General features: G+C 62.4%; 215 protein-coding genes, 3 tRNA genes, 1 other RNA gene and 2 pseudogenes (1 of these 221 only partly in view). 116 read left to right on the top strand and 105 right to left on the bottom strand.

Annotated elements, in window-relative coordinates; genetic code table 11:
• Positions 1–12 precede the first annotated feature (12 nt).
• Positions 13–1,026 (top strand): helix-turn-helix domain-containing protein, encoded by a 1,014-nt coding sequence (locus A9971_RS16335; protein ID WP_011059124.1) that lies wholly within the window; start codon positions 13–15, stop codon positions 1,024–1,026.
• Positions 1,027–1,032: 6 nt separating this feature from the next.
• Here A9971_RS16335 and A9971_RS16330 read toward each other — a convergent pair whose 3' ends face one another.
• Entirely contained in the window at positions 1,033–1,506 is a 474-nt protein-coding gene (locus A9971_RS16330) for an Lrp/AsnC family transcriptional regulator (protein WP_011059125.1), read from the bottom strand.
• A 187-nt stretch (positions 1,507–1,693) separates the two neighbouring features.
• Between A9971_RS16330 and kynU the strand changes: the two genes are divergently transcribed.
• Positions 1,694–2,944 (top strand): kynureninase, encoded by a 1,251-nt coding sequence (gene kynU, locus A9971_RS16325; protein ID WP_011059126.1) that lies wholly within the window; start codon positions 1,694–1,696, stop codon positions 2,942–2,944.
• Between the two features lie 110 nt (positions 2,945–3,054).
• On the top strand, positions 3,055–4,458 hold the full coding sequence (locus A9971_RS16320) for an amino acid permease (RefSeq protein ID WP_183001307.1): 1,404 nt from the start codon (positions 3,055–3,057) through the stop codon (positions 4,456–4,458).
• Positions 4,459–4,479: 21 nt separating this feature from the next.
• On the opposite strand, the gene A9971_RS16315 is transcribed toward A9971_RS16320, so the two are convergent.
• The 3 genes from A9971_RS16315 to A9971_RS16305 all read right to left on the bottom strand — a co-directional run bounded on the left by A9971_RS16315 (position 4,480) and on the right by A9971_RS16305 (position 6,429).
• On the bottom strand, positions 4,480–4,851 hold the full coding sequence (locus A9971_RS16315; protein ID WP_053148950.1) for a MerR family transcriptional regulator: 372 nt from the start codon (positions 4,849–4,851) through the stop codon (positions 4,480–4,482).
• Positions 4,852–4,915: 64 nt separating this feature from the next.
• Positions 4,916–5,491: an NAD(P)H-dependent oxidoreductase gene (locus tag A9971_RS16310; RefSeq protein WP_053156272.1), complete on the bottom strand. Its 576-nt coding sequence runs from the start codon at positions 5,489–5,491 to the stop codon at positions 4,916–4,918.
• A 56-nt stretch (positions 5,492–5,547) separates the two neighbouring features.
• Positions 5,548–6,429: a LysR substrate-binding domain-containing protein gene (locus tag A9971_RS16305; protein ID WP_183001308.1), complete on the bottom strand. Its 882-nt coding sequence runs from the start codon at positions 6,427–6,429 to the stop codon at positions 5,548–5,550.
• A 214-nt stretch (positions 6,430–6,643) separates the two neighbouring features.
• Between A9971_RS16305 and A9971_RS16300 the strand changes: the two genes are divergently transcribed.
• Positions 6,644–7,408, top strand: a complete 765-nt coding sequence (locus A9971_RS16300; protein WP_065364667.1) for a sulfite exporter TauE/SafE family protein — start codon at positions 6,644–6,646, stop codon at positions 7,406–7,408.
• A 9-nt stretch (positions 7,409–7,417) separates the two neighbouring features.
• Here A9971_RS16300 and A9971_RS16295 read toward each other — a convergent pair whose 3' ends face one another.
• Entirely contained in the window at positions 7,418–7,732 is a 315-nt protein-coding gene (locus A9971_RS16295) for a putative quinol monooxygenase (protein WP_015634064.1), read from the bottom strand.
• 203 nt (positions 7,733–7,935) lie between these two features.
• Here A9971_RS16295 and A9971_RS16290 point away from each other — a divergent pair, with 203 nt between their 5' ends.
• The 8 genes from A9971_RS16290 to A9971_RS16255 all read left to right on the top strand — a co-directional run bounded on the left by A9971_RS16290 (position 7,936) and on the right by A9971_RS16255 (position 17,543).
• Positions 7,936–8,526, top strand: a complete 591-nt coding sequence (locus A9971_RS16290; protein ID WP_011059133.1) for an NAD(P)H-dependent oxidoreductase — start codon at positions 7,936–7,938, stop codon at positions 8,524–8,526.
• Between the two features lie 67 nt (positions 8,527–8,593).
• The gene (locus tag A9971_RS16285) at positions 8,594–9,505 is read left to right on the top strand and encodes a LysR family transcriptional regulator (protein ID WP_183001309.1); all 912 of its coding nucleotides are present in this window, start codon (positions 8,594–8,596) and stop codon (positions 9,503–9,505) included.
• A 342-nt stretch (positions 9,506–9,847) separates the two neighbouring features.
• Positions 9,848–11,515 (top strand): gamma-glutamyltransferase, encoded by a 1,668-nt coding sequence (gene ggt / locus A9971_RS16280; RefSeq protein ID WP_183001310.1) that lies wholly within the window; start codon positions 9,848–9,850, stop codon positions 11,513–11,515.
• A 228-nt stretch (positions 11,516–11,743) separates the two neighbouring features.
• On the top strand, positions 11,744–13,189 hold the full coding sequence (locus tag A9971_RS16275; protein WP_053156275.1) for a SulP family inorganic anion transporter: 1,446 nt from the start codon (positions 11,744–11,746) through the stop codon (positions 13,187–13,189).
• A 190-nt stretch (positions 13,190–13,379) separates the two neighbouring features.
• The gene (locus A9971_RS16270; RefSeq protein WP_011059137.1) at positions 13,380–14,729 is read left to right on the top strand and encodes a gluconate:H+ symporter; all 1,350 of its coding nucleotides are present in this window, start codon (positions 13,380–13,382) and stop codon (positions 14,727–14,729) included.
• The gene (locus A9971_RS16265; protein WP_161467388.1) at positions 14,730–15,590 is read left to right on the top strand and encodes a MurR/RpiR family transcriptional regulator; all 861 of its coding nucleotides are present in this window, start codon (positions 14,730–14,732) and stop codon (positions 15,588–15,590) included.
• Position 15,591: 1 nt separating this feature from the next.
• On the top strand, positions 15,592–17,058 hold the full coding sequence (locus tag A9971_RS16260) for an amidohydrolase family protein (protein ID WP_183001311.1): 1,467 nt from the start codon (positions 15,592–15,594) through the stop codon (positions 17,056–17,058).
• A 116-nt stretch (positions 17,059–17,174) separates the two neighbouring features.
• Positions 17,175–17,543, top strand: coding sequence for a glyoxalase superfamily protein (locus A9971_RS16255; RefSeq protein ID WP_019095177.1), 369 nt, complete (start codon positions 17,175–17,177; stop codon positions 17,541–17,543).
• Positions 17,544–17,549: 6 nt separating this feature from the next.
• Here the strand turns inward: A9971_RS16255 and A9971_RS16250 are convergent, their stop codons facing one another.
• From A9971_RS16250 to A9971_RS16240, 4 genes and pseudogenes are all read right to left on the bottom strand, one after another.
• Complete coding sequence (locus tag A9971_RS16250; RefSeq protein ID WP_053156284.1) at positions 17,550–18,578, bottom strand: AraC family transcriptional regulator; 1,029 nt, start codon at positions 18,576–18,578, stop codon at positions 17,550–17,552.
• Between the two features lie 172 nt (positions 18,579–18,750).
• A complete protein-coding gene (locus A9971_RS33225) occupies positions 18,751–19,455 on the bottom strand; it encodes a methyl-accepting chemotaxis protein (RefSeq protein WP_373366100.1) in 705 nt (234 codons plus the stop codon).
• Positions 19,456–19,656: 201 nt separating this feature from the next.
• Positions 19,657–20,535, bottom strand: a pseudogene (locus A9971_RS33220) (methyl-accepting chemotaxis protein); the annotation flags it as partial.
• A gap of 131 nt (positions 20,536–20,666) precedes the next feature.
• Positions 20,667–20,963 carry a hypothetical protein gene (locus A9971_RS16240; RefSeq protein WP_134532545.1) on the bottom strand — a complete coding sequence of 99 codons (297 nt, stop codon included), beginning with the start codon at positions 20,961–20,963 and terminating at the stop codon, positions 20,667–20,669.
• Between the two features lie 67 nt (positions 20,964–21,030).
• Between A9971_RS16240 and A9971_RS16235 the strand changes: the two genes are divergently transcribed.
• Complete coding sequence (locus tag A9971_RS16235; protein ID WP_011059143.1) at positions 21,031–21,708, top strand: histidine phosphatase family protein; 678 nt, start codon at positions 21,031–21,033, stop codon at positions 21,706–21,708.
• Positions 21,709–21,758: 50 nt separating this feature from the next.
• Here the strand turns inward: A9971_RS16235 and A9971_RS16230 are convergent, their stop codons facing one another.
• The 3 genes from A9971_RS16230 to A9971_RS16220 form a co-directional block, all read right to left on the bottom strand.
• Positions 21,759–22,340 carry a DUF2589 domain-containing protein gene (locus A9971_RS16230; RefSeq protein ID WP_053148965.1) on the bottom strand — a complete coding sequence of 194 codons (582 nt, stop codon included), beginning with the start codon at positions 22,338–22,340 and terminating at the stop codon, positions 21,759–21,761.
• 80 nt (positions 22,341–22,420) lie between these two features.
• On the bottom strand, positions 22,421–23,080 hold the full coding sequence (locus tag A9971_RS16225; protein ID WP_011059145.1) for a DUF2589 domain-containing protein: 660 nt from the start codon (positions 23,078–23,080) through the stop codon (positions 22,421–22,423).
• Between the two features lie 82 nt (positions 23,081–23,162).
• Positions 23,163–23,546 (bottom strand): hypothetical protein, encoded by a 384-nt coding sequence (locus A9971_RS16220; protein WP_011059146.1) that lies wholly within the window; start codon positions 23,544–23,546, stop codon positions 23,163–23,165.
• Between the two features lie 168 nt (positions 23,547–23,714).
• Here A9971_RS16220 and A9971_RS16215 point away from each other — a divergent pair, with 168 nt between their 5' ends.
• The gene (locus A9971_RS16215; RefSeq protein WP_019092807.1) at positions 23,715–24,272 is read left to right on the top strand and encodes a pesticin C-terminus-like muramidase; all 558 of its coding nucleotides are present in this window, start codon (positions 23,715–23,717) and stop codon (positions 24,270–24,272) included.
• Positions 24,273–24,314: 42 nt separating this feature from the next.
• Here the strand turns inward: A9971_RS16215 and A9971_RS16210 are convergent, their stop codons facing one another.
• The 5 genes from A9971_RS16210 to A9971_RS16190 all read right to left on the bottom strand — a co-directional run bounded on the left by A9971_RS16210 (position 24,315) and on the right by A9971_RS16190 (position 27,544).
• The gene (locus tag A9971_RS16210; protein ID WP_183001312.1) at positions 24,315–24,773 is read right to left on the bottom strand and encodes a hypothetical protein; all 459 of its coding nucleotides are present in this window, start codon (positions 24,771–24,773) and stop codon (positions 24,315–24,317) included.
• 85 nt (positions 24,774–24,858) lie between these two features.
• Entirely contained in the window at positions 24,859–25,056 is a 198-nt protein-coding gene (locus A9971_RS16205) for a hypothetical protein (RefSeq protein WP_015634073.1), read from the bottom strand.
• Between the two features lie 148 nt (positions 25,057–25,204).
• A complete protein-coding gene (locus A9971_RS16200) occupies positions 25,205–26,671 on the bottom strand; it encodes a glycosyltransferase family 39 protein (RefSeq protein ID WP_183001313.1) in 1,467 nt (488 codons plus the stop codon).
• 133 nt (positions 26,672–26,804) lie between these two features.
• A complete protein-coding gene (locus tag A9971_RS16195; RefSeq protein WP_172681980.1) occupies positions 26,805–27,170 on the bottom strand; it encodes a hypothetical protein in 366 nt (121 codons plus the stop codon).
• A gap of 20 nt (positions 27,171–27,190) precedes the next feature.
• Positions 27,191–27,544, bottom strand: coding sequence for a helix-turn-helix domain-containing protein (locus A9971_RS16190; RefSeq protein WP_174395814.1), 354 nt, complete (start codon positions 27,542–27,544; stop codon positions 27,191–27,193).
• A 106-nt stretch (positions 27,545–27,650) separates the two neighbouring features.
• On the opposite strand from A9971_RS16190, the gene A9971_RS16185 reads away from it, so the two are divergent.
• Complete coding sequence (locus A9971_RS16185) at positions 27,651–28,685, top strand: zinc-binding alcohol dehydrogenase family protein (protein ID WP_174395815.1); 1,035 nt, start codon at positions 27,651–27,653, stop codon at positions 28,683–28,685.
• A gap of 100 nt (positions 28,686–28,785) precedes the next feature.
• Here the strand turns inward: A9971_RS16185 and A9971_RS16180 are convergent, their stop codons facing one another.
• Positions 28,786–29,304, bottom strand: a complete 519-nt coding sequence (locus A9971_RS16180; RefSeq protein WP_169893847.1) for a hypothetical protein — start codon at positions 29,302–29,304, stop codon at positions 28,786–28,788.
• A gap of 85 nt (positions 29,305–29,389) precedes the next feature.
• On the bottom strand, positions 29,390–29,860 hold the full coding sequence (locus tag A9971_RS16175) for a hypothetical protein (RefSeq protein WP_053148976.1): 471 nt from the start codon (positions 29,858–29,860) through the stop codon (positions 29,390–29,392).
• A gap of 365 nt (positions 29,861–30,225) precedes the next feature.
• Between A9971_RS16175 and A9971_RS16170 the strand changes: the two genes are divergently transcribed.
• Entirely contained in the window at positions 30,226–30,543 is a 318-nt protein-coding gene (locus A9971_RS16170; protein WP_011059155.1) for a hypothetical protein, read from the top strand.
• Between the two features lie 26 nt (positions 30,544–30,569).
• On the opposite strand, the gene A9971_RS16165 is transcribed toward A9971_RS16170, so the two are convergent.
• Entirely contained in the window at positions 30,570–31,352 is a 783-nt protein-coding gene (locus A9971_RS16165; protein ID WP_019092815.1) for a helix-turn-helix domain-containing protein, read from the bottom strand.
• A 115-nt stretch (positions 31,353–31,467) separates the two neighbouring features.
• Here A9971_RS16165 and A9971_RS16160 point away from each other — a divergent pair, with 115 nt between their 5' ends.
• The 3 genes from A9971_RS16160 to A9971_RS16150 all read left to right on the top strand — a co-directional run bounded on the left by A9971_RS16160 (position 31,468) and on the right by A9971_RS16150 (position 34,812).
• Positions 31,468–32,352: an EamA family transporter gene (locus A9971_RS16160; RefSeq protein WP_123473946.1), complete on the top strand. Its 885-nt coding sequence runs from the start codon at positions 31,468–31,470 to the stop codon at positions 32,350–32,352.
• 270 nt (positions 32,353–32,622) lie between these two features.
• The gene (locus A9971_RS16155) at positions 32,623–34,263 is read left to right on the top strand and encodes a glycosyltransferase family 39 protein (RefSeq protein WP_183001314.1); all 1,641 of its coding nucleotides are present in this window, start codon (positions 32,623–32,625) and stop codon (positions 34,261–34,263) included.
• A 69-nt stretch (positions 34,264–34,332) separates the two neighbouring features.
• The gene (locus A9971_RS16150; RefSeq protein ID WP_183001315.1) at positions 34,333–34,812 is read left to right on the top strand and encodes a GNAT family N-acetyltransferase; all 480 of its coding nucleotides are present in this window, start codon (positions 34,333–34,335) and stop codon (positions 34,810–34,812) included.
• A gap of 1 nt (position 34,813) precedes the next feature.
• Here the strand turns inward: A9971_RS16150 and A9971_RS16145 are convergent, their stop codons facing one another.
• The 6 genes from A9971_RS16145 to A9971_RS16120 form a co-directional block, all read right to left on the bottom strand.
• The gene (locus A9971_RS16145; RefSeq protein ID WP_176707075.1) at positions 34,814–35,173 is read right to left on the bottom strand and encodes a RidA family protein; all 360 of its coding nucleotides are present in this window, start codon (positions 35,171–35,173) and stop codon (positions 34,814–34,816) included.
• 43 nt (positions 35,174–35,216) lie between these two features.
• The gene (locus A9971_RS16140) at positions 35,217–35,870 is read right to left on the bottom strand and encodes a DUF3726 domain-containing protein (protein WP_011059161.1); all 654 of its coding nucleotides are present in this window, start codon (positions 35,868–35,870) and stop codon (positions 35,217–35,219) included.
• On the bottom strand, positions 35,851–37,545 hold the full coding sequence (locus tag A9971_RS16135; protein WP_183001316.1) for a hypothetical protein: 1,695 nt from the start codon (positions 37,543–37,545) through the stop codon (positions 35,851–35,853). Before A9971_RS16135 ends, A9971_RS16140 begins: the two co-directional genes overlap by 20 nt.
• Positions 37,546–39,105, bottom strand: a complete 1,560-nt coding sequence (locus A9971_RS16130) for a BCCT family transporter (RefSeq protein WP_019092820.1) — start codon at positions 39,103–39,105, stop codon at positions 37,546–37,548.
• 122 nt (positions 39,106–39,227) lie between these two features.
• On the bottom strand, positions 39,228–40,277 hold the full coding sequence (locus A9971_RS16125; RefSeq protein ID WP_183001317.1) for a membrane dipeptidase: 1,050 nt from the start codon (positions 40,275–40,277) through the stop codon (positions 39,228–39,230).
• Entirely contained in the window at positions 40,274–41,725 is a 1,452-nt protein-coding gene (locus tag A9971_RS16120) for an aldehyde dehydrogenase family protein (RefSeq protein WP_183001318.1), read from the bottom strand. Before A9971_RS16120 ends, A9971_RS16125 begins: the two co-directional genes overlap by 4 nt.
• Before the next feature lie 151 nt (positions 41,726–41,876).
• Here A9971_RS16120 and A9971_RS16115 point away from each other — a divergent pair, with 151 nt between their 5' ends.
• Complete coding sequence (locus tag A9971_RS16115) at positions 41,877–42,752, top strand: LysR family transcriptional regulator (protein WP_011059166.1); 876 nt, start codon at positions 41,877–41,879, stop codon at positions 42,750–42,752.
• A gap of 78 nt (positions 42,753–42,830) precedes the next feature.
• On the opposite strand, the gene A9971_RS16110 is transcribed toward A9971_RS16115, so the two are convergent.
• The 3 genes from A9971_RS16110 to A9971_RS16100 form a co-directional block, all read right to left on the bottom strand.
• A complete protein-coding gene (locus A9971_RS16110) occupies positions 42,831–43,886 on the bottom strand; it encodes a hypothetical protein (RefSeq protein WP_123430054.1) in 1,056 nt (351 codons plus the stop codon).
• Positions 43,887–43,985: 99 nt separating this feature from the next.
• Positions 43,986–44,363: a RidA family protein gene (locus tag A9971_RS16105; RefSeq protein WP_015634090.1), complete on the bottom strand. Its 378-nt coding sequence runs from the start codon at positions 44,361–44,363 to the stop codon at positions 43,986–43,988.
• A gap of 26 nt (positions 44,364–44,389) precedes the next feature.
• Positions 44,390–45,526: an FAD-binding oxidoreductase gene (locus tag A9971_RS16100; RefSeq protein ID WP_183001319.1), complete on the bottom strand. Its 1,137-nt coding sequence runs from the start codon at positions 45,524–45,526 to the stop codon at positions 44,390–44,392.
• 165 nt (positions 45,527–45,691) lie between these two features.
• On the opposite strand from A9971_RS16100, the gene A9971_RS16095 reads away from it, so the two are divergent.
• Positions 45,692–46,321 (top strand): helix-turn-helix domain-containing protein, encoded by a 630-nt coding sequence (locus A9971_RS16095; RefSeq protein ID WP_011059170.1) that lies wholly within the window; start codon positions 45,692–45,694, stop codon positions 46,319–46,321.
• A gap of 98 nt (positions 46,322–46,419) precedes the next feature.
• Here the strand turns inward: A9971_RS16095 and A9971_RS16090 are convergent, their stop codons facing one another.
• Both A9971_RS16090 and A9971_RS16085 read right to left on the bottom strand, forming a co-directional pair.
• Positions 46,420–46,857 (bottom strand): GNAT family N-acetyltransferase, encoded by a 438-nt coding sequence (locus A9971_RS16090; protein ID WP_053149000.1) that lies wholly within the window; start codon positions 46,855–46,857, stop codon positions 46,420–46,422.
• A gap of 281 nt (positions 46,858–47,138) precedes the next feature.
• Positions 47,139–47,687: a GNAT family N-acetyltransferase gene (locus tag A9971_RS16085; RefSeq protein WP_183001320.1), complete on the bottom strand. Its 549-nt coding sequence runs from the start codon at positions 47,685–47,687 to the stop codon at positions 47,139–47,141.
• Between the two features lie 157 nt (positions 47,688–47,844).
• On the opposite strand from A9971_RS16085, the gene A9971_RS16080 reads away from it, so the two are divergent.
• Both A9971_RS16080 and A9971_RS16075 read left to right on the top strand, forming a co-directional pair.
• Positions 47,845–48,699, top strand: coding sequence for an AraC family transcriptional regulator (locus A9971_RS16080; RefSeq protein ID WP_183001321.1), 855 nt, complete (start codon positions 47,845–47,847; stop codon positions 48,697–48,699).
• A gap of 100 nt (positions 48,700–48,799) precedes the next feature.
• A complete protein-coding gene (locus A9971_RS16075) occupies positions 48,800–49,324 on the top strand; it encodes a cupin domain-containing protein (RefSeq protein ID WP_161777872.1) in 525 nt (174 codons plus the stop codon).
• A 65-nt stretch (positions 49,325–49,389) separates the two neighbouring features.
• Here A9971_RS16075 and A9971_RS16070 read toward each other — a convergent pair whose 3' ends face one another.
• From A9971_RS16070 to A9971_RS16015, 12 genes are all read right to left on the bottom strand, one after another.
• Complete coding sequence (locus A9971_RS16070) at positions 49,390–49,776, bottom strand: DUF6124 family protein (RefSeq protein WP_183001322.1); 387 nt, start codon at positions 49,774–49,776, stop codon at positions 49,390–49,392.
• A gap of 500 nt (positions 49,777–50,276) precedes the next feature.
• Positions 50,277–50,792, bottom strand: coding sequence for a hypothetical protein (locus tag A9971_RS16065; RefSeq protein ID WP_183001323.1), 516 nt, complete (start codon positions 50,790–50,792; stop codon positions 50,277–50,279).
• Positions 50,785–51,843 (bottom strand): hypothetical protein, encoded by a 1,059-nt coding sequence (locus tag A9971_RS16060; RefSeq protein WP_183001324.1) that lies wholly within the window; start codon positions 51,841–51,843, stop codon positions 50,785–50,787. The genes A9971_RS16065 and A9971_RS16060 overlap by 8 nt, the downstream gene beginning before the upstream one ends.
• Before the next feature lie 621 nt (positions 51,844–52,464).
• The gene (locus A9971_RS32905) at positions 52,465–52,653 is read right to left on the bottom strand and encodes an N-terminal phage integrase SAM-like domain-containing protein (protein ID WP_259652355.1); all 189 of its coding nucleotides are present in this window, start codon (positions 52,651–52,653) and stop codon (positions 52,465–52,467) included.
• A gap of 623 nt (positions 52,654–53,276) precedes the next feature.
• A complete protein-coding gene (locus tag A9971_RS16050; protein WP_183001325.1) occupies positions 53,277–53,804 on the bottom strand; it encodes a hypothetical protein in 528 nt (175 codons plus the stop codon).
• Between the two features lies 1 nt (position 53,805).
• Positions 53,806–54,199, bottom strand: a transfer-messenger RNA (tmRNA) gene (ssrA, locus tag A9971_RS16045).
• Positions 54,200–54,287: 88 nt separating this feature from the next.
• A complete protein-coding gene (locus tag A9971_RS16040; protein ID WP_041115918.1) occupies positions 54,288–54,575 on the bottom strand; it encodes a hypothetical protein in 288 nt (95 codons plus the stop codon).
• Positions 54,576–54,787: 212 nt separating this feature from the next.
• Positions 54,788–57,598: an FAD-binding and (Fe-S)-binding domain-containing protein gene (locus A9971_RS16035; protein ID WP_015634103.1), complete on the bottom strand. Its 2,811-nt coding sequence runs from the start codon at positions 57,596–57,598 to the stop codon at positions 54,788–54,790.
• Entirely contained in the window at positions 57,595–58,266 is a 672-nt protein-coding gene (locus tag A9971_RS16030) for a lactate utilization protein C (protein ID WP_072451309.1), read from the bottom strand. Before A9971_RS16030 ends, A9971_RS16035 begins: the two co-directional genes overlap by 4 nt.
• On the bottom strand, positions 58,266–59,720 hold the full coding sequence (locus A9971_RS16025; protein ID WP_065364634.1) for a LutB/LldF family L-lactate oxidation iron-sulfur protein: 1,455 nt from the start codon (positions 59,718–59,720) through the stop codon (positions 58,266–58,268). The genes A9971_RS16030 and A9971_RS16025 overlap by 1 nt, the downstream gene beginning before the upstream one ends.
• The gene (locus tag A9971_RS16020; RefSeq protein WP_065364633.1) at positions 59,717–60,541 is read right to left on the bottom strand and encodes a (Fe-S)-binding protein; all 825 of its coding nucleotides are present in this window, start codon (positions 60,539–60,541) and stop codon (positions 59,717–59,719) included. Before A9971_RS16020 ends, A9971_RS16025 begins: the two co-directional genes overlap by 4 nt.
• A gap of 142 nt (positions 60,542–60,683) precedes the next feature.
• The gene (locus tag A9971_RS16015) at positions 60,684–62,378 is read right to left on the bottom strand and encodes a lactate permease LctP family transporter (RefSeq protein ID WP_019095641.1); all 1,695 of its coding nucleotides are present in this window, start codon (positions 62,376–62,378) and stop codon (positions 60,684–60,686) included.
• A gap of 261 nt (positions 62,379–62,639) precedes the next feature.
• Here A9971_RS16015 and A9971_RS16010 point away from each other — a divergent pair, with 261 nt between their 5' ends.
• Positions 62,640–63,407 (top strand): FCD domain-containing protein, encoded by a 768-nt coding sequence (locus tag A9971_RS16010; RefSeq protein WP_072451306.1) that lies wholly within the window; start codon positions 62,640–62,642, stop codon positions 63,405–63,407.
• 81 nt (positions 63,408–63,488) lie between these two features.
• On the opposite strand, the gene smpB is transcribed toward A9971_RS16010, so the two are convergent.
• On the bottom strand, positions 63,489–63,971 hold the full coding sequence (gene smpB / locus A9971_RS16005) for an SsrA-binding protein SmpB (protein WP_011059180.1): 483 nt from the start codon (positions 63,969–63,971) through the stop codon (positions 63,489–63,491).
• 117 nt (positions 63,972–64,088) lie between these two features.
• Here smpB and A9971_RS16000 point away from each other — a divergent pair, with 117 nt between their 5' ends.
• From A9971_RS16000 to A9971_RS15990, 3 genes are read left to right on the top strand one after another with little or no spacing between them, the layout of a single operon-like run.
• The gene (locus A9971_RS16000; protein WP_161467229.1) at positions 64,089–65,492 is read left to right on the top strand and encodes a sodium-dependent transporter; all 1,404 of its coding nucleotides are present in this window, start codon (positions 64,089–64,091) and stop codon (positions 65,490–65,492) included.
• 7 nt (positions 65,493–65,499) lie between these two features.
• Positions 65,500–65,934 carry a type II toxin-antitoxin system RatA family toxin gene (locus A9971_RS15995; protein ID WP_011059182.1) on the top strand — a complete coding sequence of 145 codons (435 nt, stop codon included), beginning with the start codon at positions 65,500–65,502 and terminating at the stop codon, positions 65,932–65,934.
• On the top strand, positions 65,927–66,241 hold the full coding sequence (locus tag A9971_RS15990; RefSeq protein WP_053149012.1) for an RnfH family protein: 315 nt from the start codon (positions 65,927–65,929) through the stop codon (positions 66,239–66,241). The genes A9971_RS15995 and A9971_RS15990 overlap by 8 nt, the downstream gene beginning before the upstream one ends.
• Before the next feature lie 60 nt (positions 66,242–66,301).
• Here A9971_RS15990 and A9971_RS15985 read toward each other — a convergent pair whose 3' ends face one another.
• Positions 66,302–66,829, bottom strand: a complete 528-nt coding sequence (locus tag A9971_RS15985; RefSeq protein ID WP_011059184.1) for an outer membrane protein assembly factor BamE — start codon at positions 66,827–66,829, stop codon at positions 66,302–66,304.
• A 98-nt stretch (positions 66,830–66,927) separates the two neighbouring features.
• Here A9971_RS15985 and fur point away from each other — a divergent pair, with 98 nt between their 5' ends.
• Complete coding sequence (gene fur, locus A9971_RS15980) at positions 66,928–67,332, top strand: ferric iron uptake transcriptional regulator (RefSeq protein WP_011059185.1); 405 nt, start codon at positions 66,928–66,930, stop codon at positions 67,330–67,332.
• A 94-nt stretch (positions 67,333–67,426) separates the two neighbouring features.
• Here fur and recN read toward each other — a convergent pair whose 3' ends face one another.
• Entirely contained in the window at positions 67,427–69,100 is a 1,674-nt protein-coding gene (gene recN / locus A9971_RS15975; RefSeq protein WP_183001326.1) for a DNA repair protein RecN, read from the bottom strand.
• A gap of 250 nt (positions 69,101–69,350) precedes the next feature.
• On the opposite strand from recN, the gene grpE reads away from it, so the two are divergent.
• From grpE to A9971_RS15935, 8 genes are all read left to right on the top strand, one after another.
• Entirely contained in the window at positions 69,351–69,917 is a 567-nt protein-coding gene (grpE, locus tag A9971_RS15970; RefSeq protein WP_011059187.1) for a nucleotide exchange factor GrpE, read from the top strand.
• 102 nt (positions 69,918–70,019) lie between these two features.
• Positions 70,020–71,936 (top strand): molecular chaperone DnaK, encoded by a 1,917-nt coding sequence (gene dnaK, locus A9971_RS15965; RefSeq protein WP_011059188.1) that lies wholly within the window; start codon positions 70,020–70,022, stop codon positions 71,934–71,936.
• 322 nt (positions 71,937–72,258) lie between these two features.
• A complete protein-coding gene (dnaJ, locus tag A9971_RS15960) occupies positions 72,259–73,383 on the top strand; it encodes a molecular chaperone DnaJ (RefSeq protein ID WP_015634112.1) in 1,125 nt (374 codons plus the stop codon).
• A 10-nt stretch (positions 73,384–73,393) separates the two neighbouring features.
• On the top strand, positions 73,394–74,200 hold the full coding sequence (dapB, locus tag A9971_RS15955) for a 4-hydroxy-tetrahydrodipicolinate reductase (RefSeq protein ID WP_011059190.1): 807 nt from the start codon (positions 73,394–73,396) through the stop codon (positions 74,198–74,200).
• A gap of 258 nt (positions 74,201–74,458) precedes the next feature.
• Positions 74,459–75,595 carry a glutamine-hydrolyzing carbamoyl-phosphate synthase small subunit gene (gene carA, locus A9971_RS15950; RefSeq protein ID WP_011059191.1) on the top strand — a complete coding sequence of 379 codons (1,137 nt, stop codon included), beginning with the start codon at positions 74,459–74,461 and terminating at the stop codon, positions 75,593–75,595.
• A gap of 133 nt (positions 75,596–75,728) precedes the next feature.
• Positions 75,729–78,950 (top strand): carbamoyl-phosphate synthase large subunit, encoded by a 3,222-nt coding sequence (gene carB / locus A9971_RS15945; protein ID WP_011059192.1) that lies wholly within the window; start codon positions 75,729–75,731, stop codon positions 78,948–78,950.
• Positions 78,947–79,423, top strand: a complete 477-nt coding sequence (gene greA, locus A9971_RS15940) for a transcription elongation factor GreA (RefSeq protein WP_011059193.1) — start codon at positions 78,947–78,949, stop codon at positions 79,421–79,423. The genes carB and greA overlap by 4 nt, the downstream gene beginning before the upstream one ends.
• Positions 79,424–79,451: 28 nt before the next feature.
• Entirely contained in the window at positions 79,452–79,856 is a 405-nt protein-coding gene (locus A9971_RS15935) for an MFS transporter (RefSeq protein ID WP_183001327.1), read from the top strand.
• 12 nt (positions 79,857–79,868) lie between these two features.
• Here the strand turns inward: A9971_RS15935 and A9971_RS15930 are convergent, their stop codons facing one another.
• Positions 79,869–80,177 (bottom strand): YhbY family RNA-binding protein, encoded by a 309-nt coding sequence (locus A9971_RS15930; RefSeq protein WP_015634115.1) that lies wholly within the window; start codon positions 80,175–80,177, stop codon positions 79,869–79,871.
• A 104-nt stretch (positions 80,178–80,281) separates the two neighbouring features.
• On the opposite strand from A9971_RS15930, the gene rlmE reads away from it, so the two are divergent.
• The 18 genes from rlmE (at position 80,282) to A9971_RS15840 (ending at position 97,330) form a co-directional block, all read left to right on the top strand.
• Entirely contained in the window at positions 80,282–80,911 is a 630-nt protein-coding gene (rlmE, locus tag A9971_RS15925; protein ID WP_011059196.1) for a 23S rRNA (uridine(2552)-2'-O)-methyltransferase RlmE, read from the top strand.
• Positions 80,912–81,112: 201 nt separating this feature from the next.
• Complete coding sequence (gene ftsH, locus A9971_RS15920) at positions 81,113–83,017, top strand: ATP-dependent zinc metalloprotease FtsH (protein WP_011059197.1); 1,905 nt, start codon at positions 81,113–81,115, stop codon at positions 83,015–83,017.
• An 8-nt stretch (positions 83,018–83,025) separates the two neighbouring features.
• Positions 83,026–83,877, top strand: a complete 852-nt coding sequence (gene folP / locus A9971_RS15915) for a dihydropteroate synthase (RefSeq protein ID WP_183001328.1) — start codon at positions 83,026–83,028, stop codon at positions 83,875–83,877.
• A gap of 16 nt (positions 83,878–83,893) precedes the next feature.
• Complete coding sequence (glmM, locus tag A9971_RS15910; protein ID WP_011059199.1) at positions 83,894–85,231, top strand: phosphoglucosamine mutase; 1,338 nt, start codon at positions 83,894–83,896, stop codon at positions 85,229–85,231.
• Positions 85,232–85,297: 66 nt separating this feature from the next.
• Positions 85,298–86,053, top strand: a complete 756-nt coding sequence (gene tpiA / locus A9971_RS15905; protein WP_015634119.1) for a triose-phosphate isomerase — start codon at positions 85,298–85,300, stop codon at positions 86,051–86,053.
• Between the two features lie 4 nt (positions 86,054–86,057).
• Positions 86,058–86,441 carry a preprotein translocase subunit SecG gene (secG, locus tag A9971_RS15900; protein ID WP_015634120.1) on the top strand — a complete coding sequence of 128 codons (384 nt, stop codon included), beginning with the start codon at positions 86,058–86,060 and terminating at the stop codon, positions 86,439–86,441.
• A gap of 29 nt (positions 86,442–86,470) precedes the next feature.
• Positions 86,471–86,556, top strand: a tRNA-Leu gene (locus tag A9971_RS15895).
• 96 nt (positions 86,557–86,652) lie between these two features.
• Positions 86,653–86,729, top strand: a tRNA-Met gene (locus A9971_RS15890).
• Positions 86,730–86,859: 130 nt separating this feature from the next.
• Complete coding sequence (gene rimP, locus A9971_RS15885; protein ID WP_041120545.1) at positions 86,860–87,318, top strand: ribosome maturation factor RimP; 459 nt, start codon at positions 86,860–86,862, stop codon at positions 87,316–87,318.
• Positions 87,319–87,365: 47 nt separating this feature from the next.
• On the top strand, positions 87,366–88,847 hold the full coding sequence (gene nusA / locus A9971_RS15880) for a transcription termination factor NusA (RefSeq protein WP_011059201.1): 1,482 nt from the start codon (positions 87,366–87,368) through the stop codon (positions 88,845–88,847).
• 27 nt (positions 88,848–88,874) lie between these two features.
• The gene (infB, locus tag A9971_RS15875; RefSeq protein ID WP_047335682.1) at positions 88,875–91,391 is read left to right on the top strand and encodes a translation initiation factor IF-2; all 2,517 of its coding nucleotides are present in this window, start codon (positions 88,875–88,877) and stop codon (positions 91,389–91,391) included.
• Between the two features lie 159 nt (positions 91,392–91,550).
• Positions 91,551–91,952 carry a 30S ribosome-binding factor RbfA gene (gene rbfA / locus A9971_RS15870; protein WP_011059203.1) on the top strand — a complete coding sequence of 134 codons (402 nt, stop codon included), beginning with the start codon at positions 91,551–91,553 and terminating at the stop codon, positions 91,950–91,952.
• A 3-nt stretch (positions 91,953–91,955) separates the two neighbouring features.
• Complete coding sequence (truB, locus tag A9971_RS15865; RefSeq protein WP_011059204.1) at positions 91,956–92,873, top strand: tRNA pseudouridine(55) synthase TruB; 918 nt, start codon at positions 91,956–91,958, stop codon at positions 92,871–92,873.
• Between the two features lie 115 nt (positions 92,874–92,988).
• The gene (rpsO, locus tag A9971_RS15860; RefSeq protein WP_011059205.1) at positions 92,989–93,258 is read left to right on the top strand and encodes a 30S ribosomal protein S15; all 270 of its coding nucleotides are present in this window, start codon (positions 92,989–92,991) and stop codon (positions 93,256–93,258) included.
• Positions 93,259–93,455: 197 nt separating this feature from the next.
• Complete coding sequence (pnp, locus tag A9971_RS15855) at positions 93,456–95,561, top strand: polyribonucleotide nucleotidyltransferase (RefSeq protein WP_015634122.1); 2,106 nt, start codon at positions 93,456–93,458, stop codon at positions 95,559–95,561.
• Positions 95,562–95,680: 119 nt separating this feature from the next.
• Positions 95,681–95,756 (top strand) — tRNA-Thr (locus A9971_RS15850).
• Between the two features lie 425 nt (positions 95,757–96,181).
• The gene (locus tag A9971_RS15845; RefSeq protein ID WP_041751950.1) at positions 96,182–96,712 is read left to right on the top strand and encodes a hypothetical protein; all 531 of its coding nucleotides are present in this window, start codon (positions 96,182–96,184) and stop codon (positions 96,710–96,712) included.
• Between the two features lie 321 nt (positions 96,713–97,033).
• A complete protein-coding gene (locus tag A9971_RS15840) occupies positions 97,034–97,330 on the top strand; it encodes a DUF6388 family protein (protein WP_015634123.1) in 297 nt (98 codons plus the stop codon).
• Between the two features lie 40 nt (positions 97,331–97,370).
• Here A9971_RS15840 and nadC read toward each other — a convergent pair whose 3' ends face one another.
• Positions 97,371–98,219, bottom strand: a complete 849-nt coding sequence (gene nadC, locus A9971_RS15835; protein WP_015634124.1) for a carboxylating nicotinate-nucleotide diphosphorylase — start codon at positions 98,217–98,219, stop codon at positions 97,371–97,373.
• Positions 98,220–98,582: 363 nt separating this feature from the next.
• Between nadC and A9971_RS15830 the strand changes: the two genes are divergently transcribed.
• From A9971_RS15830 to A9971_RS15810, 6 genes and pseudogenes are all read left to right on the top strand, one after another.
• The gene (locus A9971_RS15830; protein WP_011059209.1) at positions 98,583–100,811 is read left to right on the top strand and encodes a DUF1631 domain-containing protein; all 2,229 of its coding nucleotides are present in this window, start codon (positions 98,583–98,585) and stop codon (positions 100,809–100,811) included.
• Between the two features lie 63 nt (positions 100,812–100,874).
• A complete protein-coding gene (ampD, locus tag A9971_RS15825; RefSeq protein ID WP_011059210.1) occupies positions 100,875–101,435 on the top strand; it encodes a 1,6-anhydro-N-acetylmuramyl-L-alanine amidase AmpD in 561 nt (186 codons plus the stop codon).
• Entirely contained in the window at positions 101,432–102,268 is an 837-nt protein-coding gene (gene ampE / locus A9971_RS15820; protein ID WP_011059211.1) for a regulatory signaling modulator protein AmpE, read from the top strand. Before ampD ends, ampE begins: the two co-directional genes overlap by 4 nt.
• 295 nt (positions 102,269–102,563) lie before the next feature.
• Positions 102,564–103,703: pseudogene (locus A9971_RS33215) on the top strand (HAMP domain-containing protein); the annotation flags it as partial.
• Between the two features lie 144 nt (positions 103,704–103,847).
• Positions 103,848–104,561 carry a methyl-accepting chemotaxis protein gene (locus tag A9971_RS33210; protein ID WP_404944722.1) on the top strand — a complete coding sequence of 238 codons (714 nt, stop codon included), beginning with the start codon at positions 103,848–103,850 and terminating at the stop codon, positions 104,559–104,561.
• Between the two features lie 196 nt (positions 104,562–104,757).
• Positions 104,758–105,129 carry a hypothetical protein gene (locus A9971_RS15810; protein WP_019095647.1) on the top strand — a complete coding sequence of 124 codons (372 nt, stop codon included), beginning with the start codon at positions 104,758–104,760 and terminating at the stop codon, positions 105,127–105,129.
• On the opposite strand, the gene A9971_RS15805 is transcribed toward A9971_RS15810, so the two are convergent.
• Positions 105,115–105,906: a TatD family hydrolase gene (locus tag A9971_RS15805; RefSeq protein ID WP_183001329.1), complete on the bottom strand. Its 792-nt coding sequence runs from the start codon at positions 105,904–105,906 to the stop codon at positions 105,115–105,117. The genes A9971_RS15810 and A9971_RS15805 overlap by 15 nt on opposite strands.
• A 3-nt stretch (positions 105,907–105,909) precedes the next feature.
• Positions 105,910–106,905 carry a catabolite repressor/activator gene (gene cra, locus A9971_RS15800; RefSeq protein WP_011059214.1) on the bottom strand — a complete coding sequence of 332 codons (996 nt, stop codon included), beginning with the start codon at positions 106,903–106,905 and terminating at the stop codon, positions 105,910–105,912.
• 301 nt (positions 106,906–107,206) lie between these two features.
• On the opposite strand from cra, the gene ptsP reads away from it, so the two are divergent.
• The 4 genes from ptsP (at position 107,207) to A9971_RS15780 (ending at position 113,835) form a co-directional block, all read left to right on the top strand.
• The gene (gene ptsP / locus A9971_RS15795; protein WP_053156338.1) at positions 107,207–110,068 is read left to right on the top strand and encodes a phosphoenolpyruvate--protein phosphotransferase; all 2,862 of its coding nucleotides are present in this window, start codon (positions 107,207–107,209) and stop codon (positions 110,066–110,068) included.
• Positions 110,068–111,009, top strand: coding sequence for a 1-phosphofructokinase (pfkB, locus tag A9971_RS15790; protein ID WP_183001330.1), 942 nt, complete (start codon positions 110,068–110,070; stop codon positions 111,007–111,009). The genes ptsP and pfkB overlap by 1 nt, the downstream gene beginning before the upstream one ends.
• Before the next feature lie 11 nt (positions 111,010–111,020).
• Positions 111,021–112,763 carry a PTS fructose-like transporter subunit IIB gene (locus A9971_RS15785; protein ID WP_183001331.1) on the top strand — a complete coding sequence of 581 codons (1,743 nt, stop codon included), beginning with the start codon at positions 111,021–111,023 and terminating at the stop codon, positions 112,761–112,763.
• A 691-nt stretch (positions 112,764–113,454) separates the two neighbouring features.
• The gene (locus tag A9971_RS15780; protein ID WP_152685945.1) at positions 113,455–113,835 is read left to right on the top strand and encodes a DUF6124 family protein; all 381 of its coding nucleotides are present in this window, start codon (positions 113,455–113,457) and stop codon (positions 113,833–113,835) included.
• Positions 113,836–113,943: 108 nt separating this feature from the next.
• Here the strand turns inward: A9971_RS15780 and A9971_RS15775 are convergent, their stop codons facing one another.
• Complete coding sequence (locus A9971_RS15775) at positions 113,944–115,095, bottom strand: MFS transporter (protein ID WP_183001332.1); 1,152 nt, start codon at positions 115,093–115,095, stop codon at positions 113,944–113,946.
• 212 nt (positions 115,096–115,307) lie between these two features.
• Here A9971_RS15775 and A9971_RS15770 point away from each other — a divergent pair, with 212 nt between their 5' ends.
• Positions 115,308–116,849, top strand: coding sequence for an alkaline phosphatase (locus tag A9971_RS15770; protein WP_183001333.1), 1,542 nt, complete (start codon positions 115,308–115,310; stop codon positions 116,847–116,849).
• A gap of 266 nt (positions 116,850–117,115) precedes the next feature.
• On the opposite strand, the gene A9971_RS15765 is transcribed toward A9971_RS15770, so the two are convergent.
• Both A9971_RS15765 and A9971_RS15760 read right to left on the bottom strand, forming a co-directional pair.
• A complete protein-coding gene (locus A9971_RS15765) occupies positions 117,116–119,647 on the bottom strand; it encodes a sulfite reductase flavoprotein subunit alpha (RefSeq protein ID WP_183001334.1) in 2,532 nt (843 codons plus the stop codon).
• Between the two features lie 156 nt (positions 119,648–119,803).
• Positions 119,804–122,110, bottom strand: a complete 2,307-nt coding sequence (locus tag A9971_RS15760) for a TonB-dependent siderophore receptor (protein ID WP_183001335.1) — start codon at positions 122,108–122,110, stop codon at positions 119,804–119,806.
• Positions 122,111–122,316: 206 nt separating this feature from the next.
• Here A9971_RS15760 and A9971_RS15755 point away from each other — a divergent pair, with 206 nt between their 5' ends.
• From A9971_RS15755 to A9971_RS15740, 4 genes are read left to right on the top strand one after another with little or no spacing between them, the layout of a single operon-like run.
• Positions 122,317–122,997 (top strand): Fe2+-dependent dioxygenase, encoded by a 681-nt coding sequence (locus tag A9971_RS15755; protein WP_053156347.1) that lies wholly within the window; start codon positions 122,317–122,319, stop codon positions 122,995–122,997.
• 3 nt (positions 122,998–123,000) lie between these two features.
• The gene (locus A9971_RS15750; RefSeq protein WP_065364618.1) at positions 123,001–123,786 is read left to right on the top strand and encodes a tetratricopeptide repeat protein; all 786 of its coding nucleotides are present in this window, start codon (positions 123,001–123,003) and stop codon (positions 123,784–123,786) included.
• Positions 123,787–123,841: 55 nt separating this feature from the next.
• Complete coding sequence (locus A9971_RS15745) at positions 123,842–124,105, top strand: CopG family ribbon-helix-helix protein (protein WP_047283908.1); 264 nt, start codon at positions 123,842–123,844, stop codon at positions 124,103–124,105.
• Positions 124,102–124,380 (top strand): type II toxin-antitoxin system RelE/ParE family toxin, encoded by a 279-nt coding sequence (locus A9971_RS15740; RefSeq protein ID WP_053156352.1) that lies wholly within the window; start codon positions 124,102–124,104, stop codon positions 124,378–124,380. Before A9971_RS15745 ends, A9971_RS15740 begins: the two co-directional genes overlap by 4 nt.
• 70 nt (positions 124,381–124,450) lie before the next feature.
• Here the strand turns inward: A9971_RS15740 and A9971_RS15735 are convergent, their stop codons facing one another.
• The 5 genes from A9971_RS15735 to A9971_RS15715 all read right to left on the bottom strand — a co-directional run bounded on the left by A9971_RS15735 (position 124,451) and on the right by A9971_RS15715 (position 129,747).
• A complete protein-coding gene (locus A9971_RS15735; protein WP_015634137.1) occupies positions 124,451–125,614 on the bottom strand; it encodes a type III PLP-dependent enzyme in 1,164 nt (387 codons plus the stop codon).
• Positions 125,615–126,292: 678 nt separating this feature from the next.
• Positions 126,293–127,450, bottom strand: a complete 1,158-nt coding sequence (locus tag A9971_RS15730; RefSeq protein ID WP_015634138.1) for a betaine/proline/choline family ABC transporter ATP-binding protein — start codon at positions 127,448–127,450, stop codon at positions 126,293–126,295.
• Positions 127,447–128,100, bottom strand: coding sequence for an ABC transporter permease (locus A9971_RS15725; RefSeq protein ID WP_011059225.1), 654 nt, complete (start codon positions 128,098–128,100; stop codon positions 127,447–127,449). The genes A9971_RS15730 and A9971_RS15725 overlap by 4 nt, the downstream gene beginning before the upstream one ends.
• A 12-nt stretch (positions 128,101–128,112) precedes the next feature.
• Positions 128,113–129,006: a glycine betaine ABC transporter substrate-binding protein gene (locus A9971_RS15720; protein ID WP_183001336.1), complete on the bottom strand. Its 894-nt coding sequence runs from the start codon at positions 129,004–129,006 to the stop codon at positions 128,113–128,115.
• Between the two features lie 24 nt (positions 129,007–129,030).
• Complete coding sequence (locus A9971_RS15715) at positions 129,031–129,747, bottom strand: ABC transporter permease (RefSeq protein WP_011059227.1); 717 nt, start codon at positions 129,745–129,747, stop codon at positions 129,031–129,033.
• Positions 129,748–130,097: 350 nt separating this feature from the next.
• On the opposite strand from A9971_RS15715, the gene A9971_RS15710 reads away from it, so the two are divergent.
• The gene (locus tag A9971_RS15710; RefSeq protein WP_011059228.1) at positions 130,098–131,681 is read left to right on the top strand and encodes a peptide chain release factor 3; all 1,584 of its coding nucleotides are present in this window, start codon (positions 130,098–130,100) and stop codon (positions 131,679–131,681) included.
• A gap of 341 nt (positions 131,682–132,022) precedes the next feature.
• Positions 132,023–132,265 (top strand): hypothetical protein, encoded by a 243-nt coding sequence (locus A9971_RS15705; protein ID WP_015634142.1) that lies wholly within the window; start codon positions 132,023–132,025, stop codon positions 132,263–132,265.
• A gap of 104 nt (positions 132,266–132,369) precedes the next feature.
• Here A9971_RS15705 and A9971_RS15700 read toward each other — a convergent pair whose 3' ends face one another.
• The 11 genes from A9971_RS15700 to A9971_RS15650 form a co-directional block, all read right to left on the bottom strand.
• The gene (locus A9971_RS15700) at positions 132,370–133,341 is read right to left on the bottom strand and encodes a peptide ABC transporter ATP-binding protein (RefSeq protein ID WP_011059230.1); all 972 of its coding nucleotides are present in this window, start codon (positions 133,339–133,341) and stop codon (positions 132,370–132,372) included.
• Positions 133,341–134,309 carry an ABC transporter ATP-binding protein gene (locus tag A9971_RS15695; RefSeq protein ID WP_011059231.1) on the bottom strand — a complete coding sequence of 323 codons (969 nt, stop codon included), beginning with the start codon at positions 134,307–134,309 and terminating at the stop codon, positions 133,341–133,343. The genes A9971_RS15700 and A9971_RS15695 overlap by 1 nt, the downstream gene beginning before the upstream one ends.
• 10 nt (positions 134,310–134,319) lie before the next feature.
• Complete coding sequence (locus tag A9971_RS15690) at positions 134,320–135,231, bottom strand: ABC transporter permease subunit (RefSeq protein WP_011059232.1); 912 nt, start codon at positions 135,229–135,231, stop codon at positions 134,320–134,322.
• Positions 135,232–135,242: 11 nt separating this feature from the next.
• Positions 135,243–136,253, bottom strand: coding sequence for an ABC transporter permease subunit (locus A9971_RS15685; RefSeq protein WP_011059233.1), 1,011 nt, complete (start codon positions 136,251–136,253; stop codon positions 135,243–135,245).
• Between the two features lie 73 nt (positions 136,254–136,326).
• On the bottom strand, positions 136,327–137,922 hold the full coding sequence (locus tag A9971_RS15680) for an ABC transporter substrate-binding protein (RefSeq protein WP_011059234.1): 1,596 nt from the start codon (positions 137,920–137,922) through the stop codon (positions 136,327–136,329).
• A gap of 78 nt (positions 137,923–138,000) precedes the next feature.
• A complete protein-coding gene (locus A9971_RS15675; RefSeq protein WP_011059235.1) occupies positions 138,001–139,407 on the bottom strand; it encodes an OprD family porin in 1,407 nt (468 codons plus the stop codon).
• 166 nt (positions 139,408–139,573) lie between these two features.
• Positions 139,574–141,175: an ABC transporter substrate-binding protein gene (locus A9971_RS15670; RefSeq protein ID WP_011059236.1), complete on the bottom strand. Its 1,602-nt coding sequence runs from the start codon at positions 141,173–141,175 to the stop codon at positions 139,574–139,576.
• 309 nt (positions 141,176–141,484) lie between these two features.
• Positions 141,485–143,110, bottom strand: coding sequence for an ABC transporter substrate-binding protein (locus A9971_RS15665; protein ID WP_011059237.1), 1,626 nt, complete (start codon positions 143,108–143,110; stop codon positions 141,485–141,487).
• A 113-nt stretch (positions 143,111–143,223) separates the two neighbouring features.
• Complete coding sequence (locus tag A9971_RS15660; RefSeq protein ID WP_019096050.1) at positions 143,224–143,631, bottom strand: hypothetical protein; 408 nt, start codon at positions 143,629–143,631, stop codon at positions 143,224–143,226.
• A gap of 265 nt (positions 143,632–143,896) precedes the next feature.
• Positions 143,897–144,460: a helix-turn-helix domain-containing protein gene (locus tag A9971_RS15655; RefSeq protein ID WP_015634148.1), complete on the bottom strand. Its 564-nt coding sequence runs from the start codon at positions 144,458–144,460 to the stop codon at positions 143,897–143,899.
• 195 nt (positions 144,461–144,655) lie between these two features.
• On the bottom strand, positions 144,656–145,372 hold the full coding sequence (locus tag A9971_RS15650) for an SIMPL domain-containing protein (protein WP_011059238.1): 717 nt from the start codon (positions 145,370–145,372) through the stop codon (positions 144,656–144,658).
• A 229-nt stretch (positions 145,373–145,601) separates the two neighbouring features.
• Here A9971_RS15650 and A9971_RS15645 point away from each other — a divergent pair, with 229 nt between their 5' ends.
• The 3 genes from A9971_RS15645 (at position 145,602) to A9971_RS15635 (ending at position 149,243) form a co-directional block, all read left to right on the top strand.
• Positions 145,602–146,864, top strand: a complete 1,263-nt coding sequence (locus tag A9971_RS15645) for an ATP-binding protein (RefSeq protein ID WP_015634149.1) — start codon at positions 145,602–145,604, stop codon at positions 146,862–146,864.
• Positions 146,857–147,417 (top strand): response regulator transcription factor, encoded by a 561-nt coding sequence (locus tag A9971_RS15640; protein ID WP_011059240.1) that lies wholly within the window; start codon positions 146,857–146,859, stop codon positions 147,415–147,417. The genes A9971_RS15645 and A9971_RS15640 overlap by 8 nt, the downstream gene beginning before the upstream one ends.
• A 98-nt stretch (positions 147,418–147,515) precedes the next feature.
• Positions 147,516–149,243, top strand: coding sequence for an ABC transporter ATP-binding protein/permease (locus tag A9971_RS15635; protein ID WP_183001337.1), 1,728 nt, complete (start codon positions 147,516–147,518; stop codon positions 149,241–149,243).
• Positions 149,244–149,340: 97 nt separating this feature from the next.
• Here A9971_RS15635 and A9971_RS15630 read toward each other — a convergent pair whose 3' ends face one another.
• Complete coding sequence (locus A9971_RS15630; RefSeq protein WP_011059242.1) at positions 149,341–149,532, bottom strand: hypothetical protein; 192 nt, start codon at positions 149,530–149,532, stop codon at positions 149,341–149,343.
• 13 nt (positions 149,533–149,545) lie between these two features.
• The gene (locus A9971_RS15625) at positions 149,546–151,186 is read right to left on the bottom strand and encodes a phospholipase (protein ID WP_123577444.1); all 1,641 of its coding nucleotides are present in this window, start codon (positions 151,184–151,186) and stop codon (positions 149,546–149,548) included.
• A gap of 259 nt (positions 151,187–151,445) precedes the next feature.
• Between A9971_RS15625 and A9971_RS15620 the strand changes: the two genes are divergently transcribed.
• Positions 151,446–152,387, top strand: a complete 942-nt coding sequence (locus A9971_RS15620; protein ID WP_011059244.1) for an AEC family transporter — start codon at positions 151,446–151,448, stop codon at positions 152,385–152,387.
• A 54-nt stretch (positions 152,388–152,441) separates the two neighbouring features.
• On the opposite strand, the gene A9971_RS15615 is transcribed toward A9971_RS15620, so the two are convergent.
• From A9971_RS15615 to gatC, 6 genes are all read right to left on the bottom strand, one after another.
• Positions 152,442–152,822 (bottom strand): carboxymuconolactone decarboxylase family protein, encoded by a 381-nt coding sequence (locus A9971_RS15615; protein WP_011059245.1) that lies wholly within the window; start codon positions 152,820–152,822, stop codon positions 152,442–152,444.
• Positions 152,819–153,883 (bottom strand): calcium/sodium antiporter, encoded by a 1,065-nt coding sequence (locus A9971_RS15610; RefSeq protein ID WP_026020272.1) that lies wholly within the window; start codon positions 153,881–153,883, stop codon positions 152,819–152,821. Before A9971_RS15610 ends, A9971_RS15615 begins: the two co-directional genes overlap by 4 nt.
• Before the next feature lie 50 nt (positions 153,884–153,933).
• Positions 153,934–154,308 (bottom strand): septal ring lytic transglycosylase RlpA family protein, encoded by a 375-nt coding sequence (locus A9971_RS15605; RefSeq protein ID WP_011059247.1) that lies wholly within the window; start codon positions 154,306–154,308, stop codon positions 153,934–153,936.
• A gap of 187 nt (positions 154,309–154,495) precedes the next feature.
• Positions 154,496–155,941 carry an Asp-tRNA(Asn)/Glu-tRNA(Gln) amidotransferase subunit GatB gene (gatB, locus tag A9971_RS15600; RefSeq protein ID WP_011059248.1) on the bottom strand — a complete coding sequence of 482 codons (1,446 nt, stop codon included), beginning with the start codon at positions 155,939–155,941 and terminating at the stop codon, positions 154,496–154,498.
• 10 nt (positions 155,942–155,951) lie between these two features.
• On the bottom strand, positions 155,952–157,403 hold the full coding sequence (gene gatA / locus A9971_RS15595) for an Asp-tRNA(Asn)/Glu-tRNA(Gln) amidotransferase subunit GatA (protein ID WP_053149031.1): 1,452 nt from the start codon (positions 157,401–157,403) through the stop codon (positions 155,952–155,954).
• Positions 157,404–157,419: 16 nt separating this feature from the next.
• Positions 157,420–157,707 (bottom strand): Asp-tRNA(Asn)/Glu-tRNA(Gln) amidotransferase subunit GatC, encoded by a 288-nt coding sequence (gene gatC, locus A9971_RS15590; RefSeq protein WP_011059250.1) that lies wholly within the window; start codon positions 157,705–157,707, stop codon positions 157,420–157,422.
• Positions 157,708–157,918: 211 nt separating this feature from the next.
• Between gatC and mreB the strand changes: the two genes are divergently transcribed.
• From mreB to tldD, 8 genes are all read left to right on the top strand, one after another.
• Positions 157,919–158,956, top strand: a complete 1,038-nt coding sequence (gene mreB / locus A9971_RS15585; RefSeq protein ID WP_002555108.1) for a rod shape-determining protein MreB — start codon at positions 157,919–157,921, stop codon at positions 158,954–158,956.
• Positions 158,957–159,098: 142 nt separating this feature from the next.
• Positions 159,099–160,196 carry a rod shape-determining protein MreC gene (mreC, locus tag A9971_RS15580; RefSeq protein WP_072443017.1) on the top strand — a complete coding sequence of 366 codons (1,098 nt, stop codon included), beginning with the start codon at positions 159,099–159,101 and terminating at the stop codon, positions 160,194–160,196.
• Positions 160,196–160,687: a rod shape-determining protein MreD gene (gene mreD / locus A9971_RS15575; protein WP_011059252.1), complete on the top strand. Its 492-nt coding sequence runs from the start codon at positions 160,196–160,198 to the stop codon at positions 160,685–160,687. The genes mreC and mreD overlap by 1 nt, the downstream gene beginning before the upstream one ends.
• Before the next feature lie 43 nt (positions 160,688–160,730).
• Positions 160,731–161,336, top strand: coding sequence for a nucleoside triphosphate pyrophosphatase (locus A9971_RS15570; RefSeq protein ID WP_011059253.1), 606 nt, complete (start codon positions 160,731–160,733; stop codon positions 161,334–161,336).
• A 56-nt stretch (positions 161,337–161,392) separates the two neighbouring features.
• Positions 161,393–162,850 (top strand): ribonuclease G, encoded by a 1,458-nt coding sequence (rng, locus tag A9971_RS15565; protein WP_011059254.1) that lies wholly within the window; start codon positions 161,393–161,395, stop codon positions 162,848–162,850.
• 75 nt (positions 162,851–162,925) lie between these two features.
• Positions 162,926–166,729 (top strand): YhdP family protein, encoded by a 3,804-nt coding sequence (locus A9971_RS15560; protein ID WP_183001338.1) that lies wholly within the window; start codon positions 162,926–162,928, stop codon positions 166,727–166,729.
• A 58-nt stretch (positions 166,730–166,787) separates the two neighbouring features.
• Positions 166,788–167,627, top strand: a complete 840-nt coding sequence (locus A9971_RS15555) for a carbon-nitrogen hydrolase family protein (RefSeq protein ID WP_041115973.1) — start codon at positions 166,788–166,790, stop codon at positions 167,625–167,627.
• Between the two features lie 26 nt (positions 167,628–167,653).
• Positions 167,654–169,096 carry a metalloprotease TldD gene (gene tldD / locus A9971_RS15550; protein ID WP_011059257.1) on the top strand — a complete coding sequence of 481 codons (1,443 nt, stop codon included), beginning with the start codon at positions 167,654–167,656 and terminating at the stop codon, positions 169,094–169,096.
• Between the two features lie 49 nt (positions 169,097–169,145).
• Here tldD and yjgA read toward each other — a convergent pair whose 3' ends face one another.
• Positions 169,146–169,667, bottom strand: a complete 522-nt coding sequence (gene yjgA / locus A9971_RS15545; RefSeq protein WP_011059258.1) for a ribosome biogenesis factor YjgA — start codon at positions 169,665–169,667, stop codon at positions 169,146–169,148.
• 108 nt (positions 169,668–169,775) lie between these two features.
• Between yjgA and pmbA the strand changes: the two genes are divergently transcribed.
• The 6 genes from pmbA (at position 169,776) to A9971_RS15515 (ending at position 175,144) form a co-directional block, all read left to right on the top strand.
• Complete coding sequence (gene pmbA / locus A9971_RS15540; protein ID WP_011059259.1) at positions 169,776–171,122, top strand: metalloprotease PmbA; 1,347 nt, start codon at positions 169,776–169,778, stop codon at positions 171,120–171,122.
• A gap of 238 nt (positions 171,123–171,360) precedes the next feature.
• Positions 171,361–171,756 carry a hypothetical protein gene (locus A9971_RS15535; RefSeq protein ID WP_011059260.1) on the top strand — a complete coding sequence of 132 codons (396 nt, stop codon included), beginning with the start codon at positions 171,361–171,363 and terminating at the stop codon, positions 171,754–171,756.
• A complete protein-coding gene (locus A9971_RS15530) occupies positions 171,749–173,125 on the top strand; it encodes an aspartate ammonia-lyase (RefSeq protein ID WP_183001339.1) in 1,377 nt (458 codons plus the stop codon). The genes A9971_RS15535 and A9971_RS15530 overlap by 8 nt, the downstream gene beginning before the upstream one ends.
• Positions 173,126–173,153: 28 nt before the next feature.
• Positions 173,154–173,603: a hypothetical protein gene (locus A9971_RS15525; protein WP_011059262.1), complete on the top strand. Its 450-nt coding sequence runs from the start codon at positions 173,154–173,156 to the stop codon at positions 173,601–173,603.
• A gap of 1 nt (position 173,604) precedes the next feature.
• A complete protein-coding gene (locus A9971_RS15520) occupies positions 173,605–174,216 on the top strand; it encodes a superoxide dismutase (protein WP_183001340.1) in 612 nt (203 codons plus the stop codon).
• A 34-nt stretch (positions 174,217–174,250) separates the two neighbouring features.
• Positions 174,251–175,144: a ZIP family metal transporter gene (locus tag A9971_RS15515; protein ID WP_011059264.1), complete on the top strand. Its 894-nt coding sequence runs from the start codon at positions 174,251–174,253 to the stop codon at positions 175,142–175,144.
• Positions 175,145–175,173: 29 nt separating this feature from the next.
• Here the strand turns inward: A9971_RS15515 and A9971_RS15510 are convergent, their stop codons facing one another.
• The 10 genes from A9971_RS15510 to A9971_RS15465 all read right to left on the bottom strand — a co-directional run bounded on the left by A9971_RS15510 (position 175,174) and on the right by A9971_RS15465 (position 182,244).
• Positions 175,174–175,446, bottom strand: coding sequence for an HPr family phosphocarrier protein (locus tag A9971_RS15510; RefSeq protein ID WP_011059265.1), 273 nt, complete (start codon positions 175,444–175,446; stop codon positions 175,174–175,176).
• Positions 175,447–175,462: 16 nt separating this feature from the next.
• Positions 175,463–176,320, bottom strand: coding sequence for an RNase adapter RapZ (gene rapZ, locus A9971_RS15505; protein WP_011059266.1), 858 nt, complete (start codon positions 176,318–176,320; stop codon positions 175,463–175,465).
• Positions 176,321–176,322: 2 nt separating this feature from the next.
• Entirely contained in the window at positions 176,323–176,787 is a 465-nt protein-coding gene (ptsN, locus tag A9971_RS15500) for a PTS IIA-like nitrogen regulatory protein PtsN (RefSeq protein ID WP_011059267.1), read from the bottom strand.
• Positions 176,788–176,799: 12 nt separating this feature from the next.
• Entirely contained in the window at positions 176,800–177,105 is a 306-nt protein-coding gene (hpf, locus tag A9971_RS15495; protein ID WP_011059268.1) for a ribosome hibernation-promoting factor, HPF/YfiA family, read from the bottom strand.
• A gap of 125 nt (positions 177,106–177,230) precedes the next feature.
• Positions 177,231–178,724, bottom strand: a complete 1,494-nt coding sequence (locus A9971_RS15490) for an RNA polymerase factor sigma-54 (protein WP_011059269.1) — start codon at positions 178,722–178,724, stop codon at positions 177,231–177,233.
• A 182-nt stretch (positions 178,725–178,906) separates the two neighbouring features.
• A complete protein-coding gene (gene lptB / locus A9971_RS15485; RefSeq protein WP_011059270.1) occupies positions 178,907–179,632 on the bottom strand; it encodes an LPS export ABC transporter ATP-binding protein in 726 nt (241 codons plus the stop codon).
• Positions 179,632–180,177 (bottom strand): lipopolysaccharide transport periplasmic protein LptA, encoded by a 546-nt coding sequence (lptA, locus tag A9971_RS15480; protein ID WP_011059271.1) that lies wholly within the window; start codon positions 180,175–180,177, stop codon positions 179,632–179,634. Before lptA ends, lptB begins: the two co-directional genes overlap by 1 nt.
• Positions 180,164–180,736: an LPS export ABC transporter periplasmic protein LptC gene (lptC, locus tag A9971_RS15475; protein WP_011059272.1), complete on the bottom strand. Its 573-nt coding sequence runs from the start codon at positions 180,734–180,736 to the stop codon at positions 180,164–180,166. Before lptC ends, lptA begins: the two co-directional genes overlap by 14 nt.
• 9 nt (positions 180,737–180,745) lie before the next feature.
• A complete protein-coding gene (locus A9971_RS15470; protein ID WP_011059273.1) occupies positions 180,746–181,270 on the bottom strand; it encodes an HAD family hydrolase in 525 nt (174 codons plus the stop codon).
• The gene (locus A9971_RS15465; protein ID WP_011059274.1) at positions 181,270–182,244 is read right to left on the bottom strand and encodes a KpsF/GutQ family sugar-phosphate isomerase; all 975 of its coding nucleotides are present in this window, start codon (positions 182,242–182,244) and stop codon (positions 181,270–181,272) included. The genes A9971_RS15470 and A9971_RS15465 overlap by 1 nt, the downstream gene beginning before the upstream one ends.
• Before the next feature lie 264 nt (positions 182,245–182,508).
• On the opposite strand from A9971_RS15465, the gene A9971_RS15460 reads away from it, so the two are divergent.
• The 10 genes from A9971_RS15460 to hisC all read left to right on the top strand — a co-directional run bounded on the left by A9971_RS15460 (position 182,509) and on the right by hisC (position 190,499).
• A complete protein-coding gene (locus A9971_RS15460; RefSeq protein WP_011059275.1) occupies positions 182,509–183,318 on the top strand; it encodes an ATP-binding cassette domain-containing protein in 810 nt (269 codons plus the stop codon).
• Positions 183,318–184,115 (top strand): lipid asymmetry maintenance ABC transporter permease subunit MlaE, encoded by a 798-nt coding sequence (gene mlaE / locus A9971_RS15455; protein WP_011059276.1) that lies wholly within the window; start codon positions 183,318–183,320, stop codon positions 184,113–184,115. The genes A9971_RS15460 and mlaE overlap by 1 nt, the downstream gene beginning before the upstream one ends.
• Positions 184,115–184,582 carry an outer membrane lipid asymmetry maintenance protein MlaD gene (mlaD, locus tag A9971_RS15450; RefSeq protein WP_011059277.1) on the top strand — a complete coding sequence of 156 codons (468 nt, stop codon included), beginning with the start codon at positions 184,115–184,117 and terminating at the stop codon, positions 184,580–184,582. Before mlaE ends, mlaD begins: the two co-directional genes overlap by 1 nt.
• 11 nt (positions 184,583–184,593) lie before the next feature.
• On the top strand, positions 184,594–185,247 hold the full coding sequence (locus A9971_RS15445; RefSeq protein ID WP_011059278.1) for a phospholipid-binding protein MlaC: 654 nt from the start codon (positions 184,594–184,596) through the stop codon (positions 185,245–185,247).
• Positions 185,244–185,552, top strand: a complete 309-nt coding sequence (locus A9971_RS15440; protein ID WP_011059279.1) for a lipid asymmetry maintenance protein MlaB — start codon at positions 185,244–185,246, stop codon at positions 185,550–185,552. The genes A9971_RS15445 and A9971_RS15440 overlap by 4 nt, the downstream gene beginning before the upstream one ends.
• 116 nt (positions 185,553–185,668) lie before the next feature.
• Positions 185,669–185,908: a BolA family protein gene (locus A9971_RS15435; RefSeq protein ID WP_011059280.1), complete on the top strand. Its 240-nt coding sequence runs from the start codon at positions 185,669–185,671 to the stop codon at positions 185,906–185,908.
• Between the two features lie 22 nt (positions 185,909–185,930).
• A complete protein-coding gene (gene murA / locus A9971_RS15430) occupies positions 185,931–187,196 on the top strand; it encodes a UDP-N-acetylglucosamine 1-carboxyvinyltransferase (RefSeq protein ID WP_011059281.1) in 1,266 nt (421 codons plus the stop codon).
• A 129-nt stretch (positions 187,197–187,325) separates the two neighbouring features.
• Positions 187,326–187,961: an ATP phosphoribosyltransferase gene (gene hisG / locus A9971_RS15425; protein ID WP_011059282.1), complete on the top strand. Its 636-nt coding sequence runs from the start codon at positions 187,326–187,328 to the stop codon at positions 187,959–187,961.
• A gap of 154 nt (positions 187,962–188,115) precedes the next feature.
• Positions 188,116–189,444, top strand: a complete 1,329-nt coding sequence (gene hisD, locus A9971_RS15420; protein ID WP_015634167.1) for a histidinol dehydrogenase — start codon at positions 188,116–188,118, stop codon at positions 189,442–189,444.
• 2 nt (positions 189,445–189,446) lie between these two features.
• Positions 189,447–190,499: a histidinol-phosphate transaminase gene (gene hisC / locus A9971_RS15415; protein ID WP_011059284.1), complete on the top strand. Its 1,053-nt coding sequence runs from the start codon at positions 189,447–189,449 to the stop codon at positions 190,497–190,499.
• Between the two features lie 33 nt (positions 190,500–190,532).
• On the opposite strand, the gene A9971_RS15410 is transcribed toward hisC, so the two are convergent.
• From A9971_RS15410 to algW, 3 genes are all read right to left on the bottom strand, one after another.
• Entirely contained in the window at positions 190,533–191,261 is a 729-nt protein-coding gene (locus tag A9971_RS15410) for a DUF4198 domain-containing protein (RefSeq protein WP_053149033.1), read from the bottom strand.
• A 12-nt stretch (positions 191,262–191,273) separates the two neighbouring features.
• Entirely contained in the window at positions 191,274–193,379 is a 2,106-nt protein-coding gene (locus tag A9971_RS15405) for a TonB-dependent siderophore receptor (protein ID WP_183001341.1), read from the bottom strand.
• Positions 193,380–193,464: 85 nt separating this feature from the next.
• Entirely contained in the window at positions 193,465–194,619 is a 1,155-nt protein-coding gene (gene algW / locus A9971_RS15400) for a Do family serine endopeptidase AlgW (protein WP_011059287.1), read from the bottom strand.
• A 102-nt stretch (positions 194,620–194,721) separates the two neighbouring features.
• Here algW and A9971_RS15395 point away from each other — a divergent pair, with 102 nt between their 5' ends.
• The 3 genes from A9971_RS15395 to cysN all read left to right on the top strand — a co-directional run bounded on the left by A9971_RS15395 (position 194,722) and on the right by cysN (position 198,530).
• On the top strand, positions 194,722–195,480 hold the full coding sequence (locus A9971_RS15395; protein ID WP_183001342.1) for a Nif3-like dinuclear metal center hexameric protein: 759 nt from the start codon (positions 194,722–194,724) through the stop codon (positions 195,478–195,480).
• A gap of 224 nt (positions 195,481–195,704) precedes the next feature.
• Complete coding sequence (cysD, locus tag A9971_RS15390; protein ID WP_011059289.1) at positions 195,705–196,622, top strand: sulfate adenylyltransferase subunit CysD; 918 nt, start codon at positions 195,705–195,707, stop codon at positions 196,620–196,622.
• A 9-nt stretch (positions 196,623–196,631) separates the two neighbouring features.
• Positions 196,632–198,530, top strand: coding sequence for a sulfate adenylyltransferase subunit CysN (gene cysN, locus A9971_RS15385; protein WP_183001343.1), 1,899 nt, complete (start codon positions 196,632–196,634; stop codon positions 198,528–198,530).
• Between the two features lie 121 nt (positions 198,531–198,651).
• On the opposite strand, the gene A9971_RS15380 is transcribed toward cysN, so the two are convergent.
• The 3 genes from A9971_RS15380 to A9971_RS15370 are packed head-to-tail and all read right to left on the bottom strand — an operon-like array spanning position 198,652 to position 202,052.
• A complete protein-coding gene (locus A9971_RS15380) occupies positions 198,652–199,557 on the bottom strand; it encodes an acyltransferase (protein WP_015634172.1) in 906 nt (301 codons plus the stop codon).
• Positions 199,558–201,657 carry a phosphate acetyltransferase gene (gene pta / locus A9971_RS15375; protein WP_019096051.1) on the bottom strand — a complete coding sequence of 700 codons (2,100 nt, stop codon included), beginning with the start codon at positions 201,655–201,657 and terminating at the stop codon, positions 199,558–199,560.
• A gap of 56 nt (positions 201,658–201,713) precedes the next feature.
• Positions 201,714–202,052: a DUF3565 domain-containing protein gene (locus A9971_RS15370; protein WP_011059293.1), complete on the bottom strand. Its 339-nt coding sequence runs from the start codon at positions 202,050–202,052 to the stop codon at positions 201,714–201,716.
• Between A9971_RS15370 and A9971_RS15365 the strand changes: the two genes are divergently transcribed.
• The 3 genes from A9971_RS15365 (at position 202,021) to A9971_RS15355 (ending at position 204,401) form a co-directional block, all read left to right on the top strand.
• Positions 202,021–202,506 (top strand): peptidylprolyl isomerase, encoded by a 486-nt coding sequence (locus tag A9971_RS15365; RefSeq protein ID WP_011059294.1) that lies wholly within the window; start codon positions 202,021–202,023, stop codon positions 202,504–202,506. The two genes, A9971_RS15370 and A9971_RS15365, sit on opposite strands and share 32 nt — an antisense overlap.
• 121 nt (positions 202,507–202,627) lie before the next feature.
• Positions 202,628–203,110 carry a glutathione peroxidase gene (locus A9971_RS15360; RefSeq protein ID WP_015634175.1) on the top strand — a complete coding sequence of 161 codons (483 nt, stop codon included), beginning with the start codon at positions 202,628–202,630 and terminating at the stop codon, positions 203,108–203,110.
• Positions 203,111–203,297: 187 nt separating this feature from the next.
• On the top strand, positions 203,298–204,401 hold the full coding sequence (locus tag A9971_RS15355) for an NADH:flavin oxidoreductase (RefSeq protein ID WP_011059296.1): 1,104 nt from the start codon (positions 203,298–203,300) through the stop codon (positions 204,399–204,401).
• On the opposite strand, the gene A9971_RS15350 is transcribed toward A9971_RS15355, so the two are convergent.
• Positions 204,398–205,678 carry a glycosyltransferase family 1 protein gene (locus tag A9971_RS15350; RefSeq protein ID WP_183001344.1) on the bottom strand — a complete coding sequence of 427 codons (1,281 nt, stop codon included), beginning with the start codon at positions 205,676–205,678 and terminating at the stop codon, positions 204,398–204,400. The two genes, A9971_RS15355 and A9971_RS15350, sit on opposite strands and share 4 nt — an antisense overlap.
• Positions 205,679–205,723: 45 nt before the next feature.
• Positions 205,724–206,473 carry a sulfate transporter CysZ gene (cysZ, locus tag A9971_RS15345; protein WP_011059298.1) on the bottom strand — a complete coding sequence of 250 codons (750 nt, stop codon included), beginning with the start codon at positions 206,471–206,473 and terminating at the stop codon, positions 205,724–205,726.
• A 310-nt stretch (positions 206,474–206,783) separates the two neighbouring features.
• Here cysZ and trxB point away from each other — a divergent pair, with 310 nt between their 5' ends.
• Entirely contained in the window at positions 206,784–207,746 is a 963-nt protein-coding gene (gene trxB, locus A9971_RS15340; protein WP_011059299.1) for a thioredoxin-disulfide reductase, read from the top strand.
• A 147-nt stretch (positions 207,747–207,893) separates the two neighbouring features.
• On the opposite strand, the gene A9971_RS15335 is transcribed toward trxB, so the two are convergent.
• The 6 genes from A9971_RS15335 to A9971_RS15310 all read right to left on the bottom strand — a co-directional run bounded on the left by A9971_RS15335 (position 207,894) and on the right by A9971_RS15310 (position 211,005).
• Entirely contained in the window at positions 207,894–208,232 is a 339-nt protein-coding gene (locus A9971_RS15335) for a HopJ type III effector protein (protein ID WP_019093350.1), read from the bottom strand.
• Positions 208,229–208,522, bottom strand: coding sequence for a DUF1244 domain-containing protein (locus A9971_RS15330; protein WP_011059301.1), 294 nt, complete (start codon positions 208,520–208,522; stop codon positions 208,229–208,231). The genes A9971_RS15335 and A9971_RS15330 overlap by 4 nt, the downstream gene beginning before the upstream one ends.
• A 60-nt stretch (positions 208,523–208,582) precedes the next feature.
• The gene (gene folX, locus A9971_RS15325; RefSeq protein WP_011059302.1) at positions 208,583–208,963 is read right to left on the bottom strand and encodes a dihydroneopterin triphosphate 2'-epimerase; all 381 of its coding nucleotides are present in this window, start codon (positions 208,961–208,963) and stop codon (positions 208,583–208,585) included.
• A gap of 2 nt (positions 208,964–208,965) precedes the next feature.
• A complete protein-coding gene (gene folE / locus A9971_RS15320) occupies positions 208,966–209,526 on the bottom strand; it encodes a GTP cyclohydrolase I FolE (RefSeq protein WP_011059303.1) in 561 nt (186 codons plus the stop codon).
• A 23-nt stretch (positions 209,527–209,549) separates the two neighbouring features.
• Positions 209,550–210,260: a dihydromonapterin reductase gene (gene folM, locus A9971_RS15315; RefSeq protein WP_053156397.1), complete on the bottom strand. Its 711-nt coding sequence runs from the start codon at positions 210,258–210,260 to the stop codon at positions 209,550–209,552.
• A 175-nt stretch (positions 210,261–210,435) separates the two neighbouring features.
• Positions 210,436–211,005: an antibiotic biosynthesis monooxygenase gene (locus tag A9971_RS15310; RefSeq protein ID WP_015634183.1), complete on the bottom strand. Its 570-nt coding sequence runs from the start codon at positions 211,003–211,005 to the stop codon at positions 210,436–210,438.
• 211 nt (positions 211,006–211,216) lie between these two features.
• On the opposite strand from A9971_RS15310, the gene A9971_RS15305 reads away from it, so the two are divergent.
• Positions 211,217–212,158, top strand: coding sequence for a MerR family transcriptional regulator (locus A9971_RS15305; RefSeq protein ID WP_015634184.1), 942 nt, complete (start codon positions 211,217–211,219; stop codon positions 212,156–212,158).
• 11 nt (positions 212,159–212,169) lie between these two features.
• Here A9971_RS15305 and A9971_RS15300 read toward each other — a convergent pair whose 3' ends face one another.
• Both A9971_RS15300 and A9971_RS15295 read right to left on the bottom strand, forming a co-directional pair.
• Positions 212,170–212,775, bottom strand: a complete 606-nt coding sequence (locus A9971_RS15300) for a hypothetical protein (protein ID WP_093404705.1) — start codon at positions 212,773–212,775, stop codon at positions 212,170–212,172.
• Between the two features lie 68 nt (positions 212,776–212,843).
• Positions 212,844–213,302 (bottom strand): PAS domain-containing protein, encoded by a 459-nt coding sequence (locus tag A9971_RS15295; RefSeq protein WP_011059308.1) that lies wholly within the window; start codon positions 213,300–213,302, stop codon positions 212,844–212,846.
• Positions 213,303–213,456: 154 nt separating this feature from the next.
• Here A9971_RS15295 and A9971_RS15290 point away from each other — a divergent pair, with 154 nt between their 5' ends.
• A complete protein-coding gene (locus A9971_RS15290; RefSeq protein ID WP_015634186.1) occupies positions 213,457–213,912 on the top strand; it encodes a flavodoxin in 456 nt (151 codons plus the stop codon).
• Here the strand turns inward: A9971_RS15290 and A9971_RS15285 are convergent.
• Positions 213,893–214,789, bottom strand: coding sequence for a LysR family transcriptional regulator (locus tag A9971_RS15285; protein WP_183001345.1), 897 nt, complete (start codon positions 214,787–214,789; stop codon positions 213,893–213,895). The genes A9971_RS15290 and A9971_RS15285 overlap by 20 nt on opposite strands.
• Positions 214,790–214,887: 98 nt before the next feature.
• Between A9971_RS15285 and A9971_RS15280 the strand changes: the two genes are divergently transcribed.
• The 8 genes from A9971_RS15280 to A9971_RS15245 all read left to right on the top strand — a co-directional run.
• Positions 214,888–215,274, top strand: a complete 387-nt coding sequence (locus tag A9971_RS15280; protein ID WP_053156401.1) for a CidA/LrgA family protein — start codon at positions 214,888–214,890, stop codon at positions 215,272–215,274.
• Entirely contained in the window at positions 215,264–215,950 is a 687-nt protein-coding gene (locus tag A9971_RS15275) for an LrgB family protein (protein WP_011059312.1), read from the top strand. The genes A9971_RS15280 and A9971_RS15275 overlap by 11 nt, the downstream gene beginning before the upstream one ends.
• A 143-nt stretch (positions 215,951–216,093) precedes the next feature.
• On the top strand, positions 216,094–216,876 hold the full coding sequence (locus tag A9971_RS15270; protein ID WP_011059313.1) for a class II aldolase/adducin family protein: 783 nt from the start codon (positions 216,094–216,096) through the stop codon (positions 216,874–216,876).
• Positions 216,876–217,778, top strand: coding sequence for an alpha/beta fold hydrolase (locus A9971_RS15265; protein WP_019096053.1), 903 nt, complete (start codon positions 216,876–216,878; stop codon positions 217,776–217,778). Before A9971_RS15270 ends, A9971_RS15265 begins: the two co-directional genes overlap by 1 nt.
• Before the next feature lie 138 nt (positions 217,779–217,916).
• Entirely contained in the window at positions 217,917–218,828 is a 912-nt protein-coding gene (locus tag A9971_RS15260) for an SDR family oxidoreductase (protein ID WP_011059315.1), read from the top strand.
• 183 nt (positions 218,829–219,011) lie between these two features.
• Positions 219,012–219,371, top strand: a complete 360-nt coding sequence (locus tag A9971_RS15255) for a hypothetical protein (RefSeq protein ID WP_019093356.1) — start codon at positions 219,012–219,014, stop codon at positions 219,369–219,371.
• A gap of 497 nt (positions 219,372–219,868) precedes the next feature.
• Positions 219,869–221,659, top strand: coding sequence for a DUF1302 domain-containing protein (locus A9971_RS15250; protein ID WP_015634190.1), 1,791 nt, complete (start codon positions 219,869–219,871; stop codon positions 221,657–221,659).
• 24 nt (positions 221,660–221,683) lie between these two features.
• A protein-coding gene (locus A9971_RS15245) for a DUF1329 domain-containing protein (protein ID WP_077933360.1) crosses the window boundary here: on the top strand, positions 221,684–222,110 show its 5' portion. Its footprint extends 941 nt past the window's final position; the window shows 427 of its 1,368 coding nt (coding positions 1–427); the start codon lies at positions 221,684–221,686; the stop codon falls past the right edge of the window.

The following is a 222,110-nucleotide window of genomic DNA, read 5'->3' as shown; positions in this document are numbered from 1 at the left end:
GGGTGCGCCGTGATGAATAGCAAGGCTGATGGGCAGTTTCGCGAGATTCGTATCGATCGCTTTGACCTTGAAGGGGCCAGGAACTGGATGGCGGGAATCTGTGGGCCTCACCGCCTGGAAACCGCCAACCCCGAACGCATTCGTTTCCACCACAGTGCCAACGTGCTCAGGTCCCGTTCCACGACCCTGGGCATCATCGAATACGGCACCGATGTGGTGGTGGATATCCAGGACACCGAGCGCTTCAGCAGCTACAGCCTGAGCCTGCCGTTGTGCGGCGAGCAGGAACTGAGCAAGGACGGGCGCCTCTTGCGCTCGGACCGCGGCCAGGGGGTGATCATCGCCCCCAACGAAAGCCAGGTGCTGGCCATCTCCGGAGACTGTCGCAAGCTGCAGGTGGTGATTTCCCGGCCGGCCATGAGCGAGGCCCTGGAAGGCTTGTTGCAGCGCCCGGTGCTGGAGCCGCTGCGTTTCGAGCCCGGCATGGATGCGCTGCACGGTGCCGCCGCGGCATGGTGGCGCATGGCGCAGCATTTCATCGGCGAACTGGCACAGGGCAACGAGCTCTATGAACAGCTGGCCTTCACCCGGGAAATCGAAAGCTCATTGATCAAGGGCCTGATCCTGGCCCAGCCCAACAACTATTCCAGCGAGTTGCGGGCGATGCTCGGGGTCAAGCTGCCCCACTATCTGGTACGGGCCCGCCAGCACTTGCATGAACATGCCCGCGAGACCGTGCACCTGGAAGACCTGGAGGCCGCCGCCGGCGTCTCGCGCTTCAAGCTGTTCGAGGCCTTTCGCAAGTACTTCGCCCTGTCGCCCATGGCCTACCTCAAGCGCCACCGGCTCAATGGCGTGCGCCAGGAAATACTCGAGCACGGCTCGGCGCGCAACATCTCGGAGATTGCCCTGGGCTGGGGCTTCACCCACCTGGGGCGGTTCTCCGCCGAGTACCGCAAGCTGTTCGACGAAACCCCGAGCGTCACTGCCCAGCGTCACCCCGCGCGGCGCCCGGCCGGGTTCTAGGACGGCTTACTTGCGCTGCACCAGGTCCAGCAGGCTGTTCTGTTCCTTGATCTTCTGCAGGACGATTTCCGAGCGGATGTCGGTCACGCCCGAGGCGCGGTTCAGATGGTTGACGATGAAATCCGAGAAGTGCTTGAGGTTGCGCGCCTGGATGCGCAGCACGTAGTTGCTGGCGCCGGTGATCACGTAGGCGGCCACCACTTCCGGCCACTGCTGGACCTTGCCGATAAAGGTCTCGTGCCAGCCTTCCACGTCCTGGCGCAGGGATACGTGGACGATCGCCTCCAGCTCGATGCCCAGGCGCTCGGCATTGAGCTGGGCGCGATAGCCGCTGATGATCCCCTCCGTTTCCAGCAGGCGCAGGCGGCGCAGGCAGGCCGAGGGCGAGAGGGCGACTTTCTCCGCCAGTTCCTGATTGCTGATACGCCCGTCCTGTTGCAGGAAGTAGAGGATGCGCAGGTCCGTGGAGTCGAGGGTCATGGTTGGCATAAATCCGCGTTTTTTATTGGAGGATTAGAATTTTATTCGAGATTAGTACGACAGCGCGCTGCACTTTGCACGAAAATTCTCCCGGCCTTCGTCCATTATTTCTCAAGTTTTCGGGTTTCCAGGACCCCGTGCCCGGCCCCTTCCGGTGGGCATGACATTGACCAAGACAGGACTGCCAATGATCGATAAAAACCACTGCCTGCGTCTCGATGAACAGGACCCCCTGGCGCCGCTGCGCCAACAGTTCAGCCTGCCCGAAGGGGTGATCTACCTCGATGGCAACTCCCTTGGTGCCCGCCCCGTGGCGGCTGCCGAGCGGGCCCGGCAGGTGATCGAGCAAGAGTGGGGCGAGGGCCTGATCCGCAGCTGGAACACGGCCGGCTGGCGTGACCTGTCCCAGCGCCTGGGGGATCGGCTGGCGCCGCTGATCGGTGCGGGTGCTGGTGAGGTGGTCATCACCGATACCACTTCCATCAACCTGTTCAAGGTCCTCAGCGCCGCCCTGCAGGTCCAGGCCGGACGTGCGCCCCAGCGGCGGGTGATCGTCTCCGAAAGCAGCAACTTTCCTACCGACCTGTACATAGTCGAAGGCCTGACGCAGCTGCTGCAGCAGGGGTACTCCCTGCGCCTGGTGGACAGCCCGGAACAACTGCCGGCGGCCATCGACCAGGACACCGCGGTGGTGCTGCTGACCCACGTCAACTACAAGACCGGCTACATGCACGACATGCAGGCGACCACCGGGTTGATCCACGAGGCGGGCGCCCTGAGCATCTGGGACCTGGCCCACTCGGCCGGCGCGGTGCCGGTGGACCTGGGCCGCAGCGGCGCCGACTACGCCATCGGCTGCACCTACAAGTACCTCAATGGCGGCCCCGGCTCCCAGGCCTTCGCCTGGGTCGCTCCGGCGCTCTGCGACCTGGTTACCCAGCCGCTGTCCGGCTGGTTCGGCCATGCCCGGCAGTTCGACATGGCCACCCGCTACGAGCCTTCCAGCGGCATTGCCCGCTACCTGTGCGGCACCCAGCCGATTACCTCTCTGGCCATGGTCGAATGCGGCCTGGAGGTCTTCGAACGGACCGACATGCAGAGCCTGCGGCGCAAGTCCCTGGCGCTGACCGACCTGTTCATCGAACTGGTGGAGCAGCGCTGCGCCGGTCACGAGCTGAAGCTGGTGACCCCGCGTGAGCATGCCAAGCGTGGCAGCCATGTGAGCTTCGAGCACCCCGAAGGCTACGCGGTGATCCAGGCCCTGATCGCCCGGGGCGTGATCGGCGATTACCGCGAGCCGCGGATCATGCGTTTCGGCTTCACTCCGCTGTACACCCGCTTCAGCGAGGTATGGGACGCGGTGCAGATCCTCGGTGAAATCCTCGACCAGAAAACCTGGGCCCAGGCGCAATTCCAGGTGCGCCACAGCGTGACCTGAGGCGTGTTTCACCCCCTGGTTGCCGCCCTGTGCGGCGACCAGGCCAGCGGCACAAGGACGGGCCGTCACAACGATTTATACGTGCACACAACAATAAAGAGGCACTCAAAGTGACCACCTCCAACAAGGGTTTCGAAGCGATATCCAATCGCGAGCACGGCCTCAGGCGACAGTTGACCGCCGGCCAGATGAGCATGATCGCCATCGGCGGGGCCATTGGCACCGGGCTCTTCATGGGCAGCGCCTACGCCATCGGTTATGCCGGCCCCAGCGTGCTGCTGAGCTACGCCATCGGCGCGTTGATCACCCTGATCCTGATGGGCTGCCTGGCGGAAATGACCGTGGCCCATTCCACCTCCGGCTCCTTCGGTGCCTACGCCGAGTTCTACGTCAGCCCGCTGGCCGGCTTCCTGGTGCGCTATGCCTACTGGGCGGCCATCGTGCTGGCGGTGGGGGCCGAAGTCACGGCCATCGCCATGTACATGAAGTACTGGTTCGCCAACGTTCCGGAGTGGGTGTGGATCATCTCCTTCTCCAGCGTGCTGATCGTGCTCAACGGCATCAGCGTGAAGACCTTCGGCAACTTCGAATACTGGTTTTCCACCATCAAGATCGCCGCCATCGTCGGCTTCATCATCCTGGCGGTGTACGTGGTGTTCGGCTCTGGCAACCCCGACTACGGGCTGCACAACTACAGTGCTCACGGCGGCTTCTTTCCCAACGGTTTCGAAGGCATGTGGATTGCCGTGATCGTGTCGATCTTCAGCTACCTGAGCGTGGAGATGATCGCGGTGGCGGCGGGGGAGGCCAAGGACCCGCAACGCGCGGTGAAACAGGCCTTTCGCGCCACCATCGTGCGCCTGGTGGTGTTCTATCTGCTGACCCTGGCGCTGATGCTGGCCATCGTGCCCTGGGCCCAGGCCGGCAAGGCCCAGAGCCCGTTCGTCACGGTGATGCAGACCATCGGTATTCCCGGGGCCACCGGGGTGATGAATTTCGTGATCCTGATCGCCGCGCTATCGGCGATGAACAGCCAGCTCTACATCACCACGCGGATGATGTTCAGCCTGTCCCGCGCCGGCTATGCGCCCAAGTCCATGGGGGCCCTGAGCAAGAACGGGATTCCGCTCAATGCCCTGCTGCTGTCCAGCTCCGGCATCGCCCTGGCGACCCTGGTCAACGTGCTGTACCCCGAGAGTTCGTTCACCCTGATGATGGCGATCTCGATGTTCGGCGCGATCTTCACCTGGTTCATGATCTTCCTCACCCACTACTGCTTCCGCCGCTATCACCTGCGCCACGGCGAGCAGCAGTTGTCGTTCCGCATGCGCCTGTTTCCCTATAGCACCCTGCTGGGGCTGGTGCTGATGGGGGCGGTGATGATCACCACCTTCTTCACCGAGGCGTTCAAGATGACCCTGGTGTTCGGGGTGCCGTTCCTGCTGTTGCTGACCCTGGTCTATTACCTGTGCTTTCGTAAGCCGCGGGTGGTCGCCGGCTTGTCGGAGGTCTGAAGCAAGGCCGCCCGGGCGGTCCTAGCGGCTGCCCAGGGGGCATTCCTCTCGCGCCTGTTGCAGGCTGGTCTCGAACAGCTCGAGCCGGCCCTGCAACTGCTGCAAATCCTCGATCTGCTGTTGCAGCTCGCGCTTTTTCTGCGCCAGGGCCGCCTGGGCCCGGTCCCAGGGGAAGGCCTGCCCCTGGTGGGTGGCGAATACCTGCTGCAGTTCCTTGAGCTTGAAGCCCAACTGCTGGGCGCACTTGATGAATATCAGTTGCTCGACGCTCTGCGCGTCATACAGGCGGTAGCGGCCCTGGCGCGCCGGCTCGGGCAAGAGGCCGATGGCTTCGTAATGACGGATGCTCTTGACCGTGGTTCCGGACAGTTGCGCGGCTTGGCCGATGTACATGAAGGCTCCTTTTCCAGTACCGGGTCGTCGGGCGGTAGACGGCGTTGCGCATTATCCGGCGCTTTCACTGCCTGGCAAGGTGCTCCACTTGCAGCAGCCAGTCGGCCCGGCGTTCCTGGCTGGCGTCCAGCACCGGGCCGAAGGTCAGGGTGCGCAAGGGCTTGATGCCGCAGAAGGCCAGGGTGGTGCGGCGCATCTGCTGCAAGCCGGGCATGCGGTAGAACCAGCGGAAGTACCAGGGCGGTGTATCCATGGTCACCAGCAGGTGGGCGCTGCGGCCCTTTAGCAGCTGCTCCGGAAAGGCTTTGCCGGGGCGGTACTTGAAGGCGAAGCCCGGCAGCAGCACGCGATCGAGAAAGCCCTTCATCAGCGCCGGAATGCCGCCCCACCAGATGGGGAAGACCCAGGTCAGGTGCTCGGCCCAGAGGATGTCGGCCTGGGCCTGCTGCAGGTCTTCTTCCAGGGGCTGGATCTGGCGATAACCTTCGCGCAGCACCGGGTCGAAATGCAGGTCGCCGAGCTTGAGCTGGCGCACTTCATGGCCGGCTTCCTGCGCCGCCTTCACGTAGCGCTCGCTCAATGCCGCGCACAGGCTGTGGCGCGAAGGGTGGCCGAGAATCACCAGGATGCGTTTGCTCATTGCCGTGGTCCTTGAGGAATAAACCCCAAGGCTAAAGTCTGCCCCTAAGGGGAGAGTCAAGGCTCTAGCAGCGCACGGCACAAGCCCTGGGCATACAGGGGCAGGGCGTCGAAGTCGCGGGCGCACAGCAGCAAGCGGCGGCGTGCCCAGGCCTCGTTCAAGGGGCGGCTTTGCAGAGCCAGGTGCAGGTTGCGTTGCAGGGCCGCCAGGGGCACCAGGGCCAGTCCGGCGCCGCGGGACACCATGCGCAGCACGGCGTCGAAGCCTTCGGCGCGGATGCGCAACTGCATGCGCCGGCCCAGGTGCAGGGCCTGTTCCTCCAGGTACACCGCCAGGGCGCTGTGGCTGGCCAGGCCGACATAGTCGTGGGCCAGGCTGTCGTTGAAGCTGGGGGCCGCCAGGGCACCCAAGGGGTGGTCCGGGGGCATCACCAGCACCAGTGGGTCGTCGCGAAAGGCCCGGGTCATCAGGCCCTGAGTGTCCACCGCATCGGAGACGATCCCCAGGTCCGCCGCGCCCTGGCGCAGGGCGTGGGTGATGCGCTGGCTGGGCAGCTCCTGCAGCTCGATATCGACATGGGGCTGGCTGTGCAGGAAGTCTGCCAGCAGCTCTGGCAGGTACTCGCTGAGTGCGGTGGTGTTGCACAACAGGCGCACCTGGCCCTTGACCCCCCTGGCGTATTCGCCAAGGTCCTGCTGCAGGTGCTCGGCGTACAGCAGCAGCGTTCGCGCGTGCTGGGCCAGGGCCTTGCCGGCGGCTGTCGGGCGGATGCCACGACGCCCGCGTTCGAGAAACTCGATGCCCAGCGAGGCCTCCATGGTGCGGATTCGAGCGCTGGCGGCGGCCAGCGACAAGTGGCTGCGAGCGGCACCGGCGGTGATGTTGCCGGCCTCCAGAATGTTCAGGTACAGGCGCAGGTCGATCAGGTCGAAGTGCATGGGGCATCTCTCGGGGAGCGTCATTTTTGTAGGAGCCGGCTTGCCGGCGAAGAGGCCGCTGGGTTTTGCGCAAATCTCGAAATCGCTTTCGCTGGCAAGCCAGCTCCTGGGGCGGTACGGGCCATAGGTTTTTGTATGTGCCTATTGCCGGGCAAGAGGCTGGCTCAGTATATGGCAGATTTTCAGCAGGGCGGGCAGGGCGCAGGATAGGCCCATGAACAGCTCGCTCGCGTTTTATCAGAATCTCGGAATGGCCCTTTCCCTGTTGGTGATCGGCACTTTTGTGCTGGCCGGCATGGTCAAGGGGGTGATCGGTCTTGGCCTGCCCACCGTTGCCATGGGCCTCTTGGGGTTGGCTATGGCGCCGGCGCAGGCTGCGGCCCTGCTGATTATCCCGGCGACCCTGACCAATCTCTGGCAACTGGCCTTTGGCGGGCATCTGCCGGCCTTGCTCAAGCGCCTGTGGCCGATGCTGCTGGCGATCTTTGCCGGCACCGCCGCCGGCTCCCTGTGGCTGGGAATCGACGCCGGGCATTGGGTGGTGCGGGGCTTGGGGGCGGCGCTACTGCTATATGCCCTGAGCGGCTTGCTGTTGCCGACCCTGCGAGTGTCGGCGGCCCAGGAGCGCTGGCTGGGGCCGCTGTGCGGGCTGGTCACCGGGGTCATCACCTCGGCCACCGGGGTGTTCGTGATTCCGGCGGTGCCCTACCTGCAAGCCCTGGGGCTGAACAAGGATCAGCTGGTGCAGGCCCTGGGCCTGTCGTTCACCGTCTCGACCCTGGCCCTGGCCGGCGGCCTGCTGTGGCGCGGCGCCCTGGGCGGCGCCGAGCTGGGGGCCTCGCTGCTGACCCTGGCCCCGGCGCTGCTGGGCATGTGGCTGGGGCAGTGGTTGCGCCAGCGCATCAGCGCCCAGTTGTTCAAGCGGGTGTTCTTTGTCGGCATGGGCCTCTTGGGCGGGCACTTGCTGATCAGCGGCTAGACCTTTTGCTCAGCGGCCAGCCGCGGCCGGGCTGAGCATGTCGATGGCGCGGATCTCGAAGTCGCGCTCCAGGTAGTCCATGCGCGTGTCGAGGAACTGCTGCATGTGCGGCAGGCTGGAGTGGCTATCCAGCGCCTCCTGGGAAGCCCAGACCTCGTAGAAAATGAACAGGCTCGGGTCCTGTCGGTCCCGCAGCATGTGGTATTCGATGCAGCCGGCTTCAGCGCGGCTGGCGGCTACATGGCCGAGAAAGAACGCCTCGAAGGCATCAGCCCGTTCCGGGCGGGTCTTGGCGTGAAGGATGAAGGCCTGGGGTGTGGGCATAAGGAGCACTCTTGCTGATGGGGAGGTCGGCAAAAATTCTAAGGCAACAATCAACCGTTGATTCGTGCGTTTGAGTCAAATGTATTTTGAACAACCCGGGCTTATTCTCCGGCCCTGGCCTGATTAACCTGCCGCCATCGTTTTCAATCTTTACAGCCCGCCGCCATCGATGCGCAACGGGTTGTTCCCGATGAGGCTGGATCATGAAAAAAGTACTGCTGCTCAATGGCGCCAAGCAATTCGCCCACTCCGATGGCCGCTATAACGCGACCCTGCACGACACCGCCCTGGCGGTGCTCGACCGGGGTGGTGTGGAGGTCAAGGTCACCCATATCGACGAGGGTTATGACATCCAGGAAGAAGTGGCGAAGTTTCTCTGGGCCGACGTGGTCGTCTACCAGATGCCCGGCTGGTGGATGGGCGCACCGTGGATCGTCAAGAAATACATCGACGAAGTCTTCACCGAAGGCCACGGCAGCCTCTACGCCAGCGACGGCCGGACCCGCTCCGATGCCTCGCAGAAGTACGGCAGCGGCGGCCTGATCCAGGGCAAGCAGTACATGCTTTCGCTGACCTGGAACGCCCCGCAGCAAGCCTTCGACGATCCCACCGACTTCTTCGAGGCCAAGGGCGTGGACGCGGTCTACTTCCCGTTCCACAAGGCCAACCAGTTCCTGGGCATGAGCGCCCTGCCGACTTTCCTCTGCGTGGACGTGATGAAACGCCCGAACATCGAAGGCGATGTGCAGCGTTACGAGGAACACCTCAAGGCAGTGTTCAATCTGCCGGGCTGAATCCGGCTACTATTGAGTGCCTTGAAATTCAGGGGCGATGTTGCCCCGCTGCCGCCAGAGGACTCATGTGAAAGCCCGATCCGACGAGTTGCAAGTCTTCGTCTGTGTCATCGAGTGCGGCTCGATTTCCGCCGCCGCCGAGCAGTTGGCCCAGACCCCTTCGGCGGTCAGCCGCAACTTGTCGCGGCTGGAGGCCAAGCTCGACACCACGCTGATCAACCGCACCACGCGACGCATGGACCTGACCGAGGAAGGGCGCTACTTCTTCGAACAGGCCAAGCTGATCCTCGATCAGATGGACGAGCTCGAAGAGCGCCTGTCCTCGCGCCAGCGCAATCCGTCCGGGCGCTTGCGGATCAACGCCGCATCGCCCTTCATGCTGCACGCCATCGTTCCCTATGTGGCCGAGTTCCGCAGCCTGTACCCGGATATCCAGCTGGAGCTCAACAGCAACGACCTGATCATCGACCTGCTGGAGCAGAGCACCGATATCGCCATCCGCATCGGCGTGCTGGCGGACTCGACCCTGCATGCCCGCTCCCTGGGCTGCAGCCCGCTGCACATCCTCGCCAGCCCTGACTACCTGGCCCGCCACGGTACGCCGCAGAGCGTGGCCGAACTGGCCGGGCACACCCTGCTGGGCTTCACCCAGACCGAGACCCTCAATCACTGGCCGCTGCGCCATGTGCATGGCGATCGCTGGCAGATCCAGCCGGGCATCAGCGCCTCCAGTGGCGAGACCCTGCGCCACCTGGCGCTGGAAGGGCAGGGCATTGCCTGCCTGTCGCACTTCATGACCATCGACGACATCCGCGCCGGGCGCCTGCAACCGGTGCTGGCCTCGTTCAACAGCGGCTATCGCCAGCCAATCAACGCCGTGTACTACCGCAACTCGCAACTGGCCCTGCGCATCCAGTGCTTCCTGGATTTCATCCAGGGCAAGCTGGCCGATTACGCCAACCCCGAGTTCCAGGGCTGAAAGCTCCTCCATTCCCCGCCTATCCCCCGTAGGAGCCGGCTTGCCGGCGAAGAGGTCCCCGGGTTTTGCGCAACTCTTGAAGTTGCATTCGCTGGCAAGCCAGCTCCTACCTAGTTGAATGCCCCGGTTCTGTCTGGCAACCGATCCCTTGTAGGAGCCGGCTTGCCGGCGAAGGGGCCCCCGGGTTTTGCGCAACTCTTGAAGTTGCATTCGCTGGCAAGCCAGCTCCTACGGTTATCCATGGCTGAGGCTTGGGACGTTCGTGCCACGATTGGCGATTGCTCAACCCCCCGTCTCGGGCCTAAGGTTCTTGCCGTTCAATAACAAGAAAAGGAAGGACCTATGCGCATTCTGTTGTTCAAGACCCTGGCCCTGACGGCCGCTATCGCCGCCAGCAGCTCGGCCTTCGCCGTGACCCTGGAAGGCGGCGCGGTGGCCGCGCCCAACCAGTACGGCGCCGATGTCGCGGCGCAAATCCTCAAGAAGGGCGGCAACGCGGTGGATGCCGCGGTGGCCACGGCCTTCGCCCTGGCCGTGACCTACCCCGAGGCCGGCAACATCGGTGGCGGCGGGTTCATGACGATGTACATCGACGGCAAACCCTACTTCCTCGACTACCGGGAAACCGCGCCCAAGGCCGCGACCCGGAACATGTACCTGAATGAAAAGGGCGAGGTGATCGAGAACCTGAGCCTGGTGGGCGCCCGCGCCGCCGGGGTGCCGGGCACGGTGATGGGCCTGTGGGAGGCGCACCAGAAGTTCGGCAAGTTGCCGTGGAGCGAGTTGATCACTCCGGCCGTGGGCTACGCGAAAAACGGCTTCAAGGTGGCGGACAAGCAGTACCAGTACCGCGAGGATGCGTTGAAGCTGTTCAACGGCACCACCAACTTCGGCGACTACTTCGGCAGCATGAAACCGGGCGAGACCTTCCGCCAGCCGGAGCTGGCCGCGACCCTGGAGCGCATCGCCGACCAGGGCGCCAAGGAGTTCTACAGCGGCAAGACCGCCGACTTGCTGGTGGCGCAGATGCAGGCCGACAAGGGCCTGATCACCAAGCAGGACCTGCAGGACTACAAGGTCCAGTGGCGCCAGCCGCTGCAGGTCACCTTCCGTGGCAACACCCTGTACACCGCACCGCCACCCAGCTCTGGCGGGGTGGCCCTGGCGCAGCTGATCAGCATCAAGGAAGAGCGCGCGGCGGACTTCAAGGGTGTGGAGCTAAACTCGGCCAAGTACATTCACCTGCTGGCGGAAATCGAAAAGCGGGTGTTCGCCGACCGCGCCGACTACCTGGGCGACCCGGCGTTTTCCGATGTTCCGGTCAAGCAACTGACCGACCCGGCGTATCTGAAAAAACGCGCCGCCGAGGTCAACCCCAACGCCATCTCGGCCACCGAAAAAGTGCGCCCCGGGCTTGAGCCGCACCAGACCACCCACTTCTCCATTGTCGATGCCCAGGGCAACGCGGTGAGCAACACCTACACCCTGAACTGGGACTATGGCAGCGGCGTGGTGGTCAAGGGCGCGGGCTTTTTGCTCAACGACGAAATGGACGACTTCAGCGCCAAGCCGGGCGTGGCCAATGCCTTCGGCGTAGTGGGCGGCGACGCCAACGCCATCGCCCCGGGCAAGCGCATGCTGTCCTCCATGAGCCCGAGCCTGGTGACCCGCGATGGCAAGGTCACCCTGGTGCTGGGCACCCCCGGTGGTTCGCGGATCTTCACCTCGATCTTCCAGGTGCTGAACAACCTCTATGACTACAACCTGCCCCTGGAAAAGGCCGTGGCCGCGCAGCGCGTGCATCACCAACTGCTGCCCAAGGACACGATCTACTACGACGCCTATGCGCCGCTCACCGGCAAGGTCGCCGATGAGCTGAAAACCATGGGCTACACCCTGGAAGACCAGGGTTGGGAGATGGGCGATATCCAGGCCATCCGGGTCAATGGCACCGCGCTTGAAACCGCTTCCGACCCACGCGGCCGCGGTGTCGGCAAGGTCGTCAAATAACCGCTGACCCCCTGTAGGAGCTGGCCGGGCGGCGTTCCGCTTGCCGGCGAAAGGGCACGCAAGCCTGGCGCCAGGTCGAGCGGCCTCTTCGCTGGCAAGCCAGCTCCTACCTTCGTTGTGCAGGCGCCGACGGCCGGCTGGTCGGAGGCGGCTCAATTCCGTAACATTCCCCGCCTTCTTTCCGCACTTCCCAGGGCCGCGCCTGCCGGTCCGTCTATCAGGTCAATCATGAAAGCAAAACGTCTGCGTGCCGATGTCCTGGCCGGACTCACCACCTCCTTTGCCTTGCTGCCCGAATGCATCGCCTTCGCCCTGGTGGCCCACCTCAACCCGTTGATGGGTCTGTATGGCGCCTTCTTCATCTGCACCCTGACGGCGCTGTTCGGCGGGCGGCCGGGCATGGTCTCCGGCGCGGCCGGCTCCATGGCGGTGGTGATCGTCGCCCTGGTAGTGCAGCACGGTGTGCAGTACCTGTTGGCCACGGTGCTGCTGGGCGGGCTGGTGATGGTCGCCTTCGGCCTGCTGCGCCTGGGCAAGCTGGTGCGCATGGTGCCGCACCCGGTGATGCTGGGCTTCGTCAACGGCTTGGCGATCGTCATCGCCCTGGCCCAGCTGGAACATTTCAAGAGCGGCGAACACTGGCTCAGCGGCCAGCCGCTGTACCTGATGGCCGGGCTGGTGGCATTGACCATGGCCATCGTCTATCTGCTGCCGCGCCTGACCCGGGCGGTGCCACCGGCCCTGGTGGCGATCCTCGGGGTCGGCGCGTTGGTGTACCTGATGGGCCTGCCGACCCGCACCCTGGGGGACATGGCCCACATCGCCGGCGGCCTGCCGAGCCTGGCGCTGCCCCAGGTGCCGTGGAACCTTGAAACCCTGGGCATCATCGCACCCTATGCGTTCCTGATGGCCATGGTCGGCCTGCTGGAAACCCTGCTGACCCTCAACCTCACCGACGAAATCACCGAAAGCCGCGGCTACCCGGACCGTGAATGCGTGGCCCTGGGCGCGGCCAATGTGGTCTCGGGAATGTTCGGCGGCATGGGTGGCTGCGCGATGATCGGCCAGACCGTGATCAACCTCAGTTCCGGTGGCCGCGGGCGTTTGTCGGGCGTGGTGGCGGGCGCTCTGATCCTGCTGTTCGTGCTGTTTCTCTCACCGCTGATCGAGCGCATCCCCCTGGCGGCGCTGGTGGGGGTGATGTTCGTGGTGTCGCAGCAGACCTTCGCCTGGGCGTCCCTGCGGGTGATCAACAAGGTGCCGCTCAACGATGTGCTGGTGATCCTCGCGGTGACCGTGATCACCGTGTTCACCGACCTGGCCATGGCGGTGTTCTGCGGCATCGTCATTGCCGCCCTCAACTTCGCCTGGCAGCAGGCCCGCGAGCTGTACGCCGACAGCCACCTGGAAGCCGACGGCAGCAAGCACTACCAACTGCATGGCACCCTGTTCTTCGCCTCCACCACGCCGTTTCTCAACCAGTTCGATCCGGCGGGCGATCCTCGGCACGTGACTGTCGACTGTCGCCACCTGAGTTTTGTCGACTACTCGGCCATCGCCGCGCTGAAAACCCTGCGCGAGCGTTATGCCAAGGCCGGCAAGCAGTTGCGGGTGCTGCACCTGTCCGAGCGCTGCAAGAAGCTGCTCAAGCGTGCCCGAGAGCATCACGACTGAGATCGGCCACCGCGGCAGTGGATGAAAATACCCACTGCCGATTTTCATAAGCCGGCCTTTCACTTAGCTGTTCGCGACAAAGCCTGCCTCTTTACGAAAATAAGTTTCACTCGGTTTGAAGTTCACCTTTCTAAGTGATTAATGAATTTCACAACCATTCGAAAGTGACGCTGTTTTCAAGGAGGACGCCATGGCTCCCGCTACGGGTTCTTGGCTGCTGGGCTACGCCGCAGTCGCCATCATTGCGCTGATCGTGTTGATCGCCCGCTACCGACTCAACCCCTTTATCGTCATCACCCTGGTGTCGGTGGGCCTGGCGCTGATGGCCGGCATGCCGCCTTCCGGAGTGGTGAGCGCCTACGAGGCCGGGGTTGGCAAGACCCTGGGGCATATCGCCCTGGTGGTGGCACTGGGCACCATGCTCGGCAAGCTGATGGCCGAATCCGGTGGTGCCGAGCAGGTGGCGCGCACCCTGATCGACCGCTTCGGCGAACGCAACGCCCACTGGGCCATGGTCTGCATCGCCTTCCTGGTGGGGTTGCCGCTGTTCTTCGAAGTGGGTTTCGTACTGCTGGTGCCAATTGCCTTCACCGTGGCGCGGCGGGTCGGGGTGTCGCTGCTGATGGTGGGCTTGCCGATGGTCGCCGGGCTCTCGGTGGTGCACGCCCTGGTGCCGCCGCACCCGGGAGCGATGCTGGCGGTGCAGGCCTATCAGGCGTCGGTGGGGCAGACCCTGGTGTATGCGCTGCTGATCGGTGTGCCCACGGCGATCATCGCCGGGCCGCTGTACGCGCGGTTCATCGTGCCGCACATCCACCTGCCGGCGCAGAACCCCCTGGAACGCCAGTTCATCGCCCGCGAGCCGCGCCTGCGCCTGCCGAGTTTCCGCCTGACCTTGGCCACCATCCTGCTGCCGGTGGTGCTGATGCTTCTCGGCGGCTGGGCCAACCTGCTGGCCGAGCCCGGCACCGGCCTCAACCAGTTCCTGCTGTTTATCGGCAACTCGGTGATCGCCCTGCTGGTGGCCACCCTGGTGAGTTTCTGGACCCTGGGGCTGGCCCAGGGCATGAACCGCGAATCGATCCTCAAGTTCACCAACGAATGCCTGGCGCCCACCGCCAGCATCACCCTGCTGGTGGGGGCCGGCGGCGGCCTCAACCGCATTCTCATCGACTCCGGGGTGACCGAGCAGATCGTCGGCCTGGCCCATGAGTTCCAGCTCTCGCCGTTGTGGATGGGCTGGCTGTTCGCGGTGCTGATGCGGGTCGCCACCGGTTCGGCCACCGTGGCCCTGACCACCGCTTCCGGGGTGGTGGCGCCGGTGGCCGTCGGCCTGGGCTACCCGCACCCGGAACTGCTGGTGATCGCCACCGGCGCCGGCTCGGTGATTCTTTCCCACGTCAACGACGGCGGCTTCTGGCTGGTGAAGGAATACTTCAATATGACCGTCATCCAGACCTTCAAGACCTGGACCGTGCTGGAGACCCTGATCTCGGTGATCGCCTTCGGCCTGACCCTGGTCCTCGCGGAGTTTTTGTAGATGGACATCCTTTACCAGATCCGCTCGCGCCTGGGTTTTCTCAGCGCCGGGGAAGGGCGGATCGCCCGGCTGATGCTCGACGATGTGGGCTTTGCCGCCTCTGCCAGCCTCGACGAACTGGCCCGCCGCGCTGAAGTCAGTGCCGCCACCCTGTCGCGCTTTGCCCGCAGCGTCGGCTGCCGCGACTTGCGCCAGTTGCGCCTGCAACTGGCCCAGGCCAGTGGGGTGGGCAGCCGCTTCCTGGACCCTGCCGGCACCCCGGAACAGTCCGGGTTCTACCGGCAGATCGTTGGCGATATCGAAGCTGCGCTGCACCAGCATCTGGCAGGTTTCGAGGAGGCCCAATTCGCCGATGCGGTGCGCCTGCTGGGGCGCGCGCGGATGATCCACGCCTTCGGCATGGGCGGCTGCTCGACCCTGTGCAGCAGCGAGTTGCAAGTGCGCCTGGTACGCCTGGGCTACCCCATTGCCGCCTGCCACGACCCGGTGATGATGCGTGTCACCGCCGCCGCCCTGGGGCCGCAGCACGCGGTGATCGCCTGTTCGCTGACCGGTATCACCCCCGAGCTGCTGGAGGCGGTGGCCCTGGCCCGTACCTACGGCGCCGGGATCCTGGCCATTACCTTGCCCGACTCGCCCCTGGCGCAATTGGCGGATGTGCTGCTGCCGCTGCACAGCGCCGAGACCTCGCTCATCTACAAACCCACCGCGGCCCGCTACGGCATGCTGTTGGCCATTGATGTGCTGGCCACCGAGCTGGCCCTGGCCCTGCCCGATGACAACCAGGAACGCCTGCGACGGATCAAGCTGGCCCTGGACCATTACCGTGGCGGCGACGATTGCCTGCCCCTGGGAGACTGACATGCGCTACCACACGCTGATCCGCAACGCCCTGATCATCGACGGCAGCGACCGTCCCGGTTACCCCGCCGACCTGGCCATCCTCGACGGGCGCATCGCGCGCATCGGCGATCTGTCCGCGGCCAGCGCCGAGCAAGAGATCGACGCCGCCGGGCGGGTGCTGGCCCCGGGTTTCATCGATGTGCACACCCATGACGACACGGTGGTGATCCGCCAGCCGCAGATGCTGCCCAAGCTCAGCCAGGGGGTGACCACGGTGATCGTCGGCAACTGCGGGATCAGCGCCGCGCCGGTGACCCTCAAGGGCGACCCGCCGGACCCGATGAACCTGCTGGGCGAGCGCTCGATGTTCGTCTACCCGCGTTTTCGTGACTACCGCGCGGCGGTGGATGCCGCGCGCCCGGCGATCAACGTGGCGGCGCTGGTGGGGCACACCGCGCTGCGCAGCAACCATCTGCCGGACCTGTTTCGCACGGCCACAGCCGATGAAATCAGCGCCATGCGCGGGCAACTGCGCGAAAGCCTGGAGGACGGCGCCCTCGGCCTGTCCAGCGGGCTGGCCTACGCCAGCGCGTTTTGCGCCGAGACCGATGAAGTGCTGCAACTGGCCCAGGAATTGACGGCGTTCGGCGCGGTGTACACCACCCATTTGCGCAGCGAGTTCGAGCCGGTGCTGGAGGCCATGGCCGAAGCTTTTCTGATTGGTCGCGCGGCCCGGGCACCGGTGATCGTCTCGCACCTCAAGTGCGCCGGCGCCGGCAACTGGGGGCGCAGCCCGCAACTGCTGGCGGCCCTGGAAAACGCCGCCCGGGAACACCCGGTGGGCTGGGACTGCTATCCCTACGCCGCCAGTTCCTCGACCCTGGACTTCAAGCAGGTCACCGATGCCTACCGCATCACCATCACCTGGTCCACACCGCACCCCGAGCAGGGCGGTCGCGACTTGAGCGAGATCGCCGCCGACTGGGGCGTCAGCCTGCTGGCCGCCGCCGAGCGCCTGCAACCGGCGGGGGCGGTGTACTACGGCATGGATGAAAACGATGTGCGGCGCATCCTCGCCCATCCGCTGTCGATGATCGGCTCCGATGGCCTGCCGGAAGATCCTTTCCCCCATCCAAGGTTGTGGGGCGCCTTCCCCCGGGTACTGGGGCACTTCAGCCGCGACCTGGGCCTGTTCCCGCTGCACACTGCGGTGCACAAGATGACCGGGCTGTCCGCGGCGCGCTTCGGCCTGCACCAGCGTGGCGAGATCCGCGAAGGGCACTGGGCCGACCTGGTGCTGTTCGACCCGGCGCGGGTGCGCGACGTGGCGGATTTCAAGGAGCCGCAGCGCGCCGCGCAAGGCATCGATGGGGTCTGGGTCAATGGCGTGTGCAGTTTTGCCCAGGGCCGGGCCAACGGTGAACGCCAGGGGCGCTTCCTGCCCCGGGAAGGTGACCTGCGCCCGGGATTTGCATCCGCTGGCTGATTTGTTGACCTCCATCACAATGATGGCGCTTTGCTATTAAAGAATCCCCGAGCGGCGCCGAACTGCTGATAATCGCCGTCTGTATAGTCGGCTCATTTCAGTCAGGGAGTCGCGCAATGAGCTTTGGCAAAACCACCCCCATCCTGCGGATCTTCGATGAAGCCAAGGCCCGGGAGTTTTACCTCGATTTCCTGGGTTTCTCCCTGGATTGGGAACACCGCTTCGAAGCCGATTTTCCGCTGTACATGCAGGTCTCGCGGGGCGAGTGCGTGCTGCACCTTACCGAGCACCATGGCGACTGCTCGCCGGGTGCGGCCCTGCGGATCGAGACCGATGAACTGGAAACCTTCCAGCAGCAGTTGCTGGCCAAGCACTACCGCTTCTCCCATCCGCAGATCCAGGCCATGCCCTGGGGCAGCCAGGACATGACCATCAGCGACCCGTTCGGCAATCGCCTGGTGTTCACCAACGCCATCAGCGTGTAACGGGTTTCAGGCCTTGCCGGAGCTCTGCGCGCTCAGGCGGAACTGCCCCGGGGTCAGCCCGGTGCGGGTCTTGAAACTGCGGTGGAACGAGCGCGGTTCGGTGAAACCCAGGCAATCGGAGATGCCCTGGATCGACAGCTCGCTGTGGCGCAGATAGTGCTCGGCCAGCTCCTGGCGCAGGTCGTCGAGAATCTGCTGGTATGAAGTGCCAGCCTGTTGCAGTTGGCGCTGCAGGGTGCGTACCGACAGGTGCAGGTGCTGCGCCACCTGCTCCTTGCGCGGCAGGCCGTCCTTGAGCAACTGGCGCAGCACGTTGTGCACCTGCAAGGCCAGGGGCGCATCGCCCAGGGAAGCCATCATCGCCTGGGCATGTTCTTCCAGGGTCTTGAGCAGGCGCGCGTCGGCCTGGCGCAGGGGCATCTGCAGGTACTCCAGCGGCGCCACCAGCGCCGAGCAGGGTTGCTGGAACAGCACCGGGCAGCCGAACAACGCCTCGTACTGCGCCGCCTCGACGGGTTCCGGCAGGGCGTGTTCGAACCACACCGCGCTGGGCGACAACTGCGAATCGGCGATCCAGCGCGCATACAACAGCCAGGACGCCAGGACGTTTTCCACCAGGTGGCGGCGGATGTCCGGGCGCTGATGGCGGCAACTCCAGATCAGCCGCACCTGGTTGCCAGCGACTTCGGCGCGGCTGGTGCCCATGTCTCCCACCAGTTTTTCGAACGGCATGATGCGGCCCATGGCTTCGCCGAGGGTCGCGCAGTTCATGGTGATGTAGCCCAGCACATTCCACGAGCTGGGTTTGACGAAGCGCGCCGAATTGAGCCCGAACAGCGGATCGCCCGAGTGCTGGCAGAAGTAGTCCAGCAGCCGCTCATGCACCTCCATCGGCAGGCGCAGGCTGGTGTCGTTCAACTGCGCGGCGCTAAGCCCGGCCGCCGCCAGCGCCGGCTCGGTGGCAATACCCAATTGCTCCGCATAGAGCAGGTATTTCAGCAGGGGCGGGACCGAAGTAAAACCGAGGCTGGGCATGAACGGGTTCCTGGTGACTAATCCCTAGGACAGCAGGACGAAGACCGGGAAAGGTAAGGGCAAACCCTGATGGGTGTAAATGCTCGGGTCCGGGGATTGGCGCCTTTCGCTGGCAAGCCAGCTCCTACGGAGGGTGTAGGAGCCGGCTTGCCGGCGAAGGGGCCTGCGCGAATCAGACGCGGAAGTGGCTGACCATCATCTGCAACTGGCCGCCCAGGCGCGCCAGTTCAACGCTTGCGGCTGCGGTTTCGTCGCTGGCGGCGGCGGTCTGTTCGGACACGTCGCGCACGTTGATGATGCTGCGGCTGATCTCTTCGGCCACGGCGCTCTGTTGCTCGGCAGCGGCGGCGATCTGCTGGTTCATCGACTGGATGTTGGACACGGTGCGGGTGATGCTTTCCAGCGAGGCGCCGGCCTTGCGGGTCAGTTCGACGCTGCTGTCGGTCAGGCTGCGGCTGTTGTTCATCACCGTGGCCACTTGCTGGGTGCCGTTCTGCAGGCCGGCCACCAGTTCCTCGATCTCTTCGGTGGACTTCTGGGTGCGCTGGGCCAGGGCCCGCACTTCGTCGGCGACCACGGCGAAACCACGGCCGGCTTCACCGGCGCGGGCGGCTTCGATGGCGGCGTTCAGTGCCAGCAGGTTGGTCTGCTCGGCCACGGCCTTGATCACGTCCATGACGCTGCCGATCTTGTCGCTTTCCTGTTGCAGCACGGTCATGGCGTCGGTGGAGCGCACCACTTCGCTGGCCAGGCGCTCGATCTGCTCGATGGCCTGGGCCACCACCTTGTCGCCCTGGCGGGCTTCGCCGTCGGCGGCGGCCGCGGCCTGGGAGGCTTCTTCGGCATTGCGCGCGACTTCCTGCACGGTGGCGGTCATCTCGTGCATGGCGGTGGCCACCTGGTCGGTCTCGACTTTCTGGCTGTTGACCCCGGCGCTGGTTTCTTCGGTCACCGCGGACAGTTCTTCGGCGGCGCTGGCGATCTGGGTCACGCCGTCGCGGATGCCGCTGATCAGCTCGCGCAGGGTCACGCCCATGCGCACGATGCCTTGTTGCAGCACGCCCAGTTCGTCGCGGCGGGTGACCCGCAGGTTCTCGGTCAGGTCGCCGGAGGCGATGCGCTCGACCACGGCCAGGGTTTCCTGCAGTGGGCGGGTGATTTGCCGGGTGATGATCACGGCGGCCAGTACACCGACCAGCAGCGCCAGCAGGGTGCTGATCAGCTGCAGGCTGCGGGCCTGGGCGCTCTCGATGTCGCGGCGGTCCAGCTGGATCTGGTACAGGGCGTCGCTGCGGCTGACGATGTCGGCGCCCTGGTCGGTCATTTCCTTGCGCGCCTCTACGGCGTTGGTGAAGGCGACCTTGAAGGCCTGCAGCGAGCTGCGGTAGCCGCTCAGGGCGGTTTCCAGCTGTTGCAGGGCATCGCGCTGGGTGCTGCTGAAATGGGACTTGAGCTGATCCATTTCGGCAATCGCAGCGTTGAGCTGGGTGACGGCTTTCTGTTCGGTGTCCGGGTTGTTGGTGGTGACGTAGCCGCGCACTTCATAGCGCGCCAGCTGGAAGGCTTCCTTGGCCTGGGTGATGGCCTGGAACTGCGTAAAGCGCTCGTCGCTCAGGGGCAACTGCTTGACCCAGGAGTTGATCCCGTTGATCAGGTCATTGGCGCGTTCGGCGTTCTGGTTCATCGCCAGGCGTGCGGCGTCGCCGCTGCGGTAGGCGTTGCGCATCTTGTTCAGCGAATCCTGATAGGCACTGATGGTCGCGCCCAGGCCTTGCAGGAGCTTGATGTTTTCCGGGCTCTGGAACGAGGCCAGGAGTTTTTTCTGCTGGGCGCTGAAATCATCCAGGGTGTTCTGCACGCCTTGGGCGGCGGTTTCGTCGCCGTTGGCCAGCATGTACTGCAGGCGGGTGACCCGCAGCTTGGTCAGGCCGCTGTTGAGCTGAGTGATGTCGCTCATCCAGTTGCTGCGGTCGATCAGGCTGCCCAGGCTGGTCCAGCCGGTCAGTGCAAGGACGGTGGTCAGGGCCAGGACCAGGCCGAAACCCAGGCCCAGCTTAAGGTTGACGCTGATGTTGGCAAACCAACTACTCATTGAATTCCTCCAGGAACGTAGCTCTTCTTGATCTTGAGTTGGCTGGAAGATTGTTGTTGTTGGTGACCAGCAAGGTGTTTTGTAGGGGGTGTATCGGCGGGATGTGCCATAGCTGAAACGATTTCGTCGGCATTGTCCCAAGACAATGTTTTAGGCGATGGACGGCTATTTTGCGGGATGTGCCGCCGGTCCGTTGAGCTTTTTTTCACATTGATTTCACTCGGGCCCCACGCCCGGCGCCCTAGAGTCTGGGCGGTCGATGCCACGGGCATCGGCCAGCGTTCAATTGTCATCAGGCTTTCGTAGCCTTGCTGTGCGCTGCTCAACACATCGGAACATTCTCGTAAGGGCGGCTGGGAATTGACTACAAGACTGGTGTTGCCGGCGAGCAAGCGGCCCTTCCTGGGGCGCGTCCTGGTCCGTTACAAGAACCTGCTGGCGCTGCTGCTGGGCGCTTGCCTGGTGATTCCCCTGGGGCTGTTCCTGCTCCGGCCGGCCTCGGTGCCCGACCTGAGCCACGGCAACGGGGCCGGGCTCCAGGCCCTGACGGCCGCCTGGGACAAGGGTGAAATGATTGTGCTGGTGCGCCACATGGAGCGCTGCGACCGCTCCAATGCCGCGTGCCTGGGCCCGGCCGATGGCATTACCGACCGGGCCCGCGAGGTGGCGGTGGGGCTCGGCGCGCAGTTCGAGCACCTGGGCCTGGAGCGTACCGATATCTACAACAGCCCGTTGACGCGCACCGCGCAGACCGCGAGCTACATGTTCAGCAAGGTCAGCAGTGGCGATGGCTGGCTGTTCAACTGCAAGAACACCATGTTGCGCGATGTCATGGCGCACAAGGTCGCCGGGCGCAACCTGGTGCTGGTGACCCACAGCGAATGCATGGCGCAGATGGAGCAGGACCTGAAACGGGCGACCCCGACCCTGGGGTACGGCGCTTCCCTGTTCGTCTCCACCGATACCCTCAATGGCGCGCCGAAGATGCTCGGCCTGATCGAGGCCAGTGACTGGCGCTCGGTGAACCTCAAGCCCTGACCGCAGGCGGCCGCTCCGTGTAGCTGGCCTTCAGGGGCATAGGAAGCGGCTCAAGGTGCCAGCAGGTCCGGCTCGGCCGGTGGCGTGCCAGCCGCTGGCGGGGTGGCTGCCGGGCCGTCGTTGATGCGCTGCGGGCTGATCAGGTTGGTGAACTCCTCGATCAGGCGCTGGATCGCTTCCGGCGGCTGGCAGTCGCGAAACTCCATGCTGATCTGTACCTCGTCCGGGTCGCGTTCCTGGCCGTCACGCTTGCCGCTGCCGAAGGTGACGAAAAACTTCTCGCTCTGCAGCTCGCCGTTCTCCAGGTCGTGGCTGGCCTTCTGCAGCTCGGTGGCCTGCATGCGCACCGACAGGTCGACAGTCATCTTGTGCAGGGCCAGGCCCTTGGGCGAGACCAGGGCAATCAGCGGCACATTGATGATGTGGTCTTCGTTGAGCGCCACCTCGACCATCTTGGCCTTCATCGGCGTGCCCAGGTCGTCGACGTTGTAGTCGAAGAACTGGTCGAACAACTTGATGTACTGCTGGGCGATCAGGTTGTGGGTGGCGGCTGCAGCCTGATGCATGCCGCGGGTGATATGGCTCAGGTCGCTGGCGGACATGGGCTCCTTGCTGCGGGAAAAAAACGCCATGGATCACGCTCCTTGTTCGGTGGCTGAAGTGCCCCGCCATGAAGGCGGGGCGGGTTACTGGGGCGAAGGCGCGATGTGGATCAACCGCCGGTGCCGGTTTTCTTCTCGTCCGCGGCATCGGGCATTTTCAGCGCGTTGGCGGTGGGCAGCTTGTCGGTGTCGGTCGGTTGAGTGCTAGGCAGCCGCACAGGCTTGGTGGCTGCGTCGGTGAGGAAGTCGATGACCCGCATCAGGGCTTCCGGTGGGTCCTGGCGGACGATCTTGGTGCTGATGGCGTAGCGGGCGCGGGTGTCGGTCTTGCGGGTCTGGGTCGATTTGTGGCTCGCCGCGCCCTTGACCGAAACGCTGAACGGGCCCCAGCCCATCTTCGCCTCGAAACTGCCGGAGGCTTCGGTGCTGCTGGTGTCCTCGGCCATCTGGCTGATGGTCAGCTCGAACTCGATGGAGCCTTCCTCGATGGTGATGTTGGGGTGACTGATGGCCGCCAGCAACGGGATGCGCATCGACTTCTTCACGGTGCCCTTGTACACCCCCTGCTCATCCACCAGGGTTTCGTCATAGTCGAACTGCACCGAAACCGCCTGGCCGTTCTGAATGCACACGCCCATCAGGAAGTCCGCATAGGCTTTGCTCGCGGCGACCTGCGCCTGAATCATCGCCATCAACGGACCGGTGATCATCTTGTCCAGGGGCAGGGCGGCGATCACGCCGCCAATCAGGCCCTTATCGATATCTGCCATGGTCTAGCTCCTTGTTCTTTGTTGCGCGAAATGCGCCCTTGCAGGTTAAGAAAGCCGTGAAGGCCGATTCAGCAGGAATCGATTACCGGTGAGTGTTGGCATCCAGGCGGCGGATGTTGCCGATCTGCCGCAGGCTCAGGCCGTACTTGTCCGCCAGCACACTGCGGGAAATGCCGCCCAGGCTTTCCAGTTGAATGTGCTGGTTGCGGATCTGCCGGCAGAAGTGGTCGGCCTTGGGGATCTCCAGGGCCAGGCCGGCGAAACGCTCGATCAGCGCGTTGAGGGCGTCGGGCGGCAGGATCAAAGCCAGGGAGGTACGTTCGGCGTGCTTGGGGATGTACTTGGGGCGGCCGCCGTATTCACGGGTCAGGCGGTAGGCATTTTCCAGTCCGATGCAGTCGATGAGGGCCTGGAGCGAGTGAGGGAGCTGGCGAACATCGATGAGTACGAGGTCTTTCACGTCCATTTGGTACCTCCTTGGAATTATGGATAAGGCTGGTTTGATCCTAAGGAGGTGTCTCGTCCTCTGTTCAGTGGGAAATTTCCCCCCTATTAAGGGGAACTATTACATTCTGATGTTGTATCGGTCGCTGGTGGTGCACTGGATTTTCCTAAACTGGATGAGGAAAAATCCATGTCACGCTACGCGATTGATTTCAGTTTTATCGCCGCTCTGGAGGGAGCTGCCATTACCCGCGGTTATGTGCCCGATCCGGACAAGAGCAAGAGTGGCGTCACGGTGGGCACAGGCTTCGATCTGGGGCAACGGAACGTAGAGGACCTGCAGGCGCTCAATCTGCCGGCGGACCTGATCCGGCGACTGACCCCCTACCTGGGGCTGAAGGGGCTCAAGGCCAAGGCGTTTCTCGACGGCCAGCCCTTGAGCATCAGCAGTGACGAGGCGCTTTTGGTGGACGAGGCATTCAAGGCGCCCTTCGTCGATCTTCTGGCAGCGAACTACACCCAGGCCAGCGGAGTGGACTTTGCCCAACTGCCGGCACCGATGCAGACCGTTATCGCCTCGGTGGCCTTTCAGTACGGCAACCTGGCCAGTCGCACACCGAACTTCTGGGCTCAGGTGGTGGCCCGCGACTGGAAGAGTGCCCTGGCCAACCTACGCAACTTTGGCGACAGCTACGGCACTCGCCGGCGCAAGGAGGCTGATCTGCTGGGCTCGCAGCTAACCTCGTAAGTGCTCGCCGCCCAGGCTCAAGGCCTGGGCGGCTTGCCGGTTTCAAGGGCAGGGGTAGGTTTGCAGCAGGCTGGCGTTGCCCATGTGGCTGGTGTCGTCGGGTTGTGTGCCGCTGGGCAGCGAGCGCCAGTCCACCAACAGGCACATGGCCTTGAGGGAAATGCCCTTGGCCTGGCCGATGGGTTTGGAAAACTCATAGCGGTACAGCGCCTGGGTGGTGTTCTGCGGGGTTACGCTGCTGGCATTGATCAAGGTGCTGCGAGCCATGTCCGGCAGTTTGTCCTGGGTGATGGTAAAGCGCGGTTGTTCACCCTGTTGGCTGAACGCGCCCTGGTCCCGAGAGCGTTTCCACAGCTGCTGCCACTGGCTGTTGCCGGCGGCGGTGCTCAGGGTGGCGGCGTAGGCCTTGAGGGTGGCGGGTGGGAGATTGGTGGTTTCCAGGGCGTGGGCAGCGCTGGCCAACAGGCTCAGGCCGAGGATCAGTGAACGCAGAATCAACATGGGAATATCTCCTTTTCCAGGCCGCAAGGGCCCGACACGAACATAGGGAAGATCCCGGCAACGAGGGTGTCGCCGGGGGCAAGGCTCAGCGGGCGTCGAGGTAGTCCCGACGCAGGCCTTCCTTGCTGCTCTTGGCGATCAGTTCCTTGGCCACGGTGTTCCCGATGGCGTTGTCGTTGATGTTTTCCACCCCAAGGATGTTTTGCGCCGCCAGTTGCTGGCGCAACCCGGCCTTCTGGGCAACGGCCCGGCTCAGGGTGCTACTGATAACGGTGATGCTCATGTCTGACTCCTTTTCGGGGAAAGCCCGTCGTTGGGCAGGAGTCATGGTTTCAAGGGCGGCGGGCGGGTATCAGCGGGAAAGGGTTCAAGGGGCATGGGCGGCAGGGATGGGCAAACGGCACCTGATTCAGGTGCCGTTTTTTTTGCGTTCAGCCGGCCGGCGCCAGGTTGACGAAGTAGTAGGCCTGGCGGCCCACCATGAGGGTCTGCTGGATCTGCAGCGGCGGCTTGGGCGCCTCGGCGCCACCCAGTACCGCCATGTGCTGCGGCGACTCGCGCAAGAAGGCCAGCAGTTGCGCCTCGTTCTGCAGGTCCTTGAGCAGGCTCTGGGTGTAGAACACGCTGGCGCCGGCGATGCGCTCGTTGGCCTGGTACAGCGCCAGTTGGTGCCCGCTACCCTGCAACGCCATGATCCGGTCGGTCACTGGAACGAACGACAGTTCGCGGTCGGCCCTGGGCGCGGCCCATTGGGCGTTGGCCAGATAGCCGCCGATCACCAGGGCCATGAGCGCTATCAGCCACCCCCTGCGCTGGCGCCCCACGGCACTCCAGAAACCCGTGCCCGGGGCCCGCCGGGCCAGGCGCTGGTAAAGCACTGCGCCATATTCCGCCGCCAGTACCGCCGCGGCCGGGGTCAGGGACATCAGGTACACCGTGCGCTTGCTCGAAGCCAGGCACAGCAGGGTGAACTGCGCCAGCAGCCAGAGGCTGAAAAACAGCAGGTAGCGGTTCTGCACCAGGGTTTTACGGAAATGCCACAGGCCCAGGTAAACCAGGATGTTCCACGGCAGGAAGGCCTGGGGCAGCTTGGCCAGGTAGTAGTAGAAGGGCTCGTAGTGCCCGGCCTCCTCGAAGGAGCCGTCGAAGCGCCCGACGCTGTTGGTCCACAGCACTTCCCCCAGGGCCTGCAGGCCGCCGCGCTGGTAGAGCATGTACAGCCAGATCATCAGCGGCACCAGCCCCAGCAGGGTCAGCAGGCCCGGGCGCAGCCAGTGGCTGAAGGTGAAGCGCTTGTCGATCAGGCTGTCGGCCAGCAGGTAGGCGAAGATCACCACCCCGGGCATGGCCAGGCCGAGCACGCCCTTGCTCAGGGTGGCGATGGCGATCCCGCCGGCGAATGCCAGCCAGGAGAGCAGCGCCGGCTGCTGCGCGGCCTGGCGTCGATGGGCCTGGAAAAACGCCAGCAGGGCCAGGGTTACCCCGAGGCTGAGCAGTGCATCCTCGCCCACGCCGCGCACGTTGCTCCAGTAACTGGCCATGGTCGCCAGCATCAGCCCGGCCATGGCCGCCAGGGCTGCCGGCCGGCCAAAGCGGCGCAGCATGGCGTACAGCAGCATCACGCTGAACAGCCCGGCGAAGGCCGAGGCCAGGCGCACCGCCAGGGGCGTGCCGCCGAAGGCGCGGATGGCCCCGGCATCGAGCCACAGGCTCAGCGGCGGTTTTTCCAGGAATGGCGTGCCGAACAGGCGCGGTGTGACCCAGTCATCGTCCAGGTGCATTTCCATGGCGATCCCGGCCACCCGGGCTTCGGTGGAACCTTGCAACTGGTGGTTGCCCAGGGCGAAGAAGAACAGCAGGCAGGCCAGCAGAAACAGTAGCGGAGCGGGTCGTGACATGAGTTGTGCGCCGACAGATCGAGGGGCGCAGCCGGAAGGCCGCGGGCAAGCCCGAAAGTATACGTAGGCAAGTCTTAACGAATTGTGAACAAGTAGGGGTAAAACGTGCGGATGTTCGCCGGCTGTGCGCGGGTTAGCCCATGGCCTGCTGGTAGGCGGCCACGGCTTGCGGGAACAGCTGTTCGTAGAGGGGGTAGGCGATGCCCAGCACGGTGATCTCGATGGCATCGGCGCCACATTCGGCGGAGTAGTCCTGAATGCTCACGCCCAGGGCAGGCACGGGTTGGTCGAGGTGGTGTACTACCAGGTGCAGCCCGCTCTGGCTCGCTCCTGCCAGTGCACGAACCTGCTGCTGGAGGCCGGCATAGGCCGGGGCGGCGATGAATTGGCCGAAGGCCACACCCATGGGCGGGTCGGCCGACTCCAGGGCCGACCAACCGAGCAGGGTCGAGCCCTGGTAGACCTTGAACCTTGCTGGAGCATCCGGGTAGGTGGGCATGGGGGGGCTCTGGTGAGGGATCAGGTGAGGGCGCTTTCCTGCTGTTGCCGGCTGATGCGCCCGCGGCCCCAGGCCGACAGCGCCTCGATCACCGGCTGCAGCGATTGCCCCTCGTCGGTCAGGCGGTATTCCACCCGCGGCGGCACCTCGGCGTACACCGTGCGCGACACCAGGCCGGCGGCTTCCAGGTCCCGCAACTGCTTGGCCAAAAGACGTTGGGAGATCCCCGGCAGGCGCCGTTGCAGTTCGTTGAAACGCAGGAACTCGTTGGCCAGCAACTGGTGCAGGACCACGCCTTTCCAGCGGCCGTCGATCAGGTCCAGGGTGACCTCCACCGGGCAGCCTGGAATGTCCTGATAGTGTTTGTGTTTCATTGCCTGACGACCCTTTTGCGTAGCTGGTACGCAAAAGTACCCTACTTGTGCGGGCAGGGCATGAGGGATTTAAGTGTGCGCTTTCAACCGCCAAGGAAGCTCTGCAATGAAGGCCATCGCCTACCTCAAAGGCTCGCACCTGTCTGACCCCCACGCATTCTGCGAGGTGCAACTGGCCCCGCCGCCACTGGAACCTCATGACCTGCTGGTGGCGGTCGAGGCGGTATCGGTCAACCCTTTGGACACGAAGGTCCGCGCCGGCCAGGTGGCGGTGCCCGACGAGGTGCGCACCCTGGGCTGGGACGCCAGTGGCGTGGTCCGCGCGGTGGGTAGCGCGGTGACCCTGTTCGCCCCTGGGGACGCGGTGTTCTATGCCGGCACCTTCACCCGCGATGGCGCCAATGCCGAGCTGCACCGGGTGGACGAGCGCCTGGTGGGGCACAAGCCGGCCAGCCTGTCCTTCGCCCAGGCGGCCGCCATGCCGCTGACCTCGCTGACCGCCTGGCAATTGCTCTTCGAGCGCCTGGGCCGGGTGCCCGGCGACCTCGCTGAACAGGGCACGCTGTTGATTGTCGGCGGTGCCGGTGGCGTTGGCTCGGTGCTGATCCAGCTGGCGCGCCGGCTGACCGCAATGACCGTCATCGCCACGGCTTCGCGGCCGGACAGCCGCCAGTGGTGCCTGGACCTGGGGGCCCATCAGGTGCTGGACCATTCCCGTTCGCTGGTGGAGCAACTGGCGGCCCTGGACCTGCCCCCCGTGACCCATATTGCCGCCCTGACCCATACCCAGCGGCACTATGCCGAGCTGGCCCGGATCATCGAGCCCCACGGCCATATCGCGCTGATCGACGATCACGACTTTTTCGATGCGGTGCCGCTCAAGGCCAAGAGCGTGTCCCTGCACTGGGAGATGGTGTTCACCCGCGCCCTGTTCCAGACCCCGGACATGATCGAGCAGCACCGCATCCTCAACCGGCTGGCGCAACTGCTGGACCAGGGGCTGATCCGCTGCACCCTGAATGAAGTCTTCAGCCCGTTCAACGCCGACAGCCTGCGCCGGGCCCATGAGCGCGTGGAGCAGGGCGGCCTGCCGGGCAAGGTGGTAGTGGCCCGCGACGCCCAGGCCATCGCCTCCTTGTAGGCGCTGGCTGGGTGGGCGCTGATTGGGTGCTGGCTTGCCAGCGAAGGCGGCACCACCTCTGGCGCAGGGCCGCAGGGCCTCTTCGCCGGCGAGCCGGCTCCTACGGGAGTGGAGTGTCGGGGAGGACTGATCGGCGCAGGTGGCGCCCGCTGCGCCACCAGAAGATGCCGCCGAGGAAGGCCCCAGAACAGCCGAACAGCGGCGCCACCGGCAGGTAGCGCGCCAGCCCTTCGGGCTCGGGTTCATCATCCGGCGAGTCGGTGTAGAAGCTCGACGGGGCCAGGCTCATCACCAGCGGAATGGTCGGCATCGCCGCCAGTGCACCGCAGAACAGATAGATCAGCACATTGCGCCAGGCAAAGCGCTGGGCCAGCCAGAAGAACAGCACACAGGGCAGGACCGTGAAAATGCCGATCAGCACACCGCTCAACACCAGGGTCAGCAGGCCCACGAACAGCGTCTGGAGAATGATGTCCGTGTTCAACGCGCCGGCACCGGCCAGCATCCCCAGCATCAGCAGCACGGCCACGAGCGTGGCCAGGGCCGTGACGCCGATGAAGTAGGCGGCGAACCAGTCTTCAGGCTGCACGGTACGAAGGGTTGGCGTTTTTGCGGGCATGGGAACTATCGCTTCTTGAGGTGAGTGACAAGGCCGAGGCCGTGTGAGCTTTCTTTGCCGGCATGCCGGCTCCTGCAGGAAGTAGTCAGCACAGATGACGCCCGCTGAGCCACCAGGACATCGCTCCCAGAAAGGCCCCGCAAGCGCCGAACAAGTGTGCCAACGGCGCATAGCGCTCAAGGATGTTGACGCCGTGCGGGAGGTTGAAAAAGCCGGGAGACAGGCTCACCACCATGGGAATGGCGGGCAGCGCCGCCAGGGCTCCGCCCAACAGGTAGATCCATAGATGGCGCCAGGTGAAACGCTGGGCCAGCCAGAAGAACAGGATGCAGGGCAGGGCGGCGACGACGCCTATCACCACCACGCTCACCAGTAGCACCACCACGCTGAAAGTCAGCGCGCTGGACAGGTTGCTCCACGGGTCACGGCTGCTGATCTGCACGATCAGGTTGACCAACAGCGTCAGGGCCACGGCCAGCGTCGCGACGCTGATGAAATAGGTGGCGACCCAATCAGAGGGCTGAACGGTACGAAGAGGTTTGGACGGCTGGGGCATGGGGGCAATGGCTTCAGGCAGAGGATGACCGGACCCAGGCTATCGGCAGCAAGGCGTTTTGATTGTGGAGTTTGCGTGGTTTTTTCGCGGTGAACACGCTTGGCGGATGACGCCGGGGGAGCAAATCCCTTATACAGGCAGCGGCCCGTCGGCAGTCCACGGGCCCGGTTTGCACCACCCACCCAGAAGGAGATGGACATGTTCAAGTTCCTGACTATGACCGAGTTGCCTCGTACCCCTGCGCATCGTGATGGAGGCTCCGTCAGCGGAGCGATCAATGCCTGGGAGCTGAAAAATCGGGCTCTCAATACGAAGGGGTTTGTCACATGTCCAAAGAATTACTCGGAGTTTCTGCTGTAGGGCTGATGGTGCTGGGCGAGTTCTGCGCCATCTACAGTGAAGTGGTGGTGGCGCGGCTGGCCCATTCCGGCAACACCTCGGGTGCCGAACTGGCGTTGCCGGTGCTGATCATGTGCCTGGGCGGTATCTGCCTGCTGGCGGCCTACTGGCTGGGTTACGTGGCGGTGGGCGACATCTGGATCATCACCGTGGTCTCGGTGACGTCGCTGCTGCTCCTGGAGCCGCTGGTGATCTGGGCCCTGTTCCAGCAGGCGCCCGGGCGCGGTGCCTTGATCGGCTTCTGCCTCGGCGCGCTGGGGATGTTGTCCGCCGTGTTCCTCTAGCACGGCCTCGCTCCGGCTCGGGTCCTTCAGGCCCGGGCCCGGGCAAAGTAGCGGCTGGGCGTCTCGCCCAATACCTTGCGAAACACACCGCTGAACGCACTCGGGCTGCTGTAGCCCAGGTCGCTGGCGACCCGGGTCACGGCTTCGCCCTGGCCCAGGCGCACCACGGCAGCCAGCAGGCAGGCCTGCTGGCGCCACTCGACGAAGCTGATGCCGGTGTGCTGGCGGAACAGCCGGGTGAAGGTGCGGCGGCTCATGCCGGCGCGCTCGGCCATTTCATCGATCCCCAACTCCAGCGAAGGTTGCTCCAGCGCCTCGCGGCAGGCCCTGGCCAGCCGTGGCTCGCGGGGAAGCGGAGCATTGAGGGCAAGGGCCGGCATGGCCGCGACTTCATGCAGCAGCAGGTTCATCACCTGGCCCTGCACGCTGCCCACGGCGTAGCGCGGGGGAATGGCCGTGGCCCGCAGCAGCAACTGGCGCAGCAGCTCGGACACCTCCCGCACCTGGCATTGTTCCGGCAGGCCAAGGCGCTTGGCTGCCCGGGGCCGTACATAGGTGTTGAGCATGGTCACTGGCCCGCTCATGTGCATGGCGTGGGGCACGCCGGCCGGCACCCAGATGGCCCGCTGCGGCGGCACCACCCAGTTGCCCTGGTCGCTGAAGACGCTGATCACCCCCGTGGCCGCATAGGCGAACTGCCCGCGCCGGTGCTGGTGCTCGGCGAAGTACAGGCCGTCGGGGTAGTCGATGGCGGTGACCACCACATCCCGCGGGGTATTTTCGTAAGGATCGATATCGATGGGTTGCATGGCCCGAATCTACTGATAATTGACCTGATACTACAAGCGGGCCATGGCGCGCGGGGGCGATAGTTCGGCCCCGGCCGGGGAATGACCCGCGGCCGCCTGTCCTGGACCGCGCGACATGCAGAAAAAACACCTGTTCCTGGCCCTGCTGGTGACGGCCTTGTGGGGCCTGAACTTTCCCATCACCAAACTGGGCCTGGCCAGTATCGATCCGTTGCTGCTTACCGCCCTGCGTTTCACCCTGGCGGCGCTGCCCTGGGTGTTCCTGGTGCCGCGCCCGCCGGTGGCATTCGCCTGGCTGGCGGCCTACGGGCTGATTTTCGGCGTGGCCATGTGGGCCCTGATCAACCTGGGGATCGATCACGGCGTGGCGCCGGGCACGGCTGCACTGTTGATCCAGTTCAGTGCCTTTTTCTCCCTGGGCTGGGGCGTGCTGCTGTTCGGCGAGCGCCTGCGCCTGCAACAGGTGCTGGCCACGGCCATTGCCCTGTGGGGGCTGCTGCGGATCATTGGCGACAGCCCCGGGCATGCCACCAGCCTGGGTTATGCCCTGCTGCTGGTGAGTGCATTCAGCTGGAGCGTGGGCAACGTCATCATCAAGCGCTGCGGGGTGCGCGAGGTGTTCGCTTTCGTGGTCTGGGCCAGCCTGTTTGCGCCATTGCCGCTGCTGGCATTGACCTGGATAAGCCATGGTGCGGCGCCGTTTCTGCAACTGGCCGGGCAAGTGTCCGCCGGCGCGGCCTTGTCGCTGATGTTTCAGGTCTATGCTGCAACGCACTTTTGTTACTGGGGCTGGAACCTGTTGCTGCGCGAGTATCCGGTCTCCCGGGTGGCGCCCTTGTCGCTGCTGATCCCGGTGTTCGGCATGGCCGGTTCGGTGTTGATCCTGGGGCAGCGGCTCGGGGCCGAGGAGGGCATTTCCATGGGCCTGATCCTGCTGGCGCTGGCGGTGGGGCAATTCGACTGGCGCCGGTTTTTCACCCTGGGTCGCCGTTCCCTGTAGCCGCTGCCGCAGGCTGCGAACGCTCCGGGTGGCACTGTCGCAGGAAGCGCAGGGACCCTGAGGCCGCCAGAGGTTTGCCAGGAGACCGCTAGGCAAGGCCCTGCGGGCCTTTTCGCAGCCTCGCGGGCTCGGCAGCGGCTACAGTCGGTGACAGTCGGCTGTGCGGAGCGGGTTTTTTATCCTTGTTCAGGCACCGTTCAGGGGCTGCGCGAGCAACATGTCCGGCCTTAATGCCTCGCTTTGGGTGCGGCGCTTTCTGGTGGGGCGAAGATGGTTCGAGAAACGCGTTTGAGTAGTGAGGCCTGGGGTATTTACCTGGTGGCCCTGCTGCTGTTCACCTTTGGCATCTGGGACCAGCAGCCCCAGGGTTTCGACGGCCGTTGGGCGCTGTTCCTGCAGGAAATGTTCCGCCACGGCACCAGCCTGTTCCCCACCACCTACGGCCAGCCATACCCGGACTACCCGGGCACTGCGACCTTCTTCAGCTACCTGTTCGCCCAGGCTTTCGGCGCCCCCAACCACCTGGCCAATATCCTGCCCACCGCGCTGGCCTCTGCCGGGGTGCTGGCGCTGCTGTATCGCTTGCTGGCGCCTTCGGGGCGCACCTGGGCACTGCTCGCGGTGCTGCTCACGGCGCTGACCAGCCAGCTGTTGGACAAGTCACGCTCGGTGTGCCTGGACCAGATGGTTTCCCTGCTGTGCCTGGGCACCTTCTACCTGCTGCACAGCGGCGAGCAACTGGGCTCCCGGCTGCGGTTGTGGGCGGTGCTGCCGCTACTGGTGCTGGCCTTTGCCATTCGCGGGCCCCTGGGGCTGGTGGAAGTCTGCGGGGTGGCCTGCACCTACTGGCTGCTGGGGGACAGCCGCACCCGCGAGGCGCGGCTGACGCTGATCAAACGGGTGCTCGCCTATGGCGTCAGTGGCCTCCTGTTGCTGGCCGGCTGCTGGTGGCTGCTGATGCAACTGGCCTATCTCGCTGGTGGCGAAGATTTCGTCCGTCAGGTCTACAACATGCAGGTGGTCGGGCGCCTGGATGAAAGCGGCGAGCCGTTCTACTTCTACTTCCAGCTGGCGCTGTACCGCTACTTCCCGGTGGTGCCCCTGGCCCTGGCGACGCTCTGGGTATTGCGCCGGCAATGGTCGCAGCGCCATGTGAACCCGCAGCTGCGCCTGGTACTTCGGCTGGGGGCCTGTGGCCTGATGATCCTGCTGGGCCTGTCGGTGCCGCACTTCAAACGCGCCTATTACATCCTGCCCATGGTGCCGATGTTCGCTGCGGTGGCGGCCTACGGCCTGCTCACGGCCCGGGGCTGGCTGGGCAAGGTGCGCAGCGGCTACCTGTGGCTGGTGGGGCTGCTGCCGGGGCTGTGCATCTTGGTGCTGTTCGTCTTGCGCCACAGTTGGTACAAGCACGGTTACTGGCCGCCGGTGTCCCTGCCGCTGCTGATCGCGATCTTCGTCGTGTTGCAGCTGCTGGCGCTGTATGGCTGGCGCAAGACTCTGGGCAGTTTCGGGCGGCGTCTTGTGCTGCTCAGCGGCTTGGCCCTGGCGGCGCAATGGACGCTGCTGGTGGCGGTGGTGGACCCGGCCAAGGATCTGCAGTTCGACACTAAGGCCTTCGTTTCCCAGGTGGAGCAGTTGCGCCAGGCCAGCCCCGGGCCGCTGGTGTTCTTCAACCTGGGCCAGGACACCTGGGCGGTGCGCTACATGATGAACCTGGACCACGACGAACAGCCGCTGTTCGTCAGCGGCGACGATCCCGGGCACCTGGACTCGCTGCCCCATGACTCCTGGGTGATCATCGCGCGCAAGGACCGGGGGCTGCTGGATAACACCTCCCTGGAGAATCAGTTGCCGGTGTTCGAGGGGCGCCTCAACGACAACCCCTGCCTGGTGTTCCAGTTGCAATAAGTGCTTGGCAGGGCCTGGGGCGGGCCGTATTTTGGCCACTGTCATCCGCGGGATAACCAGGGAGTGGTCATGCAATATCAGGTTCGTCCGGCCGTACCGGCCGATGCTCCACAGGTCAGCCAGGTGATCCTGGCGGCCTTGCTCGCCAGCAATGCCCAGGACTACCCCGCCAGTGTGATCGAGCGGGTCCAGGCCAGCTTCACCCCCGATGCAGTGCGCCAACTGATGCAGCGCCGGCAGATGTTTGTCGCCCTGATGCACGGGGAATTGCGGGGCACCGCCAGCCTCGACGGGCGTGCGGTGCGTTCGGTGTTTGTCGACCCGGCCCACCACGGCCAGGGCCTGGGGCGGCAACTGATGGCCGCGGTCGAGCAGGCGGCGCTGGATTCGGGCCAGACCTCGCTGGTGGTGCCCTCGTCGGTCACCGCTGAAGGCTTTTATGCCCGCCTGGGCTTTGTCCGGGTACGCGAGCATTACGAGGGCGAGGAGCTGACGCTGATCATGGAGCGGGCCCTGGTGGCCGCCGAGACCGGGCCAGGGCTGGGCTGATTCAGGCCGGTTGCGCAGCAATCACCAACACTTCGATGCGGTAGTGCGGCTTGGCCATGGGCGCCTGCACGCAAACCCGCACCGGTGCCTGCACACCTTCGAGCCAGGCATCCCAGAGCAGGTTCATGGCCGGGTAGTCGGCCATGTCCTTGAGCCAGATCTGCGCGCTGAGCAGGTGGCCCTTGTCGGTGCCGGCCCTGGCCAGCAGGGCGTCGATCTGTTGCAGCACATCCTGCGTCTGGGCGCGGATGTCCCCTTCGGTCAATTGCGAAACCTGGCCTGCCAGGTACACGGTCCGGTTGTGGATCACGGCCTGGCTGAAGCGCGCGGTGGTGCCGATTCGCTGGAGGGATGAGGTCATGTCGAGGTCCATTGGTTCGTCCATTGGTTCAAGGGTGGAAAGGTCAGTTGTTGTCGCTCAGGCCGGCCCCGGCGCCCAGCAGGCGCGAGGCTTCGGAGGCCGGCACGTAGGTGCGGGCGGCCAGGTGATCGAGGTCGTGCTGGGGGCTGTCGCCCAGGTCCGGAATGCTGCCCGCCAGAGGCTTGCCGAGGGTGCCGGCAGGATCTGTGCAAGCGCAGCGCACCTGGGCGGCTGTGGCGGCGCCGAGGTTCTGCGCACGTACCAGCCAGGCTTCGCCCGAGGGGGAAAACTTCAGGCAGCAGCCGTTCCAGGACAGCTCCAGCCACAGGCCGAGCTGGCGCGCGGTGGCGCTGGCAAAGGGCAGCAGCAGTTGCGGGTGCGCCACCTGCCTGAGCTCGATGCGGCCGTTGCTGCGCAGCAGGTAGGCGTGGTCGCTCAGGGTCGCCCCGGCAATCAGCGGGCACAGGGCATGCCCGGGCACCTGCCAGGGCTCGGCGCTGACATCCGGGGCCAGTTGCTGGTAGGCACAGCCGTCATTCTGTCGCAGCTGCGTGGCCAGCACGCCGGGCCCGTCGAGGCCGTGGGCCGAGAGCCAGCGCGCGGCCTTGCCGGCTTCCTCCGCCAGGCCCCAGGACAGCCCGGCACCGCGGGCGGCTTTCTTGCACAGGCTTTCGATTTCATTCAACGAGGCATGCACGGCGCTGCTCCTGGCTGTCGAGGTTGGGGTAGGACCAGTCGTCCGCGGCCATCTGCCCCAGCTCATGGGGGAAGGGCGCGTTCTGGTAGAGGGTGATGCGTACCCAACGATCCGAGCGCGGGTCGAAGTGGGTGGCGCCGAAGAACGACAGCTTGCAGCGCAGCAGGTCGATGGGCAGCAGCGCCTGGTCGATCAGGTTGTCCTGGATGTCGGCGTAGGGGAACGCTGGCGCCAGTTGCACCCGGCGCAGGCTGTGGCGGTGTTCCGGGTGCCGCAGCAGGAAGCTGGCGACGCTTTGCGAGTCGCTCCAGCCGGGCAGGGCGGCTTGCAACTGGGCGATGTCCCGGGCCACTGCCAGGGGCTGCTCCAGGTCTTGCCCGGGCTCGGCAAAGCGCTGGCCGATCCGCGGTTCGAGTTTTTCCTCGGAGACGTACCAGAACAGCGCGCGGCTGGCTTGGCTGGAGAAGTCGATGGCCGCGACCCAGGAATAATGCTCGTCGAGTATCTGCCGCAGGCGGCCGATGCTCATGCTGCCGTCGACGCTGAAGCTGGCCTGCTCATCGGCCTGCATACCGGCGCCCAGCTCATCCACCAGGTGGCCGTAGGGCTCCAGCAGCAGCGACACCAGGCATTCCTGCGCCTCCAGCGACAGCGCGCCTTCGGCCCAGCGATAGAGTTCGTCCCAGGGGGAATCCTGCTCCAGGATGCCGCTGGCGAGATGGTGCTCCAGGCGCTGCAGGTCACCTTGCAGTTGCAGGATGCGGCCGTGTTGCAGTTCGTGCTCGGAGTGCCAGTGGCCGATGCCGGCCTGGGCCCGGGTGAGGAATTCGACGAACCGCTGGCGCTCCGCAGCCGATGGCTGGCGCACGGCGCGTACCCGTTGCAGGGCGGTTTCCCGGGCCTGTACCCAGTTGTTCAAGAGCACCGGATGGTTCAGCAGGAACGGCGCCATGCCCAGCCCCGTGGAGTTGCCGATGCCCAGGCGCCGGCGCAGTTGCGGCTCCAGGGTCACCGCCTGCCGGGGCGCCCGGGCCTGGGCCAGGTGCTCCACCAGGTCCAGGGTGAAGGCGCGGATCAGGAACACGGTGAGCATTTCCGCCTGGAAGGGTGCCGCCAGCTCCGGCCGCTGGGCGATGCGTTCACGGTCGGCCGCGCCGAACTTGCCGCTGCCGTAGACCGCGGTGGTGCGCATCAGGTAGCCGACTTCATCGATGAACTCGCGCTGCGGCTGGCGGCCGGCAGCCAGGGCCTCGATCACATGGTCGAACAGCCGCACCGAACGGTTGGCCCGGGCCATGCACAGCTCGCGGGAGGAAATGCGCCCGGCTTCCTGCTTCGGCACATTGGCCTCCAGGCGGTCCAGGTCGGCGGCATCGGGGATGCCGTCGAACAGGGCGAAGGTGGCATCCCAGGCGGTGGCGATGACCCGGTCCGAGCGCAGTGCCGGGTCCAGGTCATGGGCGAAGGCCACCAGGCTGTAGCTGCGCTGCGGGCCGGTGGCGGTGTACACCGCACGGCCCACGCCCTGGCTGTCGAGGGTCCACAGCGGGCGTTGGAACTGCCAGTTTTCAGCCTTGAGGCGGCGCAGCAACTGGCGCATGAACGACAGCCGGGATTGGTGGAAGGCCCCCAGGCGCGCCGCCTTCATGACGCTGGCGGGTGGTCGCAGGTTCATTCAGAGCACCCCCTGTTCACGGGCCATTTGCCGGGCAATGCGGATCGCGTCCCAGACCGCCGGGAGGATCAGCAGCGACACCGGCACCGCAGTGATCACGATGAACGACTGCAAGGCACTGATGCCGCCCTCACCGAGGGTGATCAGGGTAGCCCCCACCAGGCCCATGCCGGCACCCCAGAACACCCGCAGCCAGGCCGGGGATTCGGCGTGGTTGCTGCTGATGGCCATGGCCACGGTATAGGACATGGAGCCGGCGCTGGTGACCACCGAGAAGAAACTGAGGAACAGGAACAGCGCCGAAATCAGGTTGGGCAGCGGCATCGACTGGGCCACCCCGAGCAGCAGCGCCTCAGGTTGCACGCCGTGGCTGATCACGCGGCCCGGCGATTGCAGTTCGATACCGATCCCGGTGCCGCCCACCAGGGTGAACCAGAGCATGGTGATCAGCGGGGCGGCCACCGACATCAGGGTGATCACCTCACGGATGCTGCGCCCGCGGGAGACCTTGGCCACGTAGATACCCATCATCGGCGCGTAGCCGATGAACCAGCCCCAGTAGAACAGGGTCCAGCTGTTGAGCCAGGCGTTGTCATCGCGGTACAGGGCGGTCTGGAAGAAGCTGGTGACGTGCACCGCCAGGCTCTGGGCCAGGGTTTCGCTGAGGAACAGGGTGGGGCCGAAGATGAACAGGAACGCCGCCAGGCCCAGCATCAGCCACACGTGGACCTTGCTCACCAGCCGCAGGCCGCCCAGGCCCACCACACAGGACAGGGTATAGATCACCGTCACCGAGAGAATCACCATGGCCTGGACCATGATGGTGTTCGGCACGCCCCACACCGAGTGCAGGACGAAGGCGATCTGCAGGCCGAGAAAACCCACCGGGCCGATGGTGCCGGCCACCACCGCGATGATCGCCGAGGCATCGGCGAACACGGCGATCGGGCCCTTCAGGGCTCGCTCGCCCAGCAGCGGGTAGAGCAGGGTGCGCGGCATCAGCGGCAGGTTCTTTTCGTGGTGCAGGTACATGTAGACCACGGTCAGCAGACTGCCGAGCACCGCCCAGGCCATGAAACCCCAGTGCAGGAACGACTGGGATAGCGCGGCCACGCCGGCGGCGTCGCTCTTGGCCACGGCGCCGAAGTACGGTGGTGGGGCGATGAAATGCATCATGGGTTCGGCAGCGGCCCAGAAGGCGCCGCCACCGGCCAGCAGGGCGCACATGATCATCGATACCCAGTTGAAGGTGCTGATGCTGGGCTTGTGCCCGACGCCGCCCAGGCGCACCCGGCCCAGGCGGGTGAAGCCGATGTACAGGCTGGCGCCGAAGGTCGCCAGCATCAGCACCTGCCAGTACAGGCCGAAGTAATGGGTGCTCCAGGTGAAGGCGTGGCCGATCAGGCTGGAAAGGGTGTTCAGGTCTATCAGGGCAATGACCAGGAACAGCAGGAAGAAACCTCCGCTGATCCAGAAAATCGACCAGTCGAGGGTTCCAGCGGCGCGGCTGTGCAGCGAGCGGGTGTCGATCCCCGCTTTGATTTCGCCTGGAATTTCCATGGTGCCTCCGTGTTGCGTTGTCGATCGCTAATAATTGTTATGGGCGCATTTGTTGTTGTTAGTGCTTGGCGATGACCCTGTTCAGGCCGGACGTCAGGACAATCGGGAAACAGTCGGGGGCCTCAGACCGCGATCTCGTGAGGGTGGACGGCGGCACCTGCCTGGGCCTTGGCCGGAACAAAATTGTTCTCGAAGAAGCGCAGCCAGTTGCCGCCCATGATCGCGGCGACCTCCTGGGCGCCGAAACCCACGCCGTGCAGGCCCGCCTCGATGTTGTGGAAGTCGCGGTTGTCGCGGAACCAGGCCGGCTGGTCGGGGAAGCCCGGTTGCGCCTTGGAGCCTTCGCCGTAGTCGACATCCAGGGTCCAGCGGCCGACGCGCATCCAGTCCACCACGCTGTTGGGCTGGTCCTGGCACAGGTCGGAACCCAGGCCCAGGTGCTCGACGCCCATCAGCTCGGCGGTGCGCGCGATCATTTCGCAGAAGCTCTGCACGCTGCAGGCGCTCTTGTCCTTGAGGTGGTGCGGGTACAGCGAGAAACCGAACATGCCACCGCTCTGGCCCAGGGCCTTGAGCACGGTGTCGGACTTGTTGCGCAGCGCCGCGTGCCAGAACGCCGGGTTGGCGTGGGTGATGGCGATCGGGCGCTCGGAGTACTCGATGGCTTGCAGGGTCGAGCGTTCGGCGGAGTGGGACATGTCCACCACCAGGCCGACCCGGTTCATCTCCCGTACCACCTGCTTGCCCATGCGGGTCAGGCCCGGGTCTTCCTGTTCATAGCAACCGGTGGCCAGCAGCGACTGGTTGTTGTAGGTCAGCTGCATGAAGCGTGCGCCGAGGCTGTGCACCACTTCCACCAGGCCGATGTCGTCCTCGATGGGCGAGGGGTTCTGGAAACCGAAGAAGATCGCCGTGCGCCCGGTCTGCCGTGCCAGGGCGATGTCGCTGGCCCACTTGCCGTGCAGGATCAGGTGCGAGTAGCGCTGGAACCTGCGGTTCCAGGCTTCGATATTGGCCACCATTTCGCGGAAGGTCTCGTGGTAGGCGATGGTCACGTGGACCGCATCGACGCCGCCTTCGCGCATCTGCTGGAAGATCTTTTCCGACCAGTTGTCGTACTGCATGGCATCGATGCGCGGGCCGCGGCTGGCGAAGGTCTGGGGCAGGCTCATAGTGGCGCCCCCGCGGCGATGTAGCCGGTCTTAACGTGGGTGTAGAACTCCACCGCCGAGCGCCCCTGCTCGCGCGGGCCGTAGCTGGAGTCGCCACGGCCGCCGAAAGGCACGTGGTAGTCGGTGCCGGCGGTGGGCAGGTTGACCATCACGCAGCCGACCCGGGCATTGCGGCGAAAGTGGCTGGCGCGGGCCAGGGAGCGGGTCATGATGCCGGCGGTGAGGCCGAAGCGGGTGTCGTTGACCAGGCTCAGGGCCTCTTCGTAGCTGCCGGCCTTGATCACGCAGGCGATGGGCGCGAACAGCTCTTCGCGGTTGATGCGCATGGCATTGCTGCCGCCAATGAACAGCGCCGGTGCCTGGTAGTAACCGGGGCTTTCCAGCTCCAGGCGCTGGCCGCCGGTGAGCAGTTCGGCGCCTTCCTGCTGGCCCAGTTGCAGGTTCGCCAGGTTGGCCTCCAGCTGTGCGGCGCTGGCTACTGGGCCGATCTGGGTGCCGGCTTCCAGGGCGTGGCCGACCTTGAGCGCCTGGGTTGCCGCCAGCAGTTTTTCCACGAAGGCATCGTGGATGCCTTCATGCACGATCAACCGCGAGGAGGCGGTGCACTTCTGCCCGGTACCGCCAAAGGCGCCATTCACCGCGCAGCTCACCGCCAGGTCGAGGTCAGCGTCGTCCATCACTGCCAGGGCGTTTTTCGAGCCCATTTCCAGTTGCACCTTGGTCAGGTTGGCGGCGGCCGAGGCGGCGATGCCCTTGCCCACGTCCACCGAGCCGGTGAAGGAAATGGCGCTGATGCCCGGGTGCTCGATCAGCGCCTGGCCGATCTCGGAACCGGCGCCCATCACTAGGTTGAACAGGCCCACGGGCAAGTCCTGGCGGGCGATGATCTCGCTGAGAATCACCGCGCTGGCCGGGGTCAGGTTGGCCGGCTTCCACACCACGGCGTTGCCGAAGGCCAGGGCCGGGGCGATCTTCCAGCAGGCGGTGGCCATGGGGAAATTCCACGGCGAAATGATCGCCACCACGCCGATGGGTTCACGGCGGATATCGATCTCGATGCCGTCGCGCACCGAGTCGGCGGTCTGCCCCAACTGGCGCAGGGTTTCCGCAGCGTAGTAGGTGAAGAACTGCCCGGCGCGGTACACCTCGCCAGCACCTTCGGCCATGGGCTTGCCTTCTTCCCGGGACAGGGTCCTGCCGATTTCCGCAGAGCGCTGCATCAGCTCCTGACCGATGGCCATCAGCACCTTGTAGCGTTGTTCGAGGCCGCTGCGGGCCCAGATTCGCTGGGCCTCGCTGGCGGCGGCAATGGCACTGTCCAACTGCGCCCGGGAGGCCTGGGCGTAGAGGCCGATCAGGTCGCGGGTGTCGGACGGGTTGCGGTTCTCGATCTCGCTGGCGCCCTTGAGCCATTGGCCGGCGATGTAGTTGTGATGGTTGTCGCTCATGAAATCCTCCAGGGCGGCACGCCAGGCGGGGCGTTGCCTTTGTGCGGTTCTGGGAGGATTATGAGTCGGCCTTGTATTAAGTAAATCTAATAAATTTTAAGGTTGTTTAAGTAAAATTTAAGCTATGCCTTTGCCAGCAGGACGCGCCGCCATGAGCATCAAGATCTCCAATTTGCAGTTTTTCGTCGCGGTGGCCACCAGCCAGAGCCTGACCCAGGCTGCCCAGCGCCTGCACCGCACACCGGCAGCAGTGTCGCTGTCGCTCAAGCAACTGGAAGAGGAACTGGGCGGCGCCTTGTTCGAAGGCGAGCGCAAGAACCAGCTCAGCCCCCTGGGGCGTTTCGTGCTGCTGGAAGCCCAGCGCGAACTGGCGCATTTCGACCGCACCATCAGCACCATCAAGACCTACGCCAAGGCCGAGACTGGCCTGGTGCGGGTGGCGGCGGTGCCGTCCTTCGCCATCACTCTGCTGCCACCGCTGCTCAAGCAATTCCATGAACAGCACCCGCAGTTCCACCTGGATATCCGCGACATGGATTCCGAGCGAGTGGTGCAAGCGGTGCTCAGCGGCGACGTGGACATTGGCATCGGCACCGTACCGGCGAGCATCCCCAACATCGATCAGGACTTCCTGTTCTCCGACGCCTTCTGCGTGGTCTGCGCCAGCGACAATCCCCTCAACCGCCTGGCGCGCCCGCTGCGCTGGAGCGACCTGGACGGGCAGAACTTCATCAACAGTGGCTTGGGCGCCGAGATCAACGCCGCCGAGTTCCGGCACATCCGCGACCACTCGACCCTCAGCGTCAGAAACACCACCTCCTTGCTGGCGCTGGTGGCCCAGGGCATGGGCGTGACCTTGCTACCGGAACTGCTCAGCCGTTCGGCAGCGGGGGACCAGCTGAATTTCCTGCGCCTGGAAGACCAGCGCATCGTGCGCTCGGTGAGCGTGATCACCGCCCCGCGAGAGACGTTGAACCATGCGTCCTATACCTTCTTGAAGGCGCTCAAGGGCAGTCGGTTTGCTTGAGCGGGCCGCTCCTACGGCACCGGGCTTGACTCAAGGCACCTGGGATGACTCCCGGGTGCCTGCTCCATCGAGCGATGCCTACGCCACCACCACCCGCCGTGGTCGCAGCCAGCCGATCACCACCGCGGCAATCAGCAGGAACCCCAGGTAGCCGAAGAACGGATAGACCTGCCCCACCAAACTGATAAAACCCACCAGGCTGCCGACAAACGCCAGGGCGCCGGCGGCGATGGAGCCGAGGCGGAACTGTCGGGTGCCCGCTGGAAACAGCCGCGCAGAAAAGGAGTACAGGGTGCCCACGGCGGTGTTGAGGATCATGCAGAAGATGATCAGCGCCATCAGCAGCCCCAGGACCGGGGATACTTCGCTGGCGATCGACAGCATGGGCATCGGCAGGTCCGCCACGCTGTCCAGGCGCGACAGCAGGCCGAGGCTCATCACCAGCATCAGCAGGCCCAGCAGCGCACCACCGAAAATGCCGCCCCACATCGCCTGTTTTTCGCCCTTGGCCGCGCCGCCCATGATCGCCAGGATCGGCACCCCGGCCACGATGTTGTAGGACACGTAGAGCAAGGCGCCCAGCAGCCAGTGGCTGGCGCCGGCTTCTTGTTTGGCCGCCAGTTGATTGAGTTCGCCGAAGCTCAGGTCGCGGGTCGCGGCGCCATACAGGGCCACGCCCACCGCGGTGATGATCAGGAAGGGCGTCACCGCGCCGATCATGCCGATGACCTTGTGCACGTCCAGGCACACGATGGCGACCACGATCAGGGTCACCAGCACGCTGCCGGCAATGGCGGGAATGCCGAATTGCTGTTCCAGCAGGGCACCGCCGCCGGCCAGCATCACCACGGTCACGGCGAACATGAAGAAGGTGATCATCAGGTCCACCAGGGCTCCCAGGTGTTTGCCGCACAGGGCCTGCACCACGTCCTTGTGCGACGCCGCTCGCAGGCGGCTGCCCATGCTGGCCAGGGCCATGCCGAGGAAGGTGAACAGCGCCGCGCTGACCACCGCACCCGCCAGGCCCCAGGCGCCGAAGTCGACGAACATCAACAGCAGTTCACGACCGGAGGCGAACCCCGCGCCGACAATCACACCGACGAAGGCGCCGGCGATCTTCAGACTTTCTTTCATGACGATTAGCCTCGATTTTTTGTTGTTATGTGGGGTGGACCACCACATTCATGGCTGTGGCGGCCCTGGGCATCGCACTTGAGGGCTGGGGCGGGTGACTCAGTTTTCGCCGACCCAGGCCTGGACTTCGATCTCGACATCGACCCCCAGCGCCAGTTGGGCGCTGACGGTGGAACGCACCGGGAAACCGTTCTTGAAGTGGCGCTGGTAGACCTCGTTGAAACCGGCGAAGTGCTGCATGTCGGTGAGCCAGACAGTGCTCTTCACCACCTGGTCGAAGCTGGCACCGCATTCGGCCAGGGTCTCGCCGATGCGCGCCAGGGCGGCTTCGGTCTGCACGCGGATGTCGCCGTGCACCACTTCGCCTTCGGCGCTCATGGGCACCTGGCCGGAGAGGAACAGGAAGCCGCCGACCCGGATCGCCCGGGAGAAGGGGTAGGGCAGGTGGCTGGGGTAACGCTGGATGTCATTGGACATGGCAAGGGCCTCGTGGGCTGGGTGGGTTAACGCAAGCGAGCGGGGGCCAGGGCCTGGGCATCGACGCCCTGGCTCAGCAGTTCTTCGGGGACCGGTTGCCCCAGCAGCAGGGCGCAGGCCAGTTGCGAGACGCCGGCCGCCGACTGGATGCCGTAGCCGCCCTGGGCGGCGAGCCAGAAAAAGCCTTCGCAGCTGTCGTCCCAGCCCACCACCAGATCGCCGTCGGCGACGAAGGAGCGCAGGCCGGCCCAGCTGTGGCGCGGGCGGCGGATGCTCAGGGAGGTGACGTTCTCGATGTGGTAGATGCCGGTGGCGATGTCCAGCTCTTCGGGCATCACGTCCTGGGGCGGCACCGGGTCGGCATTGGCCGGGGAGCCGAGCAACTGGCCGGCGTCGGGCTTGAAGTAGAAGCTTTCGTCGATGCCGATCACCGCCGGCCAGCGGCTGAAGTCTTCATCCGGTGGGCCATCGAAGGTGAAGGCGCTGCGCCGGCAGGGTTGCAGGCCGATGGGGGCCACGCCGCACAGCTGGGCCACGTCATCGACCCAGGCGCCGGCAGCGTTCACCAGATTGCGCGCCTGCAGTGCGCGGCCATCACTGAGTGTGAGGTTCCAGTGGCGGTCTTCGCGGCTGGCCTCGACGATCTGTATGTCGCACTCCAGCAGCCCACCGGCGCGGCGCATGGCCCGCAGGAATCCCTGGTGCAGGGCGTGCACGTCCAGGTCCTGGGCGGCGGTTTCCAGCATCGCCCCGGCGACCGCGTCGGGGCGCAGGCAGGGCACCAGGGCCCGGGCCTGCTCGGCCGTGATCAGGCGCACATTGGCGGAACGGGCGCGGGTTTCATCGTAGGTCTGCTGCAATTGGTCCAGCTGTTCCTCGCTGGCCACGTACAGACAGCCACGGGGTTCCATCAACGGGTGTTCGCAGAAACCTTGCGGCGGCCGCTGGTAGAAAGCCCGGCTGGCGCGGGTCAGGGCCTGGATCTGCGGGGTGCCGTAGGCCTCCATGAACATCGCTGCCGAGCGCCCGGTGGCGTGATAGCCCGGCTGCGATTCACGTTCCAGCACCAGCACGCTGGCCTGCCCGGCCAGGCGATAGGCCAGGGAAGCACCGGCAATACCGGCGCCGATGATGACGAAGTCGAAGCATTGGGTGTCGTGCATGCCGGGGTTCCTGGATCGCTGGGAAATGACAGGGGTCAAAATTCTCACATACGAGAAATGTAAGATATGAGAATTTTCCAGTCAACCCGGGGTCATGGGTTAATATTTCGCCACGTGCCCCGGCTAGCGTCGCGGTTGCCCTTATTTGCCAGACAGAGAGCCTCAATGAGTTCCGACCGAGCCCAGCCCGCCTCGAGCTCCCACGCCCATCCACTGATCGACCGGACCCAGGTTGGCGCACGCCTGCGGACCATTCGTAAAAACCAGAAGCTGACCCTCAAACAGCTCTCGGAACGCTCCGGCGTGGCGCTGTCGACCCTGTCGAAAATGGAGCTGGCCCAGGTCTCGGTCAGCTACGAAAAACTCGCCGCAGCAGCCCGCGCCCTGGGCGTCGACATCGCCCGGCTGTTCACCCCCGCGCCGAACCTGATCCAGACCGGCGGCGCCCAGGTGCAACCGACCGTGGTCAGCACCACCATCGCCGACGCCCCCGGCTACAGCACCGGCAATTACGACTATCACCCCATGGCCGGCGACTTTCCCGGGCGCAGCATGACCCCCATGTACGCGCGGATTTTCGCCCGCGAGCTGCAGCAGTTCGAGGACTACATCCGCCACCCGGGGCAGGAATTTGCCCTGGTGCTGTCGGGGCGTGTGCGAATCCAGTTCGAGACCGGAGAAGCTGTAAGCATTGGCCCGCAGGAGACTGCCTACTTCAACAGCAGCATTGGCCATATCTACCTGGCGGAAGGGGATGAGGATGCGGAAGTGATGGTGGTGATGTCGGAGCGCTGAAGCCCCTGATCATCCTCTGCGCCCTCCTGAGCCATAAGCGGTTGGAGTTGAAGGTAATTAGAACTGTTGTGCAAAGCTTGGATTGTATTTGGCGCAGTTCAAATCCTGATCCTCGCCAGCATATCTTCGCCGTCTGCATCCATACCAACCTCGACAAACCCGAAACTGGAGTAGAACCCTTTAGCTACGATGTTGTTGGGGTTGTAGCAGATTTCAATTTCTTCCAAATCCGCGATCTGTTTTATTTCATGTAGGGCGAGGCCCAGCGCTACTCTACCGATGGATTTTCGCTGATGTTCTTTGTCCACCATAAAGCGCCAGATAGAAACTTTGCCTTTTGACTCTTGCACCCACATAAAGAAGCCTACAGGCTCTCCATCCGCGATGATGGCGCGTGTGAAGTAACCTGGGTTGTACGCAGCCTCAACGAGCGACCAGGTATTACTTGCCACGTAGTCTTCCTGCTCTTCAGTAACCTCCAGTTCACAAATCGCTTCATAGTTTTTTTGCGTTACTTGGGTAAGTGAGATTTTCATAAGTCTCCTGAACTGGGGTGTTGATAAGGCTCAATTAACTTTCACGGGCATTCAGTTCCTCCTGCGCCTTCGCCAGCAGCGCGGCGCTGTCCTGCGGCAGGCTTCGCACTCTAGCTGTTGCAGTTCGCGGCAGTTCTGGGGCGGCGGGGGATTCCGGTTAGCTCTCCGTGCAGTTCCAAGTAAGGTTTGAACTCCTCTGCGGCGTTCGTGCGGTATACGTCGTCACCAGGCTGCGTCCGTCGGTCGTTGCCGCCGTACACCGGGATCTTCGGTTTGTGCCCTTACTCTTTCGTATGGTCCAGCCATTCTTGGTAGGTGATACGGCTAATGTGTTCTGTCCGATAGTCTTGGAGGAACTGGTTGTATTTGTTTTCTTCCGTGTGATGAAAGCGAAAGCCACACTTGGATTGAGCAGCATAGGACTGGATGTTGTTGGCGAAGTAACCACACCAAAGTGCTTTGAGATTCAGGTTTTCAAAGGCGTGTCGCATCACTTCACGTACTGCTTCCGGAGTCAGGCCTTTGCCCCAGTACGGCACACCGATCCAGTAGGCGATTTCCCCTTCCTGCTCACTGATTTCAAAATTGCTGTTGCTGCCTATGAGAATGCCCACACAACCAACAGCACGGCGATTTTCCTTCAGTTCGACCGCGTACACCTCGGGGTGATTGAAGACCGTACGGATGATGTCGGCACTGTTCTCCACACTGGTATGGGGGGGCCAGCCAGCGATAGGGCCGACTCGGGCGTCTTTGGCATATTCGTATAGATCAGCGGCGTCTGTGTCCTGCCAGGGTCGCAGCAAGAGTCGTTCTGTTTTAAGTGTCATGCCCTGTACTCGTAATAGATTGATTCGTTCAGGACAGAGTATTGGGAGGCATATCATCGGTACACGTCAGTACCTCGGCTTTTTCGGTACTTTTAGAAACAGCTGCGCCAAGCGGTGATAGGATTTTGGCTCTTGTTTGTTGTAGCGCTGGGTCACTATGCATCACATTCCGAAACTTTCCGCTCCTGACGACTCGATGCGGATGGGAGAAACCACGCTAGCGGAAGGGCAAGGTTTACCGCTCTCCTTCGGTCACGCTTACTTGACGCTGCTGGTATGCCTCTGCGGTAGTGCCCACTTCACACTTAACTTCAAAGAGCATGCGGTTAGGCGTGGTGGTGTGATGCTGCTGGCTGAGGACACTATTGCCTTGCTCAAACGTCGCTCGCGCCGCTTCAAGGTGTTTTTCTGCCTTATGCCGAAAAGTTTTGCCGCGGAGGTTGCCTACCCGCTACCCAATACCTTGTTCGTATTTCTGCATGACCATCCTCATTGCATTCCATCCAAGGACGACATGCCGCTGATAGAGAGCTGGGTGACGCAGATGCGGAACATTGCGCAGACCTGTCCCACCTACCAACGCATCATGTTGCGCAATCAGCTGCAGAACCTCTTTCTGAAAATAGCCGAGCAACTTCCAGCCAACCAGATAGAAAACAGGGGATTCAGCCGGAAGGAAATGCTCAGTTGGCGCTTCTGGGAATTGATAGGCAAACATTGTGTGCGCCACAGAGATGTGAAGTTCTACGCCGACGCACTGAATATCACGCCGTTCTACCTGTCGCAGTTGACCAAAGCGTTTTTCAATGACACTCCCAAGGGCCTGATCGATCGGCAGGTAACCTTGGAGATCAAGGCTCTTCTTTCATACAGTGACTTGGCTATTGGCCGTGTGGCCGACGAATTGAACTTCGTCGACGCGTCTTACTTGTGTCGCTACTTCAAGCGCCAAACGGGAATTTCGCTCTCCCGTTATCGTAAGCACAAGAGAGAGGAGAGGGAGCAGGACTGACCTGCGGTCGAAATGGAGGAGGGAAGGCGCACTATGGAAAAGGTTTCCCTCCTGGATATAACACTGATTCCAGCGCGTGATCGGTTGTCCATAGGACGAGCTGACCCTCAAACAGCTCTCGGAACGCTCCGGCGTGGCGCTGTCGACCCTGTCGAAAATGGAACTGGCCCAGGTCTCGGTCAGCTACGCAAAACTTGCCGCCGCAGCCCGCGCCCTGGGTGTCGACATCGCTCAACTGTTCACCCCGGCGCCGAACCCGATCCAGACCCGCAGCGCCCAGGTGCAACCGACCGTGGTCAGCACCACCATCGCCGACGCCCCCGGCTATAGCACCGGCAACTACGACTACCACCCCATGGCCGGCGATTTTCCCGGGCGCAGTATGACCCCCATGTACGCGCGGATCTTTGCCCGCGAGCTGCAGCAGTTCGAGGATTACATCCGCCACCCCGGGCAGGAATTCGCCCTGGTGCTGTCGGGCCGCGTGCGGATTCAGTTCAAGACCGGGGAAGCGGTGAGCATTGGCCCACAGGAGACGGCCTACTTCAACAGCAGTGTCGGCCATATCTACCTGGCGGAAGGGGAGGAGGATGCGGAGGTGATGGTGGTGATGTCGGAGCGCTGAAGCCCCTGATCATCAAGCAACAGCGCGGCGGATTGTGCTGCCGCGCCGTGCATTCGTGGCGCGTTCTACTTCAGCGATGGCCTGTGGCGACTGCCATCGAGCAGGGCATCCACCACGGCCCGGGCCATCTCCACCGAGTGCACCAGGGACCAGATCAGGCCGCGCTCGATGCCGCTGCCGCGCTCGGTGATTTCATCGGAGACTTCTTCGGCGCTTTTCAGCAGCAGGGAGACGTGGAGCAGGGCTTCTTCGGCGCTGATGCCGCCGCGTACCGAGAACAAGGAGTCGCGACTTACTGGGGTGCTGATGGTTTTTTTCAGTGACTGGATCAGAGAGGCATCGGCAGGCTGAAGTGACAGTTTTTGCCGGACCTGCTGGTTGGCCAGATCGTGCTCGGGGTTTCTGCCGCGCTGGGCTGCAGTGTGGGGAGGATCGGGGACGAGCTTTTTCATGGCGTAACTCCTAATCGATGGTAGGAGCCTTCACCGTCGCTGCTAAACGATAGGGTGGCGGCCGTTCGCAGGTTAGCAGTACCGGTCGATTAGGAACCCGGCGCACCCGAAGGTGCCCTGCGCACGGCCGCCATAAAGCGGAGCCCAAAAAAAGCGCCACGTAGATGGCGGCGCTGTGCGCCTAATCGATTGCGGGCTGCTAAACCCGGTCACTGTAATGTGCAGTGACGGATCGAGGCTAGCCAGCGGGTACACCAGGCGCAAGCGGCTAGGAGTTTCTAGGAAAGTTCGCACAATAGAAAGAGACTTAACGCTGCTTCGGGGGAACGAAGGCGTGGTCTGTGAGTGCGGGGAGGTGGTGGTTGGCGATGGTGGCGGAACGTTAAGGCCAGAAACAACAAAGCCCGCACAAGGCGGGCTTTGTTGGTGCTTCGTTTGGTGGGCCGGGGGAACCCGCGTCTGACCCTTTTGTTTCGCTGCATCCAAAGAAGAAGCTGTCATTAACGAATGTCGGCGTTTCGTTCTTGCGCTTCCCTTCGGGTGTGCAGGTCATCTATAAAGAGGTAGTTAGCATAAATCACGCTGAACACAGCAGAGCATTGGACGAAGGTGAGGAACATTATTACTGCAACGCTGGCGGCTCTCACTGCATCACGGTACTCCAAGTAAGCAGGAAGTCCTGTAATCAAAAGCTTGCCTAGGTATATTAGCGTTATTGATATTGCAACGGCTCCTGACTCCATGATACTGCCGACAATACTTTCAAGTCGTCGAGTGTCTTGCATTGTGGCCGTAAAGTCAGCGATTTTTATTTTGTCAGGGTCTTGCAGCCTTTTAATCGCGTTTGGGTAGACAAACGCTATCCATATTCCCATGATCGTGAAGACCATCCCCGAGATGGATAAAAGTGTATTGCAGTAATCCTTGAAGTCAGAGTAACTAAACTTCAACTCCTGAAAATATACGGCTACACCTATTATGGTGGCCGTTATAACCATTATTAATAATCTAACCATTCGCTGTGACCTGTTTTTTCAACATGTCTTTCCTGATTGGGCCTAAGTATCTGTCTCTATTTTCCTTAACTCTAGCATAGATCTCGTCGGCGTTGAAAATCGGTTGGTTGTTATCATCCAGAGAGATGTGATCTGTCAGTCGATATTTGCTGGCCCAAACAATAGAGTTTGACTTGTCAAGCACAAAGCCTACGTCCTCCCAAGACTTGGTGTCATGGTCTGCGGCATAGGTCTCGATTATGTGCTCAAGTTCTTCGACAGTGGGCTTTGCTTCTACGCGTAGTTCTACTTGGCGAATTGAGTTATCTTCAGCAGATATATAAGGAACTTCAAAGTTTTTAAAGATTTTCGCGAAGCCCTTTCGTTTGTTTACTTCTTTGATGGATACGGTTTCGCGTCTTACTATTTGAGTTACTTTTCTCGCCAAGTTTTGCATTTCTGCAGAGGACGTAGAAAGAGATTTCATTGATACATCAAATTGAAAATAGTATTTGAATTTATCGTCTGCTATCTCGAAGCGGGTAAAACCCTTCTCGGTTGTGGTTGCGACATATTCAGGTAATGGTACTCGGAAGTTCATGCAGCCACTCACCCAGTCCTGGAACATAGCTGAATCTGTTCTGGAGTTATCGAACTTTATAGAAGCCACAATGTTGAGTTCGGGGATCACCCAGTAGTAACACGGGCGCCCCCAGATCATCTGTTTGTTGCCTTTTGTCTTTGTTTGTTCAACGACCTGTTCGATGGATCCATCAGGATTTATCGTGATGCCATACAGCGGGCCGTGGCGATCTGAATCTCCTTTCCACAACACTAGGAAGAAGTCCCCGTTACTAGTGTCATGGTGAATTGCATGGCAATAACAGTGCGTCTTGTTTTTTTTCTTTGAGGCGTCCCATGGATTTGTTGCTTCGAAGTTTCGATCTTCTTTCCAGCTCTTAAGCTTGGTGAATGTTTCGGCTAGGTCCAAACCGTTTGGGCTTTCACTGAAGTGACGATAGAGTCCGCATTTATTCACACTGAAAAAATTAATGTAGCCACTCTGAAGCATTTCCAAAAGTCCTTTTAGGTGATTTGCCTCAACTTATCATTGGTGGTGGCTATGCGCTATCTTTACAGTCGGCTTTCCGATCAGAGTCGAATCCAAACAGAACCTCTGCTCGATGGCCCGAGTTATCGCCAGCAGAGGCATCCACCGACCATAGACTAATCGGTATGTCCCATTCGCTTGGCCACCCACATCGTTTTCCTGAGCGGCCCATCACCTGCCCAGCGCTCTAGCGTGCGCGGGTTCTGGAAGACTTCGGCGTCAGCCAAGCACGTCTGAGCCTTCAATGCCTCCATTGCAGGCCTTAGCCGCTTCACGCTTCGGCGCCCTGCTGCCGTCTTCGTTGTCTCGACCTTGCCCTTGCTGGCCAGGGTAATTGCCCGGCTCACCATAACCTTCTCGCGTAGCTAGTCGATATCGCTCCAGTCCAGCGCAACTAGTTCACTGGTGCGCAGGACTGTCCACAAAGCGAACATGCATTATGTTGCGAGTCTGGTCGGAGAGGGCGCCCAGCACTGCCTGCTGCTCTCTAGGGCTACATCATCCTTCCTTGAGCGAGTAGGTCCAGCCCGCCAGCGGGTTTACCTCGATCAGCTCCTCATCGGTTGCATCGTCGAGTGCCGATCACAGGCAGCTCTGTATATTGCTGAACGTCTTGTTGCTGACCTCCAGGGTGGCCAGCCAGTCACGCACGTCCTTTCTTTTCAGGTCGACCACCATCTTGTCGCCAAGCGCAGGAACCAACATGAGCTCAACCAGCTTTCGGTAGCCGTCGAGGGTGCTGCTGGAAATGTGCTTTCGCTTCTCTTCCAAACGACGCGATCGACATCAACAACCCGGCACACTGCGCTTGCTGATGCTCAGGATTATCGTGCATGAGAACGGTGGCAACCCCTACACAGATGCTGTGTTCGAGGAGGGCCTGCGCAGTGCTTTAAAGTGAGCGCCGGGGCCTGGTGGGTGGTTGGCATTCTGCTGGCCGTCGTCTTGGTGTTGGTAGTCGGCGCCGTCATGGGTGCCTGGCCTCAAGGCATTACCGGCCGCTACACGACACAGCCCAGACGGATCTGGCCACGGTAAAGGCCGGTCGCGACAACCTGGAGGCTTTGGCGGGCGAACAAGGCAGGAAGCTTGGCGAGTTGGTGCTGGCTAGCCATGAGCGCGAGTGTCGCGCCGCTCAGGCCCAGGCTGACGCCAAGGAGCTGGCCCAGCACGACTACTCGGCTGCGAATCGACTGCTGTAGGAGCGTATTGGCGGTGAGCTGGCACCGGTCGCCAAATCTATCATTGATCAGGGGCTGGGGTTATGAAGTGGTTGCTGGTGGGAATAGTGGCGCTATTGGTCGGGTGTGTATCCCGAGAGCCTGAAGTTCGCAAGAAGACCAACAGCCTGGAGCTAAAGGTGCGTGCGCTGCTGGCAGAGCTCCTGCACCGGATCATTCGGCGCTTAGCAGGCAGCGCAACTTCTCGTCGTCCAGGATGATGTCATGATCATGGCTCAACAGGCTGGCTACCGCCGGAACCAATGGAATTAACTTTGTTTGCCCCGTGGGTTCGGCGTAGTTCTTACCACTGATCCAGAAAGCACACCCGCCACCCAATGATCCGCTTTTATCAAGATATATTTTTGACGGGCTCCCTTTCTTGGTGAGTCGAACGCTGCTGACCCGCGCCAATGTGTAATGGTTCATGTGACCCTGCCCCATGTAAATTATCAGTGAGTCACCGACCTTGGGCGGTGTCTCTATAAAGTGGGAGCGGGTGCTGTCGTCGTCAAAGTTCAATCGGCGTCTGGCAAAAACTATGTCGAAGGGTTCCGAGTGCATTACGACTTCTCCAGATTGATGTCCGTTGTCTGCTTGTCGAGCAGCCATAAAGCTGGCATTACCCAGCCAAAACAATCCATTCAGGCATAAAAAAGGCACTTGCGATGATCGCCAAGTGCCTTTTTTGTACTGCTTCATTTGGTGGAGCCGGGGGGATTTGAACCCCCGTCCGCCAGTACTCCGCTGTCGGTACTACATGCTTAGCCGTGTCTATTGAGTTAACCCTCAGCGACCCGACGGGCAGGGTGCTTTGGGCGAGTTGTGTAAGTTTTAGCCGCTTCGTCCACAACGTACTGCACGGCGATTCTGTTCTATATGACAATCATTTTGGGTTTACAGACATCCCCTGATGATTGCTGGACCCGAAGGTACCAGGGGGGAAGGGCTAAGGCTGCTTACGCAGCGAGAGCGTAATCCCCGTAGGTTTCGTCATTGGCAACTATAGGAAGTTGCAACAGTGGATTTACGAGTTCTGTTACCAACTCGGCATGCACCTAAAGTTTCGCAACCGGCGTCGAATCCTAAACGGCCCCGAACCTGTTGTGCATTACCAACAGGTGGACAGATTCTACGCTAACCGAGGCCAGAAGGCCAACCCGAAGGTTGGCCCAATGCATCGGCCTACTGATCGCCCTTGGTGTTGTTCTGCAATTGCTGGATCGCCTGGGTGGTCAGGGAGATGCAGTTCTTGGTGCCTTCCTCGGTGCCTTTGGCGTGTTCGGCGGTGGCTTGTTGGACCTTGGCGTCGATGTCGCTGCTCAGGTCCGAGCTCATGACTTCGGTGCTGACTTTGGCATCCTTGATCTTTTGCAGGTTGATCTGGCACAGGTCCTCTTGCCCGGCGGCAAAAACCGGGGAGGCCAGCATCGCGGCGGTGATGAACAGTCCAGCCAGTGCAGAACGCTTCATGGTTATCTCCTTGATCGCAGGGGCTCGGTGCCTCCGGTCAACGGGGCAGGCTGCCGAGTGGGGCTAAGCCCTTTGTTGCGGGCCTAGAAAATGGACTCTAGCCGCGCGCCGGGGTTCTGTTTTTTTTTGCGATGAAATGGAAAAGCCATGGGCGCCTTCCGCCAGGCGCAACCAAGGGGCGAAAACGCCCCTTGGTTGCGCGGCTCGATGGCTCAGACCGCCTTGGCCCGGGTGACCCGATCCACCAGGTAGACCAGCCCGTGATAGTCGATCCCGCCATGCTGGCTGAGGCCGATTTCACAGGTGCGGCTGGTGGAAATGCCTTCGCTGCAATACTGCACCGCGTCCTTGAGGCTGCGTAGGGAGTGGGCATTGAGTTCCGGGGTGGTGAAACCCTTGTCGCCGGCGAAACCACAGCAATGGATGCCTTCGGGGATCACCACGTTGTTGCTGCAACGCCGGGCCAGTTCGATCAGCGCCTGGCTCTCGCCCAGGTGCTGGGTGCTGCAGGTGACGTGCACCGCGATCGGCGCTTCCTGCGGCGTGAACTCCAGGCGCTCCAGCAGGTGGGTGCGGATGAAGCGCACCGGGTCGTAGAGGTCCAGGCGCACGTCCCCCAGGTCCTGCACCAGGCGCAGGGTGCAAGGGCTGGTGTCGCAGTAGATCGGGTCGAGGCCGCCCCGGCTGGCGTGGAGCAGGGCGCCGATCAGTTCCTGGCGCTTGTCCTCGGCCTGGGTGGCGTAGCCCTTGGAGGCGAACGGCTGGCCGCAGCACAGGTTGTCCAGGTTGTCCGGCAGCACAACTTGATAGCCGGCCTTTTCCAGCAGGCCGCGGGTTTTCTCGTAGAGTGAGCTTTGCTCCTTGTCGCCCGCCGCTGGCCCCATGACCCGGGACACACAGGCTGCCAGGTAAACCACCCGCGGACGCGCGTCGCTGACGCTCGGGCTGAAGCGGATGGCCTTTTCCGGCTGGGGCATGGCGCTGCTCCACTGCGGCACCTGGCCTTTGGACAGACGCGTCAGGCTCGCCGACAGCTTGCTCAGGCGCGGCGCGCCCAGGAGCATGCGCGCACCGTTGGCCACGTGCAGGGTGAAGCGGGCGCCCTGCAAGGTGGTGGCGAAGTGCGAGCCGAGCCAGTCGGCGGTGCCGTTATGGGTGGCGTGTTCACTGCGCAGTTTCTTCACCAGCTCGCCGGTGTTGATACCCACCGGGCAGCGCTGGGCGCACAGGCCGGTGGCGGCGCAGGTGTCGATGCCCTGGTACTGATAGGCCGCTTCCAGTTCCGTGGTGTCGATGCCGGCCCGTTTGCGTGCCTGGATATCACGCCAGATGACGATGCGCTGGCGCGGGCTCAGGGTCAGCCCCTTGGACGGGCACACCGGCTCGCAGAAGCCGCACTCGATGCACTTATCCACAATCTCGTCGGCCGCCGGCAGTGGCTTGAGGTGCTTGAGGTGGATCTGCGGATCTTCGCTGAGCACCACGTCCGGGTTGAGGATGCCGTTGGGGTCCAGCAGGCGCTTGAGCTGCCACATCAGCTGGTAGGCATCGCTGCCCCATTCCAGCTCGACGAAAGGTGCCATGTTGCGCCCGGTGCCGTGCTCGGCCTTCAGCGAACCGCCGAATTCCACCGCCACCAGTTGCGCCACGTCGTCCATGAACGCCTGGTAGCGGTTCACTTCCTCGCTGCTGTTGAAGCCCTGGGTGAAGACGAAGTGCAGGTTGCCCTCCAGGGCGTGGCCGAACAGGATCGCTTCGTCGTAGTGGTGCTTGTCGAACAGCTCGATCAGGCGGTTGACGCCGATGGCCAGCTGTTCCACGGGGAAGGTCACGTCTTCGATGATCACTGTGGTGCCGGTCTTGCGCACCGCGCCTACCGCCGGGAAGGTGTCCTTGCGGATCGCCCAGAGCTTGGCGTTTTCCTGCGGGTCTTCAGTGAAGTCCACCTGCTTTTCCACCGGGAAGGCGGCCAGGGAATTCATGATCTGCGCCAGTTGCTCATGCAGCAGTGATGAGGACGCGGCGCGGGACTCGATCAGCAGCGCGCAGGCGTTGGCCGAGAGTTGCTGGACGAAGGCCGGCATGCCGGGCTTGTCCTGCACCGAGCGCAGGCTGCGGCGGTCCAGCAGTTCCACCGCCGACACCGGCTGGCTCTTGAGCACGGTCACCGCGTTGCAGCAGGTTTCCACATCGGGAAAGACGATCAGCGCCGACGCCTTGTTCGGGTGGTCGATCACCGTGTCGTAGGTCACCGCGCTGATAAAGCCCAGGGTGCCCTCGGAGCCCACCAGCAGGTGGCTGAGGATGTCCAGCGGCTCGTCGAAATCCACCAGGGCATTGAGGGACAGGCCGGTGGTGTTTTTCAGCCGGTATTTGTGGCGGATTTTCGCGGCCAGTTCACTGTTGGCACGGGTGCTGCGGCCCAGTTCGGCCAGGCGCTCCAGCAACGGACCATGGCTGGCGCGGAAGGCGGCGATGCTGACCTCATCCTCGGTATCCAGACGCGTGCCATCGGCCAGTACCAGGCGAATGCCGGCCAGGGTGTGATAGGTGTTCTGCGCGGTGCCGCAGCACATGCCGCTGGCGTTGTTGGCGACGATGCCACCGATCTTGCAGGCGTTGATCGAGGCCGGATCGGGGCCGATCTTGCGCCCGAAAGGTGCCAGCCAGGCATTGGCCTGGGCGCCAATCACACCAGGCTGCAGACGAATCTGCGTACCCTGGTGGCGAATCTCCTTGCCGTTCCAGTTATCCCCCAGAACGATCAGCACCGAGTCGCTGATGGCTTGCCCGGAAAGGCTGGTGCCCGCCGCGCGGAAGGTCACCGGCACCCGGTCGCGCTGGGCCAGCTGGAGCAGGGTCACCACTTCATCTTCGGATTCGACGCGGATCACCAGCTTGGGGATCAGTCGGTAGAAGCTGGCGTCGGTGCCGAAGGCCAGGGTCGAGAGCGGGTCGTCGAAGCGCCGCTCCGGGGGGATCAGTTGCTGGGCGTCACGCAGAAAAGCGGTCGGTAGGCTCATTGGTCCTCCAGGATCAGCACCACCAGGTCTTTCGGGCCGTGGGCGCCGTAAGCCAGGACTTGCTCGATATCAGCGGTCTTCGACGGGCCGGATACCAGCAGCGCGTTGGTCGGCATGCCGGCGGCCCAGTTCATCTGTTGCTGCACCTGATAGAAGTTGTCGCGGATCTCGCTGGCCTTGAGCAGGGCGAAATGCACCGGCGGCACCAGGCTCATCAGCCGCGGCTCTTCCCGGGTTGGCCAGAGGATCAGGCTGCCGGTGGCGGCGATCGCGCCCAGGGTGGTGGTGAGGCTGGCCGGGGTGTCGTTGAACAGCTCGGCTTTCCATTCTTCCACCGGGCGGTCGTAGGCCTTGAGCGCCGGCAGTTGCGGCCGCTCGGCCCAGTACTGGGTGACCCGCTGGCCGTGGGGCGTGCCGGGGGCGATCAGCAGGCTGGGCAACTGGCGTTCCTGCAGCAGGCGGGCCAGCAGTTCGGGCCAACCGGCGCCGGTGCTCAGGTGGATTTCGGTGTGCACCGCTTCCATCTGTTTGCGCAGCTGCGGGATGCGTTGTTCCGCGCTGTAGCTGTAAGGCTCGGTGACCAGCGCCTCGTCGAAGTTATCCACAATCGGCGTGGTGCCGCTCAGGCTGTTGCGCAGCTTGGCGAGGATGTTGTGTTTCGCGCTCATCAGCGGTCTCCCTGCTTGTCCAGGTGCTCACGGGCCAGGTCGTGCAGCGACCGGGCGGCGGGTTTTGGCGCACTGTGGTTCTGCGTCCAGGGGCCGACCTTGCTCGGGGCGAGGGCGCGCAGGCGGGTGGCGGCCAGGGTGAACAGGCGATACAGGGTCGGCGAGCTGTTGAGGCGGGCCCAGGCGTTCCAGATGAAACGTTCCTTGCGCGAGTACTTGCTGCCCTGGCCGCGCATCACTTGATGGGGGCTGTCCGGGGCCTTGACGTTTTCTTCCCGCAGTCGGCGCAGCAGCGCCGGGATCGGGATCTTCACCGGGCAGACTTCGCCACAGGCGCCGCACAGCGACGAGGCGCTGGGGTGATCCGGCACCTTGGCCAGACCCACCATGTGCGGGGTGATGATCTTGCCGATCGGCCCCGGGTAGACCTCGCCATAAGTGTGGCCGCCGACCCGGGTGTAGACCGGGCAATGGTTCATGCAGGCGCCGCAGCGGATGCAGTTCAGGGTCTGGCGCAGTTCGCTGTCGGCAAACGCCTGGCTGCGGCCGTTGTCCAGTAGCACCAGATGCACTTCCTGGGGGCCGTCGAGCTCATGCTCTTTGCGCGGGCCGGAGATCATGTTGACGTAGGTAGTGATGGGCTGGCCCAGGGCCGAGCGGGTCAGCAGCGACAGCAGCGGCACCACGTCCCGCAGGTTCTCGACGACTTTCTCGATCCCGGTGACGGCGATGTGCACCGGCGGCACGGTGGTGGACATGCGCCCGTTGCCTTCGTTTTCCACCAGCAGCAGGGTGCCGGTCTCGGCCACGGCGAAGTTGACGCCGGAGACGCCGATATCGGCTTCGAAGAATTTCTGCCGCAAGACCTTGCGACCGATCTGAATGAGTTGGTCAACGTCCTTGGTGTACTCCACGCCGAGTTTGTCGTGGAACAAGGACGCGACCTGACCGGCATTCTTGTGGATCGCCGGCATAATGATGTGTGAAGGCTTCTCGTGATCGAGCTGGACGATGAACTCGCCCATGTCCGACTCAAGGCATTCAATGCCTTGTTCAGCGAGGACATGGTTCATTTCCATCTCTTCGCTGACCATCGATTTGCCCTTGATCACTTGCCGCGCCTCGTGAGCGCGGATGATCGAGAGGACGATGCCATTGGCTTCGTCCACCGTTTCCGCCCAGTGCACTGTCACACCGTTGCGGGTCAGGTTCTGTTCCAGGCGCTCGAGCAGGTCGGGCAGCTTGGACAACGCCCGGGCGCGAATCGCATTGCCCAGGGCGCGCAGGTGTTCTCTTTCGTGGGCATCGCTGAACGAGGCCGCACGCTTGGCCATGAGTGAATCCATGGCGCTGCGAAAGTTGTTTCGCAGTTGTTGGTCACCCAGGGCCTGGTGGGCCCGGGTGCGAAAATCGTCCGCCACGTTGGTGGTCGGAATCAGCTCTGGGGTGCTCATTGCGCACCTCCAGTACGTTGCCAGAGGAAGCTCGCCAGGTGCTGGCCGCGCAATGCCTCTTGTTGTTTCTCCAGCGCGCCGTTGATGTTCATCAGGCAGCCGCAATCGGCACTCAGTACCTGGTGGGCGCCGGATTCCTTCAGCGCCCGGGTCTTGTCCGCCACCATGGCGCCGGAGATGTCCGGCATTCGGACGCTGAAAGTCCCGCCAAAGCCACAGCATTCGCTTTCGTGGCTGTGTTCTACCCGTTCCACGTTGCTCAGCTGTGACAGCAACTCACGGCCGTGCAGGTGGGTGTTCATTTCCCGGCGTGCCGAGCAGGAGGTGTGCAGCGCCACCTTGACCGGTGCGCCGCTGTCCTTGAGCTGCACCTTGCACACGTGCAGGAGGAACTCGGCCAGTTCATAGGTGCGGGCGGCCAGGGCCTGCACCTGTTTCAGCGTTTCGGGCTCGTCCTTGAACAAGTCCGCGTAATGCTCGCGCAACATGCCTGCGCAGGAACCCGACGGCACCACCACCGGATAGTCGCCGGCAAACAGCGCCAGTTGCGAGCGGGCCACGGTGCGCGCCTGCTCGGTGTAACCCGAGGTGTAGGCCGGTTGTCCGCAGCAGCTTTGCCCTTGCGGGTACTCCACGCGAATGCCTTCGCGCTCCAGCAGGTGAATCGCGTCCATCCCGGCTTCGGGATAGAACAGGTCGACCACGCAGGTGCCAAACAGGTAGACCCGCGCCGGCTTCGCACTGGGGTACTGCCGGGGTTCGGCCAGCGGCGGTGCGACACGGGTCGCATTGGGCACGGCGTTGTAGAAAAGCTCGCTCATCAGGCGTGTCTCCGGGTGGTCCCGGTTATTCGTCCGTTGCGGCGGCTGAAAGATAAACCAGCAAGCTTTCAGCAGCCTTGCAGACCGGGTGGTGAATGACTGACGCCGCGGGTGAGGGCGGCGTCGGCTCTTTCGGTGTCGCTTAGTGCACCAGCATGCCGGTGAACCAGTAGGCCTGAGCCAGGGTGATCAGACCGACAATAGTGGCAAAGAACAGGCTGTGCTTGAGGGTGAAGCGGAACAGGTCGGATTCCTTGCCCACCAGGCCGGTGGCGGCGCAGGCCACGGCGATCGATTGCGGCGAGATCATCTTGCCGGTCACGCCGCCACTGGTGTTGGCCGCGACCAGCAGGGTGTCATTGACCCCGATCTGGTGCGCGGTGGTGGCCTGCAGCGAACTGAACAGGGCGTTGGACGAGGTATCGGAACCAGTGAGGAACACTCCGAGCCAGCCCAGGAACGGCGAGAAGAACGGAAACGCTGCGCCCGTCGCCGCCAGGACCAGGGCCATGGTCGAAGACATGCCCGAGTAGTTGGTGACGAAGGCGAACGCCAGCACCATGCCGATGGACAGGATTGGCCAGCGCAGCTCGTAGAAGGTCTCTTTCAAAGTGGTCAGACCAGTTTTGAAGTCGATCTTCAGTACCAGCATGGAGATCAGCGCGGAGAAGAAGATCGCCGTGCCGGTGGCCGAGATCGGGTCGAGCTTGAATACCGCCGGGATGGCCGTTGGCGTGGTCACGATCGGCGCCATCTTGATCACCAGCTGATCCAGGTGCGGGATGGCGAAGTTGAACACCCAGCCGTACATCGAGCCGCCGGCAGCGAACATGGCCTTGAAGGGCTTGAGGGTCCAGATGGTCACCAGCACGGTGAGGATCAGGAACGGCGACCAGGCCTTGAAGATCTGGCCCAGGCTGTAGGGTGAGGCCTGGGTTTGGCGTGGCTGGCCGAAGCCACCGGCACTGGCGGTGATGGCCGCGCTGGAGGTGGCACCGGCAATCTGCGCGCCGGCGGTGCGCTTGGGTTGCCAGATCTTCAGGAACAGGGTCAGGGAGATCAGGCTGGCCAGGGCCGAGGTGATGTCCGGCAGTTCCGGGCCGATGAAGTTCGAGGTGAAGTACTGGGTGACGGCGAAGCTCAGGCCTGCCACCAGAGCGGCCGGCCAGGTCTCTTTGACGCCACGCATGCCGTCCATCATGAACACCAGCCAGAACGGCACGAACAGCGACAGCAGCGGCAGTTGGCGGCCAGTCATGGCGCCGATCTTGAAGGCGTCGATGCCGGTCACCTGGCCGGCGACGATGATCGGAATCCCCAGGGCGCCGAAGGCCACGGGCGCGGTGTTGGCGATCAGGCACAGGCCGGCGGCGTACAGCGGGTTGAAGCCAAGGCCCACTAGCAGGGCGGCGGTGATCGCCACTGGCGCACCGAAGCCTGCCGCACCTTCGAGGAAGGCGCCGAAGCAGAAACCGATCAGCAGCACCTGCAGGCGCTGGTCGTCGGTGATCGACAGCACCGAGCTGCGGATGATTTCGAACTGGCCGCTCTTCACGGTCAGCTTGTAGAGGAAAACGGCGGCGACAATGATCCAGGCGATGGGCCACAGACCGTAGGCAAATCCATAGCCAGCGGCAGCGAGGGCCATGTCGGCGGGCATCTGGAAGGCGAAGATCGCCACCAGGATCGACAAGGCCAGGGTGATACTCCCGGCGACGTGTCCTTTGAGACGGAACACGGCCAGAGCCAGGAAGAAGAACACGATCGGGATGACGGCGGCGAGGGCGGACAGGCCGAGGCTGCCAAGCGGGCTATAGAGCTGTTGCCAGGTTTGCATAATGGGGTGGCCCCTAATTGTTGTTGGTCAGGCACTGCTAGCGTCTTGGTTAATTGGTAAGACCAATTTACAATCGCTGTTGGCTAGGGTAAAAGCCTTGTGCTCGGTGTGTCAATTTGCCGCCCTAAAACTTTTGTCGAATGCGCTATGGCGCGGGCATCTGATCGGTGCAAATGGCCGTGTTCTGACAGGTGTTGGCGCGCCATGAATAGGCCAGAATAGAGCCCCCCGGCGAAGGGTCGGGAGGGGGGAGAGTGAGTTATGGGGTTTGATCAGATACGCCAGCGCCGTTTGTCCGACGATATCGTCGAGCGTCTGGAAGGGATGATTCTTGAAGGCACCTTGACGGCCGGCGAGCGGCTGCCGGCCGAGCGCGCCCTGGCCGAGCAGTTTGGTGTCTCCCGGCCCTCACTGCGCGAGGCGATCCAGAAGCTCACGGCCAAGGGGCTGCTGATCAGCCGCCAGGGTGGCGGCAACTACGTGGTGGAATCCCTGGGCTCGACCTTCAGCGATCCTCTGCTGCACCTGCTGGAAAACAACACCGATGCCCAGCGCGACCTGCTGGAGTTCCGGCATACGCTGGAAGCGTCCTGCGCCTATTACGCGGCGCTGCGGGCGACGGCAGTGGATCGTGAGCGACTGACTCAAGCCTTCGAGGAGTTGCAGGATTGTTATTCCCGTTCCGACGATGTCAGTCGTGCCGAGGAGGGTGCGGCGGATGCCAAGTTCCACTTGGCGATTGCCGAGGCCAGCCACAACGCCGTGCTGCTGCACACCATCCGCGGGCTGTTCGACCTGCTCAAACGCAACGTGGTGACCAACATCGGTGGCATGTACAAGCAGCGCACGGAAACCCGCGACATGCTGATCAGCCAGCACCGCGACCTGTACCAGGCAATTATCGAAGGGCGGGCCGAAGAGGCGCGGGAAATCTCCAGCCGGCACATTCTCTATGTGCAGGAAGTGCTCGAAGAAGTGCGTCAGGAAGTGCAGCGAGTGGCCCGGGCCGAACGGCGCAAGGGCATGTAATGCAAATCGCCGGCAAGCCGGCTCCTACCTGGGTGTTGTAGGAGCCGGCTTGCCGGCGAAAGCGACCTCAAGGCAGGAAGATCAGTCTTCCTTGCCCTTGGTGCGCACCGCACGCTGCAGTTCGCGATCGGAATCGCGCTCGCGTTCGGTATGACGCTTGTCGTATTCCTTCTTGCCCTTGCCCAGTGCGATCTCACACTTGACCAGGTGCTTGCTCCAGTAGAGCGAAAGGCATACGCAGGCATAACCCTTCTGTTGCACGGCGGCAAACAGCTTTTCCAGCTCGCGCTGGTTGAGCAGCAGCTTGCGCGAGCGCGTAGGGTCGGCAATGACGTGGGTGCTGGCGGTGGTCAATGGCGTGAAGTGGCTGCCGAGCAACCAGGCTTCACCATCCTTGAGCAGCACATAACTGTCCACCAGCTGTGCCTTACCTGCACGCAGACTCTTTACTTCCCAGCCGGCCAGGACCATGCCAGCCTCGAACCGATGTTCGATGAAGTAATCGTGACGCGCCTTTTTATTTTGCGCGATGGTCCCTGTTGGGTGTTTCTTCTGTTTAGCCATAGGGGCGGCATTATAGGGAGTTGCGCGCGCGTCGGCTACGGTGACGCAGCGTGCTTGAGCAGGTTGATTGAATCCCGGACAATGCGCGCTCTTTTTTTTCGGTTGGGCGTGTTAACGATGTCGACAGACAGGGTCTCTGTCCACGGCGGCTGGGCAAGCCGCTGGGTCTTTATACTCGCTGCAACTGGTTCGGCCGTGGGCCTGGGGAGCATCTGGAAATTCCCCTACATGGTCGGCGTCTATGGTGGTGGTGCCTTTGTCCTGGTGTTTCTGGCGTGTATTGCGCTGATCGGGTTGCCGGTGATGCTGGCGGAAACCCTGATTGGCCGCCGCGCGCGGCAAAGCCCGGCGAATGCCCTGAAGGTGCTGGCCCTGGAGGCCGGGCATTCGGCCAGGTGGTCCTGGGGCGCCTTTGCCGGAATGATCACGGCGCTGCTGATTCTCTCCTTCTATAGCGTGGTGGGTGGTTGGTCCCTGGACTACATCATCGACATGGGGCGCGGCGATTTTCAGGGTGTCACGGCGGATCAGGTCGGCGCCTATTTTTCCGCGGTGACGGCCGACCCCTGGCGCCTGACCCTGTGGCACACGCTGTTCATGCTGTTGTCGGCGCTGGTGATTGCCAAGGGTGTGGTGGCCGGGCTTGAGCGCAGCCTGCGGGTCATGATGCCGCTGCTGTTCGTGATGCTGCTGGTGCTGCTGGGCTACAGCATGACCACCGGGCACTTCATGCAGGGCCTGCACTTCATGTTCGACTTCAGCCTGGAGCGTTTGCTCGACGGGCTGTTGCCAGCCATGGGGCACGCGTTCTTTTCCCTCAGCGTGGGAGTGGGCTCGATCATGATCTACGGCGCCTACATGCCCAAGCATTCATCCCTGGCCGGCACCGTGGTCGGGGTGGCGCTGCTGGATACCTTCGTTTCGCTGGTGGCTGGGATGGCCCTGTTCCCCATTGTATTTGCCGCCGGGCTGAACCCCAGCGAAGGGCCGGGGCTGATGTTCATCAGCCTGCCGTTTGCCTTCGGGAATGTGGCGTTCGGCCAGCTTATGGGCGTAGTGTTCTTTATCCTGGTGGCGATCGCTGCCTGGAGTTCGGCCATTTCCTTGTTGGAGCCGATGGTGGCTTATCTCGTCGAGAGGACTAAAATCCGCCGCGGCTGGGTGACATTCTGGCTGGCGTTCAGTTGCTGGTTCGTGGGATTGGGAACGGTGTTCTCTTTCAACATCTGGCAACAGGCCAAATTTTTCGTGAACGAAGGCGGCGTTTTTCATCTCTACCAATGGGGCGCGGCCGGCGGTCTGGACTTCTTTGGTGTGATCGACTTTTTCACCTCGCGGATCATGTTGCCTCTTGGCGGTTTGTGCTTCGTGGTATTTGCAGGTTGGGTGATGGGCCGTGAGGCAGTTCGTGATGAGCTGTCGTTACGTAGCCCGCTGTTGTTCACTCTGGCCTTGTTTTTGATGCGCTATGTGGCGCCCGTCGGCATTCTTGTGGTGTTTGCCGCCCAGTTGTGGAAATGAAGCTCACATGACGACCCATATTCAACGTTCGGCCCTTCTGCCCTATCCGGCGCAGTTCCTTTACGACCTGGTCAATGACGTGGCCCGGTACCCGGAGTTTCTGCCCTGGTGCTCGTCGGCCGAGGTGCTGGAAAGCAGTGAAGAGCGGATGCGCGCGAGCCTGGCGGTGGCCAAGGGCGGCATGAGCCAGCGCTTCGTTACCTGCAACAATCTGGTGCCGGGGCAGTCGATCGAGATGAATCTGGAGGAGGGGCCATTCAATCAGTTGCATGGCGTGTGGGTGTTCAAGCCGCTGGGCGAGAAGGCCTGCAAGATCAGCCTTGATCTGTCTTTCGATTATGCGGGGCCTTTGGTTCGAGCGACCTTGGGGCCGCTGTTCAACCAGGCGGCGAATACCCTGGTGGACGCTTTCTGCCAGCGGGCCAAGCAGTTGCATGGCTGAGCCGATGATTTCGATTGAGGTGGCCTACGCGGCTGTCGATCGCCAGGCGTTGATCAGTGTGCAGGTGCCTCAGGGGTCGACGCTGCGTGCAGCCTTGCAGGCTTCAGCCATCGGGCAGCAGTTTCCCGAACTGGATCTGGCGGCTTGTCCGGTGGGGATCTTCGGCAAGCAGGTCAGTGACCCTGAACAGCATGTGATTCAGGCGGGGGATCGGATCGAGGTCTATCGCCCATTGCTGGCCGATCCGAAAGAGGTTCGGCGTCTGCGGGCGGCGAAAGCGGCCGAGGCTCGCAAGCGCGAATCGTGATTGATGGTGACAGGCAATAAAAAGCCCGGGCATGCCCGGGCTTTTTTATTTCGCCACAAATTATTCCGGCGAAGTATCCAGTGGTTCAGGCGTAGGAACTGGCACGGTTTTCACGCCATCCACGTCCTTCTGGATCTGGTCGAGCAGCGAGCCAGGCTTGGCTGGTTTCTCGGCTTTTGGTTTCTCGACGTTCTCGGCAGGCGCTGTCACGGTGTTGGCGCTGTCCTTGCCCAGCAGGGCTTCGTCGCGGCTTACACCTGGCATGAAGTCACCGGCCAAGCTGACCAACTGGTCGTTGCCGTTGAAGATCAGGCTCACGCGTTCCTGTTGGCGTTCACCACCACCAGGCTGCAGGCTGTAGAGATAATCCCAGCGATCGGCATGGAACGTGTCGGTCAACAGAGGGTTGCCCATGATAAACCGTACTTGCCGTCGGGTCATTCCGGGGCGCAACTGGTCTATCATGTCCTGCGTGACGACATTGCCCTGCTGGATGTCGATTTTGTAAACCCCGGGGAATGAACAACCGGCGAGTGCGAGCAGTCCCACGAAGGTGAAACTGGTTAGCAAGAGCTTGGTGTTTTGCATCGGTGGGCGACTTCCACTATCTTGGCTGGGACAACGTAAACCCCGATCATACCCGCATTAAGAGAAGCTGCGAAGCAGCATCGGCGAGAAAGCTGACCATGGTTGAAAATAGCGAACTACGTAAAGCCGGCCTCAAAGTGACTCTGCCACGAGTCAAAATTCTACAAATGCTCGATTCCACCGAGCAGCGGCACATGAGCGCCGAGGATGTCTACAAGGCGCTGATGGAAGCTGGTGAGGATGTGGGTCTGGCCACGGTTTACCGTGTACTGACTCAATTCGAAGCAGCCGGACTGGTGGTACGCCATAATTTTGATGGCGGTCACGCTGTATTCGAGCTGGCGGATGGCGGTCACCACGACCATATGGTCAACGTGGAGTCTGGTGAAGTGATCGAATTCTTCGACGAAGAAATCGAAAAGCTTCAGAAGGCGATTGTCGAAAAGCACGGTTTCGAGTTGGTGGATCACAATCTTGTGCTGTACGTGCGCAAGAAGAAGTAAGCCCCTCACGCGGCGTTTATCGTCGTGAAACGATCGAAGGCGACCCTAGGGTCGCCTTCGTGTTTTGTGCCTATATAAAAGAAGCGCTGAAGGTTCAGGTCTTGGCGGTCACCACCATTTTCTTGGCGTGGGCCAGAGACTCCTTGGTCAGGTCGATGCCGCCGAGCATCCGCGCTACCTCCTCGACCCTCTCATTCTTGCCCAGCTTGGATACTGCGGTATGAGTGGCATCGCTGCCGCGCACCTTGTGCACGAACAGATGCTGATGCCCCTGGGCGGCGACTTGCGGCAGGTGTGTCACGGTCAATACCTGGCCGCGTTCGCCGAGGCGGCGCAGCAGCTGGCCGACGATCTCGGCTGTCGGGCCGCCAATCCCCACGTCGACTTCGTCGAATACCAGTGTGGGAACCCGCGAGGTCTGCGCGGTGATGACCTGGATCGCCAGGCTGATACGTGACAGCTCACCGCCGGACGCGACTTTCGCCAGGGCCTTGAGGGGTTGCCCGGGGTTGGCACTGACCAGCAGTTCCACCTGCTCCAGGCCGTTGGGCAGCAGTTCATCGCTGCTGTTGGCGCGCAGTTCGATGGTGAAGCGCCCTCCGGGCATGCCCAGGCGCTGGATTTCCTGCTCCACTGCGCTGGCCAGGCTGGTCGCGGCCTGCTGGCGCAACTGGCTCAGTTCCTGGGCTTTCTCCTGATAATGACGAGCGAAGGATTGCAGCTCTTCGCCCAGCCGTTCGATGGATTCGTCATTGGCGTCCAGAGTCTCGATTTCATCCAGCAGGGTTTGCTGCATGGAGGCGAGTTCGAAGGGCTGGATGCGATGCTTGCGCGCCAGGGTATAGATGGCGTCGAGGCGTTCTTCGAGTTGTTGCAGGCGTGCCGGATCAGCGTCGAAGTGGTCAAGGAAACGATTCAACTCGCCCACGGCTTCTTCGACCTGGATCTGCGCGCTGGCCAGCAGGTTGGTGGCCTCGCCCAGGGAGCCCGAGGAGTTGCCGATGCTCGACAGGCGGTTGAGGCTGACAGTCAGGGCGTTCAGGACATTGCCTGAATCACTTTCGCTGCATTGCTCCACCACCTGGCGGCAGATGCCCAGCAGGGTTTCGGCATTGGTCAGGTTCTTGTGCTCCTGCTCCAGCTGTTCGAGTTCATTTTCCCCGAGCCCCAGGTTTTCCAGTTCTTCGAGCTGGTAGCTGAGCAGTTGATGGCGAGCGCGCTGCTCGTCGCCGGAGTTGGACAGGCGCTCCAGCTCCAGGCGGGTCTGGCGCCAGCGCTGCGCAGCCAGTTGCACCTGGCGCGCCAGGTCGGTTGCGCCGGCGTACTCATCTAGCAGGCGCCTATGGGTATCGGTCTTGAGCAGCGACTGGTGTTCATGCTGGCTGTGGATATCGATCAGCAGTTCGCCCAGGGCTTTCAAGTCTCCGAGCGGGCAGGGCGTACCGTTGATATAGCCGCGGGAACGTCCTTCTGCCGTGATGACCCGACGCAGGATGCACGGGCCGTCGGTGTCCAGGTCACGCTCGGCCAGCCAGGCGTGGGCCTCGGGGATATCCGCCAGATCGAAGGTGGCGAGGATATCGGCCTTGTCGGCTCCGGGGCGTACCACGCCGCTGTCGGCACGATCACCCAGGGTCAGGCCGAGCGCGTCGAGCATGATCGACTTGCCGGCACCGGTCTCGCCGGTAATGACGCTCATCCCGCGATCGAGTTCCAGATCCAGGTGTTCGACGATGGCGTAATTGTGTACGGACAGGTGCACCAGCATTAAGGCCGCTCCCAAACTAGATGTCTGGTTATTTATACAGTGTTTTGTTTCGGGCTGACAATGCTTTCCCTTAGCTCGATTTGCTTGGTCGTTCTGGCTTTTTAGTGCGCTCGGTAATGTCCACATACAGGATTTATCGGGTCGGAACGACTTTTGCTGTGGCTGCGGGCTTGAACCTTGAAAATGCGACCCCATATAGCTGGGCAGAAGAGTGAGCCCGGCTCACAGACGATATTGAAAGGAGAATTTCATGGCTGACGAACAGACGCTGGATACGCAAAATCTAGACGCCAATCAGGCTCCCGAGGCATCGGGTGATGACCTGGCGGCTCGTGTACAAGTGCTCGAAGAGCAACTGGCTGGCGCGCAGGATCAGGCTTTGCGTGTTGCTGCCGATCTGCAGAACGTCCGCCGCCGCGCTGAGCAGGACGTGGAGAAAGCTCACAAATTCGCGCTGGAGAAGTTTGCCGGCGACCTGCTGCCGGTGATCGACAGCCTGGAACGTGGCCTGGAGCTGTCCAACCCGGACGACGAAAGCATCCGCCCGATGCGTGAAGGCATCGAGCTGACCTTGAAGATGTTCCACGACACCCTCAAGCGTTATCAGCTGGAAGCCATCGATCCACACGGCGAACCCTTCAACGCTGAACAGCATCAGGCCATGGCCATGCAGGAAAGCGCGGATGTCGAGCCGAACAGTGTTCTGAAAGTGTTCCAGAAGGGCTACCAGCTCAACGGTCGCCTGCTGCGCCCGGCCATGGTCGTGGTCAGCAAGGCTCCTGCACCGGTTTCGCCTTCGATTGACGAAAAGGCTTGAAAACGGCTGTAGAGCCCCCATTTATCAGTCAAGCGTTTAAGTGCTACCGCAGTTTGCCACCACAGCTGCGGCATCCAAATCCAAAGTTTCGGGAGAGTTAACATGGGCAAGATTATCGGTATTGACTTGGGGACCACCAACTCGTGCGTCTCCATTCTTGAAAACGGCAACGTAAAAGTTATCGAAAACGCTGAAGGCGCGCGTACCACGCCGTCGATCATCGCGTACGCCAACGATGGCGAAATCCTGGTAGGTCAGTCGGCCAAGCGTCAGGCTGTCACCAACCCGCACAACACCCTGTACGCAGTAAAGCGTCTGATCGGTCGTCGCTTCGACGAAGAAGTTGTGCAGAAAGACATCCAGATGGTCCCTTACAAGATCGTCAAGGCTGACAACAACGACGCCTGGGTTGAAGTGAACGGCCAGAAAATGGCTCCGCCACAAATCTCGGCTGAAATCCTCAAGAAAATGAAGAAGACCGCCGAAGACTACCTCGGCGAAGCCGTGACCGAAGCGGTCATCACTGTTCCGGCCTACTTCAACGACAGCCAGCGCCAGGCGACCAAAGACGCCGGCCGCATCGCAGGCCTGGACGTCAAACGTATCATCAACGAACCAACCGCAGCCGCTCTGGCCTACGGTATGGACAAGGCCAAGGGCGATCACACCGTGATCGTTTACGACCTGGGCGGTGGTACTTTCGACGTTTCGGTGATCGAAATCGCTGAAGTCGATGGCGAGCACCAGTTCGAAGTGCTGGCCACCAACGGTGACACCTTCCTCGGTGGTGAAGACTTCGACATCCGCTTGATCGACTACCTGGTTGATGAGTTCAAGAAAGAAAGCGGCATGAACCTCAAGGGTGACCCGCTGGCCATGCAGCGCCTGAAAGAAGCTGCCGAGAAAGCCAAGATCGAGCTGTCCTCGAGCCAGCAGACCGACGTCAACCTGCCGTACATCACTGCAGATGCCACCGGTCCTAAGCACCTGAACGTGAAGATTTCCCGCGCCAAGCTGGAGTCGCTGGTTGAAGACCTGGTTCAGCGCACCATCGAGCCTTGCCGTATCGCGCTCAAAGACGCCGGTATCGACGTGGGTTCGATCAACGACGTGATCCTGGTCGGCGGCCAGACCCGTATGCCGCTGGTACAGAAGACCGTAACCGACTTCTTCGGTAAGGAAGCCCGCAAGGACGTCAACCCGGACGAAGCTGTTGCCATGGGTGCTGCCATCCAGGGTGCGGTACTGGCCGGCGACGTGAAAGACGTACTGCTGCTGGACGTCAGCCCGCTGACCCTGGGTATCGAAACCATGGGTGGCGTGATGACCGCGCTGATCGAGAAAAACACCACGATTCCTACCAAGAAATCCCAAGTGTTCTCGACTGCCGACGACAACCAGGGCGCAGTGACCATTCACGTACTGCAGGGCGAGCGCAAGCAAGCCGCGCAGAACAAGTCCCTGGGCAAGTTCGACCTGGCCGACATTCCACCAGCTCCACGTGGCGTGCCGCAGATCGAAGTGACCTTCGACATCGACGCCAACGGCATCCTGCACGTAGGTGCGAAGGACAAGGCTACCGGCAAGACTCAGTCGATCGTGATCAAGGCCAACTCGGGTCTGTCGGATGAAGAGATCCAGCAGATGATCCGTGACGCGGAAGCCAACTCGGAAGAGGATCGCAAGTTCGAAGAACTGGCCACCGCCCGTAACCAGGGTGATGCGCTGGTGCACTCGACTCGCAAGATGGTGGCTGACGCCGGTGACAAAGTGACCGCGGAAGAGAAAACCGCAATCGAAGCCGCCGTGGTTGCCCTGGAAGCTGCCGTCAAGGGCGACGACAAGGCCGCCATCGACGCCAAGGTCGAAGAGCTGTCGAAAGTCTCGGCCCCGGTTGCCCAGAAGATGTACGCCGAACAGGCCCAGCCTGCAGAAGGCGCGGCACCGCACGCCGAGTCCGCTGAAAAAGCCGACGATGTCGTCGACGCCGAGTTCGAAGAAGTAAAAGACCACAAGTAATGGCTTGTTGGTCGGCCGGTTGACTGCCTTTGGGCGGTGACTGGTAGGATGTCGCCGCGCGGGAGCTTGCTCCCGCGTTGGCGTGTCTGGAGTCAGCGAAATTTTGACGGCGTACAAGCTCCGTTTGTGCGCTGGCGGTCGGGTCGGAGAAGCTCCTGCTTTCCGGCTGTGATGACCGCAATGGTCGGCCCGCAACCGGGTTGGCTTTCCAAGACCAGGATCGTTGAATTGACGTGAGTTGGGTCCGGGCCTGTATTGGGGCTCAGCGAGTTTGGCAGAGCTCAGGAGGGTTTGCCGGACGTCCTTAAGAGTGCAAAGACTTATGGCAAAGCGTGACTATTACGAAGTGTTGGGTGTGGAGCGTGGCTCCAGCGATGCGGAGCTGAAAAAGGCTTACCGTCGCTTGGCGATGAAGCATCACCCGGACCGTAATCCCGGCGACAAAGCGTCGGAGGACATGTTCAAGGAGGCCAACGAGGCCTACGAAGTACTGTCCGATTCCAGCAAGCGTGCCGCGTATGACCAGTACGGCCACGCTGGTGTCGACCCGAGCATGGGTGGCGGGGGTGCCGGCTTCGGCGGGCAGAACTTCTCCGATATCTTCGGTGACGTGTTCAGTGATTTCTTCGGTGGCGGTCGCGGCGGTTCCCGTGGCGGTGCGCAACGCGGCAGCGACCTGCGTTACACCCTGGAGTTGAACCTGGAAGAGGCGGTGCGTGGCACCACGGTGAATATCCGTGTGCCGACACTGGTCAACTGCAAGCCATGCGATGGTTCGGGCGCCAAGAAGGGGTCTTCCCCTGTCACTTGTCCGACCTGTGGCGGTATTGGTCAGGTGCGCATGCAGCAGGGTTTCTTCTCGGTGCAGCAGACCTGCCCGCGCTGCCATGGCCAGGGCAAGATCATTTCCGATCCGTGCGATTCGTGCCACGGCGAAGGTCGGGTCGAAGAGTACAAGACGCTGTCGGTGAAAGTGCCGGCAGGTGTCGATACCGGCGACCGTATTCGTCTGTCCGGCGAAGGCGAGGCGGGGACCCAGGGTGGCCCGACTGGCGACCTGTATGTGGTGATCAATGTGCGTGAGCACGCGATCTTCCAGCGCGACGGCAAGCACCTGTTCTGTGAAGTGCCCATCAGCTTCGTAGATGCGGCGTTGGGTGGCGAGCTGGAGATTCCGACCCTGGATGGTCGGGTCAAGCTGAAGATTCCCGAAGGAACTCAGACCGGCAAGCAGTTCCGGATTCGTGGCAAGGGCGTTGCTCCCGTGCGTGGCGGCGGTGCCGGCGACCTGATGTGCCGGGTTGCGGTGGAGACGCCAGTGAACCTGAGTCGTCGTCAGCGCGAGCTGCTGGAAGAGTTGCGTGGTTCGCTGGACGACGACAATTCTCACTCGCCGAAAACTACCGGCTGGTTCGAGGGCGTCAAGCGCTTCTTCGGCGACCTGTAAGGAGTAACGCATGCGACGTATAGCAGTGATGGGCGCCGCTGGGCGCATGGGCAAGACCCTGGTCGAGGCCGTGCAACTGCGTTCGCCGCTCTCCGGGCTGACCGCGGCGATCGTGCGTCCGGGCAGTTCTCTGGTGGGGGCGGATGCGGGTGAGCTGGCATCCCTGGGGCGTCTTGGCGTGCCGATGTCCGACAGCCTGGAGAAGGTGGTTGATGAGTTCGATGTACTGATCGACTTCACCTTGCCGGAAGTGATGCTCAAGAACCTGGCGTTCTGCCGCAAGGCAGGCAAGGCCATGGTGATCGGTACCACCGGCCTGGGTGCCAGGGAAAAGCAATTGCTGGCCGAGGCGGGCAAGGAGATTCCGATCGTCTTCGCTGCCAACTTCAGTGTTGGGGTCAACCTGTCGCTGAAGCTGCTGGATATGGCGGCTCGGGTGCTGGGTGATGATGCGGATATCGAGATCATCGAGGCGCATCACCGACACAAGATCGATGCGCCATCGGGCACCGCCCTGCGCATGGGTGAGGTGATCGCCAGCGCTCTGGGGCGCGATCTGCAGCAGGTCGCGGTGTATGGTCGTGAAGGCCATACCGGCGCCCGTGAGCGTGAAACCATCGGCTTCGCCACGGTTCGTGGTGGCGATGTGGTGGGGGATCACACCGTGCTGTTTGCCACTGAGGGCGAGCGCCTGGAGATTACCCACAAGGCCTCCAGTCGCATGACCTTCGCCAAGGGCGCGGTGCGTGCCGCGCTGTGGCTGGACGGGCGCGAGGCTGGTCTTTACGACATGCAGGATGTGCTGGATCTGCGTTGAGATGCATCTGATGCAGGGTTGAAGCGTAATGCTTGGACCATGCTTCAAACCGCCAAGCGATGACCTGTCGCATTCCTCTGCCTTTAGGGCTCATTAGCGGTGGACCGAAAAAGCCTTTTTCTGTAAGCTACAGCTTTAGTGTGTCCACTAAAAGCGCGCAGATAATTCGACGAAGAAGCGGGGTGACGTGTCTATACGTCATTCCGCTTTTTTGCAACCTGCGATCGCCCTTTCAGGCTCTATTTACGGGAGGTCTTCTTGACTAAGCCAGCCATACTCGCCCTTGCTGATGGCAGCATTTTTCGTGGCGAAGCCATTGGAGCCGACGGTCAAACCGTTGGTGAGGTGGTGTTCAACACCGCAATGACCGGCTATCAGGAAATCCTTACCGATCCTTCCTACGCCCAGCAAATCGTTACCCTGACTTACCCTCACATCGGCAACACCGGCACCACGCCGGAAGATGCCGAGTCCGACCGAGTCTGGTCGGCTGGCCTGGTCATCCGTGACCTGCCGCTGGTGGCCAGCAACTGGCGTAACACCCTGTCTCTGTCCGATTACCTGAAAGCCAACAACGTGGTGGCAATCGCTGGTATCGACACCCGTCGCCTGACCCGCATCCTGCGTGAGAAAGGTGCACAGAACGGCTGCATCATGGCCGGTGACAACATTTCCGAAGAAGCGGCGATCGCTGCAGCGCGCGGCTTCCCTGGCCTCAAAGGCATGGACCTGGCGAAAGTCGTCAGCACCAAGGAAAGCTACGAGTGGCGTTCGACTGTCTGGGATCTGAAGACCGACAGCCACGCCACCATCGAGGCTTCCGAGCTGCCGTATCACGTGGTTGCCTACGACTACGGGGTCAAGCTGAATATCCTGCGCATGCTGGTGGAGCGCGGTTGCCGCGTCACCGTGGTGCCTGCCCAGACCCCAGCGAGCGATGTGCTGGCTCTCAAGCCTGACGGTGTGTTCCTGTCCAACGGCCCAGGTGACCCCGAGCCTTGCGACTACGCCATCAAGGCGATCAAGGAAATCCTCGAAACCGAGATTCCGGTGTTCGGCATCTGCCTGGGTCACCAACTGCTGGCCCTGGCTTCCGGTGCCAAGACCCTGAAAATGGGTCACGGCCACCACGGCGCCAACCACCCGGTCCAGGACCTGGACTCCGGCGTGGTCATGATCACCAGCCAGAACCACGGTTTTGCGGTGGATGAAGCCACGCTGCCGGGCAACGTCCGGGCGATCCACAAGTCGCTGTTCGACGGCACCCTGCAGGGTATCGAACGTACCGACAAGAGCGCGTTCAGCTTCCAGGGCCACCCTGAAGCCAGCCCGGGCCCGAACGATGTGGCGCCGCTGTTCGACCGCTTCATCAACGAGATGGCCAAGCGACGCTAAGCGCTCGCCTTGAAAATGTAGCGAGCAGCGCCTGAGGGCGGCCCCGGCGAGTCCGGCGGAATAATCCCCTCAGGTGCCTCAGAGAATGTTCAAGACGGCTTGCCGACTGACCTGCGGATTTGAGTGACAACCCATGCCAAAACGTACAGACATTAAAAGCATCCTGATTCTTGGCGCTGGCCCGATCGTGATCGGCCAGGCCTGCGAATTCGACTACTCCGGCGCCCAGGCTTGCAAGGCCCTGCGCGAAGAGGGTTACCGGGTCATCCTGGTGAACTCCAACCCGGCCACCATCATGACCGACCCGGCCATGGCCGACGCCACCTACATCGAGCCGATCAAGTGGCAGACCGTTGCCAAGATCATCGAGAAAGAGCGTCCGGACGCGCTGCTGCCGACCATGGGCGGCCAGACTGCGCTGAACTGCGCCCTGGACCTGGAACGTGAAGGCGTCCTGGAGAAGTTCGGCGTAGAGATGATCGGCGCCAACGCCGACACCATCGACAAGGCTGAAGACCGTTCGCGCTTCGACGCTGCCATGAAGTCCATCGGCCTGGCGTGCCCGCGCTCCGGTATTGCCCACAGCATGGAAGAGGCCAATGCGGTCCTCGACAAGCTGGGCTTCCCTTGCATCATCCGTCCATCCTTCACCATGGGTGGCACCGGTGGTGGCATCGCCTACAACCGTGAAGAGTTCGAAGAAATCTGCGCCCGCGGTCTGGACCTGTCGCCGACCAAGGAACTGCTGATCGACGAATCCCTGATCGGCTGGAAAGAGTACGAGATGGAGGTGGTCCGCGATAAGAAGGACAACTGCATCATCGTCTGCTCCATCGAGAACTTCGACCCGATGGGCGTGCACACCGGTGACTCCATCACCGTGGCTCCGGCACAGACCCTGACCGACAAGGAATACCAGATCCTGCGTAATGCCTCCCTGGCGGTGCTGCGCGAGATCGGTGTGGAAACTGGCGGTTCCAACGTGCAGTTCGGTATCTGCCCGAACACAGGCCGCATGGTCGTGATCGAGATGAACCCGCGGGTGTCCCGTTCCTCGGCGCTGGCTTCGAAAGCCACCGGTTTCCCGATCGCCAAGGTCGCGGCCAAGCTGGCTGTTGGCTACACTCTGGACGAGCTGTCCAACGATATTACCGGCGGCAAGACCCCGGCGTCCTTCGAGCCGTCCATCGACTACGTCGTGACCAAGCTGCCACGCTTCGCCTTCGAGAAGTTCTCCAAGGCCGACGCGCGCCTGACCACCCAGATGAAGTCGGTGGGTGAGGTCATGGCCATCGGTCGGACCTTCCAGGAATCCCTGCAGAAAGCCCTGCGTGGTCTGGAAGTGGGCGTTTGCGGCCTGGATCCCAAGCTCGACCTGAGCAATCCGGAAAGCATGAACGTGCTCAAGCGCGAGCTGACCGTGCCCGGCGCCGAGCGTATCTGGTACGTGGCTGATGCCTTCCGTGCCGGCATGACCGTCGAGCAGATCTTCGGCATGAACATGATCGATCCTTGGTTCCTGGTGCAGATCGAAGACCTGATCAAGGAAGAAGAGAAGGTCAAGACCCTGGGCCTGTCGGCCATCGACCGCGACCTGATGTTCCGCCTCAAGCGCAAAGGCTTCTCCGACCAGCGTCTGGCCAAGCTGCTGGGCGTGACCGAGAAGAACCTGCGCACACATCGTCAGAAGCTGGAAGTGTTCCCGGTCTACAAGCGCGTCGACACCTGCGCCGCCGAGTTCGCCACCGACACCGCGTACCTGTACTCGACTTATGAAGAAGAGTGCGAAGCCGCACCTTCGACCCGTGACAAGATCATGATTCTGGGCGGTGGTCCAAACCGTATCGGCCAGGGCATCGAGTTCGACTACTGCTGCGTACACGCCGCCCTGGCGCTGCGCGACGATGGTTACGAAACCATCATGGTCAACTGCAACCCGGAAACCGTTTCCACCGACTACGACACTTCGGATCGCCTGTACTTCGAGCCAGTGACCCTGGAAGACGTGCTGGAAATCGTCCGTGTCGAGAAGCCAAAAGGCGTGATCGTGCAGTACGGCGGCCAGACTCCGCTGAAACTGGCTCGTGCCCTGGAAGCCGCCGGCGTGCCGATCATCGGCACCAGCCCAGACGCTATCGACCGCGCCGAAGACCGTGAGCGCTTCCAGCAGATGGTCGAACGCCTGAACCTGCGTCAGCCACCAAACGCTACCGTGCGCAGCGAAGACGAAGCGATTCGTGCCGCCGCCAAGATCGGTTACCCGCTGGTGGTGCGTCCGTCCTACGTGCTGGGCGGCCGGGCGATGGAAATCGTCTACGAGGAAGATGAGCTCAAGCGCTACCTGCGAGAAGCGGTGCAAGTGTCCAACGACAGCCCGGTGCTGCTGGATCACTTCCTCAACTGCGCCATTGAAATGGACGTGGATGCGGTCTGCGACGGCACCGACGTAGTGATCGGCGCCATCATGCAGCACATCGAGCAGGCTGGCGTTCACTCCGGTGACTCTGCGTGCTCGCTGCCGCCGTACTCGCTGCCGGCGCACATCCAGGACGAGATGCGCGAACAGGTCAAGAAAATGGCCCTGGAGCTGGGTGTGGTTGGCCTGATGAACGTGCAGCTGGCCCTGCAGGGCGATCAGATCTACGTCATCGAAGTGAACCCGCGCGCTTCCCGGACCGTGCCGTTCGTTTCCAAGTGCATCGGTGTCTCCCTGGCGATGATCGCTGCTCGTGTGATGGCCGGTAAGACCCTGAAAGAGCTGGGCTTCACCAAGGAAATCATTCCGAACTTCTACAGCGTCAAGGAAGCGGTATTCCCGTTTGCCAAGTTCCCGGGTGTCGACCCGATCCTCGGCCCAGAGATGAAGTCCACCGGTGAAGTGATGGGCGTGGGCGACACCTTCGGCGAAGCCTTTGCCAAGGCACAGATGGGTGCCAGCGAGGTGCTGCCGACCGGCGGTACTGCGTTCATCAGCGTGCGCGACGATGACAAGCCTCTGGTTGCAGGCGTGGCCCGTGATCTGATCAACTTGGGCTTCGAAGTGGTCGCTACTGCGGGCACCGCCAAGCTGATCGAGGCGGCCGGTCTGAAAGTGCGTCGTGTGAACAAGGTGACTGAAGGTCGTCCGCATGTGGTCGATATGATCAAGAACGACGAAGTCACTCTGATCATCAACACCACCGAAGGCCGTCAGTCGATTGCTGACTCTTATTCCATTCGTCGTAACGCCTTGCAGCACAAGATCTACTGCACCACCACCATTGCTGCTGGCGAAGCTATCTGTGAAGCGTTGAAGTTCGGTCCGGAAAAGACCGTGCGTCGCTTGCAGGATCTACACGCAGGATTGAAGGCATGAATAAATACCCAATGACCGTCCAGGGCGCGCGCGCCCTGGAAGAAGAGCATGCTCACCTGACCAAGGTCGTGCGTCCGAAGCTCAGCCAGGACATCGGTACGGCCCGCGAGTTGGGTGACCTGAAGGAAAACGCCGAATACCATGCCGCTCGCGAACAGCAGGGCATGGTAGAGGCGCGGATCCGCGATATTGAAGGCCGCCTGCAGAACTCGGTGGTCATCGATGTCACGACCATTCCCCATACCGGCAAGGTGATCTTTGGCACCACGGTAGAAATCGCCAACGTCGAAACTGACGAAAGCGTCACCTACCAGATCGTGGGTGAGGACGAGGCTGACATCAAACTCGGTAAAATTTCCGTCGGCTCGCCGATCGCTCGCGCCTTGATTGCCAAGGAAGAGGGTGATGTGGTGGCGGTCAAAACGCCTGGTGGCGTTATCGAGTACGAGATTGTCGAAGTCCGTCACATCTGAAAGAAGGCGCCCGCTGCACGCGGGCGCCATGCTTTGGCAGCTGGCCCAGATGTTGTGGGTCGGCGGCTTGTGGTTGTTGCATCTCGGCTTGCTGCCCGCCCTGGGGCAGATTGGCCTTGCCCCCTTGCTGATCGAAGAAATCTCGTCGCTGCTCAGTGCGTTGCTGGTAGGTTTTTCGGCGGCGTGCCTGGTCCTGCAGATACTGGTATTGATCCAGTCCGAAGGGCTGAGGAGCTTGTGGCGGGATATTCGGGGGCAACTGCTATTGATGGCGATGTATGCGTGTGCGATGTATTTCGTCGTATGCATCTTGTTGCCGGAAGCTCAGCGCTGGCAGTTGTTCAGCTATCTGGTCCTGGGTTTTTCCGGGCTGGTACTGGTGTTGCAGCCAGTGCCGGGATGGGGTGGCAGGGTGCGCCAGGCACACCCTTGACCCGAGTCGACGTCAGTGGAAACGATGGACGTTCGACAATTGCTTGTTTACCTTGGCGTTCTTGCGGTAGATCAGCGCCATCTTGCCGATGACCTGCACCAGATCCGCTTTGCCGGCCTTGCACAATTGGGCAATGGCTTCCAGGCGCGACTCGCGCTCGAGGATGTTGAGCTTGATCTTGATCAGCTCGTGATCGCTCAAGGCGCGTTCAAGTTCGGCTAATACACCTTCGGTCAAACCGTTGTCAGCCACAGTCAATACTGGTTTCAGATGGTGGCCAATGGATTTGTACTGTTTCTTCTGCTCTTGAGTGAGCGGCATAATCTGACCCCTGCGTCTGATCTTGTAAAAAGCGGCGGCCAGTTTACCCGAGCGAGTCCGGGACCGCCCAGTTAATCACGACCCGTTTTATTTTGAGGTGGCCCGTGGCCCGTTCCAAAACTAGCCATAACTGGCTGAAAGAGCACTTCAACGACCCATTCGTCAAAATGGCGCAAAAAGATGGGTACCGTTCCCGTGCCAGCTACAAACTGCTGGAGATCCAGGAAAAGGACCGCCTTATCCGTCCTGGCATGAGTGTGATCGACCTGGGGGCCGCCCCGGGTGGCTGGTCGCAGGTGACCAGTCGTCTGATTGGTGGCCAGGGGCGCCTGATTGCCTCGGACATTCTGGAAATGGACAGCATTCCCGATGTGACCTTTATTCAAGGGGACTTCACTGAGGATGCAGTACTGGCGCAGATCCTCGAGGCGGTCGGAAATTCTGAAGTTGACCTTGTGATTTCCGATATGGCCCCCAATATGAGTGGGTTAGCAGCCGTGGATATGCCGCGAGCGATGTTCCTGTGCGAGTTGGCGCTGGATCTTGCTGGTCGGGTCTTGCGTCCAGGTGGTGATTTTCTGATCAAGATCTTCCAGGGTGAAGGCTTCGATGAGTACCACAAGAGCGTGCGGCAGATGTTCGAGAAAGTGCAGATGCGCAAACCGTCATCATCCCGTGACCGTTCTCGGGAGCAATACCTGCTGGGGCGCGGCTTCCGTGGTCGTAGTGAGTAAGTAAGAGTTTTGACTGGGGTGATAGGATTTTCGTATTTCGCCCCGTCAGATTAAGCGCATATTGTGTAGTCTAAGTTTCACATAGGGTTACAGACAGCGCCTGCCAGAGCTGTAGGTAATGTAGTAAGTTAGGCCGGTGAATATCATGCGAAGCGCGCGCCAGTAGCGGAGCTTGCTTCAGAGGGTAGTTAATTGAACGACATGGCAAAGAATCTGATCCTGTGGTTGATCATCGCCGCCGTCTTGGTGACGGTGATGAACAACTTCTCCAGCCCTAACGAGCCGCAGACCCTCAACTATTCCGACTTCATCCAGCAAGTTAAGGATGGCAAGGTCGAGCGCGTAGCGGTTGATGGCTACGTGATTACCGGCAAGCGCAACGATGGCGACAGCTTCAAGACCATTCGTCCTGCCATTCAGGACAATGGCCTGATCGGCGACTTGGTGGACAACCACGTGGTGGTCGAAGGCAAGCAGCCTGAACAGCAAAGCATCTGGACTCAACTGCTGGTGGCCAGCTTCCCGATCCTGGTGATCATCGCGGTGTTCATGTTCTTCATGCGCCAGATGCAGGGTGGTGCCGGAGGCAAGGGCGGGCCGATGAGTTTCGGCAAGAGCAAGGCGCGCTTGCTGTCTGAAGATCAGGTGAAAACTACCTTGGCTGACGTTGCCGGTTGCGACGAGGCCAAGGAAGAAGTAGGTGAGTTGGTTGAATTCCTCCGTGACCCAGGCAAGTTCCAGCGTCTGGGCGGTCGTATTCCTCGCGGCGTGTTGATGGTGGGCCCACCAGGTACCGGTAAGACGTTGCTGGCCAAAGCCATCGCTGGTGAAGCCAAGGTGCCTTTCTTCACCATTTCCGGTTCCGACTTCGTCGAGATGTTCGTCGGGGTGGGTGCCAGCCGCGTCCGTGACATGTTCGAGCAAGCCAAGAAGCATGCTCCTTGCATCATCTTCATCGACGAGATCGACGCCGTCGGTCGTCACCGTGGCGCCGGCATGGGCGGCGGTCATGATGAGCGTGAGCAGACCCTCAACCAGTTGCTGGTTGAGATGGATGGCTTCGAAATGAACGACGGCATCATCGTGATCGCCGCGACCAACCGTCCTGACGTACTGGACCCGGCCTTGCTGCGTCCGGGCCGTTTCGACCGTCAGGTCGTGGTTGGCCTGCCGGACATTCGCGGTCGCGAACAGATTCTCAAGGTGCACATGCGTAAAGTACCAATGGGCGACGACGTTGCACCTGCGGTAATCGCCCGCGGTACCCCGGGTTTCTCCGGTGCCGACCTGGCGAACCTGGTCAACGAGGCCTCGCTGTTTGCGGCGCGTACCGGCAAGCGCATCGTTGAAATGAAGGAATTCGAACTGGCCAAGGACAAGATCATGATGGGCGCGGAGCGCAAATCCATGGTCATGTCCGAAAAAGAGAAGCAGAACACGGCTTATCACGAAGCTGGCCACGCCATTGTTGGTCGTGTCGTGCCCGAGCATGACCCGGTCTACAAGGTGTCGATCATTCCTCGCGGCCGGGCCTTGGGTGTCACCATGTTCCTGCCGGAAGAAGATCGTTACAGCCTCTCCAAGCGTGCCTTGATCAGCCAGATCTGCTCGCTCTACGGCGGTCGTATCGCTGAAGAAATGACCCTTGGCTTCGACGGCGTGACCACCGGCGCCTCCAACGACATCATGCGTGCCAGCCAGATCGCGCGGAACATGGTGACCAAATGGGGTCTTTCCGAGAAGCTTGGTCCGCTGATGTATGCCGAAGAAGAGGGTGAGGTGTTCCTGGGGCGCAGCGCGGGTAGCCAGCATGCGAGCCTGTCTGCGGAAACGGCGAAACTGATCGACTCCGAGGTGCGCAGCATCATCGATCAGTGCTACGGCACCGCCAAGCAGATCCTGACGGACAACCGCGACAAGCTGGACGCCATGGCAGACGCCCTGATGAAGTACGAAACCATCGACGCCGATCAGATCGACGACATCATGGCAGGGCGTACTCCACGCGAACCTCGTGATTGGGAGGGTGGCTCGGGTACTCCTCCTCCAGTAGTGCAGAATGAGCGTCCGGAAACACCCATTGGCGGCCCAGCAGCCGACCACTAAGGTTTTAAATGACTTCTGTTCCTTCCTCCACCCGGTTGCCTTGCGGCAACCGGGTTCTTGATTTGGCCCATGCACATGTCATGGGCATCTTGAATGTAACTCCCGACTCCTTCTCTGATGGTGGCCGCTTCAGCCAGCTTGATCTGGCTTTGCGGCATGCCGAGGCCATGGTTGCGGCCGGTGCTACGCTGATTGATGTCGGTGGCGAATCCACTCGCCCGGGTGCCCGTGCGGTATCGCCGCTGGAGGAGTTGGAGCGAGTCGCGCCTGTGGTCGAGCGCATCCACCGTGAGTTGGATGTGATCATTTCTGTTGATACCTCGACACCGGCGGTGATGCGTGAAACCGCTCGCCTCGGCGCAGGGCTGATCAATGACGTTCGTTCATTGCGCCGGGAGGGTGCCCTGGATGCGGCGGCGGCCACTGGCTTGCCGGTGTGTCTGATGCACATGCTGGGTGAGCCTGGTGATATGCAGGACAACCCGCATTATCAGGACGTGACCCGAGAGGTTGCCGAGTTCCTGGTTGAGTGCATGGCCCAGTGTGCTTCAGTGGGCATCGGTCCAGAGCGGATTGTGCTCGATCCGGGCTTTGGCTTTGCCAAGACCCTGCAACACAACCTGAGCCTGTTCAAGCATATGGATGCCTTGCATGCCCTTGGGCGCCCGTTGTTGGTTGGGGTGTCGCGCAAGAGCATGATTGGCCAGGCCTTGAATCGCCCCGTAGGTGAGCGATTGCACGGCAGTCTGGCGCTAGCGGCCCTGGCAGTGGCCAAGGGCGCGAAAATTATCCGTGTCCATGATGTCGCCGAGACCGTGGATGTGGTGCGAATGATTGTGGCAGTGGAATCCGCCGAATAAGAATGATGGAGTACTTATGACTAAAAAATACTTTGGCACCGACGGTATCCGCGGCCGTGTAGGCGAATTCCCTATCACTCCTGATTTCATGCTCAAGCTCGGCTGGGCCGCCGGCATGGCATTTCGCAGCATGGGCGCCTGCCGCGTGCTGGTGGGCAAGGACACGCGTATCTCCGGGTACATGTTCGAGTCTGCACTGGAGGCCGGGTTGTCTGCAGCCGGTGCTGATGTGATGCTCCTGGGGCCGATGCCGACTCCGGCCATTGCTTACCTGACGCGTACCTTCCATGCGGAGGCGGGCATCGTTATCAGTGCCTCGCATAATCCTCATGATGACAACGGCATCAAGTTCTTCTCGGGTGAGGGCACCAAGTTGCCTGACGAGGTGGAGTTGATGATCGAAGAGTTGCTGGATGCGCCGATGACCGTGGTGGAGTCGAGCAAGCTCGGCAAGGTTTCGCGGATCAACGACGCTTCAGGGCGTTACATCGAATTCTGCAAAAGCAGCGTGCCTTCCAGCACCAGCTTCGCTGGTTTGAAAGTTGTTCTCGACTGCGCTCATGGTGCGACCTACAAGGTGGCGCCAAGCGTGTTCCGCGAGTTGGGGGCGCAGGTCACTGTGCTGTCCGCGCAACCCAATGGCTTGAACATCAACGAGAACTGCGGTTCGACTCATATGTCGCAATTGCAAGCGGCGGTCCTGGCCGAGCACGCGGATCTGGGTATTGCCTTTGATGGCGACGGTGACCGGGTGCTGATGGTCGATCAGACTGGTGCGATCGTGGATGGTGATGAGCTGCTGTTCATCATCGCTCGCGACCTGCATGAGCGTGACAAGCTGCAAGGCGGCGTGGTCGGAACGCTCATGAGCAACCTGGGGCTGGAGCTGGCCCTGGCGGACTTGGGTATCCCCTTTGTCCGGGCAAACGTCGGTGACCGTTATGTGATCGCCGAGCTGCTGGAGCGCAATTGGCTGGTAGGTGGTGAAAACTCCGGGCACATCGTGTGCTTCCGTCATGCTACTACCGGGGATGCGATCATTGCCGCGTTGCAGGTGCTGATGGCGCTCAAGGCTCGTGGTGAAAGCCTGGCCCAGTCCCGTCAGGGGTTGCGCAAGTGTCCTCAGGTGCTGGTCAATGTGCGCTTTGGCGGCGGTGAGAACCCGGTCGAGCATCCTGCGGTGAAAGAGGCTTGCGAGCGTGTCACGGCCGCTATGGCGGGGCGTGGTCGGGTTCTGTTGCGCAAGTCGGGTACCGAGCCTCTGGTGCGCGTGATGGTTGAAGGCGACGACGAAGCTCAGGTTCGCGCTTACGCCGAAGAGCTGGCGAAACTGGTTGCTGAAGTTTCTGCCTGATTTCGGCTTGCCAGTGTTGTTTTGGTTGGGTAACATCTGCGCCCACTTTGACCGACGAGGTACAGCATGCGTCGCCCTATGGTAGCTGGTAACTGGAAGATGCACGGTACCCGCGCCAGCGTCGCTGAGCTGATCAACGGCCTTCGTCATCTGGCCTTGCCAAGCGGTGTTGATGTCGCGGTATTCCCGCCTTGCTTGCATATCAATCAAGTGATTGATGGCTTGAAGGGTAAGTCGATTCAGGTCGGCGCGCAGAACTCTGCGGTGGAATCCATGCAAGGTGCATTGACGGGCGAGATCGCCCCGAGTCAGTTGGTGGATGCAGGTTGTTCCCTGGTGCTGGTTGGGCACTCCGAGCGCCGCCTGATCATGGGTGAGCGTGACGCGACTCTCAATCGCAAGTTCGCAGCGGCGCAGGCCTGTGGCTTGAAGCCAGTTCTGTGTGTAGGGGAGACCCTCGAGCAGCGCGAAGCCGGGAAGACTCTAGAGGTTGTCGGGCGTCAGCTGGGCAGCATCATCGAAGAGTTGGGTGTTGGTGCGTTCGCCAATGCTGTTATCGCTTACGAGCCGGTCTGGGCCATTGGTACCGGGCTGACTGCGACACCGCAACAGGCGCAGGATGTGCACGCAGCTATCCGCGCGCAGTTGGCGGCAGAAAATTCTGAAGTGGCACGAGGTGTGCGGCTTCTATACGGCGGCAGCGTGAAGGCGGCCAATGCGGTCGAACTGTTCGGCATGCCGGATATCGATGGGGGGCTCATTGGTGGAGCTTCCCTGAATGCAGATGAGTTCGGTGCGATCTGTCGCGCCGCGGGAAACTGAAAAAATGCTGGAAACAGTCGTAGTCGTTTTTCATCTGCTGGGTGCCCTGGGCGTAGTTGCTCTGGTTTTGCTGCAGCAGGGTAAAGGTGCGGATGCTGGCGCGTCTTTCGGTGCAGGTGCTTCAAATACTGTGTTCGGAAGCCAAGGTTCCTCTACCTTTCTTAGTAAGTTTACTGCTATACTTGCCGCCGGTTTCTTCATAACCAGCTTGGGGTTAGGTTACTTTGCTAAAGAGAAAGCTCACCAGCTGACTCAAGTAGGTTTGCCAGATCCAGCAGTGCTTGAAGTACCAAAGCAAAAACCGGCTTCTGATGATGTCCCGGTGCTCCAAGAGCAAAAGTCGGCCAACAGCGCGACTGACGTACCTCCAGCTCCAGAGCAGAAGTAAGAAGAGTTTCACGCAGTAACGTAGTCTATGCCGAGGTGGTGGAATTGGTAGACACGCAACCTTGAGGTGGTTGTGCCCATAGGGTGTAGGGGTTCGAGTCCCCTTCTCGGTACCAATTATCAGGAGAGCCCGCTGTTGCGGGCTTTCTTGTAGGTGGAAGGTTACATTGACCCAAAAAGGGATCAGTCGTATACTTCCGCCCCAGCTTTGTCGCGGGGTGGAGCAGTCTGGTAGCTCGTCGGGCTCATAACCCGAAGGTCGTCGGTTCAAATCCGGCCCCCGCAACCAGTTTTAGCGGAGCCCCTTTTCAGGGGCTTTTTGTTAGCTGGACACTTTACAACGCCGCTATTCAACGGCGTTTCCGGGATGGGCGCTTCGCCCATTTTTTATTTGCACAAGCATGCACGAGGGGGTTCAGGTGTCGAGCAAGCTAGAACAGTTGCAGGCCTTGTTGGCCCCGGTGGTCGTGGCCCTTGGCTATGAATGCTGGGGTATTGAGTTTTCGGCTCAGGGTCGCCACTCATTGTTGCGCGTTTATATCGATAAAGAAGGCGGCGTGCTGGTGGACGATTGCGCCATCGTCAGCCGTCAGATCAGTGGTGTTCTCGACGTAGAAGATCCGATCTCCGTTGAATACACCCTTGAAGTTTCCTCTCCTGGCATGGAACGCCCACTGTTCACTCTTGAACAGTTTGCCAAGTATGTCGGTGAGCAAGTGAAGATCAAACTGCGCTCGCCCTTCGAAGGTCGGCGTAATTTTCAGGGCCTTCTCCGCGGGGTGGAGGAACAGGATGTCGTGGTGCAAGTGGATGACCATGAGTTCCTGTTGCCGATCGATATGATCGACAAGGCCAACATAATTCCCAGTTTTGACTGAGACGCGGATCCCGCGGATCCAATGGCTTGCGAAAGGCGAGGCGTACGATGAGCAAAGAAGTACTGCTGGTTGTTGAGTCGGTATCCAATGAAAAGGGTGTACCGGCAAGCGTAATTTTTGAAGCGCTGGAGCTGGCCCTGGCCACTGCTACCAAGAAGCGTTTTGAGGACGAAGTAGACCTGCGTGTGGAAATCAATCGCCACACCGGTTCCTACGAAACTTTCCGTCGCTGGACGGTGGTCGAAGAAGCCGACCTGGATGATCCAGCGGTCGAGACCTGGTTGAGCAAGGCTCGCGAAACCCATCCCGACGCCAAAGTCGGTGATGTGATCGAAGAAAAGATCGAATCCATCGAGTTCGGCCGCATCGCTGCCCAGACCGCCAAGCAGGTCATCGTGCAGAAGGTTCGCGAAGCCGAGCGCGCACAGGTAGTTGATGCCTATCGCGAGCGCCTGGGGGAAATCATCTCCGGCACCGTGAAAAAAGTGACACGTGACAACGTGATCGTCGATCTGGGTAACAACGCCGAGGCGTTGCTGGCCCGTGAGGACATCATATCCCGTGAGACTTTCCGGGTTGGCGTGCGCCTGCGCGCGCTGCTCAAGGAAATCCGCACCGAGAACCGCGGCCCGCAGCTGATCCTGTCGCGTACCGCGCCGGAAATGCTGATCGAGCTGTTCCGTATCGAGGTGCCGGAAATTGCCGAAGGCCTGATCGAAGTAATGGCCGCCTCCCGTGATCCGGGTTCGCGGGCCAAGATCGCAGTTCGCTCCAAGGACAAGCGCATCGACCCGCAGGGCGCGTGCATTGGTATGCGCGGTTCGCGCGTCCAGGCCGTTTCCGGTGAGTTGGGTGGCGAGCGTGTGGATATCGTCCTGTGGGATGAGAACCCGGCGCAGTTCGTGATCAACGCCATGTCGCCGGCCGAAGTCGCGGCAATTATCGTCGACGAAGATGCCCATGCCATGGACATCGCCGTTGGCGCAGACAATCTGGCTCAAGCCATCGGTCGTGGTGGTCAGAACGTGCGTCTGGCCAGCCAACTGACTGGCTGGACCCTGAACGTGATGACCGAATCGGACATCCAGGCCAAGCAGCAAGCAGAAACCGGCGACATCCTGCGCAATTTCATCGACGAGCTGGAAGTCGATGAAGAACTGGCACAGGTTCTGGTTGATGAAGGCTTCACCAGCCTGGAAGAGATTGCCTACGTACCGCTGGAAGAAATGCTCAACATCGACGGCTTTGACGAAGACATCGTCAACGAGCTTCGCGCTCGAGCCAAGGATCGCTTGTTGACTAAAGCCATCGCTACTGAGGAAAAGCTGGCAGACGCCCATCCGGCCGAAGACCTGCTCTCGCTTGAGGGTATGGACAAGGATTTGGCGATGGAACTGGCGGTGCGCGGCGTAATTACCCGCGAAGACCTGGCCGAGCAGTCTATTGACGACCTGCTCGACATCGACGGCATTGACGATGATCGTGCCGGCAAGTTGATCATGGCCGCCCGAGCCCACTGGTTCGAGTAATTAGGCGCGGCCTGAGGAGAGAAGTGCATGACGCAAGTCACGGTGAAACAACTGGCCGATGAGGTCAAAACACCGGTAGAGCGCCTGCTGCAGCAGATGCGTGAGGCAGGTCTGCCGCACACCGCCGCCGAGGAACATGTGAGCGACAGTGAGAAGCAGTCGTTGCTGACTCACCTGAAAAGCAGCCACAAGGCGAAAGTGGAAGAACCACGCAAAATTACTTTGCAGCGCAAGACCACCAGCACCCTGCGGGTTGCTGGCAGTAAGAGCATCAGCGTTGAAGTGCGCAAGAAGAAAGTCTTCGTACAGCGCAGCCCGGAAGAAATCGAAGCCGAGCGTCAACGCGAACTGGAAGAACGTCGCGCAGTAGAAAATGCTGCTCGTCAGAAGGCTGAAGAAGAAGCCAAGCGTCGCGCCGAAGAAGAAGCGCGTCGCCAGCCTGCTCCGGTTGCCGAGCCGGTTGCTGCGCAAGCAGCAGCTCCTGCTCCAGCGCCTGTAGTCGAGCCTGTGCAGGAAGCTCCGGTGGCCGCTGCGGCTCCAGCAGCTGACGCGCGCAAGAAAGACGAACAGCGCCGTCCGGACAAGACCCGCAACGACGACAACCGTCGTGGCGGCGATGGCGAGCGCAAAAATGCTCCGCATCGTGCTTCGGTCAAGGAAAAGGCCCCAGCTCCGCGCGTTGCCCCACGTACCACTGACGAAGAAAGCGATGGCTTCCGTCGTGGTGGTCGCGGCAAGGCCAAGCTGAAGAAGCGCAATGCTCACGGTTTCCAGAGCCCAACCGGGCCAGTGGTACGTGACGTGCAGATCGGCGAGACCATCACTGTGGGCGAACTGGCCCAGCAGATGTCGGTCAAGGCTGCCGAAGTCATCAAGTTCATGTTCAAGCTGGGTACTCCAGCCACCATCAACCAGGTTCTGGACCAGGAAACTGCCCAGCTGGTTGCTGAAGAACTGGGCCACAAAGTGACCCTGGTCAGCGACACCGCCCTGGAAGATTCCCTGGCCGAGTCCCTGAAGTTCGAAGGTGAAGCAGTTGCCCGTGCGCCGGTCGTGACCGTAATGGGCCACGTTGACCACGGTAAGACTTCGTTGCTGGACTACATCCGTCGCGCCAAAGTGGCCGCGGGCGAGGCCGGCGGCATCACCCAGCACATCGGTGCCTACCACGTAGAAACCGAGCGCGGCATGGTCACCTTCCTCGACACCCCTGGTCACGCCGCGTTTACCGCCATGCGTGCCCGTGGTGCCAAGGCCACCGACATTGTGATCCTGGTGGTTGCAGCGGACGACGGCGTGATGCCGCAGACCGTTGAAGCCGTTCAGCACGCACAAGCTGCCGGCGTTCCGCTGGTGGTTGCGGTGAACAAGATCGACAAGCCGGGCGCCGACCTGGACCGTATCCGCAGTGAGCTTTCGGTTCACGGCGTGACGTCGGAAGATTGGGGTGGTGATACTCCATTCGTACCGGTCTCCGCGAAAATGGGTACCGGTGTCGACGACCTGCTGGAAGCTGTTCTGCTGCAGGCCGAAGTCCTGGAACTCAAGGCGACTCCTTCGGCCCCGGGCCGCGGTGTCGTGGTCGAGTCCCGCCTCGACAAGGGCCGCGGCCCGGTAGCTACCGTGCTGGTTCAGGACGGTACGCTGCGTCAAGGCGACATGGTGCTGGTCGGTTCGAACTATGGCCGCGTGCGCGCCATGCTCGACGAGAACGGCAAGCCAATCAAGGAAGCCGGTCCTTCCATTCCGGTCGAGATCCTCGGCCTGGACGGTACTCCGGACGCTGGCGACGAGATGAGCGTGGTTGCCGACGAGAAGAAAGCCCGTGAAGTGGCTCTGTTCCGTCAAGGCAAGTTCCGCGAGGTCAAGCTGGCCCGTGCTCACGCCGGCAAGCTGGAAAACATCTTCGAAAGCATGGGCCAGGAAGAGAAGAAGACGCTCAACATCGTCCTCAAATCCGACGTCCGTGGTTCGCTGGAAGCTCTGCAAGGCGCTCTGAACGGCCTGGGCAACGACGAAGTGCAAGTGCGCGTAGTGGGTGGCGGCGTCGGTGGTATCACCGAAAGCGACGCCAACCTGGCACTGGCCTCCAACGCTGTACTGTTCGGCTTCAACGTGCGTGCCGATGCCGGCGCACGGAAGATCGTCGAGCAGGAAGGTCTGGATATGCGTTACTACAACGTGATCTACGACATCATCGAAGACGTCAAGAAAGCCCTGACCGGTATGCTGGGCAGCGACGTTCGGGAGAACATCCTGGGTGTTGCCGAAGTTCGCGACGTGTTCCGCTCGCCGAAGTTTGGCGCGATCGCCGGTTGCATGGTCATCGAAGGTGTCGTGCACCGTAACCGTCCAATCCGCGTACTGCGTGAAGACATCGTTATCTTCGAAGGCGAGCTGGAATCCCTGCGCCGCTTCAAGGATGACGCCTCTGAAGTACGTGCCGGCATGGAATGCGGTATCGGCGTGAAGAGCTACAACGACGTCAAAGTCGGCGACAAGATCGAAGTCTTCGAGAAGGTCCAGGTTGCTCGCAGCCTCTAACTCGCGCACTTCAAGAGCCCTGATGGCCGCCCGCATGCAAATGCACGGCGCCCTCGGCGGCCTCTAAACGCAACGCCCGGTCTGGCTTCTGCCAGGCCGGGCGTTTGCCGCTTTCAGACCACACGGGTTTCACCGTGAGGCAGTAACAGGTAACAAGACATGGCAAAAGAATACAGCCGTACCCAACGTATCGGTGATCAGATGCAGCGCGAACTGGCGCAACTGATCCGTCGTGAAGTCAAGGATCCACGCGTCGGCCTGGTGACCATCACCGCCGTGGAAGTCAGCCGCGACGTCGGTCACGCGAAGATCTTCATCACCGTGATGGGCCAGGAAAACGCCGAGCAAATCGCCCAGAGCATCAAGGTGCTGAACTCGGCGGCAGGTTTCCTGCGCATGCAATTGGCCAAGGAAATGAAGCTGCGCAGCGTGCCGCAACTGCACTTCCATTACGACGAGAGCGTGGCCCGCGGGGCGCACCTGTCGGCCCTGATCGAGCGTGCCGTGGCTGAAGACAGCCAGCATGGCGACGCGCCTGCCCCTGAAGACGCCAAGGAGTAAGCGGTGGCTCAGGTCAAGCGTATCCGTCGTAACGTCAGCGGCATCATCCTCCTGGACAAGCCGCTGGGCTTCACCTCCAACGCGGCGCTGCAGAAGGTCCGTTGGCTGCTCAACGCCGAGAAGGCCGGCCACACCGGTAGCCTCGACCCCCTGGCCACCGGCGTTTTGCCGCTGTGCTTTGGCGAGGCCACCAAGTTCTCGCAATACCTGCTCGATTCCGACAAGGGTTACGAAACCCTGGCTCAGTTGGGCAAGACCACCACCACCGCGGACGCTGAAGGCGAAGTTTTGCAGACCCGCGAAGTGACCGTTGGTCGTGCCGATATCGAGGCGGTATTGCCGGAGTTTCGTGGTGAAATCAAGCAGATACCGCCGATGTACTCGGCCCTCAAGCGCGATGGCCAGCCACTCTACAAACTGGCTCGTGCAGGGGAAGTGGTGGAGCGTGAACCGCGTTCTGTTACTATTGCGCGCTTGGAATTGCTCGCCTTCGAAGGTGACACTGCTCGCCTGGCGGTGGACTGCAGCAAAGGCACCTATATCCGCACCCTGGTGGAAGATATCGGTGAAAAGCTCGGCTGTGGTGCCTACGTTGCAGAACTGCGACGGACCCAGGCCGGACCTTTCAGCCTGGCGCAGACGGTCACCCTGGAAGAGCTTGAAGCAGTGCACGCCGAAGGCGGCAACGAAGCGGTAGACCGCTTCCTGATGCCATCGGACAGCGGTCTGCTGGATTGGCCGCTGCTGCAGTTCTCGGAGCACAGCGCGTTCTACTGGCTCAACGGCCAGCCGGTACGTGCCCCGGATGCACCGAAGTTCGGCATGGTGCGGGTACAGGATCACAACGGTCGCTTCATCGGTATCGGTGAAGTGAGCGAAGACGGGCGCATCGCGCCGCGTCGACTGATTCGGTCAGAATGACCGGACGAGGGTGGCTGTTAACAGGCACGGTCACTACTCATTTATAGATACAGGGATTTGTCCCTGGCCTGTTGAAACTGTTCTTGAACAGTTTCCTGATATAAGGATTGCCCACATGGCACTCAGCGTTGAAGAAAAAGCTCAGATCGTAACCGACTACCAGCAAGCTGTTGGTGACACTGGTTCGCCAGAAGTGCAAGTTGCACTGCTGACCGCCAACATCAACAAACTGCAAGGTCACTTCAAAGCCAACGGTAAAGACCACCACTCCCGTCGTGGCCTGATCCGCATGGTAAACCAGCGTCGTAAGCTGCTGGACTACCTGAAAGGCAAGGACCTGAGCCGTTACAGCACCCTGATCGGTCGTCTGGGTCTGCGTCGCTAATCAGCGATTGCGCTATGAGGTTGGTTGTTTGCCATGCGTCAGCGGTTTTTCCGCCGGCGTATGGCAGGCTTCCAGCCTCAAGTTTTATCTGCTGCACTGTTTTACCTGGACAATAAAGGCTGGGCCGATTCCCCGCATTGCCCAAGAATTTCGCAAGAAGCAAGTTTCCCCAAGAGCCACAAAGAAGGTAGGACACCGTGAACCCGGTAATCAAAAAATTCCAGTTCGGTCAGTCGACCGTAACCCTCGAGACTGGCCGTATCGCCCGTCAGGCCTCCGGCGCAGTATTGGTCACCGTTGACGACGACGTCAGCGTATTGGTGACCGTGGTTGGCGCCAAGCAAGCCGATCCAGGCAAGGGCTTCTTCCCTCTGTCTGTTCACTACCAGGAAAAGACTTACGCTGCCGGTAAGATCCCTGGCGGTTTCTTCAAGCGCGAAGGCCGTCCTTCCGAGAAAGAAACCCTGACCTCGCGTCTGATCGACCGTCCGATCCGCCCTCTGTTCCCAGAAGGCTTCATGAACGAAGTGCAGGTAGTCTGCACCGTGGTTTCCACCAGCAAGAAGACCGATCCGGACATCGCTGCGATGATCGGTACCTCGGCTGCCCTGGCGATCTCCGGCATTCCTTTCGACGGCCCGATCGGCGCCGCTCGTGTGGCTTTCCACGAAAGCACCGGCTACCTGCTGAACCCGACCTACGAGCAACTGGCTGCTTCGAGCCTGGACATGGTCGTGGCCGGTACCGAAGAAGCTGTACTGATGGTTGAATCGGAAGCCAAAGAGCTGACCGAAGACCAGATGCTGGGCGCTGTACTGTTCGCCCACGACGAATTCCAGTCGGTGATCAAGGCTGTCAAAGAGCTGGCCGCCGAAGCTGCCAAGCCTACCTGGGACTGGGCTGCTGCCCCAGAAGCCACCGAACTGCTGGGCGCTATCCGTGCCGAGTTCGGCGAAGCCATCTCCCAGGCTTACACCATCACCGTCAAGGCCGACCGTTACGCTCGCCTGGGCGAGCTGAAAGACCAGGTCGTCGCCAAGCTCTCCGGTGAAGAAGGCCAGCCTTCGGCGTCCGACGTCAAAGCCGCTTTCGGCGAGATCGAATACCGCACCGTTCGCGAAAACATCGTCAACGGCAAGCCGCGTATCGACGGCCGCGACACCCGCACCGTACGTCCGCTGAACATCGAAGTCGGCGTACTGCCCAAGACTCACGGTTCGGCCCTGTTCACCCGTGGCGAAACCCAGGCCCTGGTGGTTGCGACCCTGGGTACTGCCCGTGACGCACAGCTGCTGGACACCCTGGAAGGCGAGAAGAAAGACCCCTTCATGCTGCACTACAACTTCCCTCCGTTCTCGGTGGGCGAGTGTGGTCGCATGGGCGGCGCTGGTCGTCGTGAAATCGGTCACGGCCGTCTGGCCCGTCGTTCAGTCCAGGCCATGCTGCCAGCCGCCGACGTGTTCCCTTACACCATCCGCGTAGTATCGGAAATCACCGAGTCCAACGGTTCCAGCTCCATGGCTTCCGTGTGCGGTGCTTCCCTGGCGCTGATGGACGCTGGTGTACCAATGAAGGCGCCGGTTGCCGGTATCGCCATGGGCCTGGTCAAGGAAGGCGAGAAGTTCGCAGTCCTGACCGACATCCTGGGTGACGAAGACCACCTGGGCGACATGGACTTCAAGGTAGCCGGTACCGCCAAAGGCGTCACCGCGCTGCAGATGGACATCAAGATCAAGGGCATCACCGAAGAGATCATGGAGATCGCCCTGGGCCAGGCCCTGGAAGCTCGCCTGAACATCCTCGGTCAGATGAACCAGATCATCGGTCAGTCCCGTACCGAGCTGTCGGCCAACGCTCCGACCATGATCGCGATGAAGATCGACACCGACAAGATCCGTGACGTCATCGGTAAAGGCGGCGCCACCATCCGCGCGATCTGTGAAGAAACCAAGGCTTCGATCGACATCGAAGACGACGGCTCGATCAAGATCTTCGGCGAAACCAAGGAAGCTGCAGAGGCCGCGCGTCAGCGCGTTCTGGGCATCACCGCGGAAGCCGAGATCGGCAAGATCTACGTCGGCAAGGTTGAGCGCATCGTCGACTTCGGCGCTTTCGTCAACATCCTGCCGGGCAAGGATGGTCTGGTGCACATCTCTATGCTGAGCGACGCTCGCGTTGAGAAAGTCACCGACATCCTGAAAGAAGGCCAGGAAGTGGAAGTGCTGGTACTGGACGTGGACAACCGCGGCCGTATCAAGCTGTCCATCAAAGACGTGGCAGCAGCCAAGGCTTCGGGCGTTTAATCACCCTTTAGCCTTACGCTGAACAAGCAGACGCCCCGACTGGTTCGGGGCGTTTTGCTATCTGCGATAAAAGCCTCTCGGTTGCCGGGCCGGGGCGCTGGTGCTAGGTTTTAGCCCACGCCGGTGTAGCTCAGTCGGTAGAGCAGCGCACTCGTAACGCGAAGGTCGCAGGTTCGATTCCTGTCTCCGGCACCACATTTCGGGTTGAGAGCAGTTTATGGCTGTCTAAACCCACCCTCCCAACAAAGTTCGCCAGGCTTTGAATAAGCGCCCCTGAAAGGCGGGAAACTACGAGGCACCCGCAAAAGTGTGCCCTGGAAGTTTCAGAGGTTCCCGGTGCTATTCAATTGAGCGCTCCTATAGTTGTTTGTGGACGTGCGCCTCATTGTTTATGCGGATTTAGCAGCCAGAGAGACTTGTATCAACGAAGACTTTCCGCGCCTGTACTCAGCATCCTGTACCGAGTTTCCAGCGGTTTGCTCGGGGTTATCTGGTGTCGGTGTTTTTGTGTCTGGACGAGGTTAGTGCCCAGTTGTTCACACCTGTGCGGGTCATGAACCGGGTGGTAGCAGCCAGGGGCATTGCGCATAATGACGCCCGCAAATCATGGAGTGACCGGTGTGAAGAAGTGGAAGCTGGCTTTGGCCGGCATAGTGTCGCTGTCCCTTGCCGCCTGTGAGAAAGGACCCTCTTATGAGTTTGAGGGGGAATATTTTGCCGCTGAAGGCGAAGACTGCACGACGCCAACGAATACCAAAGACCTGGAGCAATATTTCTTAAGAATAACCAAGCAGGTACAGGGAGGAAGTGTGTTGTATTCCGCTGAGTTTCCTGCTGCTTCAAGGGCTCGGCTGCCTGTTGTCAGCGCGCAAAGCGTTTCACCAGGCGATGATAATGAACTGACTTTCAATTTCACTGAGACCAAGGTGCCGGAGAGTCGTCCAGAGAGTCCGACATTGAATTTCGTAGTTACTGTCATCCCTAATCAAAGCAAGGAAGGGTATCTATGGCTGACTAGAGCCGGGATCCTCATAGCCAAGGATGGAGAAGTAAAGGAGTTCGATATTCTCGATAATCTAAGAAGGCTTATCGATGTCGGGCAGACAGGAGCTTGCTTGAGAAAAGGAACAGCTACGGCTGTGGGGTCCTAGCTCCGTAACCTGGTGAAACACCGGCATGAAATATCGCTGCGGCTGCATTTGCGAAATCTCGTTCTCTGAGGGTTCTGCCGGGCTGGCGTCTGCCGATGGCTTGGAAAACCCTGAGTTTTTCTCCAATGGGTGCATCAGGTCATATAAATCGTGGACCAAAGGTCCTATATTCGGTCCCTGTCTGAGTACCAGCATGCTGTTTTCAGATGATCCAGAATGGTTCTGAAGGCCAGATAAATCGAAGTTCACAACGGTTTTTTGCGGCAGAGAGATCCCAACGATCCAGATCCATCTTCCATTCCCACGATCAGAGAGAACGAGATGATTCCTAAAGAGGCAAGAATCGACGTAGCGCTTGAAAGGTACCTGGCTGCCACGCCTTCCTTGCAAGAGGAAATCAGCGCCCTGAGCCCGGAAGAGCAGAAGCAGCAGGCGCAATGGGCGTTCGAGGACGAGGCGGAATCCCGCGGCATAGAGCCATGGGAACTGGTGCTCGATCTGGTGGCAGAAACACCGGAGGAACTGAAGGCCATGCGCCTGGAGGTGCATCAGGAAGTTGCTGAAGCGCTGGGCATGGACCTGGAGGACTATCTGCAGCTCAACGAGATCGACGGTTGAGCACGACGCCAGCCTGAACCAGGCTGGCGTTTTTCATGGCTCAGAGGCTCAAGCGCATGGACAGGTCCAGCGCTTTCACGTCCTTGGTCATGGCACCGATGGAAATGTAATCCACCCCGGTCTCGGCGATCGGGCGCAAGGTGCTTTCGTTGATCCCGCCACTGGCTTCCAGCTTGGCCTTGCCGGCGTTCAGGCGCACGGCCTCGCGCATGTCGTCCAGGCTCAGTTCGTCGAGCATGATGATGTCGGCCCCGGCGGCCAGGGCCTCCTTCAGTTCCTCCAGGCTTTCCACTTCCACTTCCACCGGCTTGCCCGGGGCGATCCTGTGGGCGGCGCTGATGGCCTGGGCGATACCGCCGCAGGCAGCGATATGGTTTTCCTTGATCAGGAAGGCGTCATACAGGCCGATGCGGTGGTTGTGGCAACCGCCGCAGGTGACCGCGTACTTCTGTGCCAGGCGCAGCCCCGGCAGGGTCTTGCGGGTATCCAGCAGCTTGACCTGGGTATCGGCGACAAAGTCCGCCAGGTACCGCGCGCGGGTGGCCACGCCGGACAGCAGTTGCAGAAAGTTCAGGGCACTGCGCTCGCCGGTGAGCAGCGAGCGGGCTGGGCCTTCGAGGTGGAAAAGCACCTGGTTGGGCACCACCCGCTCACCGTCGGCCACTTGCCAGTGCACAGCGACCCGCGGGTCCAGCTGGCGAAAGACCGCATCGACCCAGGCGGTGCCGGCGACTACCGCGGCTTCGCGGGTAATGATGGTGGCCTTGGCCAGACGTTCGGCCGGGATCAGTTGCGCGGTGATGTCGCCGCTGCCGATGTCTTCCAGCAACGCACGGCGCACGTTGGCTTCGATTTCGGCGGTCAGGTCGGCGAGGCGTAGATTCGGCATAACGGGCTCCACAAACAAAGTGCGCCGATTATAGGGCCAGGGGATCAGCGAACCCAAGGTGGCAAATGCCTGCAAGGCATTGGCGAACCTGTCCTGGATGGCTTTGTCTGATGAATAGGAGTGACTTTTCTTGAGTCGCTAGGGGTTATTTCGGAGGAGGCCACAGAGTCTGCTGGCGCAAGAGGGGACTTTTACAAGATAATATGACTTGTAATTGACGTCATAGCTTTGACGTGTCTTTGGCTTCCCCCTAAATGAAGTGCAGTGGAGTGCATGTGCCTCCGCTGAGAGCCGGCTGTGAGCGTCGTCGGCTTGACTGAATCTTGATCTCGAACCGAAGAAACACCTTTCCAGGAGGCTTGGATGCACAACGACGGGAATGTAGTGCCTTTGCACAAGGCCGCTACAGATCAGGCGACCGCTTCGCCGCTTGCCCGCCTGCCTGTGATTCTGCTTCAGGTCCGAGACAAGGCCGCCCAGCAATTGCGCCACGGCTTGCAGGAACTGTTCGATAACGCTGATGACACCCTGTTCGAAATGGCCGATCGGGCCCGCAACAACGTCGAGCAAAACACCCTCTTCGAAGCCATGCGCGACCTGCGGCTGAAGCGCAAGAGCATCGAGCGCGGTTTCCTGGAGGCGTTCTTCCAGGCTTTTGCCTGCCTGGTGCAGTATGACCCGGCCCTGGCCATTCCCCATGCCGTGGTCTACGACCCATCACTGGATCCGTCCCACGATGACTTGGAAAAGACCGTCGCGGTGGATGCCATGGTGGCCAAGGTGCTCAACCGTGATGGCTTCGCCCTGGGGCAGTTGACGGAGCGCCTGAGTGTGCTGCTGGGACGGCGCCTGGTGGATGGGGACAACCCCCTGGGGCCGGCGCTGCTCTGCGAGTATTTCCTCCAGGCCGGGCGCAGCCTGGGGGTGGAAATCAAGGTCAAGCTGATCATCCTCAAGTTGTTCGAGCGTTATGTGCTCAGCGATGCCGAACAACTCTATGCCGAAGCCAACCAACTGCTGATCGCCACCGGGATCCTGCCGGAACTGATGCCTGCTCCGGCCCGCCGGGCGGCCGATCGAGCCCAGGCCGAGGCCCGTGCGGCAGCGACCGAGGGGGGTACGGCGAAATCCAGCCAGTCGCAGCTCGACGAGAGCGTGCAGGAAGTTTTCGCCGCCCTGCAGACTCTGCTGTTTCATGTGCGTGGCAGCGTGGCGCCGACCCTGGAAGCCAGCGCCGAAACCCAGCCGATTTCCACCCGCGACCTCATGCGCCTGCTGTCGCACCTGCAGCAATACGTGCCGGCGCCCAGCGCCCAGGACGATTTCGACCTGCGCAACCAGTTGGAACAATTGCTCACCCGGGTCAGCGTCAAGAGCGGCAAATCCCGGGTGGTGGATGTGGCCGATGAAGACGTGATCAACCTGATCGCCATGCTCTTCGAGTGCATTCTCGATGACCGCAACCTGCCGGACTCGCTCAAGGCGCTGATTGGCCGCCTGCAGATTCCCATGCTCAAGGTGGCGGTGCTGGACAAGAGTTTCTTCAGCCGCGGCAATCACCCGGCCCGGCGCCTGCTCAATGAGATCGCCGCTGCAGCCATGGGCTGGGGCGGTTGCGATGACCACCAGCGCGACAGTCTGTACCTGCGGATCGAGCAAGTGGTGCAACGCCTGCTCAGCGAGTTCAGCGATGACCCGGCGATCTTCTCCGAGCTGCTGGCGGACTTCCTGGCCTTCACTGCCGACGAGCGGCGTCGCGCCGAGTTGCTGGAGCAGCGTACCCGTGACGCCGAGGAAGGGCGGGCCAGGGCCGAACTGGCCCGGCGCCGGGTAGAGCAGGCCCTGAATGACGCCCTGCTGGGCAAGGTGTTGCCGCAGAAGGTGGTGGATTTTGTCCGCGAAGCCTGGAGCCAGGTGATGCTGCTCAGTTGCCTCAAGCACGGCGACGACTCGCCAGAGTGGCAAACTGCGGAGCAGACCCTGCTGGAGCTGATCTGGAGCGTGCAGCGCCATGAACAGCCGGATACTGCCATGCGTCTGCTGGCGCTGGTGCCGGGGTTGCTCAAGGGCCTGCGCGAGGGTTTGAGCGCGGCGGCTTTCGATCCTTTCGCTACCAGCGAGTTCTTCAGCCAGCTGGAGCTCCTGCACTTGCAGGCATTCGAGCGCGAGGCTCAGGCCCCGCAACTGCAGGGTGCCGTCCTGGAAGCAGACCCTGCACACATGATCGTGGTGGCCGAAGAGATTGTCCTGCCCAGTGCCGAAGAGGGCCCGCTGGAAGTCGCGCCGCTGGCGTTGCCGGCCAACGACCCCAGCGTGCAATGGGTGGATCAACTGCGGCTTGGGGCCTGGGTCGAGTTCCTGGAAGACGAGGACAACACCCTGCGCTGCAAACTGGCGGCGATTGTTCCACATCCGGTGGCCAAATACGTGTTCGTCAACCGCACCGGCATGAAGGTGCTGGAGCGTACGCGCATGGGCCTGGCCCTGGAGTTCCAGCGCGGCGCAGTGCGCGCCCTGGATGACACCCTGCTGTTCGACCGCGCCCTGGAATCGGTGATCGGCAACCTGCAGCGACTCAATCACGGCAAGTGATCGCAACCCGAGGGGATAACGCGGCATACTGGGCCACCCAAGGCTTTAGTTGAAGGAATCGGTATGCGGCTGGACCCTGCCACGGGGTGGTGTCATGGCGTACGGCATTGCCCGTCACCCAATTTCAATGAACGTCCGGCGGGCGAGATTTCCCTGCTGGTGATTCACAACATCAGCCTGCCGCCGGGGCAGTTCGGCACCGGCAAGGTGCAGGAATTCTTCCAGAATCGCCTTGATGTCACAGAGCATCCCTATTTTGCCGGGATCGCCGATCTGCGTGTTTCTGCGCATTTTCTGATCGAGCGTGACGGCGCCGTCACCCAATTCGTTTCCTGCCTGGATCGGGCCTGGCATGCCGGTGTCTCGAGTTTCCAGGGGCGTGAGACGTGCAACGACTTTTCCCTGGGCATCGAACTGGAAGGCACCGATGATCAGCCTTTCAGCGATGCTCAATATCACTCGTTGATCAGCCTAAGCAGGCAACTGCGCCGGGCCTTCAGCGACATCACGCCACAACGGATCTGCGGGCATAGCGACATCGCGCCCGGGCGCAAGACCGATCCGGGCCCGGGATTCGACTGGGCACGCTTTCGTGCCGCCTTGGAGAAGGGGGAAGGACAATGAGTTTTCTGGTGTTGCTGTTGGCGGTGTGGATCGAGAAGTTCTCGGCCCTGCGCCAGCGGGTGCAGCGTGATGGCTGGTGGCTGGGGGAACTGGCGCGTCTGGAGTCGAGCCCGCGTATGGCCGGGCATCCGTGGTGGCTGCTGATCGTCATGGTGTTGCTGCCGGTGGCGCTGCTCGGGCTGTTGCTGCTGGTGCTGGAGCCCATCGCCTATGGCTTGCTGGCGCTGCCGGTGCACCTGCTGGTGGTGATCTACGCCCTGGGTCGCGGCGATCTGCTGGGTGAGCTGGGCCCGTTCCGTGACGCCTGGCGGCGTGAGGATCTGCAAGCGGCAGCCCATGTCGCAGAACGTGACCTGGGCATCTGCGCCGAAAATGGCGAACAACTGCTGGAGCGAGTGCAGGGCCACCTGCTGTGGCAGGCCTTCCAGAGTTTCTTCGCGGTGATCTTCTGGTACTTCCTGCTGGGGCCGGTAGCGGCCCTGAGCTATCGCCTGTTGGCTCTCGCCGCCGAACATGGCAAGAACCCCGCCCTGGTCGAACGCGCGGGGCAGTTGCGACATGCCTTCGACTGGTTGCCGGTGCGCCTGCTGGCGGCGAGTTTTGCCCTGGTGGGCAACTTTGTCGCAGTCGGCCGGGTGATGCTCCACGAGTTGCTCAACTGGCATATCGGTGCCGCGCAGTTGGTGGAAAAGGTCGGCCTGGTGGCCGCGGAAATCCCGCCGCCGGAAGTCGGGCCCGAAGGTATCAACAGCCTGGATCGTATCTGGGAGCTGTTGTTGCGGGCGGCGGTGCTCTGGTACGCCGGCTTTGCCCTGTGGACCGTCCTGGCCTGAGGTGACCAAGGGCTGGCCCCAACCGCCCACCGAGGGTTTTCTGGCGCAGCGCATCGCAGAGAGTGCGACGGCTGCGCCTTCGATCGGCAGCAAGCTCCCTCGCCACAGCCCGCGAGCTGTCCCCTGGATGCCGCGCTGGCGGTTAACTTTAAGTTACAAAACCTCCCACGAAATTGAGCTATACAGACGGAGCGCCGAATAGTGGCTATCTGCTGCCTTCGCCTGCCTGCCAATAACAATAAAAGAAAAGGGAGACTTCTTTGTGAAGAGCTTGCTCTATCCCGCTGTCGCGCTGATGAACCGCCTGAGCTTCGGCATGAAGTTCAGCCTGATCAGCGTGCTGTTCTTTCTACCCATGCTGGTGACCAACTTCTATCTGGTGCGCGACTCCTACCGCGAATTCCAGGGCACCCGGGTCGAACTGCAAAGCCTCGACCTGCTGGGCAGCAGCCTGGCCCTGCGCCGAGACCTGGAAACCCTCAATAACCTGGTGCAGATCAACGCCAGCCTCGGTCAGTCCGGCAAGGCAGGGGACCTGGAAGGCAAGATTGTGGCCCTGGAGAAATCCGTGCTGGAACGCCTGCAGGCCTTGCAGGCGGTAACCACGGACCCACAGCAGGTGGAGGTCTTCAACGCCAAGCGCGATGAACTGATTGCCGCCTTCAAGACCCAGCAAGTGGAAAGCTCGCTGCTGAACAAAAGCGGCCTGATCGGCAAGTTGCTGGGCAGCGCGCAGTTGTTCAGCCAGATCATCGCCAGCCAGTCGGGCCTGAGCCGCGATGGCCAGGGTGACATTCGCCAGCTCAGCGAGCTGATCACCAGCGTCACCCCGCAGGTTACCCAGCTCCTCGGTGAAGGCCGGGCCATGGGCGCCTACTCCCTGGGCCAGGGGTTCCTCAATTCCTCGTCCAGCACGCGTTTCGACGAATTGCTGGTGCAGATCGAAAAGCTCCAGGCCGAATACGGGCTCAAGTTGCAGGATGCCCTGGGGTCCAGCCGCGCTGCCCACGATGCTCTCGACACGCTGGCCACGACCAGCAAGGGCAGCCTCAAGCAGGCCAGCGAGCTGTTCGAGGAGCAGGTGGTGATGGCCGATACCCTGGATGCGCCCTGGCAGGCCTTCTACGACCAGGTCAGCGGGCTGATGGCGCAGACCTACCAGCTCAATGAAGGCACCTTGAAATTCCTGGATGTCGAGTTGCAAAAGCGCCTGGAGCAGAACCGTCGCCACATGGTGCTGCTGGTGGCGGCCCTGGCCCTGGTGTTTCTCTCCATCGTCTACCTGTACGGCGGTTTCTACGCTTCCACCCGCACCACTCTGCGGCGCCTGGGCGCGATGATGGACAAGGTAGCGGCGGGGGACATGACCGTCAGCTTCACCGCCCACAGCCGCGACGAACTGGGGGAACTGGGCAGTGTGTTCAACGGCACCGTGCTGAAAATCCACGACCTGATCGAGCGGGTTGGCCACACCGTCAGTGAGGTGGAGCGCCAGGCCGGGCAAGTGCAGAGTGTATCGGCCCAGAGCAATCAGGCCGTGGCTGGCCAGCGCACCCAGATCGAGCAAGTGGCCACGGCGATGAACCAGATGTCCGCCACCTCCCAGGAAGTGGCTCGCAGCGCCGCGGCGGCGGTCAGCAGCGCCCACAGCGTGAATGACGAAACCATCAGCGGCCGCGGGCTGGTGGAATCCCAGCAGGGCAGCATCGCCCGGCTGGCCAGCGAGATCGACCAGTCGGTGCTGGTGATCAACCAGCTGGCCAGCGACAGCCAGTCCATCAGCCGGGTCCTGGAGGTGATCAAGAGCATCGCCGAGCAGACCAACCTGCTGGCCCTCAACGCGGCCATCGAGGCGGCGCGCGCCGGTGAGCAGGGCCGGGGCTTTGCGGTGGTGGCCGATGAAGTGCGGACCCTGGCCAAACGCACCCAGCAGTCCACCGAGGAGATCGAGGACATGATCGGCAAGCTCCACGGTGGCGTCAGCGCGGCGGTCAAGGCCATGGGCAGCAGCCACGCCATGGCCAACGGTACGGTGGACCAGTCGGAAAAGGTTCAGCAGGCGCTGGAAAATATCCTTGGTGCAGTAGGCATGATCGTCGACCAGAACCAGCAAATCGCCGCGGCCGTGGAGCAGCAGACCGCGGTGGCCCACGACATCGACCAGAACATCGTCGAGATCAATCGTGCCGGTGAGCGCACTGCCGAGGGCGCGCACCAGACCGAGGATGCCAGCCGGCAGCTGTCTGCCCAGGTGGTGCAACTGAAGCAATTGATTGGCGCTTTCCGCGTCTGAGCAACGTGCTCCTGCTCTTGGCGAGGCCCCGGAAACCAAGGGCTTCGCTGCTTTGCATACAATCGGTAGTAAATGAATGCTTTGTTTGTCGCGTGTTTCCTGTTTTCCTGCGCGTCTGATTTTTCAGCCCCGGTGATCCCGCAGGCTGTTCGACCAGTTGGCCATGTGCCTTGCATGGCCCTGAGGAAATACGTTGATGACTGCCACTTCTGGAATCCAGGGCCGTTGCGCCCATTGCCAGACCCTCCTTGAACTCGAACCCTGGCAACTCAATGCCATGGCGTTGCAGGAAGCCTTCAACTGCAACCATTGCCACAAACCGCTGAAGCTCAGTTGCCCCGAACAGATCAAGCGCCTCAGGTCCCTGGGCTCGCTGGCCACCCTGCGCGCGACCATGATCGTGCTGTGTGCCACGGTGATATTGGTGACACTGGTGCTGGAGTGGGTCGGGCTGGTAAGCCTGGCTCAGCAACTGAGCGTTTCGGCATTGATGCTGGTGAGTTACCTGTTGGTGATGATGGCTGCCCGCCGGCGCCAGCGCCGACCGTTGCAGCTACAGGCCGGCTGAAGGCCAGCCGAACAGCTCGCAGGCGTTGCGGGTGCTGGCGCTGGCCAGTTGCTCGGGCGTGATGCCGATGATCTGCGCCAGGGCGGCGCAGATGGCCGGCAGGTGCTGCGGGCTGTTGCGCTGGCCGGGAAACATGGCAGGCGCCATGTCCGGCGAGTCGGTTTCCAGCACCAGGGCGTGCAGCGGCAGCTCGGCGATCACCTTGCGCAGGCGCAGGGCCTGGGGCCAGGTCGCGGCGCCCCCCAGACCCAGCTTGAACCCCAGCTTGAGGTATTCCCGGGCTTCCTCGCGGCTGCCGGCGAAGGCGTGGATAATGCCGCCACGCTTGAGCTTGAAGCGCTTCAGGCTGGCGATCACCGCCGCGTGGCTGCGCCGAACATGAAGCAGGGCGGGCAACTGGAAATCTGCCGCCAGCTGCAATTGCGCTTCGAAGAGTGCCTGTTGGCGCTCGCGATCCAGGTGCGCAAGAAAGTAGTCCAGGCCGATCTCGCCCACCGCGCACACTTGTGGGTGCCCTGCCAGCCGGGTCAGCCAGTCACCCAGTTGCTGGATATGTTCCGGGCGGTGATCGTCCAGGTACACCGGGTGCAGGCCAAAGGCCGCGTACAGCTGCGAGTCGCTTTGCACCAGATCCCAGAGCCGCTGCCAATTGGCCTGATAGACCCCCAGCACCACCATTCGCGAGACGCCCAGGGCGCGGCTGTCTGCCAGCAGCGCCCCGCGATCGGCATCGAAATCCGCGAAATCCAGGTGGGTGTGGCTGTCGATCAGCTCCACGGTTCAGCCCTGTTGGATGCGCTGTTTGAAGGTCCGCGCGATGGCCTGCACGCCGGGCTGGTAATGCGCCTCTTCAATGGCGGCCAGGGCCAGTTGCAGGGCTTTTTCGGCGATCAGTTGATGCTGCTGGGCCATGGCATTGACCGGCAGCGGCAGGAAATCCAGCAACTGGGTATCGCCAAAGGTGCCCAGGCGCAGAGGCCGGGATTTCAGCGGGAAGTCGTGCAAGGCATCGAATACCCCTTGCAGCAGTACATAGGAGGTGGTCACCAGGGCGTCTGGCAGATGGCCCAGGCGCTGCAGCAATTCCTCCATCAGCTGGCGGCCGCAATCACGACTGAAGGCTTCGCCGTGCTCGATCAGCACCTCGCCGCCGAAACCCTCGAGGGCCTGGCGGAAACCGGCGGCGCGCTCCTGGCTGATGCTCAGTTCCGGGCGCGCACCGATCAGCACGATCTGCTTGGGCTCAGGCTCAAGCAGGCTCTGGGTCAGGTGCAGGCTGGCTTGCAGGTCATCGCTGATCACCGAGCAGAACAGCTCGGGCGGCATCACCCGGTCGATGGCGATGATCGGCAGGCCCTGGGCCTGCAACTGCTGGTAGCTGTCGTCTTCCGGCGGCAGGCAGCTGGCGACGAACAGCGCGTCGCAACGCCGGGCGCGGAACAGCTGGAGCAATTGCCGCTCGCTGTCCGGAGCGTCGTCGGAACTGGCGATCAGCAGCTGATACCCTCGGGCCCGGGCGCCTTGCTCCAGCAGCTTGGCGATGCGTGCGTAGCTGGGGTTCTCCAGGTCCGGGAGAATGAAACCCAAGGTACGGGTGTGCCGGCTGCGCAAGCCGGCCGCCTGGGGGTTGGGAGTAAAGCCGTGTTCTTCCACCACCGCCCGCACCCGTTCCACGGTGGCGTTGCTGATGCGTTGTTGTTCGGCCTTGCCGTTGATGACGTAACTGGCGGTGGTCACAGACACACCGGCCAGGCGAGCGATATCACTGAGTTTCAACCCGGGATTTCCTTGTTTTTGGTGCTTGCCCCGATATTTTCGCCAATCCTACCTGATCTGGGCAGGCGACCAACGTCGGAACCGGCAATCGACCAGAAGGACTTCAAGCGCTCGAGATTATGGAGTAACGTACCAAACTTGCTAGATTAAACGTTTCAGCAAGCGTATTTTCTAGGCCGAAGCCCGAACGGAAAACGCCCCTGCCAGGCACCGAGTCCCGTTTGTGGCAGTAAAGACGCCTACGCTGCTTACTTAAAACAATACCTAGCGCCGCCCCCTGCCGCGCTAAATAGGAGAAGCCATGCTCGAGCTCACTGTAGAGCAGATATCCATGGGCCAGTCGGCTGTGGATAAGTCCGCGGCGTTGCACTTGCTGGCCGGCAAATTGGTGGCGGACGGCCTGGTGGCCGAGGGTTACCTGGCTGGCCTCCAGGCCCGCGAAGCCCAGGGCTCGACCTTTCTTGGCCAAGGCATCGCCATTCCCCATGGCACCCCGGAAACCCGCGACCAGGTCTTTGCCACCGGCGTGCGCCTGCTGCAGTTTCCCGACGGCGTGGATTGGGGAGACGGGCAGATCGTCTACCTGGCCATCGGCATCGCGGCTAAATCCGACGAGCACTTGCGACTCCTGCAACTCCTGACCCGCGCCCTGGGTGAAACCGACTTGGGCCAGGCCCTGCGCCGCGCCAGCTCTCCCCAGGCCCTGCTCAAGTTGTTGCAGGGCGCACCCCAGGAACTGGCGCTGGACGCACAGATGATCGGCCTCGGTGTGGCGGCGGAAGATTTCGAAGAACTGGTCTGGCGCGGTGCTCGCCTGCTGCGCCAGGCCGAGTGCGTGAGCAACGGCTTTGCCGCGGTGCTGCAACAGGTGGAGGCGCTGCCCCTGGGTGACGGCCTGTGGTGGCTGCACAGCGAGCAGACGGTGTTGCGCCCGGGGCTGGCGTTCGTCACCCCGGACAAACCCATCCGCTACCTGGGCCAGCCCCTCAGCGGCCTGTTCTGCCTGGCCAGCCTGGGGGAAGCCCACCAGGCCCTGCTGGAGCGCCTGTGTGCGCTGCTGATCGAAGGCCGTGGCCAGGAATTGGGCCGCGCCACCAGCAGCCGCGCAGTCCTGGAAGTGCTTGGCGGCGAGTTGCCTGCGGACTGGCCCAGCGCCCGCATCGCCCTGGCCAACGCCCACGGCCTGCATGCGCGCCCGGCCAAGGTGCTGGCGCAACTGGCAAAAAACTTTGAAGGCGAGATCCGCATCCGCATCGTCGATGGCAAGGATTCTGCGGTCTCGGTCAAAAGCCTGAGCAAGCTGCTGAGCCTCGGGGCCCGGCGTGGCCAGGTACTGGAACTGATCGCTGAACCCAGCATTGCCGCCGATGCCTTGCCCGCGTTACTGGCAGCCATCGAAGAGGGCCTGGGCGAAGAGGTCGAGCCATTGCCGGCTGTCAGCACGCCTCGGCAAGAGCCACAAGAGGTCGTCGAGCCGCTCAGCGCCCCGGCCTCCGGCAGCCTGATCCAGGCCATCGCCGCTGCGCCCGGCATCGCCATCGGCCCGGCCCATATCCAGGTCCAGCAAAGTATCGATTACCCACTGCGGGGCGAGTCCACCGCCATCGAGCGCCAGCGCTTGCAGCAGGCCCTGGCCGAGGTCCGCGAGGACATCCAGAGGCTGATCCAGCGCAGCCAGGCCAAGGCCATCCGCGAAATCTTCATCACCCACCAGGAAATGCTCGACGACCCCGAACTGAGCGATGAAGTGGACACCCGCCTCAAGCAGGGCGAAAGCGCCGAAGCGGCGTGGATGACCGTGATCGAAAGCGCCGCCAAACAGCAGGAAGCCCTGCAGGACGCCTTGCTCGCCGAGCGCGCCGCCGACCTGCGGGACATCGGCCGCCGGGTGCTGGCGCAACTGTGCGGCATTGAAACCCCGGCCGAGCCGGACCAGCCCTACATCCTGGTGATGGATGAAGTCGGCCCTTCGGACGTCGCGCGCCTCGATCCGACCCGGGTCGCCGGTATTCTCACCGCCCGCGGCGGCGCCACCGCCCACAGCGCCATCGTCGCCCGGGCCCTGGGGATTCCGGCCCTGGTGGGCGCGGGGGCCAGCGTGCTGCTGATCAAGTCCGGCACGTCCTTGCTGCTGGACGGCCAGCGCGGTCGCCTGCATGTCGACGCTGATAGCACGACCTTGCAACGGGCGGCCGAAGAGCGCGACAACCGCGAGCAACGGCTCAAGGCGGCCGCCGAACAACGCCATCAACTGGCCCATACCGCCGATGGTCACGCGGTCGAGGTGTTCGCCAATATCGGCGAAAGCGCCGGTGTCGCCGCCGCCGTGGAAAACGGCGCCGAGGGCATCGGCCTGCTGCGCACCGAACTGATCTTCATGGCCCATCCCCAGGCCCCGGACGAAGCCACCCAGGAAGCCGAATACCGCCGTGTACTCGACGGCCTCGCCGGGCGTCCGCTGGTGGTGCGCACCCTGGATGTGGGCGGCGACAAACCGCTGCCTTACTGGCCCATTGCCAAGGAGGAAAACCCCTTCCTCGGCGTGCGCGGCATCCGCCTGACCCTGCAGCGGCCACTGATCATGGAAGCGCAATTGCGCGCGTTGCTGCGCTCGGCGGACAACCGCCCGCTGCGGATCATGTTCCCCATGGTCGGCAGCGTCGAAGAGTGGCGCCAGGCCCGGGACATGACCGAGCGCCTGCGCCGGGAAATCCCCGTGGCCGACCTGCAACTGGGGATCATGATCGAAGTGCCGTCCGCCGCCCTGCTGGCGCCGGTGCTGGCCAAGGAAGTGGACTTCTTCAGCATCGGCACCAACGACCTGACCCAGTACACCCTGGCCATCGATCGTGGCCACCCGACCCTTTCCGCCCAGGCCGATGGCCTGCACCCGGCAGTGTTGCAACTGATCGACATCACCGTGCGTGCCGCCCACGCCCATGGCAAGTGGGTCGGGGTCTGCGGCGAGCTGGCGGCCGACCCGCTGGCGGTGCCGGTGCTGGTGGGCCTGGGGGTGGATGAACTCAGCGTCTCCGGACGCAGCATCGCCGAGGTCAAGGCGCGGATCCGCGAACTGCGCCTGGCCCAGGCACAAACCCTTGCTCAACAGGCCCTGGCCGTCGGCAGCGCCAACGAAGTGCGCGCCCTAGTGGAGGCCATGTAATGGCGAAGATTCTTACCCTGACCCTCAACCCGGCGCTGGACCTGACGGTGCAGCTGGCGCGCCTGGACACAGGGCAGGTCAACCGCAGCGACGCCATGTACACCCACGCCGCTGGCAAGGGCGTGAATGTGGCCCAGGTGCTGGCTGACCTCGGCCATCAACTGACCGTCAGCGGCTTTCTCGGGGAAAACAATCCACAGGCGTTTGACGCGTTGTTTGCCCAGCGCGGGTTTGTCGACGCCTTTATCCGTGTGCCCGGGGACACTCGCAGCAACATCAAGCTGGCCGAAGGCGACGGGCGCATTACCGATATCAACGGCCCAGGGCCCGAGGTCAGTGAAGCCGCGCAACAGGCCCTGCTTGAACGCCTGGAACAGATCGCTCCCGGGCATGACGCGGTGGTGGTGGCCGGCAGCCTGCCGCGTGGGGTCAGCCCCGAATGGTTCCAGGCCCTGCTGCTGCGTTTGAAAAACCTCGGTCTTAAAGTCGCCCTCGACACCAGCGGCGCTGCCTTGCGCGCCGGCCTGGCGGCAGGCCCCTGGCTGGTCAAGCCCAACACCGAAGAGCTGGCGGACGCCTTGGGCAGCCCGGTGGTTTCAGTGGGCGGGCAGGCCGAGGCTGCGCGCCAGTTGCGCGCCCAGGGCGTCGAGCATGTGGTGATTTCCCACGGCGCCGAGGGGGTCAACTGGTTCAGCGCCGCGCCGTCCCTGCAAGCCTTGCCGCCCAAGGTCCGCGTGGTTAGCACCGTAGGCGCCGGCGACTCGCTGCTGGCGGGGATGCTCCACGGCCTGCTCAGCGCCCAGCCGTTTGAACAGACCCTGCGCACCGCCACGGCGATTGCCGCCATGGCCGTGACCCAGATCGGTTTCGGCATCAGCGACAGGGTGCAACTGGCCCGGCTGGAGCAGGGGGTGCGCGTGCATCCCCTCCTAGAACAATAAGAGGGTTGCCCATGAAGTTAGCCATAGTTACCGCCTGCCCCAACGGCATGGTCACCAGCGTGCTCTGCGCCCGCCTGCTGGACGCCGCGGCGCAGCGCCAGGGCTGGAGCACCAGCGTCGAAGTGCACGATGAAGCGCACCCGGAACGCCAACTCTCGGCGGCCACCATTGAGGCCGCCGAGTGGGTGCTGGTGGTCAGCACCGGGCCTGTGGATATGTCGCGTTTTGTCGGCAAGCGGGTGTACCGCAGCAGCCCGTCCCAGGCCCTGCAGGATGTCGATGCAGTGCTGCGTCGCGGTGCCGAAGAGGCCCAGGTCCATGTCGCCACCGAGGCCAGTGCCGAGCCGGTGCTCGAAACAGGCAAACGCGCCCCGCGGCTGGTAGCGATCACTGCCTGCCCGACTGGCGTGGCTCACACCTTCATGGCCGCCGAGGCCCTGCAGCAAACCGCCAAGCGCCTGGGCTACGACCTGCAAGTGGAAACCCAGGGCTCGGTGGGCGCGCGCAATCCGCTGAGCGCCCAAGCCATTGCCGAGGCCGACGTGGTGCTGTTGGCGGCGGACATCGAAGTGCCCACCGAGCGTTTTGCCGGCAAGCGCATTTATCGCTGCGGCACCGGCGTGGCCCTGAAACAGTCCGAGGCGACCCTGAACAAGGCCCTGGCCGAGGGCCGGCTGGAGTCCTCCGCAGCAGGCGCCCAGACACCGGCCAAACAGGAAAAGACCGGGGTCTACAAACACCTGCTGACCGGGGTGTCGTTCATGCTGCCGATGGTGGTGGCGGGCGGTTTGATGATTGCCCTGTCCTTCGTCTTCGGCATCACCGCCTTCAAGGAGGAGGGCACCCTGGCCGCGGCCTTGATGCAGATCGGCGGCGAGACCGCCTTCAAGCTGATGGTGCCGCTGCTGGCGGGTTACATCGCCTACTCCATCGCCGACCGCCCAGGCCTGGCGCCGGGAATGATCGGTGGCATGCTCGCCAGCACCCTGGGCGCGGGTTTTATCGGCGGCATCGTCGCCGGCTTCCTCGCCGGTTATGCGGCCAAGGCGATCAATAAATATGCGCGCTTGCCGCAAAGCCTGGAGGCGCTGAAACCTATCCTGATCATCCCGCTGCTGGCCAGCCTGTTCACCGGGCTGGTGATGATCTACGTGGTGGGCAAACCCGTGGCGGGCATGCTCGAAGCCCTGACCCACTTCCTCGACAGCATGGGTACCACCAACGCGATTCTGCTCGGGGTACTGCTGGGCGGCATGATGTGCGTCGACCTGGGCGGGCCGATCAACAAGGCGGCCTATGCGTTCTCGGTAGGGCTGCTGGCGTCCCAGAGCTATGCACCGATGGCCGCGACCATGGCGGCGGGCATGGTACCGCCCATTGGCCTGGGCATTGCTACCTTCATTGCCCGACGCAAATTTGCCCAGACCGAACGCGAAGCCGGCAAGGCCGCCCTGGTATTGGGCCTGTGCTTTATCTCCGAAGGCGCGATTCCGTTTGCCGCCAAGGACCCGCTGCGGGTGATTCCGGCGAGCATCGCCGGCGGCGCCCTGACCGGGGCTTTGTCGATGTACTTCGGCTGCAAACTGATGGCGCCCCACGGCGGCCTGTTCGTCATGCTGATCCCGAATGCCATCAACCACGCCCTGCTGTACCTGCTGGCGATTGTCGCGGGCAGCCTGCTGACGGCGGTGGTGTACGCGTTGGTGAAGCGGCCTGAGGCGGTGGAGCTCGCCCTGCAACCCACCTCTTCGTAGGAGCCGGCTTGCCAGCGAAGAGGCCCTTGAGCCTTGCGCCGTTCCGGCCGACGCCTTCGCTGGCAAGCCAGCTCCTACGGAGGAGGGCGCGCCACCGCAGTTTCGTAGGAGCCGGCTTGCCGGCGAATAGGCCCTTGAGCCTTGCACCGTTTCGGCCAACGCCTTCGCTGGCAAGCCAGCTCCTACGGAGGAGGGCGCGCCACCGCAGTTCTGTAGGAGCCGGCTTGCCGGCGAAGAGATCCTCAAGCCTTGCACCGTTCTGGCTGGCGAAGACGTCCTCAAGCCGGGCTCGCCCTTTTTCCTCGCCGCTCAACTTCGCCGCACCTGCTATTGCAGGCCGCGCCCAGGGCTTATTGCGGCTTTCTCCAGCGGCCACCGTCGGCCAAGTCTCTTTCTTTTGTAAGGGGTTTCCGAGACACTCCTTGGCGCTTGCGGCTGGGTACTCAGCTCACTAGGCTCGGTTCGTCACTGAATATTCAGTGATCGGGTTTAGCAGCTCGATAAGTCTCAGACGTATAAGCGCTATCTCTTCCTTGGCCGGATCTTGTTCTGGCCAGCTTGTTATGGCGGCTGTACGTGGGGCACCTTCGGGTGCGCCGGGTTCCTGAGCCCTGGTCTGCTAACCCGCGTCCAGCCGCCACCTTTCGTTTAGCAGCGATGGGTGATGGCTCTACTGCTCGGGAGCTACACCATGAAAAAGATCGTCCCCGATCCGCCTGTTTCCCATTCTGTTTCCCGTCGCAATCCAGACCACGATCTGGCCAACGAAGTGGTTCGTTATGCCTTGGTCAACAATGCGCTGAGCCGTTCGTTGGTCACTGCGTTGAAACCCACGGCGGGTGGTCCTGCGGGCACCGACTCGCCCTTCACCGTCCGCCCTGGCATCAGCGCCGAGGAAGCCTTGCTCCACGTTTCCATGCTGCTCAAAGCCGCCGAAGAGGTGTCCGACGAGATCACCGAGCAGGCCAGCGGCGTCGAGCGTGGCCTGATCTGGTCCCTGGTGCATTCGGTGGAAATGGCCCGTGGCGTGGTCGATGCCTTGCTCGATGGCAATCGTCGTTCTCCGAGCTGAACCGCTGTTGCAGCGCAGGGAAGGCTTGCTCCCATTCGGATAGCTAAAGCGTTAGGGCATGGCCAGTGGGAGCAAGCGTACGCCAAGGCTGCAGCACTCAATCGGCCTTCATCGACGCAGCAGCAGGCCCACGAAAATCGCGCCAGCCACGCCCACGGTAATCATCAAACCATGGGGGCTGAGGTAGGACACGCTGGCGCCGGTTACCACAGGCCCCAATACGCTGCCCAGGGTGTAGAACAGGGCGATGGCGGTCATGGCCGTGGACATTTGCTGTTCTTCGACCCGGTCGCCAGCTTCGATGACCGCCAGGGTGTTCATTCCGCCAATGGCGCCCCCCCAGGCAAACACCAGCACGGTTGTCAGCCAGGGCACCGACTGGCTGAACGGCAGTGCCAGGGCTCCGGCCAGGAGCAGCAGGCCGCACATCCGTTGGCTGTTCTTGTAGGAGCTTTTGTCCGCCAACCAGCCGATGGGCAGTTGCAGCAGGGTGCCGCCCGCGCCGAACGCAGTCACCAGCAAGGTGGCGGCGGTCAGCAGGTAGCCGGCCGAGAGGCTGTACCCGGCAAGGAAGGACAGCGACGAGGTCTCGGCAAAACCCGCCAGGAAGGCCCCACATAACGCCACGGGGATGGTTCGGAACAACTGGCCGCGGTGTTTTTCCCGGGGTGTCTGCGGTTGGCAGTCGTGGCCTTTCAAGTTCAGGGCCAGAGCGGCGGACATGCAGATCAGCACGGCGCAGGCGTAATACGGAGCAGGGCCTTGGACGCCGGAGACCACCAGCAACAGGGGGCCAACGGCAATGCCCAGGCCCATGAGGGTTTCATGCACGCCAATGGCTCGGCCGCGCTCGTTTTTCGAGGCTACGGCGACGATCCAGGTGTCGCAGGCGATCCAGCGCAGGATCAGGCCGATGCCCAGGACGAAGTTCAGGGCGAACAGGCCGATCAGGTTGTGTGTCTGGCTCATGCCGATCAGGGCCAGGATGCTTAACAGCGCACTGAGCAGATTGGCCCTGACCAGCCCCAGGTGCCCGAGCAGGCGTGGGACGACGCGATACAACAGCAGGATCGCCAGCCAGGAAGCACTGATGATCAGGCCGATCTGCGCCGGCTCCACGCCTTGCTGCTCCAGGGACAGCGATAGCAGCGGGGTGATGCTGCCGATCTGCACCACCTGGGACAGCACCGACAGGCTGTTGATTTGCGTCAGCGCCCACCAGCGTTGTCTATCGCTGTACTCGAGGCTCGGGTGTTCCATCGATCACGTGCCTGGGGGAAGTGGAAATACGCACGGCGCTTGGGGCCTTGCCCGAGCGCTCGGTTATAGCATTCGGCGGCTTGGACGTTTGAAATTACGAATTCTAATTTTATAGCTCACAGGAATAACCGATGCGGAAAAGGAGCCTCTGTCACACCCCCTTCATCCCCACTGCCTAAGGTGTGCTTTTTGACCATTGTCAGGGAGTCACCATGAGCGAGTTCAACCTCGGTCGTCGTCGGATCATGCAAATCGCCGGGGCGGGGCTGTTGATGCCGAGCCTGGCGCCGGCGGTGATCGCTTCGGTCAAGGATCGGCCGCAGCTCACCGACGGGGTGCAGTCCGGGGATCTGCTGGGGGATAAGGCGATGATCTGGAGCCGCAGCGATCGTCCGGCGCGGATGGTGGTGGAGTGGGACACGCGAAGCCTGTTCAGCAACCCCCGGCGCTCTGTTTCGCCCCTGGCCGATGCGCGGACCGACTTCACGGCGCGGGTGGAGTTGACCGGGCTGCCGGCCAATCAGGCGATCTTCTATCGGGTGACCTTCGAGGATGCCCAGTCCGGCGTGGCCAGCGAGCCCTGGTTCGGCCATTTGCGCAGTGCGCCTTCGCAACGCCGGGACATCCGTTTTGTCTGGAGCGGCGACACGGTAGGGCAGGGCTTCGGCATCAACCCGGATATCGGCGGCATGCGCATCTACGAGGCAATGCGCCTGCGCCTGCCGGACTTCTTTATCCACAGCGGCGACACCATCTACGCCGACGGCCCGGTGCCGGCACAGTTGACCGTGGAAGACGGGCGCATCTGGCGCAACCTCACCACCGAGGCCAAGAGCAAAGTGGCCGAGACCCTCGACGAATACCGGGGCAACTACCGCTACAACCTGATGGACGAAAACCTGCGCCGCTTCAACGCCGAGGTGCCGCAGATCTGGCAGTGGGACGACCATGAGGTGGTCAATAACTGGTCGCCGAGCAAGCAGCTGGACGAACGTTACGTGGTCAAGGACATCCAGACCCTGGTGGGCCGCGCGCGCCAGGCCTGGCTGGAGTATTCGCCCATGCGCCGGCAGAGCGCCGATGGCGGCGGGCGCATCTATCGCAAGCTCAGCTATGGGCCGTTGCTGGATGTGTTCGTGCTGGACATGCGCAGCTATCGCGGCCCCAACGATGACAACCTCGGCGGCGAGAAACCTTTCCTCGGCCGCGAGCAACTGGATTGGCTGAAGCGTGAGCTCAAGGACTCCTCGGCTCAGTGGAAAGTGGTGGCGGCGGACATGCCCATTGGCCTGGGCGTGCCCGATGGCGAAGTCAGCCCCGGGGTGGCGCGCTGGGAGGCGATCGCCAACGGCGACCCGGGCTCGGCCCAGGGCCGCGAGCTGGAGATTGCCGAGCTGCTGGCGTATTTGCGCAAGCATCAGGTGCGCAACCATGTGTGGCTGACGGCGGACGTGCACTACTGCGCGGCTCACCACTACCACCCGGATCGGGCGGCGTTCCAGGATTTCGAGCCGTTCTGGGAGTTTGTCGCCGGCCCCCTGAACGCCGGGAGTTTCGGGCCCAATGTGCTGGACAAGACCTTCGGCCCGGAAGTGGTGTTCCAGAAGGCGCCGCCAGCGCAGAACACTTCACCCTTTGCCGGCTTCCAGTTCTTTGGCGAAGTGCAGATCGATGGGCAAACGGCAGAGCTGAAGGTAATCCTGCGGGACCTGGATGGCGTGGCGGTGTACGAGCACAACCTGCAACCGGCGTAACCATCCCCGCCAACGCCCCGTCCCGTAGGAGCCGGCTTGCCGGCGAATAGGGCCCGTGAGCCTTGCGCTGTTCTGAAGGGCGCCTTCGCTGGCAAGCCAGCTCCTACGGAGGGTGCGGCACGATTGATGTAGGAGCCGGCTTGCCGGCGAAGAGGCCCTTGAGCCTTGCGCTGTTCAGACGGGCGCCTTCGCTGGCAAGCCAGCTCCTACGGAGGGGGTAGCAGGATTGGCGTAGGAGCCGGCTTGCCGGCGAAGCGTCTGACGCCTCAGTAAACGTCGCGGCGGTAGCGACCCTGTTCAATCAGGCGTTCGACGTGGTCTGCGCCCAGTACCTCGATGAGCACCTGATCCACCCCCGACGCCATGCCCTGCAAGCTGCCGCAGATGTAGAGCGCGGCGCCATCGTCCAGCCATTTTTTCAGCTCGTCCGCCGCCTGGCGCAGGCGGTCCTGGACGTAGATCTTCTCGGCCTGGTCCCGGGAGAACGCCAGGTCCAGGCGGCTCAGGTCGCCCCGGGTGCGCCATTCCTGCAGTTCATCCTTGAAGTAGAAATCATGCTCGGCATTGCGCTCGCCAAAGATCAGCCAGTTGCGTTGCTGGCCCTCGGCGATCCGCGCCTTGAGCAGGCTGCGCAAGCCCGCCAGCCCGGTGCCGTTGCCCAGCAGAATCAGCGGGCAAGGTTCGGCCGGCAGGTGGAAGCCGCTGTTGCGCCGTACCCGCAGGCTGATGCTCGAACCCACCGCAGCATGCTCGGTGAGCCAGCCGGAACCGATCCCCAGGCTGCCGTCGGCGTGGCGTTCCTGGCGTACCAGCAGCTCCAGGCAACCGTCGGCGGCAATCGAGGCGATGGAGTATTCGCGCATGCTCAGGGGCACCAGGGCATCCACCAGGGCCTGGGCGTGCAGGCCCACCAGGTGGGTGCGGTTTTCTGGTAGCTGGCGGCTGCCCAGGGCTTGTTCCAGGCTCTCTTCCAGGCCGTCGAGCTGGACCCTGGCCTCGCCGGAAAGCCCCAGGCCGTCGAGGAAGTATTCGACCATCCACGAGCTGTTGCGCGGCATGACTTCCACCAGGTCGCCAGCCAGCCAGCTGCTGGCGCTGGGGGCCAGCAGTTGCAGCAGGTAGACCCCGGAGCCGCTGCTGTCGGGGTTGAGCAGGGTGCGGCTCTTCAGGGTCCAGTTGTCGAAGGCCGGGGCCTGCCACAGGTCTACCGGGGCATGCCCGGTGAGTTGGCCCAGTTGCTGCTGCCAGTGGCGCAGGGCGTAGCTGTCGCCGCTGTCCACCTCGATGGGGGCGAACAGGGTGCTGCCGCCCTGGTTCGACAGCCAGTCGTGCAGGCGTCGGGCAAAGCCGCAGAAGTGCTGGTACTGGCGGTCGCCCAGGCCGAGCACGGCGTATTGCAGGCCTTGCAGCGACAGCTCGCGGCCCAGCAGCTTGCGCTCGAAGCCGCGGGCGCTGTCCGGTGCTTCGCCGTCGCCAAAGGTGCTGACCACGAACAGCGCGCGCTGAGCGTCACGCAGGTCCTGTTCGCTGAGATTGCTCAGCGGCTGGACCTTGGTCGCCACCCCGGCAGCCTGCAATTGCCCGGCGGTCTGCCAGGCCAGCTGCTCGGCAAAGCCGCTCTGGCTGGCGAAGCCGATCAGCCACGCCGAGCCGTCGGGGGCGGTACTTTCCAGGCCCTGGCGGGCCTGCTTGATCTGGCGCTTCTTGCGTCGGCGATCCAGGTACAGCAGCCAGCCGGTGACGAAGAACAGCGGCATGGTCAAGGAGGCCAGGGTCAGCAGGATGCGCCCCACCAGGCCGAAGTAGCTGCCCACGTGCAGCGCGTAGACGCTAGTGAGCAACTGTGACTTGAGGCTCTTGTCGGCGTAGCGGTCATGACGGCTGATCACCCCGGTGGCCGGGTCCAGGGTCAGTTGGTTCAGCGCCCGTTCGTGGGGGGAGGTCTTGAGCAGGTAGAACACAGTCGCCGGCTGCCCGGCCACGGCAGGCATACGGATGTTGTAGGCGTTGAGATCCTTGCCGGCGGCGCTGTAGATGCTGCTCCACATGGCGTTGTAGTCCGCCACCGGGGCCGGGCCCTTGGGCGGCGGGCCACCGCGGCCGCCACGCTGGCGTTCGCTGTGTGGCGCATCGGAGAGCAGCTTGGTCAGGCCCTCCCGGTACCAATCGTAGGACCAGTACAGGCCGGTGAGGGCGAACAGCAGGTAGAACAGCAGGCACCAGGTGCCGAACACGGCGTGCAGGTCCCAGTTGAAGCCGCGGCCTTTCTTGGCCCAGTCCAGGGTCAGCCACACCCGCCAGTTGCCGACCTGGCGCGGCCAGCGCAGGTACAGCCCGGACAGGCAGAAGAAGATCAGGATCAGGGTGCAGGCGCCGGTGATCTGCCGGCCGGTGTCGCCGATGGCCAGGAAGCGGTGCAATTGCAGCATGAAGCCGAAGAAGTCCTGGCCGACGGCGTCGCCCATGAACTCGCCGGTATAGGGGTCGAAGTAGCGCATCTGGCCACGGCGTTCCCCCGGCGGCGGGGTGAAGAACACCCGCGCGGCGTTGCCGCTGTCGGTCTCGACCCAGAGCATGGACACCGTCTTGCCTTCGGCGGCCTGGATTTTTTCCACCAGTTCGGCGGGCGGCAGCACCCCGGCGGGGAGCTTGTCGACTTGCAGCACCGATGGATTGAGGGCGCGCAGGATTTCGTCCTGGAACGACACGGTCGCCCCGGTGATGCCCATCAGGGCCAGGATCAGCCCCGCGCTGATGCCGAAGAACCAGTGCAGCTGGAACAGGGTTTTCTTCAACACGTCACTCGCCTTGTTCGTCCAGAGAGAGGAAACACGGCGCGCATTATGCCGTGTGTTGTCGAGAAGCATTCGTTTTTACATGCAAAAGCCCCAGGCATTGAAATGCGTGGGGCTTGGGCGCCTGTGGCCGTGGCCACAGGAAGGTCTTGCGCTGGATCAGAAGTGGAAGTTGGCACTCATCAGCGCGGTACGACCGGCCGCCTGGTTGGCGAAGTGCGCCGCGTAGGCCTTGTCGTAGTAGGTCTTGTCGGTCAGGTTCTGCACGTTCAACTGCAGGTCGACGTTCTTGGTCAGCTTGTAGCTGGCCATGGCGTCGTAGCGGGTGTAGGACGGCACGTACAGGCTGTTGTTGTTATCGCCCCAGACCTTGTCGACGTAGAAGGCGCCACCACCGATGGTCAGCTTCTGGGTCAGGTTATAGGTGGTCCACAGGCTGAAGCTGTTTTTCGGCGTATTTGGCAATTCATTGCCCTTGGCCGGGTTGGCGAGGCCACTGACTTTACCGCTGCGATCACCGCTGGCGCCCGGATCGACGATGGTGCTGTCCAGGTAGCTGTAGCCCGCGAACACTTGCCACTTGTCGGTCAGCTTGCCGCTCGCGGTCAGCTCAAGGCCGTCAACTCGGGTCTTGCCGGCGTTTTCGTAGGTGTAGTTGCTGCTCAGGACCCGGGTGTTTTCCTTTTCGGTACGGAAGATCGCACCGGTCAGTGCCAGACGGTCGTTGAACAGGTCCCACTTGGTGCCGATCTCGTAGTTGACGGTTTCCTCGGGTTTCATGTCGCTGACGATGCTGGTCGGCGTGCCGGAAGTGGTGGGAAACGGGTTGGGCTCGGCGCCGTTGTCCAGGGTGCTGCCGACCGGTGTAGCCGAGGTGGCATAGGAGATATAGACGCTGCCGTTGTCCTGCGGCTTCCATACCAGGCCCAGTTGGCCAGTCACGAATTCGCTGGTGTCCTCGGCCTTGAAGGTGGTGGCGCGCGCGGTGTTCTTGGTCTTGGCCTGGGTTTCGAAGTGGTCGTAGCGCAGGCCCATGTTGACCAGCCACTGCGGGGTCAGCTCCAGAGTGTCGGCAAAGTAGATGGCCCGGGTGGTGCCTTCGGTGTCGGTGCCCGCGTAGTTGCGGCTGATGGTGCCGGCATAGGCGTCATCCGGAGTCGGATTCGACAGCGAAGTACAAACGCCAGCAGGCTGCGGCACGTTGCACTTGATATTGGCGTTGTTGGAAACGGTGTAGCCACTTTTGCTCGAGGATTCGTCGGACAGTTCGATGCCGGCGGAGAAGTTGTTCTTGAAGCCGCCCAGCACGAACTCACCATACAGATCGGTCTGGTTGGTGGTGGTGTCGGTGTTCGACACCCGGGTGTTGGCCCGGCGCCAGACGGTGCCACTGCGCACGTTGCCCTGGCTGTCGTCCGGCTGGGTCAGGATGTAGTCCTGCATGCTGGTGCCGTGACGGAAAGTGTTCTTCAGGGTCAGCGAGTCATTCAGGTCGTGCTCAATGGCGAAGGTCGCGGTGTCCACGCGGGACTTGCGGAAGTCGCGGTCGGTCAGGCCATAGAAGTTGCTGCTGTCGCCGCCGTTGACCGGTTTGTCCGGATGGGCCGCGGTGTGGGCGGTGCCCATGGAATAGCCGTAGGGAATGCCCGAGTCCGGCAGGTCATCGCTTTCCAGGTGGTAGTAATCGAGGAATACCCGGGTGTCGGTGCCTAGGCCGAAGGCCAGGGACGGGGCGATGCCCCAGCGGTCGTAGTTGACCTTGTCTCGTCCGGCGACGTTGCTTTCATGGCTCATCAGGTTCAGACGGCCAGCGGCGGTATCGCTGAACTGGTAGTTGCCATCCAGGGTGTAGCGCTGGGTCTGATCGGAGCCCCAGGTGAAGCCACCGTCCAGGGAGTTGCCCAGGTGCGCCTTCTTGCTCACCAGGTTGATGCTGCCGCCAGCGGCGCCACGGCCGCCCATGGCCGAGTTAGGGCCTTTGCTGACTTCGATGTTTTCAACTGCGAAGACTTCGCGGCTTTGGGCACCTGTGTCGCGAACGCCGTCCAGGTAGGTGTCACTTTGGGCGTCGAACCCCCGGATGAACGGACGGTCGCCTTGGGGGTTGCCGCCCTCACCGGCACCGAAGGTGATACCGGGCACGGTACGCAGGGCGTCCTGCAGCGAGGTGGCCGCGGTGTCCTTGAGTACTTGCTGTGGCACCACGGTCACCGAGCGTGGGGTGTTCACCAGCGGCGCGGTGTACTTTTTCGAGGAGGAGCTTTCGACCTTGTAGGACGTCTGGTCCTGGGCCTCACCGGTAATGCTGGTGGCTTCCAGGGCAATGGCTTTGCCCGAAGTCTTCTGCTGAGTCTCTTCAGCCGCCTGGACCATATGGCCTGCGGAGCCGGCGGTGATCGCCACGCCAATTGCAGACGCCAGCAGGCGTGGTGAACTGACAGCGGATGGTGGTTGTTGGCGTGACATGTTTTTCCCCTCCCCAAGGATTTGAGGCGGCGGAATATAGGGGAAAGAAACATTTGTTATCAATTGCGAAATATTGCTATTCGCAGTTAATTTACATTCTTTACAATTTGCCTTTACGGTTTTTACGTTCTCATGCGTCCCGGGGTTTTACACAGTCAATAAGAATCAATATCATTGACGGCCTTTCGCTCTGCAGGTACCTGGCCATGTTGCTGCACATCCCTGGCGTGTTCACCCGTGACGAGGTCGGGCGCATCCGTGAAGCCCTGGAACAGGCGGACTGGGCGGACGGCAAGATCACCGCCGGTTACCAGTCGGCCAAGGCCAAGCACAACCTGCAATTGCCGGAAGGCCACCCGCTGGCCCAGGAGATCGGCGCGGCGATGCTCGATCGCCTGTGGCAGAACCCGCTGTTCATGTCCGCCGCCTTGCCGCACAAGGTGTTTCCGCCGCTGATCAACTGCTACACCGCCGGCGGCAGTTTCGATTTTCATATCGACAACGCGGTGCGCCAGCCCAAGGGCAGCCCGGAGCGGGTGCGTACGGACCTGTCGTCGACCCTGTTCTTCAGCGACCCCGAGGATTACGAAGGCGGCGAGCTGGAGATCCAGGACACCTTCGGCCTGCAGCGGGTCAAGCTGCCGGCGGGGGACATGGTGCTGTATCCAGGCACCAGCCTGCACAAGGTCAACCCGGTGACCCGGGGTGCTCGCTACGCCTCATTCTTCTGGACCCAGAGCCTGGTGCGCGAAGATAGCCAGCGCGCCTTGCTGTTCGAGATGGACGGCGCGATCCAGGAGCTGACCCGGGACGTGCCCGAGCATCCTTCGCTGATCCGCCTGACCGGCACCTACCACAACCTTCTGCGTCGCTGGGTCGAGGTGTAAGCCGTGACTTTTCAACTTCGTCGCGAGGAGCTCCTCGACGGCGCGCAACTGAGCGCCATGCTTGAAGAGAGCCCGGCCCGCGCCGCCCAGGCGGTGCTGGCGGCTGCTTCCGAGGGCCTGCTGGACGCCCAGGCGCTGCTGGGGCAGATCCTCCTCGACGGTCGCGGCATCCAGCAGGATCAACCCCTGGCGGTGCGCTGGTTCGAGATCGCCGCACAACGTGGGCACCTGATGGCGCGCAACATGCTCGGGCGCTGCCATGAGCACGGCTGGGGTTGCCCGGCGGATGCCGCCAGCGCGGCCGGGCACTATCGCCTGGCTGCCGAAGCGGGGCTGGACTGGGGGCTGTACAACTACGCCAACCTGTTGGCCACCGGTCGCGGCGTGGTGCAGAACCATGCCTTGGCCCTGGCCTGCTACCGTCGTGCGGCGGACCTGGGCCATGCCAAATCGATGAACCTGCTGGGGCGCTACCTGGAGGAGGGGCTGGTGTGCCAGGCCGACCTTGAAGCGGCGCGGGACTGGTACCGGCGCTCGGCCGAAGGCGGGGATTTTCGCGGGCAGTTCAGCCATGCGGCGGTGCTGGCCGATGCCGGGCGTATCGACGAAGCCGTGGCGTGGCTGCAACGGGCTCTGGCCGGTGGCAACCTGAATTTCCTCCGGGTGGCATGCGCCGCGCTGCTCAAGGCCACGCACCCCGAGATTCGCGACCTGGCCCAGGCCTATCAGCGGCGGGCGGCGCAATTGGGTGACGAACGGGATGGAGAGCGGCTTGCTGTGTTGTCTTAAATCACTATGATTCAAAGCTAATCGCTTTTAATCATTCTGATGCAGGTCTTGCCTCATGCCCGCGACAAAAGTACTGACCGCTCACATTCCATTGGACCTGGCTGATAAGGTCGATCAACTTGCTTCACGCCTGGAACGCTCCCGGGCCTGGGTCGTGAAGCAGGCGTTGGTGGCCTGGGTTGACCAGGAAGAAGAGCGCCGTCGACTGACGCTTGAGGCCTTGGCAGATGTCGATGCTGGAAGGGTTGTCGATCATCAGTCAGTGTTGGCTTGGGCGCAGAGTCTGTCTGGCGACAACCCTCTGCCCTTACCAAAATGAGACAGCTGAAATGGACGAGCAAGGCCCTATCCGATCTGGCTCGGCTTTTTGAGTTTCTCGCCCAGGTCAATCGTTCTACTGCTGCTCGGACCGTGCAATCGCTGGTGCAGGCTCCAGATGCTCTTCTATCTAACCCACGATTGGGAGAGCAGTTGGAGGAATTCAAGCCGAGGGATGTTCGACGATTGCTGGTGGGGCATTACGAGATGCGTTATGAGATTCAAGGCATGGCCTTGTCCATCCTGAGTATTTGGCATGTCCGGGAAGATCGTTGAATCACTGAACCGCGCGCACAAAAAAGCCCATGACAAGTCATGGGCTTTTTCTTGCAGCTAGCTGCCGTCTTTAAACGTAGAAGGCCTTCAGCGGCGGGAAGCCGTTGAATTCCACCGCGCTGTAGCTGGTGGTGTAGGCGCCGGTGGACAGCCAGTACAGGCGGTCGCCGATGGCCAGGTTCAGTGGCAGGCCGTACTTGTAGTTTTCGTACATGATGTCGGCGCTGTCGCAGGTCGGGCCGGCGATCACCACTTCTTCCACTTCACCTTTCTTCTCGGTCCAGATCGGGAACTTGATGGACTCGTCCATGGTTTCGATCAGGCCGGAGAACTTGCCCACGTCGGTGTACACCCAGCGCTCGACGGCGGTGCGGGATTTGCGCGCCACCAGTACTACTTCGCTGACCAGGATGCCGGCGTTGGCGATCAGCGAACGGCCTGGCTCCAGGATGATTTCCGGCAGGTCGTCGCCGAAGTCTTCCTTGAGGAAGCGGATGATTTCCTCGGCATAGGTTTCCAGGCTGTTGGTGCGGGTGATGTAGTTGGCCGGGAAGCCGCCACCCATGTTGATCAGCTTCAGCTCGATACCGTCTTCTTCCTTGAGGCGCTCGAAGATCACCTTGACCTTGGCAATGGCGGCGTCCCAGACGCTGATGTCGCGCTGTTGCGAACCCACGTGGAACGACACACCGTAAGGCACCAGGCCCAGGTCGCGAGCGAGGATCAGCAGGTCCATGGCCATGTCGGTCTGGCAGCCGAACTTGCGCGACAGCGGCCAGTCGGCGGTGGTGGAGCCTTCGGTGAGAATGCGCACGTAGACTTTCGAACCCGGTGCGGCCTTGGCGATGTTGCGCAGGTCGGCCTCGGAGTCGGTGGCGTACAGCCGCACGCCCTTGTCATAGAAGTAGCGGATGTCCTTGGACTTCTTGATGGTGTTGCCGTAGCTGATGTTGGCCGGGTTGACGCCGCGGCCCAGCACCTTGTCCAGCTCGTAGATCGAAGCGATGTCGAAGCTGGAGCCTTTTTCGTGCAGCAGGTCGATGATCTCGACGGCCGGGTTGGCCTTGACCGCGTAGTAGACCTTGGCGAATTCGAAACCGGCGCGCAGGTCGTCGTAGGCCTGGGAGATCATCTGGGTGTCGATGACCACGAACGGGGTTTCTTGCTGGTCGGCGAAAGACTTCATTTTCTGAAAGGTTTCGCGCGCGAAATAGTCTTCGACGTTAATCGACATGCGTTGGGAACTCCTACTGGCAAACGTTGGTAATCAATGGGTTTAAGGACATGTCATTGATGACAGTGCCTTGTGAACGTCCTCCGTATCCCCACTTTGGTTCGCCTACTTCCCAAGGCATGTCGCCGAAAGCAAAAAGGCCATGGGAAATCTGCCCTTGGCCTTGCTGTCTCGTCGTCAGTACTTGAGCCGGATGGATCGTTTCCAGCATGGACGTTCGGCGCGAACTTTAGGCGGTGAGGGGGCTGAGATCAACAAAAAATGTCGCGTTTTTGCACTTGTCTGACGTGCGTTATCGACACCTCTCTTTGTAGCCGACACAGATGACGGACAGATGTTCCCGAAGAATTCTCGAGTGTTAAAAATACCTGCACGTTCGACGCTTTTGCGTGCCAAGTAGCTGGGAAGTATGAAAGCGTCAACATCGGCGACGTTAGCGGCGAGAGGGCGGTTTGAGGGGGATTTTGGCTGTTTCGGAGGAGGCCGCCGGACAGCTCTGACCGGGGCGGCTGTTGATATTTTTTTCCGGCGTGTGGGTGGGCCAAAAACACCCGGTGGCGAGGGCGCTTGCTCGCGCCGGATGCGCAGCAGCCCCATTCTTTTTGCAAAGAGGGGCCGCTTCACGGTCCCGCGGGAGCAAGCGCCCTCGCCACAGGTTGGTTATTGGCTATTTATTGATCAGGCGACCACTGTTTCAGCCGGCGAGACGATATTGGTCTTCATCCCCCGCGAACGCCCGGAGCTCAGGTAGGCGGCGATGGATTCCTGAGTCACCTCGCCCAGGAACACCCGCTCGGCATCCATCACCGGCAGCCACGAGCGGTTGAACTCGTACATGCGCGACAGAAGAATCCGCAGGTGTTCGTCGTAGGCGGCTGTAGCGTTGAACTCTCGCAGGAACTGGGCGCAGGTGCCGGTCTGACGGTGCAGGTCGCGACGACGTACATAACCCAGAGCCTTGTTCTCGGCACAGGTCACCACCACGTAGCGCCGGTCGTGTTCGTCCATCAGTTCCAGGGCGTCGGCTACCGGGGTTTCCGGGCTGACCGACGGGGCGTTGTCCGCGGCGTCTTCGGCCTTGACCAGCAACAGGCGTTTCAAGGTGCTGTCCTGGCCGACGAAGTTGCTGACGAAGTCGTCCGCCGGGTGCGCCAGCAGGGTGTCGGGGTGATCGATCTGCAGCAGCTTGCCGGCACGGAAGATGGCGATCTTGTCCCCCAGTTTGATGGCTTCGTCGATGTCATGGCTGACCATGATCACGGTCTTGTTCAGCGCCCGCTGCATCTCGAAGAATTCATTCTGGATCATTTCGCGGTTGATCGGGTCCACCGCGCCGAAGGGCTCGTCCATCAGCAGCAGCGGAGCGTCCGCCGCCAGGGCGCGGATCACCCCGATGCGCTGTTGCTGGCCACCGGACAGTTCCCGTGGGTAGCGATGCAGGTACTGCTTGGGTTCGAGCTTGATCATGCTCATCAGCTCGCGGGCCCGGTCGTGGCATTTCTGCTTGTCCCAGCCCAGCAGGCGTGGCACCACCACGATGTTTTCCTCGATGGTCATGTTGGGGAACAGGCCGATCTGCTGGATCACGTAGCCGATGTTGCGGCGCAGGGTCACTTCGTCGAGATCGGTGGTGTCCTCGCCATTGATCAGCACCTTGCCCGAGGTGGGCATGATCAGGCGGTTGATCATTTTCAGCGTGGTGCTCTTGCCGCAGCCGGAGGGCCCGAGGAACACGCAGATCTCGCCTTCATTGACGGTCAGGCTTACCGAGTCGACGGCTTTGACATCCTTGCCGTTGCTGCGAAAGGTCTTGGTCAGGTTTTGAAGTTCGATCATTTCAGGAGTCCTTTTGGAGTCAGCGAGCGTTGCAGCCATTGCAGAAGCAGGTCGGCGAAGATGGCCAGGAGACTGACCAGCACGGCGCCGACGATCAGCATCGACATGTCGCTGCGGCTGATGGAAGCAAGAATGAGTACGCCCAGGCCGCCGGCGCCGATGGTGGCGGCGATGGTCATGACGCCGATGTTCATCACCACGGCGGTGCGTACCCCGGCGAGGATCACCGGCACCGCGATCGGCAACTCGACCATGCGCAGGCGCTGGCCGAAGGTCATGCCGATGCCGCGGGCGGCTTCACGAATGCCCGGTTCGACGCCGGTCAGCGCCAGGTAGGTGTTGCGCATGATCGGCAGCAGGGAATAGAGGAACACCGCGGTGATAGCCGGTAGCGGGCCCAGGCCCTGGCCGAACTTGGAGTAGAACGGCAGCAGCAGGCCGAACAGGGCGATGGACGGAATGGTCAGCAGCACGGTGGCGCTGGCCTGCAGTGGGCCGGCAAGGGTCGGGAAGCGGGTCATCAGCACGCCCAGGGGCACGCCGAAGACGATGGCCAGGGTGACGGCGATGCCCACCAAGGTGATGTGCTGCCAGGTCAGGTGCAGGACCTGGGCCCAATCGAGATGGGAAAAGGCGTTCAGGAATTCCATGTCTTCTCCTCTTTAGTTGATCGGGTGCTGGCGCAGGAAATCTGCGGCCACGGCGGATGGGCTTTCATGGTCGACGTCGACCCGCGCGTTCAGCTGGCGCATGGTTTCGTCGTCGAACAGCGCCGCCAGCGGCTGGAGCTCGGCGGCCAGTTGCGGGTGGGCGTCGAGGTAGGCCTGGCGTACCACCGGCGCGGCGGTGTAGTCCGGGAAGTAGTGCTTGTCGTCTTCCAGCAGTTTGAGCTTGAAGGCATTGAGGCGCCCGTCGGTGGTGTACACCAGGCCGGCGAACACCTGGCCGTTGCGCAGGGCGGTGTAGACCAGGCCGGCGTCCATCTGCCGGGTGTTCTTGCGGGTCAGGGCCATGTCATAGAGCTTGACCATCCCGGCCATGCCGTCGGAGCGGTTGGCGAACTCGGTGTCCAGGGCCACCAGGCGGTTCTCCTTGGTGTTTTCGGCCAGGGCCTGGGTCAGGTCGCTGATGCTATTGATCTGCGGATGTTCCTTGGCCACGTTCTCTGGCAGCGCCAGGGCATAGGTATTGCTGAACTTGGACGGTGACAGCCAGACCAGGCCTTTTTTCGCATCGAGTTCTTTCACTCGGGCGTAGGACTGTTCGCTGTCGAGTTTCTCGTCGATGTGGTTGTAGGCCACCAGCGAGACTCCGGTGTACTCCCAGATCAGGTCCAACTGGCCACTTTCCTGGGCACTGCGGGCCAGGTTGCTGCCCAGGCCCCCGGTGACGCGGGTGTCGTAGCCCTTGCTGCGCAAGTACTGGGAGGTGATCTCCGCCAGCAGGGTCTGTTCGGTGAAGACCCGGGCGCCGATGCGGATCAGCGGTTTTTCCACGGCGTGGGCCAATGTGCTGAAAAGCAGGGCGCAGCCGAGTATCAGGCTTAATTTCTTCATGTCGGTTCCTTGGCTCTGACGGGCTTAAGACGGGCGCAGACCACGTTCCAGCCAAAGTCGGCTGGCCAGGGTCACCAGGCCATCGAGGAGCAAGGCCAGCAGCGCGGTGCAGGCGGCGCCGAGCAGCAATTGCGGCTGATTGTTCAGGGCGATGCCGGGGAAAATCAGGCTGCCCAGGCTGTTGGCGCCAATCAGGAAGGCCAGGGGCGCGGTGCCGACGTTGATCGCCAGGGCCACCCGCACACCGCCGATGATGATCGGCACGGCATTGGGTAATTCGACTTTCCACAGCACCTGGCGTGGCGTCATGCCGATGCCGACCGCAGCTTCCTTGAGGGAGCCCTGGACGTTCTTCAGGCCTTCATAGGTGTTGCGCACGATGGGCAGCAGGGAGGCGAGGAACAGCGCGAAAATGGCCGGGCCACTGCCGATGCCGAGGATCCCCAGAGCGATGGCCAGGACGGCCAGGGGAGGGACGGTGTTACCGATGTTGAACACTTGCATGAAGCGTTCGGCGCGTCCGACCATGCTCGGGCGGCTGAGGACGATGCCGGCGGGGATCCCCACCACCAGCGCGGCTAGCATTGAAGCCAGGACCAGGAACAGATGAGCTTGCAGGTAGAACAACAGATCGTCGCGGTAGTGTTCGATCGTAGTGATGCCGATCCAGTGGACCAGCAGGGCCAGGAGGGCGATTACCGCAGCGCCTCCTATCAGCCCTTTGCCATAGCGAATAGCCACAGGCGGACTCCTTTTTGTCGGTCTGCGGGCACTTTCCCGTGTGGCAGGGCCATTCCTGGCTGCCGGGAAAGTACGCGCGAAAAGCAGCTCGTCGAGCGCCGGCAGAGCGGCGGGTGAACGGGCCATGAGCGCAGCTTCGTCAAGCTAACTTGCTGATATTTCAGCCCCTGACGACAGTGCGTGACAGGGGAGTGGACGTCTCCACGTTTTAAAAGGTTCCATAATTGGCAGCATTTAGCCACCGTTAATCTGCCGTCCGGTCGCCCGGGCGACGGGGGGAGCTGTGGCCCGCAAGGCTATGTCTGGGCTATAATCTGCGCCCTTTTTTGATCACCGCCAGGCGATTTCCCATGACCCAACAGGCCGCCGAAGTCGCGAAACGCCGCACTTTCGCCATTATTTCCCACCCGGATGCGGGTAAGACCACGATCACCGAGAAGCTGTTGCTGATGGGCAAGGCCATTGCGGTGGCGGGTACCGTCAAATCGCGTAAGTCCGACCGCCACGCCACTTCCGACTGGATGGAGATGGAGAAGCAGCGGGGTATTTCCATTACCACGTCGGTCATGCAGTTCCCCTATCGCGAACACATGATCAACCTGCTGGACACCCCCGGCCACGAAGACTTCTCGGAAGACACCTACCGCACCCTGACCGCGGTGGACTCGGCGCTGATGGTGCTCGACGGCGGTAAGGGCGTAGAGCCACGGACCATCGCCCTGATGGACGTCTGCCGCCTGCGCGACACGCCCATCGTCAGTTTCATCAACAAACTCGACCGGGACATTCGCGACCCGATCGAACTGCTGGACGAAATCGAAGCGGTCCTGAAGATCAAGGCTGCCCCCATCACCTGGCCGATCGGTTGCTACCGCGACTTCAAGGGCGTGTACCACCTGGCCGGCGACTACATCATCGTCTACACCCCGGGCCACGGCCACGAGCGCACCGAAACCAAGATCATCGAAAAGCTCGACTCCGCCGAAGCCAGGGCCCACCTGGGTGACGAGTACGAGCGCTTCATCGAGCAGCTGGAACTGGTGCAGGGCGCCTGCCACGAGTTCAACCAGCAGGAGTTCCTCGACGGCCAGCTGACGCCGGTATTCTTCGGGACCGCGCTGGGCAACTTCGGTGTCGACCACGTGCTCGACGCCGTCGTGGACTGGGCGCCGCTGCCGCTGGCCCGCGTTGCCAACGAGCGCAGCGTGGCCCCCCAGGAAGAGAAGTTCTCGGGCTTCATCTTCAAGATCCAGGCGAACATGGACCCCAAGCACCGCGACCGCATCGCCTTCATGCGCATCTGCTCGGGCAAGTACGAGAAAGGCATGAAGATGCGCCACGTGCGCACTGGCAAGGACGTGCGCATTGGCGACGCCCTGACCTTCTTCTCCTCCGAGCGTGAGCAACTGGAAGAGGCCTATGCCGGCGACATCATCGGCCTGCACAACCACGGCACCATCCAGATCGGCGACACCTTCACCGAAGGCGAGGCGCTGGGCTTCACCGGTATCCCGCACTTCGCCCCGGAGCTGTTCCGCCGTGTGCGTCTGAAGGACCCGCTCAAGTCCAAGCAACTGCGCCAGGGCCTGCAACAGCTGGCCGAAGAAGGCGCGACCCAGGTGTTCTTCCCCGAGCGCAGCAACGACATCATCCTCGGCGCCGTGGGTGTGCTGCAGTTCGACGTGGTGGCCAGCCGCCTGAAGGAGGAATACAAGGTGGAGTGCTCCTACGAGCCGATCACCGTGTGGTCCGCCCGCTGGATCGAATGCAGCGACAAGAAGAAGCTCGAAGAGTTTTCCAACAAGGCGGTGGAAAACCTGGCCCTGGACGGCGGCGGCCACCTGACCTACCTGGCGCCGACCCGGGTCAACCTGGCGCTGATGGAAGAGCGCTGGCCGGACGTGAAATTCCGCGCCACCCGCGAACACCACTAAGTTCGCCGGCCCCCCCCCCGAGCCCCGCTGTGCAGACAGCGGGGCTTTTTTTTGCGCGCAGGATTGGCCTGCCGCCACCCCGTAGGCGCCGGCTTGCCAGCGAAGGCGGCGGACGCTGTTGTGCCTGGCTTGCGGGTTTCTTCGCCGGCAAGCCGGCTCCTACGGATTGTGGTGTTCTTAAGGGAGCGCCGTTAGTCGGAAGGGCTTTGGCGGCTCGGGAATCGATAGGGAGCTATCTGGAAAAGCCGGGATATCACGACTAGGTTTCAGACAGTGCTGTGGCCGCCGCAAGGCTGGCGCGCAGCCATCGATGATTCACCTATGAAAGGATGGAATCGGCTATGAGAATTTTCCAACGCGTTGTGCTGTTGATCAAAGTGCTGGTGATGCTGTCGCTCGGAACCTCGGCGGCCTGGGCCCACAACCTGATGCAGGTGAGCGAGCCGGGTTACTCCTCGAGCCAGAGCGCACCGGTGCAGATGCTTGCCAAGTCCGAATCGGAGCCGGGCGATGAGGGCCAGGGTGGCAGTTCCGGCGATGACGACCAGACCACCGACGAGGATGACGGCGACAGCCAGGGCTAAAAGAAACCCCCGACGACGGACTGATGCGCAATCCGTCGCCGGGGGCGGGTCGAACGAGGTTCAGGCGCTCCCGGAGGCATCCGGGAGCGCCTTTTTCATGGCCGCTACAGCACGAATTGCTCGGCGTAGTGGCAGGCCACCTGGCGGCTGTCGAGCTGGCGCAGGGCCGGCTCTTCAGTGCTGCAGCGCTCGGTGGCATAAGGGCAGCGCTTGTGGAAGGCGCAGCCCGGTGGTGGGTTCAGCGGGTTGGGCAGCTCGCCGACGATCTTGATCTTCGGCTTGTCCGGGTCCGGGTGGATGGTTGGTGTCGCCGACAGCAGGGCCTGGGTGTAGGGGTGCAGGGGGCGGGTGTAGATGTCCTCCTTGGGGCCCATTTCCACCGGCCGGCCGAGGTACATCACCAGCACCTGGTCGGCCACGTGGCGCACCACTGCCAGGTTGTGGGAAATGAACACGTAGGCGGTGTTGAATTCCTGCTGCAGGTCCATGAACAGGTTCAATACCTGGGCCTGGATCGATACGTCCAGGGCCGAGGTCGGTTCGTCCGCCACCAGAACCTTGGGCTGCAGCATCATTGCCCGGGCCAGGGCGATACGCTGGCGCTGCCCCCCGGAGAACATGTGGGGGTAGCGCTGGTAATGTTCGGGGCGCAGGCCTACCTGCTTCATCATCGCCTGGACTTTTTCCCGGCGTTCGGCGGCCGACAGCTTGGTGTTGATCAGCAGCGGCTCGGCCAGCTGGTCACCGATCTTCTGCCGCGGGTTGAGCGAGGCATAAGGGCTCTGGAACACCATCTGCACGTCTTTGCGCAGTTGCTTGCGCTGGGCCTTGTCGGCACCGGCGACTTCCTGGCCGGCGATCTTCAGCGAGCCGGAAGACGGTTCCTCGATCAGGGTCAGGGCCCGCGCCAGGGTGGATTTGCCACAGCCGGATTCACCCACCACAGCGAGGGTCTTGCCGGCTTCCAGCTCGAAGGACACGCCGTTGAGTGCGCGCACGGTGGCGTGGCCCTTGAACAGGCCACGGGACACTTCGTAGTGACGGGTGAGGTCGCGGGCGGTAAGAACGACGGCCATTACGCCACCTCCTGATTCAGCGGGTAGAAGCAGCGCACCAGGCTGGCGGCTTTCGGGTCGAGGCTGGGGCGCTGGGCGCGGCAGTTGTCTTGCACGTAGGGGCAGCGCGGCGACAGCAGGCAGCCTTGAGGCCGGTCGTAGCGCCCGGGGACGATGCCCGGCAGGGTCGACAAGCGAGTGGCACCGAGGCTGTGCTCGGGAATCGCCGCCAGCAGCGCTTCGCTGTAGGGGTGCGCGGGGATGTCGAACAGCTCCGGTACCTGGCCCACCTCAACCGCCTGGCCGGCGTACATCACACACACCCGCTGGGCGGTTTCGGCGACCACGGCGAGGTCGTGGGTGATCAGCACCAGGCCCATGTTCTGCTCTTTCTGCAGGTTCAGCAGCAGGTCCATGATCTGCGCCTGGATGGTCACGTCCAGGGCGGTGGTGGGTTCGTCGGCGATCAGCAGCTTGGGCTCGCCGGCGATCGCCATGGCGATTGCCACCCGCTGGCTCATGCCGCCGGACAGTTGGTGCGGGTAGGCGTCCATGCGGCTGGCGGCGCCGGGGATCTCGACCTTTTCCAGCAGTTCGATGGCGCGCTTGCGCGCCGCCTTGCTGGACATCTTCAGGTGCAGGCGCAGCACTTCCTCGATCTGGAAGCCCACGGTGTAGCTGGGGTTCAACGCGGTCATCGGGTCCTGGAAGACCATGGCCAGGTCCTTGCCGACGATCTGCCGGCGCTGGCGCGCGCTGAGCTTGAGCATGTCGCGGCCGTCGAAGCTTAGGGCATCGGCGGTGACGATGCCGGGGTGCTCGATCAGGCCCATCAGGGCCATCATGGTCACCGATTTGCCGGAGCCGGACTCGCCGACGATGGCCAGCACTTCGCCCTTGTCGACCTTGAGGTCGAGGCCATCGACCACCGGCACCGCCGTGGCGTCGCCGAAACGGACATTGAGATTCTTGATTTCTAGCAGTGACATGGGAATCTCCTCAGGCGGCGTTCTTGAGTTTCGGATCCAGCGCATCGCGCAGGCCGTCGCCCATCAGGTTGATTGCCAGCACGCTGAGCAAAATGGTCAGGCCCGGCAGGCTCACGACCCACCAGGCGCGTTCGATGTAGTCCCGGGCCGAGGCCAGCATGGTGCCCCACTCCGGAGTCGGCGGTTGCACGCCCAGGCCGAGGAAGCCCAGGGCGGCGGCGTCGAGGATCGCCGAGGAGAAGCTCAGGGTGGCCTGGACGATCAGCGGTGCCATGCAGTTGGGCAGCACGGTGATGAACATCAGGCGTGGCAGGCCGGCACCGGCCAGGCGCGCGGCGGTCACGTAGTCGCGGTTGAGTTCGCCCATCACTGCGGCGCGGGTCAGGCGTACATAGGACGGCAGGGACACCACGGCAATGGCGATCACGGTATTGATCAGGCCTGGGCCGAGGATGGCGACGATGGCCACGGCCAGCAGCAGCGAGGGCAGGGCCAGCATGATGTCCATCAGGCGCATGATGGTCGGGCCCAGCAAACGCGGGAAGAAGCCGGCGAACAGCCCGAGGAGGATCCCCGGGATCAGCGACATCACCACCGACGACAGGCCGATCAGCAGCGACAGGCGCGAACCCTGGATCAGGCGCGAGAGCAGGTCGCGGCCCAGTTCATCGGTGCCCAGCAGGAACTGCATCTGGCCGCCTTCGAGCCAGGCCGGAGGGGTCAGCAGGAAGTCGCGGTACTGCTCGCTGGGGTTGTGCGGCGCCACCCAGGGCGCGAACAGTGCGCAGAACACGATCAGCAGCATGAACAGCAGGCCGGCCACCGCGCCCTTGTTGCGGGAGAAGTGCTGCCAGAATTCTTTGTAGACGGACGGATAGAGCAGGCTTTGATCGACTGCTACTGAGGAAGTTGGAGTGCTCATTAGTCTTGATCTCAGCGCTGATGACGGATGCGTGGGTTGGCAAAGCCGTAGAGGATGTCCACCACGAAGTTGACCATGATCACCAGGCAGGCGATCAGCAGGATGCCGTTCTGCACCACGGGATAGTCCCGGGCGCCGATGGCCTCGATCAGCCACTTGCCGATGCCCGGCCAGGAAAAGATGGTTTCGGTCAGGACCGCACCGGCCAGCAGGGTGCCGACTTGCAGGCCGACCACGGTCAGCACCGGAATCAGCGCGTTGCGCAGGCCGTGGACGAACACCACCCGAGCCGGCGACAGGCCCTTGGCCTTGGCGGTACGGATGTAGTCCTCACGCAGCACTTCGAGCATCGAGGAGCGGGTCATCCGCGCGATCACCGCCAGCGGAATGGTGCCCAGCACGATGGCGGGCAGGATCAGGTGCTGCAGGGCGTCGAAGAAGGCGTCGGTGTCTTTGGCCAGCAGGGTGTCGATGAGCATGAAGCCGGTTTTCGGCTCGATGTCGTAGAGCAGGTCGATACGCCCGGAAACCGGGGTCCAGCCCAGGCTTACCGAGAAGAACATGATCAGGATCAGGCCCCACCAGAAGATCGGCATCGAATACCCCGCCAGCGAGATCCCCATTACCCCATGGTCGAACAGCGACCCTCGCTTCAAGGCGGCGATCACCCCAGCCAGCAGGCCGAGCACACCGGCGAACAGCAGGGCGGCCATGGACAGTTCCAGGGTCGCGGGGAACAGCGAGGTGAATTCGCTCCAGACGCTGGTGCGGGTACGCAGGGACTCGCCCAGGTCGCCGTGGGCCAGCTTGCCGATGTAGTCCAGGTACTGGGCGTACAGCGGCTTGTTCAATCCAAGGCGTTCCATTGCCTGGGCATGCATCTCAGGGTCGACCCGACGCTCGCCCATCATGACTTCCACGGGGTCGCCGGGAATCATGCGTATCAAGGCGAAGGTCAGCAAGGTGATGCCGAAGAATGTGGGTATCAGCAACCCCACACGGCGGGCAATAAAACTAAACATCTTCTGAAGTACCTCAATCAGCCGGTTAGGCGTTCCCGCCATCCTTGGGGTCAAGGACGGCGGGCGTTTCTTATTACTTCACTTGGGTGGTAGCGAAGTTGTTAGTGGTCAGGGGGCTAATGTGATAACCCTCGACGTTCTTGCGCATGGCGGTGAACATTTTCGGATAGGCCATGGGGATCCACGGTTGATCCTGTTCGAAAACCAGCATGGCCTTTTCATAGAGCTCGGCGCGTTTGGCGGGTTCAGCGTCGGAGCGTGCTTCGTCGATCAGATCCTGGAACGTCTTGTTGCACCAGCGGGCGTAGTTTTCGCCGTTTTTCGCCGCGTCACAACTCAGGTTCGGGGTCAGGAAGTTGTCCGGATCGCCGTTGTCCCCGGCCCAGCCCGCCGACACCATATCGTGTTCGCCGTTTTTCGCACGCTTGAGCATCTCGCCCCACTCCATCACGCGGATGTCGAGCTTGAGGCCCACCTTGGCCAGGTCGGCCTGCATCATCTGTGCGCCGAGCATCGGGTTGGGGTTGGTCGGGCCGCCGCCGTTGCGGGTGAACAGGGTGATAACCGTACCCTCCGGTACGCCGGCTTCCTTGAGCAGCGCGCGGGCCTTGTCCAGATCCCGGGGCGGGTTCTTCAGGCTGTTGTTGAAGCCCAGCAGGGTCGGCGGATACGGGCCGGTGGCCACCAGGGCGTTGCCCTTGCCGTACAGGCTGTTGACGTAGGCTTCCTTGTCGAAGGCGATGTCGATGGCCTTGCGCACTCGCACGTCGCTCATGTACTTGCGCGTGGTGTTCATGGCGATGTAGCCGGTGGTCATGGCGGCCAGCTCGTCGACCTTGAGGTTGGCGTCGGCCTTGATGCTGGGAATGTCATCGGGCTTGGGGTACAGGGCGATCTGGCATTCGTTGGCCTTGAGTTTCTGCAGGCGCACGTTGTTATCGGTGGTGATCGCCAGCACCAGCGGGTCGGCCGGCGGCTTGCCGCGGAAGTAGTCCGGGTTGGCCTTGAAGCGTACCTGGGCGTCCTTGGCATAGCGGGTGAAGATGAACGGGCCGGTGCCGATGGGCTTGCTGTTGAGCTCAGAGGTCTTGCCTTCCTTGAGCAGCTTGTCGGCGTATTCGGCCGGGAAGATCGACGAGAAGGCCATGGCTACGTCGGCGAGGAAAGGGGCTTCGCGGCGGGTCAGGGTGAAGACCACGGTGTGGTCGTCGATCTTCTCGACGCTTTTCAGCAGTTCCTTGAAGCCCATGCTTTCGAAATAGGGGAAGCCCACGCTGGACTTGTCATGCCAGGGGTGCTTCGGGTCAAGCTGGCGCTGGAAGCTCCAGAGCACGTCGTCGGCGTTCATCTCGCGCGTCGGGGTGAAGTAGTCGGTGCTGTGGAATTTGACGCCCTTGCGCAGATGGAAGGTGTATTGCAGGCCGTCGGGGCTGATGTCCCAGGATTCGGCCAGGGCCGGCTCGATGTCAGTGGTGCCGGGCTTGAAGTCCACCAGGCGGTTGAAGATGGTTTCCGCCACTGCGTCGGCCGTGACTGCAGTCGTGTACTGGACCATATCGAAGCCTTCCGGGCTGGCTTCGGTACAGACCACCAAGGGTTTGGCTGTGGCGCCCAGGGCGACGCTCAGCAGGGCGGCGCCAACGGCCGCTTTCAGGGGAAGCATTTTCATCAGGAACCCTCTGCAATCGATTGAACCAGATTAGCTTGAATGGCGGATTCGTCATGAATCCGCCCTTCAACTGGTGGGTTAGAGAATATTGAACGGGATGGTGGTAACCAGTCGGAATTCATTGATGTTGCCGTCGGCCTGGTTCTCGCTGGCGCGGTGCGTGGTGTAGGTGGCACGGATCGCGGTGGCTTTCAGCGGGCCGCTCTGTACGGCGTAGGAAGCACCGATGCCGTATTCGTAGTGGTGCTCGCCGTCCATGGTGCGTACGCCATAGACCGTACCGTCTGCCTTGACGCCGCTGTAGGCGGTGCCGTTGTAGTGGGTACCGTCGATGCCCCAGCCACGGGCCTGGTAGATGTTGAACTTGAGGCCGGGTACGCCGTACTCGGCCATGTTCAGGCCGTAGGCGATCTGGAAGGATTTCTCGTTCGGGCCGTTGAAGTCCGAGAGCAGGGAGTTGGCCAGGTAGATGCCGTTGGTTTCGTGCAGGTAGTCGAAGTACTCGTTACCGTTAATTTCCTGGTACGAGAAGGTCAGGCTGTGGGCCTGGTGGGTCAGGCCGAGCGACAGCGAGTAGGTGTCGTTGTCGATTTCGCCCATCTTCTTCTTGCCGGTATCGACGGTCTTGTAATAGTTCAGGCCGGTGGTCAGGCTCAGCACCGAGCTGTCGCCCAGCTCGTGGGTGGCGCCGAAGTAGTACTGGTTCCAGAAGTCTTCCACCTTGGAGGCGTAGAGGCTGGTCTTCAGGCTTTTCAGCGGCTGGTAGTTGGCGCCGACCAGGCTTACGCGATCGGTCTCGGCACCGTTGCTGTTGTACTCGGAGCTGAACTTGGACAGGCTCTGTTCGGTCCGTGGCGATACCCGGTCGAAGCTGCCGGCGTCGAACGACAGGTTGTTGAACTCTTCGCTGTGGATACTCACCCCTTCAAAGCTCGAAGGCAGCGGACGGTTGCCGATGACGTCGACGATCGGCGTGCTGAAGTTCTGCCGGCCGGCGGTCAGGGTGGTGTTGGACACGCGGAACTTGACGTTGGCCAGGCCCAGCTTGCTCCACTGGCCCACGGCGTCGCCGTCGGAGTGGGTCAGGGTGCGGTTGTTCTTGCCGGCGATGTCCTTGCGGTCACGATCCAGAGCAATAGCGTTGTAGGCGGCGACTTCAGTGCTGACGCCAACGGTGCCTTCAGTGAAACCCGAGGTGTAGTTGAGGATGGTGCCCTGGACCCAGTTGATACGGCGCGGGGTCGAGGTCTCTACACCATTGTGGTTGTACGAAAAACGGTCGTTACGACGTTTCAGCTCGTTGGCGTACCAGTTGCGCGTGGTACCCGACAGGCTCTGCCCTTCGATAAAACCCTTGGTCTCAGCCTGGGCACTGGTGGCGTTCAGTTCAGTCGGGACGAAGTCCTGGCTGACGTTCTCCGCATAGGCCGAGGCGGTGATGCTACTGATAGCCAAGGCTAACAATGCGCTGCTGCTCAGTTTCATGGGTGAAGCTCCTTTGTTTTCTTTTTTAAATGCCGGTTTTTTTGGGCCGGCTGGTTTTTGGAACTCATTCAAGGCATCGCAAACGTTTGCATGTGGCTTGATCGCCGAATTCAGGCAAAGCGTCTGCGTGAGGGCGAAAATCGCCCCCAGGGTTTTGGCTCATCGGTTATGGGGCTAGGCTGACACCCGAAAAGGCGTTGCGGCCGAAAGGACTGACCTTGAAACCTTCGACTTTCGCGCTCAGCGGCTGGTTGATCGTCGAGTGGGCCACGGGTGTGATAGGGACCTGTTGCTTGAGCAGTTGCTGGGCCTGTTTGTACAGCAGGCTGCGCTGTTCACGGTCGGTGACGACCTTGGCCTGCTTGATCAGCTTGTCGTACTGCGGGTTGCACCACATGGAGTAGTTGTTGCCGCCAATGGCGTCGCAGCTGTACAGCGTGCCCAGCCAGTTGTCCGGGTCACCGTTGTCGCCGGTCCAGCCGATCAGGCTGATGTCGTGTTCGCCGTTCTTGGTGCGCTTGATGTACTCGCCCCACTCGTAGCTGACGATCTTCACCTTGAGGCCGATCTTCGCCCAGTCGGACTGCAGCATCTCGGCCATCAGCTTGGCGTTGGGGTTGTAGGGGCGTTGCACCGGCATGGCCCAGAGGGTGATTTGCGTGCCTTCCTTGACCCCGGCGGCCTTGAGCAGCTCCCGGGCTTTTTCCGGGTTGTAGGCGGCGTCCTTGATGGTTTCGTCGTAGGACCACTGGGTCGGTGGCATGGCGTTGACTGCCAGCTGCCCGGCACCCTGGTACACAGCGTTGAGGATGCTTGGCTTGTTCACCGCCATGTCCAGCGCCTGGCGCACTTCGAGCTGGTCGAAGGGTTTGTGTTGCACGTTGTAGGCGATGTAGCCCAGATTGAACCCGGGCTTTTCGATGACTTGCAGTTTCGGGTCGTTTTTCAGCGTGTCGATATCGGCGGGGCGCGGGTGCAGGGTCACCTGGCATTCGCCGGCCCGCAGCTTTTGTACCCGTACCGAGGCGTCGGTGTTGATGGCGAAGATCAGCCGGTCGAGCTTGACCCGGCTTGGGTCCCAGTAGTGCGGGTTGGCGCTGTAGCGGATCTGTGAGTCTTTCTGGTAACGCTGGAACACGAAGGGCCCGGTGCCGATGGGTTTCTGGTTGATCTGGCTCGGGGTGCCGGCCTGGAGCAGTTGCTCGGCGTATTCGGCGGAAAGGATCGCGGCGAAGCTCATGGCCAGGTTCTGGATGAAGGCCGCATCCACGGTATTGAGGGTCATGACTACGGTCAGCGGGTCGGTCTTTTCGACCCGGGCGATGTTCTTGTTCAGGCTCATGCCGTTGAAGTAGGGAAACTCCGTCGGGTAAGCCTTGCGGAATGGATGTTCGGCGTCGAGCATGCGGTTGAAGGTGAACAGTACGTCGTCGGCGTTGAGGTCTCGGCTCGGCTTGAAATAGGGCGTGCTATGGAACTTCACCCCTTCGCGCAGGTGAAAGCTGTAGGTGAGGCCGTCCTCGGAAATGTCCCAGCTCTTGGCCAGCGCTGGCAGCACGTTGGTGGCACCTCTTTCGAACTCCACCAGGCGGTTGTACAGCGGCTCGGCGGCATCGTTGTCGGTAGCAGTGGTGTATTGGGCGGTGTCAAAGCCCGCCGGGCTGCCTTCGGAACAGAACACCAGGCTGCGTTCGGCGGCGGTGCCGAACGAACTGGCGGCCAACAGGCCGCTGCCCAGCAGGGCCGGGAAAATCCAGGAATGACGCATGACCGTACTTCTCCATTTTTGTTGTGATGAACAATGGGCCATGACTCCTTCCTGGAGCCTGTACAGGCCATTGATGCCAAACCACTACGTGCGGCAGGTGCCCGTTGGCAGACGCAGCTTCGCCTTGCACCGACCTTGAGGGTCGAGGGCCGGGCGGTAACTGCGTCGAACCTGAAATGCCTGTAGGAATCGGCTCTGAATTCGCAAGACAGTGCGCCAGTGGCGGGTCGTTGCACAGTAGAGACCGAGCTCCAGCGGGCCGGGCTGGTAAAGCAACGGCGACGTCATGGACGTCGCCGTTGCAGAACCTTATTTGCCGATGCTGACGCCGTAGAAGGAATTCAAGCCAAAGGGGCTGATTTTGAAATCCTGCACGTTGGCGCGCATGGGTTGGAACACCGTCGAGTGAGCGATAGGTGTCATCGGTACTGCATCTTTGAGGATATGTTGCGCCTGCTTGTACAGCTCGGTGCGCTTGGCTACATCAGAGGTAGCCTTGGCTTGCTTGATCAGGGCGTCGTAAGGCTTGTCGCACCATTTCGAGAAGTTGTTGCCGTTCATTGCATCGCAACCGAACAGGGTGCCGAGCCAGTTGTCGGGGTCACCATTGTCGCCGCTCCAGCCGATGATCATCGCCTGGTTCTCGCCGCCCTTGGAGCGCTTGATGTACTCGCCCCACTCGTAGCTGACGATGTTCACCTTCAGGCCGATCTTCGCCCAGTCCGACTGCAGCATTTCGGCCATCAGCTTGGCGTTGGGGTTGTAGGGACGCTGTACCGGCATGGCCCACAGGGTGATCTGGGTGCCTTCCTTGATGCCGGCTTCCTTGAGCAGCTCCTTGGCTTTCTCGGGGTCGTACTTGGCGTCCTTGATGGTGGTGTCATAGGACCACTGGGTTGGAGGCATGGCGTTGACCGCCAGCTGGCCGGCGCCCTGGTACACCGAATCGATGATCTGCGGCTTGTTCACCGCCATGTCCAGCGCCTGGCGCACCTTGAGGTCGGCCAGCGGGTTGGCATCGGTACGGCCCTTGAGGACCGGCATCACGTTGTAGGCGATGTAGCCGAGGTTGAAGCCTGCCTGTTCAGGCATCTTCAGGGTCTTGTCTTCCTTGAGGGCCTTGAGGTCGGCCGGACGCGGGAAGAGGGTGACCTGGCATTCGTTCTTCTTCAGCTTCTGGATACGCACCGAGGGGTCGGTGGTGATGGCGAAGATCAGGTTGTCGATCTTCACGTCTTCAGGCTTCCAGTAGTCCTTGTTGCCGGTGTAGCGGATGTTCGAGTCTTTCTGGTAGCTCTTGAACACGAAGGGGCCAGTGCCGATCGGCTTCTGGTTGATGTCGCTGGCCTTGCCTTCCTTGAGCAGCTTGTCGGCGTATTCGGCGGACTGGATCGAGGCGAAGCTCATGGCCAGGTTCTGGATGAAGGCTGCGTCCACGGTCTTGAGGGTGAACTTGACGGTCTTGTCGTCGACTTTCTCGACCTTGGTGATGTTGGTGTCCATCCCCATGTCGGTGAAATACGGGAATTCGGTGGGGTAGGCCTTACGGAACGGCATGTCCTTGTCGATCATGCGGTTGAAGGTGAACAGCACGTCGTCGGCGTTGAAAGTACGGGTCGGGGTGAAGTACGGCGTGGTGTGGAACTTGACGCCTTCGCGCAGGTGGAAGGTGTAGGTCAGACCGTCGTCCGAGATGTCCCAACTGGTGGCCAGGCCCGGAATGACCGCGGTGCCGCCACGTTCGAACTGGCTGAGGCGGTTGTAGAGGGTTTCGGCTGAGGCGTCGAAGTCGGTTCCGGTGGTGTACTGGCCAGGGTCGAAACCGGCCGGGCTCCCTTCAGAGCAGAACACCAGGTTAGTCGCCGCTTGGGCGAAGGGTGCGCTGGCGAGCAAGCCGGCGCTGACTAATAACGGAAGGACTGCTTTCTTGAACATGGTGGCCTCATGATTTGTTGTCATTTTTGGTGTAGAGGGCGACCTTGTGAGTCGACCCGCCGATACTTATGCAGCCCTCATACCCAATGCAAGATGCAGGGCTGCCACAAGTCTCAAAGAGTGGAACGAACGTACAGGAATGACGCATTTGTATAAATCTTGACGCATTTGATCGTTTGCGCCGGTGTTTTGTGGTGCATGCGCTGCCTTTTCACGGGGCAATCGAAGCCCATCGCGCCCACTCTTGGTGCGGTGCTGGCTGGTGTGCCGGGTGATGCTTGGCCCAGGCGCCCGGCCTTGTCTGACCGGATGGAGATGGGCGGCTGGGTGAGGGAGGCCGTGGAGAACGGATGCCCGCAATTTTGCTGGCGATGGCGCGTGCTCGGCACATCGTCGCAGGTGCTGAATTCGGGGCTCGCAGTGAGGTTGTCACTGTGGAGGTCGCTGCGGGTTTGTGACGGCGTAGTGCCGCGGATCAGACCAGTTGTCTGCCAAACCTGGAGCGGAAAGGTCTTATCCATGCAAACCTCATTTTTTCTTTTTCTAGGGCATATCTGAGGATTGGCCTTGTGGGCCATGGAAACTCGCCTTCTTATGGGGAGTGGATGCAGCCCCATGGACCCTGTGCGGCGACGGCGATCGCTTTGTTGTGTTGTTGATAGTCGATTCGCCGATGCCGAAATTAAGTCATGCTGAAATCGTGGTCAACGAAAATTAAGCGTGACTAACATTTCTCCTTGTGCACAGGTTTGTCCCAGGGGTTCGACTGACGGCCGTGCGCTGGGCTCAGGCCGCGGAATGGTCGTCGAACAGGCCCATGGTGGTGACGGTCAGGACTTCTGCCGGGCCATTGCCGACGTTGGCCAGGCAATGAGTCTTGGTGGCGTCGAAGTGCACCGAGTCACCGGCACTCAGGGGATATTGACTGCCCTCGATGGTGTAGACGATCTGTCCTGAAAGCACGTAGGAGAACTCCGAGCCGTCATGGGAAATCAGCTCGGACTGGTAGCCCACCGGTATGTTCATCTTGACCGCGTTGATCAGGTTTCCGGGAAAGGAGCTGGACAGGCGCTCGTAGGCCAGTGGCTGGCCTTCGATGGTGTAGCGCACCCGCTTGCCGTCGTGGGAGTCGGGTTGCGCCTGGATCGGCTGGTCGAACAGGGCGTTCAGCGGAACGTTCAGAGACTTGGCGATATTGACCAGGGAAGAGATCGATACACCCGTGAGATTACGCTCTGCCTGGGAGAGGAAGCTGGCGGTCAGACCGGATTCGCTGGCGATCTGGCGCAGGGTTTTCTTGGCGGCGCGGCGATAGCGACGCAGGCGTTCGCCGATGCGATCTGCGGTCATTGAAGAGACTCTTATAGGAAAGAAGCAGTATACCCGGCGGACGTCAGCAACATCTGAGCCGCTGCGTACCGGGGGGCATAACTCTAACACCACAAAGCCGGGTTCCCCCGGGTCCGGGTTGAAATAGCCGGTAACGAAAAACGGCGATAACCTTGATGCCGAAGGTTATCGCCGTTGGAAGACGCAGGGAAAAGGTCAGGGCATCAGCACTTCGATGGCGCCGTCGGCGGTCATGCTGACCTGGCTGGTGCCGGCCTCGACTTCTGGTGTCACTGGGGCCGAATCCATGCTGGCGGCCTTCATCATCATCGGCGCGCGCATGTAAGGCTGTGGATAACCATTGCTGTTGAGGTTCAGGTTGACGATCTTGTAGCCCTTGCCGCCCAGAGCCTCGGTGGCCAGTTGCGCACGGGCCTTGAAGGCCTTGACCGCATCCTTGAGCAACGCGTCTTCGCTGGCCTTGCGGGTCGGGTCGGCGATGGCGAAGTCCATGCCACCCATCTTCAGGTCGCCCAGCAGTTCACCGGTGAGCTTGGACAGCGCGGCGAAGTCGGAGCTTTCCAGGCGCAGTTCGGCGCGCTCACGCCAGCCTGTGATCTTCTGGCCCTTGCCGTCGTAGATCGGGTAGCTGTTGCGGCTGCCCTGGCGCAGGGTCACGTCCTTGACCTGGCGCGCCTGGTCCAGGGCCTTGTTCATGGTGGTGGTGATTTCTGCGGCGAGCTTGGCCGGGTCGGTGTTCTGCGATTCGCTGTAGAGGGTCACGATCATCAGATCCCGAGCCACTTCCTGGCTGACTTCGGCGCGCAGGGAAATCTGGTTGTAGTGCAGTTCATCGGCGGCCAGGGCGGGCAGGCTGGTGAGGGTGCCGGCGCTGAGAGCGAGAAGGGCGACGCTGCGACTGAAATGCTGCATGAAAACTCCTTGAGTGCGGTCCGCAGGATAAGGTCAGAGCCTGGGTGAAACCTTCAGACTGTGGTTTTTATTCCTCGTTGCGGCCAATTACAACTTTGATACACATGATCGCCATGGATCGTCCGCGGCCGCTCAAGGCAGTGTGGCGCTTTGCCGCAGTTTTGCCTGTGCCAGGGGCTGCTTGGTTATACTCCCGGCGATTGCCCTGGAGCGCTCATCAGGAGAGCTCATGCTCGCCCCCGTAAAATTGCTGTCCGCAACCCGTCAGAACCTCTGGCGCCTGACCTTTATCCGTACCCTGGTGCTGGCCGCTCAGGCCGGTTCGGTGGGGCTCGCCTACTGGCTGGACCTGCTGCCGCTGCCCTGGTTGCAACTGGGCGTGACCCTGATGTTTTCCATGGTGTTGTGCGCTTTCACCGCGATCCGCCTGCGCACCTCGTGGCCGGTGACGGAGCTGGAATACGCCCTGCAACTGGCCTGTGACCTGTTTATCCACAGTGTCCTGCTGTACTTCTCCGGTGGTTCCACCAACCCCTTCGTCTCCTATTACCTGGTGCCCCTGACCATTGCCGCGGTGACCTTGCCGTGGCGCTACTCGGTGGTCCTGTCGGGTATCGCCCTGACGCTCTATACCCTGTTGCTGGCGCGTTTCTACCCGTTGCAGACCTTCCCCATCGCCCGGGAGAACCTCCAGGTCTACGGCATGTGGCTGAGCTTTGCCCTGGCTGCGGCGGTGATCACCTTCTTCGCTGCACGCATGGCAGAAGAGCTGCGCCGCCAGGAAGAACTGCGGGCGATCCGGCGCGAAGAGGGGCTGCGCGACCAGCAATTGCTGGCAGTGGCGACCCAGGCCGCCGGCGCCGCCCATGAATTGGGCACGCCCCTGGCGACCATGAGCGTGCTGCTCAAGGAAATGCGCCAGGACCATTCCGACCCGCTGCTGCAGGATGATCTCGGCGTGCTTCAGGACCAGGTCAAGCTGTGCAAGGAAACCCTGCAGCAACTGGTGCGCGCGGCCGAGGCCAATCGCCGCCTGGCGGTGGACATGCAGGAAGTCACCCAGTGGCTGGACGAAGCCTTGAACCGTTGGCACCTGATGCGCCCGGAAGCCAGCTACCGTTTCCATCTGTTGGGCGAGGGGCCGGTGCCGCGCCTGGCGCCGCCGCCGGACCTGACCCAGGCCCTGCTCAACCTGCTGAACAATGCCGCCGATGCCTGCCCCGAAGGCCTGGAAGTACGCCTGGACTGGGACGCGGAAAACCTCACCATCAGTATTCGTGACCACGGTGCCGGAGTACCCTTGGCCATCGCCGAACAGATCGGCAAACCGTTTTTTACCACCAAGGGCAAAGGCTTCGGCCTGGGCCTGTTTTTGAGCAAGGCCAGCGTGACCCGCGCTGGAGGCTCAGTGAAACTCTACAGTCATGAGGAAGGCGGAACGCTCACCGAGCTGCGCCTGCCCCGTGCCGCCCGAGGAGACGACCATGAGTGAAGAGATCCAAGTCGAAGGCGAGGAACTGCCGCACCTGTTGCTGGTGGATGATGACGCCACCTTTACCCGCGTGATGGCCCGAGCCATGAGCCGCCGCGGTTTTCGCGTGAGCACCGCCGGTTCCGCCGAGGAGGGCCTGGTCATTGCCCAGCAGGACCTGCCGGACTACGCCGCGCTGGACTTGAAGATGGATGGCGACTCCGGGCTGGTGCTGTTGCCCAAGCTGCTGGAGCTGGACCCGGAGATGCGGGTGCTGATTCTCACCGGCTATTCGAGCATCGCCACCGCGGTGGAAGCGATCAAGCGTGGCGCCTGCAACTACTTGTGCAAGCCGGCGGATGCCGACGATGTACTGGCCGCGCTGCTCTCCGAACACGCCGATCTCGACACCCTGGTGCCGGAAAACCCGATGTCGGTGGACCGCTTGCAGTGGGAACACATCCAGCGCGTGCTGACCGAACACGAAGGCAACATCTCCGCCACTGCTCGGGCCCTGGGCATGCACCGCCGTACCTTGCAGCGCAAATTGCAGAAGCGTCCCGTGCGTCGCTGAACCGCGACTGAACGAATGTCCGCTGGACGTCGTGAAAAAGCGAGCCGATCTACTATGATCGGCTCAACGCTTGCCTTTCTTCCTATCGAGCCTCAACGATGAATCAGAACGCTGAATACTCCGCGGTCAACGATGCCGTGCGCGGGCAATTCTTTCGCCGGGTCTGGGCCATGATCACGCCCTACTGGCGCAGTGAGGAAAAGGGCAAGGCCTGGCTGTTGCTGGTTGCAGTGATCGGCCTGTCGCTGTTCAGCGTGGCCATCTCGGTGTGGATCAACAGCTGGTACAAGGACTTTTACAACGCCTTGCAGAAAAAGGATGAAGCGGCGTTCTGGCACTTGATCCTGTATTTCTGCGGGATTGCTGCGGTGGCGATCCTGGGGGCGGTGTACCGCCTGTACCTGACCCAGATGCTGACCATCCGCTGGCGGGCCTGGCTTACCGAGAAGCATTTTGCCCGCTGGCTGGGCCACAAGAACTATTACCAGCTGGAGCAGGGCGGCTACACCGACAACCCGGACCAGCGGATTTCCGAAGACCTCAACAGCTTTACCAGCAATACGCTGTCCCTGGGCCTGGGGCTGATCCGCAACATTGTCAGCCTGGTGTCCTTCTCGATCATCCTGTGGGGGGTATCCGGCAGTATAGAGGTGTTCGGCTACACCATTCCCGGCTACATGTTCTGGTGCGCGCTGGTTTACGCCGCTGTCGGCAGCTGGCTGACCCACTTGATCGGGCGCCGCCTGATCGGCCTCAACAACCAGCAACAGCGCTTCGAAGCCGACCTGCGTTTTTCCATGGTGCGGGTACGGGAGAATGCCGAAAGCATTGCCCTGTATGACGGCGAGAAAAACGAGAACCAGCGTCTGAGCAGCCGTTTTGGCAAGGTCTGGCACAATTTCTGGGACATCATGAAGGTCTCCAAGCGCCTGACCTTCTTCACCGCCGGGTATGGCCAGATTGCGATCATTTTCCCCTTTATCGTGGCAGCCCCGCGGTACTTTTCCGGCAAGATCGAGCTGGGTGAGCTGATGCAGATCAACTCGGCATTCGGGAACGTTCAGGAGAACTTCAGTTGGTTCATCAGTGCGTATTCGGACCTGGCGGCCTGGCGTGCCACCTGTGATCGTTTGCTGAGTTTCCGCCAGGCCATGAGTGATAACGAAGAACGGACCCCGGCCATCGACGTGCAGCATCAGGGCGAACAATTGCGCGTACGTGACTTGGGCCTGGACCTGGCCGATGGCCGGCATCTGCTGGCTGGCGCTGAAATGACCGTGAACCCAGGTGAGCGGCTCATGCTCAGCGGCCGTTCCGGTAGCGGCAAGAGTACCTTGCTGCGGGCCATGGGCCGGCTGTGGCCGGCCGGGCACGGGAGCATCCTGCTGCCGAACCAGCGTTCCCTGTTCCTGCCGCAAAAGCCCTATCTGCCCATTGGCAGCCTGCGCGAAGCCTTGAGTTATCCACAATCTGGCGACAGCTACCCCCAGGAGCGTTATGCCCAGGTCCTGGAAACCTGCCGCTTGCCCCATCTGGTGGCGCGGCTGGACGAGAGCAATCACTGGCAGCGCATGTTGTCACCGGGCGAGCAGCAGCGCCTGGCCTTTGCCCGGGCCCTGCTCTATGCACCGCAGTGGCTGTACATGGATGAAGCCACCTCGGCCATGGACGAAGAGGACGAAGCCACCTTGTATCAGGCGCTGATCGATCAGTTGCCGGGCCTGAGCATTGTCAGCGTCGGCCATCGCAGCAGCCTCAAGCGCTTCCATCCACGGCTCGTTCGTATCGAGCAGGGGCATCTGCAAGAGCAGACTCTCACGGCCTGACGGAGGGCCGAGCGCTAGCCTTAAGCCCAGCGCCCTTGCACCGCCGGTGCAAGGGCGCTGGGCCGTTTCGCGAGCGAGCCGTTCCTACAGGCCGCGATCAGGCCTGATGCAGGATCGAACGGTCCACACGTACGGCCAACTGGCCGCTGCCCGGCTTCGCGTTGAAGGCCACGTTGCCATGTTCATCCACGCTGGCTCGTGCGATCGGGGCGCCGTTGAGCAGCAGCTCCAGTGGTGCATCCTTGAGAGACTGGCCGGAGGCCAGTTGCAGTTTCAGGTTGATAGCCATGGTGATCTCCTTATCAGGCGTTGCTGTCGATGAAGTGGCTGGCGTTCTTGTCGATGGAGCCGACCAGCTCCGGTGAACCACCACGGAACTGGCGGAACACATTGCGCCCGGTGGCGCTGCTGTTGCTGGTACCGGCCGGAATGCTCAGGGTTGGCTGGAAGCTGTCGCTCAGTTCCACATAGGCCGACCAGGGGCCGATGTAGGACTCGTTCAACCCGTTGGTTTCGCTGAGGGCGTAGCGCACCGCGTGGCCTGGCAGCCAGTTGGGTTCGCTGGGGCTGTGGCTCTGCCAGCCATCGGCGAGGATCACCGGAACCGCGCTGGGGGTTTCCAGGTAGCCGGCCGGCTTGTTCGGGCTGTAGTTCTGCAGCAGCAGGTAGGTGCTCCAGCCCCACCAGTTGTCGATGGTCTTGCTGTCATTGAGGTTGTTGACGTCGCTGCGGCGCAGGACCTTGTCGCCACTCATCACGAACAGTGGCGAGAAGTTGCCGGTTTTCGCGGCATTCAGGTCCGGCAGGGTTTTCAGGGCTGCGTAGCTGGCGGGTGCGGGGAGGTTGCCGCTGAGGTAGCTGGCGAAGATTTCGTCTGCCGAACTCTGCACAGCCATCTTCACTTGCTGGCGATTGCGATGGTCGACGCTGTCGAAGTAGCGCTTGTCGCCATAGGCGTGCCAGCGATCGCCCTGGGCGTTGCTGACATTCAGGCCGAACTTGCTGTCCTCGTCATGCATGAAGCGGGTAATCAGCGAACCCAGGTCGCTGGGGGTGACGACCGCCGCCACCTGTTTGCGCGGCACCCGTACGTGGCCGGAGGAAAACAGATCGGTGAGGAAATGGTCGGCGAAGGCGTTCATTGCGTAAGCCAGTTCCAGTTGCTTGTCGTCCGCGCTCTTGCCCGCCAGTACCGCTTGCTGCAGCGCTGCGGTATGGCCTGCGGTGTAGGCAGCCAGGGCCCACTCGCCGAAGTGATCGGCGTTGTTGGCCGCCAGCTTCAGGTAGCGCCCCAGGGGGAACAGGGCGGATACCACGCTGCCGCCCCCGGTTATCTTGTTCCACTCCTCGGACAGGGTGTCGCCCAGGGCGTCATAGGCTTCATGGGGCTGCTTGCCGTCGCGGATCGCCTGGTTGGCGGCGACGATTTCCTTTTGCATCACCGCAAGGATCTGCCGGGCTTCGTCTTTCGCCGCCGGCAGTACCGCAAGGGAGTTGAACGCCGCGATAAAGCGCTGTACTCGATCACTGGGGGTTGCGCCTTCGCAGATCGGCTGCTCGGGAATGCCATAGAAGTCGCCTCCCAGGGCCACCACCTGGCCGTAGGTCAGCGCCAGGCCGTTAGGCAGGTGCAGTTCGACCTGCCACGCCGGGATGGCCGGTGCATCCTTGGCGAAGCGCAGCAGGGTGCTGTCGCCGATGGCTGTGTGTTCGCCGCCCTCGAAACGCAGCTGTGGCTGGCCCTTGGTGGTTTTTTGTGCAGAACGAGGCAGGTCTTCCGGGCGGTGGTACTTGATGGTGTGGTGGCCATCGGCGACCAGTACCAGGGTGTCGCCATCGCCGGAAATGGCGATGCCTTGTTCACTGAACAGGCGGTCCAGGTCGGCGACGATCTTGCCCGCGTGTTGTGGCTGTTGCTGCTTCTGTGCAGAGAGTCCTGACATTTCTAGCTCCTTGATATGTCATGGGGATATTTCCTTATTTAACTGTATGCATATACAGTTAAATCGAGCATAGAGGAAAACGTTTTCCCGTCAAGAAGCGAATGCACCGCTGCAGCATTTTTTCTTTCGCCCCGCAATGGAGCCGCAGGCTGGGTACTGCGTGGGGCAGGCAGATCCCATGGAAGCGAGGCTCCAGACGCCAGCGTGCGGATTGAATTATCATTAGCGCCCTAACGACAGGCTCAAGGTCCACCCGCCCATGCTGGCTATTTTTCTCGAAACCCTGACGATCACGGCGCCGGTCTTTGCCATGTTGCTGCTCGGCCTGTTGCTCAAGCGGGTGGAATGGATCGACGACAACTTCATTCATACGGCCTCGGCCCTGGTGTTCAACGTCACCATGCCGGCGCTGCTGTTTCTCGGCATTGTCCATGCCGACCTGCATTCATCGTTGAAACCCGGGGTGCTGATCTATTTCTCCTTGGCCACCCTGGCGTGCTTTGGGCTGGCCTGGGGCTGGGCGATCTGGCGTTGCCCCAAGGCCGACCGCGGGATCTATACCCAGGGCGCGTTTCGCGGCAATAACGCGATCATCGGCCTGGCCCTGGCTGCCAGCATGTACGGCGATTACGGCATTTCCCTGGGCGCAGTGCTCGCAGCCCTGGTGATCCTGTTCTACAACACCCTCTCGACCATCGTCCTGGCGGTCTACAGCCCGGTGATCAAGTCCGATCCCTGGAGCATCTTCAAGAGCGTTGTCAGCAACCCGCTGATTGTCAGTGTGCTGGTGGCTGCACCGTTCGCCTACTGGCAGATCGGCATTCCCAACTGGCTGGAAACTTCGGGGCGCTACCTGGCGCAGATGACCCTGCCCCTGGCGCTGATCTGCATTGGCGGCACCTTGTCCCTGGCAGCCTTGCGCAACAGCGGCGAGCTGGCGATGAGCTCCAGTTTGCTGAAGATGGTCAGCCTGCCGGCCCTGGCGACCCTGGGGGCCTGGCTGTGCGGGTTTCGCGGGGCGGAGTTGGGGATCCTGTTCCTGTACTTTGGCAGCCCCACCGCGGCGGCCAGTTTTGTCATGGCCCGGGCGGCCAATGGCAACCACGAACTGGCGGCGGCGATCATCGTCATCACCACGGTGATGGCGGCGGTGACCACCAATATCGGGATTTTCCTGTTGCAGTGGGGTGGGTGGATCTAGGTTTTGCCGCGAGCCGGCTCCTGCACGGCTATTGCGTAGGAGCCGGCAGCAGGTTCACTGCGGTTGCTGATAGGTGTCTATCACTTCCTGGGCCGCGCGAAACGCATCGATGGCCGCCGGCACTCCGGCATACACCGCGCAATGCAGCAGCGCTTCACGAATCTCTTCGACACTGCAGCCGTTGTTCAGTGCGCCGCGCACGTGGCCCTTGAGTTCCTGTGGGCACTTGAGTGCGGTCAGGGTCGCCAGGGTGATCAGGCTGCGGGTCTTGAGCGGCAGGCCCTCACGGTTCCATACACCGCCCCAGGCATGCTCGTTGACGAAGTCCTGCAAGGGCTGGGTGAATTCGGTGGCGTTGCCCAGGGCGCGATCGACGAACGCATCGCCCATGACCTGGCGACGCATCTGCAACCCGCTTTTCTTGTTCTCGCTCATGGTGCTTCCTTCTTGTGTTGGCGGCGCCAGGCTCGCAGCGAACTGAACAGCAGGAACGCCACCAGCGCTGGCAGGACGAAAAACAGCATCAGGTGTTCCAGCTTGCCGGCCAGAGGCATGCCGGTGGTGAAGGACACCACATGCAGCCCGTAAGCCAGGTACAAGCCCAGAAACAGCAGGCCTTCGGCCCGGGTCACGCGGTATCCGGAATAGAACACCGGCAGGCACAGCACGGCCACGCCGAGCATGACCGGCAGGTCGAAGTCCAGGGCATTGGGCGAGACCGAAAGAGGTGTCGGTGCCACCAGGGCGGTGAAGCCCAGCACTCCCAGCAGGTTGAACAGGTTGCTGCCGATGATGTTGCCCACGGCAATCTCGCGCTGGCCGCGCAGGGCCGCCAGCAGCGAAGTGGCGAGTTGGGGCAGGGAGGTGCTGACGGCGATCACGGTCAGGCCCATGACCCGCTCGGAAAGCCCCAGGTCGTCGGCCACGGAGACGGCGGCGCCCAGCAGCAAGTGCCCGGCGAAGACCAGCAGGCCGAGGCCGAGCAGGACCATCAGCAGGCTGCTGATGCGCGGTGCCCAACTGCGCTGGCCGGCCGGTGCGGGTGAGTGGGGGCGGTGCGAATGGCGGGACTGGCGCAACAGCAGGCCCAGGTACAGCACCAGGGCTGCCAGCAGGATCAGGCCGTCGCTGGGGCTGAGTTGTTCGTTGTAGGCCAGCACGAACACCAGCAGGCTGGCGCCGATCATCAGCGGGATGTCCAGGCGCACCAGTTGCCGCGAGACCCGCAGCGGGATGATCAGCGCGGACAGGCCGAGGGTCACCAGGATGTTGAAAATGCTGCTGCCGATCACGCTGCCCACGGCAATGTCGGTGTTGTCGGCCAGGGTCGCCTGCAGGCTGATGGCCATTTGTGGCGCGCTGCTGCTGAAGGCGACGATGCTCAGGCCAATGATCAGTGGGCGCATGTGCAGGCGTGCAGCCAGGCGGATGGCCGCGCGCACCAGCAGTTCGGCGCCGGCGATCAGCATCACCAGGCCGCTGATGAGCTGGATCAGGCTGAGCAGGGGCAGTTCGGCAAAAGCGGTAATGGCGTGGGCTCCCGGGGTCAGTCGCTGAGGGCTTGGACGCGGACTTTGGCAGTTCCGCTGCGTAGCATGTCCAGTTGTTGGGCGGCGGCGCGGGACAGGTCGATCAGGCGGCCTCGGGTGTGCGGGCCTCGGTCGTTGATACGTACCACGACGCTCTTGTCGTTGCCCAGGTTGGTGACCTGTACCCGGGTGCCGAATGGCAGTTCGCGGTGGGCGGCGGTCAGGCCGTTCTGGTCGAAGGGCTCGCCACTGGCAGTGCGATTGCCGTGGTGCCGAGCGCCGTAATAGGAGGCGGTGCCGGTTGCGTCATAACCTCGGGGGTCGATGACGTGGCTGGTGGCGCAGCCGGTGAGCAGAGCGAGCAGGGCGCTAGTGGCAACCAGACGCTTCATTCGGGAGCTCCGATGGTTGATGTGGCGAGGGAGCGTACTCCCGCTGGTCTGTCTGGCAGACCGCAAGCCGACGGCGATGTTCCTTGCTGGAGCGGCGCCGGCCGGTTTGCAGTCGCTGTCGGACCGAGCGGGAGCACGCTCCCTCGTCACGCGCAAGCGGCCGGGGCCGCTTGCGGTTAAACCGCGATCAGCCCTCGAGCTTGCTCTTCAGCAGCTCGTTGACCTGTTGCGGGTTGGCCTTGCCTTTGGATGCTTTCATCGCCTGGCCGACGAAGAAGCCGAACATCTTGCCGCGCTTGGCCTCATCGGCGGCACGGTACTGTTCGACCTGTTCGGCGTTGGCTGCGAGCATCTCATCGAGCACCGCAGAGATCGCGCCGCTGTCGGTGACTTGCTTGAGGCCACGCTTGTCGATGATCTCGTCGGCATTGCCCTCGCCATTGGCCATGGCTTCGAACACGGTCTTGGCGATCTTGCCGGAGATGGTGTTGTCCTTGATCCGCAACAGCATGCCGCCCAGTTGTTCGGCCGAGACCGGGGCTTCGTCGATTTCCAGGCCCTGCTTGTTCAGCAGGCTGCCCAGCTCGACCATGACCCAGTTGGCGGCGAGCTTGGCGTCACCGGCGATGCTGGCGACCTTCTCGAAGTAGTCCGCCTGCTCACGGCTGGTGGCCAGGACGCTGGCGTCGTAGACCGACAGGCCGAACTGCTCCTGGAAGCGCTCGCGTTTCTGCGGTGGCAGTTCCGGCAGGGTGGCACGTACCTGGTCGAGGAAGGAATCCTCGATGACCACGGGCAGCAGGTCCGGATCGGGGAAGTAACGGTAGTCGTTGGCTTCTTCCTTGCTGCGCATCGGACGGGTTTCGTCCTTGTTCGGGTCGTACAGGCGGGTCTGCTGGATCACCTTGCCACCGTCCTCGATCAGCTCGATCTGGCGCCGGATCTCGGAGTTGATGGCCTTCTCGATGAAGCGGAACGAGTTGACGTTCTTGATCTCGCAGCGGGTGCCGAACTCGACCTGGCCCTTGGGACGGATCGAGACGTTGCAGTCGCAACGCAGGGAGCCCTCGGCCATGTTGCCGTCGCAGATCCCCAGGTAGCGCACCAGGGCGTGGATCGACTTGACGTAGGCCACGGCCTCCTTGGCGCTGCGCATGTCAGGCTCGGAAACGATTTCCAGCAGCGGCGTGCCGGCACGGTTCAGGTCGATGCCGGTGGCGCCGTTGAATTCTTCGTGCAGGCTCTTGCCGGCGTCTTCTTCCAGGTGCGCGCGGGTGATGCCGACGCGTTTCATGGTGCCGTCTTCCAGGGGGATGTCCAGGTGGCCCTTGCCGACAATAGGCAGTTCCATCTGGCTGATCTGGTAGCCCTTGGGCAGGTCCGGGTAAAAGTAGTTCTTGCGGGCAAACACGTTGTGCTGGCCGATCTCGGCGTCAACCGCGAGGCCGAACATCACCGCCATGCGCACCGCTTCCTGGTTCAGCACTGGCAGTACGCCGGGCATGCCCAGGTCGATCAGGCTGGCCTGGGTGTTGGGCTCGGCACCGAAGGCGGTGGAGCTACCGGAGAAAATCTTCGATTGAGTGGTGAGCTGGGTATGAATCTCCAGCCCGATCACGACTTCCCATTGCATGTGTGTCTCCTCAGAAGCCGGTTGGGGTGCGGGTGTGCCAGTCAGTGTTCAACTGATACTGGTGCGCAACGTTGAGCAAGCGGCCTTCCTGGAAATACGGAGCGAGCAGTTGCACGCCGACCGGCAAGCCGTCGACGAAGCCGGCCGGCATCGACAGGCCCGGCAGGCCCGCGAGGTTGGCGGTGATGGTGTAGACGTCTTCCAGGTATGCAGCGACCGGGTCGCTGCTCTTGGCGCCGAGCTTCCAGGCCGGGTTGGGCGTGGTCGGGCCGAGGATGATGTCGACTTCGTTGAACGCGCTCATGAAGTCGTTCTTCACCAGGCGACGGATTTTCTGCGCCTTGAGGTAGTAGGCATCGTAGTAGCCGGCGGACAGTGCGTAGGCACCGACCATGATCCGGCGCTGCACTTCGCTGCCGAAGCCTTCGCCGCGGGAGCGCTTGTACAGGTCTTCCAGGTTTTCCGGGTTCTCGCAACGGTAGCCGAAGCGCACGCCGTCGAACCGCGACAGGTTGGAAGAGGCTTCCGCCGGGGCGATCACGTAGTACGCGGGGATGGCGTGCTGCATGTTCGGCAGGCTGATTTCCTTGATCACCGCACCGAGCTTTTCCAGCTCCTTGATGCTGTTGTGGATCAGCTCGGCGATGCGCGGGTCCAGGCCGGCGCTGAAGTATTCCTTCGGCACGCCGATGCGCAGGCCCTGCAGCGAGCCGTTGAGGCCGGCGCTGTAGTCCGGCACCGGTTCATCGATGCTGGTGGAGTCGTTCGGGTCGAAGCCGGCCATGCCTTGCAGCAGGATCGCGCAGTCTTCGGCGGTGCGCGCCAGTGGGCCGCCCTGATCGAGGCTGGAAGCGTAGGCGATCATGCCCCAACGGGAAACGCGACCGTAGGTCGGCTTCAGGCCGGTGAGGTTGGTGAAGGCGGCGGGCTGGCGGATCGAGCCGCCGGTGTCGGTGGCCGTGGCGGCTGGCAGCAGGCGCGCAGCGACCGCCGCAGCGGAACCACCGGACGAACCGCCGGGTACGTGTTCCAGGTTCCACGGGTTTTTCACCGCGCCGTACCAGCTCGACTCGTTGGCCGAGCCCATGGCGAATTCGTCCATGTTGGTCTTGCCCAGGGTCACGGCCCCGGCAGCGGCCAGCTTGGCGACCACGGTGGCGTCGTAGGGCGCCTTGAAGTTGTCGAGCATCTTCGAGCCGCAGCTGGTGCGGATGCCCTGGGTGCAGAACAGATCCTTGTGGGCGATCGGCGCGCCCAGCAGGGCACCGCTCTCACCATTGGCGCGACGCTCGTCGGCGGCCTTGGCCTGGGACAGTGCCAGGTCCTGGGTGAGGCTGATGAAGCTGTTGATCTGCGGATCCAGCTGGGCGATGCGCGCCAGCAGGGTCTGGGTCAGTTCTACAGAGGAGAATTTCTTGTCGGCGAGGCCGCGGGCGATCTCGGCCAGAGTCATGTGATGCATTGCAGGCTCTTTCCCTTTAGTCGATGACTTTCGGAACCAGGTACAGGCCGCTTTCGACCGCTGGTGCGATGGACTGATAGGCCTCGCGATGATTGGACTCGGTCACAACGTCTGCGCGCAGGCGCTGGCTGGCTTCCAGGGGGTGGGCCAGGGGCTCGATACCGTCGGTATCGACTGCCTGCATTTCATCCACCAGCCCGAGAATGCTGTTCAGGGCGGAGGTGATGTGTGGAAGATCGCCTTCATTGAGCTTGATGCTGGCCAAATGAGCGATTTTTTCCACGTCGGAGCGTTCAAGCGCCATGGGATTCTCCAGTGGAAAACAAAAACGGATTTCGTCCGCGTGTTAGATTGTCGGAACACTACCGCATTTCTACGGTCTTATGGCCGCGATTGTGGGGGTTGGTGCACAGAAAAGCGGCCAATTTAACATATTGGCGCCTTGCCCAAAATCCCTGTCGTTGTTAGAGTTTGCCGCACTTTTTTACCCACGCGTTGCCTAGGGTCCCTTTCCCATGTTCAAGAAACTGCGTGGCATGTTTTCCAGCGATCTTTCCATTGACCTGGGCACTGCCAACACCCTTATTTACGTGCGCGAGCGCGGTATTGTCCTGAATGAACCATCGGTTGTGGCCATTCGGACCCACGGTAATCAGAAAAGTGTTGTCGCGGTTGGTACTGAGGCCAAGCGCATGCTCGGTCGTACCCCGGGCAACATCGCAGCCATTCGTCCGATGAAAGACGGCGTGATCGCCGACTTCAGCGTTTGCGAAAAGATGCTGCAGTACTTCATCAACAAGGTTCACGAAAACAGCTTTCTGCAGCCCAGCCCACGTGTGCTGATCTGCGTTCCATGCAAGTCCACCCAGGTTGAGCGTCGCGCCATCCGTGAATCGGCCCTTGGCGCCGGTGCCCGTGAAGTGTTCCTGATCGAAGAGCCGATGGCCGCTGCGATCGGTGCCGGCCTGCCGGTTGAAGAGGCCCGCGGTTCGATGGTCGTGGACATCGGTGGTGGTACCACTGAAATCGCCCTGATCTCCCTGAACGGTGTGGTCTACGCCGAATCCGTACGGGTTGGCGGCGACCGTTTCGACGAAGCGATCATCACCTACGTGCGTCGCAACTACGGCAGCCTGATCGGTGAATCCACCGCCGAGCGCATCAAGCAGGAAATCGGCACCGCCTACCCGGGCGGCGAAGTGCGTGAAGTCGACGTCCGCGGCCGTAACCTGGCCGAAGGCGTGCCGCGTGCCTTCACCTTGAACTCCAATGAAGTGCTGGAGGCTCTGCAAGAGTCTCTGGCAACCATCGTTCAGGCGGTGAAAAGCGCCCTGGAGCAATCGCCTCCGGAACTGGCTTCGGACATCGCCGAGCGCGGCCTGGTGCTGACCGGTGGTGGCGCGCTGCTGCGTGATCTGGACAAGCTGCTGGCCCAGGAAACCGGCCTGCCGGTGATCGTTGCCGAAGACCCGCTGACCTGTGTCGCTCGCGGCGGTGGCCGTGCATTGGAAATGATGGACAAACACACCATGGACCTGCTCTCCAGCGAATAACTTCGCCGGTTGCATCTATGCTGTTGCGCTCACAGGCAGCACTTTGCAGTGCTGCCTGTGGCGTTTATCTTCTGTCAATCTGCATCCAGGCCGGTTTGATGCCGTATGAATAAACACAACATTTGCCTGGGAGGAGCGGCCTATTAAACCGCTTTTCGCCAAAGGCCCCTCATTAGGCGTGCGCCTCCTGGTGCTGGTCGTTCTCTCGGTCGCACTGATGGTGGTCGATGCCCGCTTCACACTGCTCAAGCCAGTGCGTAGCCAAATGTCGCTGGTGTTGATGCAGTCCTACTGGATCACCGACCTGCCGCAGCGGCTATGGCAAGGCGTGGCCAGTCAGTTCGGCAGCCGTACCGAACTGGTCGCTGAAAACGAAAAACTCAAGACCGAAAACCTGCTGCTGCAGGGGCGCATGCAAAAGCTCGCGGCCCTCACCGAGCAGAACGTGCGCCTGCGCGAGTTGCTCAATTCCTCGGCGCTGGTCAACGAGAAGGTTGAAGTGGCCGAGTTGATCGGCATGGACCCGAACCCCTTTACCCACCGCATCATCATCAACAAGGGTGAGCGCGATGGCGTGTTCCTCGGCCAGCCGGTGCTCGATGCCCGTGGCCTGATGGGCCAGGTGGTGGAGTTGATGCCCTACACCTCCCGCGTACTGCTGCTCACTGACACCACCCACAGCATTCCGGTGCAGGTCAACCGCAACGGCCTGCGCGCCATCGCCAGCGGCACCGGCAATCCGGAGCGCCTGGAGTTGCGCCATGTGGCCGACACCGCGGATATAAAGGAAGGCGATCTGTTGGTCAGCTCCGGTCTGGGCCAGCGTTTCCCCGCCGGCTACCCGGTGGCCACGGTCAAGGAAGTGATCCACGACTCCGGCCAGCCGTTCGCCATTGTGCGGGCGGTACCCACCGCTGCGCTGAATCGCAGCCGCTACCTGCTGCTGGTATTCAGCGATCCGCGTACCGCCGAAGAGCGTGCCAACGACGCCGCCCAGGCCCAGGAAGCCCAGGACCAGCAGGGCGCCGGCGCCGCGCCAGTGGTCCCGGCCACCGTGCCCAAGCCGGCCGCGGCGGCAAACGCCGGGGCTGCGCCCGCCACTGCGACTCCTGCTGCGCCGGCGACCCCGGCCAAACCCGCGGCTCACGCTCCGGCCAAGCCGGTCCATAAACCTGTGGTGAAACCGGCCGCTGCCAAACCACCGGCAGCAGCACCGGCTACCACCGGAGGAAGAGAATAATGGCGGGTAGCACCTATTCGCGAAATGGCTGGATCGTCTGGTTGACCTTCCTTATCGGGCTGCTGCTGAGCGTCTCGCCCCTGCCGCAGTTCATGGAGATCCTGCGTCCGCTGTGGCTGGCGCTGTTGCTGGCGTTCTGGGCCCTGGCCCTGCCGCACAAGGTCGGCATGGTCACTGCCTGGTGCCTGGGGCTGGCAGAGGATGTGCTCTATGGCACGCTGCTGGGGCAGAATGCCCTGATCCTGACGCTGATCACCTTCCTTGTACTGTCTCTGCAACAGCGCCTGCGGATGTTCCCGATGTGGCAGCAGAGCCTGGTGATCCTGGTGATCTTCGGCCTGGCGCAGTTGGTGCAACTCTGGCTCAGCGCCCTGACCGGCAACCGCCAGCCGACCCTGGCCCTGGTGCTGCCGGCCCTGGTCAGTGCCTTGTTGTGGCCCTGGGTCAGCTTCGGCCTGCGCGGCTTGCGTCGACGTTTCAAAATCAATTAATTCGGTCAGGCATTGGCCCGCACCTCGACAGGGAGATGTCTTGATGAATCCGCTTTACCTCGCTTCCGGTTCGCCTCGTCGGCGTGAGTTGCTGACGCAGATCGGCGTGCCGTTCACCGCCATCAGTGCGGACATCGATGAAACCCCGCTGGCCGATGAGTCACCTGCCGCCTACGTCGAGCGCCTGGCCCGAGGCAAGGCTGCGGCGGGGCGCGGGCTGATCACCAGCAGTGAATCCCAGGCCCCGGCCTGTGTGCTGGGGGCCGACACCGCGGTAGTGCTCGATGGGCGGATTCTCGGCAAACCGCTGGATCAGGCTGATGCGTTGCAGATGCTCATGGCGCTTTCGGGGCGTGAGCATGAAGTGTTCACCGCCATTGCCCTGCTTGACGGTGAACGCTGCGAGTCGCGAGTGGTGCGCAGCCTGGTACGTTTTCGCCCGATCTCGCCTGCAGAGGCCGCGCTCTACTGGGCCAGCGGCGAGCCCTGCGACAAAGCCGGTGGCTATGCTATCCAGGGACTGGCAGCGGTGTTTGTCGCCGGCCTCAATGGCAGTTATTCCGCGGTGGTCGGCTTGCCGGTGTGCGAAACCGCAGAACTGCTCGGGCATTTCGGCATACCCTGTTGGCAAAACCTTCCAGTGCGCTAAAGCGCCGTACCCGATTGCTGCGGCCCTCTATGAACACGCCTGAACGAGACACTGCCATGAGTGAAGAGATTCTGATCAACATCACGCCGATGGAATCACGCGTGGCGGTGGTCGAAAACGGAGTGCTGCAAGAGGTTCACGTCGAGCGCACCCAGCGCCGGGGGATCGTCGGCAACATCTACAAGGGCAAGGTGGTGCGGGTCTTGCCGGGCATGCAGGCGGCCTTCGTCGACATCGGCCTGGACCGGGCGGCGTTTATCCACGCCTCGGAAATTTCCACCCGCGAAGGCACTGCGGTAGAGAGCATCAGCGCTCTGGTGCACGAAGGGCAGAGCCTGGTGGTGCAAGTCACCAAGGACCCCATCGGTTCCAAGGGCGCGCGCCTGACCACTCAGTTGTCGATCCCTTCCCGCTATCTGGTGTACATGCCGCGTACCGCCCATGTCGGTATCTCGCTGAAGATCGAGGACGAAGCCGAGCGTGAGCGCCTGAAGCAGGTCGTCAGTGATTGCGTGGCCCAGGAAGGCATCAAGGAGGCCGGTGGTTTTATCCTGCGCACCGCCGCCGAAGGCGCCGGGGCCGATGAGATCATGATGGACATCCGTTACCTGCGCCGGCTCTGGGACCAGATCGGCGCGCAGATCAAGACCATCGGCGCGCCCAATGTGATCTACGAGGACCTGGGCCTGGCTCTGCGCACCCTGCGCGACCTGGTGAGCCCGAAGATCGAGAAGATCCGCATCGACTCCCGGGAAACCTTCCAGAAGACCACGGTGTTCGTGGCCGAGCTGATGCCGGAAATCGCCGATCGCCTGGAGCACTACCCCGGCGAGAGGCCGATCTTCGATCTATACGGCGTCGAGGACGAAATCCAGAAAGCCCTGGAGCGCAAGGTGCCGCTCAAGTCCGGAGGCTACCTGGTGGTAGACCCGGCGGAAGCCATGACCACCATCGACGTCAACACCGGGGCCTTCGTCGGTCATCGCAACCTTGAGGAAACCATCTTCAAGACCAACCTCGAGGCGGCCACCGCCATTGCCCGGCAACTGCGCCTGCGCAACCTGGGCGGGATCATCATCATCGACTTCATCGACATGGAAGATGAAGAGCACCAGCGCCAGGTATTGCGCACCCTGGAAAAGCAGCTGGAGCGTGACCACGCCAAGACCAACATCATCGGCATCACCGAGCTGGGCCTGGTGCAGATGACTCGCAAGCGCACCCGCGAAAGCCTGGAGCAAGTGCTGTGCGAGCCTTGCAGCAGTTGCCAGGGGCGGGGCAAGTTGAAAACCCCGGAAACCGTCTGTTACGAAATATTCCGAGAAATCCTCCGCGAGGCCCGGGCTTATCAGGCAGAAGGGTATCGGGTGCTGGCCAATCAGAAGGTGGTCGACCGGCTGCTGGACGAAGAGTCGGGCAACGTGGCGGAGCTGGAGGGTTTTATCGGCCGGACCATCAGGTTCCAGGTCGAAACCATGTATTCCCAGGAACAATACGACGTGGTGCTGCTCTGATTCCGCGTGTTCTACATCCGTGGAAATGGCTGGCTTCAGCTTTTTGCATGACTTTTACCCTGGGAGCCAACTGAAATGGAGCGGCTGATGCGCCTGTTCACCACGCTGATTCGCTGGGGGCTTGGCTTCTGTGCGCTGGCGCTGGTGGCGACTGCCTTGTATGTCAGTCTGGGCCGGGAACTGACCCCGCTGGTGGCCGAGTACCAGCCCGAGGTCGAGGCCAAGGTGCAGCAGGCTGTGGGCTTGCCGGTGCATATCGGTAGCCTGGAGGGGCGCTGGAGCGGCTTGTCGCCGATCCTGCTGGCCCACGACGTGCAGGTGGGCGAGGGCGCCAATGCGCTGCGCCTGGATCAGGTGAGCGTGGCGCCGGATATGCTCGGCAGCCTGCTGGCCCGTGACCTGCGGATCGGCCGCCTGGAGCTCAGCGGCCTGAGCCTGAGCCTGAAAGAGGGCACGGACGGCCAGTGGCAGCTTGAAGGCCTGCCGGTGCAACAGGACCAGCCGATGGACCCCCAGCAGTTGCTGGGCCGCCTGCAACAGGTTGCCGAGCTGTCGCTGCTGGACAGCCAGGTCACCTTGCAGCCTCTGGACCACCAGCCCGTGGCCCTGACCTACGTCGGGCTCAATCTGCGCAGCGGTACCAGCCGCCAGCGCCTGGACCTGCGCCTGACGCTGCCGGACGGCCAGCCCCTGGCAATGAACCTGCGGACCAGGATGCGGGCCGAGGCCTGGCGCGATGCCCAGGCCGACTTGTACCTGAGCCTGCCGCAAAGCGACTGGTCGCGTTGGGTGCCGGCCCGGCTGACCCGGGAGTGGAAACTCTCCGAGCTCAAAGCGGGTGGCGAGCTGTGGCTGAAGTGGGCCAAGGGGGGGGTGCAAAACGCCACGCTGCGCTTGAATGCCCCGCAATTCACCGGGGCCTATGCCGAGCGCACGCCGGTGTCCCTGAGCAACCTGGCGTTGAATGCCTACTTCCAGCGTGACGAGCAGGGCCTGCAGGTGCAGCTTGACTCCCTGGCGCTGAACCTCGGCGAGACCCGCTGGGAATCCCGTGTGCAGGTGCAGCAGCGCAACGCGACCGAGCAGCAGGAAGAACTCTGGCATGTGCAGGCCGACCGCCTGGACCTGAAGCCGATCACCCCGATCCTCGATGCCCTGGCCCCCTTGCCGGAAGGCCTGGCCACGGCCATCGACCGACTGAAAGTCACTGGCGGCCTGCGCAACGTGCTGCTCGACTATCGTCCCCAGAACAGTGGCGACCAGCGCCTGAGCTTCGCCGCGAACCTCGACCGGGTTGGCTTCGACGCCTATCACGGTGCTCCGGCAGCGCGAAATGTCAGCGGCAGCATCAGCGGCGACCTGGGCAAGGGCGAGCTGCGCATGGACAGCAAGGATTTCTCCCTGCACCTGTACCCGATCTTCGCCAAGCCCTGGCAGTACATCCAGGCCAACGCCACCCTGACCTGGAAGCTCGACAAGGAAGGCTTCACCCTGATTGCCCCCTACCTGAAGGTGCTGGGCGAAGAGGGCAAGATCGCCGGCGACTTCCTGATCCGCCTGCATTTCGACCACAGCCAGGAAGACTACATGGACCTGCGAGTCGGCCTGGTGGACGGCGATGGGCGCTACACCGCCAAGTACCTGCCCCAGGTGCTCAACGCCGGTGTGGATGAATGGCTGCGCACGGCGATCCTCAAGGGCGCGGTGGACCAGGGCTTCTTCCAGTACCAGGGTTCGCTCAACCATGACGCCGTCGAGGCCGCCCGCAGCATCAGCCTGTTCTTCAAGGTGCATGACACCGAGCTGGCGTTCCAGCCGGGCTGGCCGCACCTGACCAAGGTCAGCGGTGATGTGTTCATCGAAGACAGCGGCGTGCGCATCGTCGCCAGCAAAGGCCAGTTGCTGGACACCAAGGTGCGGGATGTCTTCGTCAACATTCCCCATGCTGCCAGCGGGCAGGACAGCCACATGTACATCGATGGCGCCTTTGCCGGTGGCCTGGGCGATGGCGTGAAAATTCTCCAGGAGGCGCCGATCGGCACCGGCTCGACCTTTGCCGGCTGGCATGGCGAGGGCGATCTGCAAGGCAAGCTGGATCTGGATATTCCCCTGGTCAAGGGCCAGGAGCCGAAGATCGTGGTGGCGTTCAAGACCGACAAGGCGCGCCTCAAGCTCAGTGAGCCTGAGCTGGAACTGACCCAGCTCAAGGGTGATTTCCGCTTCGATAGTGCCAAGGGCCTGAGTGGCGAGGGCATCAGTGCCCAGGCGTTCGAGCGGCCGGTCACGGCGCAGATCTTCGCCGATGGCAAGCCGGGCAAACCCAACACTCGAGTGGTTGCCAAGGGCCAGGTTGCGGTCAAGAAACTTACCGACTGGTTGCAAGTCGGCCAGCCGTTGCCGGTGTCCGGCGAGGTGCCCTACCAGTTGCAACTGAACCTGGACGGAGCCGACAGCCAGTTGATGGTCAGTTCCAGTCTCAAGGGCGTAGCGGTGGACCTGCCGGCGCCGTTCGGCATGGCGGCCAGCACCGGGCGCAACAGTGTATTTCGCATGACTCTGCAAGGGGCCGAGCGGCGCTACTGGTTCAACTACGGCGAACTGGCCGACTTCACCTTTGCGGCGCCCAGCGGCAAGCTCGCCGAGGGTCGGGGCGAGCTGTTCCTCGGCGATGGCGCGGCCTTGCTGCCGCCGGGTAAAGGGCTGCGGATACGAGGGATTCTCTCCGAGCTGGATGTGGAACCCTGGAAAGCCCTCGTGGATCGCTACGCCGGGCAGGACCCGGGAGGCAGCGCCAAACAGTTGCTCAGCAGTGCGGATTTCAAGGTTGGCAAGCTCAGTGCCTTCGGCACCACCCTGGACCAGGTCAACCTGTTGCTGGCGCGCAAGCCCGCTGCCTGGGAGTTGCAGATCGACAGCCAGCAGGCCAAAGGCAAGGTCGGGATTCCCGATGCCAAGGCGGCGCCGATGGCCATCGACATGGCGTACGTGCGCCTGCCGGCTGCCGATCCGGCAGCGCAGGCCGATGAAAATGCGCCCGACCCCCTGGCCTCGGTGGATCCCAAGAGCGTTCCGCCCCTGGATATTTCCATTGCCCAGCTGTTCCAGGGCCAGGACCTGATCGGCGGCTGGGCGCTCAAGGTGCGGCCGACGTCCAGGGGCATGGTCTTCAATGGCCTGGACCTGGGCCTCAAGGGCATGCAGTTGCAGGGCGAGGGCGGCTGGGAAGGCCAGGCCGGTGCCAGCAACAGTTGGTACCGGGGCCGCATTGGCGGCAAGAACCTGGCGGACGTGCTCAAGGGCTGGGGCTTCGCCCCGACCGTGACCAGTGAAGATTTTCACCTGGACGTCGATGGCCGTTGGCCGGGCTCGCCGGCCTGGGTGGGCTTGAAGCGCTTCTCCGGCAGCCTGGACGCTACCCTGCGCAAGGGCCAGTTCGTCGAAGTCGAGGGCGGGGCCCAGGCCTTGCGGGTGTTCGGCCTGCTCAACTTCAACTCCATCGGTCGCCGCCTGCGCCTGGACTTCTCCGACCTGTTCGGCAAGGGCCTGAGCTATGACCGGGTCCGGGGCGTGCTGGCGGCGAGCAATGGCGTTTACGTCACTCGCGAGCCGATCACCCTGACCGGGCCGTCGAGCAACCTGGAGCTCAATGGCACCCTGGACATGGTGGCCGACCAGGTCGACGCCAAGCTGCTGGTGACCCTGCCGGTGACCAACAACCTGCCGATTGCCGCGCTGATTGTCGGTGCGCCGGCGGTGGGCGGGGCGTTGTTCCTGATCGACAAGCTGATCGGTGACCGCGTGGCGCGCTTCGCCAGCGTCAAATACAACGTCAAAGGCCCATGGAAAGAGCCGAAAATCACCTTCGACAAACCGTTTTGAGAATCCTCGATTCGCGCCTATGGAGTAGCATGGCCGCCTACCCTACAAGGAGTTCGCCATGTCTCTTGCGGTGATTCAAATGGTCAGCCAGAGCGATGTCCTGGCCAATCTGCAGCAGGCTCGGAGCCTGCTCGAACAGGCTGCTGCCGGCGGTGCAAAGCTGGCCGTCCTGCCGGAAAACTTCGCCGCCATGGGGCGCCGCGACATGGCGGCCATCGGTCGCGCCGAAGCGCTGGGCGAAGGTCCGATCCTGCCATGGTTGAAACAGGCCGCCCGCGACCTCAGGTTATGGATAGTGGCCGGCACCTTGCCGTTGCCCCCCGTCGATCAGCCCGAGGCCAAGTCCAATGCCTGTTCGTTGCTGGTGGATGACCAGGGGCAGTTCGTGGCGCGCTACGACAAGCTGCACCTGTTCGATGTCGATGTGGCGGACAATCGCGGGCGCTACCGTGAATCCGATGACTATGCTCATGGAAACCGGGTGGTGGTGGCGGATACGCCGGTGGGAAGGGTCGGCCTTACAGTCTGTTATGACCTGCGCTTTCCCGAGCTGTACAGCGAGTTGCGCGCCGCTGGCGCCGAGTTGATCACCGCGCCTTCGGCGTTTACCGCGGTCACCGGTGCGGCTCATTGGGAGGTGCTGATTCGCGCCCGTGCCATCGAGACCCAGTGCTATGTGCTGGCGGCGGCCCAGGGCGGCGTGCATCCCGGCCCGCGGGAAACCTACGGCCATGCGGCGATCGTCGACCCCTGGGGGCGGATAGTGGCGCAACAGGATCAAGGTCAAGGCGTGCTGCTGGCCGAGCGCGACAGCAGCGAACAGGCGTCCATCCGGGCGCGGATGCCGGTGTTCAGTCACCGGCGCATTTTCTCGCAAGGCGTGCAACGGCTTGCATAAGTACGACGAATTTAAGGCCAAAACATATGAGCGGGTTGTTGTCCTCTGTCAGTGAACATCTACTAGCCCCGGGCGGCGTGACCATCGAAAGCTTGCAAGGCGTGCTGGGGGATCTGGCCGGCCCGGGCATCGATGCCGCCGATCTGTATTTCCAGGGGCAGATTTCCGAGTCCTGGTCCCTGGAAGACGGAATCGTCAAGGAAGGCAGTTTCAACCTCGACCAGGGGGTTGGGGTGCGTGCGCAATCCGGTGAGAAGACCGGCTTCGCCTACAGCAATGCCATCACCCTGGAGGCCCTGGGCCTCGCCGCCCGGGCGGCGCGCTCGATTTCCCGGGCCGGGCAAAACGGCACCGTGCAGGCGTTCTCGACCCAGGACGTGGCGCAGCTGTATGCGCCGGACAACCCCCTGGAAGTCATCAGCCGGGCCGAGAAGGTCGAGCTGCTCAAGCGCGTTGACGCCGCAACCCGCGCCCTGGATCCGCGCATCCAGCAGGTCAGCGTGAGCATGGCCGGGGTCTGGGAGCGGATCCTGGTGGCCTCTACCGATGGCGGCCTGGCGGCGGACGTGCGGCCGCTGGTGCGTTTCAACGTCAGCGTCATCGTCGAGCAGAACGGTCGCCGCGAGCGCGGTGGCCATGGCGGCGGCGGGCGTACCGACTACCGCTATTTCCTCAGCGAAGATCGGGCCATGGGCTATGCCCGTGAAGCCCTGCGCCAGGCGCTGGTCAATCTGGAAGCGATTCCGGCGCCGGCCGGAACCCTGCCGGTGGTGCTGGGCTCCGGCTGGTCCGGAGTGCTGCTGCACGAAGCCGTGGGCCACGGCCTGGAGGGCGACTTCAACCGCAAGGGCAGTTCGGCCTACAGCGGTCGCATGGGCGAAATGGTGGCTTCCAAGCTCTGCACCATCGTCGACGACGGCACCCTGGCCGGGCGCCGTGGTTCCCTGAGCGTGGACGACGAAGGCACCCCCACCGAATGCACCACGCTGATCGAGAACGGCGTGCTCAAGGGCTACATGCAGGACAAGCTCAATGCCCGGCTGATGGGCGTGGCCCGCACCGGCAACGGTCGCCGCGAGTCTTATGCGCACCTGCCGATGCCGCGCATGACCAACACCTACATGCTGGGTGGCGAAAGCGATCCGGCGGAAATCATCGCTTCGGTGAAGAAGGGCATCTATTGCGCCAACCTCGGTGGCGGCCAGGTGGATATCACCAGCGGCAAGTTCGTGTTCTCCACCAGTGAGGCCTACCTGATCGAGGACGGCAAGATCACCGCCCCGGTCAAGGGCGCGACCTTGATCGGCAACGGTCCGGAAGCCATGAGCCGGGTATCGATGGTGGGTAATGACCTGTCCCTGGACAGTGGCGTCGGCACCTGCGGCAAGGATGGGCAATCGGTGCCAGTGGGCGTCGGCCAGCCGACCCTGAAGATCGATGCGATCACCGTGGGTGGCACTGGGGCATAAGGAGGGAGGGCGTCGGGTGAGCTGCAGGGCAGCTCACCCGTGGCAAGGCTCAGCGCAGACCGCGTTGAGTCTCGTCCAGCTCGCGGATGTACTTGAAAATTTTACGGCTTGAGGCCGGTGCCTTGTTATGCGCCAGCTCATGCTGGGCCTGACGGATCAGGGAGCGCAGTTGCTGGCGATCGGCGTCCGGGTATTCGCCGACGAACTTTTCCAGCACGTCATCGCCGCCGCCGATCAGGCGGTCGCGCCAACGCTCCAGGTTATGGAAGCGTTCGTTGTACTGCCGGGTGGAGGCATCGAGTTGGTCAAGCAGTTGCAGAATCGCGTCGGTGTCCTGGTCCCGCATCAGCTTGCCGATGAACTGCAGGTGGCGCTTTCGGGCGATATGGGCGACGTGCTTGGGTGCATCCGCCAGGGCCCGGCGCAAGGCGTCGGTCAGGGGCAGTTTGTTCAGCAAGTCGGGCTTGAGGGTGGTAAGGCGCTCGCCGAGATCAACCAGAGCATGCAGCTCGCGTTTGACCTGGGATTTGCTTTTCTCCCCATCGAGGGAGTCGTCGTAAGAATCAACCATGGTGGCAGTCCGCAAAGAAACGCCGCCATGATAACCAGTCGAGGGCCGCTTGTCCGGCCCGGTCGCTCGCCGGCCTTAATCGAAAGCAGAATTTGAGTGGAGAGCAGCATGAGTGCAGCACAAAGCGTCGGCCCACAGGCTTTGCCGGCCCTGCAGGAGCAAGTCGAGCAGATCATCGCCGAGGCCAAGCGCCAGGGGGCCAGCGCCTGTGAAGTGGCGGTGTCCCTGGAGCAGGGGCTGTCGACTTCGGTGCGCCAGCGGGAAGTGGAAACCGTCGAGTTCAACCGCGACCAGGGCTTTGGCATCACCCTCTACCTGGGCCAGCGCAAGGGTTCGGCCAGTACGTCTGCCAGCGGCCCCGAAGCCATTCGCGAAACCGTGGCGGCGGCTCTGGCGATTGCCAAGCACACCTCCGAAGACGAAGCCTCGGGCCTTGCCGACGCGGCCTTGATGGCCAAGGACCTGCAGGACTTCGATCTGTTCCACGCCTGGGACATCACCCCCGAACAAGCCATCGAGCAGGCTCTGACCTGTGAGGCTGCGGCCTTTGCTGCCGACAGCCGGATCAAGAATGCCGACGGCACCACCCTCAGCACCCACCAGGGCTGTCGGGTGTATGGCAACAGCCACGGCTTCATTGGTGGTTATGCGTCCACCCGCCACAGCCTGAGCTGCGTGATGATTGCCGAGGCGGATGGCCAGATGCAGCGCGACTACTGGTACGACGTCAATCGCCAGGGCCAGTTGCTGGCCGACCCGGTGAGCATTGGCCAGCGTGCCGCCCAGCGCGCCGCCAGCCGGCTAGGTGCCCGTCCAGTGCCGACCTGTGAGGTGCCGGTGCTGTTTTCCGCAGAACTGGCCGGTGGCCTGTTCGGCAGTTTTCTCGGGGCGATTTCCGGTGGCAACCTGTACCGCAAGTCGTCCTTCCTCGAAGGCGCCCTGGGTCAACAACTGTTTCCGCAGTGGATGACCATCGATGAGCGCCCGCACCTGATGCGCGCCATGGGCAGTTCGGCTTTCGACGGCGATGGCCTGGCCACCTACGCCAAGCCGTTCATCCAGGACGGTGAGCTGGTGTCCTATGTACTGGGCACCTATTCCGGACGCAAGCTGGGCATGCCGAGCACCGCCAACGCCGGTGGCGTGCACAACCTGTTCGTCACCCATGGCGACGAAGACCAGGCCGCGCTGCTGCGGCGCATGGGCCGTGGCCTGCTGGTGACCGAGCTGATGGGCCATGGCCTGAACATGGTCACCGGGGACTACTCCCGCGGTGCGGCGGGTTTCTGGGTCGAGAACGGCGAGATTCAGTTCGCGGTGCAGGAAGTGACCATTGCCGGCAACCTGCGGGACATGTTCAAGCAGATCCTCGCAGTGGGTAACGACCTGGAGCTGCGTAGCAACATCCGCACCGGCTCGGTGCTGATCGAACGCATGACCGTCGCCGGCAGCTGACCGCGCCCAGCTTCAACCCCAACGCGCCACCTCCCCGAGGTGGCGCGTTTTTTATGCCCGCCATTTTTGTAGGAGCTGGCTTGCCAGCGAAAGCGTCCTGACATCCGGCACCAGGCTCAAGGGCTCATTCGCCGGTAAGGCGGGCCCTATAAGAGTTGGACAAAAATCATACAAGCCAGATTGATTTGATTCTCAATATCATTTAATAATGAAAATCATTATTCGATGAGCCCAGGTCATGAGTTCTGCCTTGCACGAGCAGCCTTACCTCGAAAGCTGGCGCTGGATGAGCCGCCAGATCCGTTGCGCACTGGAACCGGACGAGCCCCGTCTGATCGAGCATTACCTCGCCGAAGGCCGCTACCTGGCCTGCTGTACCGCGATGTCGGCCTGGACCGTCGCTGAAACTTCCTTCCGTTTATTGATCGATACCGCAACCGATACAGCGCTGCCCTGGCATTGGCGCAGCCAGTGCCTGGACCAGGCCTGGCGGCCGTTGCGCGACATGGAGCGGTTGTCTTTGTGCAATTGCCGGCTCAAGCGCTGGCAGAGCCACGCCTGGCAGTTGGCGACCTGCTCGCTGCTGCCTTCCATTCCCCTGATAGAACTGGTGCAAGGATTTCCCGATGAGTAATACCCGTATCGAACGCGACAGCATGGGCGAACTGCAGGTACCGGAACTGGCCCTGTACGGCGCCCAGACCCAGCGTGCGGTGGACAACTTTCCCATCAGTGGCCAACGCATGCCGGCAGCCTTCATCCGTGCGCTGATCCTGGCCAAGGCGGCTGCGGCCAAGGCCAACGTCGAACTGGGGCAGATCAGCGAAGCCCAGGGCAAGGCCATCGTCGATGCCGCCCAGGGTCTGCTGGAAGGTGATTTCATGCCGCACTTCCCGGTGGACATTTTCCAGACCGGCTCTGGCACCAGTTCCAACATGAACGCCAATGAAGTACTGGCAACCCTGGCCAGCCGTCTGCTGGGTGAGCCGGTCAACCCCAATGACCATGTCAACTGCGGCCAGAGCAGCAACGACATCATCCCTACCACCATTCATGTCAGCGCCGCGCTGACCCTGCATGAGCAACTGCTGCCGGCCCTGGTGCATCTGGTGGAGGTCATCGAGCGCAAGGCGGTACAGGTGCACCCCTTCATCAAGACCGGCCGCACTCACCTGATGGATGCGATGCCGGTGCGCATGAGTCAGGTGCTGGAGGGCTGGGCGCAGCAACTCAAGGCCAATATCAGCCACCTGCAGGATCTGCTGCCGAGCCTGCAATCCCTGGCTCAGGGCGGTACCGCTGTGGGTACCGGAATCAATGCGCATCCCGAGTTCGCTGTGCGTTTCAGCCAGCAGTTGAGCAAGCTGACCCAGGTGCAATTCACCCCGGGCAAGAACCTCTTCGCCCTGATCGGCTCCCAGGACACTGCGGTGACGGTATCCGGCCAGCTCAAGGCTACCGCGGTGTCGTTGATGAAGATCGCCAACGACTTGCGCTGGATGAACTCCGGCCCGCTGGCCGGGCTCGGCGAGATCGAGCTGGAAGGTTTGCAGCCCGGTTCGTCGATCATGCCCGGCAAGGTCAACCCGGTGATTCCTGAAGCCACCGCGATGGTCGCCGCCCAGGTCATCGGCAACGACAGCACCATCACTGTGGCCGGGCAATCGGGCAACTTCGAGCTCAACGTGATGCTGCCGATCATTGCCCAGAACCTGCTGAGCAGCATCGAGTTGCTGGCCAACTCCAGCCGCCTGCTGGCGGACAAGGCCATCGCCAGCTTCAAGGTCAACGAACCCAAGCTCAAGGAAGCGCTGTCGCGCAACCCGATCCTGGTCACGGCGCTGAACCCGATCATCGGCTATCAGAAGGCTGCAGAAATCGCCAAGACCGCCTACAAGCAGGGGCGCCCGGTGATCGACGTGGCCCTTGAACATACCGATCTGTCACGCAGCCAGCTGGAGGTCCTGCTGGACCCGGAAAAGCTCACTGCCGGCGGCGTGTAACCCACCGACACCGCTTTGGAGGCTCACCATGGAGCACTGGAAACGCACGATCGAAAGGGCCAATCGCCTCTTTATGCAGGGCGAGCTGGTGGATGCTCGCGAGTTCTACCTGCAGGCGCTGGCCCTGGCCCAGGTGCTGTTCGAGCGCTGGTCGGATGCCGACGAAGCGGTGGCGGCCTGTGTGATTTCCCATCACAACCTGGCAGACCTGCACCTGCGCCTCAATCAGCCGGAGGAGAGCGCGGAATACCTCTGCGCCATCCATCAGCGGTTGCTGCAGACCATGCAGGACAGCCGCTTGCCCACAGCCCTGCGGGAAGCGGCCTTGCGCCAAAGCAGCAAGACCTACGTCGAACTGCTGAATTTCATCGGTGATCACGGCGAATACCCGCGCACTCACCGTTTGCTGGACAGCAACGTCGCGGGCCTGTCAGCCGACAGCCCGCAACCAGACAGCCCCTCTTACGGAGCCCATTGATATGTCCTTTACCTTGCCTGCACTGCCTTACGCCTACGACGCCCTGGAACCGCACATCGATGCGCAAACCATGGAAATCCACTACACCAAGCATCACCAGACCTACATCAACAACCTCAACGCCGCCGTCGAGGGGACCGAATGGGCAGGGTGGGAGGTGGAAAAGCTGGTAGCCAGCGTTCAGCAACTGCCGGAAAAACTGCGTGCTGCGGTGATCAACCAGGGTGGCGGGCATGCCAACCATTCGCTGTTCTGGGCGGTGATGACACCCTCCGGTGGCGGTCATCCCCAAGGCGCCCTGGGGCAAGCCATCGAGCAGCAACTGGGTGGTTTCGAGAGCTTCAAGGAAGCGTTCACCAAGGCCGCACTCACCCGTTTTGGCAGTGGCTGGGCCTGGCTCAGCGTGACACCGGAGAAGAAACTGGTAGTGGAAAGCAGCGGTAACCAGGACAGCCCGCTGATGAACGGCAATACGCCGATCCTCGGTCTGGATGTGTGGGAGCACGCCTACTACCTGCGCTACCAGAACCGCCGCCCGGAATACATCAACGCCTTCTACAACGTCATCAACTGGCCGGAAGTCGCTCAGCGCTACCAGGCCGCGATGGCTTGATACCTTTCCATCAAAACAAGATCTAAGGCCGACTATGGGCACTGAAACACTGGCAATCAGCAGCGGGCGAATGTTTCGTTATGCCTTCGGTTCGCTGTTGCTGTTGGCGGGCACGGCGTTGCTGGTGGCTCAAGGGCTGAGCTGGCTGAACCTGGAGCCGCGCTTGCTGCGCGCCTTGCAGGGCGGTTCGATCTGCGCGCTGGGCACGGCGCTGGGGGCGGTCCCGGTGCTGGTGATCCGGCGGATGCCGGTGGCGGTGAGCGACACCCTGCTGGGCTTTGGTGCCGGAGTGATGCTGGCGGCCACGGCATTTTCGCTGATCGTCCCCGGCATCGCTGCGGCCCAGGACCTGGGTTTGTCTGCCTGGGGCTCCAGCGGCCTGATCTGCGCAGGCATCATGCTCGGGGCCTTTGGCCTGTTCCTGGTGGATCTCAAGGTCTCGGGGGGCAGCCCGGAGGTGCTGGTGGGCACGCCAGAGCATCCGGTGATTGCCCCGCGTATCTGGCTGTTCGTCTTCGCCATCATTGCCCACAACATTCCTGAAGGGATGGCGGTGGGGGTGTCGGCCGGAGGCGGCATGCCGGATGCGGACAGCCTGGCCATGGGCATTGCCCTGCAGGATGTACCGGAAGGCCTGGTGATTGCCCTGGTATTGGCGGGGGCGGGGATGTCGCGGGTCAAGGCATTCCTGATTGGGGCGGCTTCAGGTCTGGTGGAACCGGTCTTTGCCTTGCTCTGCGCCTGGCTGGTGAGCCTGGCGCAGGTATTGCTGCCCCTGGGCCTGGCCCTGGCGGCGGGGGCGATGCTGCTGGTGGTCACTCATGAAGTGATTCCGGAGTCGCGTCGCAATGGTCATGACAAGCTTGCCAGTCTTGGCCTGTGTATCGGTTTCTGCCTGATGATGGTCATGGATACGGCACTCGCCTGAGAGCCGTATGGTGAGGGGCCCGCCCGGGCCTACTCGCCTTCGTCGAAGAAGTTGTTGATCAGCGCCACCAGCGCATCCATCGCTTCCTGTTCCTGCTCGCCTTCGGTCTTCAGGTGGATCCTGGTGCCCTTGCCGGCGGCCAGCATCATCATGGCCATGATGCTTTTGCCGTCGACCATGGAGTCCGGGGTCCTGCCGGCGCGGATCTGGCAGGGAAACTGCCCGGCCACGCCGACGAACTTGGCCGAGGCACGGGCATGCAGGCCCAGTTTATTGATGATCTCGATTTCCAGAGCTGGCATCGCGGGGTAGATCCTTTCAGCTAAGGTCGCGGTGGCGAACCTGGACGTTCTTCAGGGATTTTTGCAGGACCTGGCCCAGGCGCTCGGTCAGGTACACGGAGCGGTGGTGCCCGCCGGTGCAGCCGATGGCGATGGTCACATAGGCGCGGTTGCTGGCGGCAAAGCGTGGCAGCCATTTGAGCAGGTAGCTGGAGATGTCCTGGAACATTTCCTCGACATCGGGTTGCGCCGCCAGATACTCGGCCACGGGCGCATCCAGGCCTGATTGGGCGCGCAACTCGGGCTTCCAATACGGGTTGGGCAGGCAGCGCACGTCGAACACCAGGTCTGCATCTACCGGCATGCCGCGCTTGAAGCCGAAGGACTCCACCAGGAACGCGGTACCGGGTTCCGGCTGGTTCAACAGTCGCAGCTTGATGGTGTCGCGCAGCTGGTAAAGGTTCAGGTTGGTGGTGTTGACCTTGAGATCGGCCAGGTCGACGATCGGCCCCAGCAGTTGGGTTTCATCGTGGATGGCTTCGGCCAGGGAGCGGTTGGCGCTGCTCAGCGGGTGGCGCCGACGGGTCTCGGAGAAGCGCTTGAGCAGGGTCTCTTCGTCGGCATCCAGGTACAGCACATCGCACTGGATATGCCGGCTGCGCACTTCTTCCAGCAATTCGGGGAATCGCGACAGATGACTGGGCAGGTTGCGGGCATCGATGGACACCGCCACCAGCGGTTGCGCCAGTTCGGTGTGGATCAACGCACGTTCAGCCAGTTCCGGCAGCAAGCCGGCTGGCAGGTTGTCGATGCAGTAGTAGCCGTGGTCCTCGAGAACATCGAGGGCGGTGCTTTTACCTGAGCCGGAGCGGCCGCTGACGATGATCAAACGCATGATTACTGACCGTTTTGCTCGTCCAGAACGACCTGATACAAGGCTTCGTTGCTGGTGGCACTGCGCAGCCGGTCACGGACTTCCTTGCGATCAAGCATGCTGGCGATCTGCCGGAGCAGTTCCAGGTGTGCATCGGTCGCGGCTTCCGGAACCAGCAGGACGAACAGCAGGTCGACCGGTGCGCCATCAATGGCGTCGAAATCGATCGGAGCGTCCAGGTGCATCAGCGCACTGATGGGCGACTCGCAGCCTTTGAGGCGGCAGTGGGGAATGGCGATGCCGTTGCCAAAACCGGTGGAACCGAGTTTTTCACGGGCAATCAGGCTCTCGAAGACATCCTGCATCTCCAGATCAGGCACTTCACGGCTGATCAGGTTGGCAATTTGTTCGAGGGCGCGTTTTTTACTGCCGCCCGGCACGTTCACCAGGGAACGGCCGGGGGTCAGGATGCTTTCAAGTCGGATCATGGGAGGGGAGTGTTAGCGACCCGTGCCTTGGAGAAGGTGGAGTTGCTTTTCCTTATGCTTTTTCAGTTGGCGGTCAAGCTTGTCCGTGAGCAGGTCGATTGCGGCATACATATCGTCATGTTCTGCGTTGGCAACGACCTCCCCACCGTGGATGTGCAGGGTGGCTTCGATTTTCTGCTTCAGCTTCTCGACAGCCATGGTGACCTGCACATTGGTAATCTTGTCGAAGTGCCTCTCCAGCCGGTCGAGTTTTTCGCCGATGTAGACGCGCAGGGGTTCAGTCACTTCGAGTTGGTGTCCACTGATGTTGACTTGCATACAGCTTCTCCTTCGTTGCCAGTGCATAACGCGGCAGGCTGGGTTGCCTGCCACCTAGACTACGTTTGAAAACGACACCGGGCCCTTTTCAAACACACTCTGAAACGCTGTGGCCAGCCCTGCGGCTACATCAACCGCTTACGTTCGCTGGAAGGCGCGATCCCAAGGGATTCGCGGTACTTGGCGACGGTACGACGGGCTACCTGAATGCCTTGTGCCTCCAGTAAACCAGCGATCTTGCTGTCACTCAACGGCTTTTTCTGATTTTCCGCGGCCACCAATTTTTTGATGATCGCGCGGATCGCCGTGGACGAGCATTCACCGCCTTCCGAAGTGCTGACGTGGCTGGAGAAAAAGTATTTCAGCTCATATATGCCCCGTGGGGTATGCATGAATTTTTGCGTGGTCACCCGGGAAATCGTCGATTCGTGCATGCCCACCGCCTCGGCGATATCGTGCAGAACCAGCGGCTTCATCGCTTCATCGCCATATTCGAGAAAGCCGCGCTGGTGCTCGACGATCTGGGTGGCGACCTTCATCAGGGTTTCATTGCGGCTTTGCAGGCTCTTGATGAACCAGCGGGCTTCCTGCAACTGGTTGCGCATGAAGGTGTTGTCGGCGCTGGTGTCGGCGCGGCGTACAAAACCGGCGTACTGGGCGTTGACCCGCAGGCGCGGCACGGATTCCTGGTTCAGTTCCACCAGCCAGCGTTCGTTGTCCTTGCGCACTATGACGTCCGGGACCACGTATTCGGCTTCGCTGGATTCGATCTGCGATCCGGGGCGGGGGTTGAGGCTCTGCACCAGCTCGATGACCTGGCGCAGCTCATCTTCCTTGAGCTTCATGCGCCGCATCAGCTGGCTGTAGTCGCGGCTGCCCAGGAGGTCGATGTAGTCACTGACCAGGCGCTGGGCCTCGCCCAGCCAGGGCGTTTTCGCCGGCAGCTGGCGCAGTTGCAGCAACAGGCACTCGCCCAGGTTGCGGGCGCCGATGCCCGCAGGTTCGAATTGCTGGATGCGGTGCAGGACGGCTTCTATCTCGTCCAGTTCGATGTCCAGTTCCGGATCGAAGGCTTCGAGGATCTCCTCGAGGGTTTCGTCCAGGTAGCCCTGATTGTTGATGCAGTCGATCAGGGTCACGGCAATCAGGCGGTCGGTGTCCGACATCGGCGCCAGGTTCAGTTGCCAGAGCAGGTGGCTCTGCAGGCTCTCGCCCGCCGAAGTGCGGGTGGTGAAGTCCCACTCGTCGTCATCGCTGCTGGGCAGGCTGCTGGCGCTGGTCTGGTAGACGTCTTCCCAGGCGGTGTCGACCGGCAGTTCGTTGGGGATGCGCTCGTTCCACTCACCGTCCTCGAGGTTGTCCACCGTGGGGGCGGTTTCCTGGTAGGAGGGCTCCTGGATCTCGGTATTGGGTTTGGACTCGGTGTTGTCGGCCAGGGGGTCGCTGTTGTCGAAGTCGTCGCCTTCTTCCTGGCGCTCGAGCATCGGGTTGGACTCCAGGGCTTCCTGGATTTCCTGTTGCAGGTCCAGGGTCGACAATTGGAGCAGGCGGATGGCCTGTTGCAGCTGCGGTGTCATCGTCAGCTGCTGGCCCATTCTAAGGACTAGCGATGGTTTCATGGCAGGGGCTTAACACCTTATTTGCCGGCGCACATGCGCCATCCACTACAGGGCGCCGGAGCGCCAAACATAAGCAAATTATATGCCTGAAACTGAAGTGTTTGCCTAGAGCGCTGTAACAATAAAGTTTGTAGGGTTTTATTGTTCCCGGCGCCCTGGCGTCCAGCCCAACACATCAGCCCTTACAGGCGGAACTCATGGCCCAGATAGACTTCCTTGACCAGTTCGTTGGCCAGGATGGTCTCGGAGTCGCCTTCGGCGATCAGTTGCCCGTCGTTGACGATGTAGGCGGTTTCGCAGATGTCCAGGGTTTCTCGGACGTTGTGGTCGGTGATCAGCACCCCGATGCCCTTGGCCTTGAGGTGGTGGATGATCTGCTTGATATCGCCCACCGAGATCGGGTCGACACCGGCGAAGGGTTCGTCCAGCAGGATGAACTTGGGCGCGGTGGCCAGGGCCCGGGCGATCTCCACGCGGCGCCGCTCACCACCGGACAGGCTCATGCCGAGGTTGTCGCGGATGTGGTTGATGTGGAATTCCTGCAGCAGGCTTTCCAGTTCCTGGCGACGGCCGGCCTTGTCGAGCTCCTTGCGGGTCTCGAGGATGGCCATGATGTTGTCGGCCACCGACAGCTTGCGAAAGATTGAGGCTTCCTGGGGCAGGTAGCCGATACCGGCGCGTGCGCGGCCGTGCATCGGTTGGTGGCTGACATCCAGGTCGTCGATCAGGACGCGGCCCTGATCGGCCTGGACCAGGCCGACGATCATGTAGAAGCAGGTGGTCTTGCCGGCGCCGTTGGGGCCGAGCAGGCCGACGATCTGACCGCTGTCGATGGACAGGCTGACATCACGCACGACCTGGCGGCTCTTGTAGCTCTTGGCCAGATGCTGAGCTTTCAGAGTTGCCATTACTGGGCCTTTTGCTCGTCGGTTTTCTTTTTCGGCTGGATGACCATGTCGATCCGCGGACGCGGCGCGGTAACCGAGCTGCCATTGGCGCGACCGGCGTTGGCAACCTGCTTGACGGTGTCGTAGACGATCTTCTCGCCTTCGGTGGTATTACCGTCGTTGATGACCTTGGCCTTGTCGATCAGCACGATGCGGTTCTGCTGGGCATGGTACTGGATGGTCACGGCGTAGGCCTGGACCGGTTTCGGGTCGGTCTGCTTCTGCAGTTGCTCGAAGTAGGCGAGGTTGCCCACCGAGGTCACCACGTCGATTTCACCGGTCTTGGACCGGGTGATGGTCACGGTGTTACCGGTGATCTTCATCGAGCCCTGGGTGATGATGACATCGCCCTTGTAGGTGGCCACGCCGTTTTTGTCGTCCAGCTGGGCGTCGTCGGCCTGGATGCGGATCGGCTGTTGGCTATCGTTCGGCAGAGCCCAGGCGCTCACGCTTCCCAGTGCTGCGCCCAGACTGAGCAAAATAGGGAGGGTTTTAACGAGCCTCATACTGTCCTCTTACGTTCGATAGCAGGTTCATCCTGCCGTCTTTCAAATACGCTTTCATTCCCTTGGCCGTAGTCACGCCGCCGGCGCCGTCGATTCTAACGGCTTGCTCGGTCTGCGCATATTGCTTCTGCGGGAATACTGTCATGCGGGTTGTGGTGATCAGCAGGTTGCGGTTGTGCTCGTCGGTGCGGGAAACCCGTACCGAATCGATCAGCTCGACCTCGGTGCCGTCCGGGTTGACCTCGCCGCGTTCGCTCTGGACATGCCAGGGGAACGTGGTGCCACGGTACATCTGCAGGTCCGGCTTGGTCAGCAGGGTCACTTCGCTGGCCTTGACGTGCTCGACCTTGTCCGAGGTCATTTCGTACTGCAGTTTGCCGTCGGGCAGGTACTGCACGCTGCGGGCGTTGATCACGTAGTAGTCAATGGCGCTTTCGTCGACCTGGGCCACCGGCTTGTCGAGGAAGCGTTCCGGGCTGATGTTCCAGTAACCGACCGCTGCGAACAGCAGGGCGATGGTCCCGAAGATCAGGATGTTGCGAATCTTTTTGCTCAGCATGGGAAGGCTCTATAAGTAAGCGGCATTGGCTGCTTCAAGGCGGTCCTGGGCACGCAGGATCAGTTCGCAGAACTCGCGGGCGGCACCTTCGCCGCCGCGGGCCACCGTGACGCCGTGGGCGTGTTCGCGGACAAACGCTGCGGCATTGGCCACCGCCATGCCCAGCCCCACGCGGCGGATCACCGGCAGGTCGGGCAAATCGTCGCCCAGATAGGCGACCTGTTCATAGCTTAGGCCCAGTTGGCCAAGAAGCTCGTCCAGTACTACCAGCTTATCTTCGCGGCCCTGGTACAGGTGGGGAATCCCCAGGTTCTTGGCCCGGCGCTCTACCACCGGGGTCTTGCGCCCGCTGATGATCGCCGTCTGCACGCCGGCCGCCATGAGCATCTTGATGCCCTGGCCGTCCAGGGTGTTGAAGGTCTTGAACTCGCTGCCGTCTTCGAGGAAGTAGAGGCGCCCGTCAGTCAGCACGCCGTCGACATCGAATACCGCCAGCTTGATGTTTTTACCGCGTTGCAGCAGGTCGGCACTCATCACATCACTCCCGCGCGCAGCAGGTCGTGCATGTTCAAGGCGCCGATCGGCCGGTCTTCCTTGTCCACCACCACCAGGGCGCTGATCTTATGGTCTTCCATGATTTTCAGGGCTTCGGCGGCCAGCATGTCGGCACGTGCGGTCTTGCCATGAGGGGTCATCACCGAATCGATGGTGGCATGGTGTATATCGATGGCCCGATCCAGGGTGCGACGCAGGTCGCCGTCGGTGAAGATCCCGGCCAGGCGGCCGTCGGCCTCCAGGATCACGGTCATGCCCAGGCCCTTGCGGGTCATTTCCATGAGCGCATCCTTGAGCAGGGTGCCGCGTTGCACCTGGGGCAGATCGCTGCCTTCGTGCATGACGTTCTCCACCTTGAGCAGCAGGCGACGGCCCAGGGCACCACCCGGGTGGGAGAAGGCAAAGTCCTCGGCAGTGAAGCCGCGGGCTTCCAGCAGCGCCACGGCCAGGGCGTCGCCCATGACCAGGGCGGCGGTAGTCGAGGAGGTCGGTGCCAGGTTCAGCGGGCAGGCTTCGTGCTCGACGTGGACGTTAAGGTTGACGTCAGCCGCCTTGGCCAGCGGCGACTCGGGGTTGCCGGTGAGGCTGATCAACTGGATGCCCAGACGCTTGATCAGGGGCAGCAGGGTGACGATTTCGTTGGTGGAGCCGGAGTTGGAGAGGGCCAGGATCACGTCATCGCGGGTAATCATGCCCATGTCGCCATGGCTGGCTTCGGCAGGATGGACGAAGAAAGCCGTGGTCCCGGTGCTGGCCAGGGTAGCGGCGATCTTGTTGCCCACGTGCCCGGACTTGCCCATGCCGACCACTACTACGCGGCCTTTGCTGGCCAGAATCATCTCGCAAGCGCGTACGAAATCTGCGTCGATATGGGGCAGCAGGCCTTCTACTGCCTGTAGTTCGAGGCGGATGGTGCGTTGTGCTGATTGAATCAGGTCGCTGGATTGGCTCATGTCTGAAATCGTATAGCCCGATGAAAAGGCGGCGATTATAGCGGTAATGAACAAATCCCTCACGCAAGTTCGTCAGGCTTTGTCTACCGGGCGCGAGGAAAGTCTGGTTTTTGCCTGTCGTCGACCTGAACGGGGGTGGCGTCGGCCTTGGGGGCTCCGTATCAGCAGTGATATAGTTCGCCGCCAGTTCGGCCTGCCCAGGGGCATGTACTCCCGGCAGGGAGCCAAGCGTCCGAGTGATAGGCTGCATCGCAAGGAGTTTAGATGAGTGCCGATAACGCCTACGCGGTCGAGCTGAAGGGACTGTCCTTCAAGCGCGGTACGCGCAGCATTTTCAATAACGTGGATATCCGTATTCCGCGGGGCAAGGTCACCGGCATCATGGGGCCTTCCGGCTGTGGGAAGACCACCCTGTTGCGCTTGATGGGCATGCAGTTGCGGCCCAGCAGCGGCGAAGTGTGGGTCAATGGCCAGAATCTGCCGAGCCTTTCGCGCAGCGATCTGTTCGACGCGCGCAAGCAGATGGGCGTGCTGTTCCAGAGCGGCGCACTGTTCACCGACCTGGACGTGTTCGAGAACGTGGCCTTTCCGCTGCGGGTGCACACCCAACTGCCGGACGAAATGATTCGTGACATCGTCCTGCTCAAGTTGCAGGCGGTGGGCTTGCGCGGCGCGGTCGACCTGATGCCCGACGAGCTGTCCGGCGGCATGAAGCGCCGGGTCGCCCTGGCCCGGGCGATTGCCCTGGATCCGCAGATCCTCATGTACGACGAGCCTTTCGTGGGCCAGGACCCCATTGCCATGGGCGTTCTGGTGCGCCTGATCCGGCTGCTCAACGATGCCCTGGGTATCACCAGCATCCTGGTTTCCCACGACCTGGCGGAAACCGCGAGCATTGCCGACTACCTCTATGTAGTGGGCGATGGCCAGGTGTTGGGCCAGGGAACTCCCGAAGAGCTGATGGACTCCGATAATCCGCGTATCCGTCAGTTCATGAAGGGCGATCCCGACGGCCCGGTGCCGTTCCACTTTCCAGCGACGGACTACCGCGCAGATCTTCTGGGGAAGCGCTGATGCGCAAAATATCGCTAATCGAGAGGGTTCGCCTCTTCGGTCGCTCAGGCATCGATGTCCTGGCGGTACTGGGGCGTTCCACGCTGTTCCTGTTCCATGCGCTGCTGGGCCGCGGTGGCATAGGCGGCAGCTTTGGCCTGCTGGTCAAGCAACTGCACTCAGTGGGCGTGATGTCCCTAGTGATCATTGTCGTGTCCGGGATCTTCATCGGCATGGTGCTGGCGCTGCAGGGCTTCAATATCCTCTCCAGCTACGGTTCGGAGCAGGCGGTGGGGCAGATGGTGGCCCTGACCCTGTTGCGGGAGCTGGGGCCGGTAGTGACTGCGCTGCTGTTCGCCGGGCGTGCCGGTTCGGCGCTGACCGCGGAAATCGGCAACATGAAGTCCACCGAGCAGCTCTCCAGCCTGGAGATGATCGGTGTCGACCCGCTCAAGTACATCATTGCGCCGCGCCTGTGGGCCGGCTTCATTTCCCTGCCATTGCTAGCGATGATTTTCAGCGTGGTGGGCATCTGGGGCGGTTCGTGGGTCGCTGTCGACTGGCTGGGAGTCTACGACGGCTCCTACTGGGCGAACATGCAGAACAGCGTGACCTTCAGTGGTGACGTGCTCAACGGTGTGATCAAAAGTATTGTTTTTGCGTTTGTAGTGACCTGGATCGCCGTTTTCCAAGGCTATGACTGTGAGCCCACTTCAGAGGGGATCAGCCGTGCCACTACCAAGACCGTGGTGTATGCCTCGTTGGCCGTACTCGGCTTGGACTTTATTCTGACCGCCTTGATGTTTGGAGATTTCTGATGCAAAACCGCACCCTGGAAATCGGTGTCGGCCTTTTCCTGCTGGCCGGCATCCTGGCTTTGCTGTTGCTTGCCCTGCGAGTCAGTGGCTTGTCTCCAACCGCGAGCACCGATACTTATAAACTTTACGCCTACTTCGACAATATCGCCGGTTTGACGGTCAGAGCCAAAGTGACCATGGCCGGCGTAACCATCGGCAAGGTCACGGCGATCGATCTGGACCGTGACAGCTTCACTGGCCGGGTAACGATGCAATTGGAAAAGCGCGTGGATAATCTGCCGACTGACTCCACTGCATCTATCCTGACTGCTGGCCTGTTGGGTGAGAAATACATCGGTATCAGCGTGGGCGGGGAAGAAGCCTTGCTCAAGGATGGTGGAACCATCCACGACACCCAGTCGTCGCTGGTACTGGAGGACCTGATCGGTAAATTCCTGCTCAATACCGTTAGCAAAGACGCCAAATGAGGAGTTTTTCGATGATCTCTATCTTGCGACGTGGCCTGTTGGTGCTGCTGGCGGCTCTGCCGTTGCTGGCCAACGCGGCAAGCACGCCTTCCGCGCATGATCTGGTGCAGGACACGACCACCCGTCTGCTCGCTGACCTGGCGGCTAATAAAGAGAAGTACAAGCAAAGCCCGAACGACTTCTACAATGCCTTGAACAGCATCGTCGGTCCTGTGGTGGATGCCGACGGCATTTCCCGCAGCATCATGACCGTCAAGTATTCGCGCAAGGCCACGCCGGAGCAGATGGTGCGCTTCCAGGAAAATTTCAAGCGCAGCCTGATGCAGTTCTATGGCAATGCCTTGCTGGAGTACAACAACCAGGGCATCACGGTTTCTCCGGCCAAGGATGAAAGCGGCACCCGCACCAGCGTCGATATGCAGGTCAAGGGCAACAACGGCGCGATCTACCCAGTGTCCTACACCCTGGAAAAGATCAACGACGAGTGGAAAGTGCGTAACGTGATCATCAACGGCATCAATATCGGCAAGCTGTTCCGTGATCAGTTCGCCGACGCGATGCAGCGCAATGGCAACAACCTGGACAAGACCATCGACGGCTGGGCCGGTGAGGTGGCCAAGGCCAAGGAAGTGACCGAAGACGCTGCACAAAAGGCTGCGCAATGAGTGAATCGGCCGTGCGCCTCGGTGATGCCGGGGAACTGTTGATCAGCGGCGTGCTGGATTACCGCAGCGGCCCGGGCCTGCGCAAGCAGGGCCAGGCGCTGATCAAGTCGAGCCAGGCACCGGCGCTGGTGCTCGATTGCTCGGCGGTGGAGAAGTCCTCCAGCGTCGGACTCGCGCTGCTGCTGGCCTTCATGCGTGATGGCCAGGCACTGGGCAAGGCGGTGAGCGTTCGTGCGCTGCCCGAGGACATGCGCGAGATCGCCGAGGTCTCCGGAGTCACCGAAATCTTCGCCCATCCCCAATAACCCACATCTCTATATAGAAGCCCCCCGTCAGAGTCCTGCTATGCGGGGTTCGCAGGCGCGGGGCTTTTTTGTATGATGTCCGACCCGCGCGCACAGGGCGCCGATTGAGGTTGAGCATGCAGGCCAACGAAGTGAAGAGCTTTCTTGAGGGAAAGCTGCCCGGAGCTCAGGTAGAAGTTGAGGGCGAAGGCTGCAACTTTCAGCTGAACGTGATTAGCGACGAACTGTCGGCCTTGAGCCCGGTGAAGCGTCAGCAGAGCATCTATGCCCATTTGAATCCATGGATTGCCGATGGCAGCATCCACGCGATCACCATGAAATTTTTCAGCCGCGCGGCCTGGGCCGAGCGCACCTGAGCCCAAGGGCGTCGAGACTGTTATGGATAAATTGATTATTACCGGCGGCGTTCGCCTTGATGGCGAGATCCGCATTTCCGGGGCCAAGAACTCCGCGCTGCCGATTCTGGCGGCAACCCTGCTGTGCGATGGCCCGGTCACCGTGGCCAACCTGCCGCACCTGCACGACATTACCACCATGATCGAGCTGTTCGGTCGCATGGGTATCGAGCCGGTGATCGACGAGAAACTCAGCGTCGAAATCGACCCGCGTACCATCAAGACCCTGGTGGCACCCTACGAGCTGGTGAAAACCATGCGCGCCTCGATCCTGGTACTGGGCCCGATGGTTGCCCGTTTCGGCGAAGCCGAAGTGGCCCTGCCTGGCGGTTGCGCCATCGGCTCGCGTCCGGTGGACCTGCACATCCGCGGCCTGGAAGCCATGGGCGCGGTGATCGACGTCGAAGGCGGCTACATCAAGGCCAAGGCGCCTGAGGGTGGCCTGCGCGGCGCGAATTTCTTCTTCGATACCGTGAGCGTGACCGGTACCGAGAACATCATGATGGCTGCAGCCCTGGCCCGTGGCCGCAGCGTGCTGCAGAACGCCGCTCGCGAACCAGAAGTCGTGGACCTGGCGAACTTCCTGATCGCCATGGGCGCGAAGATTTCCGGCGCTGGCACCGACACCATCACCATCGATGGCGTCGAGCGTCTGCATTCGGCGATCTACAAAGTGATGCCTGACCGTATCGAAACCGGCACCTACCTGGTGGCCGCTGCGGTCACCGGCGGTCGCGTCAAGGTCAAGGACACCGATCCAACCATCCTTGAAGCGGTGCTGGAAAAACTCAAGGAAGCCGGCGCTGAAGTCACCACCGGCAGCGACTGGATCGAGCTCAACATGCACGGTAAGCGCCCCAAGGCGGTCAACGTGCGTACCGCTCCGTACCCGGCGTTCCCCACCGACATGCAGGCGCAGTTCATTTCCCTGAACGCGATTGCCGAAGGTACTGGCGCGGTGATCGAGACCATCTTCGAAAACCGCTTCATGCACGTCTATGAGCTGCACCGCATGGGCGCCAAGATCCAGGTCGAAGGCAACACCGCCATCGTTACCGGTACCGAAATCCTCAAGGGCGCGCCTGTCATGGCTACCGACCTGCGGGCTTCGGCCAGCCTGGTGATCTCGGCCCTGATGGCCGAAGGCGACACCCTGATCGATCGCATCTACCACATCGACCGTGGTTACGAGTGCATCGAAGAGAAGCTGCAGATGCTCGGCGCCAAGATCCGCCGCGTACCGGGCTAGTTGCATGACGGGCACAGGGAGGTGCCCACAGTCGAATCTGTTTCACGTCGAGCCTGTCTTCAGGCTCGACGCATGTCTGGCGCCGTTTGCGTCCGGGCATCAGTCGCCGCATAAGGACTTACGTTACTCATGTTGACCATCGCACTGTCCAAGGGCCGTATCCTCGACGACACGCTGCCGCTTCTGGCTGAAGCGGGCATCGTGCCAACCGAGAATCCGGACAAGAGCCGCAAACTGATCATCCCCACGACCCAGGACGATGTCCGCCTGCTGATCGTGCGTGCCACTGACGTGCCGACTTATGTCGAGCATGGCGCTGCCGACCTCGGGGTGGCCGGCAAGGACGTCCTGATGGAGTACACCGGCCAGGGCCTGTATGAGCCACTGGACCTGCAGATTGCCCAGTGCAAGCTGATGACTGCCGGTGCCATTGGCGCCGCAGAACCCAAGGGCCGCCTGCGCGTGGCCACCAAGTTCGTCAACGTCGCCAAGCGTTACTACGCCGAGCAGGGTCGTCAGGTGGACATCATCAAGCTCTACGGTTCCATGGAGCTGGCACCGCTGATCGGCCTGGCCGACAAGATCATTGACGTGGTCGACACCGGCAACACCCTGCGGGCCAACGGCCTGGAACCCCAGGAACTGATTGCGACCATCAGCTCCCGCCTGGTGGTCAACAAGGCATCGATGAAGATGCAGCACGCCCGTATCCAGGCGTTGATCGACACCCTGCGCAAGGCAGTGGAATCGCGACACCGCGGCTGATTCACATGCGTGGCCTTGAGCCGCGCCCATCTATCCGCGTCATAGCCAGAATGCTCAGGTGCCCACGCGGATGGCTTGGTAGTCTTGCGGCGCCTGAGCTTTGCAAATCCAAGCTTGCCCTTTTGTGCATTCGCCAATCATTGAGGCCTTCGCTATGACCGCTCCGACTGCAATTCGCCGACTCAACGCTGCCGACCCGGATTTCGCCCGTCATCTGGATCATCTGCTGAGCTGGGAAAGTGTCTCTGACGATTCGGTCAATCAGCGGGTGCTGGACATCATCAAGGCCGTGCGCGAGCGCGGCGATGCGGCGCTGGTGGAGTTCACCCAGCGTTTCGACGGCTTGCAAGTAGCTTCCATGGCAGACCTGATCCTGCCGCGCGAGCGCCTGGAACTGGCGCTGACCCGGATCACCGTGGCCCAGCGCGAAGCCCTGGAAAAGGCCGCGGCGCGGGTGCGCAGCTACCACGAGAAGCAGAAACAGGACTCCTGGACCTACACCGAGGCCGACGGCACGGTGCTGGGCCAGAAGGTCACGCCGCTGGACCGCGCCGGGCTGTACGTACCGGGGGGCAAGGCGTCCTACCCGTCGTCGGTGCTGATGAACGCGATTCCGGCCAAGGTGGCGGGCGTTACCGAGGTGGTGATGGTGGTGCCGACCCCGCGTGGCGAGGTCAACGAACTGGTACTGGCTGCCGCCTGCATCGCCGGGGTCGATCGGGTGTTCACCATCGGCGGCGCCCAGGCCGTGGCCGCGCTGGCCTACGGCACCGAAAGCGTGCCCCAGGTGGACAAGGTTGTCGGCCCGGGCAACATCTATGTGGCCACCGCCAAGCGCCATGTGTTCGGCCAGGTCGGCATCGACATGATCGCCGGCCCGTCGGAAATCCTGGTGGTCTGCGACGGCCAGACCGACCCGGACTGGATCGCCATGGACCTGTTCTCCCAGGCCGAGCACGACGAAGACGCCCAGGCGATCCTGGTCAGCCCGGATGCCGAGTTCCTGGATAAAGTCGCGGCGAGCATCGCCAAGCTGCTGCCAACCATGGAGCGCGCACAAATCATCAACACCTCGATCAATGGCCGTGGAGCCCTGATCAAGGTCCGCGACATGCAGCAAGCCATTGAAGTGGCCAACCGCATTGCCCCCGAGCACCTGGAGCTGTCCGTGGCCGACCCGCAAGCCTGGCTGCCGCAGATCCGCCACGCCGGGGCGATCTTCATGGGCCGCCACACCAGCGAAGCGCTGGGGGATTACTGCGCCGGGCCGAACCACGTGCTGCCGACTTCCGGCACCGCGCGTTTCTCGTCGCCGCTGGGGGTGTATGACTTCCAGAAACGTTCGTCGATCATCTTCTGCTCCGAGCAGGGCGCCTCTGAACTGGGCCGCACCGCCTCGGTGCTGGCCCGTGGCGAGTCGCTGACCGCCCACGCCCGCAGTGCCGAATACCGCATCGTCGACGACCAAGATCAGGGGCAATGAACATGAGCAAATTCTGGAGTCCGTTCGTCAAGAACCTGGTGCCCTACGTGCCGGGCGAACAACCCAAGCTGACCAAGCTGGTCAAGCTCAACACCAATGAAAACCCCTATGGCCCGTCGCCCAGGGCCCTGGCGGCGATGCAGGCCGAACTCAACGACAACCTGCGCCTGTACCCGGACCCCAACAGTGACCTGCTCAAGCAGGCGGTGGCCAGTTACTACGGGGTGCAGGGTAACCAGGTGTTCCTCGGCAACGGTTCCGACGAAGTCCTGGCGCACATTTTCCACGGCCTGCTGCAGCAGGAAAAACCGCTGCTGTTCCCGGACATCAGCTACAGCTTCTACCCGGTTTACTGCGGCCTGTACGGCATCGAGCACGAAGCGGTGCCGCTGGACGAGCAGTTCCAGATCCGCGTGGCCGACTACGCCAGGCCCAACGGCGGGATCATCTTCCCCAACCCGAATGCGCCCACCGGCTGCCTGTTGGCCCTGGATGCGGTGGAGCAGATCCTCAAGGCCAGCCCGGATTCCGTGGTGGTGGTGGATGAGGCCTACATCGACTTCGGCGGCCAGACCGCCATCAGCCTGGTGGATCGCTACCCGAACCTGCTGGTGACCCAGACCCTGTCCAAGTCGCGCTCCCTGGCCGGCTTGCGAGTGGGCCTGGCGGTAGGGCACCCGGACCTGATCGAGGCCCTTGAGCGGGTCAAGAACAGCTTCAACTCCTACCCGCTGGATCGCCTGGCGATCGTCGGAGCGGCGGCGGCTTTCGAGGACCGCGAGTACTTCGCCAAGACCTGCCAGCAAGTGATCGACAGTCGCGAATGGGTGGTGGCGCAGTTGCAGGCCAAGGGGTTCGAAGTGCTGCCGTCGGCGGCCAACTTCATCTTTGCCCGCCACCCGCGGCACGACGCAGCCGGCCTGGCGGCCAAGCTGCGCGAGCAAGGGGTGATAGTGCGCCACTTCAAGCAGCAGCGGATCGCTCAGTTCCTGCGGATCAGCATCGGCACACAGGAACAGAACCAGGCGCTGATCGACGGCCTGGGCGAGCTGTAGTCCAGACGCCTGGCTTCCGAGGTGGCCGTACCTTTATTCGTGGTGCGGCTCGCCGAGGAAGGTCAGGGAGCTGAACAGTCCGCGTGACGCCACATCCGGGTTGTCCTTGAGCGCTACCTCCAGCTCTGCGGCAATCACGTTCAGGCCTTCGTTCCTCACCAGCACTTGGGCACGTCCCTGGGCATCGGTCTCGGTGCTCAGGGTGCTCGGTGCATTGCGGTAATCGCCAATCAACTTCACCCCGGCCACGGGCTGCCCATCCAGCAGCACCCGCACCGGCAGGTTTTTGCCCGGGCCGACGGTCAGCGGGTCGACTTCCGGCAGGATCACCAGCTTGAGCTGTTCCAGCTTGGGCAGCTTCGCTCCCGGTTGATAGATCGCCAGGCTGTACTTGTAGGTGTGAGTCGAGGCGATGGTCCCCGGGACCTTGCTGCGACCCTGGTTGACCCAGCGCTTGTCCGCGGTTTGCGACCAGGGGCCGTTGTCCAGTGCCACGGCCAGCACCGCCGGCGGCTTGAGCGGTTGCAGGCGTGCGTGGTCCGCCAGGCGTTGCACGGTCACCGGAATCATTCTGGCCGCGCCGTCATAGGCCCAGGCACCGCTGATTTTCTTGGCCTTGAAGGCGTCGTCTTCGGCGCCGTGGCCGTAGATCACTTCGATATTGCCGCGTCGTTGTTCGGTCCACAGGCCGTGGGCCGAGGCCTGGGTGGCGCCTAGTGTGGCGAGCAGGCCCAGCAGGGCGATGGATTTGAGGCTGTGCATGGCGGCTCTCTTCTACAGGTTGAGTGTGAGGCTGAGGGTGAAATTGCGCGGTTCGCCGGGATTGACCCAGTAGTTGCTGTAGGAGCGTTCGTAGTACTTCTCGTCGAACAGGTTGTTCAGGTTCAGGCCCAGGGTCAGGTTGTCGCTGGCCTTGTAGTGGGCCAGCAGGTCCAGGGTGCGGTAGGCGGGCAGCTCGAAGCGGCCTCCGGCCTCGCCCGAGCGGTCGCCGACATAGGTCAGGGCTGCGCCGATGTCCGAGCCCTTGAGCCGGCCGTCCTGGAATTCATAGACCCCCAGCAGGCTGGCGCTGTGCTTGGCCACGCCGAGAATGCGGCTGCCGGCGGGGATTGCCGGGTCGCCCTTGGTGACTTGCGCATCAATCAGCGCATAGGCGCCTATCACGCGCACCGCGTCGGTCAACTGGCCGCTGAACTGCAGGTCGAAGCCCTGGCTGCGGGCCTTGCCCATGGCGCGGCTGGAGTCGGTGCCGGGGTCCAGGGCCAGGACGTTTTCCTTGTCGATATGGAAGGCGGCGAGGGTGGCGCTCAAGCGCTCGTCGAACAGCTCGCTTTTGATCCCCACCTCATAGCCGACGCCTTCCTCGGGCTTGAAGGTCTTGCCGCCCGCATCCAGCCCATTGTTGGGCTTGAACGAGGTGGAGGCGTTGGCGAACAGCCCCACCTGCGGGGTCAGTTGGTAGAGCAGGCCGGCGCGCTGGGTCAGGGCATCGTGGTTCTGGCGGCTGCGCTTGCCGGTGGTGTGGTCGTCGATCTTTTGCTCGAAGTGTTCAAAGCGGGCGCCGACCATGCCTCGCAGGCGGTCAGTGAAGATGATCTGGTCCTGCAGGTTGAGGGCCTGGCTTTCGACATGCTCGAAAAAGTCCGTGCCAGAGCGTTTGCCGTTGGGCTTGGCCTGACCGTAGATCGGGTCGTAGATATCGATGGCATAGGCGCCGCCGGCAATGCTGGTGACCCGCTCGTTCTTGCGGTAGTTCTCGTATTCGCTGCCGATCAGCAGTTCATGCTGCCAACTGCCGAGGTCGAACAGGCCGCGCAGTTCCAGCTGGGTGATGCTGTCATGCCAGTTGTTGTCCCGCTCGCGGTAGCGCCGGTTGACCGTGTGCCGGTCGGCGTTCAGCGGTCGGGTTTCGGAGGCGAAGCCCCAGAGTTTGCCTTCCTTGTAGTGGCTGGCCAGACGCAGTTTCCAGCTGTCATTGAGGTGGTGTTCCAGGGTGGCCTGGAGCATGTTGTTGTGGTTGTCGATGTTGCCGTCATCGGGTTCGCCGAGGAAGGTCGAGCGGGAGACGCCGCTCCAGCGATTGTTCGGGGCCACGATGCCGCGGTCGAAGGTCGAGCTGTGGCGCACCCATTCGCTTTCCAGCAGCAGGCTGGTGTCCGGGTTCAACTGCCAGCTTAAGGAGGGCGCGACGAACACCCGGCGGCTGTCCACGTGGTCGCGAAAGCTGTGGTTGTCCTCCACGGCCAGGTTGACTCGGGACAGCAGGTTACCCTGGGCATCCAGCGGGGTGTTGAGGTCCAGGGCGGTGCGGTAGCGGTCCCAGCTGCCAGCGCTGGTCTGCAAGGTCGCGAAGGCTTCGGGCTGGGGTTTCTTGGTGACGATATTCACCGTGCCGCCGGGATCGCCACGGCCATAGAGGCTGGCGGCCGGCCCCTTGAGCACTTCGATGCGCTCGACAGTGGCGGCGTCCGGGGTGCTGGGGTAGCCGCGGTTGGCGCTGAAGCCGTCCTTGTAGAACTCCGAGGTGGTGAAGCCGCGCACGCTGTATTCATACAGGGTCAGCCCGCCGAAGTTGTTCTGCTTGGAAACCCCGCCGGCAAACTCCAGGGCGCGTTCGACGTTGTTGCTGCCCAGGTCCTTGAGCACGCTGGCGGGGATCACGCTGATGGATTGGGGAATGTCGCGGATCGCCGTATCGGTCTTCGTCGCGCTGGCCGAGCGTGTGGCCCGATAGCCCTTGACCGGGTCCGTGGCGGATTCGTATTCGGTGCTGATACGGGTGGTTTCAAGTTCCAGCGGCTCAGGTTCTTTGGCCAGCAGCGGATCTGCCAGCAGGCCCAGGGTCAGGCCTGCCAAGGGGAGGATTCTTCGGGACGTCATGGGGCTGTTCCAATAGCGATATTGAAACAATATAACATGACTAATGAGAATGTATGCTGTTAGCCCGGCATGGCCGGGCCCAGCTTCACTCTTCTTCTTTGACGGGCGCGGGCGGTGGTCGCAGGCCGATTTCTGCCGTCAGTTTGAGTTCCTTGCCGTTGCGCATGACCAGGATCGAGACTTTGTCCGTCGGTTTGATCCGCGCCACCTGGTTCATCGAACGCCGGCCGTCGCCGGCAGGTTCGCCATCGATACTGAGGATCACGTCACCCAGTTGCATCCCGGCTTTCTGCGCCGGGCCGTCGCGGAAGATCCCCGCCACCACGATTCCCGGGCGCCCGGCCAGGCCGAAGGACTCTGCCAGCTCCTGGGTCAAGGGTTGCACTTCGATCCCCAGCCAGCCGCGGATGACCTGGCCGTGCTCGATGATCGACTTCATCACTTCCATGGCCAGCTTGATCGGGATCGCAAAACCGATGCCCTGGGAGCCGCCGGACTTGGAGAAGATCGCGGTGTTGATCCCGGTCAGGTTGCCGTTGGCGTCCACCAGGGCGCCACCGGAGTTGCCCGGGTTGATGGCGGCGTCGGTCTGGATGAAGTCTTCGTAGTTGTTCAGGCCCAGCTGGTTGCGCCCGGTGGCACTGATGATGCCCATGGTCACGGTCTGGCCGACCCCGAACGGGTTGCCGATGGCCAGCGCGACGTCGCCGACGCGGACGTTTTCCGAACGGCCGACGGTGATCGAAGGCAGGTTCTTCAAGTCGATCTTGAGCACCGCCAGGTCGGTTTCCGGATCGCTGCCGATCACCCGGGCCAGGGTCTCGCGACCGTCCTTGAGGGCCACCACTATTTGCTCGGCACCGGAGGTCACATGGTTGTTGGTCAGCAGGTAGCCCTCGGGGCTCATGATCACCCCCGAGCCCAGGCTCGATTCCATGCGCTGCTGCTTGGGCAGGTTGTCGCCGAAGAAGCGCCGGAACTGCGGGTCTTCAAAGAGCGGGTGAGCCGGCTTGTTGATGACCTTGGTGGTGTACAGGTTGACCACCGCGGGCGCGGCGATCACCACGGCGTCGGCGTAGGACACCGGCCCCTGTTGCGTGCTGGTGGTTTGCGGGGCTTGCTGCAGATTGACGTCGAGGCTGGGCAGGCCCACCCATTGCGGGTAGCGCTGGATAATCAACAACGCGATAAGCACGCCGGCCAGTAGCGGCCAGCCAAAAAAACGCAGAGCCTTGAGCATTGAGCAAGTCCTGGGTGGTTACGAAGGGCTGCGCACGGCCCATAATGTCGCGCATTATACGAGGCCGCGCGTGCCTCTGAACGGGATATTTAGGAGTCTTTTATGGCCGTTGCCCTGAGCACACTGGTGGAAGAAGCGGACCGTTACCTGGGCAGTTCACGTATTGCCGATTACTGCCCCAATGGCCTGCAGGTCGAAGGGCGCCCGCAGGTGATGCGCATCGTCAGTGGCGTGACCGCCAGCCAGGCGTTGCTGGACGCTGCGGTGGAGGCCAAGGCCGACCTGGTGCTGGTGCATCACGGCTACTTCTGGAAGGGCGAGAACCCCTGCATCACCGGCATGAAGCAGCGTAGGCTGAAAACCCTGCTCAAGCACGACATCAGCCTGCTGGCCTATCACCTGCCCCTGGACCTGCACCCGGAAGTGGGCAACAACGTGCAACTGGCCCGTCAGCTGGACATCACCGTGGAAGGCCCGCTGGACCCGGAAAACCCCAAGGTCGTCGGCCTGGTGGGTTCCCTCAGCGAGCCGATGACCGCGCGGGACTTTGCCCGCCGGGTGCAAGAGGCAATGGGGCGAGAGCCGCTGCTGATCGAAGGCAGCGAGATGATCCGTCGGGTCGGCTGGTGCACCGGTGGCGGCCAGGGCTACATCGACCAGGCGGTGCAGGCCGGCGTCGACCTGTACCTCAGTGGCGAAGCCTCGGAGCAGACCTTCCACTGTGCCCGGGAAAACGACATCAGCTTCATTGCCGCCGGCCATCACGCCACCGAGCGTTATGGCGTCCAGGCCCTGGGTGACTACCTGGCTCGGCGCTTCGCCCTGGAGCACCTGTTCATCGATTGCCCCAACCCCATCTGACCCCCGGCAGGAGCCGGCTTGCCGGTCAGCCCGAAGGTGCGCTTGAAAGCGCCTGTGCTGGCAAGCCAGCTCCCGCAGAGTGGCGCTTGGGGCCTAACGGAGCGGTATATTCATATACCGTTTCGTTCTAGTTGGCTCCCTGATTAGAAGCAGGTCGCTGTGCTAGCATGCCCCGCTCGAACACGGCCCGATGGCCGTCCATAAGAAAGCTTTCGTGAGTAGCCATGGTCGACAAACTGACGCATCTGAAACAGCTGGAGGCGGAAAGCATCCACATCATCCGCGAGGTGGCCGCCGAGTTCGACAACCCGGTGATGCTGTACTCCATCGGTAAAGACTCCGCCGTGATGTTGCATCTGGCTCGCAAGGCGTTCTTCCCCGGCAAGCTGCCGTTCCCGGTGATGCACGTCGATACCCAGTGGAAATTCCAGGAAATGTACAAGTTCCGCGACCGCATGGTCGAAGAGCTGGGCCTGGACCTGATCACCCACGTCAACCCGGATGGCGTGGCCCAGGGCATCAACCCTTTCACCCACGGCAGTGCCAAGCACACCGACATCATGAAGACCGAGGGCCTCAAGCAGGCTCTGGACAAACATGGTTTTGACGCCGCGTTCGGCGGTGCCCGCCGCGATGAAGAGAAGTCCCGCGCCAAGGAGCGCGTCTACTCGTTCCGCGACAGCAAGCACCGCTGGGACCCGAAGAACCAGCGCCCCGAGCTGTGGAACGTCTACAACGGCAAGGTCAACAAGGGCGAGTCGATCCGTGTGTTCCCGCTGTCCAACTGGACCGAGCTGGACATCTGGCAGTACATCTACCTCGAAGGCATCCCGATCGTGCCGCTGTACTTCGCCGCCGAGCGTGAAGTGATCGAGAAGAACGGCACCCTGATCATGATCGATGACGAGCGCATCCTCGAGCATCTGTCCGATGAAGAGAAAGCCCGCATCGTCAAAAAGAAAGTACGTTTCCGTACCCTTGGCTGCTACCCGTTGACGGGCGCGGTGGAGTCCGAGGCCGAGAGCCTGACGGACATCATCCAGGAAATGCTCCTGACGCGAACTTCCGAGCGCCAGGGCCGGGTCATCGACCACGATGGCGCCGGCTCAATGGAAGACAAGAAACGTCAAGGTTATTTCTAAGGGGCTGTCATGTCGCATCAATCTGATTTGATCAGCGAGGACATCCTCGCGTACCTGGGCCAGCACGAACGCAAGGAGCTGCTGCGCTTTTTGACCTGCGGTAACGTCGACGACGGCAAGAGCACCCTGATCGGGCGCCTGCTGCACGACTCGAAGATGATCTACGAAGATCATCTGGAAGCCATCACCCGGGACTCGAAGAAGGTCGGCACCACCGGTGACGACATCGACCTGGCGTTGCTGGTCGACGGCCTGCAGGCCGAGCGTGAGCAGGGCATCACCATCGATGTCGCCTACCGCTATTTCTCCACCGCCAAGCGCAAGTTCATCATCGCCGACACCCCCGGCCATGAGCAGTACACCCGCAACATGGCCACCGGTGCATCCACCTGTGACCTGGCGATCATCCTGGTGGACGCCCGCTACGGCGTGCAGACCCAGACCCGTCGCCACAGCTTCATCGCCTCCCTGCTGGGGATCAAGCACATCGTCGTGGCCATCAACAAGATGGACCTCAAGGACTTCGATGAGGGCGTGTTCGAGTCGATCAAGGCCGACTACCTGAAGTTTGCCCAGGGCCTGAAGCTGCAGCCCACCAGCCTGCACTTCGTACCGATGTCGGCGCTCAAGGGCGACAACGTGGTGAACAAGAGCGAGCGTTCGCCCTGGTACACCGGCCAGTCGCTGATGGAAATCCTCGAGACCGTGGAAGTGGCCGGCGACCGCAACTTCACCGACCTGCGTTTCCCGGTGCAGTATGTCAACCGTCCGAACCTGAACTTCCGTGGTTTTGCCGGCACCCTGGCCAGCGGCATCGTGCACAAGGGCGACGAGATCGTCGTGTTGCCGTCGGGCAAGAGCAGCCGGGTCAAGTCCATTGTCACCTTCGAAGGTGAACTGGAACAGGCCGGCCCGGGCCAGGCCGTGACCCTGACCATGGAAGATGAAATCGATATCTCCCGCGGCGACCTGCTGGTGCATGCCGACAACGTGCCGCCGGTCACCGACAGCTTCGAAGCCATGCTGGTATGGATGGCCGAAGAGCCGATGCTGCCGGGCAAGAAGTACGACATCAAGCGCGCCACCAGCTATGTGCCGGGCTCGATTGCCAGCATCCATCACAAGGTCGATGTGAACACCCTGGAAGAGGGCGCGGCCAGCGCGCTGCAACTGAACGAGATCGGCAAGGTCAAGATCAGCCTCGACGCGCCGATTGCCCTGGATGGTTACGAAAGCAATCGCACCACCGGTGCTTTCATCGTCATCGACCGCTTGACCAACGGCACCGTCGGCGCCGGCATGATCATCGCCCAGCCGGTGGCCCATGGCAGCGTCACCCAACACGGCAAGCTGGCTCATGTAGCCACCGAAGAGCGTGCCCAGCGTTTCGGCCAGCAACCGGCTACCGTGCTGTTCAGCGGCCTGTCGGGTGCGGGCAAGAGCACCCTGGCCTACGCGGTCGAGCGCAAGCTGTTCGACATGGGGCGCGCGGTGTATGTGCTCGATGGCCAGAACCTGCGACATGACCTGAACAAGGGCCTGCCCCAGGACCGTGCCGGGCGTACCGAGAACTGGCGGCGCGCGGCCCATGTGGCCCGTCAGTTCAACGAAGCCGGGCTGCTGACCCTGGCGGCGTTCGTGGCACCGAGTGCCGAAGGGCGCGAGCAGGCCAAGGACCTGATCGGCAAGGAGCGTCTGCTGACGGTCTACGTCCAGGCATCGCCTGCGGTGTGCGCCGAGCGTGATCCGCAGGGCCTGTACGCGGCCGGCGGGGATAACATCCCGGGCGAGTCCTTCCCCTATGACGTGCCGCTGAATGCCGATCTGGTGATCGACACCCAGTCGCTGTCGCTGGAAGAAAGCGTCAAGCAGGTGCTGGACCTGTTGCGCAGCCGCGGCGCGATCTAAGCCATAGCAAAAAAGCCCGCAGCCGAGTGATCGGCTGCGGGCTTTTTTGTGCGCTTCAGATAGCGTTCGCCGGTAAGTAGGGTGCAGACCCGCAGGAGCTGGCTTGCCAGCGAAAAGGCCCTCAGGGTCTTGCCGGATACTCCCGATGCAGCGTTTCGAGCAGCGCATCCTTGTCCAGCCACTGCTGGTTGATCCAGCCCTGGAATTCCTGGCGATAGGCCGTGTCCTGCTCGTAGTTCTTGCCAAGGAACTGCGCCGGGATCTGCACCTCTTCGAAACGCACCACCACATCCTTGACCCTGCCGCACAGCAGGTCCCAGAAACCGGGGCGGCCCGCCGGGTAGTGGATGGTCACATCGATGATCGACTGCAGTTGCTCGCCCATTGCATCCAGGACAAAGGCGATGCCGCCGGCCTTGGGCTTGAGCAGGTAGCGGAACGGCGATTGCTGCTGGGCGTGCTTGGCGTCGGTAAAGCGCGTGCCCTCGACGAAGTTGAAGATGCCCACCGGGTTGTTGCGAAACTTCGCACAGGTCTTGCGCGTGGTTTCCAGGTCCTTGCCTTTCTTTTCCGGGTGCTTCTCCAGGTACGCCTTGGAGTAGCGCTTCATGAACGGAAAGCCCAGGGCCCACCAGGCCAGACCAATCACCGGCACCCAGATCAGCTCCTGCTTGAGGAAGAACTTCAGGGGGCGGATACGCCGGTTGAGCACGTACTGCAGGACCATGATGTCGACCCAGCTCTGGTGGTTGCTGGTGACCAGGTAGGAGTGCTGGTAATCCAGGCCTTCCAGGCCCTGCACGTGCCAACGGGTACGGCATACCAACTGCATCCAGGCCTTGTTGTTGCTGATCCAGGCTTCGTGGGTGTGGTTCATCAGCCACAGGCTCAAGCGCTGGGTGAGGGCGAACGGCAGGGCCTTGACCAACGCCACGCAGAACAGGAACGAGCACAGCAGGATGGTGTTCAGCGCCAACAGGAGCGAGGCGATGATTCCGCGCACCACGGCAGGTAGGAATTCCAGCATTTAGACATCCATAGGTCGGTTGGCGGCTTGAATCGCGGTAAGGGCGATGGTGTAGACGATGTCGTCCACCTGGGCGCCCCGGGGCAGGTCGTTCACCGGTTTGCGCAGGCCTTGCAGCATCGGCCCCAGGCTCACGCAATCGGCGCTGCGTTGCACCGCCTTGTGGGTGGTGTTGCCGGTGTTGAGGTCAGGGAACACGAAGACCGTGGCCTTGCCCGCGACCTGGCTGTTGGGGGCCAGTTGCCGGGCGACGTTTTCGTTGGCCGCGGCGTCGTATTGCAACGGCCCGTCGATCAGCAGCGAACGCTGGGCTTCGTGGGCCAGCAGAGTGGCTTCGCGAACTTTCTCCACTTCCTCGCCGCTGGCCGAGTCGCCGCTGGAGTAGCTGATCATCGCCACGCGCGGGGTGATACCGAAGGCGGCTGCCGAGTCGGCGCTCTGCAGGGCGATTTCCGCCAGCTCGCTGGCGCTGGGGTGCGGGTTCATCACGCAGTCGCCATACACCAGCACTTCCTCGGGGAACAGCATGAAGAACACCGAGGACACCAGGCTGCAGCCCGGCGCGGTCTTGATCAACTGCAGGGCCGGGCGGATGGTGTTGGCAGTGGAGTGGATGACCCCGGAAACCAGGCCATCGACTTCATCCAGGGCCAGCATCACCGTGCCGATCACCACCGGATCTTCCAGCTGCTGCTCGGCCATGGGAGCGTTGAGGCTCTTGCTCTTGCGCAGGGCCACCATGGGCTCCACATAGCGTTGGCGAATCAGGTCCGGGTCGAGAATCTCCAGGCCTTCGGGCAGTTCGATGCCCTGGGCCCGGGCCACCGCGTGCACGTCCTCGGGCTTGGCCAGCAGCACGCAGCGGGCGATGCCTCGGGCCTGGCAGATGGCGGCGGCCTGCACGGTCAGCGGCTCGCTGCCTTCGGGCAGGACGATACGCTTGTTGGCCTGCTGGGCGCGCTGGATCAACTGGTAGCGGAACACCGCAGGTGACAGGCGCATTTCCCGTGGGGTGCCGCAGCGCTGGTGCAGCCAGTTGGCGTCCAGGTGACTGGCGACGAAGTCGGTGATGATTTCCGCGCGCTCGCGGTCATCGATGGGAATTTCCTTGTTCAGGCCATTGAGCTGGTTGGCGGTGTCGTAGGATCCGGTGCTCACCGAAAGCACTGGCAGGCCGGCGTTCAGGGCGCCCCGGCAGAGCTCCATGATCCGCGGGTCGGGCAGGGTGTCGCTGGTCAGCAGCAGGCCGGCCAGGGGCACACCGTTGATGGCCGCCAGGCTCACGGCGAGGATGATGTCGTCACGGTCGCCCGGGGTCACCACCAGCACGCCGGGCTTGAGCAGTTCCACGGTGTTGCGCATGGTGCGGGCGCAAATGATGATCTTGGTCATGCGCCGGCTTTCGTAGTCGCCGGCGTTGAGCACCTGGGCGCCCATTAGGTCGGCCACGTCCCGGGTACGCGGGGCATTGAGCTCCGGCTGGAAGGGGATGCACCCCAGCAGGCGGAAGTCGCCGCTGCGCAGCAAGGGCGAATGTTCCTTCAAGCGCGCGGAAAACGCCTCCATGCTTTCGTCGGTGCGCACCTTGTTGAGGATCACCCCCAGCACTTTCGGGTCCCGCGGGCCGCCGAACAGCTGCGCTTGCAACTCGACCCGTCCGGACAGCTCGGTGAGCACTTCGTTTTCCGGGGCGGATACCAGGATCACCTCGGCATCCAGGCTTTTTGCCAGGTGCAGGTTGACCCGGGCGGCATAGCTGGCGCTGCGGGTCGGCACCATGCCTTCGACGATCAATACATCCTTGCCGATGGCCGCCTGCTGGTAGAGGGTGATGATTTCTTCCAGCAACTCATCCAGCTGGCCGTCGCCGAGCATCCGCTCCACATGGGCCAGGCCCAGGGGTTGTGGCGGTTTCAGGCCATGGGTGCGCGCCACCAGTTCGGTGGAACGCTCGGGGCCGGTGTCACCGGGGTGAGGTTGGGCTATGGGTTTGAAGAAGCCGACCTTGAGGCCAGCCCGTTCCAGCGTACGCACCAGCCCGAGGCTGATGGAGGTCAGACCCACTCCAAAATCGGTGGGCGCGATGAAAAAAGTTTGCATGCGAATTCTCAGAAGGTGCATGGCAAAGGCGACGGTCTTTGGCCGTCTGCCTGAAGTCAGGCGCTAAGGTTATCGTTATCCGGGGCTTGAGCACACCAGCCGCAGGCAAAGCGCTGGCCTATTTTTTTGGCTCGCAACTGCGGCTCCAGGACCCAGGCCCGGGACTGCCAGGGCGGTTGGTGGCGCAGGTGCTGGGTATGCCCGCAGGACAGTTCAGCCACCCAATGGCCTTCTTCATCCTGGTGAAAACCGCAGATTGTCGAGTGATTTTTCACGTTCCGTTGGTCCGGGTTCCGTTCGCTTTCGAGCGATTGCTTCGCTAAACTTGGACGTTCTTCATTCTTATGCAAAAGGTCCCGCCCCATGCTGATCGCCGCCAATAAGGCTGTCTCCATCGACTATACCCTCACCAACGACGCTGGTGAGGTCATCGACAGCTCTGCCGGCGGCGCCCCGCTGGTTTACCTGCAAGGCGCAGGTAACATCATTCCTGGTCTGGAAAAGGCCCTGGAAGGCAAGCAAGTTGGTGACGAACTGAAAGTCTCCGTAGAACCTGAAGATGCCTACGGCGAATACGCTGCCGAATTGGTCAGCACCCTGAGCCGCAGCATGTTCGAAGGCGTCGACGAACTGGAAGTGGGCATGCAGTTCCACGCTTCCGCTCCGGACGGCCAGATGCAGATCGTGACCATCCGTGACCTGGACGGCGACGACGTTACCGTCGACGGCAACCACCCGCTGGCCGGTCAGCGCCTGAATTTCCAGGTCAAGATCGTTGCCATCCGTGACGCCAGCCAGGAAGAAATCGCTCATGGTCACGTCCATGGCGAAGGTGGCCATCACCACTGATTTTCTGCGCTAAGCTCAAGCTTACTGGAGAGGCGCCCGAGGGCGCCTTTTTAGTCCGCGGCTTTTGGCTGTACTGTCGAGAGGCTGTTTTCTGTAAGAACACAGGAATTTGGAGTTCGTCATGAGTGCTTTTCACGACCTTAAATTGAAAGCCCTGGATGGTCAGGAGCTGCCGCTCGCGCCCTTCAAGGGGCACGTCGTGCTGGTGGTCAACGTCGCCTCCAAATGTGGTCTGACACCACAATATGCGGCGCTGGAGAATCTCTACCAGCAATACAAGGCCCAGGGATTCAGCGTGCTGGGGTTGCCTTGCAACCAGTTCGCCGGGCAGGAACCGGGCACCGAGCAGGAGATCCAGGAATTTTGCAGCCTCAACTACGGGGTGACCTTTCCCTTGAGCAGCAAACTGGACGTGAACGGTCCCGAGCGCCATCAGCTGTACCGCCTGCTGGCGGGCGAAGGCGCCGAGTTTCCCGGGGACATCACCTGGAACTTCGAGAAATTCCTATTGGGCAAGGACGGTCGGGTACTGGCGCGTTTCTCGCCGCGTACCGCTCCCGATGATCCGACAGTGATCCAGGCGATTGAAAAAGCCTTGAGCTGAACCCGCGCCGGGCCCTTGTTTAACGCCGCTTCAATGCGGCGTTTTTGCATCTAAATCACTCAAATCAATAATGCTGTGCAGCGCATTGAGGGGGGAATATTATCCTCATCATAAGTGCGCCGGGGCCGGTACCCGGCGCAGTCTTGTGCGTCGGATATCGACTCAAGCCTTTTTCTCGGAGCGCAGCATGCCTGTTCAAGCCTTGTTCAAACCCTTTCAACTCGGCGCGCTGGAACTGCCGACCCGCGTGGTGATGGCACCAATGACCCGGTCGTTTTCCCCCGGTGGCGTGCCCAACTCCAAGGTCATCGAGTATTACCGCCGCCGCGCTGCTGCGGGTGTCGGCCTGATCATTACCGAGGGCACCACGGTGGGTCACCAGGCTGCCAATGGTTACCCCAATGTGCCGCAGTTCCATGGCGAGGCGGCCCTGGCCGGCTGGAAGAAGGTGGTGGATGCGGTCCACGCCGAAGGCGGCAAGATCGTCCCGCAACTCTGGCATGTGGGGAATGTGCGGCGCCTGGGCACCGAGCCGGACGCCAGCGTGCCCGGCTACGGCCCGACCGAGAAGCTCAAGGACGGCAAGGTGCTGGTGCACGGCATGACCCACCAGGACATCCAGGAGGTGATCGCAGCCTTCGCCCAGGCCGCCAAGGATGCCCAGAGCATCGGCATGGACGGCGTGGAGATCCATGGCGCCCATGGTTACCTGGTGGACCAGTTCTTCTGGGAAGGCACCAACCAGCGTACCGATGAATACGGTGGCGACCTGGCCCAGCGCTCGCGCTTCGCCATTGAGCTGATCCAGGCCGTACGGGCTGCCGTCGGTCCGGATTTCCCGATCATCCTGCGTTTTTCCCAGTGGAAGCAACAGGACTACAGCGCGCGCCTGGTGCAGACCCCGGAAGCTCTGGAGGCCTTCCTCAAGCCGCTGGCGGATGCCGGTGTGGATATCTTCCACTGCTCGACCCGCCGCTTCTGGGAGCCTGAGTTCGAAGGTTCCGACCTCAACCTGGCGGGCTGGACTCGCAAACTCACCGGCAAGCCCACCATCACCGTGGGCAGCGTCGGCCTGGACGGCGAGTTCCTGCAGTTCATGGTCAACACCGACAAGGTGGCGCAGCCGGCCAGCCTGGAAAACCTGCTGCAGCGTCTGAACAACGACGAGTTCGATCTGGTGGCCGTGGGCCGTGCACTGCTGGTGGATCCGGATTGGGCGCAGAAAGTCCGTGAAGGTCGCGAGCAGGACATCCTGCCGTTCAGCCGTGACGCGCTGACGACCCTGGTTTAACTGCCTGCTCCGGGCGGCGAGGGGGGCAGCTCCCTTGCCGTGCCGAGTGTCTCCACGGCGCTGCGGGGTTTGACCGTCGCTTCGATAAGCCCTTCGTAATCCTCGGCCGGCCCGTGCTCGCAGGCACTGCGCAGGCGATCTTCAAACTGCTCGATAACCGCGGCCCAGCCCTGGCGGCTGGCATGCTGGCGGGCGTTGAGGCGTACCCGGCGCAAGGTTTCCGGTTCTTCCAGCAGCCAGCTGGCAGCGTCGCAGAAGGCGCTTTCGTCGCCGGGCATGGCCAGCACGCCGTTGTAGCCATGGCGGATATGCTGGGCTGCGGCAGCCTGATCGTAGGCCACCACCGCGAGCCCCGAGGCCAGAGCCTCCAGCACCACGTTGCCGAAGGTTTCGGTGAGGCTGGGAAACAGGAACAGATCCCCGCAGGCGTAGAGGGCGGCCAGGGCTTCGCCCCGCTGGCTGCCACAGAACAGGGCCTCGGGCAGGCTTTTTTCCAGAGCCCCACGTTGCGGGCCGTCACCCACCACGATCAGCTTCATCCTGCGCTGTGGATAAGTCGCCTGCAGGCGTTCGAAGCAGCGCTTGAGCAAGCCCAGGTTCTTCTCCTGCGCCAGGCGCCCAACGTGGATCACCGCCAGGTCATCGGCGCCCAGGCCCCAGTCGGCCCGCAGCGTATCGAGCCGCTTGGCCGGGTGGAAGAGCTGGCTGTCGACGCCCCGGGACAGCAGGGCCAGGCGTTCGAAATGTCGGCGCTCCAGCTCCAGGTGCTGGCTGGCGCTGGGTACCAGGGTCAGTTGCGAGCGGTTGTGGAACCAGCGCAGATAGTGGGTCAGCAGGCGGGTCAGCAAACCCAGGCCATATTGGCTGGAGTACTGCTGGAAGTTGGTGTGAAAGCCGCTGACCACGGAGATTCCCAGGCGCTTGGCGGCCCGCAGCGCAGACAGCCCCAGCGGCCCCTCGGTGGCGATGTAGAGCACGTCCGGGCGCTGGCGCTTCCAGCGTCGCAGCAGCTTGTGCATCGACGACTGGCCCCATTGCAGCCCCGGGTAGCCCGGCAGCGGCCAGCCCCGGCACAGCAGCAGGGCTTCGTCGCTGGCCCGGCTCTGGTCGCAACCCTGGCGCGGGCGCACCAGCTCAACCTGATGCCCACGGGCGCGCAGGCCCTCGCAGAGGCGGCCAAGGGTATTGGCCACGCCATTGATTTCCGGTGGGAAGGTTTCAGTGATGAGGGTGATATGCAGAGCTGTCGTCATGGCCTCAGTGTCGGCTGAGGCCATGTCGCCATTGTGACCTTGCGATGATGGATTTATGACGCCCCGGCCTTATTTGGCCGGCAGGTTCTCCACCCCGCGTTCACGCACCCAGAACAGCGTGGCACCGGCCACGGCGGCCGGCATCATCAGGATATTGACCAGCGGGATCAGCAGCGCCAGGTAGACGATGCCGCCAAAGCCCAGGCTCTGCCAGCGCTTCTGGCGCAGCCAGGCGAGCATGTCCTGCCAGCTCATCTTGTGGTTGTCCGCCGGGTAGTCGATGTACTGGATAGCCATCATCCAGATACCGAACAGCAGCCACAGCGGCGCGGCAATCAGGTTGACCACCGGAATCAGCGAGAGGATGAACAGGCCAATGGCCCGGGGCAGGAAGTAGCCGAGCTTGCGCATTTCCCGCGCCAGGGTGCGGGGGATCATGGCAATCAGCTCACCCCAGCTGAAGGGCGGGAAATCATCGGTGCCGCGCACCACGGTTTCGACTTTTTCCGAGAGGAAACCGTTGAAGGGGGCGGCGATGATGTTGGCCAGCATGGTGAAGCTGAAAAACACCATGAAGGCCACCAGCACCACGAACAGCGGCCAGATGACATAGCTGAGGAAACTCAGCCAACTGGGCAGGGACGGCATCAGCGCATCGACCCAGAGGCTGAATTGATGGCCGGCGAAATAGATCAATCCGACGAACAGCACCAGGTTGATTGCCAGGGGCAGGAGCACGAACAGGCGCAGGCCGGGGCTGAGGACCAGCTTCAGGCCTTCACGCAGGTATTGCGGGCCGGACAGGACAGGGGCGGGCATAGAGCGCTCCGAGCAGAATGAAAACGCGCCGACCTTACCGGCTTTGTCCTGGGGGCGAAAGCACGGCGAAGCGGTCGACATCAACGGTAACAAAGACCCTTTCAAATAGGCCTCCTGAGGATAGAGACCGCCTATGAGCTGGATTGTTAAACCGTATTTCCTTAATCTTCGCCCCCTCTATACGCTTCACCCATTATTTTTTGGACGGACGAGTTCAAGCCTTCCCCAAGGTTTCGCCGTCCTTTTTTATTCCAGCCGGCAATCCGGCGTTCCGCGCCAGGCTAGCCGGGCCGGTCGATAGGAGTGAGTCATGTCTGAAGTACGCCATTCGCGTGTGATTATTCTCGGTTCCGGCCCTGCCGGTTACAGCGCCGCCGTCTATGCCGCCCGTGCCAACCTGAAGCCGCTGCTGATCACCGGCATGCAGGCCGGTGGCCAGCTGACCACCACTACCGAAGTCGACAACTGGCCCGGTGACGTGCACGGCCTGACCGGCCCGGCCCTGATGGAGCGGATGCGCGAGCACGCCGAGCGTTTCGAGACTGAAATCGTCTTCGATCACATCAATGCCGTGGACTTCGCAGCCAAGCCCTACACCCTGACCGGTGACAGCGCGACCTACACCTGCGACGCCCTGATCATCGCCACCGGTGCCAGCGCCCGCTACCTGGGCCTGCCTTCGGAAGAAGCGTTCATGGGCAAGGGTGTTTCCGCCTGTGCCACCTGCGACGGCTTCTTCTATCGCAACAAGCCGGTGGCAGTGGTCGGTGGCGGTAACACCGCTGTTGAAGAAGCGCTGTACCTGGCCAACATCGCCAGCACCGTGACCCTGATCCACCGTCGCGAAACCTTCCGCGCCGAGAAGATCCTGATCGACAAGCTCAACGCCCGGGTGGCCGAAGGCAAGATCATCCTCAAGCTCAATGCCAACCTGGATGAAGTCCTGGGTGACAACATGGGCGTGACCGGTGCCCGCCTGAAGAACAACGACGGCAGCTTCGACGAGCTGAAGGTCGACGGCGTGTTCATCGCCATCGGCCACACCCCGAACACCTCGCTGTTCGAAGGCCAGTTGACCCTCAAGGACGGTTACCTGGTCGTGCAGGGCGGCCGTGACGGCAATGCCACCGCCACCAGCGTTGAGGGCATCTTTGCTGCCGGCGACGTGGCCGACCACGTTTATCGCCAGGCCATCACCTCGGCCGGCGCCGGTTGCATGGCGGCACTGGACACCGAGCGTTACCTGGACGGCCTGCAGAACGCTTCGTTCTGATTTGCCACCCATAAAAAAACCGGCGCAAGCCGGTTTTTTTATGGGTGTTGCACGGTAGCAGCCGGCTTGCCGGCGAACAGGCCCTCAAGCCTTGCGCCGCTGTGCTGACGCCTTCGCTGGCGAGCCAGCGCTCCTACAGAATGCGGATCAGCGGCGGGTCAGCGGCTGGGCGGAGAACTTGACCCCGGCCAGGCCGTGAACGATCAGGGCGCGGATATTGCCGTGGTCAGTGCCTTCGGGGGTGGCCAGTACCGAGCGGTAGTGTTCGCCGAAGGCCAGCAGGGCCTCTTCGTCGCTCAAGCCTTCCAGCAGGGCCAGGCCCAAGGTCTTGCACGAACCTTCGTTCTGCCCGGCGGCGTTTTCCACGCCGCCGTTGTTGAAGGCCTGGGGCTGGTAGTCATAGCCGGCGGCGACAAAGGCCAGGGTGTCGGCAAAAGCGTGTTCACCGCTGTTCAGGCTGGCGCGCAGGGTGTTCAGGTCAGTCATTGGGGTTTTCCTTTGGCGAACGCCGCTTGCTGCTCGGCGCTGGCTTCTTTCTGGTAGAGATTTTTCCATTCGGCGTAGGGCATGCCATACACCACTTCACGAGCGTCATCGAGGCTGACCTCGATCTGGCGTTCGTCGGCCTCGGCCTTGTACCACTTGGACAGGCAGTTGCGGCAGAACCCGGCGAGGTTCATCAGGTCGATGTTCTGTACGTCCTTGCGGCTGTCCAGGTGGGCCACCAGGCGGCGAAAGGCCGCGGCTTCCAGTTCCAGGCGTTGTTGTTCAGTCATGGGGTTTCTCCGGGACAGGGGCAAGCGCCCAGGCGGGCACTTGCCACTTGTGGCAGTTTTCTAGGCGCTGGCGCGGCTGGCCGCGAGAGTGATGGACACCGACTCGGCAAAACGCAGGGCGTGGGGTTTGTCGACTTCGACTTCGGCGTACTGCACCGAGGCGTTGCTCATCACCAGGTCCAGCAGCTCCTGGGTCAGGCGCTCCAGCAGGGCAAAGCGGTTGCCCTCGACATGGGCAATGATCGCCTTGGTGATGGTGCGGTAGTTCAGTGCGTGGTCGATGTCGTTGTCCCGCACCGCGTCCTGGGCCGCGTAGAGGATGGTCAGGTTGATCAGCACATCCTGCTTGTTGAGGATCTCTTCCTCGTTGATTCCGATGTAGGTCCGCAGGAGCAGGTCCTTGACTCGGATACGAGCCATTCCTGGCTGAAGTTGTGGCATTGCTACTTGCTCCGTCCAATCAATTGCAGGAATTCCTGGCGAGTGGTGCTCGAATCGCGGAAGGCGCCGAGCATCACCGAGGTGTGCATGGTGGAATTCTGTTTCTCGACGCCGCGCATCATCATGCACATGTGCTTGGCCTCGATCACCACCGCGACGCCGGCGGCCTGAGTCACGCTCTGTACCGCGTCGGCGATTTCCCGAGTGAGATTTTCCTGGATCTGCAGGCGCCTGGCGAACATGTCGACGATCCGCGCGATCTTCGACAGCCCCAGGACCTTGCCGGTAGGAATATAAGCCACATGGGCCTTGCCGATGAAGGGCAGCAGGTGATGTTCGCACAGGGAATACAGCTCGATGTCGGCGACTATCACCATTTCATCGCTGTCGGAAGCAAACAGCGCGCCGTTGACGATGTCCTCCAGCGACTGGCCGTAGCCGTGACACAGGTACTGCATGGCCTTGGCCGCGCGCTTGGGGGTATCGAGCAGGCCTTCGCGCTCGGGGTCTTCGCCCAGGTCCTTGAGGATCTCGCGATAGTGCTGGGGCAGGGAAAGGGTCATGCAAGGTCCTCACAGGGGCCGGCTTACTTGAGGTGCCGCCCGCCGTTGACGGTCAGGGTGGTGCCGGTGACATAGGGGTTGTCCAGCAGATAGCGCAGGCTCTGGTAAATCACTTCGCTGCCGGGTTCGATGCCCAGCGCGGATTTGGCCAGGGTCTTGGCGCGGTACGCCGCGTCGTCGTCGGGGTTGAACAATAGCAGGGCCGGGGCAATGCCGTTGACCTTGATTGTCGGGGCGTATTTCGCTGCGAAGGACAGGGTCAGGCTGTCCAGGCCGGCTTTGCTGGCGCAGTAGGCGATGTGCTTGCTGCTGCCCTTGCGAGTCACGTCGTCGCTGATGTGGATGATGTCTGCCGGGCTCGAGCGCTGCAGCAACTCGGCGCAATGCAGGTTGATCAGGTAGGGCGCCAGCATGTGCACGCCGAACATCCGGGCAAAGGCCGCTGCTTCCTCGCCTGGGCTCTCCTCCAGCCATTCCGAGGCGTTGTGGACGATGGCCCGCAGGCTCTGGGTACGGTTTTTCAGCTCGGTGATCAGGGCCAGGATCCCGGTTTCGCTGGAGAGATCGGCGAACAGCAGGGTCGCGCCCTTTTCCCGCAGGGCCTCCAGGCCCGGGCGCTGGCTGCGGTAGGTGACGATCACCGGCTGCCCGTCTTGGAGCAGGCGCAGGGCGCAATGCAGGCCGACTCGCTGGCTGGCGCCGGTGATCAGGATCGGGGCAGGAGAGGTGTTCATGAAGGGCTCGCGTCGCGGGTAGTGGGAAAACTATACCAGCGAGGGAAGACCCTGTGCCTGCAGGCAACGGGCTTGCCGGCGAATGCGATCTTGCGGGGGGGGGCGCTGGCAAGCCAGCTCCTACGGTAGGCGCGAATGTTGCGCGAGGTGTGGTAGGAGCCGGCTTGCCGGCGAATCACGGATTCTGCGTCGAGGGGGTGGCCGGCAGCGGTCGGGCCGGTGTGCTGTTGAGCCAGTTGGCCAGCAGCCGGGTGGACAGCGGAATGAAGAAATAGACCATCAGCGGGGTCAGGGCCAGGGTGCTGACGAATACCCGAGGTAGCAGGCTCAGGTCGCCGAGCAACGGGCCCAGGACAAAGTTGAACAGCAGCGACACCGGGAAGAATGCCAGCCAGATGGCCACGGCCTGCTTCCAGCGCGGCGGGCGATGGCCGGTGGCGCCGAACCAGCCGTCGATACCGCTGACCCGGTGCTCCGAAGGGTGGGCGAACAGGTCGCTGCCCCGGGCCAGCCAGGCCGTACGCGAGGCGGAGTGTTCCCAGGTATGCAGGGTGGATTCGTCGGCGAAGCGGAAGATGATCTGGAATTCGTCATCGTTGGGTGGCGGCGCAAGAACGCCGGAACCCAGGTAGCCGGGAAAGTCGGTGGCCAGTTGTTCGCCTTCGCGCAGCCAGGCGATCAGGTCCTGGTAACGGCCGTCGGCAACGCGCCGGGCAACCATCAGGGTGACGGGTGAGGTAGACATTATGTATCTCCGTAAAACCAATGCGCTGCCTGGGTAAGGCAGTCGCTTGACGAGGCACCGGGGTGGCGGGCCGCGCCTGAAGCAAGCAAGGATTATTCCTGATTGCTGCCCAGGCACCAATGACGGCGGTCGGTTTTTCTCGTGCTTGAAGCATCGCCACCTGAGGGGAGTAGAATGATCGCCACTTTGTTTCCCGGTGTTTTCTTCCCAGATGCCCGTCATGACTGAACTTGCCCCCGCCCCTCACGCCCCCGAAGCCGTTCGTCAGGACGAGTTGTTTCCGATCCGTGAGGTGGCGCGCCTGACCGGAATCAACCCGGTGACCCTGAGGGCCTGGGAACGACGCTACGGTCTGATTCAGCCGACACGCACCGAAAGTGGGCATCGCCTGTACTCCATGCACGATGTTGAGGCGGTGCGTGAGATTCTCGGCTGGATCGAACGCGGCGTGGCGGTGAGCAAAGTGGGCAAGATCCTGGCCAAGGGCCGGGCTGCCCAGGCCCAGCTCAAGGCTCCGGTGGATGGCGGCTTGCAGGGCGAATACGGCCAGTGGCGCGATCAATTGAAGCTGGCGGTCAGCGCGTTCGATGAGGAGCAGCTTGAGCGCCTCTACGGGCAGATCTTCTCCAGCTATGCCTTGCCGGTGGTGTTCCAGGACATCTTCCTGCCGTTCTGGAAGCAGTTACTGCTGGCGCGCGAGGCTTTTGGCCAGACCAGCGAATGGCTGTTCCTGGATGGCTTCCTGCGGGCGCGGATTACCCAGCGCCTGCTGTTGCAACGCGCCACCCAGAGCCGCTATCTGCTGCTGACGGCGCTCAATGAGCAATGCCGCGAACTGGAGCTGCTGGTGGCGGCGCTGATGCTCGGGCAGGACCCGATCGGTGTGCGCCTTCTAGGCGCGGGTGTGCCGCTGGAGGAACTGACCCTGGTCTGCGAAAAGGTCGCGCCGGTAGCCCTGGTGGTGTTTTCCAATCACGCACCCTCGGCCGAGTTGCCCAAGCGCCTCAAGCGCCTGGCACTGACCCTGGATTGCCCATTGCTGCTGGCCGGGGACGCGGCGGACCTGGCCCAGGACAGCCTGGTCGGTTCGCCGGTGGCTTGCCTGGGTAACGAGGGGCGCTTGATGCAGCAGCGCCTGCGCGGGTTTCTTTGAGGCGCTAGCCTTCAGGCGTGCAGTGCCGGATGGCTGTGGCGGTGCTGCTGGAGGATGAACTGGCGCAGGCGCTCGGTTTCTTCCTGGTCGCTCTGATCCAGGCGGTAGGCGTAGAAACCGGCTTCGGTCTGGCGCTCGAAGCGCCCGTGCAGGGCAATCCGTTCATAGCCCGAGGGGCTGAACCACTGGGCGAACTGCCGCGGTGGCCGGGTACCGTTGCGGATCTCCACCAATATCCCCTTGAACGAGACCTCCCGAACCCACAGGCGGCCAGGCTGGCCCCTGGCATTTTCCAGGGCCACCGGCTGCTCCAGGGCCAGGCGCCAGGGGCGCACCATGGGCCCATCCTCGAAGATGCTCGGCACCCCCAGCCGCAGGTGCAGGGCATGGAATTCGTCTTCCACCAGCTGCAGCGGGAAGGTCATCTGCTGGTTGTCGAAACGGGCCTGGATGGTGACCTTTTCATTGGCCGCCAGGCGCGTCAGCAGGTCACGGATCTGCGCGCCGCCATTGACCATCAGGCTCGAGGTGGTATCACGCACATTGAGCTGCGGGTTGTGCTGCATGGTCTGGATGAAGTCCAGTTCATCCTGGGTGAGGAGGGCGTCACGCTGCATGATGTTGCTCGGAGGGTGGAGGACAAATCGGCGGGGAATATCCCTACGACCACGAATTCCGCGATTTATTAGTGGCCGCTGGTCGCCTTGAGGGCGGCCAGTTCAGCTTGCACTTCGGCCAGTTGCTGCTCCAGCTGGAGCAAGCGTTGCTGGGCCTTGACCTGGACGCTGACGTCTTTCTGCACGCCGATGAAATAGGTCAGCTGATCACTGTCATTGAATACCGGGGTGATCGACAGCTCATTCCAGAAGTGACTGCCGTCCTTGCGGTAGTTGCGCAGCACCTCGCGGCACGGGCGGCCTTGTCGCAGGGCCTGGCGGATCACTTCCAGGCCTGGCTGGTCACGGTCCCCGGATTGCAGGAAGCGGCAATCCTGGTACAGCACTTCGTCGGCGCTGTAGCCGGTCAGCCGCTCGAAGGCCGGGTTCACATAGATCACGATGTTGTCTTCGCCTTCCTGCTCGGCGACCACAATCCCGTCGTTGGAGGCGTTGATCATCCGTTGCAGCAGATGAGCGTTGATCATCCTGAAGTTCCGCTTTCGATCAGCAAGTGCTGGAGTGTAAGAGAGGCTGGCCCGCTGTCCACCAGCGCTTTGCAGCAGAGGTGGCGGCACAGGCGGGATTTTACTCCGTAGCTGTTAATATCCCAGCCTTTTAGTCAGCTTCAGGATCAGATTGATGAAAGTCGCCATCCTTTCCGGCTCGGTGTACGGCACGGCTGAAGAAGTCGCCCGGCATGCCGCCAAACTCCTCAACGCCGCAGGTTTCGAGGCCTGGCACAACCCGCGCGCCACTCTGGCCGAGCTTCAGGCCTTCGCCCCGCAGGCGTTTCTGGCCGTGACCTCCACCACCGGCATGGGCGAGTTGCCGGACAACCTGCTGCCGCTGTATTCGAGTATTCGCGATCAGTTGCCCGCCGCCTGGCGCGGGTTGCCCGGAGCGGTCATCGGCCTGGGAGATTCCAGCTACGGCGATACCTTCTGTGGCGGTGGCGAGCAGATGCGCGAGCTGTTCGCCGAGCTGGGCGTGCAGGAAGTGCTGCCCATGCTGCGCCTGGACGCCAGCGAGAGCGTGACCCCGGAAACCGACGCCGAGCCCTGGCTGGCCGAGCTGATCAGCGCCCTGCGGGGTTGACCGGCTGTTCCCGCAGCAGCGCCAGCCAGGCTTGCGCTGCCTTGGACAGATAAGCGCCCTGGCGCCAGATGAAGGCGATATCCCATCGCAGGTAGTCCGGCGCCTTCAAGGTCAGGCGCACCACCCCAGGCCGCACCAGGCCACGGGCCACCACACTGGGCAACAGCACCACGCCCTGGCCGGCGGCCACCAGCGCTGCCAGGAAATCCGCCTGGCCGCTGCGCCCGCCTTCCCTGGGGGTGAAACCCACCTGCTGGCAGGCCTGCAACAGCCGGTCGTTGAGCACGAAACTGCGCTGGTACAGGAGGAACGGCGTGTCCGCCAGTTCTTCCAGGCGTACCAGGGCGTTCATCGCCAAGGGGTGATCGGCGGGCAGCAAGGCATCCAGCGGTTCATCGCAGAAGGGCTGGTAGGCGAACGCCGGGTCCTTGGGGGTCAGGCTGCCCCCCAGTTCCAGTTCGCCGTTGCGCACCGCCTGTTCGACATTCAGGCTGCCGCCTTCGAGCAACTGCACCTGGATATTCGGATAGCGCCGGCGGTATTCGGCAAAACGGCTGGCGAACAGCGCGTCACTGCCTAGCAGCGGCAGCCCCAGGCGCAGTTCCCCCCGTGCCAGTTGGCTGAGGTCGTCCAGTTCGCTGAGCAGTTCGTGGCGCAGGCGCAACATGCCTTCGGCCCGTTGCAGCACCACGTTGCCGGCGGCGGTGAGGTGGATATGCGAACCCTGGCGCTCCAGCAAGGGCGTGCCGAGGCTCTGTTCCAGCTGGGCGATCTGCTTGCTGACCGCCGACTGGCTGATGTGCAGGGTCCTGGCCGCCTGGGTGAAGCCGCCCTGGCGGATCACCTCGACAAAGCTGCGCAGTTGTTTGAAATCCATGGCGGTGATTCCAGATTGGAATGGCTTCCAGTCTAACAATTCGCTTCGGTAATGATGGGGCTTTTCATAAAATAAGCCCCTGAGAGGACCGAACCACCATGAACATTTCCCCCTGCAAACGCCTGGGCCGCCTGATTCTTGAACTGGCGGTGCTGCTGGCCATCTATTTTCTCGGCTGCCAACTGGCCAGCTGGCTGCCCTGGCCGATTCCTGGCGGGGTCATGGGCCTTGCGCTGTTGCTGCTGGCCTTCGCCCTGGGCTGGGTCAAGCCGGCGGCCCTGCAGCTGGGGGCCGGCCTGTTGATGGCCGAGATGCTGCTGTTCTTCATTCCCGCACTGATGAGCCTGCTGGACTACGGCGGCCTGCTGCGCCAGGACGGCTGGCGGATACTGCTGGTAATAGGCGTCAGCACCCTGCTGGTGATGCTGGTGACAGCCTTGACCGTGGAACTGGTGTGCCGCTGGAGGATGCGCCATGAAGCTTGAAGCCATGCCGGTGTTCTGGCTGGCCCTGACCCTGGGCGCCTACCTGTTCAGCCGCTGGATCTACCGGCGCACCGGGCGCTACCTGCTGTCGCCGCTGATTCTGGTGCCGGCCCTGCTGCTGGCGGTCGCCGTGCCGCTGCACACTGCCTACGCCGAATACGCCGCCAACACCCACTGGCTGATGCTGGTACTGGGGCCGGTGACCGTGGCCTTCGCCATTCCCATCTGGCAGCAGCGGCAACTGCTGATGCGCCACTGGTCGGCATTGCTGCTGGGCATGCTGGCGGGCAGCGCGGCTTCCATTGGCAGCTCGTTCGGCCTGGCCAAGGCCCTGGCCCTGGACAGCTCGGTGACCCTGTCCCTGGTGCCGCGCTCCATCACCACGCCGTTCGCCATGCCCCTGGCCCATGACTTGGGCGGCGTACCCGAGCTGACCGCGGTATTCGTGATGTTCACCGGGGTGTTCGGGGCCATGCTCGGCGGTGTGCTGCTGCGCTGGCTGCCGCTGCGCAGCGCCCTGGCCCGCGGCGCCCTGTTTGGCGTCGGGGCCCATGGTGCAGGGGTCAGCCGGGCCCATGAGGTGGGGGGCGAAGAAGGTTCGGTGGCAGGGCTGGTGATGGTCCTGACCGGGCTTCTGAACCTGTTCGCCGCCCCTTTGCTGGCGTCGTTGCTTTGACGCGCAAGCCCCGGGCCAGGGCCTGATTCCCGGCTGACCCGCACGGCCATCAAGCTGGCTGCCAATGCAACTCCGCCAGCGGCGTGAGCTGTCTAGACTCTGGAGGTCCTCTTCCTATAAGAACCATCACCGAGGTCCTTGCCGTGAGCCTAGCCCCCGTTCAATCGACACCGAGTGTAAAAAACCAGGTCAGCGCCATCGAGTGGCAAACTCGCGTGGACCTGGCCGCCTGCTATCGCCTGGTGGCGATGCATGGCTGGGACGACCTGATTTTCACCCACATATCCGCCAAGGTGCCGGGCACCGAAGATTTCCTGATCAACCCGTTTGGCCTGATGTTCCACGAGATCACCGCGTCGAGCCTGGTGAAGGTCGACCAGGCCGGCAACAAGCTGATGGACAGCCCCTACGAGATCAACCCGGCGGGCTACACCATTCACAGCGCGGTGCATGCGGTGCGTCACGATGTGGTTTGCGTGCTGCACACCCATACCGCGGCCGGGGTTGCGGTGTCGGCGCAGAAGCAGGGCGTGTTGCCCATCAGCCAGCAGTCGCTGTTCGTGTTGTCGAGCCTGGGTTACCACCCCTATGAAGGTGTGGCCCTGAACCCCGAGGAGAAGGTCCGGCTGCAGGCCGACCTGGGGGACAACAGTTTCCTGATGCTGCACAACCATGGCCTGCTCACCTGCGGCGCGACCATCGCCGACACCTTCCTGATGATGTTCACCTTCCAGCGCGCCTGCGAGATCCAGGTGCTGGCGCAGAACGGCGGCGCCGAGCTGATTGCCATCCCTGCGCCGATCCTGGCCGGGGCCAGGGCGATGATCGCTGGTGTCACCCGCAGCGCTCAGGGCATGGGCGGCGCTCTGGCCTGGCCGGCCCTGCTGCGCAAACTCGATCAACTCGACCCGGGTTACACACTCTGATGCCTATTGCCGAGATCCCGCTGTGCGTGTGGCGTACACGCGGACATGACCTGCTCTTTCGCGGCCAGCGCATCCGTTACTGGGTGGCCGGGCAGGGCGAGCCGCTGCTGCTGATCCATGGCTTTCCCACCGCCAGCTGGGACTGGCACTACCTGTGGCAGCCCCTGGCCCGGCATCATCAGGTGATCGCCTGCGATATGCTGGGCTTCGGTGATTCGGCCAAGCCCCTGGAGCATGACTACAGCCTGCTGGAGCAGGCTGACCTGCAGCAGGCGCTGCTGGCCCATCTGGGTATCGCCGAGCCGGTGCATCTGCTGGCCCACGACTACGGCGACAGCGTTGCCCAGGAGTTGCTGGCCCGGCACTACGAAGAGCGGATCGATATCGCCAGTTGCGTGTTTCTCAACGGCGGCCTGTTCCCGGAAACCCATCGCCCGGTGCTGACCCAGAAGCTGCTGCTCAGCCCGCTGGGCTGGATGCTCGGGAGAACGTTCAGCCGCCAGGGCCTGGCCAAGAGTTTCCGGCAGATATTCGGCCCCCAGAACCGCCCCAGCGAGTCGGTGCTGGATGATTTCTGGAGCCTGGTGCAGAGCAACGATGGCCCGCGAATCCTGCACAAGCTGATCGGCTATATCCCTGAACGCCGGGCCCGGCGTGAACGTTGGGTCAGTGCCATGCAGCGCGGCGAGGTGCCCCTGCGGGTGATCGATGGTGCCCTGGACCCGATTTCCGGGGCACACATGGTGGAGCGCTATCGGCAATTGATCCCACGGGCCGACACGGTGCTGCTGCCGAGCATCGGGCATTACCCGCAGATCGAAGCGCCCCTGGCGGTGCTCAAGCATTACCTGGAGTTTCGCGACAATCTGCTGTCGCCATCATCACGGTTGGCGTGTTCCTGAACCCCGCGGCCTTGAGCGGGCAAGGCGATTATCCCGCTGCCTTATTGCGCACCATTCAGGTCAAAACGTTTTTATTGTGACCAAAGGCTGGCTGCCTGACACTCGAAGCATTGTCCATTGGCCCTGCTGGAGTTCGGTATGAGTGAGTCTGTGCGCTTGGAAGATAAAGTGGTGATCGTCACCGGGGCCGGCGGTGGCCTGGGCCGGGCCCATGCACTGCTGTTCGCCCGGCACGGCGCCAAGGTGCTGGTCAACGACCTCGGCGGCTCGGCCCAGGGCGAAGGCGCCAGCGCTTCGGCCGCCGACCGCGTGGTGGCGCAGATCCGCGAGGCCGGCGGTATCGCCGAAGCCAGCCATGACTCGGTCACCGACGGTGAAAAGATCGTGCAGAACGCCCTGGATGTGTTTGGTCGGGTCGATGTGGTGGTCAACAACGCGGGGATCCTGCGGGACAAGACCTTCCACAAGATGGAGGACGCCGATTGGGACCTGGTGTATCGGGTGCATGTTGAGGGGGCCTACAAGGTCACCCGCGCCGCCTGGCCACACCTGCGCGACCAGGGGTATGGGCGGGTGATCTTCACCGCTTCCACCTCGGGCATCTATGGCAACTTCGGCCAGTCCAACTACGGCATGGCCAAGCTCGGCCTGTACGGCCTGACCCGGACCCTGGCCATCGAAGGGCGCAAGAACAACATCCTGGTCAACGCCATCGCGCCCACCGGCGGCACGCGGATGACCGAGGGGCTGATTCCGCCCCAGGTGTTCGAGCAGCTCAAGCCCGAACTGGTCAGCCCGCTGGTGGTGTACCTGGGCAGCGAGCAGTGCCAGGAAACCTCCGGCCTGTTCGAAGTGGGCGGGGGCTGGATCGGCAAGGTGCGCTGGGAGCGCAGCCTGGGCGCCGGCTTCGATCCTCGCCAGGGCTTTTCCCCGGAAGACGTGGCGGCCCACTGGCAGCAGATCTGCGACTTCGAGGGCGCGGCTCACCCCAAGGACAATATCGAGGCGTTGAAGGAGATGATGCAGAATCTGCAAAAGTACGCCCTCTGAAGCGCCCCTTTGTCCATCCCCTATCGCCTGTGCCTGGGTGATAGGGGCCGGCTTCTGGCGCTAAGTGCGCCGGGTTTTCAGCACTGGATGCATCACCCCGCCGGGCCCTGGCCCCGGCGGTTTTACTCCTGCAGCGTTCGTCACTATGCTCGACGGTCCGCGAACGAACAGGGAGTGCTGCATATGTATGAGTCAAAGGATCAGCCGGTATTGTCGCGGCTGCTGTTCATCCGCCGTTTATGCATGCATGGGCTGGTGGTGCTGGCGCTGATCATCTTCTCGGTGCTGCTGGGTATCAGCGGCCTGCTGTACTTCGAACAAGACATTTCCTTCCATGACGCCTTGTATGACGCGGCCATGATCCTCGGCGGCATCGGCCCCATCAACATGCCGCAAACCCCTGGTGGCAAACTGTTTTTTGCCAGCTACGGGCTTTATACCAACCTGGTCTTCGCTGCCACCCTGGGCTTGATCCTGTCCCCAGTGGCGCACCGTCTGCTGCACAAGTTTCATTACGACGAGAGCGAGGATGACGCGGCGTAGTTGCCACTTTCCTCTGGTGTTCCAGGCATAAAAAAGGCCGCTGCAAGAGCAGCGGCCGAAGCAAGACGTTAGATCAAGGAGCTACAAAATCAACGTCGGTGAACCAGGGGCAGCAGCTTGAATCACACGCCTTCAAACGGCTGGAAATCATTCCCGGGAACAGTTCGTGCCCGGTACTTGCAAGGTCAGTGGCAAGCGGTTGTTTGCCGTGACTGCGAGTGAAGAATAAGCCCTGGCCGGGTACGGAAAAATAGCGATTCAGGACAAGGACTGTTACAGCCTGAGCAACAGTCTGAGCGTTTTTTCGCCCCGGTCATCCCCCTGCATCGACGCCCCTGATAAGCCTGCATCCAGCCGCTGGATAACCCCTTGAACGGCCGTGATGGCAAGGGCACTAATTCCTTCGAGTGACAGCGCGAATACCTCCTTGGTGCGCTTATCGACCGTGCTACCCCGGCAGTAGGGTGAGGCCTCCTGTCACTCACCGGGGAAGACGCATGACAAGAATAACAATGCGCGCCATCTTCAAACCGCAGGCGCTGGCCGTCGCGGTGGCGCTGGGCTGCTGCGCCCAGGCGCAGGCGGTGTCGTTCAACATCGGGGAAATCGAAGGGCAGTTCGACTCGTCGCTATCGGTTGGTGCCAGCTGGGGCATGCGCAATGCCGACCGCGCCTTCGTCGGAACGGTCAATGGCGGTACCGCCCAGTCGTCCACTGGCGACGATGGCCGCCTGAACTTCAAGAAGGGCGAAACCTTCTCGAAGATCTTCAAGGGCCTGCATGACCTGGAACTCAAGTACGGCGACACCGGGGTCTTCGTTCGCGGCAAGTACTGGTACGACTTCGAGCTCAAGGACGAAGACCGCGAGTTCAAGCCCATCAGCGACCACAACCGCAAGGAGGGCGCCAAGTCCTCGGGGGCGCAGATCCTCGATGCCTTCGTCTACCACAACTATTCCATTGCCGACCTGCCGGGTACCGTGCGTGCCGGCAAGCAGGTGGTCAGCTGGGGCGAGAGCACCTTCATCGGCAACTCCATCAACAGCATCAACCCTGTGGATGTCTCGGCCTTTCGCCGCCCCGGCGCCGAAATCAAGGAAGGCCTGGTACCGGTGAACATGCTGTTCGCGTCCCAGGGCCTGACCAACCAGCTGACCGTGGAAGGCTTCTATCAGCTGGAGTGGGACCAGACCGTGGTGGACAACTGCGGCACCTTCTTCGGCAACGACGTGGTGGCCGATGGCTGCACCACCGGCTACACCGTCGGCAGCCCGGCCATCGCGCCGTTGCAGCCGGTGGCGGCGGCCTTCGGCCAGGGCTTCCAGGTGACCCGCGAAGGGGTGATCCTGCCCCGTGGCGGTGATCGTGATGCCCGCGACTCCGGGCAGTGGGGCGCCGCCCTGCGCTGGCTCGGCGATGACACCGAGTACGGCCTGTACTTCATGAACTACCACTCCCGCAGCCCGGTGGTGAGTACCACCACGGCCAATGTCAGCGCGGCGACCCTGGGCGCCATTGCCGGCGTCGCCAACGGCATCGTTCCGGGTTCTGGCAGTGGCCTGGTGCAAAGCGTGATGCTTGGCCGTGGCCAGTACTACCTCGAATACCCGGAAGACATCCGCCTGTATGGCGCCAGTTTCTCCACCACCCTGCCCACCGGCACCGCCTGGACCGGCGAGATCAGCTATCGGCCCAACGCGCCGGTGCAGGTCAACACCAACGACCTGACCCTGGCCCTGCTCAACCCTATTTCCGGGGGCGCGGCGTCGCCGATCAAGACCGCCATGGGGGCTGACAACACCGGCTACCGGCGCAAGGAAATCACTCAGATCCAGAGTTCCATGACCCAGTTCTTCGATCAGGTGCTGGGGGCCGACCGCCTGACCCTGGTGGGCGAGGCGGCAGTGGTCCACGTCGGAGGCCTGGAAGACAAGAGCAAGCTGCGCTACGGCCGGGACTCGGTGTACGGCCAATACGGCTATGGGGGCGACACCGACGGTTTCGTCACGGCCACCTCCTGGGGCTATCGCGCCCGGGCCATCCTCGACTACAGCAACGTGATCGCCGGCATCAACTTCAAGCCCAACCTTTCCTGGTCCCATGACGTCAACGGCTACGGGCCCAACGGCCTGTTCAACCAGGGCGCCAAGGCCCTGAGCGTTGGCGTGGATGCCGACTACCGCAACACCTACACCGCCAGCCTCAGCTACACCGACTTTTTTGGCGGGCGCTACAACACCCTGACCGACCGGGACTTCCTCGCGTTGAGCTTTGGCGTGAACTTCTGAACCGGCACAAGAAGGAGCATTTGAATGCGCAAGATGATTCTGCAATGCAGCGCCCTGGCACTGGGGTTGTGGGCGGCCAACCTGATGGCCGCCGTGAGCCCGGAAGAAGCCGCCAGGCTGGGAACCAGCCTGACCCCGGTGGGTGCGGAAAAAGCCGGTAATGCCGACGGCTCGATCCCGGCCTGGACCGGAGGCATTCCCAAGAATGCCGGGGCGGTGGACAGCAAGGGCTTTCTCGCCGACCCGTTCGCCAATGAAAAACCGCTGTTCATCATCACCGCGGCGACGGTGGACAAATACAAGGACAAGCTTTCGGACGGCCAGGTGGCGATGTTCAAGCGCTACCCGGACAGCTACCGGATCCCGGTCTACCCCACTCACCGCAGCGTCGGCCTGCCACCCGAGATCTACGAGTCGGCCAAGCGCAGCGCCTTGAGCGTGACCACTACCA

It is taken from the genome of Pseudomonas sp. UME65, assembly GCF_014170225.1.
In the GTDB taxonomy this organism is placed as follows: domain Bacteria; phylum Pseudomonadota; class Gammaproteobacteria; order Pseudomonadales; family Pseudomonadaceae; genus Aquipseudomonas; species Aquipseudomonas protegens.
Note: the sequence above shows the minus strand (reverse complement) of the source record. Positions and strands in the feature narration are given on the sequence as shown.

What these genes read in the sequence shown, in the direction of transcription:
- A9971_RS16335 (WP_011059124.1), top strand. Translation starts at nt 13, where the DNA reads ATGAATAGCAAGGCTGATGGGCAGTTTCGCGAGATTCGTATCGATCGC.
- A9971_RS16330 (WP_011059125.1), bottom strand. Translation starts at nt 1,506, where the DNA reads ATGACCCTCGACTCCACGGACCTGCGCATCCTCTACTTCCTGCAACAG.
- kynU (WP_011059126.1), top strand. Translation starts at nt 1,694, where the DNA reads ATGATCGATAAAAACCACTGCCTGCGTCTCGATGAACAGGACCCCCTG.
- A9971_RS16315 (WP_053148950.1), bottom strand. Translation starts at nt 4,851, where the DNA reads ATGTACATCGGCCAAGCCGCGCAACTGTCCGGAACCACGGTCAAGAGC.
- A9971_RS16310 (WP_053156272.1), bottom strand. Translation starts at nt 5,491, where the DNA reads ATGAGCAAACGCATCCTGGTGATTCTCGGCCACCCTTCGCGCCACAGC.
- A9971_RS16305 (WP_183001308.1), bottom strand. Translation starts at nt 6,429, where the DNA reads ATGCACTTCGACCTGATCGACCTGCGCCTGTACCTGAACATTCTGGAG.
- A9971_RS16300 (WP_065364667.1), top strand. Translation starts at nt 6,644, where the DNA reads ATGAACAGCTCGCTCGCGTTTTATCAGAATCTCGGAATGGCCCTTTCC.
- A9971_RS16295 (WP_015634064.1), bottom strand. Translation starts at nt 7,732, where the DNA reads ATGCCCACACCCCAGGCCTTCATCCTTCACGCCAAGACCCGCCCGGAA.
- A9971_RS16290 (WP_011059133.1), top strand. Translation starts at nt 7,936, where the DNA reads ATGAAAAAAGTACTGCTGCTCAATGGCGCCAAGCAATTCGCCCACTCC.
- ggt (WP_183001310.1), top strand. Translation starts at nt 9,848, where the DNA reads ATGCGCATTCTGTTGTTCAAGACCCTGGCCCTGACGGCCGCTATCGCC.
- A9971_RS16275 (WP_053156275.1), top strand. Translation starts at nt 11,744, where the DNA reads ATGAAAGCAAAACGTCTGCGTGCCGATGTCCTGGCCGGACTCACCACC.
- A9971_RS16270 (WP_011059137.1), top strand. Translation starts at nt 13,380, where the DNA reads ATGGCTCCCGCTACGGGTTCTTGGCTGCTGGGCTACGCCGCAGTCGCC.
- A9971_RS16265 (WP_161467388.1), top strand. Translation starts at nt 14,730, where the DNA reads ATGGACATCCTTTACCAGATCCGCTCGCGCCTGGGTTTTCTCAGCGCC.
- A9971_RS16260 (WP_183001311.1), top strand. Translation starts at nt 15,592, where the DNA reads ATGCGCTACCACACGCTGATCCGCAACGCCCTGATCATCGACGGCAGC.
- A9971_RS16255 (WP_019095177.1), top strand. Translation starts at nt 17,175, where the DNA reads ATGAGCTTTGGCAAAACCACCCCCATCCTGCGGATCTTCGATGAAGCC.
- A9971_RS16250 (WP_053156284.1), bottom strand. Translation starts at nt 18,578, where the DNA reads ATGCCCAGCCTCGGTTTTACTTCGGTCCCGCCCCTGCTGAAATACCTG.
- A9971_RS33225 (WP_373366100.1), bottom strand. Translation starts at nt 19,455, where the DNA reads ATGACCGCCACCGTGCAGGAAGTCGCGCGCAATGCCGAAGAAGCCTCC.
- A9971_RS16240 (WP_134532545.1), bottom strand. Translation starts at nt 20,963, where the DNA reads ATGACAATTGAACGCTGGCCGATGCCCGTGGCATCGACCGCCCAGACT.
- A9971_RS16230 (WP_053148965.1), bottom strand. Translation starts at nt 22,340, where the DNA reads ATGGCGTTTTTTTCCCGCAGCAAGGAGCCCATGTCCGCCAGCGACCTG.
- A9971_RS16225 (WP_011059145.1), bottom strand. Translation starts at nt 23,080, where the DNA reads ATGGCAGATATCGATAAGGGCCTGATTGGCGGCGTGATCGCCGCCCTG.
- A9971_RS16220 (WP_011059146.1), bottom strand. Translation starts at nt 23,546, where the DNA reads ATGGACGTGAAAGACCTCGTACTCATCGATGTTCGCCAGCTCCCTCAC.
- A9971_RS16215 (WP_019092807.1), top strand. Translation starts at nt 23,715, where the DNA reads ATGTCACGCTACGCGATTGATTTCAGTTTTATCGCCGCTCTGGAGGGA.
- A9971_RS16210 (WP_183001312.1), bottom strand. Translation starts at nt 24,773, where the DNA reads ATGTTGATTCTGCGTTCACTGATCCTCGGCCTGAGCCTGTTGGCCAGC.
- A9971_RS16205 (WP_015634073.1), bottom strand. Translation starts at nt 25,056, where the DNA reads ATGAGCATCACCGTTATCAGTAGCACCCTGAGCCGGGCCGTTGCCCAG.
- A9971_RS16200 (WP_183001313.1), bottom strand. Translation starts at nt 26,671, where the DNA reads ATGTCACGACCCGCTCCGCTACTGTTTCTGCTGGCCTGCCTGCTGTTC.
- A9971_RS16195 (WP_172681980.1), bottom strand. Translation starts at nt 27,170, where the DNA reads ATGCCCACCTACCCGGATGCTCCAGCAAGGTTCAAGGTCTACCAGGGC.
- A9971_RS16190 (WP_174395814.1), bottom strand. Translation starts at nt 27,544, where the DNA reads ATGAAACACAAACACTATCAGGACATTCCAGGCTGCCCGGTGGAGGTC.
- A9971_RS16185 (WP_174395815.1), top strand. Translation starts at nt 27,651, where the DNA reads ATGAAGGCCATCGCCTACCTCAAAGGCTCGCACCTGTCTGACCCCCAC.
- A9971_RS16180 (WP_169893847.1), bottom strand. Translation starts at nt 29,304, where the DNA reads ATGCCCGCAAAAACGCCAACCCTTCGTACCGTGCAGCCTGAAGACTGG.
- A9971_RS16175 (WP_053148976.1), bottom strand. Translation starts at nt 29,860, where the DNA reads ATGCCCCAGCCGTCCAAACCTCTTCGTACCGTTCAGCCCTCTGATTGG.
- A9971_RS16170 (WP_011059155.1), top strand. Translation starts at nt 30,226, where the DNA reads ATGGTGCTGGGCGAGTTCTGCGCCATCTACAGTGAAGTGGTGGTGGCG.
- A9971_RS16165 (WP_019092815.1), bottom strand. Translation starts at nt 31,352, where the DNA reads ATGCAACCCATCGATATCGATCCTTACGAAAATACCCCGCGGGATGTG.
- A9971_RS16160 (WP_123473946.1), top strand. Translation starts at nt 31,468, where the DNA reads ATGCAGAAAAAACACCTGTTCCTGGCCCTGCTGGTGACGGCCTTGTGG.
- A9971_RS16155 (WP_183001314.1), top strand. Translation starts at nt 32,623, where the DNA reads ATGGTTCGAGAAACGCGTTTGAGTAGTGAGGCCTGGGGTATTTACCTG.
- A9971_RS16150 (WP_183001315.1), top strand. Translation starts at nt 34,333, where the DNA reads ATGCAATATCAGGTTCGTCCGGCCGTACCGGCCGATGCTCCACAGGTC.
- A9971_RS16145 (WP_176707075.1), bottom strand. Translation starts at nt 35,173, where the DNA reads ATGACCTCATCCCTCCAGCGAATCGGCACCACCGCGCGCTTCAGCCAG.
- A9971_RS16135 (WP_183001316.1), bottom strand. Translation starts at nt 37,545, where the DNA reads ATGAACCTGCGACCACCCGCCAGCGTCATGAAGGCGGCGCGCCTGGGG.
- A9971_RS16130 (WP_019092820.1), bottom strand. Translation starts at nt 39,105, where the DNA reads ATGGAAATTCCAGGCGAAATCAAAGCGGGGATCGACACCCGCTCGCTG.
- A9971_RS16125 (WP_183001317.1), bottom strand. Translation starts at nt 40,277, where the DNA reads ATGAGCCTGCCCCAGACCTTCGCCAGCCGCGGCCCGCGCATCGATGCC.
- A9971_RS16120 (WP_183001318.1), bottom strand. Translation starts at nt 41,725, where the DNA reads ATGAGCGACAACCATCACAACTACATCGCCGGCCAATGGCTCAAGGGC.
- A9971_RS16115 (WP_011059166.1), top strand. Translation starts at nt 41,877, where the DNA reads ATGAGCATCAAGATCTCCAATTTGCAGTTTTTCGTCGCGGTGGCCACC.
- A9971_RS16110 (WP_123430054.1), bottom strand. Translation starts at nt 43,886, where the DNA reads ATGAAAGAAAGTCTGAAGATCGCCGGCGCCTTCGTCGGTGTGATTGTC.
- A9971_RS16105 (WP_015634090.1), bottom strand. Translation starts at nt 44,363, where the DNA reads ATGTCCAATGACATCCAGCGTTACCCCAGCCACCTGCCCTACCCCTTC.
- A9971_RS16100 (WP_183001319.1), bottom strand. Translation starts at nt 45,526, where the DNA reads ATGCACGACACCCAATGCTTCGACTTCGTCATCATCGGCGCCGGTATT.
- A9971_RS16095 (WP_011059170.1), top strand. Translation starts at nt 45,692, where the DNA reads ATGAGTTCCGACCGAGCCCAGCCCGCCTCGAGCTCCCACGCCCATCCA.
- A9971_RS16090 (WP_053149000.1), bottom strand. Translation starts at nt 46,857, where the DNA reads ATGAAAATCTCACTTACCCAAGTAACGCAAAAAAACTATGAAGCGATT.
- A9971_RS16085 (WP_183001320.1), bottom strand. Translation starts at nt 47,687, where the DNA reads ATGACACTTAAAACAGAACGACTCTTGCTGCGACCCTGGCAGGACACA.
- A9971_RS16080 (WP_183001321.1), top strand. Translation starts at nt 47,845, where the DNA reads ATGCATCACATTCCGAAACTTTCCGCTCCTGACGACTCGATGCGGATG.
- A9971_RS16070 (WP_183001322.1), bottom strand. Translation starts at nt 49,776, where the DNA reads ATGAAAAAGCTCGTCCCCGATCCTCCCCACACTGCAGCCCAGCGCGGC.
- A9971_RS16065 (WP_183001323.1), bottom strand. Translation starts at nt 50,792, where the DNA reads ATGGTTAGATTATTAATAATGGTTATAACGGCCACCATAATAGGTGTA.
- A9971_RS16060 (WP_183001324.1), bottom strand. Translation starts at nt 51,843, where the DNA reads ATGCTTCAGAGTGGCTACATTAATTTTTTCAGTGTGAATAAATGCGGA.
- A9971_RS16050 (WP_183001325.1), bottom strand. Translation starts at nt 53,804, where the DNA reads ATGAAGCAGTACAAAAAAGGCACTTGGCGATCATCGCAAGTGCCTTTT.
- A9971_RS16040 (WP_041115918.1), bottom strand. Translation starts at nt 54,575, where the DNA reads ATGAAGCGTTCTGCACTGGCTGGACTGTTCATCACCGCCGCGATGCTG.
- A9971_RS16035 (WP_015634103.1), bottom strand. Translation starts at nt 57,598, where the DNA reads ATGAGCCTACCGACCGCTTTTCTGCGTGACGCCCAGCAACTGATCCCC.
- A9971_RS16030 (WP_072451309.1), bottom strand. Translation starts at nt 58,266, where the DNA reads ATGAGCGCGAAACACAACATCCTCGCCAAGCTGCGCAACAGCCTGAGC.
- A9971_RS16025 (WP_065364634.1), bottom strand. Translation starts at nt 59,720, where the DNA reads ATGAGCACCCCAGAGCTGATTCCGACCACCAACGTGGCGGACGATTTT.
- A9971_RS16020 (WP_065364633.1), bottom strand. Translation starts at nt 60,541, where the DNA reads ATGAGCGAGCTTTTCTACAACGCCGTGCCCAATGCGACCCGTGTCGCA.
- A9971_RS16015 (WP_019095641.1), bottom strand. Translation starts at nt 62,378, where the DNA reads ATGCAAACCTGGCAACAGCTCTATAGCCCGCTTGGCAGCCTCGGCCTG.
- A9971_RS16010 (WP_072451306.1), top strand. Translation starts at nt 62,640, where the DNA reads ATGGGGTTTGATCAGATACGCCAGCGCCGTTTGTCCGACGATATCGTC.
- smpB (WP_011059180.1), bottom strand. Translation starts at nt 63,971, where the DNA reads ATGGCTAAACAGAAGAAACACCCAACAGGGACCATCGCGCAAAATAAA.
- A9971_RS16000 (WP_161467229.1), top strand. Translation starts at nt 64,089, where the DNA reads ATGTCGACAGACAGGGTCTCTGTCCACGGCGGCTGGGCAAGCCGCTGG.
- A9971_RS15995 (WP_011059182.1), top strand. Translation starts at nt 65,500, where the DNA reads ATGACGACCCATATTCAACGTTCGGCCCTTCTGCCCTATCCGGCGCAG.
- A9971_RS15990 (WP_053149012.1), top strand. Translation starts at nt 65,927, where the DNA reads ATGGCTGAGCCGATGATTTCGATTGAGGTGGCCTACGCGGCTGTCGAT.
- A9971_RS15985 (WP_011059184.1), bottom strand. Translation starts at nt 66,829, where the DNA reads ATGCAAAACACCAAGCTCTTGCTAACCAGTTTCACCTTCGTGGGACTG.
- fur (WP_011059185.1), top strand. Translation starts at nt 66,928, where the DNA reads ATGGTTGAAAATAGCGAACTACGTAAAGCCGGCCTCAAAGTGACTCTG.
- recN (WP_183001326.1), bottom strand. Translation starts at nt 69,100, where the DNA reads ATGCTGGTGCACCTGTCCGTACACAATTACGCCATCGTCGAACACCTG.
- grpE (WP_011059187.1), top strand. Translation starts at nt 69,351, where the DNA reads ATGGCTGACGAACAGACGCTGGATACGCAAAATCTAGACGCCAATCAG.
- dnaK (WP_011059188.1), top strand. Translation starts at nt 70,020, where the DNA reads ATGGGCAAGATTATCGGTATTGACTTGGGGACCACCAACTCGTGCGTC.
- dnaJ (WP_015634112.1), top strand. Translation starts at nt 72,259, where the DNA reads ATGGCAAAGCGTGACTATTACGAAGTGTTGGGTGTGGAGCGTGGCTCC.
- dapB (WP_011059190.1), top strand. Translation starts at nt 73,394, where the DNA reads ATGCGACGTATAGCAGTGATGGGCGCCGCTGGGCGCATGGGCAAGACC.
- carB (WP_011059192.1), top strand. Translation starts at nt 75,729, where the DNA reads ATGCCAAAACGTACAGACATTAAAAGCATCCTGATTCTTGGCGCTGGC.
- greA (WP_011059193.1), top strand. Translation starts at nt 78,947, where the DNA reads ATGAATAAATACCCAATGACCGTCCAGGGCGCGCGCGCCCTGGAAGAA.
- A9971_RS15935 (WP_183001327.1), top strand. Translation starts at nt 79,452, where the DNA reads ATGCTTTGGCAGCTGGCCCAGATGTTGTGGGTCGGCGGCTTGTGGTTG.
- A9971_RS15930 (WP_015634115.1), bottom strand. Translation starts at nt 80,177, where the DNA reads ATGCCGCTCACTCAAGAGCAGAAGAAACAGTACAAATCCATTGGCCAC.
- ftsH (WP_011059197.1), top strand. Translation starts at nt 81,113, where the DNA reads ATGGCAAAGAATCTGATCCTGTGGTTGATCATCGCCGCCGTCTTGGTG.
- folP (WP_183001328.1), top strand. Translation starts at nt 83,026, where the DNA reads ATGACTTCTGTTCCTTCCTCCACCCGGTTGCCTTGCGGCAACCGGGTT.
- glmM (WP_011059199.1), top strand. Translation starts at nt 83,894, where the DNA reads ATGACTAAAAAATACTTTGGCACCGACGGTATCCGCGGCCGTGTAGGC.
- tpiA (WP_015634119.1), top strand. Translation starts at nt 85,298, where the DNA reads ATGCGTCGCCCTATGGTAGCTGGTAACTGGAAGATGCACGGTACCCGC.
- secG (WP_015634120.1), top strand. Translation starts at nt 86,058, where the DNA reads ATGCTGGAAACAGTCGTAGTCGTTTTTCATCTGCTGGGTGCCCTGGGC.
- nusA (WP_011059201.1), top strand. Translation starts at nt 87,366, where the DNA reads ATGAGCAAAGAAGTACTGCTGGTTGTTGAGTCGGTATCCAATGAAAAG.
- infB (WP_047335682.1), top strand. Translation starts at nt 88,875, where the DNA reads ATGACGCAAGTCACGGTGAAACAACTGGCCGATGAGGTCAAAACACCG.
- rbfA (WP_011059203.1), top strand. Translation starts at nt 91,551, where the DNA reads ATGGCAAAAGAATACAGCCGTACCCAACGTATCGGTGATCAGATGCAG.
- rpsO (WP_011059205.1), top strand. Translation starts at nt 92,989, where the DNA reads ATGGCACTCAGCGTTGAAGAAAAAGCTCAGATCGTAACCGACTACCAG.
- A9971_RS15840 (WP_015634123.1), top strand. Translation starts at nt 97,034, where the DNA reads ATGATTCCTAAAGAGGCAAGAATCGACGTAGCGCTTGAAAGGTACCTG.
- nadC (WP_015634124.1), bottom strand. Translation starts at nt 98,219, where the DNA reads ATGCCGAATCTACGCCTCGCCGACCTGACCGCCGAAATCGAAGCCAAC.
- A9971_RS15830 (WP_011059209.1), top strand. Translation starts at nt 98,583, where the DNA reads ATGCACAACGACGGGAATGTAGTGCCTTTGCACAAGGCCGCTACAGAT.
- ampD (WP_011059210.1), top strand. Translation starts at nt 100,875, where the DNA reads ATGCGGCTGGACCCTGCCACGGGGTGGTGTCATGGCGTACGGCATTGC.
- ampE (WP_011059211.1), top strand. Translation starts at nt 101,432, where the DNA reads ATGAGTTTTCTGGTGTTGCTGTTGGCGGTGTGGATCGAGAAGTTCTCG.
- A9971_RS33210 (WP_404944722.1), top strand. Translation starts at nt 103,848, where the DNA reads ATGAACCAGATGTCCGCCACCTCCCAGGAAGTGGCTCGCAGCGCCGCG.
- A9971_RS15810 (WP_019095647.1), top strand. Translation starts at nt 104,758, where the DNA reads ATGACTGCCACTTCTGGAATCCAGGGCCGTTGCGCCCATTGCCAGACC.
- ptsP (WP_053156338.1), top strand. Translation starts at nt 107,207, where the DNA reads ATGCTCGAGCTCACTGTAGAGCAGATATCCATGGGCCAGTCGGCTGTG.
- pfkB (WP_183001330.1), top strand. Translation starts at nt 110,068, where the DNA reads ATGGCGAAGATTCTTACCCTGACCCTCAACCCGGCGCTGGACCTGACG.
- A9971_RS15785 (WP_183001331.1), top strand. Translation starts at nt 111,021, where the DNA reads ATGAAGTTAGCCATAGTTACCGCCTGCCCCAACGGCATGGTCACCAGC.
- A9971_RS15780 (WP_152685945.1), top strand. Translation starts at nt 113,455, where the DNA reads ATGAAAAAGATCGTCCCCGATCCGCCTGTTTCCCATTCTGTTTCCCGT.
- A9971_RS15775 (WP_183001332.1), bottom strand. Translation starts at nt 115,095, where the DNA reads ATGGAACACCCGAGCCTCGAGTACAGCGATAGACAACGCTGGTGGGCG.
- A9971_RS15770 (WP_183001333.1), top strand. Translation starts at nt 115,308, where the DNA reads ATGAGCGAGTTCAACCTCGGTCGTCGTCGGATCATGCAAATCGCCGGG.
- A9971_RS15760 (WP_183001335.1), bottom strand. Translation starts at nt 122,110, where the DNA reads ATGTCACGCCAACAACCACCATCCGCTGTCAGTTCACCACGCCTGCTG.
- A9971_RS15755 (WP_053156347.1), top strand. Translation starts at nt 122,317, where the DNA reads ATGTTGCTGCACATCCCTGGCGTGTTCACCCGTGACGAGGTCGGGCGC.
- A9971_RS15745 (WP_047283908.1), top strand. Translation starts at nt 123,842, where the DNA reads ATGCCCGCGACAAAAGTACTGACCGCTCACATTCCATTGGACCTGGCT.
- A9971_RS15740 (WP_053156352.1), top strand. Translation starts at nt 124,102, where the DNA reads ATGAGACAGCTGAAATGGACGAGCAAGGCCCTATCCGATCTGGCTCGG.
- A9971_RS15735 (WP_015634137.1), bottom strand. Translation starts at nt 125,614, where the DNA reads ATGTCGATTAACGTCGAAGACTATTTCGCGCGCGAAACCTTTCAGAAA.
- A9971_RS15730 (WP_015634138.1), bottom strand. Translation starts at nt 127,450, where the DNA reads ATGATCGAACTTCAAAACCTGACCAAGACCTTTCGCAGCAACGGCAAG.
- A9971_RS15725 (WP_011059225.1), bottom strand. Translation starts at nt 128,100, where the DNA reads ATGGAATTCCTGAACGCCTTTTCCCATCTCGATTGGGCCCAGGTCCTG.
- A9971_RS15720 (WP_183001336.1), bottom strand. Translation starts at nt 129,006, where the DNA reads ATGAAGAAATTAAGCCTGATACTCGGCTGCGCCCTGCTTTTCAGCACA.
- A9971_RS15710 (WP_011059228.1), top strand. Translation starts at nt 130,098, where the DNA reads ATGACCCAACAGGCCGCCGAAGTCGCGAAACGCCGCACTTTCGCCATT.
- A9971_RS15705 (WP_015634142.1), top strand. Translation starts at nt 132,023, where the DNA reads ATGAGAATTTTCCAACGCGTTGTGCTGTTGATCAAAGTGCTGGTGATG.
- A9971_RS15700 (WP_011059230.1), bottom strand. Translation starts at nt 133,341, where the DNA reads ATGGCCGTCGTTCTTACCGCCCGCGACCTCACCCGTCACTACGAAGTG.
- A9971_RS15695 (WP_011059231.1), bottom strand. Translation starts at nt 134,309, where the DNA reads ATGTCACTGCTAGAAATCAAGAATCTCAATGTCCGTTTCGGCGACGCC.
- A9971_RS15690 (WP_011059232.1), bottom strand. Translation starts at nt 135,231, where the DNA reads ATGAGCACTCCAACTTCCTCAGTAGCAGTCGATCAAAGCCTGCTCTAT.
- A9971_RS15685 (WP_011059233.1), bottom strand. Translation starts at nt 136,253, where the DNA reads ATGTTTAGTTTTATTGCCCGCCGTGTGGGGTTGCTGATACCCACATTC.
- A9971_RS15680 (WP_011059234.1), bottom strand. Translation starts at nt 137,922, where the DNA reads ATGAAAATGCTTCCCCTGAAAGCGGCCGTTGGCGCCGCCCTGCTGAGC.
- A9971_RS15675 (WP_011059235.1), bottom strand. Translation starts at nt 139,407, where the DNA reads ATGAAACTGAGCAGCAGCGCATTGTTAGCCTTGGCTATCAGTAGCATC.
- A9971_RS15670 (WP_011059236.1), bottom strand. Translation starts at nt 141,175, where the DNA reads ATGCGTCATTCCTGGATTTTCCCGGCCCTGCTGGGCAGCGGCCTGTTG.
- A9971_RS15665 (WP_011059237.1), bottom strand. Translation starts at nt 143,110, where the DNA reads ATGTTCAAGAAAGCAGTCCTTCCGTTATTAGTCAGCGCCGGCTTGCTC.
- A9971_RS15660 (WP_019096050.1), bottom strand. Translation starts at nt 143,631, where the DNA reads ATGGATAAGACCTTTCCGCTCCAGGTTTGGCAGACAACTGGTCTGATC.
- A9971_RS15655 (WP_015634148.1), bottom strand. Translation starts at nt 144,460, where the DNA reads ATGACCGCAGATCGCATCGGCGAACGCCTGCGTCGCTATCGCCGCGCC.
- A9971_RS15650 (WP_011059238.1), bottom strand. Translation starts at nt 145,372, where the DNA reads ATGCAGCATTTCAGTCGCAGCGTCGCCCTTCTCGCTCTCAGCGCCGGC.
- A9971_RS15645 (WP_015634149.1), top strand. Translation starts at nt 145,602, where the DNA reads ATGCTCGCCCCCGTAAAATTGCTGTCCGCAACCCGTCAGAACCTCTGG.
- A9971_RS15640 (WP_011059240.1), top strand. Translation starts at nt 146,857, where the DNA reads ATGAGTGAAGAGATCCAAGTCGAAGGCGAGGAACTGCCGCACCTGTTG.
- A9971_RS15635 (WP_183001337.1), top strand. Translation starts at nt 147,516, where the DNA reads ATGAATCAGAACGCTGAATACTCCGCGGTCAACGATGCCGTGCGCGGG.
- A9971_RS15630 (WP_011059242.1), bottom strand. Translation starts at nt 149,532, where the DNA reads ATGGCTATCAACCTGAAACTGCAACTGGCCTCCGGCCAGTCTCTCAAG.
- A9971_RS15625 (WP_123577444.1), bottom strand. Translation starts at nt 151,186, where the DNA reads ATGTCAGGACTCTCTGCACAGAAGCAGCAACAGCCACAACACGCGGGC.
- A9971_RS15620 (WP_011059244.1), top strand. Translation starts at nt 151,446, where the DNA reads ATGCTGGCTATTTTTCTCGAAACCCTGACGATCACGGCGCCGGTCTTT.
- A9971_RS15615 (WP_011059245.1), bottom strand. Translation starts at nt 152,822, where the DNA reads ATGAGCGAGAACAAGAAAAGCGGGTTGCAGATGCGTCGCCAGGTCATG.
- A9971_RS15605 (WP_011059247.1), bottom strand. Translation starts at nt 154,308, where the DNA reads ATGAAGCGTCTGGTTGCCACTAGCGCCCTGCTCGCTCTGCTCACCGGC.
- gatB (WP_011059248.1), bottom strand. Translation starts at nt 155,941, where the DNA reads ATGCAATGGGAAGTCGTGATCGGGCTGGAGATTCATACCCAGCTCACC.
- gatA (WP_053149031.1), bottom strand. Translation starts at nt 157,403, where the DNA reads ATGCATCACATGACTCTGGCCGAGATCGCCCGCGGCCTCGCCGACAAG.
- gatC (WP_011059250.1), bottom strand. Translation starts at nt 157,707, where the DNA reads ATGGCGCTTGAACGCTCCGACGTGGAAAAAATCGCTCATTTGGCCAGC.
- mreB (WP_002555108.1), top strand. Translation starts at nt 157,919, where the DNA reads ATGTTCAAGAAACTGCGTGGCATGTTTTCCAGCGATCTTTCCATTGAC.
- mreD (WP_011059252.1), top strand. Translation starts at nt 160,196, where the DNA reads ATGGCGGGTAGCACCTATTCGCGAAATGGCTGGATCGTCTGGTTGACC.
- A9971_RS15570 (WP_011059253.1), top strand. Translation starts at nt 160,731, where the DNA reads ATGAATCCGCTTTACCTCGCTTCCGGTTCGCCTCGTCGGCGTGAGTTG.
- rng (WP_011059254.1), top strand. Translation starts at nt 161,393, where the DNA reads ATGAGTGAAGAGATTCTGATCAACATCACGCCGATGGAATCACGCGTG.
- A9971_RS15560 (WP_183001338.1), top strand. Translation starts at nt 162,926, where the DNA reads ATGGAGCGGCTGATGCGCCTGTTCACCACGCTGATTCGCTGGGGGCTT.
- A9971_RS15555 (WP_041115973.1), top strand. Translation starts at nt 166,788, where the DNA reads ATGTCTCTTGCGGTGATTCAAATGGTCAGCCAGAGCGATGTCCTGGCC.
- tldD (WP_011059257.1), top strand. Translation starts at nt 167,654, where the DNA reads ATGAGCGGGTTGTTGTCCTCTGTCAGTGAACATCTACTAGCCCCGGGC.
- yjgA (WP_011059258.1), bottom strand. Translation starts at nt 169,667, where the DNA reads ATGGTTGATTCTTACGACGACTCCCTCGATGGGGAGAAAAGCAAATCC.
- pmbA (WP_011059259.1), top strand. Translation starts at nt 169,776, where the DNA reads ATGAGTGCAGCACAAAGCGTCGGCCCACAGGCTTTGCCGGCCCTGCAG.
- A9971_RS15535 (WP_011059260.1), top strand. Translation starts at nt 171,361, where the DNA reads ATGAGTTCTGCCTTGCACGAGCAGCCTTACCTCGAAAGCTGGCGCTGG.
- A9971_RS15530 (WP_183001339.1), top strand. Translation starts at nt 171,749, where the DNA reads ATGAGTAATACCCGTATCGAACGCGACAGCATGGGCGAACTGCAGGTA.
- A9971_RS15525 (WP_011059262.1), top strand. Translation starts at nt 173,154, where the DNA reads ATGGAGCACTGGAAACGCACGATCGAAAGGGCCAATCGCCTCTTTATG.
- A9971_RS15520 (WP_183001340.1), top strand. Translation starts at nt 173,605, where the DNA reads ATGTCCTTTACCTTGCCTGCACTGCCTTACGCCTACGACGCCCTGGAA.
- A9971_RS15515 (WP_011059264.1), top strand. Translation starts at nt 174,251, where the DNA reads ATGGGCACTGAAACACTGGCAATCAGCAGCGGGCGAATGTTTCGTTAT.
- A9971_RS15510 (WP_011059265.1), bottom strand. Translation starts at nt 175,446, where the DNA reads ATGCCAGCTCTGGAAATCGAGATCATCAATAAACTGGGCCTGCATGCC.
- rapZ (WP_011059266.1), bottom strand. Translation starts at nt 176,320, where the DNA reads ATGCGTTTGATCATCGTCAGCGGCCGCTCCGGCTCAGGTAAAAGCACC.
- ptsN (WP_011059267.1), bottom strand. Translation starts at nt 176,787, where the DNA reads ATGATCCGACTTGAAAGCATCCTGACCCCCGGCCGTTCCCTGGTGAAC.
- hpf (WP_011059268.1), bottom strand. Translation starts at nt 177,105, where the DNA reads ATGCAAGTCAACATCAGTGGACACCAACTCGAAGTGACTGAACCCCTG.
- A9971_RS15490 (WP_011059269.1), bottom strand. Translation starts at nt 178,724, where the DNA reads ATGAAACCATCGCTAGTCCTTAGAATGGGCCAGCAGCTGACGATGACA.
- lptB (WP_011059270.1), bottom strand. Translation starts at nt 179,632, where the DNA reads ATGGCAACTCTGAAAGCTCAGCATCTGGCCAAGAGCTACAAGAGCCGC.
- lptA (WP_011059271.1), bottom strand. Translation starts at nt 180,177, where the DNA reads ATGAGGCTCGTTAAAACCCTCCCTATTTTGCTCAGTCTGGGCGCAGCA.
- lptC (WP_011059272.1), bottom strand. Translation starts at nt 180,736, where the DNA reads ATGCTGAGCAAAAAGATTCGCAACATCCTGATCTTCGGGACCATCGCC.
- A9971_RS15470 (WP_011059273.1), bottom strand. Translation starts at nt 181,270, where the DNA reads ATGAGTGCCGACCTGCTGCAACGCGGTAAAAACATCAAGCTGGCGGTA.
- A9971_RS15465 (WP_011059274.1), bottom strand. Translation starts at nt 182,244, where the DNA reads ATGAGCCAATCCAGCGACCTGATTCAATCAGCACAACGCACCATCCGC.
- A9971_RS15460 (WP_011059275.1), top strand. Translation starts at nt 182,509, where the DNA reads ATGAGTGCCGATAACGCCTACGCGGTCGAGCTGAAGGGACTGTCCTTC.
- mlaE (WP_011059276.1), top strand. Translation starts at nt 183,318, where the DNA reads ATGCGCAAAATATCGCTAATCGAGAGGGTTCGCCTCTTCGGTCGCTCA.
- mlaD (WP_011059277.1), top strand. Translation starts at nt 184,115, where the DNA reads ATGCAAAACCGCACCCTGGAAATCGGTGTCGGCCTTTTCCTGCTGGCC.
- A9971_RS15445 (WP_011059278.1), top strand. Translation starts at nt 184,594, where the DNA reads ATGATCTCTATCTTGCGACGTGGCCTGTTGGTGCTGCTGGCGGCTCTG.
- A9971_RS15440 (WP_011059279.1), top strand. Translation starts at nt 185,244, where the DNA reads ATGAGTGAATCGGCCGTGCGCCTCGGTGATGCCGGGGAACTGTTGATC.
- A9971_RS15435 (WP_011059280.1), top strand. Translation starts at nt 185,669, where the DNA reads ATGCAGGCCAACGAAGTGAAGAGCTTTCTTGAGGGAAAGCTGCCCGGA.
- murA (WP_011059281.1), top strand. Translation starts at nt 185,931, where the DNA reads ATGGATAAATTGATTATTACCGGCGGCGTTCGCCTTGATGGCGAGATC.
- hisG (WP_011059282.1), top strand. Translation starts at nt 187,326, where the DNA reads ATGTTGACCATCGCACTGTCCAAGGGCCGTATCCTCGACGACACGCTG.
- hisD (WP_015634167.1), top strand. Translation starts at nt 188,116, where the DNA reads ATGACCGCTCCGACTGCAATTCGCCGACTCAACGCTGCCGACCCGGAT.
- hisC (WP_011059284.1), top strand. Translation starts at nt 189,447, where the DNA reads ATGAGCAAATTCTGGAGTCCGTTCGTCAAGAACCTGGTGCCCTACGTG.
- A9971_RS15410 (WP_053149033.1), bottom strand. Translation starts at nt 191,261, where the DNA reads ATGCACAGCCTCAAATCCATCGCCCTGCTGGGCCTGCTCGCCACACTA.
- A9971_RS15405 (WP_183001341.1), bottom strand. Translation starts at nt 193,379, where the DNA reads ATGACGTCCCGAAGAATCCTCCCCTTGGCAGGCCTGACCCTGGGCCTG.
- algW (WP_011059287.1), bottom strand. Translation starts at nt 194,619, where the DNA reads ATGCTCAAGGCTCTGCGTTTTTTTGGCTGGCCGCTACTGGCCGGCGTG.
- A9971_RS15395 (WP_183001342.1), top strand. Translation starts at nt 194,722, where the DNA reads ATGGCCGTTGCCCTGAGCACACTGGTGGAAGAAGCGGACCGTTACCTG.
- cysD (WP_011059289.1), top strand. Translation starts at nt 195,705, where the DNA reads ATGGTCGACAAACTGACGCATCTGAAACAGCTGGAGGCGGAAAGCATC.
- cysN (WP_183001343.1), top strand. Translation starts at nt 196,632, where the DNA reads ATGTCGCATCAATCTGATTTGATCAGCGAGGACATCCTCGCGTACCTG.
- A9971_RS15380 (WP_015634172.1), bottom strand. Translation starts at nt 199,557, where the DNA reads ATGCTGGAATTCCTACCTGCCGTGGTGCGCGGAATCATCGCCTCGCTC.
- pta (WP_019096051.1), bottom strand. Translation starts at nt 201,657, where the DNA reads ATGCAAACTTTTTTCATCGCGCCCACCGATTTTGGAGTGGGTCTGACC.
- A9971_RS15365 (WP_011059294.1), top strand. Translation starts at nt 202,021, where the DNA reads ATGCTGATCGCCGCCAATAAGGCTGTCTCCATCGACTATACCCTCACC.
- A9971_RS15370 (WP_011059293.1), bottom strand. Translation starts at nt 202,052, where the DNA reads ATGGAGACAGCCTTATTGGCGGCGATCAGCATGGGGCGGGACCTTTTG.
- A9971_RS15360 (WP_015634175.1), top strand. Translation starts at nt 202,628, where the DNA reads ATGAGTGCTTTTCACGACCTTAAATTGAAAGCCCTGGATGGTCAGGAG.
- A9971_RS15355 (WP_011059296.1), top strand. Translation starts at nt 203,298, where the DNA reads ATGCCTGTTCAAGCCTTGTTCAAACCCTTTCAACTCGGCGCGCTGGAA.
- A9971_RS15350 (WP_183001344.1), bottom strand. Translation starts at nt 205,678, where the DNA reads ATGGCCTCAGCCGACACTGAGGCCATGACGACAGCTCTGCATATCACC.
- cysZ (WP_011059298.1), bottom strand. Translation starts at nt 206,473, where the DNA reads ATGCCCGCCCCTGTCCTGTCCGGCCCGCAATACCTGCGTGAAGGCCTG.
- trxB (WP_011059299.1), top strand. Translation starts at nt 206,784, where the DNA reads ATGTCTGAAGTACGCCATTCGCGTGTGATTATTCTCGGTTCCGGCCCT.
- A9971_RS15335 (WP_019093350.1), bottom strand. Translation starts at nt 208,232, where the DNA reads ATGACTGACCTGAACACCCTGCGCGCCAGCCTGAACAGCGGTGAACAC.
- A9971_RS15330 (WP_011059301.1), bottom strand. Translation starts at nt 208,522, where the DNA reads ATGACTGAACAACAACGCCTGGAACTGGAAGCCGCGGCCTTTCGCCGC.
- folX (WP_011059302.1), bottom strand. Translation starts at nt 208,963, where the DNA reads ATGCCACAACTTCAGCCAGGAATGGCTCGTATCCGAGTCAAGGACCTG.
- folE (WP_011059303.1), bottom strand. Translation starts at nt 209,526, where the DNA reads ATGACCCTTTCCCTGCCCCAGCACTATCGCGAGATCCTCAAGGACCTG.
- folM (WP_053156397.1), bottom strand. Translation starts at nt 210,260, where the DNA reads ATGAACACCTCTCCTGCCCCGATCCTGATCACCGGCGCCAGCCAGCGA.
- A9971_RS15310 (WP_015634183.1), bottom strand. Translation starts at nt 211,005, where the DNA reads ATGTCTACCTCACCCGTCACCCTGATGGTTGCCCGGCGCGTTGCCGAC.
- A9971_RS15305 (WP_015634184.1), top strand. Translation starts at nt 211,217, where the DNA reads ATGCCCGTCATGACTGAACTTGCCCCCGCCCCTCACGCCCCCGAAGCC.
- A9971_RS15300 (WP_093404705.1), bottom strand. Translation starts at nt 212,775, where the DNA reads ATGCAGCGTGACGCCCTCCTCACCCAGGATGAACTGGACTTCATCCAG.
- A9971_RS15295 (WP_011059308.1), bottom strand. Translation starts at nt 213,302, where the DNA reads ATGATCAACGCTCATCTGCTGCAACGGATGATCAACGCCTCCAACGAC.
- A9971_RS15290 (WP_015634186.1), top strand. Translation starts at nt 213,457, where the DNA reads ATGAAAGTCGCCATCCTTTCCGGCTCGGTGTACGGCACGGCTGAAGAA.
- A9971_RS15285 (WP_183001345.1), bottom strand. Translation starts at nt 214,789, where the DNA reads ATGGATTTCAAACAACTGCGCAGCTTTGTCGAGGTGATCCGCCAGGGC.
- A9971_RS15280 (WP_053156401.1), top strand. Translation starts at nt 214,888, where the DNA reads ATGAACATTTCCCCCTGCAAACGCCTGGGCCGCCTGATTCTTGAACTG.
- A9971_RS15275 (WP_011059312.1), top strand. Translation starts at nt 215,264, where the DNA reads ATGAAGCTTGAAGCCATGCCGGTGTTCTGGCTGGCCCTGACCCTGGGC.
- A9971_RS15265 (WP_019096053.1), top strand. Translation starts at nt 216,876, where the DNA reads ATGCCTATTGCCGAGATCCCGCTGTGCGTGTGGCGTACACGCGGACAT.
- A9971_RS15260 (WP_011059315.1), top strand. Translation starts at nt 217,917, where the DNA reads ATGAGTGAGTCTGTGCGCTTGGAAGATAAAGTGGTGATCGTCACCGGG.
- A9971_RS15255 (WP_019093356.1), top strand. Translation starts at nt 219,012, where the DNA reads ATGTATGAGTCAAAGGATCAGCCGGTATTGTCGCGGCTGCTGTTCATC.
- A9971_RS15250 (WP_015634190.1), top strand. Translation starts at nt 219,869, where the DNA reads ATGACAAGAATAACAATGCGCGCCATCTTCAAACCGCAGGCGCTGGCC.